Raw genomic sequence first — 226981 nt, 5'->3', positions numbered from 1 at the left:
CAATAGGTCTTCACGAATTCTGAAGAGTCGCGCCGGGCCAGCCCCCTTCCTGCACGAGTGCGCGGGCGACGTCCCCCAGGACGACCCGGGCTGCCAACCCCGCCGGGGAAAGTTCGTCTTCAGGCAAACTGACGAGCAGATTCTTGCGATGCAGGTCCGCGCCGGTCAGCCAGATCCGCCCCAGGGTGGGATCGGCCGCCAGGGCGGCGCCGGGCTGTATGGTGGCGACGTGCCCTACCCTGACCATGGCCATCAAGGTCGCCAGGCCATCGACCTCGGCCACGATGTCGGGCTCCATGCCCAGGCGGGCGTAGGCGGTGTCCACCAGGTTGCGCAACCCGTGCGCGGCGCTGGGCAGTACCAGGGGCACGCCGGCCAGCTCGCGCAGGCCGGCCGTTTCGGTGCCCGGCCAGTTGGGCGTGGTGGGCTGGCCGATCAGCACCAGTTGCTCGTCCAACAGGGGCAGCACCGTCCAGCGCTGGGCCGCATCGGTGTTGAAGACGATGGCCAGGTCGACCTGCCTGGCGTTCAGCATCGCGGCCAGGTGACCGGACAGGCTCTCTGTCATGCGCAGCCGCACGTCGGGGTAGCGCTGCTGCATGGCGTGGATGAAACGCGGCGCCAGCACCGTGGCCGTGGTAGAGGCCAGTCCCACGCTGACCTGCCCCGCCAGCCGCGCTTCGCGCGCCGCCATGGCGGCGGCATCCGCGTGGCGTATCGCCAGTTGGGCCTGCCGCAGGAAGGCGCGGCCGGCGTCGGTGGGAACGACACCGGTGGAAGTCCGTTGCAGCAGGCGCGTGGCCAGCTCGCTTTCCAGCCGGCTGATCTGCTGGCTGAGCGCCGACGTCACCACGCCCAGCTCCGCCGCCGCCCGCCCCATGCTGCCCAGTTCGACGATGCGCGCGAAGGCGCGCAGTTGCCGCAGTTCCATTGAAGTCAGAGATGAATCCCGCAAGCACGCATTGTGGCACGCCGCCGGAACGGCTTCACGGCCGGCGCGGGCCCTGGGAATTACCCGTAGAGGAGCGCCGCCGGCCCAAATCGGGGGCCGCGGACCCGTAGAATTGCCCGGTTTTCATTTCCAGACCGGCCCGCCACAAGCGGGATGGGCGTTCCGGCGTAGCCGGCGCCAAGCCTGGACGGCGCCCGGTCCAAAACTTTTCGACGAGGACAGCCCACATGCTGAGGAAGATCACGTTGTTCGCGGGTAGCGTGCTATTGGCCGCCACGGCCCAGACCCAGGCACAGACGAAATGGGACCTGCCCAGCGCCTACCCCCCCAGCAACTTCCACGTGGAAAACCTGAACCAGTTCGCCAAGGACGTCGGCACGCTGTCCGGCGGCAAGCTGGCGATCACGGTCCACAACAACGCCTCCTTGTACAAGGCGCCGGAAATCAAGCGCGCGGTCCAGGGCAACCAGGCCCAGATCGGCGAGATCCTGCTGACCAACTTCGCCAACGAAGCGCCGGTCTATGCCCTGGACGGGCTGCCCTTTCTGGCCACCGGCTACGACGCGTCGTTCAAGCTGTACCAGGCGCAAAAGCCTTTCCTGGAAAAGAAGCTGGCATCGCAGGGGATGATGCTGCTCTACGCGGTGGCCTGGCCGCCCCAGGGTATCTTCGCCAACAAGGACATCAAGACGGTCGCCGACATGAAGGGCCTGAAATGGCGCGCCTACAGCCCGGTCACGGCACGCATCGCCGAACTGGTCGGCGCGCAGCCGGTCACCGTGCAGCAGGCCGAACTGGCCCAGGCGATGGCCACGGGCGTGATCGACTCCTATATGTCGTCCGCGTCGACCGGCTACGACACCAAGACCTACGAATACATCAAGAAGTTCTATGACACCCAGGCCTGGTTGCCGAAGAACGCCATCATCGTCAACAAGCGCGCCTTCGACGCGTTGGACCCCGCCACCCAGGCGGCATTGAAGAAGGCAGCGGCCCAGGCCGAGGAACGCGGCTGGAAGCTGTCGCAGGAGAAGAACACCTGGTACCAGCAGGAGCTCACGAAGAACGGCATGACCATCGTCGCCCCCAGCCCCGAGTTGAAGCAAGGGCTGGAGAAAATCGGCGATCGGATGATCGCCGAATGGGTCAAGAGCGCCGGGGCCGACGGCCAGGCGATGATCGACGCCTACAAGAAGTAGTGGCCGCCATGCGACGTTTCCTGGATGGCCTTTACGGCCTGGGGGCCGTGCTGGGCGCGCTGTGCACGGTGGGCGTGCTGCTCGCCGTGCTGGCCGGCATCGTGGCGCGCGAAATGGGGTGGAATATCCCCGGCACGGATGCCTATGCCGGCTATTTCATGGCGGCGGCCGGCTTCCTGGCCCTGGCCAGCACCTTCAAGCACGGCGAACATATCCGTGTCACGCTGCTGCTGAATTCGCTGGCGCCCGCGCCCAGCCGGCGGCTGGATATCTTCGCGCTGGCGGCCGGCGCCGTTCTGGCGGCGGCCTTCGCCTGGTATAGCGTCAAGCTGGCCCATGACTCGTGGGACTTCAACGACGTCTCGACCTCCAACGACGCCACGCCGCTGTGGATACCGCAGATCAGCATGGCGGTCGGCGCCGTCCTTTTCTTTATTGCGCTGGTGGACGAACTGCTTCGTCGCCTCCGCGGCCACGCCGCGCCTTCCTCGCAGCAAGTCCATGAATGATCTCGCGGTAATCACCCTGCTGGTTGTATCCATTTTCCTGCTGCTGGGTTGCGGTGTCTGGGTCGGCCTGACCCTGACCGGCACGGCCTGGATCGCCATGGAAATCTTCTCCAGCCGGCCGGCGGGCGACGCCATGGCGGTCACGGTATGGGGCGCGGCATCCAGCTGGACGCTCACCGCCCTGCCCCTGTTCCTGTGGATGGGAGAAATCCTGTTCCGCACGCGCCTGTCCGAGGACCTGTTCAAGGGCCTGGCGCCCTGGCTGGAGCGGCTGCCGGGACGGCTGCTGCACACCAATGTCATCGGCTGCGCCATCTTCGCGGCGGTGTCCGGCTCGTCGGCCGCCACCTGCGCCACGGTGGGCAAGATGACCATCCCGGAACTGAAGCGGCGCGGCTACCCGGAAAAACAGGTATTGGGCACGCTGTCGGGTGCCGGCACGCTGGGCCTGCTGATTCCGCCGTCGATCATCATGATCGTCTACGGCGTGGCGGCCGACGTCTCCATCGCGCACCTGTTCATCGCCGGCATCATCCCGGGCATCCTGCTGGCGGGATTGTTCATGGGATATATCGCCTGGTGGGCGCTGCGCAATCCCGACGCGGTACCGGCGCCCGACCGCGTCATGCGGCTGTCGGAAAAGCTGCACGAGTCGCGCCACCTGATCCCGGTCGTCCTGCTCATCGCCGCCGTGCTCGGCTCCATCTACACCGGCGTGGCGACCGCCACGGAAGCCGCCGCGGTGGGCGTGGTCGGCGCGCTGATCCTGTCCGCGCTGCAAGGATCGCTGAAGCTTTCCACCTTCATCGATTCCCTGATGGGCGCGACGCGGCTTTACTGCATGATCGCCCTGATCCTGGCGGGCGCGCAGTTCCTGACCCTGGCCATGGGCTACATCGGTCTGCCGCGCCAGCTGGCCGAATGGATAGGCGGCCTGGGGCTGACGCAGTTCTGGCTGATCATGGCGCTGATGGTGTTCTTTATCGTCCTGGGTTGCTTCCTGGACGGCATCTCCATCGTCGTCCTGACCATGGGGGTGCTATTGCCCACCGTGCAGGCCGCGCATATCGACCTGATCTGGTTCGGCATCTTCATCGTCTTCGTCGTCGAGATGGCCCAGATCACACCGCCCGTAGGCTTTAACCTGTTCGTGCTGTCCGGCATGACGGGGCGCGAGTTGCCCTATATCGCGCGGGCCTCCGTGCCGATGTTCCTGCTGATGATCGTGGCGGTCCTGATCCTGTACTTCGCGCCGGGCATCGCCACCTGGCTGCCGCAGCACATGCGGATGTAATCCCGCGGCGCGGCTGAGGCGTCCACGGCACCCGCCTCAGCCAGCCTGGTTATTGTTGGGCGGCTGCATATACCCGGTCAGCGCGACCGCGACCTGGCGCTGGTGCGGGCGCGTGCGGTGCTCCCACAGATAGATTCCCTGCCAGGTTCCCAGCTCCAGGTCGGCATGGCTGAATGGAATGGTCAGGCTGGCGCCGGTCAACGCCGCGCGGACATGGGCCGGCATATCGTCGGGCCCTTCCGTGTCATGCAGGAAAAGCGGATCGCCGTCCGGCACCAGGCGCGAGAAATAGCGCTCCAGATCGGCCCGCACCTGCGGGTCGGCGTTTTCGGTGATCAACAGCGAGCAGCTGGTATGCCGGGTGAACAGGTGCGCCATGCCGTATTCCAGCCCGCTGCGCGATACCAGCGCACGCACGGCGCCCGTCAGCTCGAAGAACCCCCGCCCCGTGGTGGCGACTTCCATTTCGTCCCGCAGCATGGCGTTCAGGGGCATGGGACGGGCCTGCGATCTTGGCATGGTTACTCCCGGGAAATATTGTCGGACACCGGTGTCGGGTATAAAAGTTTAGCGCCAGCCTGTCGATTTCCCTTTTGCCCGTTCGTCGTAAGAAAGGCCCGCTCCACGCCGCGGTCCGGCCGCCGCGCCCAGCTGAAAGGAACCTTACTATGTCCAAGCCCACGTCCCACCCCATCCCGCCCGGCATGCACACGCTGACGCCGCACCTGGTCTGCGCCAATGCCCTGCGCGCCATCGAGTTCTACGAAAAAGCCTTCGGCGCCAAGCTTGAAAACAAGTTGATGTCGCCCGATGGAAAGATGTTGATGCACGCCATGCTGCGCATCGGCGACTCGGCGCTGATGCTGGCCGAGGAGTGTCCGGAATGGGGGTCGCTGGGCCCCCAGGACGGCCAGCCGAAGTCCATGGTGATCCACCTGTACGTCACCGACGTCGACGCCACGGTGGAACGCGCGGTGGCGGCCGGCGCCAAAGTCGTCATGCCGGTAACCGACATGTTCTGGGGCGACCGCTACGGCCAGATCGACGATCCGTCCGGCCATCGCTGGTCGGTCGCCACGCATAAAGTCGACGTGGCGCCGGAAGAGATGCAGGAGGCAATGGCGAAAATGCCCCCGGGGCGCTGACCGCGCCGGACGGCGCGGCAGTTGATGCGGGGGCGGGCTTCGATGGCACCCGGACAGGACATCGACCGCCGCGCTTTTTTCCGATGCCGCGGCAGAACGCTTGCGCGCGCGCTCAGCGCGCCAGGGCCAGGAAGCCCGGCACGGCCAGCAGGCCGGCCAGGCGCGCGAAAGCCACCATGCCGCCGTCGATCCGCTCGGTCGGCATCAGCAGGTTAAGCGTGCCCAGGCAGACATCGCGGGCCACAACGGGCACGTTGATCACCGATTTCAGGCCCAGGGCCAGGATCGCGGCGTGGTCGTCGAACGATTCCCGTATCGCCTCGATGCCTTCGCCGACATAGATGCGCCTATCCAGCAGCACATGCTGTCCCCAGCGCGTGCCGGCCTTCTGTTTCGACCCACCCGGGGGGTAGGCCACCGGGTCGGAGCTGTACAACCTGACCACCGCGATGCGTTGCGCATCGAAGCGATTGACCGTGCACAGGGTCTGCCGCAGTACGGGTTTGGCATAAGCGTCGATGGCCGCGAACAGGGCCACCGGGTCGGTGCCCGCGCAGGCCGCGGCGATGGCCTCTATGCCATGCAGGACGGCCTGTTGCAGCGGAACGCCGTTGACGGTGAAATCGGTATCGGCCATGAGACTGGTACCGGACCTTACTCGTCGGCCTTGATGCCCAGCTCGCGCACCAGCTTGCCGTACTTGTCGGCATCGCGCTCCAGGGTCTTCTGGAACTCGGCGGGCGTGGTCTGCAGGACCTGCACGCCGATATCGCCCATCTGCTTCTGGACTTCCGGCAACGCCAGGATGCGATTGATTTCCGTGTTCAGCTTCTGCACGATGGCCGGATCCATGCCGGCCGGGCCGAAGGCGCCGTACCAGACGGCCAGTTCATAGCCGGGCACGGTTTCCGCCACGGTGGGCACATCGGGCAACAGCGACGAACGCTTGTCTTCGGTCACGGCCAGCAGGCGCAGCTTGCCGCTCTTGACGTGCGGCAGGGTCTGCGTGCCGGCGCTGAACAGCAGCTGCGTGCGGCCCGCCACCGTATCGAGCACAGCGGGCGCGCCGCCGCGATACGGGACGTGCACCATCTGCACGCCGGTCGCCTTCTGGAACAGCGCGGCGCTCAGGTGGTTGGTCGAACCGGCGCCGGCCGATGCATACGCGATCATGCCCGGGTGGGCCTTGGCATAGGCAATGAACTCCGCGACGTTCTTCGCTGGCACCTCGGGATTGATCACCATCGTGTTGGTAACCAGCGCCAGTTCGGCGATGGGACTGAAGTCCTTCACACCGTCGAAAGGCATCGTCGCGTACAGCGCCTGGTTCATGGTGTGCGTGCTCATCGAACCGATCAGCAGCGTGTAGCCATCGGGTTTGGCGCGCGCCACATACGCCGAACCGATGTTGCCCGACGCCCCCGAGCGGTTCTCCACCACCACGGACTGGCCGAAGGATTGGCTCATGTGCTGGGCCAACAGGCGGGCCAGGATGTCGGTGGAACCGCCGGCGGCCCACGGCACGATCAGGGTGATCGGCTTTTCCGGATAGGCGGCCAGGGCCAGGCCCGGCAGGATCGCCAGCGCCACGGCGGCGGCGCGCAGGAAACGTTGTATCGATTTCATCTGAAAAATCCCCACGGATAAGTCGCGCGCGATGCGGCTGTCGCGCGCTGGGTGAACACATGGCCACGGCCCGCATGCCGCGACCATGCAAAAACAATCGGTGTGCTAGCGGCCCACGGCGTACCCTTGCATGCCGCGCGGATTGGCGCCCGCGCGCAGCAGGCGGCCGCCACCGGCCTCCGGCTCGCGCGTGCAGGCGCTGATACGTCCTTCCGACCAATCGGCGCCCGCCTTGACCTCATGCCCGGCCGCGCGCAGCGCCTCCAGGGTGGCGATCGGAAAGCGCGATTCGGCGGTGATGCGATTCAGCGTGGTGGTGCGCGGCCAGAATGAACCGGGGAAGTGATCGATATGCCAGGACGGCGCCTCGATGGCTTCCTGCAGGTTCATGCCGTGCAGCGCGTGGCGCAGGAAGAAGGCCACGGCCCACTGGTCCTGCTGGTCGCCGCCCGGGGTACCGAAGGCCATGTATGGCTCGCCGTCGCGCAGCGCCATGCCGGGCGACAGCGTGGTGCAGGGGCGCATGCCGGGCCGCAGGCTGCCCGGCAATCCTTCTTCCAGCCAGGTCATCTGCAGCCGCGTCGTGATGGAAAAGCCCAGTTCCGGCACGGCGGGACTGGAGGACAGCCAGCCGCCCGAGGGCGTCGCCGCCACCATATTCCCGTCACGATCGATGACGTCGATGTGGCAGGTATCGCCCACGAACACCTCGCGCTCCAGCCATTCTTCGACCGGCGGCAATTGCGCGAACGTCGGTTCTCCCACGCCGAAGCGGGTATCCGACTGCGCCAGCGTGCGCGCGGCCGCGCCCAGATCGGGCAGCCGGAACTCGCGGCCGCCGGGACGTCCCGGACGCAGCTCCGCGGAGGACCGCGCGCCGATCAACGCCGCGCGCTCGCGCGCATAGTCGTCGGACAGCAGCGCATCCAGCGGTACATCGACCGCATCGGGGTCGCCGTACCAGGCCAGCTTGTCGGCGAAGGCCAGTTTGGCGGCCTCCGCTACCTTGTGCACGAATTCGGGCGAGTCGGGGGCGGTGCTCTCGATGCCCAGGTGTTTCAGTATCGCCAGTTGCTGCAGGAAGACCGGGCCCTGCGACCACGGGCCGCACTTGGCCACCGTATAGCGGCCCAGCTGCGTCGTCACCGGCGCTTCATAGCGGGCTTTCCAGGCCGCCATGTCGTCCAGCCGCAGCAGCCCCGTGTTGCGCTCGCCCGTCGTGTCGCGGATTGCTTCCGTGCGATAGAAGCGGTCGATGGCCTGTGCCACGAAACCGCGGTACCAGATATCGATGGCGGCATCGATGCGCGCGCGGCGGTCGCCCTTGGCGCTCGCCTCGTTCAGAATGCGGGTATAGGTGTCGGCGATGGCCGGCGTGCGGAACAGGTGCTCCGGATGCGGCACCTTGCCGCCCGGCATCCACACCGCCGCGGACGATGACCACTCGTCACGGAACAGCGCCTGCACCGCGTAGATCGCCTGCACGATGCGCGGCACCAGGGGGAACCCATTGCGCGCGTATTCGATCGCCGGACGCAGCACGTCCGCCAGTTCCCAGGTCCCGTGATCGCGCAGCAGCGTCAGCCAGGCGCCGAACGCGCCCGGCACCGTTGCCGGCAGCAGGCCGATCCCGGGCACCAGATCCAGTCCAAGCTGCCTGAAGTACGCGGGCGTGGCCAGCGCGGGCGCGCTGCCCTGCCCGCACAGCGCCTGGATGCGGCGGTCTTTCTCGTTCCAGAACAGCATCGGCACTTCGCCGCCGGGTCCGTTCAGATGCGGTTCCACGACCTGCAGCACAAAGCCCCCGGCCGCCGCCGCGTCGAAGGCATTGCCGCCGCGCTCGAGCACGCTCATCGCAACCTGCGACGCCAGCCAGTGCGTGGACGAAACGACGCCGAACGAACCGCGGATTTCGGGGCGGGTAGTAAACGCGGAGGTGGCCATGGTGATCGCCTTGTTCCTGAAACACTTGGAAGTATATTGACCCGACGATAACAGAAGCGATGTTTTTTATAATAGGTCCATAACCAAATGGCTATGGCGTGGACGCCCCAGCCGTTCCCCCGTCCGAAGGAATCCATACCCATGCAAGCCACGCCCTCGCGCCTGTTATCCCGCCTGAAGCTGCGCCACCTGACCCTGCTGACCAGGATTTCACCGGGCGATTCGCTTACCCGCGTCGCCGAATCGCTGGGCGTAAGCCAACCCGCCGCGACCAAATCCCTGGCGGAAATCGAGGACTTGTTCGGTGGGCCCCTTTTCCTGCGCACCGCGCGGGGTCTGCGCCCGACTCCGCTGGGCGAACTCGCGGTCGTGCGCGCCCGCCATATGTTGCAGGACATCGATCATTGGGCCTTGGAAATGGACGCCCTGCGCGGCGGTCATTCGGCGCATTTGCACGTAGGCGCCATCCCGTTTATCTCGGCGCGGGTGCTGGTACCCACCATCGAACAGCTCTACGCAGACTACCGGATCACGGTAAGGCTGGAACGCGCCACGACCGACCAGTTGCTGCAATCCCTGCGGGCGCACGAATTGGACTGCGTGATCGGCCGCGCCTCGGTCATGATAGGCATGGACGAACTGCACCACGAAGTGCTCTATCCGCAACGTCCTGCCTTGATCGCCAATCCCCGCCTGGCCCGCCGCCTGGCCCGGCGCCGGCCGGACTGGCGCGAAATGGCGGAGCTGAACTGGATCCTGCCCGCCCCCGCCACGCCCATCGGCAACATGGTCAGCGAGCTGTTCACGCGGGCCGGCGTGCGGCCCCCATCGCCGCGTATCCAGACCTACTCCATGGACGTCATTTCGGCGCTCATGCGCAACGACGATAGCCTGGTTTCCATCGTCCCCGAGGACATCGCGGACGATCTGGCACGTGGCGGCCACGTCACGCGGGTGGCGTGGCCCTTCGACTGGTCGCTGCCGCCGATCAGCCTGATACGCCGCCGTCGCGACGTTGCGCTGGAAGCGGAAGAACGCTTCGTCGACATCCTGCGCTCGGTCTGCCGCCAAACGATTGCCGCGCCGTCGCCCTGGGATGAACGGCCCGGCCCACCGCTGCCGGATGCGGCCGGCGCCGCAACGGCAGGGACTTCCGCCATGCCCTCGACGCCGGCAGCGCGGGCCGGCGCCAGGCCGCCGCGGCGCGGGCCTGCGCGCGCCCACACTTTGGAGGACTCGTAAGGAATGGCAATCCGCCCGGCCGCTGCCTTGGCCGCCAGTGGGCCGGGACGCTCGAGAAAGGCCGTCGATGCACAGTCGACGGGGCGAAGCTGACAGTACGATTCATCACCAAATAACGGGGACGGCGCAAACTCCCCTCACTTCCGATCAGTATCCTTGGCAACGCTTCGCCCCCCCGGAGCGGGCCCGCGGGGCCTTCCGCACGGGGCATTCCAAGTCGCGTTCCTCAAGGAGATCAGAAATGAAACTGCGCATCACCGTGCTGGCGGCCTCGCTGCTGTTCAGCGCCGCGGCCATGGCCCAGACCTCGGCCGTCACCGCCACCGGCGCCGCCGCGCCCGCCCAGGCCAACGCGCGGGTCGAACAGCACATCAAGACGCTGCACACCCAGCTGAAAATCACGCCCGCCGAAGAACAGCAGTGGGCGGTCGTCGCGCAGACCATGCGCGACAACGCCATGCAGATCGATCAGTTGATCTCGTCGCGCGAGAAGAGCGGCACGATGACCGCCCTGGACGACCTGGATTCCTATGCCCGGATCACCCAGGCCAACTCCGACGGCGTGAAGAAGCTGGCCGCCGTATTCGCGCCGCTGTACAACGCCATGCCGGATGACCAGAAGCGCAACGCGGACAAGGTTTTCGCCGAATCCCACGAGCGGCACGCCGCACACAAGCAGCACAAGGCCGCCCCCGCGCCCAGCCAGGGCTGAACGCCGAAGGATCCCCACATGAAACGAGCCATCCTGGCCACCCTGGCCGGACTCGCCGCCGCGGGCGCCGTCACGGCGGCCCATGCCCAGCTCAGCATCAACCTGGGCATCGGGACACCGGTCTATACCGCCCCGCCTCCCGTTGTCATCGCCCCGCGGCCGGTGTATGTCGCGCCGCCGCCGGTGGTCTATCGAGGCCACGACGACTGGGGCCGCTACCGCCGCCCCGTGGTGGTCGAACATCATGACTGGCACCATGGCCATCATGACGACCACGGCCATCACGATGACCATCATCACTAGGAAAGCCTGATGCCGGAACGCGCCTCGCCCCAGCCCGGCGAACGGGCGGGTGGCGAGGCGTTCACTCCAGCGTGATGTGCATCTGGTCCCCCAGCTGCCGTATGGTCGAGACGTAGTGTTTCAACATCTCGTCGAACTGTTGGGGCGTACTGGACTGCGGCTCTGCACCCAGGTCATTCAAGCGCTTGCGCACCTCCGGCAAGGCCAGGATGCGGGCGATCTCCTTGCTGAGTTTCTCGCGCACCTGCAACGGCGTCTTTCCCGGCACGAGAGCGCCGAACCAATCGTCGGCATCGAACTCGCTCATCCCCGGCTGATTGACCACGGCCACGCCAGGCAAGAATTTGTCCGCCGCGGCCGAGGTCGCGCCCAACACCAGCAAGCGTCCATCCCGCGCCAGCGGCAGGGCATTGGGTCCCGGGGCGAACGCATATTGCACACGGTTCTGCATGACATCCGTGACCGCCTCCGGCGTGCCGCGATACGGCACGTGCACAGCGGTAAACCCGTAGACCGCGGCGAACTGCGCGGCGTGCAGGTGGCCGGTACTGCCCATGCCAGCCGACCCGTAGCTGACGCCCTCGGGCCGTGCCTTGGCGTAGGCCGCGAGCTCCTCCAGCGACTTCACGCCCAGGCTGGTGGAGACCACCAGGAAACTGGGCGATCGCGCCATCAGGCCCACACCGGCCAGATCTTTCAAGGGATCGTAGGGCAGCTTGCGATCCAGCGCGGAACGCACGCCGAAGGCGCTGGGCGCCACAAGCACGGTTTGTCCGTCCGGCTTGCTGCCGACCACGTAGGAGGCGCCGATGACGCCGCCCGCGCCCGCGCGGTTTTCGACGATCACGGGAACACCCCATGACTGCGTGATGTGCTGCGCGACGACCCGCGCGAGGACGTCCGTGGTACCGCCGGCGGTGGCGGGCACGACAAAGCGGATGGGACCGTTCGGATAGGGCTCCGCGGCACGGACGGCGCCGGACGCCAGGCAAAAGATGCTGGCAGCCAGCGCTGCGCGCATGAAACGCGATCGAGATAGGGACATGATGGCAACAGGCGCGCGACCTCGACGGCGCGACGCCACTCCGGTGACGATTGAATACAGCGCCGCCCGGCTCCATGAAGGATCCGTCGCGGCGTTCCCCGCATCGGTCCCGTGCATTGCTATCCGCCGGCACCTGTGCATTTTTGCCGTCTCCACCCTCTACGCGGTGGGACCTTCGATGTCTTCAGGCGCGAGCGTCTTCCTCGTGCCGGGCTTCCCACCAGTGCCTGAGCCAGCCTTCGTTGCCGCCGCACGCGAGCAGCTCGCGCAGCGCCTCCGGCACGGGGGGCAATGCGCGCTCGACGCCACGTGTGTGATTGAAGAAACGACCGGTCAGAAAATCCACTTCCAGGTCATCGCCTGTCTGGCAGTACGCCGTGACGCCTTCGCAGTGGTTCAGCACGCGCAGGCCGGTACTGATTGCCGCGCGGTAGGCCTGCACGGACATCGACTCGCAAACCAGGCCCAGTCCCAGCGCCTGCATCGCCACGTAGCCATTGCCCTTGGGTCCCATGCCGAAGTTGCGGCCGGTGACGATAATGTCGCCCGGCCGGCTGCGCTGCGCGAAACCGGGATCGGTTTCCTCGAACAAATGCGGCGTCAATACGGCAGGGTCCATTTCGCGCGCGGTAATGAAGCGCGCCGGAATCACGCCGCCTGGATGTGGCACATCGTCGCCCAGTTTGTAGCAGCGGCCGCGCAATATCCATTGATAGTCATTCATATGCAGCCTCGCTAAGGCGGTACAAGGCGGGATCGGTCTCCAGGCCGCGCGGATCGGCGATGGCGCCGGCCACCGCCGACGCCGCCACCGTGGCCGGGTTGCCCAGGAACAGGCGCGCATCGACCGGCCCGAAACGCCCGGCGTTGTTGTTCGTCGCGGTAGATATGGAGACTTCCCCCGATGCGAGCGGACCCACCACGGCGTCGTTGCAAGGCCCGCATCCCGCCGGCAGCAGCATGGCCCCGGCGTCGAGCAAGACCTGCATCACGCCCTCTTCGGCCAGCCGTCGCGTTGATCGCTCCGTACCGGGCACGATGAACAGGCGCACGTGCCCGGCAACGCGCCGGTCCTTCAGGATGCTGGCCGCGCGCAGCATATCTTCATAGGTGCCCGATCCACAGGAGCCGATGAACGCGTGATCGATACGGGTGCCCGCGACTTCGTCGATATCGACGGCGTTGCCGACATTGCCGGGCAGGGAAACCTGCGGGGCGATCCGGTCCAGGACGATCAGGTGCCGCGATTCGAACTCCGCATCCGCATCGCTGTAGACGGGTTCGAACTCGTGCTGCGCATGCCGCCTGCAGTACGCCAGGATCGCGTCGGACGGCGGCACGAACACGCCCGCGGCACGCATTTCGGTGGGCGTGCTGCACAAGGCGACGCGCGCGCCGAAGCCGAAGGCATCCAGGTCGCCGCCGAACTCCACCACGCGGTAATCCAGATCCACATCCATTGCCTTGCGCTTGACCTGGCGTGCCAGGTAGAAGCCGATATCGCGGGCCATCACCCCGGCCGCGAGCTCCCCGCGCAACTCCAGCAGCACGGTACGCGGCACCTCCACCCAGGTCGTGCCCGTCGCGAGCACGCGCGAGATCTCGTTGCCCACGCGCATCCCGAAGGCACCCACGGCGCCGGCATTGGTGGCATGGGTATCGTTGTCGAAATAGAACATGCCCGGCAGCACCTTGCCCTCTTCCATCGGGAAGATATGGCCATGGCCGCCGCGGCCGGCGTCGTAGAACTGGTCCACACCCCATTGCGCCGCCGCCTTGCGGTTGAAAGCGCCCCGCTCGGCGGCCCGGGCGCTGCCGTAGACCACATCGTGATCGCTGACCATCATGACTTTGCGCGGATGCATCACGCGGCCTATGCCGATACGGTCCAGCTCCACCTTGGCTTCTTTGACCAGCCCATCGTGGATCATCACCATATCGGGTTGCGGGTACACCAGGTCGCCGGCACGCACACCGGGTTTTCCCGAGGTTCGAGCCAGCACTTTTTCGATCGCGGTATAGCCCATATCCGTGGTCCTGCGGGTGGAAGCGATGGCACAGTGTCATCCCGCGCGGTTGATAAGTAAAATAACAGTCAACTATCCACTCATTGCAGAATTTTATGAATCTGAATCTGCGCCAGCTGGAGGCCTTCGTCCTGCTCGCGCGCCTGGGAGGGTTTTCCCGGGCCGCCGATCAGCTGCATTTGACGCAGGCGGGGCTTAGCATCCTGATCCGCCGCCTGGAGGAAAGACTCGACACGCGTCTGGTCGAACGCACCACCCGCAGTGTCGCCCTGACTCCCGCCGGCAACCAGGTGCTGCCCATCGCCGAACGCATGCTGGCCGATGCGCAATCCATTCTGGCCAGCGGCCGTGGCGCGGCCGCCGACCAGGCGGGCCGCATTTCGCTGGGCCTGGCGCCCCAGCTTGCCGGCACCGTCCTGCCGGAAGTGTTGAAGGCATTCCGCGACGATTATCCGCGCGTGTCCGTGGTCTTTCGCGAATGCGTGAACGAAGAAATCATCGGCCGTATCTATGCGCGAGAGATCGACTTCGGCCTGGGATTCGGCATACAGAAGAACAGCGAACTGGACAGCCAGCCGCTGGCGGAGGACACGCTTGCGGTCGCGCTGCCGCCAGGCCACCCTTTGGCCCGCAAGCGCGTCGTGCGCTGGAAAGACATCCTGCAGGAGCCCATCATCACGCTTACCGTGGGCAGCACCGTGCGCACCCTGACCGAGAATGTGTTCATGTCCGCGGGACACGCATTGCGCCCCGCCTATGAAGCCACCAATACGATCACGGCCCTGGCCCTGGCCCGCGAAGCACTCGGCGTGGCCGTCGTGCCGACCAGCATCGGGCCGGCGGCAAGCGCGCAGGACATGGTGCTCAAGCCGTTGCGCGACCCCGTCGTGCGCCGTTCGCTGAATCTGGTCACGCGACGCGGATCGGTGCTGTCCGATCCGGGACGGCGATTCATCGACCTCTTCGCTGCCGCCATCGCCAAGATCGATACCTATCCGGGCAATGCGCGCAAGGCACCCGCCTTGGACGGACACGCATCAAGCGGCTCGCGACGGTCCCGAGCCTGATCCCTGTCGGCGTACCGCGCATCGGATCAAGGCTTCATCAGCGAGGCCAGTTCCCGTATCTGCTCCGTGCAAGCGTCGTAAGCACGGGTTTCTATGCCGCGATACAAGGCGACGATGCGTTCGCCCACTGGCGTCAGGGTGCTGCCGCCGCCGCTGGCGCCGCCCGGACCGGACTCCGTGGCCGGTTCGGCCAGCGCACGGTTCAACTCGTCCACCAGCAGCCAGGCCCGGCGATAGGACATGCCCAGGCTGCGTGCCGCCGCGGAAATCGAACCTTGCTCGGCGATGGCCTCCAGCAGCGCCACCTTGCCGGGCCCGATGGCCACCAGGTCTCCTTTGCGTATGCGCAGGCGAAAGCGGGCGTCGGGCTGTTCCGCGAGGGTGCCTGGTTTCGGGTTTTTGGTGGAAGAAATCGCCATGGCCGCAAGAATACTTCAACGGCGCGAGCCGCAAGCACGCAAGGTGAAGAAACGCAAGGCGAAGAAGCCTTTATCGCCGGAAGCGCATGACGGCCATGTAGCAGCGCGCCAGGCGCCGGTACTGCCGCATGCCGGCGGCACCGCGCCATAGCGCGCGCCATAGCCGGGTCTCGTGGAAACTCCGTGCCACTTCGCGGCGCAGCGCGCCGCCCCGCAGCTTCTTGCGCAGAAGCTGGTCGAAATACGCGCATTCCACGTTCGCATGGCGCAACAGCGCGCGGCGCAGCGCGGGATTGCCCCGCGAAGAGGCGGAGCTTTCCACCAGCGCTCTCAGGATGTGGATATAACTGTGCGCGCGGCGCGCGATCGACGCCTGCGAGGGCGAATTGACAATAGAGGCGGGATTGTTGCGGTAGCCATAAGCCGGTGGTTCCGCGAAACCCATGCGCCGCGCGGCCAGGGCGACATCCAGTGTCCACAAGATGTCTTCGTGCAGCAAAGCGGCGGCGAACCGCAGGCGATGCTGCTGGATAAGCCTGCGCCGTATGAATTGCAGCCAGACATAATGCGGCCATTCGTCCTGCTCGGTACAGCGGACGATCCACGCAGCGCCGGACATCACTTCGCCCCATGGCTGGCGCTTGAGCAAGGGCCGTCCGACCGGCACCCGAGGATCGTCGTCGAAGCGATATCCGTTGCCGATGAGCACGTCGAGGTTCTGGGCGCAGGCATGGCGATGCCATCCGGCCAAGGCCCCAGGCGCGAGCCAGTCGTCGGCATCCGCAAATGCGACCCAATCGCCGCGCGCCGCATGCAATCCCGCATTACGCGCGACCGCCGGGCCCTGGTTGGACTGGTCGATAATCGTGATGCGGCTGTCGTCGCGCGCGGCCGCGCGCAGCACGGCGAGGCTGTCGTCCGTGGAACCGTCGTTGACGGCGATCAGCTCCAGCGTAAGGTCGCGCTGATTCAGCAACGAGTCCAATGCCTCGGCGAGGAACGGTGCGCAATTGTGCACCGGCATGACGATACTGACTTGGATGGCTTCCACCAGGGCGCAAGTATTACGGCATAAGTACCGATCGGCCCTGGATTCTAGCATCGGCCCTATTGCAGAGCTGCCGGCACTTCGTTCACGCCAACAGCGACACCGACTTGATCTGCGCCCAGAGCTGCTTGCCCGGCCCGACCTGCAAGCGGTCGTGCGAATAGCGCGTGATGCGCGCGAGCAGCGGCGTGCCGTCGGCGTCCAGCCGCACCATGACGTGGGCGGGATTGTCCGCCGGCGCGCTATTGCGCACCCGCACCGGCAGTACATTGAGCATGCTGCTGTCGTCCTGCCGGCTCAGCGCAAGGCTGACATCGCGCGCCTTGACGACCAGCCGCATCGGGCGGCCTTGCGGCACGGCGCCGTGGACGACGCGCAAGGTCGATGAACTTGCCGGCAGCGCGACGGATAGCAGGCGATAGGCATCGTCGTAGCCCGCGGCAACTCCCTGGACCACAACCGAGGCATCGTCGGCCCGCGCCGGCGGCAGGCCGAGGTCGGCCAGCGTTTCGGCGATGGGCCCGCTGGAGACGGCCTGGCCGTCTTCCATCAACACCACGTGGTCCGCCAGTCGCGCGACTTCCTGCGCCGCATGGCTGACGTAGATCATGGGGATATCCAGTTCGTCATGCAGGCGCTCCAGGTAAGGCAGGATTTCCTGCTTGCGGCGTTCGTCCAGGGCGGCCAGGGGCTCGTCCATCAACAGCAGGCTGGGGCTGGTCAACAATGCGCGCGCGATGCCGACGCGCTGCCGTTCGCCGCCGGAAAGGCCGTCCGGCATGCGCGCCAGCAGATGGTCGATGCCCAGCAAGGCCGCCGCGTCGGCCGGATGCACACGGCGCGCGCCCGGCGCCACGCGCTTGTAGCCGTAGTGCAGATTGGCGCGCACGTCCAGATGGGCGAACAGATTCGCCTCCTGGAACACATAGCCCACCGCCCTGCGGTGCGCCGGCAGCGCCAGTCCGCGCGCGCTGTCCTGCCAGACTTCGCCATTCACGCGCAAATAGCCGGGATCGGGCATCGCCAGGCCTGCCAGGCAGCGCAGCAGGCTGGTCTTGCCGGATCCGGAAGGCCCGAACAGCGCCGTCACGCCGCGGCCGGGCAGGCGCAGATCGACATCCAGGCCGAAGCTTCCCTGCCGCAGGCGGAAACGCGCCTGTATCGCGTCGTCGCGCGCGGCTTGCGGCCCCGGGATCATGGTGGCGCTCATACGCGGCTCCAGGGATCGCGGCGCCGCCCGTACAGCAGCAACAGGACGATGAAGGACAGCACGACCATCCCCGCTGCCAGGACATGCGCGCGGGTATATTCCAGCGCCTCCACGTGGTCGTAGATCTGCACGGAGACCACTCGCGTGCGGCCCGGAATATTGCCCCCTATCATCAGCACCACGCCGAACTCGCCCACCGTGTGCGCGAAACCCAGTACCGCGCCGGTCAGATAGCCCGGTCGCGCCAGCGGCAGCGCGACGGTCCTGAAGCGGTCCCACGGCCCGGCGCGCAAGGTGGCCGCGGCTTCCAGCGGCAATCGGCCAATGGCGACGAAGGCGTTGTGCAGGGGTTGCACCACAAAGGGCAGCGAATACACCAGCGACCCCACCACCAGCCCCGCGAAGCTGAAGGGCAAGGTGCCGATACCCATGGCCTGCGTCAACCGGCCCACATAGCCGTTGGGGCCCATCGCCAGCAGCAGATAGAAGCCGATGACGGTGGGCGGCAGCACCAGCGGCAGCGCCACCACCGCGCTGACCGGACCGCGCCAGCGTGACGACGTCCGTGCCAGCCACCACGCGATAGGCGTGCCGATGACCAGCAGCAGCAGCGTCGTCAGCCCCGCCAGCTTCAGCGTCAGCCAGATCGCGGCCGCGTCCTCGGCGTTCAGCATGGTTGCTCCGTATCAGCGCTTGTAGCCGTAGGAAAGAATGATCGCGCCGGCCTCCGGACTCTTCAGAAAGTCGACGAAGGCGCGCGCGGCGGGATTGCCGCGCCCCTTGGCGAGGATAACCGCATCCTGGCGGATCGGAGCGTGCAGCGATTCGGGCACGACCCAGGCGGAACCGCCGGTCAGCTTGCCGTCCTTGTACACCTGGGACAAGGCGACGAACCCCAGCTCGGCATTGCCGGAAGCGATGAACTGCTGGGCCTGGCTGATGTTCTGGCCCTCGACGATCCGGGCGCGCAGGGCGTCCATCAGGCCCAGCTTTTCGAGGGTCTGCACCGCCGCCAGGCCATAGGGAGCGGCCTTGGGATTGGCGATCGACAGATGGGCGAAACCGCCTTGCCGCAGTATTTGCCCCTCGTTGTCGACATAACCCTGCTTGGCGGACCACAGGGCCAGCGCGCCGGTCGCGTAGGTAAACCGGCTGCCAGGCACCGTGGCCCCTTCCCGTTCCAGCCTTGCCGGCGTGCTGTCGTCGGCCGCCAGGAAGACCTCGAAGGGTGCGCCGTTTTTGATTTGCGCGTAGAACTGCCCGGTCGCGCCGTAGGCGGCTGCCACCGTGTCGCCGGTCCTGGCGTGGAAAGCCTGGGCGATCGCCTTCATGGGCGCGGTGAAATTGGCCGCCACGGCCACCTGGACCTCGGCGGCCGGCGCGGCGCCGGCGAACAATGACGCGGACAGGCCCATGGCCAGGACGATGGATTGCAGCTTCATGAAGACTCCCGTTCCCAAGCGCCGGAGCCGAACGGCCGGACCCGTTATGCTTGGCGATATACGACGGGCGATATAGTACGCATAAGCCCGTGGCCGCGCCAGCCCATTCCGGGCCCGGTGCGGCCGCGCTGGCCGATAGCCGGCCGACTTTCGCCGTCCTCTTTTAGAATCGATACACGGCGCGCTGCGCGCCTTCACGGGTACACGTCAATGCCGATGCTTCGCATGCCTGAATCGCTGGCTCGCCGCCTCCAATCGGTGGCGCGCGCCTGGCTGCGGCGCGCGGCCGTGCTGGGCGCCCTGGCATTGACGGCCTGCGCCAGTTCCTACCAGCCCATGGGGCCGGCACGGGCGGTTCCCGCGATAGAGGGTAATACGCTGGTCTCGATAGACGGCGCGCGCCTGCCGCTACGCACCTGGCAACCGCAACTGCCGCCGTGGGCCGCCATCGTCGCCCTGCACGGGATGAACGACTATTCCAATGCGTTCGACAATGCGGGACGCTATTGGGCCGGGCTGGGCATCGTGACGTATGCCTACGACCAGCGCGGATTCGGCGCGGGTCCGCGTCCCGGCATCTGGGCCGACACCGCGACCATGATCGCCGACCTGAACGCCGCCGTGGACGCCGTGGCGGCCGCGCATCCGGGCCTGCCCGTGTACGTCCTGGGTGAAAGCATGGGTGGCGCGGTCGTCGCCTCCGCGCTGGCCAGCGCCCCGCCCGCGCCGGAGGCGCCCTTGTCGCGCCGCGTGGCGGGCGCGGTCCTCTCCGCGCCCGCCATGTGGGGAAGACAGGTCATGAACCCCTTCTACCGCTTCACGCTCTGGCTCGGCTACAACACCGTGCCCGGCATGGAGGTCGAACCGCCCCGCGGCCTGAAGATCATGCCGTCGGACAATATCGAGATGCTGCGCGCGCTGGGCGCGGATCCGCTGGTCATCAAGCGCACGCGCGTCGATGCGCTGAAGGGGCTGGTTGACCTGATGAGCAACGCCGAAGCCGCCCTGCCCGCCATTCCGGACAACGTCCCCCTGCTGGTGCTGTTCGGCCGGCATGAGCAGGTCCTGCCGGACAAGGTGGTCGCGGAAACCTTGAAGCGCATCGAAGACGCGCCCGGCGATGCGCGCCCACGGGTAGCGGTCTACAAGGACGGCTACCACATGCTGCTAAGGGATTTGCAGGCCGAGACCGTCTGGCGCGACATCGCCGCATGGATGCGGGCGCCCATGGTGGCCGCGCTGCCCAGCGGCGCGGAGCAGCGCCGGCATGCCGCGCAGGCACCGCCAACGCGTCCCGGGGCCCCGCAAGCGTATGCGGGCGGCAACGCCCCGCCGTAATTTGCAAGCCCTGGTCTGCACGCCGTCATTCGCAGGCGGTGCGGTGGACGAGCTTCCGCCACGCGCAGGGTCTTTCAGGCGGGCAGGCCGACGGTCCGCCCGCTAGACGCCCGGTCTTTCAAGGCGCGCAATACCCCGGGTATCAGCCCAGGCAGATCTTCCGCGATCAACCCGGGGCCATGCGCGGCCGCGGCCGCCCCGTGCATCCACGCCGCCGCGCAGGCGGCGTCGAAAGCCTCCATGCCTTGCGCCAGCAACCCCGCGATCATCCCCGTCAACACGTCGCCGCTACCGCCGGTGGCCAGATCGGGCGGAGCGTTGCCGTTGATCGCGGCACGGCCGTCCGGTGCCGCGATGACGGTATCCGCGCCTTTCAGCAGCACCACCGCGCCGCTGCGCTGGGCGGCGCGCCGTGCGCGGCCCAGTTTATCGCCGGCGCGGTCGAACAGGCGGCCGAACTCGCCCTCGTGCGGAGTCAGCACGCAAGGCCCGCGTATGGCGTGAAACAGCGTGGCCGATTTGTCGGCGAAGACGGTCAGCGCATCGGCGTCCAGCACCACCGCTCGGCGGGTGGCCAGCGCGGCCTGCGCATGCGCGCGCGTGGCGTCGGATATGCCCGCCCCCGGCCCGATGGCGATGGCGTTCTTGCGCGCATCCGACAGCAGGTTGGCAAACGACGTGTCGTCCGTGATCGGCTGGACCATCACGCTGGTCAGCGCGGCCGCATAGACGGGCCATGCCGCGCGTGGCGCGGCCAGCGTCACCAGCCCGGCGCCCACGCGCGCGGCCGCCAGCGCGGATAGGCGCGCCGCCCCGGTCATGACTTCACCGCCCACGACGACGGCATGGCCGCGCGCATACTTATGACCGTCCAGGCGAGGCCAGGGAAAGCGCGGCAACCACAATGCCGGCACGTTCTCGTACGTATGCGTCGCCATGGTCTCGAGCACCGATCCCGGAATGCCGATATCGGCCACCACCAGGTCGCCGCACAGGGCGCGCCCCGGCAGCAACAGGTGGCCCGGCTTCTTGCGGAAGAAAGTGACGGTGCAGGCCGCGGGTACTGCGGTGCCCCGCACTTCGCCCGTCCCCCCATCGACGCCGCTGGGTGTATCGATGGCGCAAACCGGCAGCCCGCGATCGGCGGCCGCGCGCAGCGTGGCCGCCGCCGCCCCCTCCACCGGACGCGCGAGGCCGGCGCCGAATATCGCATCGATGACCAGGCCCGCGCCCTCCAGCACCGAAGGGGCCATGGGCAGCACGTCGCCCTGCCACAACCCCGCATGATGCGCGGCGTCTCCGCGCAGGGCATCCACGCGGCCCAGCAAGGCCAGCGTGACGGGCCAGCCGGCGGCCGCCAGATGGCGGGCCACGACGAAACCGTCTCCGCCGTTGTTCCCCGGACCGCAGAGGACCGCTACCGGACGCAAGGTCCAGCGATCCCGCACGGCGCGCGCGACCGCCGCGCCCGCGTTTTCCATCAAGACGATGCCCGGATGCCCCGCCGAGACCGCGGCCTGGTCGGCCATCGCCATTTCCTTGGGCGTCAGCAACACATGTTCGTCTTTCACCATGGGCCTCCGTCGATACATCGTGAATGCGGCCACGCGCCGCGGCATTCATCGAATGTAGCGCAGTTGCCCGGCGGAAGATGCCTTCAACCGGCCAATAGCAGATGCAGCCCAAGCGCGCCGATGCCCAGGAAGAAACACCGGCGGAACACGACCGGGCTGACGCGGTGACGCAGCCATTGGCCGGCCATCATGCCCGCCATGGCGGGCACGAGCGCGAGCAGCGAAGCCCAGGCCTCTCGGCCACCCAGCTGGCCGCCATGGATCAAATCGCCGGCCAACGCGATGGTCGAAGCGGTGAAGGCCAGTCCCATCGCCTGCACCAGTTCGTTGCGGTCCAGGCCCAGCGCCTGCAGGTAAGGCACAGCCGGAATCACGAACACCCCGGTCACCGATGTGATTGCGCCGGTGGTGGCCCCTACCACCGGCCCCGCCCAGCCTTGCGCGCGCGCCGGCACGCTCAGCCGCACGGCGCTCAAGCCGACCGCCGCGTAGATCAACAGGGCCGCGCCCAGTGCGTGGCCGGCCCAGGAGGGTTCCCCTCCCCCCAGCCAGAAGGTCGCGAGCGAGGTACCGATGACCACACCGGCCAGCATGGTCCATAAGCGGCGCAGCAGGTACAGGAAACGTCCTCCGGCCGCCAGCTGCCAGACGTTGGTAACCATGGAAGGAATGATGAGCAGTGCCGCAGCCTGTGGCGGCGCCATAGCCACACTGAGCAGCGCGATCGATACGGTGGGCAGTCCCAACCCGATCACGCCCTTGACCAGGCCTGCCAGGCCGAAGCTGGCCATGACCAGCAGAACGAGGGCGACGCCGCCATCGCGGTAGAAATCGAACAAGCTATCCATGGCCGGCATCATGCTACGGCTGCACCCCCGGGAAAAGCGGGATTACACTGAGGCAGCCTTCGGAAAAAACGAAACCTCCATGCACTTCGACCTTACCGACCTGCGGCTGTTCCTGCACACGACCGACAGCGGCAGCATCACGGCGGGCGCGGCGCGCAGCCATCTCGCGCTGGCGTCGGCCAGCGCCCGGCTGCGCGGCCTGGAGGCATCGCTGGGTACCGCATTGCTGACGCGGGGCAGGCGCGGCGTGCAGCTTACGGCTGCCGGACACGCCCTGGCCTACCATGCGCGCAGCCTGCTGCGGCACGTGGACCGGATGCAGGAGGACCTGGGCGACTACGCCAGCGGATTCAAAGGCCGCATACGGCTGCTGTGCAACACGGCGGCCGCCACGGAACACCTGCCCGAGCCGCTAGGCACGTTTCTGCGCGCGCATCCCAACATCGACATCGACCTGCAGGAGCAACCCAGCCATCGCATCCTGCCGGAACTGCGCGAGGGCACGGCGGATGTAGGGATAGTTTCGGATGCCGTCGACCTGAGCGGCCTGTACATCACCCCCTTCCGGCGCGACCGGCTGGTCCTGCTGGCCTCGCGCGGCCACGCGTTGGCGCGCCGCGCGCGCGTGCGCTATAGCGAAACGCTGGATTACGACCATGTCGGTCTTCCCGTCTTTACGGCGCTGGGCGTCTACCTCGACGACCAGGCGGCGCGTATCGGCCGGTCGCTGCGCGCGCGCGTCCGGGTGCAGGGATTCGATGCCGTGGCGCGACTGGTCATCCAGGGGACGGGCCTGGGCATCATGCCGGAGTCGGCCGCCCGCCGCTGGAGCGGGCGCGGCGGCGCGCGGCTGCTTATACTCGACGAAACCTGGGCCGACCGGCAGTTGATGCTGTGCGCGCGGACGCTGGAGGCCTTGCCCAACTACGCGCGCGCGCTGATCCAGGCGTTGCAGCCGCAGGCCGGAGACCCGACATGACATCGTCCGCCCCACCCCGCGTTGCCATCACCTACTGCACGCAATGCCAATGGCTGCTGCGCGCGGCGTGGATGGCGCAGGAACTGCTTTCCACGTTCGGCACCGACCTGGGCGAAGTGGCGCTGCTGCCCGGCACCGGCGGTATCTTCCAGGTCCATTGCGGCGGCGCCCTGCTATGGGATCGCAAGGCGCGCGGCGGGTTCCCGGACGCCAAGACGCTGAAGCAGCTGGTACGCGACCACATCGACCCCGGCCGCGACCTGGGTCACGTGGATCGCGTGCATCCGGCGTAACCTCGTCGCACGCCTACTTCATGTAGAGCTTGCGCAGCGCCCGCACGTCCTTCACTTTGTCGATGTTCCACAAGGCATCGAGCAGTTCGCCGGCGCGGCCCTTGCCCAGGACGGGCGCCAGCAAGTCCATGGCTTTCTCGTTTTCCTCGGCCGGTGACAGCGGGTTCTCGAAGCTTCCCTTGGCGGCCATCGTCTGTCCGTAAAGCACGCGGCCATCCTTCAGATGCACCTGCATCACGCAACGCCAACGGCGCTGCACGTCCGTCAGCGAGGGATCGCCCACCGCCTGCACGCGGGCGCGCATTTTCAGCACCCTCGGGTCCTTCATCCGATCGAAATCATGCGCGGACTTGAAGGTCAGCTTGCGATCGAGCAGCATCACCGCCAGTAAATGCTGCACCGATATATCCGGCATCGGGCGGTTGTTGACGATTTCCAGTTCCTTGTCCGGTATGTTGGCCACGACCTTTTCGACGTCGTCGGCGCCGAATCCGTGCTCCGCCATCAGGTCGTTCAGGACGTGCATCGGGCCCTGGATGGGACCGCCGATCGGCCAGCGCTTGATCGACGCGCGCAGCATTTCGTAGTTCCTGCCCAGGTCGCGCGATAGGTCCTCGCGGTCGAAATCCTCCGGGGCGAAGGTATGGAAGAAATCGCGTTCGCCCGAGAAGATATCCTCCACGCCGGTCCAGCCCGCCGCCGCCATGAGCGCCGCCTGCAGGCCGTTATGCGCTGGCATGCCGCCCATGGCATAGGCCTTTTCGATGTGTTCGGGGTCGCGGAACATGGTGTACAAACCCGCGGTCTGCTGCCCGGCGTACGACAGCATGTAGCGCACCTGCAGCGGGCTCAGTTCCAGCAAGGCCCCCGCGGCGGCGGCCGCGCCGAACAACTGGCCGGTGGCGCCGGCGTGGTGGCCGGAACGCAGATAAGGCATGGGCTTGAGAGTCAGCAGCATGCGGGCGCAGACGTCGTAACCGACCACCACGGCGCGCAGCAGTTTCTCGCCGCTCATGCGGCCGCGCTCGGCGATCGCCAGGGCCGAAGGGACCACACTGGTGCCCGGGTGCGTCAGCGATGGCGGATGCGTGTCGTCGGTCTCGTCGGCGTGGCCGAACATGCCATTGGCCAGCGCTGCGTTCTGTGCGGTGGTGACGATGCGCGTGCCGATTACGCCGGCTTCCTCGCGGCCGCCCAAGGGCTTGACGTAGTCGATTGCCTTTTTGCCCGGCAGCAGCCGCGATCCGGAGATCATGGCGGCAAAAGTATCGACAAGATGCAGCCTGGCTCGGTCGGCCACCTTCGCGGGTATCTTGCGCGACGCCGCGGCCGATACGTACCGGCTCAGCTTCTGCATGACCGGGGAAACATCATTGTTCTTCATCGATCGGAATCCTGTAGGGGAACGCTTGAAAGGCCGGCATGGCGCCGGCCCGTATGGATAAGCGGCGATCGGCCGCGCATCGCGCGGCGCGGTTACGGCTGTCGATCGCGGTCATGCCTAATCGGCGTGGATATTCATCTTGCGGATCAGCTCCGACCAGGTGGCGGTTTCGGTCTTGATGGTCCGCGCGAACTCCTGGGGCGTATCGATGCTTAGCTCCAACCCTTGCTTGGCCATGGCATCGCGAACCTCGGGCAGCTGGATAACCTTCTGCGCGGCGGCCGACAACCTGGCCACGATCGCATCCGGCGTCCGGGCGGGCACCAGCAAGCCATACCAGGACGTCACGTTAAAGCCCGGCAGGCCGGACTGGTCCAGGGTGGGCAGCTCCGGCGCCACGTCCGAGCGTTTCAATCCCGTCACCGCCAGCGCGCGCAACTTGCCCTCCCTGACGTGCGGCATGACCGCCGACACGCTGCCGAACATCAGTTGGGCCTGTCCGCCCAGCAAGCCGATGGTCGCCGGGCCGCCTCCCTTGTAGGGAATGTGGGTGATGTCCGTACCGGTGCGTGCCTTGAACAGCTCGCCGGCCAGATGCAGAGGGCTGCCAGGGCCGCTGGACGAATAATTCAGCTGGCCGGGCCTGGCCTTGGCCAGCGCGATCAGGTCCTGCACGGAATGCACCGGTAGCGACGGATTGACGACCAGCACATACTGCGCGGAGGCCAGCATGGTGACCGGCTTGAAATCGCGCTGCACATCGAAGGGCAGGTTCTTGAACAACGACGGATTCATGGTCAATGCCGTGTTGAATCCCATCAGCACGGTATAGCCGTCCGGTTCGGCCTTGGCCACGATATCCGTCGCGATATGCCCGAGGCGCCCGCGCGGTTGTCGACCACGATGGGCTGGCCCAGCAAGTCGCCCAGCTTGGGCGCCATGATGCGCGCCAGGGTGTCGGTGCCGCCGCCGGGCGGAAACGGCAGCACCAGGCGGATCGGCCTGGCCGGCCATTTGGCATTGTCGGCGGCATGCGCCGGCCCCGCGGCCAGCGGCCCACCCAGCAGCAGGGCGATGGCCGCGCGCGCCAGCCCGGTTCGCGAACGGCGCGCGAACGCGCCTTTCGCCTGGATTGCGAAATTCATGATGTGTCTCCTTCACCTGCCAGGGTGCTATGCAGCCGTCTCCGCGGCCAGTTCGCGCGTGATTTCGCGCGCATCCTTCACCTGCTCCAACTGCCGGACCAGCGCGATGGCGCGTTCCGCCTTGTCGGCCGGCCAGCCGCCGAACGTCGCGCATTCGCGGAATTTTTCCGCGACCTCCTCTTCCGACATGGGATTGGCCTTGTTGCCCTTGCCTGCGTCGACACGTCCGCCGTAGCGCGTACCGTCGTTCAGCTCGATCTCCACATGCGAGGTCACGATGGTGTGGTTGTCGCGCCCGGCTTCTTCCGGCGTGAAAGTGGTGTACTCGACCTTGCCGATGGTGGCCTGCACATCCGGCCGCATCACGTAGTCGTCATGGAACTGGTTCAAGCCGCACTTGCGCTCCAGCAGCAACACGGCCAGGCAGAATTCCAGGCTGAACTTGGCCTGCAGCTCAGTCGTCGGACGATGGTGCAGCAGCGTATGGTGAATATTCTGGCTGGTCTTCACGCGAATGCGGGCGACGTCCCCGGGACGGATATCGTGCTGCCTGACCAGTTCCAGCATTTTGGTCATGGCCGGATGTCCCAGGCTGCCGGTGGGGAAGGCCTTGAGCCAGATGCCGCGATCGACGAAGGACCATGGCCGGCCCAGCTTGTCCATCAGGCGGGAAGCCTCGTACCCGCCACCCAGTGCCTGGAAGAAACCGCGCCTGGCTTCCAGGATGATCGGCGATGCCGTAAAGCCGCGCTGCTGCAGATCCGCGGCGAAAATGCCCACCTCCGCCGACCGTCCCGCGTGAAACGGCTTGACGGACTGGCCGAAGTTTTCCTGCAGGCCGCCGGCCTGGCTCGCCGCGATGCCCAGGGTGGTCGCGATGCCGTCGGCATCCATTCCGTACAGGCGACCGACGCCCGCCGCCGCACCCAGCATGCCGCAGGTGGCGGTCGCGTGAAAACCGTTCAGGATGTGGTCGACGTGCGTCGCGTCGAACAGTCGGCAGGCCACCTCCACGCCGACCTGATAGGCGAGCAGTACGTCGCGGCCCGACGCGCCGCGCGCTTCGCCGGCGGCAAGCACCGCGGCCAGCACCGGGGCCGTCGGATGCACCCCCTGGAAGCGCCCGGTTTCCGCCTGCAGCGTGTCGTCGTAGTCGTCGGCGTGCATGGCCGTGCCGTTGGCCAGGGCGGCGAAACGCGGCGATAGCTTCAGCGCGGTACCGAACACGGTGGCATCGCCGCGGCAACCGAGGTCCGCCAGGTACGCGGCCAGTACGCGTCCGGGCTGCGAAACCGCGCCGGGCAATACCACGCCCAGCGCGTCGAGGATGGCTTTCTTGCCCAATTGCTGGACTTCCTGGGGAATGTCCTTTTCCTGCGTGCCCACCACGAACTCCGCGACATGGCGGGTCAAGGGTGGCGCACCGGCGGCGCCGGTCGTCGTCATGCTTTTTGCTCCTTCCTTATCCGCCGGCCTCGGGATGATGGCCGGCGCTTTTTTTGATTTTGAATATGCGCGAAGAATGCAGAGGACCGACAATCGTGTAAAGTGCAAATATTGTTAGGATTCTTGCGATTTACGCATCAACGCGGCCCGCCGGTACGAATGCCCCGGCACGGACATATCTGACGCGCCGCAACACACCCGGGCTTACTTGCGATGAATTTCGACCTGGCAGACCTGCGTGCCTTTGTCGCCGCGAGCGACCATGGCAGTTTCCGCGCCGCAGCGGAAATCCTCTGCATTTCGCAGTCGGCGCTCAGCCGCCGTATCGAGAAACTGGAAAACGCACTGGGCCTGCGCCTGTTCGAACGCACCACCCGGCGCCTCGAATTGACCACCGCGGGCCGCGGCTTCGTCCACAAGGCCCGGCATGTCCTGAACGAACTGGAAAGCGCCCTGCTGGGCACGCGCGACCTGGCCGACCGCATGTCCGGCGAAGTCACGATCGCCTGCGTCCCATCGGCGGTGGCATTTTTCCTGCCGCGCGTGATCAAGGCCTATCACGACGAGTATCCGCGCATTCGTCTGCGCATCCGCGACGAAACCTCCGCTGAAATCCTGACCACCGTGGCGCGCAGCGAAGCCGATTTCGGCCTGACCTACATCGGCACGCAGGAGCCGGACGTGGAATTCGAACCGCTGATCGAAGACCCCTTCGTCCTGGCCTGCTCCCGGGAACATCCGCTGGCGCGCAAGCGCAAGGTGCGCTGGGCCGAGCTGGCCGATCACGACTACATTGCGGTCGCCCAGGGCAGCGGCAACCGCATGCTGATCGACCAGGCGCTGGCCAATACCGCCGCGCTGCCCCGATGGTTCTGCGAAGTCCAGCACGTGCCCGCGCTGGTCAGCCTGGTGGAAGCCGGGGTGGGAGTGGGAGTCGTGCCCAAGCTGGGCATGCCGCAGCTGGGACACGCGACGCTGGTCAGCGTGCCGCTGGTGGATCCGCCGATTTCACGCACGCTCGGATTGATACGGCGCCGCGGGCGCGCCCTGTCGGCGGCCGCGCAGCGCCTCTACGACGTCATCCTGCAGTCTCATCTTTAGACTGCCGGCAGCCTCATGCGGCCGGGAAAGTGCCCGGCATCAGGATGCCACGGTCGATATCCTGGATATCCCGATGGCCGCACAAGGCCATCGTGACGTCCAGCTCGTTGGCCAGGATCTGCAGCGCCTTGGTCACCCCTTCGCGCCCGCCCGCCCCCAGGCCGTACAGGAAGGACCGTCCGATCAGGGTGCCGCGCGCGCCCAGTGCCACGGCGCGCAGGATGTCCTGGCCGGAACGTATGCCGCTGTCCATCCACACCTCGGTCCTGCCGCCCACCGCATCCACGATGGAAGGCAGCATGCTGATCGACGACATGGCGCCGTCCAGCTGGCGCCCGCCATGGTTGCTGACGATCAATGCGTCGGCGCCGGTGTCGACGGCCAGCCTCGCATCATCCGGGTCCAGGATGCCCTTGATGATGAGCTTGCCGCCCCACTTCCGCTTGATCCATTCGACATCGCCCCAGTTCAGTCGCGGATCGAACTGCTCTGCCGTCCAGGACGACAGCGACGACATATCGCCCACGCCCTTGGCATGGCCGACGATATTGCGGAAGGTACGCCGCGGGGTGCGCAGCATGTGGTAGCACCAGGCCGGCTTGCCGGCCATGTTCAGGATATTGCGCAGCGTCAGGCGCGGCGGCGCCGTCAGGCCGTTGCGCAGATCCTTGTGCCGCTGGCCGAGGATCTGCAGATCCAGCGTCAACATCAGGGCGGAGCAATTCGCGGCCTTCGCGCGGTCGATCAGCCGCTCGATGAAATCGCGGTCGCGCATCATGTAAAGCTGGAACCAGAACGGCTTCGTGGTGTTCTCCGCCACGTCCTCGATCGAGCAAATGCTCATGGTGGACAACGTGAACGGTACGCCGAAAGCTTCGGCCGCCTGCGCCGCCAGGATCTCGCCGTCCGCGTGCTGCATGCCGGTCAAGCCGGTAGGCGCCAGCGCCACCGGCATGGCGGTGGGAATGCCCGCCATCGTCGTGGCGATGGTGCGGTTATCCATATTGCGTGCCACCCGCTGGCGAAAACGGATTTTCTGCAGGTCGGTCTCGTTGGCGCGGTAGGTCGATTCAGTCCATGAGCCGGAATCCGCGTAGTCGTAGAACATGCGCGGTACCCGTTTCTGGGCGATTTTGCGCAGGTCTTCAATAGTGGTGACGAAGGCTCGTGACGGCAAAGGCATGGTCGATGTAGGCGGTGTCTGTAAGCAACGGTTCAACAAATCGGCGAGGCGAGAGCTTAACCCAGCGCCCGGACGGACGCGATTTGCGGCGCGACATGCCGGCGCATCAGGGCGGTGACGGCCCGCAATAGTGCCCTACCCCGCGGCGGACGCGCCCGCATTCGTCCAGATGATGGACATCCGGGAGGACATCAGGGCAAACCCCCTGTTTACCCGTCTTGCGCTTTGCCGCGGTATGCCTAAGAATACCTGTTACTTTTCGTAGTCTGTTCAGGCTCGCCGCGGATCCTCCACTTGCCATGACGCGACCGCTCGCGGGCGGCCGGTTGGCTCGCGCGCGCCCCGTCCACCGACGCCCCGCCGGGGTGCCCGCATCATGCTGCTGCTGTCGTCTGATCCGCTTACGCCCGGGGGCCCGCCGTGTCGGTAGTGCAATTGGCGTTGCGGCGCCCCTACACGTTCATCGTGATGGCGCTGCTGATCATCCTGGCCACGCCTTTCGCACTGATGCGCATGGCCACGGACGTCTTCCCGGAAATCAACATCCCGGTCATCAGCATCATCTGGAACTACAACGGCTTGTCCGCCCAGGAAATGGGCCAGCGCATCGCCGCGCAGAATGAACGCAGCCTGACCACCACGGTAAGCGATATCGAGCACATCGAATCGACCTCGCTGGCCGGCATTACGGTCATCAAGATCTTTTTCCAGCCCACGGCGAACATCCAGACCGCCATCGCCCAGGTGGTGGCCGCCGAGCAGACCCAGGTGCGCCAGTTGCCGCCCGGCATCACGCCGCCTCTGGTGATCAAGTATTCGGCGTCGAGCATCCCGGTGATACAGCTGGGCCTGTCCAGCCCCACGATGCCGGAACAGGCGTTGTTCGACACCGCGCTGAACACCCTGCGGCCGCGCCTGATCACGATACCCGGCGTGGCCGTGCCCTTTCCCTACGGCGGGAAGAACCGCGTGATTTCGGTCGACCTGGACCTGCAGGCGCTGCAGGCGCGCGGCTTGTCGCCGTCCGATGTGGTCAACGCCATCAATGCCCAGAACCTGATCCTGCCATCGGGCACGGCCAAGTTCGGTGAAACCGAATACAACGTGCGGATGAACAGCTCGCCGGAGACCATCGCCGGGCTGAACAACCTGCCGGTGCGCGCGGTACCGGGCGGCGCCACCACCTATGTCCGGGACGTCGCCTATGTGCGCGACGGCTACAACCCGCAGACCAATATCGTGCGCCAGGACGGCGTGCGCGGCGTTCTGCTGTCGGTGCTGAAGAACGGCGGCGCCTCCACGCTGGACATCGTGTCCGATCTGCGCGCGCTGCTGCCCAGCGTCGTGGCGACGATGCCGCCGGAAATCAAGCTGACGCCGTTGTTCGACCAGTCGGTATTCGTCAAGGCGGCCGTCAAGGGCGTCATCATCGAGGCCTTGATCGCCGCCCTGCTGACGGCCGCCATGGTGCTGCTGTTCCTGGGCAACTGGCGCAGCACGCTGATCATCGCCTTGACGATTCCGCTATCCATCCTGACCTCCATCCTGGTGCTCAAGGCGCTGGGCGAAACCCTGAACCTGATGACGCTGGGCGGCCTCGCGCTGTCGGTGGGCATCCTGGTCGACCAGGCCATCGTCACCATCGAGAACATCGAGCGGCATATGCACCTGGGCAAGCCGCTGGACACCGCCATCCTGGACGGCGCCAACGAAATCGGCGTCGCGGCCTTCGTCTCGACGATCTGCATCTGTATCGTCTTCGTGCCGATGTTCTTCCTCTCCGGCGTGGCGCGCTTCTTGTTCGTGCCGCTGGCCGAGGCCGTGGTGTTCGCCATGCTGGCCTCCTACATCCTTTCGCGAACCCTGGTGCCGACGCTGGTCATGCTGCTGATGCGCAACCAGGGCCACGAAGACCCGGCCGCCCGACCCAGCGCCTTGCAGCGCGTATACCGCGCCTTCGACCAGCGCTTCGAGCGCATGCGGCGCGCCTATACGCTGGTGCTGTCGGCGCAACTGGCGCGGCGCAAGGTATTCGCCTTGGTCTTCCTGGGTTTCTGCCTGCTGTCGTGCCTGCTTTACCCTTTCCTGGGACGCGACTTCTTCCCCACCGTCGACGCCGGCCAGATCCGCCTGCACGTCCGCATGCCCACGGGTACCCGCATCGAAGAAACCGCGCGCCTGGCCGACGAGGTCGAAAACCATATCCGCGAACTGATACCGCCCAAGGACCTGGAAACCATCCTGGACAATCTGGGCGTCCCCAACAGCGGCATCAACCTGTCCTATAGCAATGCCGGTACATTCGGCTCGCTGGACGGCGAAATCCTGATGTCCCTGCGCGATGGCCATGCCCCCACCGAAGACTACATCGCCCTGCTGCGCGCCGAACTGCCCAAGCGCTTTCCCGGCCTGGAGTTCTTCTTCCAGCCCGCCGACATCGTCACGCAGATCCTGAACTTCGGCTTGCCCGCGGCCATCAACGTCAAGTTCACCGGCGCGGACGTCCAGGCCAATGCCGGCCTGGCCAACGAACTGGTCCGCTCGATACGCGGCATTCCCGGCGCCGTCGATGCCCACGTCCACCAGCGGCTGGACCTGCCCACGCTGAACATGGTGATGGACCGCACGCGCCTGCAACAGGTCGGCCTGAGCGCGGCCAACGTCGGGCAAAGCGTGCTGATCGCCCTGTCGGGCAGTTCGCAGACTTCGCCCGCCTTCTGGCTGAACCCGCGCAACGGCATCGTCTACAACGTGGCAGTGCAGGCGCCGCAATACCAGATCGACGGCATGGATCAGTTACTCGCCCTGCCGGTGGGCGCGCCCGGCGCCGCCGGCGGCGGCAACACGCAATTGCTGGGCAATCTGGTGGACATCCGTCCCGCGCGCCAACCGGCCGTGGTGTCGCGCTACAACATCCAACCCGCCATCGACATCTACGTCGGCGTGCAGGGCAAGGATCTGGCCAGCGTCGCCTCGCAGGTCTCCAGGCAGGTCGACGAGATCCGCCACAAGCTGCCGCGCGGCAGCCAGGTGCAGATCCAGGGACAGGTGCGCACCATGCAGGATTCCTTCGTCGGCCTGGGCGTCGGCCTGGCGATGGCCATCGTCCTGGTCTACCTGCTGATCGTGGTGAACTTTCAATCCTGGATCGACGCCTTCATCATCATTTCGGCCCTGCCCGCCGCGCTGGCCGGCATCGCGTGGATGCTGTTCATCACCGGGACGACGCTGAGCGTGCCGGCGCTGACCGGCGCCATCATGACCATGGGCGTGGCCACGGCCAACAGCATCCTGCTGGTGTCGTTCGCGCGGCAGCGCCGCGAGGAAGGCGTGCCCGTGCTGTCGGCCGCGCTGGAGGCCGGCGCCACGCGGCTGCGCCCGGTGATGATGACCGCGCTGGCCATGATCATCGGCATGATTCCCATGGCCCTGGGCCTGGGCGAAGGCGCCGAACAGAACGCGCCGCTGGGCCGCGCCGTTATCGGCGGACTGCTGTTCGCCACCGTATCCACGCTTTTCTTCGTCCCGGTGGTCTTTGCCGGCGTACATCATCGACTGGGACGCCGCAAGGCCGGGCCCGCCGGCGCCGGCCCCACGCCGCCGCTGGCGCCCGACACCGCGCGGCGGGAGATCTGAGCATGTCGGAGCAGCGACACAATCAATTGGGCATACACCCGCTGGCGCCGGACCAGGCGGGATCGGGCGAGCTGCTCAAACGGGATCAAGTGGTGCGCCGCACGCGTCTGCTGGTGCTGATCGTCCTGATCCTGTTGGCCCTGGGCGCGGCGCGCACGGTGGTCAGCCGGATCCGCAATGCCAGCGAGCTGGAAACCGGTACGCGCGAACGCGCGATGCAGTATGTCCAGACCACCCTGCCCAGCACACCGGAGAACGGCCAATCGCTGGCCTTGCCCGGCACGCTGCAGGGCTATGTGCAGGCGCCGCTGTCCGCGCGGGCCAGCGGCTACCTCAAGCGCTGGACCCGGGACATCGGCAGCCGCGTGGAGAAAGGCGACCTGCTCGCGGAAATCGAAACGCCGGAGATCGACCAGCAGCTGTCGCAGGCCATCGCGGCGCGCGAGCAGGCCAAGGCGGCCCTGACCCTGGCCAACAGCACGCTGGCGCGGTGGGAAGCCCTGCGCCGCAAGGACGTGGTATCGCAACAGGACCTGGAAGAAAAACGCGGCAGCGCGGCCCAGGCGTCCGCCAATCTCGCGGCGGCCCAGGCCAACGAGCAGCGCCTGCGTCAGCTGGAAGGCTTCAAGCGCATCGTCGCGCCCTTTTCCGGCATCATCACCCGCCGCAATGTCGATGTCGGCGACCTGATCGACGCCGGCAGCGGGCGGCCGCTGTTCCTGATGTCCCAGACCGACCCGCTGCGGGTGTACATCAACGTGCCCCAGCGCTATGCCCAGCAGGTCAAACCGGGCGAGCACGTCACGGTCACGCAGGCCGAACTGGGCGGACAGAAATTCACGGGAACGATAGCCCGCACCGCCGCCTCCATCGACCTGGCCACGCGTACCATGCAGGTGGAAATCAGCCTGCGCAATCCCGATAGCGTCCTGTTGCCCGGCGCCTACGTGTCGGTGGCCCTGGACCTGCCTGCCGGCGACACGCTGGCCGTACCCACCAATACGCTGCTGTTTCGCCGCGAAGGCACGATGGTGGCCGTGGTGGGCCCCGATGGACGCATCGACCTGCGCCGCGTGACACTGGGCCGCAATTTCGGCCAGAACATCGAAGTTGCCGACGGCGTGCGAGCCACCGACCGTATCGTGCTCAACCCCGCCGACTCGCTGGCAACCGGCGACGTGGTCCACATCGCGCAGGCCAGGACGGCCCCGCCCACGCCGGTCCCGACCCCATCGATTGGCCCGGCCCGCAGCGACGCTGGCGATGCAGGCGACTCCGCGGGTGCAAGCGGCACCGGCCGCGCCGCCGGAAGCGCGCAATGAGCAGGCATCGCGCGAAGGCCCTGCCGCTCGCGGCTTGCATCCTGCTTTCCGCCTGCGCGGTAGGCCCGGACTACCAGAAACCCCAGGTGGAACTTCCCGTCACGTGGAAGCTGGACGCGCCCTGGCGCCAGGCCGCCCCCGCCGACGCCCTGGACAAGGGCGAATGGTGGCTGCGCTACGACGATCCCACGCTGAACCGCCTGCAGGCGCAGGTGCTTGCCGCCAATCCCACGCTGGCCATCGCCGCCGCGCGATTGACCCAGGCGCGCTCGAACGCCGATGCCAGCCGGTCCGGATTGTTTCCGCAATTGAGCGCCGGCGCGCGGGTGGCGCGCTTCAAGATCTCGGGCAACCGCCCCTTGACCAACTACGCGTCGCCGCAGTATTCGACCGTCCAGAACGACTACGCCTTTTCCTTCAATGCCAGCTACGAGGTCGACCTGTTCGGCCGGGTATCGCGCTCGGTCGAAGCCACGGCCGCCACCGCGCAGCAAGCCGAGGCCGACCTGGCCAATGCCCGCCTGGTGCTGACCGCCGAGCTGGCCGCCAACTACGTCAACCTGCGCGCGCTGGACACCGAGATCGACGTCGTCAACCGGTCCGTGGCCTTGCAGCGCCGCGCCCTGGAGTTGATCACGGCGCGCTACGACGGCGGCGCGGCCTCCGGCCTGGAAGTCGCCCAGCAGCAGGCGCTGCTGGACAACACGCTGACGCAGGTCGACGTGCTGGCCAAACAACGTTCGCAGTTCGAGCATGCCATCGCCTCGCTGACCGGCACGCCCGCCCCCAACTTCGAATTGCCGCCGCAGCCGCTGACCGCCTCCATGATGCCGCCGGCCATCCCCTTGGGCCTGCCCTCGGACCTGCTGGAGCGCCGCCCCGACATCGCCGCCGCCGAACGGGCCATGGCAGCGGCAAACGCGCAGATCGGCGTGGCGACGGCCGCCTTCTACCCCAGCGTCATGCTCAATCCCAGCGTGGGGGCGGACAGCCGCGAGATCGGTGCCCTGCTGGACGCGCCCAGCCTGCTGTGGTCCATCGGCGTGTCGGCCGTGCAAACGGTTTTCGATGCCGGGCGCACCCGCGCCAACGTCAACTTCGCGCGCGCCGGCTACGACGCCACGGTCGCCAACTACCGCCGCGTCGTGCTGGGCGCCATGCAGGAAGTCGAGGATGGCATCACCGGCCTGGCGGCGCTGGGCCGCGCCAGTGCCCAATCGCTGAAGGCGGTGGCCGATGCCCGCAAGGTCCTGGACATGGCCGCCGACCGCTACAGCGGCGGCGCCACGACCTACCTGGACGTGATCACCGCGCAGCAGGCGGTCCTGAACACGGAACGGCAGGCCGCGCAGCTGAAGGGCCAGCAGTTGCTGGTGTCCGTCTTCCTGGTCAAGGCGCTGGGCGGAGATTGGACCCGCCAATGAAGAAAAAAGGCGCCGGTCCCTGCGGGACGGCGCCTTTCGGCCTGGGCGCGGGGTGGCGCCAGCCTACTTGTCCGTGTACTTCTTCTCCAGCTCGTCATACAGCGGCTTTTGCACCAGCCGCTGGCGCTCGAGGAATGGCGCGACCAGCGCGGGATCTTCCTTCAGCAGGCCATCGCGCTTGAGCATGCCCAGGGCGCGCTGCATGCCGGCCACGGCGCTCTGCAAGGCCGCGTTGGCGTACAGGATGATCCCGTAGCCCATCTGGCCGAGTTCTTCGGCCGTCAGCGCGGGCGTCTTGCCGCCGATCACGATGTTGATCAGTTGCGGCTTGTTCAGCAGCTTGGGCAAGGCGCGTACTTCGTCCAGGCTTTCCGTCGCTTCGACGAACAGGATGTCCGCGCCGGCATCGGCGAAGGCCTGCGCGCGTTCCACCGCCGCTTCGAACCCCAGCACCGCGCGCGAGTCCGTGCGCGCGATGATCAGGAAATCCGGATCCCTGCGCGCGTCGGCCGCGGCGCGGATCTTTGAAAGCATCTCGGGCAGCGGCGCGACTTCCTTCCCGGAAAAGTGGCCGCAGCGCTTGGGAAACAACTGGTCTTCCAGCTGGATGGCGTCCGCGCCGGCGTGTTCCAGCGCGCGCACGGTGTGCCAGACGTTCACGGCGTTGCCGAAACCGGTGTCGCCGTCGACGATGATGGGAAGGTCCACCGCTTCACGCAGGCGCGATGTGGCATCGGCCACGTCGCGCAGGCCGATGATGCCCAGATCGGGCACACCGTAGTGCATATTGGTCAGCCCGGCCCCGGTCAGGTAGACCGCCTCGAAGCCCTGGTCGGCCACGACCCGGGCGCTCATGGCATTGAAGGCGCCGGGAACGAGCAGGCCGTTGCGCTGCTCCACCCGGCGGCGCAGGCGCTGTTTCGTTGTTTCGCTCATGATGATGTCTCGTATACGCGTTGATTGCAGGGCCGTGGCGGCCCGCCACGCGCGTCGGCGCGGGCTGGCGCCCGCGCGGCGCGGCCGTTGCAGTCTAGTCAGCTGGCGGCCCCAGGTCAATCGCAAGCCGCGTCCACACATCGATGAAGCGTATTCATCAATAACAATCGCCGCGGCCGCGGCGGGCCGATTATCCCAGACGCTTGACCCACGCGGCGCCCGTCTCGCGGGTGCCCAGCGTACCGCCCACGTCCTGGGTGCACTCGCGTGCCGCCACGGCCTCGGCCAGCGCGCCTTCGATCGCGGTGGCGGCGTCCGTGAAGGCCTGCTTGCCCTTGCGCTGGCCGTACCAGTTCAGCAGCATGGCGGCCGATAGCACCTGCGAGGCCGGGTTGGCGATGTTCTGTCCCGCGATATCGGGCGCGGAACCGTGCGCGGCCTGTCCCATGGCATGATCGCGGCCGGCGTTCAGCGAACCGCCCAAACCCAGGCTGCCCGACATTTCCGCCGTCAGGTCCGACAGGATGTCGCCGAACATATTCGTCGTCACCACCACGTCGTAGCGGTCCGGCGCGCGCACCACGTGGGCCATCATCGCGTCCACGATCACATCGTCCACCCGCACTTCGGGGAATTCCTTGCCCACCTTATGGCATTCCTCGATGAACATGCCGTCGCCGATCTTCAGGACGTTGGCCTTGTGCACGATGGTGACGTGTTTCTTGCGCGTCATCGCCAGTTCGAAGGCGGAACGCGCGATGCGCTCGCAGCACAACCGCGTGATCCGCCGCAACGACACGACCACGTCCGGCGTGATCAGCATTTCGCTGCCGCCCGATTCGATGTTGCGGTCGGCGTAGAAGCCTTCGGTATTTTCACGCACCACCACCAGGTCGAATTCGCCCAGCCGAACGGGAACGCCCTTGTAGGTGCGTGCCGGCCGGATGTTGGCATACAGATCCAGCTTCTTGCGGAAGTACATCGACGGATTGATTTCGCCCTTGGCTTCGTCCTTGAAGTCGTAGGTGGACATCGGGCCCAGCATCAGGCCGTCGGCCGCCCGCACCTTCTCGAGCAGCGCCGGCGTGACGGTGGCGCCGTGGCGCTTCAGGCTTTCGTGGCCGGCGATGTCGAAATCCAGCTGCAGGCCCAGCTTGAAGCGGCGGTCGACGGCTTTCAGCACGTCCACAGCCACCGCCATGGTTTCAGGACCGATCCCGTCGCCGGGCAGGACTACGATTTTCATGTGTTTTCCTCGATTGGAGACGGGCGCGATGCCGCGAAAGCGATGCTCAATCCAGCTTCATGCCCGATTGCTTGACCACGCCCTTCCACAGCGCCAGTTCGCTATGCAGCACGCCGGCGAAGTCGGCCGGCGTGCCCTTGAACGATTGCGCGCCTTCATCGGTCAGGCGTTGACGTACCAGGGTGGCCGCCGCGGCTTCGTTCACGGCGGTGTTCAGCTTGTTCACCACGTCCGCCGGCGTGCCGGCGGGGGCGAGCACGCCCCACCAGGTGCTGACGTCGAAGTCCGCGATGCCGGCCTCCGCCATGGTGGGCGTATCCGGGAACAGGGGCGACCGCGTCTTGCTGGTGACGGCCAGCAGCTTCACGCGATGGTCCTTCACCTGCGGCAGGATGGTCGGCACGGTGGCGAAGAACACCTGCACGCGTCCGGCCAGCAGATCCAGCGTGGCGGGCCCGCTGCCCTTGTACGGCACGTGGGTCATCTGCACCCCGGCCCGTTGCTTGAACAGTTCGCCGGACATATGGTTGATGCTGCCGTTGCCGGCGGAGCAGAAGTTGATAGTGTTGGGCTTCTTCAGCGCCAGATCGCGCAGCTGCGCGATGCTGTCCACGGGAACATCCTTGTTGGCCACCACCAGCAGCGGGCCGCGGCCGATCAAGGCGATGGGTTGGAAGGATGTCTCCACGTCATAGAGCGTCGTGCCTTCCGCCGCGGCATTGGTCACGAAGGTGGACGTGGCGAATAGCAGCGTGTAACCGTCCGGCGCAGCATGCGCCACCACGTTGGCGCCGATCGAGCCGCCGCCCCCGCCGCGGTTTTCCACCACGATGGCCTGCCCCAGTTTTTCACCCAGCGTACGCGCCATGTCGCGCGCGATGCTGTCGGTACCGCCCCCGGGCGCGAACGGCACGATCAGCCGGATCGGCTTGTCCGGAAAACCTTGTGCGCCGGCCAACGCCGGCAACAGCGCCGCGGCGGCGAGGAGCCATCGGCGCAGGGAAAGAAACCGGGGTTTGAACACGTTCGGTGTCTCCATGGAAGGATGCGGAGCGATCGGGCCGCCCCTTATTGAGTGTTATGCATATCTTTGCATACAAAAAATTCCGATGCAAGATGAAACCGGGGCCGGACTCCCGCTGGGCTTACCATAGGACTGATCACCCACGGCCTGCGCAAGACCCTAACCGCTACGCGACGGCGCACCGCGCCCAGGCGCCGCCGCCTTCTCCAGGAGAATGCAGTGACCTCCCTGACCCAACGACTGGAACGACCCGACCTGCTTCGCGATGCCTGCTACATCGACGGCAAATGGCATGGCGCCGGCAAGGGGCCCACCATTCCCGTGAACAACCCGTCCACCGGCGAGATCATCGTCTCGGTTCCCCGGCTCGGCCGCGCCGAGACCGAGCACGCCATCGAACGCGCCGCCGCCGCCCTGCCCGCCTGGTCGGCCCGGCCCGCCAAGGAACGGGCCGTCGTCCTGCAGCGCTGGGCCCAGCTGATGATGCACCACCAGAAAGACCTCGCCGCCATCATGACCGCGGAACAGGGCAAGCCCGTCACGGAAGCCGCCGGAGAGATCGGCTACGCCGCCTCCTTCCTGGAATGGTTCGCGGAGGAAGCCAAGCGCATGGACGGCGAAGTGCTGCAAAGCCCCAAGGCCGGCCAGCGCATGATGGTGCTGAAGCAGCCGGTGGGCGTCACGGCCGCCATCACGCCGTGGAATTTTCCGGCCGCCATGATCACGCGCAAGCTGGGCCCGGCGCTGGCCGCGGGCTGCACGATGATCGTCAAACCCGCCCAGCAGACGCCCCTGACGGCCCTGGCCCTGGCCGTCCTGGCCGAAGAGGCTGGCGTGCCCGCCGGCGTCATGCACGTCATCACAGGCAGCTCCAGCGATATCGGCGCCGCCTTGTGCGAAAGCGAGACCGTGCGCAAGCTCAGCTTCACCGGTTCGACGGAAGTCGGCCGCAAACTGATGGCCCAGTGCGCGCCCACGATCAAGAAACTATCGCTCGAGCTGGGCGGCAACGCACCGTTCATCGTGTTCGACGATGCGGACCCGGAAAAGGCGGTCGACGGCATCCTCGCATCCAAATTCCGCAACGCCGGCCAGACCTGCGTCTGCGCCAACCGCATCTACGTGCAATCGGGCATCTACGACAAAATCGCCCAACGCCTATCCGAAAAAGTGGCCGCGATGAAAGTCGGCGATGGCTTCGAACAGGGTGTCACGCAAGGGCCGCTGATCGACGAAAACGCCGTCAAGAAAGTTCGCGAACATATCGAGGATGCGACCCGCGCCGGCGCGAAAGTGGTGGTCGGCGGAAAGACCCATGCACTGGGCGGCACCTTCTTCCAGCCGACCGTCGTGCGGGATGTCACGCAGTCCATGCTGTTCGCCCGCGAGGAAACATTCGGCCCGGTGGCACCGCTGTTCAAGTTCGACACGGAAGAGGAGGCCCTGAAGCTGGCCAACGACACCATCTTCGGCCTGGCGGCCTACTTCTATACCCGCGACAACGCCCGCGTGTGGCGGGTGTCGGAAGGCCTGGAGTACGGCATCGTCGGTATCAACACCGGCCTGATCTCCAACGAGGTGGGGCCCTTCGGCGGCGTCAAGCAATCCGGCCTGGGCCGCGAGGGCTCGCGCCACGGGCTGGATGAATATGTGGAACTGAAGTATCTGTGCGTGGATATCGCGGGTTGACCCGCGGGCCCCGCGCCAGCGGAAGATAAGCACGCGGGCTGGCGCCGACGCCTTCGGGCGTCCGCCGCCGCGCTGCCGGCGTGAACATATGCGTGCCGGGGGTTACGAAAGCGGCCAGATCAACTTCGGCCGTACATCCATGAGAAGAATCACCCTAGAACCCACGGCATATCCCTCTTTCGCCTCCTACGCCACTGGCGGCAGCGTGGAGCCTGCCTCGGGGCGCTTGCCTGCGCACGCCAGCGGCGAAACCGGCCGGCTCGTCAATTTCGCCAACGTCATCGACATCGTGGTGGTCGGGCACCCCACCGAACAGGAGCTCGGCCAACTAGAGCACCATATCCGGGGCCTCTATTGCCTACAGACCTGCGGCAGTCTGCTGCGAGATCTGTGCCGGCTGACGGAACAGCATGGCAGCTACCCCGTCATCGTCTTTCGCGAACGATCCCGTGACCAGCCTGTCACGTTGGAACGCGGCCGAACCGCTCGCCCGGGCGAGCGCATCGATCCGCACGCCGAGCCAGGCGCGAGTCCATCCGGCAGGCCCGACGAAAACCCCGAAATAATCGGCCTGATCGCGTCCCTCGCCGATGAGCTGCTGCGCGTCCAGCAGGCACAAAAGACCAACGCCGAGCTGCTCGACATACTGTTGTCGCGGGGGCACCTCGGCCTTGCCACGGATGAAGAGACGCCCCGCATGTCGAGTACCTGCGGCCCGTCACGCAGCTCCTCCCCCTTGCCGCTCCAGACAAGCCCTTCTGTCCACCCTGGGGAGGACGGGTCAATCTATGGACCGATCGATAGGTCAATGCCCGACATGGCGAACCGCGACATAGAGATGCCAGACCTGGAAACGCTTGGCACGGCGCTGTCCGCATTACGCGCGCGCCAGGATCGGCAAAAGCAGGCCACGGCGCACCATTCCTGGCAAACAGCGCTCATGCCATGGCTGGGCACGGACGCCATTACGGTTGCGGACGAATGGCTTACCATCGAGCGGGCCGCCCGCAACGAGCGGGATCGCGAAGGTATCGGGGCATTCAAGGATTTCCTTGTGCTCCTGGCCGTCACAGACGCGCAACGGCATGGCGCGCAACGTATCGAGGTCGCCAATTGGCTGCGTCGGGCCGCGTTGCCTGCAAGCGCGCAGTTGCGGGCCGACGCATTCGAAGCTTGCTTCGAAGCTGCGGGTAGTTGCCAGGACGGCGCCTTGTCCACCTGGAACAAGCTTTCCATGCTGGCGATAGAGGCCGATGTGCGCGAAGGGCGCTACCAGGGCCGGCTTGCCGACTTGCATGGTGTCGCGCTGTCCATCTTCAGGATGAACGAACTCGAAAAAATCGCTGGCGCGAAGGTCGAACAACTGTACGCGCAAGAGCAGCGGCGTGCCGAAGCGGAGCGGCAGCTTCCCGAGGAGGACCAACTGGGCGCCGACGACATCGTCGACCCGCTGGAAACCTATCTGGGGTATCAGGTCGGACTGCGGGAAGCCCTGAACCTTCCCATCCCCGTCACCCGTATGATCTTTTCCGATATGGCGCTGATCACCGCGGAAGACATCGACCAGGCATTGGAAGCCATAGGGCAGGCCGAGAAGGAACGCTTCCCGGCCTGGCTCCTGCTGGACTTCGGCCCGTTCCTGAATGAAGTCCGGCAGCAGCTGGGCCCGGACGCATCGGCGAAAATCACCGACGCCGCCATCACGCTGTATGAGGCAACTGCCAAATACCGCGTTCCCGACAGACTGCATGCCTTGGGCCTGCCGGACAACGACATCGAACGGCTGAAAATGAGTGCCCGATTATCGCGGGAGATCCAGTACGCGGCGTGGCTGCCGCATGCCAACAAGGCGCTTGCCGACGCGGGCCTGCCTGCCTTGCCCCAACTGGACGACGATGAAAAACGCCGCACCGCGTTGATGCCCGCCGACGCACTGATGGTGTAAGCCTGGAGGCGATCCCGCGCGCATCGAACGGCATGCCGGCTTCGTCCTTCTAGAGGACAGGTCCGATATTGGCAGACCGCGCATCGTGCCCCGCAGGCGGGAAGAACCTTCATCCGCGACGGGGTACATAAGCCGCTTCAATAACCTGGAGCACACGTCCATGCAAATCACTTCGTCATTCAACCCAAACGACCTGTCCCTCCCCCCGGAAGGAAACGCCGTATCGGCGATTTCATCTTCAGGCGCTGACCGGGCCGGCGACACGGGCAACCTGACCAACTTCGCCAACCTCGCCGAGCTCATGGTGTTCGGCAATCCGTCCGAACACGCGATAGGCCAAGTGGAGTCCCATTTCAGGGCGCTTCATGCACAACCGAAATCCGGCGAAGCCTTACGGCAATTGCGCCAGCAGAGCGAGCAGCAAGGCATCTATCCCATCCTGGTCTTCGAGGACACGCCCAGCGACAAGCCCATCACCCTGCTTCGGGACCGCACCGCCCGCCCTGGCGAACCTGTCGACTTGAAAGCCGCGCCGAACGCCCAGCCGTCGGGCCGACCCGGCAAGGAGAACGAAATCATGGGACTGATCGGGCGTGTCGCCGATGATTTGTCGTGGTTACAGCGCGAACACGAACCTTTCGTTCCCGCCCTGTCTGCGCCATTGCAGCCCTCAATGTCCGCGACCATGGCGCATCTCGAAGCATTGCGAAAACTGCCATCCGCTACTGAACGGCGGCTCGAAGCCACTGCCATGAACCTTGCTCGAATGGCCGGTATGTCGCGCGCGGAAATCGAAGCACATGCGAATCAAGCCGCAGAAGCGCCAGCGCAGCGTCCGTAGCAAAAGCGCAACTTAGATCGTGGGCGCCAGGCCGCCCGTCATCGGGACCACCGCGCCTATGACATAACTGGCGCGGTCGCTCGCCAGGAATACCGCGACATCGGCAACCTCCTCCGGCTCGGCATAGCGCCCCAGCGGAATGCTGGCTTCGCCCTGCCTGCGGGCTTCCTCGATGCTGACCCCCTGCGACTTCGCTTCCACGGCCAGGCCTTCCTGGACGCGTTCGGTCACCGTGGCGCCAGGGTTGATGGCGTTGATGCGGATGCCGAACCGCGCGTAGTAATGCGCCGATCCGACCGTGGCCAGCATCAGCGCGGCATTGGCCGACCCGCCGGCCAGGTGCGTTACCGTCGGCGTCTTGCCGCCGTAGCCGATGATATTGACGATGGCGCCCGGGGCGTTGCGCACGCGCAGGCGTTTCAGCACTTCGTCCTGCGTGTGAATATAGGTAAAGAACTTGGCATCCATGGCGGCGCGCCACTTATCGGCGGTCAGCGTCTCGGGGTCGTGCCGGCGCGCGGCGCCGGCACTATTGACCAGGATGTCGATGGGCCCCAGCGCATCCTCGATCGCCGTGACCGCGCCCGCCGCCTGGTCGGGGTCGATAAGGTCGGCCGCCACCGCTACAGCCTTGCTGCGGCCCTGTCCGTCCAATTGCGCCATGGCGTCATTCAGCCCAGCGCGTCCCCGCGCGACGATGCCCACGTTTACCCCTTCGGCCATCAAGGCCTTGGCCACGGCCAGCCCGATGCCTTTGCTACCGCCCGTGATCATGGCGGTCTTGCCTTTCAATCCGAGATCCATCGTTCCATTCTCCAGAAATAGCCTACCAGCCAGGGGTGTCCGGTACGCCGGATAGCGATATTCCGCGTGCCGGCTGCGCTGCGCGATGGATCGCGGGGACGCGGCCGTCGCCGGGTAGTTTCGTCGATTCGCGAGGCGAGGTCCATATCGGCCGCGCGCCGAAACCGTCTTGCGCGCGGCCGTTACTTACAGCCCCCTGTCTACGACTTACGGTCCCTATTTCAGGACGATCAATTCGATACAGCAAGGCAGCGATGCGTTGCGGCAACTGCGCCACGCCGCACAGCGATCCGGTCGCTATCCCATCATGGTCTTCAATTGAAATGCGGACGGGCGGACGGCCACGCCTGAATCGCGCGTCTAGGATTGACGGTCCGCCAGGCGCTTAAGGTACGCAGGCAAGCGATCCGGGATCGAACGGACCGGCTCGACCGGCGGTTCCACGATACCGGCCCGGACCAGCCGGGAGAACTGCTGCGGCGGCAAGTCCCGCAGGATATGAGGCAGGATACGCGGGTCCGTGAGCATCTCCCGGTATGCGCTGTAGCCTCCCAGGTTCCTGCTCAACAAGCTGTCCGTCAGATAACCTGCCCCCCGAAAATCATCTCTCGTCGTGGGCCCGAGCAACTCGGGCAGCATATCGCGGATATTCGGCAGGATGGCCGGATGGACGAGGATGTCGTGGTAGGCCTTGATGACATCGACGCCGTCCGCCACGGAAACATGCAGCAGGGCGCTGTCGGTCAAGTATTCGCCCTGCCCAGGCGAGCCGACCGACTTGTTCGGCGTCGTCAGTATCGCCAGCCACTGCTCCATGCCCGGCACTTTCGCCATATCGGCCAGCAATGCGCCGTACGCCTGGATAAGGGGCACGTCCCTGGTAAACAGCGCCGACCACATCGGAAATTCCTTCTGGGGATCGTCGCCCAACAGTATCCGCGGCAAGTCGTTCTGAATAAGCGGCAGGATCGCTGGATCGAAAAGCATGCGGTGAACCGCGGCGAGTGCAGCGGCGTTGCCCGTGGCCAGCATGCGCAGCGCCTGGACGCGGCCGTTCGCCCCGCCGAACAGTTTCGGTAGCGTTTCGGCCATCGCTTCGCCGCACACCGGTTCGTCCAGCAGATCCACGATCAGCCGATGCAAGGCATCGGTGCCGCGTGGGCTGTTGGCATGCACGGGCATCCACATGAAGGACCTGCCCTCGGCGCCGGAAAGTGCCCGGAAAATCCCGTCGCGCAGGGAAACCGCGTCGTGGTCACCCGACCAGCCGGCGATCATTATTTCGCGAACGGTATCGATGGGACCGGCCTCGTTTGCCGTTAGCCAATGTTCCAACTGGGTGAGCCTGCTGTATCTGCATGGGGTATCGCTTAGCAAGGCCCATGGGTCCGGATACCAGGCGCGCGCCAGTTCCCGACCGGGCTCGCCTATCGTGATGGCATCGCTGAGAAAACCGGCACGCTCGCTCACGGGGAAATCGGTACGCAGATACGGCATATTGGCGTCCAGATACTGGATCGCTTGATCCGCATCGAGCCGTCTTAGCAAAGCCAGGATGGACCTGGATGTTCCCAGCCAACTCGCACGGACACCCATCAGGTCCGCCGCGACCCCGTTGCGCAGGATTTGCCGTATGACCCCGGCGGGCAAAGCCGGCGCGTCCGGCCCCTGAGCGTCGGGCAAGGCATTCAAGTCGGCGTTATCGATCATGTCCAGGTGGCGCTGCGCAGACCACGGCGCCGCGCCGTCCATCTCCTGCTGCAATCGCCACGCCAAGTGGTCCCCATAGGAATACACCCCGATACGCGTACCGTCCGCGTCCACGCGTTCGCCCAGCTGGGTAGGCGCGTCCGCCAGCAGGCTATCGGCGTTCATGGCTTTCAGGAGCTCCACCGCGATCAATGCGTGATCGGCCCGCACTTCGTAGCGAGCGCCATCGTCGACCAGCCGCACGAAGGACCTCAAGGCCAGTGCGCCTGCCTCCAGGCCGAGATCCTGGCGTATGTCGTCCAGGACTTCCTCGAACCGTCTTGCCATCGCAGCCGTATATTCGCCCGATGCGGCCTCCGGACTATCGATAGTCCGGCTGCGGAACTCTGCCAGGCATTCGCCCGCCATCAGCCGCGCGAGCTTGTCCGGGGCGATTGCCGCGAGCACCTTGCTCCGGCAGGCGTTCAGGAAGTCGACCGAAAACCTGGGCACCATCAGATCGGGTATCTGATCCAGTCCGACCGCGTCGGCGACGTAGTTCCATGCCCCGGAGACGTAATGCACTTCATTGCCGGGATAAGTTTCGCTCGCGCCGAACTGTTCCGACACGGCCTGCTGCAGGACGGCGCGAACCACATCCTCTTTCATCTTCCAGAGCTTGCTGCGCATGCCTTCGCCCGACAGGGACAACTCGCGATCCGCGGCCATCAGGTTGGCGACCGCGCCGGAGGCGCACAGCGTGACGCCATCCGCCAGGTCGCGGATCGCGTTCCTGCGTTTGTCGTCAGGCCAACGCTCGTCGCGCAACATGTCGCACACATTGTCCAGCGATCGCTTGCCCGCGCTGTCGAACAGTGCGGCATGGGTATTGAAGTGGTTTTCGTGGAAACGGTGGTCGTACAGGATGCGCAGGTTCTTCTCGACGACATCCGCGTCATCCATGCCAAGATCGCGCGCGAGCTGGGTAAGAAAACGCAGGTCGTCGGCCACTTCCTGGCGATACTGTTCAAAATCGGGGCTGCCGCAGAAGTCCGCGTGCGACCCATGGTGGTCGGCCGAGTAGCTTATCCTGGGTCGGTTTTCATCGCCTTGCACCGGAACGCGCGGTTGCGAGGCGGGCGCGTAGGGCTTGAAGAATTCGGGCTGAAAGATGGTGGGTGGCGACATCGGCGCCGCGACTGGGGAAATGTACATGGGGATTCCTCGGCAAATACCGCGATAAGTCGCGGGGCCCTTCAGGGGTTCCATACAGGGATACACATTCCAGGGAATCAGCACCTTCCGAAGGCGTTCCGATCCGACGCCGACAGGCCTGGGGCAAGGCTCCAACCTCCCGCCGGCGCGTCCACCGGCAGAACTTTCGCCATAGGGCTGCTACTCAACGCCCGCCATCGCAGCCCCCCGTCGCGCTCGCCGCCCGGATCCCGTGCCATCGTCACCCCCTGGAAGCCGCCATGCACACACCCTCCAGCAATGCTCAACCGTTCGACGCGCTCGCCCAGCTTTTGGCGGCCAGCCTGCAGGCGTATCCCGCCCCCGCGCCGCCCGTACCGTACCCGGTTTCGTTCGCCGACCTGGTATACGCCACCGTCACCGGCGATCCCAGCCCGATGCAGCTGCAATCGGCCGAAACCCATTTTCGCGACCTGAACCGCATGGAAGACGGTGCAGCCGCCTTGCGCCAGTTGCGTAGCGTGACCGATCGGCACGGACGCTATCCGACCCTGGCTTTCGCGCCGGATTCCGTGGCCGTTCCCTTGCTCACCGTCGCGCGGCCTCCCGGCGTCCTGCTGTCGGACGCCGACGAAGCGCTGCGGGCGGCAGTCACGGACGTTTCCCAAATGCAGCTGCGCCTGGTTTCGCATCAATACCTTTCCCTGCTCGCGGGCACGATGGCGAACGCGCATCGCCATCTGATCCCCGGCGTCCGGACCGGCGGCGACCTGGGGAGCATCGCCGCGCTCCAGGGCACGCAGGACGCCATGTCGCAGGCCGCGGCCACGCTGGAGCCTCCTTTGCAAGTACTGTCGGCGGCCATGGACGTCCCCCATGCCGGGCCGTCGAACCTCGGCGGCGGCCCGATACGGTCCGCGCGGCAGCGGACCCACCCGGCGCGATTCGAACCCTATGGCAATGACCACATACCGATCCCTTCCTACCTCGAGGCGCAACGCACGGCGAACCGTCCCCTGGGCGGACTCATCCAATACTGGATCGGGCGGGCCGATGCCGAACTCGCTGCCCGCTGGAACAACATCGACGAACAGGCCCGGGGCACCGATGCGACCTCCCGTACGCTCGCGTTCAAGAAATTCCTGCTTGGCTTGATGTACACGCCTATCCACCGGCTGGACGCCACGCGCAACGAGGTCACGCAATGGCTGGTCCAGGCCGCGGCCCCCGACCGCGCGGCCTTTCGCGCCGAAGCCTTCCGCATTTGCGGCGAAGGCACGACCATGTGCAGGGACAATGCCTTGCTGACGTGGAACCGCCTGAAGATGCTCATGTGCAAGGCCGATGCCCTGGATGGCCGCTACGCGGGCAAACTGGACGAACTCTGCCGCCTTGCGCTGGACAGCCTGCGCTGGGAAACCCTGGAGGCCATCGGCCAGGGCAAGATCATGGCCATGCACAAGGAAAACCAGCAGCGGCGGGATGCGGGTTTCCCGCTGATCAACATCGATCCGGTCGAGATCATGCTCCACTACCATGTCGAGTTGGCGGAGGAACTGCATCTGCCGCTCGCCGTCAAGGAAATGGTCTTCCCTACGCTCAGTGCCTTGACCGCGCAAGACATCCAGAATGCCAGGGACGCCATCAAGCGCGTCGAGACCGAGGCCTATGGCAAGTACCTGATGCTTGAATTCACGCCTTTCCTGGCGGAAGTGCAGCGGCAGATCGGGCCCGATAACTGCCGGAAAGCCGAGGCCACCCTATACGCCAGCCTGGACGGATTCGACGAACGGGTGCGCCAGCGCCTGCAAGACTTGAAGCTTCCGATCGGCGACGATCCGCTGGCCGAAGACGCGCGCCGGGACATGGGTATCCGGGTAAATGCGGAAATCCGCTACAGCGCATGGCTGCCGTACGCGAACGCCGTGCTGGCCGCCGCGGGCATGGCCACCTTGCCCGCGCTGGACATCCCCCCGCGACCCGGGCCGTCAGCTCCCCAGATCCCCCCAGCAGCAGCGGAAGAAGAAGCAGAAGCAGAGGCCGGCATGCCTTATCTCAGGCGGCTTCTATCGCAAAACGACCCCTAGTCCAAGGGGCGACGCGGAGCCGCCCGGCGCCGCGCCGTTGCGGGCCGGGCTTCTTTGGCTTCCTTCATGGTGGCCTCGATCAGCGCCTCCACCATCCAGAAGACGATGGCTTCCACCTCTCTGTTCTTCGCCCCCCAGATGTCCTTTAGGATGATGTGCGGCTCGATCCCATAGATGATGGACAAGGCTTTCTGCAAGCGGTCTATTGCCTTGGCGGGCACCTGGGCGCTGAACGGCTCCACCGCGTGCGCCAGGATGCGGATGCGGTGTCCGCGCCGATAAGGCTCTTCTTCCAGGATGCCGGCGCGCTCCAGCGCCTGGTGCTCCAGCGCCAATTGGGCCGCCGCGCGCATGTGCGGCTCGAACTCCTTGAAGCGGATGAAGGTCGATTCGAAAAGCTCGGTAATGCGGGCGCGGCCATCGGCCTGCGACGACGACCAGGACCGCACCGGTCCCAGTGCCGTGTCGACCATCGCCGTGATCAGGCGGCTGCGGGTGGGAAAGTACCGGTAGGCGGTGGCGCGCGATACCTGCGCGCGCTTGGCCACTTCCGCCACGGTCGGGGTATGCCCCTCTTCGATGAGGCTGCTGGCCGCTTCCATCAGCAGCTTCCATGTGCGCGCGCGCGGGCCGCGAGTCGGTGCCTCGGGCACGGCGGTCATTGCGTTAGGGGAATATCCCATGCTCGTGTGTCCAGATTTTTATTGACAGCCGAAAAACCGTCTTCTAGCATGATTCTGAAAACGAGACACGTATCTTAAATCGGATCTTGTGTCTCAATCAGCGGCAACGCTGTCAATTCCAAAAAAAATAGATTCCTCGTCGAGGAGACAAACCGTGTCGATCGCCAACGTTCGCGCAGCCGGCGCCTGTCCGGCTGACGACATGCCCGCGCGCGCTTTTCAGGCCCGCCCCATCGTCGCCGGACATCCGGCGCCATGAGTACCGAATTCGTCAATCGCATCGCGGTGGAGATCGATGGCCAGGGCGATGCGGTGGTGTGCATCCATGGGCTGGGCGGATCATCGAACAACTGGACGCCCGTCATGGATGCCTTCAGCCGCTTCCGCACCCTGCGCATCGACCTTCCGGGCAGCGCGCGCTCGCACGCCGTATCGGGACCCATCGGCATCGACAGCCTGGCCCAGGCCGTGCGCGATGTCTGCGCCCGCCTGGGCGTGGAGCGGGCCCATCTGGTCGGCCATTCGCTCGGCACCATTGTCTGTTTCAAGCTTGCCACCGCATCGCCGGAACTGGTTCGCAGCCTGGCCTTGTTCGGCCCCCTGCTCTGTCCGCCCGACGGCGCGCGCCCCAACATCCGGGCGCGCGGCCAGCGCGCCCGGGACGAAGGGGTGGCCGGCATGCAGGCCATCGCCGATGCCATCGTGGCGGGCGCCACCTCGGCCGACACACGGCAGCACCAGCCCGCGGCCGTTGCGCTGGTGCGCGAAAGCGTGATGCGCCAGGACCCCGACGGCTATGCGCGCAGCTGCGACGCCCTGGCCGACGCGCAGGCCGCGCCGGTCGAGAACATCGCGTGCCCCACGCTGCTGGTCACCGGAGACGAAGATGGCGTCGCGCCGCCCCAGTCGGTGCGCGCGATCGGCGAACGAATACGCGACAGCCGCGTCGCGATTTATCCGCGCTGCGGGCATTGGACGACGTTCGAACGTCCCGATGCCTGCCTGCGCGAACTGAAGGATTTCTATTCGACGCACGCGCGCTGAAGCGTGCCGCCTTTCGCACACCCAATCGCCAGGAGACCGCCATGGCAGAGGTGCTGTTTACCAACGTTCGCGTATTCGACGGAACCGGCGCGCTGCCCTACACGGGCGAGGTACTGGTCCAGGGCAACCGCATCGCGCGCGTGTCGCGATCCACGCGCTCGCTCACCATGGGCGGGGTCACCGTGGTCGACGGCGCGGGAGCATTCCTGATGCCCGGGATGACCGAGGCGCACACGCACTTCTCCTGGAACGACCAACCCTCGCTGGACGCCATCCAGCGTATGCCGGTGGAAGAACACGTCATCTGGTGCATCAACGTGGCACGCCGCTATCTGGACATGGGGTGGACGTCCTGTGTCGGCGCCGCGACGGCCAAGCCGCGGCTGGACGTGGTCACGCGCAACGCCATCCGCGACGGACAGGTCCCGGGGCCACGCTACCTGGCGGCCAGCCAGGAAATCACCACCACGGGCGGCCTTGGCGATTCGACGCCGCCACACATGCCCTATCCGGAGCTGAGTTTCGGTGCCATCGTCAACGGCCCGGAAGAAATGCGCAAAATGGTGCGGCAGTTCGTGAAGTACGGCGTCGACCAATTGAAGATCAACCTGTCGGGCGAGTACATCGCGGGACTGCCCGCCGAAATGACGCAGTTCTCCGAAGAGGAAGTGGCCATGTGCGTCGCCGAGGCCACGCGCTTCGGCAAGCGCGTGGCGGCGCACGCGCGATCCTGCGAATCGATCAAGCAGTGCATACGCCATGGCATCGACATCATCTACCACGCCAGCTTCACCGACGAAGAGGCGCTGGACATGCTGGAAGCGAAGAAGGACCGCGTATTCGTCGCGCCTGGCCTGGCCTGGCTGGTAAATACCTCGTATCACGCCAGCGAGTGGGGCCTGACCCCAGAGATCACGGCGAAGATGGGTTACCACCGCGAGCTGGAGGTGGCGGTGGAATCGATGAAGAAGATGCACCGTCGCGGCATACGCATCCTGCCCGGCGGCGATTACGGGTTCGCCTGGACGCCCCACGGGACCAACGCCACCGATCTCGAATACTTCGTCAAGTACGTCGGCATGTCGCCGCAGGAAGCCTTGCTGTCCGCCACCACCCTGGGCGGACAGATCATGATGCAGGGCGGCGAGCTGGGCCAGATCCGCGATGGCTACCTCGCGGACCTGCTGCTGATCGACGGCGATCCGCTGGCCGATATCCGTATCCTGCAGGACCGCAAGCGCATCCTGGCAGTGATGAAGGACGGCGAGTTCCATCGCGCCCCGCAGATCGTCAGTGCCCGCAGCACGCGCTGGGCGGCCTGAGGCACGACGTGAAACGCTACACGTCCTGGATCCTCGCAGGCGCCCTGCTCGCCATGCTGCTCGGCCTGGCGGCCGCGGCCATCGCCGATAACGCCCGGCTGTTCGGCCTGTCGCTGCTGAACGGCCTGACCCTGGCCGCGCTGTATTTCCTGGTGGCCAGCGGCTTCACGCTGGTATTCGGACTGATGCGCAACGTCAACCTGGCGCATGGCTCCCTCTTCCTGCTGGGCGGCTATATCGGCTACACCGTCGGCGATGCGACCGGATCGTGGTTCCTGGCACTGGCGGCCGGCTTCCTGGCCACCGCGCTGGCCGGCCTGCTTCTGCAACTGCTGGTCTTCCAGCATATGGAGGGACAGGACCTGCGGCAAACGCTGGTCACGCTGGGGCTGTCCATCGTGCTGGCCGATATCTACCTGTGGATCTGGGGCGGCGAAGCCTATCAGTTCGATCCTCCGCGCTGGCTGCTGGGCGTGGTAAGCGTGCCGGGCGTGGGCAAGTACTCCGGCTTCCGCCTGGTCGTGCTGCTGTCGGCCATCGCGATCGGCATTGCCCTGTGGCTGTTCCTGAACCGGACACGCGTCGGCATGATGATACGCGCGGGCGTGGACAACAAGCGCATGCTGTCGGCCAGCGGCGTCAATGTGCAAAAGGTCTTCGCCATCACCTTCGCCGTCGGGGCGGGCCTGGCCGGCTTTGCCGGCGTCATGGGCGGCACCGCGCTGTCGATCGCGCCGGGCGAGGACGTGCGCTATCTGTTGGCCTCATTGATCGTGGTGATCGTCGGCGGCATGGGCAGCATCGCCGGCGCTGCCGTGGGGGCGTTGCTGATCGGCCTGGCCGAGACCTTCGGCCTGGCCTATGCGCCGACGTATGGCGTGGTGTTCACCTTTCTTATCATGGTCGCCGTGCTCGCCTTCCGCCCTCAGGGGCTGATGGGCAAGCGCGCCTGACCGCCCGAACGGGAGCAGGAAGCGCGATGAGTGCGGCGAAATGGCGGCGGGTGATGTCCCACGGGGCGGCGGCGTATTCCCCCATCGGTACGGCGTCCTTGCCGGCGGCCGAGGGCGCGCGCGCTGCCGATGGCGTGGCGCCTGCGCCCGCCAGGCAGCCCGGTGCCGAAGGCGCGATACGCGCGCTGGCGGGCGGATCGCCCCGCGCCGCGGTCCTGCACGCCTGCGTGGCGCTGGCGCTGTTGCTGTACCCCGTCGTGGCCACGCCTTTCTTCACGTTCCAGGTAGGGGCGCAATCCCTGGTGCTGGGCCTGATCGCGCTCTCGCTGGCCCTGCTGGCCGGATATGGCGGCATGGTCACCCTGTCGCAGATGACCGTCGCCGGCATCGCCGGCTATGCGGTGGCGCTGCTGGGCACCAATGCCGACGCCGCGCACAGCCTGGGATGGCCATGGTGGCTGGCCGTCATGGCGGCGCTGGCCATCGGCACCTTATCGGCGACCCTGATCGGCATGCTGGCGGTACGCACCGAGGGCATCTATACCATCATGATCACGCTGGCCATCGGCGTGGCCTTCTTCTACCTGGTGCAGCAGAACTACACCGTCTTCAACGGCTTCCAGGGCTTGGCGCGCATCCTGCCGCCCGCGCCGCGGGAGGCGGACCTGCGCGCGCCGATACCCTTCTATTACATCAGCCTGACGTGCGCCGCGCTGGGTTATGCCTTGGTCGCCTATGTAGCGCGGGCGCCCTTCGGCATGGCCCTGCAAGGCATCCGCGACAATCCGCGCCGCATGCGCGCCCTGGGCTTCGACGTGACGGCACACCGCGTCGCCGCGCACGCGCTCGCCGGCCTGATCGCCAGCGTCGGCGGCGTGCTGCTGGTCTGGTACAACTCGCAGATTTCCCCCGGCTCGGTCAATACCACCTCCATGATCAATATCCTGATCATCGCCGTGCTGGGCGGCATGCGGCATCCCGCGGGCGCCTTCCTGGGCGCGCTGCTGTTCGTATTGCTGCAGAACTTCGCCATCGATCTGGTGGACCGCGAGCGGTTCAACCTGGTGATCGGCGGCGTGTTCCTCCTGGTTTTGATGGTTTCGCCGGACGGCCTGCTGGGCCTCTGGCGGCGCTTGCGCGGGCAGGCTCGCCCCGCCGTGCAGGCTCATGCGAAGGACGCCAGCACGGGGCCCGCCCCCGCTGGGATAACCACGAAAACCAGGAGACATCCATGACATACGCCCATACCGCATCACTCCCGTACACGCGGCGGCGCGCCGCGCTGGCCGCCGGCACGCTGGCGCTGGCCCTCGGCGCCTTGCTGGCGGCCCATCCCGCCAAGGCGCAGGAGGTCATCAAGATCGGAGCCCTGGCCACGCTGGAAGGGCCTTTCGCCGTTCCCGGCCAGGACGGCATGCGCGGCGTGGACCTGGCCGTGGCGCAGCACCAGGGCATGGTCGCCGGCAAGAAAATCGAGATCATCAAGGCTTCATCCAACGGCAATCCGGACACCGCCGTCAACGCGGCGCGCAAACTGGTGGAACAGGACGGCGTGCAGATCCTGATCGGACCGCTGTCGGGCTCCGAAGGCATCGCGGTGAAGAACTACGCCAAGACGCATCCCGAAGTGACCTTCGTCAACGGATCGTCGGCGGCGCAGGGCACGACACTGCAGGAACCGGCGCCGAACTTCTTCCGCTTTTCGACCGATGGCGCGCAGTGGCAGGCGGGCCTGGGCTCCTATGCCTACAAGGACAAGGGCTACAAGCGGATCGTCTCCGTGGCGGAAGACTATTCCTTTCCCTACTCGCTGCTGCAGGGCTTCATGATCGAGTTCTGCAAGGCGGGCGGCAAGGTGGTGGACAAGCATTGGGTGCCGCTGGGCACCAAGGATTATTCCTCGGTGATCGCGCGCCTGCCGGACAATATCGATGCCATCTACGTGGCGCTGGGCGGTTCCGACGCGGTGAATTTCTTTTCCCAGTACGAGCAGGCCGGCGGCGACAAGCCGCTGATCGCCGGGTCCATCACCATCGACCAATCCGTGCTCGGCTACAAGGGCAAGCGCCGCGATGCCCTGATCGGTACGCCCTCGGCCGGCCCCATCGCCGACAACTACGACGATCCCGCCTGGAAGAAGTTCGTGGCCGATTACCGCGCCGCCTACAAGGACGGCTTGCCCAGCCCCAGCCTGTTCGCGCACGCGTATTACGTCAACACCAAGGCGGTGCTGGACGCGCTGGAACAGGAAAAGGCCGACCTGTCGAACAACCAGGCCAAGCTGCGCCAGACCTTGTCGACCATGACCGTGTCCACGCCCACCGGCAACGTCAAGCTTGACGAGAACCGCAACGCGATCGCCAATATCTTCCTGACCGAAGTCGCGAAGAACAGCGATGGCACGCTGTACAACAAATTCGTCAAGGTCATCCCCGACGTAAACCAGCGCCTAGGGCTGTCCAAGGCCGAATTCGACAAGATGGGACTGGGCTCGCGCACCAATCCCGAATGCAAATGAACGGCATGCACGCGGCCACCGATTCCTTAGCAGGCGCCCGTCAGCGGGACGACGACGCCGGCGGGCCGCAAGCCGGTTCTCCGACGCGGCGCGCCGGCCATTCCCATGCGCTGGAACTGCATGGCATCACCCGCGCATTCGGCGCGCTCAAGGCCATCGACGGCGTGTCGTTCAATGTCGAGGCCAGCCAGCGCTACGCCGTACTGGGATCGAACGGCGCTGGCAAGACCACCCTGTTCAATATGATCACGGGCGATTTTCCGGTGACCGCGGGCCGCGTGCTGCTCTTCGGCGAAGACGTGACGGCGCTGCCGCCCTGGGAACGTGTCCGGCGCGGACTACGCCGCACCTACCAGTCCTCGCTGCTGTTCCGCGATCTCAGCGTGCGGGACAACCTGTATCTGGCGGTACGCGGTGTCTCGCGCGGACGATTCAGCCTGCGGCGCACGGCGCGGGTATCCGCATCGGACCAGGCCGCCGAGGAGCTGCTGGCCCATGCGGGGCTCACGCACTGGGCCGACACGCCGGTCGCGCTGTTGTCGCATGGCCAGCAGCGGCAGCTCGAGATCGGCATGGCCTTGGCCGGCGCCCCGCGCCTGATCCTGTTCGACGAGCCGGCCGCGGGGTTATCTCCCGCGGAACGGCGCGAACTGGTGGCGCTGCTCAAGGCCCTGCCGGCGCACATCGGTTACGTCATCATCGAGCACGACCTGGAGATCGCGCTGTCGGTCGCCACGCGTGTCACCGTGATGCACAACGGCCGTGTGCTGCGGCACGGTACGCCGCGCGAAATCGAAAGCGATCCGGACGTGCAAGCCATCTACATGGGAGAACGGCAGCATGGTCACTGACGCACGCAACACGGCGGGGGGATCGCCGGCCTCGCCCGGTGGCGGCGTACCCGTACTGGAGGTCGCCGGCCTGAATGTCCACTACGGCAGCGCGCACGCGCTGCACGATGTCTCCCTGACCTTGCCGCGTGGTGTGCTGGCCGTGGTCGGCCGCAACGGCATGGGCAAGACCACGCTATGCAATGCCATAACGGGACTGGTCCCCGCGCGCGGCGCCATCCGGCTGCACGGCCGGGACATCCTGGGCAAGCCGCCTCACGCGATCGCGGAAATGGGTATCGGCTACGTTCCGCAAGGGCGACATGTTTGGCCATCCCTGACCGTGGACGAGCATTTCCGCCTGGCATCCCGCAGCGCGCGCCGCGGCGAATGGACGACGGATCGCGTGTATGCCACCTTTCCCAGGCTGGCGGAACGGCGCCACAACGGCGGCGCGCAGTTATCCGGCGGCGAGCAACAGATGCTGGCCATTGGCCGGGCGCTACTCTTCAATCCGACGCTGCTGGTGATGGACGAGCCCACCGAAGGCCTGGCGCCGGTCATCGTCGAACAGGTCGCCGCCATGCTCAAGCAACTGGCCGGCGAAGGCCAGATCGCGGTCCTGCTGATCGAACAGAACCTCGGGGTGGCCATCGACGTGGCCGATACCGTCGCCGTCATGGTCAATGGCCACGTGGCGCGGGTGATGCCCGCCGGACAGCTGGCCGCCGACCGCGACCTGCAACAGCGACTGCTGGGCGTCGCCTCCGCGTCCGAAGCCGGTCCGGACGATACCGCGCCGCCGGCGGCTCCCCCGGCAGGCGGCATGGTGGAAGTCCTGACGATACGGCGCGAACATGCGGACGATGCCGCGGCCCTCCCCGTCTCGATGGGCGGCTTCAGCCGTTGGCGGGATAGCGCGCCGCCGGTGGTGCACGACGATGCGGATCGAGCCGCCGGGACCGATGCCGGATCGCCGTTGCCACCCATCCCCTCGGCGCTTGCGCCAGTGGGCGATGCCGTGAACCGTGCCGCCTACGTGGTCGGCACGTTCGATACCAAGGCGCGCGAGCTGTTCCTGCTGCGCGATTGCCTGCAGCGCCTGGGGCTGAGAACCGTCACCGTCGACGTCTCGACTTCCGGCCAGCCTTCGCCCGCCAGCGTGCATCCGCGCGAAGTGGCCCGGTACCACCCCGACGGCGAGCGCGCGGTATTCACCGGAGACCGCGGATCCGCGGTCTCCGCGATGGCGAAAGCGCTCGCGCGCTTCCTGCCTTCCCGGCGCGACCTGGGCGGTGTCATCGGCGCGGGCGGATCGGGCGGCACCGCGCTGGCCAGCGCGGGCATGCGCGCTTTGCCCATAGGCGTGCCGAAGGTACTGGTGTCCACGGTCGCCTCCGGCGATGTGCGCGGCTACGTGGGCCCCAGCGACATCTGCATGATGTATTCCGTCACCGATGTCGCCGGCCTGCATCCCATCAGCCGCCAGGTGCTTTCCAACGCGGCGCACGCCCTGGCCGGGATGATCCTGCACCGCGCGCCGCCGCCGCAACCCGGCCGCGCCGCCGTGGGCCTGACGATGTTCGGCGTCACCACGCCCTGCGTGCAGGCGGTCGCCGCCGAGCTGGGCACCGACTACGACTGCATGGTGTTCCACGCCACCGGCATCGGCGGCAACTCCATGGAGAAGCTGGTCGAGTCGCGCCTGCTGCAAGGCGTGATCGACGTTTCCACCACGGAAATCGCCGACGAGATCGTGGGCGGTGTGTTCTCGGCCGGGCCGGGACGCCTGGATGCCGTGATCGAAACCGGGATTCCCTACGTCGGTTCGTGCGGCGCGCTGGACATGGTGAACTTCATGGCGATGGACACCGTGCCGGAACGCTTTCGCGGGCGCAACCTGTATCGGCACAACGACAACATCACGCTGATGCGCACCACACCGGAGGAAAACCGCCGCATCGGCGCCTTCCTGGCCGACAAGCTGAACCGCATGACGGGCCCGGTGCGTTTCCTGCTGCCCGAAGGCGGCGTCTCGGCCGTGGACATGCCGGGCCAGCCCTTCTGGGACCCGGAGGCCGACCGCGCGCTATACGCGGCCATCGAACAGGGATTCCGCCCGACGCCGGGGCGCCAGCTGCGCCGCCTGCCCTATCACATCAACGACCCGCGTTTCGCGCAGGCGCTGGTCCAGGCCTTCCGCGAGATCCAGCCGGACACCCGGTCCGTTTCCTCCTCCCCAAGCCAGGAGACCCATCATGCCGCGCATCGCGCGTGAAACCATCCTCGAACGCCTGCGCGGCATGATTGCCCGCGGCGAGCCCATTATTGGCGCGGGCGCCGGCACGGGCCTGTCGGCGCGCTGCGAAGAAGCCGGCGGCGTCGACCTGATCGTGATCTATAACTCGGGGCGCTACCGCATGGCGGGACGCGGATCGCTGGCCGGGCTGATGGCCTACGGCAACGCCAACGAGGTCGTACTGGAAATGGCGCACGAGGTCCTGCCCGTGGTCCGCCATACGCCGGTGCTGGCCGGCGTCAACGGCACCGACCCTTTCATGATCGCCGACGTCCTGCTGCCAAGGCTGCAGGCCCTGGGATTCTCCGGCGTGCAGAACTTCCCGACGGTGGGCCTGATCGACGGCGTCTTCCGCGCCAACCTGGAAGAAACCGGGATGAGCTATGCCATGGAAGTCGATCTGATCGCGCGGGCCCGCGCAATGGATATGCTGACCACGCCCTATGTATTCAGTGCCGCCAACGCCGCCGATATGGCACGTGCCGGCGCCGACGTGGTGGTGTGCCACCTGGGATTGACGACAGGCGGCGATATCGGCGCGCGCACGGCGCCCACCCTTGCCGAATGCGTTCCACGCATCCAGGCCTGGGCCGAGGCGGCGCGCGCGGTGCGCGGCGACGTGATCGTGCTGTGCCATGGCGGGCCGATTTCAACGCCCGCCGACGCGGCCTACATCCTGTCGCAATGCCCGCAGTGCCACGGTTTCTTCGGTGCGTCCAGCATGGAGAGGCTGCCTGTCGAAACCGCGCTGACCGACACCGCGCGGCGCTTCAAGCAAATCACCCGATAAAAGAGGCTCATCATGTCAGGCTCACAATTCGGCACATTCCTGCTGATCGTGCTCGCGATCGCCATCGTTGCCGCCATCGTCGTCGGGCTGCTGCACTGGCTGTACCTGCGGGCATCCAAGGAGCGCGCCTTCGTCCGCACCGGGCTGGGCGGCCAGCGCGTGGTGCTGGACGGCGGCGCGTTGGTGCTGCCCATCGTCCACGACGTCATTCCCGTCAATATGAACACGCTGCGACTGGAAGTCTCGCGCGGGCGGGACAAGGCACTGATCACCAAGGACCGCATGCGGGTGGACGTCATCGCGGAATTCTATGTGCGTGTGCAGGCCAGCGCGCAGGCCGTTTCCGATGCGGCGCAGACGCTGGGCCAGCGCACCATGGCGCCGGAACAGCTGAAGGAACTGCTGGAGGGCAAGTTCGTCGATGCGCTGCGCACCGTCGCCGCCGAGCTGACGATGGAGGAATTGCACGAGCGGCGCGGCGACTACGTGCGCCGCGTGCGCGAGGCGGTCGCCGATAACCTGACCAAGAACGGCCTGGAGCTGGAGGCTGCCTCGCTGACCCAGCTGGACCAGACCCCCATGGAGTTCTTCAACCCCAGCAATGCGTTCGACGCCGAGGGTCTGACACGCCTGACCGAACAGATCGAACGGCGCAAAAAACAGCGCAACGACATCGAACAGGACACCCTGATCGCCATCCGCAACAAGAACCTGGAGGCCGAAAAGCTTTCGCTGGACATCGACCGCGAATCCGAAGGCGCCCGCCTGGCGCAGGAACGCGAGCTGGAGATCGCCCGCGCCGAACAGCGCGCCACCCTGACACGCGAACGCGCCGAACGCGACAAGGAAGGCCAACGCGCGCAGATCGCCGCCCAGCAGGCCGTGGAAGAGGCCCGGCTGCGCGCGGAACAGATCGTCGAATCCAATCGCATCAACAAGGACCGTGAGCTGCAGGCGGCCGAGATCGAGCGCCGCAAGGCCATCGAACTGGCCGAGCAGCAGCGCTCCATCGCCGTGGCCATGCAGTCCAAGTCGCAGTCGGAGGCACAGGCCGCGGCGGACGCGGCGCGCGCGCTGGCGGTGGCCGCGGAAGAGAAAATATTCACCGCGCGCGAGCTGGAAATGGCCGAAAGGCGCAAGCGCATCGAGCTGGTTGCCGCGGCGCAGACGGCCGAACGCGAAGCCTTGGGCCTGCGCGTGGCCGCCGAGGCGGAACGCGCAGCCAGCGAGGATCGCGGCTACGCCATGCGTGCCGAAGCGGAAGCACAGGCCGATGCGGAACGCATCCGCCTCGCTGCCGCGCGCATCCGGCATGAAGTGGAGGCCGAAGGCCTGCGCATGATGAATGAATCCTCCAACATCCTGACGCCGGAAGCGCGCGCATCGGCGCTGCGCATGCGGCTGCTGGACAAGGTAGAGGGGATCATCCGGGAATCGGTCAAACCGATGGAGAAGATCGACAGCATACGCATCATGCATGTCGACGGGCTGGCATCCGGCACGGGTGGCCACGATCAGGGGGGGAGTTTCTCCGACGCGGTGGTCAACTCGGCGTTGCGCTTTCGCGCGCAGGCGCCCATCGTCGACCAGCTGCTGAAGGAAATCGGTTTGGACAGCACCGATATCGGCCGCATGGCCGCCGCGGGCACCCTGGCCGCACCGGCAGGAGAAAAGAAATCATGACGACGGTTTTCGTCTCCGGTGTCATCGATGCGCCGGCCGCGGATGTGTGGGCGGTGGTCCGCGACTTCAACGGCATGCCGCAGTGGCACCCGCTGATCACGGACTCCCTGATAGAGAACGGCCTGACCCCGGACCGCATCGGCTGCGTGCGGTACTTCCATACACGCGACGGCGGTCTGATCCGCGAGCAGCTGCTTGCCCTGTCCGACTATGACTACACATTCACGTACGCGATCCTCGAAAGCCCGATGGGGGTCTCCGACTATGTCGCGACCTTGAAGCTGACACCCGTCACGGACGGCGATCGCTGTTTCGGCGAATGGAGCGCCGAGTTCACCGCGCCGCCGGACCGCGAAGACGAACTGAAGCGATTCGTCGGAGAGGAAGTCTTCCTGGCCGGCTTTCATGCGCTACGCGCCCGCATGGCGCAAAGGCGCTGATACGGCATACGCATCCGCGCGCGGCGGGCGGGCGCATCCCGGGAGACCGCGCCGGATGTCTGGCGCCGCGGCGGCAGGCGAACGGATCACCTCGCCGCCACATCCGCCCCGCCCTCCTTGCCGGGTGGCATGACAAACAGGATGTAATGACGTTCGGGCATCCGGATGCCCCATGACGTCTTGGCGACCGACACGGCCAGGGGGGCCGCGCCGCTGAAAGCGGCCGCCGTGTCCCGGCAATGCCTGTCGTTGTCGCGGCAAACGAACAGGGCACCTTCGCGCCGGACGTCCGTTTCCTTGACCCAGGGCGTGGTGGAGGCATCGAAGATGTCCCAGTAATGGATACGCCCGCGGGCATAGAACGCCACCGCCCGGGCTTCCTTGTCGTCGCCGGCAACGATGCGCAAGGGCTGTCCCGTGCGGCGGTCCCATACCTCATGCGCGGCGCGCGCCAGCTCCAGACGCGGCTCCATCGCCAGCTTGTCGTGATGCACGGTCTTCAGATAGCCGCCCGCCGCCGACAGCGCCAGCACCACGGCCCAGTACACCGCCATCACGGCCGGAATGCGCCGCGTATCCATCCGGATACCCGCATTGCCGAGCACCGCCAGCCAGAAGACGGTGATCGCGAACCACTGGGTATTGCCCCACAAGGAGGAAAGATGCGTCCGGGTCGCCGTGGCCAGCGCGCATATCGCCAGGAACGTCCCCATGGACAACCACCACAGGTCGCGATTCAGCGAGCGGCGCACATAGCCGTGCAGCATCAGCTTGGCCGCACGGTCGCGCGAATGCCGCGCCAGCACAAGCACGAAGAGCATGCCGGGCAGCAGATAAGCCACCTGCACCAGGCCATACAGCACCATATCGCCGGCCACGGCCGGCAGGGGCCGGGCGATTTCGCCCATGCGCTCGCGCGCATAGCCGAACGTGGGCATGCCGTTTTCGACCAGCCAGCGCAGATGCGGCCACAGCACCACGGTGCCAGCCATCACGGCCAGCAGCACTTGCGGATGCATCAGCCGGGCGCGCCACGCCGGCCGCGCCAGCCCCGCCAGCGCCAGCCCGGCGAGCAGCGTGACGGAAAAGTACTTGCCCAACATGGCGATCCCGGCGGCGGCGCCCATGGCCAGCGCTGCCTTGCGCGTGCCGGTCTGCACATAGCGCACGAAGAAATAGGCCGTCCACGGCCATAGCGACAGCAGCACGGTGTTCGCATTGAACTTGATCGCCAGCGTGGTGTAGACGGGCGATACCGCCATCGCCAGCCCTGCCACCGCGGCCTCGCGCGCGGGTAGGAATCGGCGCGCCAGGGCCACGACGCCGCAGACACCCAGCACCGCATTAACCACCGACAGCGCGAAGTACGCCGCGTCGGTATGCGGGAACACGCTGAACCAGCCGGCCGCGATCCATGCGAACAGCGGCGGATGCTTGTAGTAGCCGGCCTGCCAGGCAATGCCCCAGCTGTAGTTCTCGAGCATATCCCCGGCCCAATCGAGATTGGACCGATAGAGACTGGATGCGATGGTCCAGACGACGGCGTGGATGACGAGCAGCACGGCCAGGCGCACTGTGCCGGTATCGGAATCCGCGCGCACGCGGTTTCCGGAAGAGTAGGAAGGAAGGAGGATTTCTGCCATGGGCCCGATGAATAACGACAGGAATGGGCATAACCATTCCGGCGCTATTAGGACTATCTCGGACCATCTCGTTCCACCTGGTGCCGCGCGCGCGCGGGCCGCGCCGTGGAAACACGGCAAGCCGGCCAGCAAATTCGCGCAAACCGCCCCACGTCTCGTGGAACTTCCATCAAAGCGATGTCAGTAATGCGGTGGCACTTCATCCCGCAGGCTGCGGAACGTCCCCTTGGCCTCGTCCGTGTCCGCCAGCTGCTGGCGTAGCTGGCCGATGCGCTGCGCCAGCTTTTCGATCTGCGCCTGCTGCCTGTGCACCGCCTGGTTCAGCTGTTCGAGCAAATCCTCGGCGAAGCCCGCCTTGATCTCCAGTTCCTTGACGCGGCGCGCCAGATCCTCGCGCGTATCTTCCGTGGCCATCAGTACCCCAGTGCCGCCCCAGCCGGGCGGCGTTCGTCGTTGGCGCCGTACAGATAGCCCGGGCGCACCGCGCCCGACACCGACGCATCGTTGCCGGAGCTGGCCGCGCCCTGGCCGCGCGACGCGTCGGGCAGGCCCACCAGCACCAGTTCGGCCGCGCCCCAGGGCGTCTGTTCGACCATTTTGTAGCCCATGCCACGCAGAATGTTCAGCGTGTCGGGCGACAACCCGTATTTCTCGTAATAGACCTCGTCAGGCAGCCATTGGTGATGAACGCGCGCCGCGTCGACGGCTTCCTGCGGCGCCATGCCGTGGTCGATGACGTTTATCGCCGTTTCCAGCGTGATCGTGATGATGCGCGATCCGCCCGGCGACCCCAGCACCATGTAGGTCTTGCCGCCCCGCGTCACCAGCGTCGGGGCCATGGACGACAGGGGCCGCTTGCCCGGCTCGATCGCATTGGTGGCGCCCTGTACCAGCCCGAACAGATTCTGCGCGCCGATCTTGGTGGTGAAGTCGTCCATCTCGTCGTTCAGGAAGAAGCCGGTACCGGGAGCGATCACGCCGGCGCCGAAGCGGCCGTTCACCGTATATGTCGTGGAGACGGCATTGCCGTCCTTGTCGACAATGGAGTAATGCGTGGTCTCCGTTTTTTCGTGCGGTGCCATGCCGGGCTGGACTTGCGCCGACGGCGTCGCGCGGTCGCCCGCGATTTTCTCGCGTACCGCGGCGGCGTACGACTTGCTCAGCAGGCGTCCCAGCGGATTGTCCACGAAAGCGGGGTCGCCGAGGTAGGTATTGCGATCCATGTAGGCGTGCCGCATGGCCTCGACCATCACATGAACGGATTGCGCCGATCCATACCCCATGGCGCGCAGATCGTAGCCGGACAGGATGTTGAGGATTTCGCACAAGGTCGCGCCGCCCGAACTGGGCGGCGGCGCCGACACGAACACATAACCCCGGTAGTTGCAGGTGATGGGCGCGGTTTCGGTGATCCTGTAGGCCGCGAAATCGGCCGCCCGGATCACGCCGCCCCCTTGGGTCGACGCCTTCTCCACGGCGGCCGGAATCCGCCCTTTATAGAAGGCATCCGGCCCGTGGTCGGCGATCGCCTGCAGCGTGCGGGCCAGGTCCGCCTGCACCAGCCGGTCGCCCGGCTGCAAGGGCGTGCCATCGGGCCGCAGGAAGACCTTGGCAGCTTCCGGGTCGCGGCGGAACATCGCGATGCTGGTGTCGAGGATGTCGGTGTCCGCGCGCGTCAGGACGAAGCCGTCGCGCGCCAGGGCGATGGCCGGCGCCATGACGGCCTGGCGGGACAGGCGGCCGTACTTGCGCAGCGCCGTATCCATGCCCAGGACGGTGCCGGGCGTGGCAACCGCACGGTAGCCGTACAGGCTGGCCCCCTCGATCAGGTCGCCCTTCGCGTTCAGGTACATATCGCGCGATGCCCCGGCCGGCGCGGTTTCGCGGAAGTTGATGAAGGTATCGCGTCCGTCGGCCAGATGGATCGTCATGAAGCCGCCGCCACCGATATTGCCGCAACAGGGATTGACCACCGCCTGGGCATAGCCCACCGCGACGGCCGCGTCGATGGCGTTGCCGCCATTTTTCAAAATATCGACGCCCACCTGCGAGGCGAGGTATTGCGATGTCACGACCATCCCATTGCGCGCCTCGACCGCAGGGCGCGATGCGGCCATGCCGGCCGGCAGCAAACCGGTCCATAGCGCGGCGGTCGCCACGCAGGCCGCGATGTGTCGAAAGCGCTGAATTGCCATCATTCCATCCCTTTGCAATCGATGTCTGACTCCCCGGCGGCCATTGTAAGATGCGTCCGATGTTTCGAAGTCCTTCCTACCCTGGTGCCATGACACATCGCCGCGTGTTGTGTTTGCTGATCTTCTCGCTGGGATATGTATGCCTGGCGGCCATCAGCATGCGCGAACGCGACGCAGCGACGCTTTCCACCCTGTTCTGGCCGCCGGCCGGCGTACTCATGGCGGCCCTCATGCTGAATCCGGCGCGGCGTTGGGCCGGATGGATGGCACTGGCCGCGCTGCTGCACATCGCCACCGGCATGCTGATCGGCCAGCGCACGCTGCCCGTCGCGCTGGTCTTCGCGCTGACCGACCTGGTGTTCTGCGCCACGGTCGCGGCACTCTGGCGGTGGCGCACGCGCGGGGTTGCCTCGCTGAACACCCTGCCCGCCACGCTCTGGTTCATCGTGCTGCTTTCCGCCGGCAGCGTGGCCGGCGGCGTACTGGCCGTCCTGGGCCTGCGCGCGGCCGATCCATCGGCTTCCGCCGAGCACTGGTATGTATGGAGCCTCGCCGGTTTCGTCGGTTGCCTGATCACCACGCCGATGATCGTGGCGTGGGCGCACTTCCGCCCGCGCGCGCTGGCCGAACAGAATGTGCTGCACCTATGGATAGGACTGGTCGCGGCCTTCGCCCTGCTGGCCGGCACGACCATCGTTTTCGATAATCCACCGGGCGGCACGCGCATCGTCTGGCACGACGGATTCGGCATGAGCTATGGCCCGCTGCTTTTCGTGGCCATCGTCGCGCTGGCCTGGGGCGCCCTCGGCAGCACGCTGATCGTGGCCGGACTGGCGCTGGTCGCCGGCTCCTATACGCTGAGCGGCATGGGCCCTTACGCCAATATCGCGCATTTCGACGGCGAGCCGCTATTGGCCGTGCAGGGTTTCCTGGGCTGCGCCGCGCTGCTGAGCCTGGTGACCTCGGCGCTGTCCTCCGATCGCGAACAGGCCCTGAAACGCACCGCTGCCCTGACCCGGCAGTTGGAAGCGGCCCTGCGCGTCAGCGGCCAGGTCGCGTGGGAGTACCGCCGCGCGGAACAGCGCCTGCACTGGCTGGGGCAACTTCCCCAGGGCATCCCTGTCTCCGATGCATCCATCGCCCTGACCGACTGGCTGGCGAACGTGCACGAGGATGACCGCGACAAGGCCCGCGCCTGGCTGCATACCGGCGCGGATTCGTATGCGCAGCGCCGGCTGCGCGTCCGGATACAAGGCCCGGATGGCGGCTTCCATGTCATCGAGATGACGGGATCGGCGATCAGCCAGGTCCCGGACAGGATGACGGGACTGGCCGGCGCGGCCGCCGACGACGCCCATTATTAAGCTGTCCGCGGGGGACAGGCCGGTCCAGGCGGCGTCGGCGATCCCGGCCACCAGCCATCCGGCCTCGTGGCCGCCATGCGGCGCCATCAGAGTTCGCGGACTTCCTGGTCGATGTCCTCGACGGTCTGGGCGAAATGCTCCAGGAACTGCAGCATCTCGTGCAAAAGGTTCAGGTTGGGGGCCCCGCGCAACGCTTCCTCTAGCGCGTTGCCTTCGTCCACCACGGGCCAGTGCCCCAGCATGCTGAGCGCACCCAGCGCCCGATGCAGCCAATCCGCGTAGCGCTCGCAACACTGCGGGCAGAGATCGGACAAGGCATGGACCAGGTCGGCCCGCAAGGCCGCCAGCGACGCCTGCAGGAAGTCGCGCAGCGCCGCTTCGTCCCGTCCGAAATGTTGGCGCAGCACGGGCAGCGCCAGCCCCGCATGGGCGGCCGGCCGCGGTGCCTGCCCGGATCCGTTGCCCAGCGCCGCGGTCACCGCATCGGGCGGCAGGCAATCCAGCAGCACGGCACGCAGGCGGTCCAGCGTCACCGGCTTGCGCACGCGCGCGTCGACATTTGGACCGTCGTCCGGATGTCCGTCGGTCCTGGCGGTCACCATGGCAATGGGCAGGCGCGTCATGACGGCGGCGTGGCGCTCGTGCTCCCGCCAGGCCGTAACCAGTTCGGCGCCGCCCATTCCGGGCATCTGGCAGTCCGTCAGCAGCATGGCGTAGCGGCCCGCTTTCAGCGCTTCCAGGGCGGCCGCCCCGTCGCCCCGCACATCGCAGGCATAACCCAGCGTGGCGAGCTGCCTGCGAATCAGATCGCGATTGATCGCGTGATCGTCCACCACCAGCAAGCGCGGCGCGTCGGCCGCGATGTCGGCGCATGCCATCGATTCGTCCGCGGGCCGTGGCGGCAGGAGCGGACCGCGATAGTCGGCCCGCGGGCTGGGACAGGACCCGTCCAGGCAAGGCGCGGACGGCGCCGGCAGCGCCAATTGCCGCACCTTGGGCGTCGCCGGCAACCGCTCCGAGCGCGCGACCGGCAACCGGCACAGGAACGTTGCGCGTGTCCCCTTGCCCGGATCGCTGTCCAGCACGAGCTTGCCTCCCATCAGCGCGGCCAGCCGGCTGGACACCGACAGGCCCAGGCCGCTGCCGCCATAGTGGCGCGAGATCGACGTATCGGCCTGACGGAACGGCGCCATGACCTGCGCGAGCTTTTCCCTGGGGATGCCAATGCCGGTATCCGCCACGACGAAGCGCAAGGACTGGTGTCCGGCATCGGCGGCATCCACGGTCAGTGTCAGGCACACCTCGCCCTGTGCCGTGAACTTGGCCGCATTGCTGATCAGGTTGGTCAGGATCTGCCGGATGCGCAGCGGATCGCCCAGCACGGCCGCACTGACGGCGTCGTCGACTTCACAGCGGGTCTGCACGCCACGGCGGCGCGCCGGTTCGCCCATGACCATGACCACGCTCTGCACCATGGCGCGCAGGTCCACCGGCACCGACTCCAGGCTCATGCGGTTCGCCTCCATTTTGGAGAAGTCCATCACCTGGTCCAGGATCTGCAAGAGCGAGTTGGCCGCCGAATTGACGGCCAGCAGCATTTGCCGCTGCTCCTGGCCCATGGCCGAGCGCATGAGAAGATCCAGCATGCCGATGATGCCGCTCAGCGGCGTGCGGATTTCATGGCTCATCGTCGCCAGGAAGGTGGACTTCGCCAGCGTGGCGCTATCGGCCAGGTCGCGCGCGGCCTGCAACTGGGCCTCGACGGCGCGCCGGCGCATCACTTCCCGGCGCAATTGCCAATATCCCAGCGACACGCCGATGGCCGTGGCGACGAGCAGCACCAGGCCCGGGAAGATCTCCCGCCAGAACATCCCCGGCCCGATGACGAAATCCTGGCCCATTCAAGTCCCGGCGGGCGCCAACGCCAGCGGACGGACGTCGGCTTGCGGCCCGACACGCATCTCGTGCGTATGGAACCGCGTCAAGGTATCGCGGTGGGCCACGCTGATGATGGCCGCGTGAGGCAGGCGTTGCAGCAGCGTTTCGTACAGATGCCTTTCGGTATCGGTATCCAGCGACGACGTGGATTCGTCCATGAAGAGGAACCGCGGCTTGAGCAGCAGCGCGCGCGCGAAGGACAGGCGCTGCTTCTCGCCCGGCGACAAGCGGCGCGCCCATGCATCGGTGACGTACAGCTGATCCGCATAGGCCTCCAGCCGGCACAGCCGCAGTGCCTCGACGCACTCCGCGTCGCTATGCGAATCGGTCGTGTCGGGATAGCAGACGGCTTGCTTCAAGGTGCCGTCCGGGACATAGGTCGACTGCGGCAGGAACAAGGCGGTACGGCCTTCGCCGCCCTCCCCCGTATCGCGGCCGGAGGGCGTGACCAGGTTGCCGGATGCGTGCGGCCACAATCCGGCCAGGGTACGCAGCAAGGTACTCTTGCCGGCGCCCGACGGCCCGCGCACCAGCCAGCGTTCGCCGGGGGCCACGCGGAACGTCGACGGAACCCCCAAGGCATGCCCGTCGGGACGGAAGATATGCAGCCCATGCGCCGAGACCTCATCGCCCTGTTCGCGCGACAGGCGGTCCGGGTCGCCCTGACCCATGCGTTTGCTGAATTCGCGCAGACGGTTGATGGTGGCGCGCCAGTCCGCCAGCGTGGCATAACTATTGATAAACCAGGAACAGGCGCCGCTGACCTGGCCGAATGCGTTATTCAGCTGCATCAGTACCCCTATCGTGAAGGCACCGGCGAAGTATCGCGGCGCGGCGGCGACAAGGGGAAAGATAATGGCGATCTGGCCATAGATGGAACTGGCGAAGACCAGGCGCTTGGTATACCGCATGATCTCGCGCCAGTTGTTGCGCACCGCGCCGAACGCGGCTCGCGCGCGCCGGCCCTCTTCCGGACCGCCATCGTAGAAGGCGATCTGCTCGGCGTTCTCGCGCACCCGCACCAGCAGCACGCGGAAATCGGCTTCCACTTTCTGCTGGCGATAGCCCACGTCGACGAGGCGCCGGGCGATCTTGTGGACCACGAAAGAGCCCAGGATGCTGTAGCCGATCGCCGCCCAGACCAGATAGCCGGGGATCCGCACGGGGTGCCCGAAGACGGCGAACGCGAGCGCGCCGGACAACATCCAGAGCAGCGAGACGAATACCGAAAACGTGGCAATGGTGGATATCAGGTCGATCGAAAGCGCCAAGGTATTGGTCGCCATGCTGCGCAAGTCTTCCGCGATACGCTGGTCGGGGTTGTCGACGATATGATCGCGCTCCATCCGGTAATACGACCGGCTCAGCAGCCATTCGCGCAGGTAGACGTCCGTCAGCCACTGCCGCCAGCGGAATTCGAGCATCTGCCGGAAATAGATCTGCACGGTGCTCAACGCGATGAAAATGAAGGCAAGCAGGGTGAAAACCAGGATCAAATGCGTGAATGCGGGTAGATCGCGCTTGTCCAACGCATCATAGAACGTGGCGTACCAGGTATTGACGCGCAGGTTGACGTAGACAATCCCCAGGTTCAACGCCACCACCAACGCCAGCAGGCCGCGGGCACGGTGGCGGTCCTCGGAAATCCAGTAAGGCTTGATCAGCCTCCAGGCCGAAATTTTGCGCGCCCCGTCCGAGGGGAACATGGCCGCCAGGGAGGCCGGCGATATTTTGCCGCCGCTATCGAGGCTATCCGCCGACCGGGTGGCACCCGGAGACCCCGCATTGCCGTGCGTTGAACTGCCATCCTGCTTTTCGCTATTTGAAACCATGATATGGACTCATGACGGTATGACTGCCCAAGGTGATCCGTCCCGAAGCGCGACGCGGTTTCGGAATGAAGCACACCCCCGGAGCGCCGCGCCGCCTGGGGACGACGCTGGCGGACCGGCAGAACCCGACCCGCGGCGTTCCCGCCCGGGTTACGGCCGATCCATGCGTCGCGGCGGCGTTGCGCTATAGATAACAGACATGCCGCCGGCGAGAAGGTTTCAATTGCTTCGGCCCGGCGATGGGCAGCCGCTAGGGCGAGTCCAGCGGAACTTCCGGCTTCCCGGCCGACCGGGTGCCCGGCACCGGATGGGTATCCACGGCGTGATAGGTATGGACGACCGAAAACTTGACCCGGTCGCTTTGATTGCGGCCGGCCGCGTGCAGGGTGCGACAGTGAAAAAACAAAACGTCGCCCGGCGCCAGTTCGGGCGATACGGCCGTGGCGATCAGCGCGGCATTATCCGGCAGATCTTCGCGCAGGAATTGCGCCGCGTCGAAGCGATCCGCCGCCAGCGTCATGGTATGCGAGCCCGGCACCAGCCAGAGGCCGCCGTTGTGAGCGGTTTCTTCTCCCAGCGCCAGCCAGGTCGAAACCAGATCCTCCCGGTCGAAAGACCAGTAGCGGATGTCGCGGTGCCAGCCCGTCAGGCTGCCGAAGCGCGGATGCTTGGTCATCACGCAATTGTGATGGGCGCGTGACAACACCGCGCCCTGGCCGAAATAGCGATGAAGGGATGCCGCCACGGCGGCGTCGGTGGCCCACGCGGCGAACAGCGGATCGCGCGCATAGGCATCCAGCAGGCGCCGGACCGTCCCGCCGCCTTCGGCCTGCCGCGAGGCGGGCGCGCCGGGATAGGCCAGGTCCGCCTCGTATTCGACCGGCGCGACCGCCTGGTCCAACTGGGCCCGGGCCAGGGCGAGCAAGCCGTCGCGCTGGGCGTCCGGCACGAAATCACGGGCAACAACGAAACCTTGCTCCCGCAAGGTGTCGAGCTGCGCTGTTGTCAGCGGCGAAGACATCGAGTTTTCCGAAAGCGATCCGGCGCATCTGGTATCGATGCGCGGCGTGCTGATGCACGCGGGGAATTTTACGCCAACGTCCGCGCCCGCCGCGCGGGCCCCACCCGCGCCGCGCGATCGCCCTACGGGATACCCGGCACGCCCAGCGTGGCAAGCCCCACCAGGGCGCCGCCCAGCAGCAGCCACAAGGGATGCAGGCGCGTGCGCCATCCCAGCACGGCCACCACCGCGGCGATGGCGCCCAACAGCCAGCTGTCCACCGACGCTTCGGTGATCAAGGCGGCGCTGGCCGCCAGCAGCCCTACCGTGACCGGGAAAATGCCCGCCTGGGCCACCGCGCGCCACGGCTTGTCCTTGAAGCGCTCCCACAGGCGCATGACAAGGATGACCACGATAGACGACGGCACGAACTTCGCGAAGCTGCTGACCAGCATGCCCGGCAGCCCCGCGATGTGCCAGCCCACCATGGGAACGATCATCAGGTTCGGCCCGGGCGCGGCCTGGGCCAGCGCGAACAGCGCCGTGAAGTTTTCCGCGGTCATCCAATGATGCACATCGACGACCTGGCGCTGCATTTCCGGCAGGATGGTATTGCCACCGCCAAAGGCCAACAGCGACAGCTGCGTGAACAGGACGCCCAGCTGGATCAGAGTGTCGATCATCGACGCATCCTCCAGTAAGCGAGGATGCTGATCGGCGTCAGCACCACCATCGTCGGCAGCAAGGGCAGCCGCAACACGGCGATGGCCACGAAGCACAGCACCGCGACCACCATGCCCCGGTGGTTCTTCAGCAAGGGCGCGCCGATCTTCAACGTCAGCGAAATCAGCAGCCCGGCCGCCGCCGCGGCCAGGCCGGCAAACAGGTGGCGCACGTGCGGATCGTCCTGATAGCGCTCGTAGACCACGCCCAGCAGGATGACCACGACCGTCGGCATGAGCACGAAGCCCAGCATGGCGGCGATCGCGCCAGCCACGCCACGAAAGCGCATCCCCAGCGCAACGGACAGGTTGATGATGTTGCCGCCCGGCAGGAACTGGCACAGTCCGAGCAAGGTGGTGAATTCCTCGCTGGAGATCCAGCGGTGCTTTTCCACCGTCATCCGGCGCGCCAGCGGCAAGGCGCCGCCGAAGGCCGTCATTCCCAGCCAGAAGAACCCAAGGAAAAGCTGCGAGAGCGTGGGCGGATCCGCCAGGGGTTCTAGCGCGTGTACTGTGGAATCCGGGGCGGCGTTCATGGCGGCATGTCCATGCGAGGGAAAGAAGCATCCGGCAGGGCCGGACGAGTGGATGTCTTGTATATTATATAAGACCTCGGCCGCAATCGGTCGGCGCCCTGCGCCAAAAAAGAGAAAGCCACGCTCGCGCGTGGCTTTCCCGGCCGGCTATCGATGGCGCTATGTGCGCCGCCCGAAAAGCCCGGCCACGCTGTAGCGGATGCGAGCCCATATGGCCTTCAGGCCGATCTTGAGCATATTGATTTCGCCTGATGAGGCCGCGCCGGGCGAGACCCCGCGCCTGGACTGGACCATACGCGATTGCGCCAGCGCCAGAATGGCCTGGGCCTGGCCAAGGACGGCCTGCGCCTGCAAGAGGACGGTTTGCGCGTCGATGGCCTGGCCGGACGCCGGTCCGCCCTCGGGTTGGAAACGGGGTGCCGCTGCGCCCCCGCCCATGGCGCCTGCCGCTCCAGGCGCCGAGGCATGCAGCGCTGCCCCCTCCGGCCCACCGTACGCCGCCCCATGCGTCGTGCCCGGAAGCCCATCCTGCGCCAGGGAAGCGAAGCCCTCCGCCCCCACAGCCTCGGCGTCCGGCGCCAGGGATCTGGCCAGGTTTTCTTCAAACTGTCTCAGAATCTGAGACGCAACCTCGGCAATCATGCCGCTGCCGCGCCCGTATTGCGCGACCGAGCCGGCCAAGGCAAGTCGGGTCGTGACGGTCACCCTTGTGCCGCCATCGGCCGCGGGCGTCAACGCGAAGCTGAATTCGGATTGCGCCGAACCGCGTCCTTTGGGGTCGCTGCCGGAACCCTCGAGCCAGGCAACATGGTTTTCGTCATCCCTTCGCACCATCGTTGCCTGTCCGTCGAACGTCAACCGGATGGGTCCCAACCGAACCGACACCGATCCTTTGTAGCGGTCGTTGCCCAGGACTTCGGTCAAGCGCGCGCCCGGCAGGCAGGGAAGGATGCGCGGCACGTCCAGCATCAACGTCCAGGCTTCCTCCAACGGCAGCGGCACGTGAAAAGTATTGGTGAACTCCATGGCAGTTCCTGAAAAGATTGAAGACCGTGACTAGGACACGTCCGCGTCGGCACTGCGCCCAGCACCCGCATCCAGGCGTTCCAGCAGGCGCACCGGCGTGAGGGGAAATTCGGACAGGCGCACACCGTGGTCAGCCAGCGCATGCTCGATCGCACCGATAACCGCGGCGGCGACCGGAATCGTGGCGCACTCACCCACGCCCTTGACGCCCAACGGATTGAGCGGCGTCATGGATGGCTGGAATATCACCTCTATATCCGGCACTTCGGGTGCGGTCGGCAGCAGGTATTCCGCGAACGTAGTCGTCAAGGGTTGACCCTCGCTGTCGTACCCCATCCACTCGAACAGCGCATTGCCGATGCCATGCACCACGCCGCCATGCACCTGGCCCTCGGCCAACATGGGATTGATGATGCGCCCGCTGTCCTGCACGGCGACATAGCGAACGATGTTGACCGCGCCGGTCATGGTATCGACCTCGACTTCGCAGGCATGCGAAGCGCCGGCGTACGCTTGGGCATCGCAATGGAAATGGACGGTCTCGTCCAGGCCTGGGTCGCCCGGCACCGGCAGCGCGTACCCGGGCACACCTTTCAACAGCATGGCCAGTCGCGCCAGCGCGACCGACGATCCCGCGCCGGCCTGGGAGACGACCTCGCCATTGGCCAGGGTCAAGGTGTCGGGCAGCACGTTCAACAGCACCGCCGCCGCGTCCAGGATCTTGCGCCGCAGACGGGCCGCGGCCTGATCCACCGCGGTGCCGGCCATAATCGCCTGGCGGCTGGCGAAGCCGCCCATGCCGTAGCCGATGAAGGCGGTATCGCCGGCGACCACCTGCACGGCCTCCGGCGCGACGCCGAGGTGGCCCGCGCAAATCTGCGCCAAGGTCGTCTTGATGCCCTGCCCCATGGCCAGCGCGCCGGTGTACACCGTAATCTGGCCGGAAGGCTGCACGCGAACGCGCGCCGATTCGAAAGGTCCGCGCCCGGTCGGCTTGACGCTATTGGCAACGGCGATCCCCCGGCACAATCCCTTGTCTCGCGATGCCTGCTTGCGCGACTCGAACCCGTCATAGTCGATGGCCTGCAACGCCCGCGCCTGCAAAGCGGGGAAATCGCCGCTGTCGATGGTCAGCGGTACGCCGGCCCGGGACTTCAGCGGCTTGGTGTAGGGAATTTTCCCGGCCGGGATCAGGTTGCGGCGCCGACACTCCGCGCGGTCGATGCCGAGCTCGACGCTGACCCGGTCCAGCAGGCGCTCCATGACGAATGCGGCCTGGGGATACCCTGCCCCGCGAACCGTGGCAACCGGGACCTTGTTGGTATAGGCAACCGCAACGTCCAGATGGTAGGCCGGCACGATATAAGGGCCGGTCATCGAGGAAGCCGCGTTGTACGGCACGTTGGTCCCCTGCGGCGTGTAGGCGCCGTGGTCGTGCACCATGCGCCCGCGCAGTCCCAGCAGGCATCCTCGTCGGTCCACGGCGACCGCCATCGACCAATACTGGTCGCGCTCCTGGATGGCGCTCACGAAGTTCTCGCGCCGGTCCTCCACCCATTTGACGGCGCGGCGCAGCTTGCGCGCCACGGCGGGCACGGCGATCTCCTCCGGATAGATCATGAACTTGGCGCCAAAGCCGCCGCCGACATCCGGCGTGACCACGCGCAGAAGGTCCTCTGGCTGGCCCAGCATCAAGGCGATCGTATAGTGCAGTTCGTGCGCCATCTGGGTCGACGACCAGACCGTCAGTTCGCCCGACGCCGGGTCCGGACGTGCCAGCACGCCCCGGCCTTCCATGGGATGGGCACAACCGCGATGGACATGGAATTCTTCTTGCACAACGCGGTGCGCGCCGGCGAACGCGGCGTCGCAATCGCCGTACGACAGGGTGTATTCCTGCAGGGCGTTAGACACCAGTTCGGTGCGCACGCGCGGCGCCTGGGGGGCCAACGCATCGCGGCAATCCGATACCGCGGGCAGGACCTCGTAGTCCACCGACACGGCCGCGGCGGCATCCTCTGCCTCATGGCGCGAAGATGCGACGACGATCGCCACCGTTTCGCCCACGAACGCGACCTCATCGAGCGCCAGCACGAAGGGCGTCGTATCCGCCGGCAGATTGGCCAGCGGGAAACCCAGCGGCATACGCCATTCCGTCAATTCCCCAAAGAGGTCTCGCGCGGCGTAGACCGCCACGACGCCCGGCATCGCGCGCGCCGCCGCCGCGTCAATGGCAACAATACGCGCGTGCGCATGGGGGCTGCGCACGAAACACGCATGCAGCGGCGCTTCGACCTGGATGTCATCCACGAAGCACGCCTTGCCGGTCAATAGCGCCTCGTCCTCGATGCGGAGCACGGCTTGGCCGATGCCCGGATTCGTCATGGCCGGGGTACGCGATTCCGGGTACGGCGCGCTTTCGCGCGTCTTTCGTTCAAGCGACACTTCCATCGATCCGTCCTTCGCGCAGCCGCTGTGCCGCGCGCAGCGCCGCGGCCACGATATTCTGGTAACCCGTGCAGCGGCACAAATGGCCGGACAGGACGTCGCGAACCAGGGCTTCGTCCGGGTCCGGCCGGTCGCGCAGCAGTTCCACGAGCGACATCAGTATTCCCGGCGTGCAATAGCCGCATTGCAACGCATGCAGTTCATGGAAGGCCGCCTGCAAGGGATGCGGCGTGCCGTCGCTGGCAGCCAGGCCCTCGATGGTTTCGATGCCGCAGCCTTCCGCCTGCACCGCAAGCATCAGGCAGGACCGCGCCGACTGGCCATCGACCAGAACGGTACAGGCACCGCAAACGCCGTGCTCGCAGCCGATATGCGTGCCGGTCAATTTCAACTCTCCACGCAGGAAGTCCGCCAGGTGCACACGCGGCTCCGCCGTGCCGCAACGGGCCTCGCCATTGACCACCAGCCGTATCGGCCGGGTCTCGCGGGACGTGTCGTCCGGGTTCATGATGATGCGGTCTCCTCATAGGCGCGCGCCCGCTGGACGGCCTGGTCAAGGGCGCGGCGCGCCAGCACGGCGGCCAGCCTGCGCCGGTACCAGGCCGGGACATAGCTGTCTCCCGTAGCGTCGACCTGTCCGCACAACGCGGCGGCCGCGGCGAGCGCGTCGCCGTCGGGCGCACGGCCCAGCAGCGCCGCCTCGGCGTCGCGCATGCGCAGCGGCGCGATGCCCACGCCGCCCAGGGTCAGCGAGGCGCGCGCGATGCGGCCCTGATCGTCCAGCGACACCAGCGCCGCGCACGAAACGATGGCGAAATCGCCATGGCGCCGCGCGAACTCGACGAAGGCATGCCCATGGCGCCGCGGCCACAGGGGCACGCGCACCGCGGTCACCATTTCGTCGGGCTCGACGGCGGGAGTCATATACGCGGCGGGAAAGTCCGCGATGGACAACTCCCGCGTACCGCGCCGGCTGCGCACCACGATCGTGGCATCCATGGCCATCGCCACCGTCGGGATTTCCGCGGAAGGATCGAGCTGACAAAGGCTGCCGCCCACGGTGCCCCGGTTGCGGGTCTGCCGGTGTCCCACGTGCAGCACGGCTTCGCGCCACAGGGGCAGGCGCGCCGCCACCAGGGGCGAAAACTCGACATCGCGCTGGCGCGTCATCGCGCCGATCTCGATCGCATCGCCGCTGTCGCTTTCGCGCAGATAGGCCAGCTCGGGAATGCGGTTGATGTCCACCAGGCAGTCCGGGAACGCGAAACGCATATTGAGCATGGCGACCAGCGATTGGCCGCCTGCCAGAATGCGCGCGTTTTCCGTCGCGCCCAGCATGTCCAGCGCCTCGTCCACCGTACGCGGCGCCAGGTAACGCAGGACCGGGGCTTTCATCCGCGTCTATCAGATCTTGGACAGATCCAGCGCCGACTTGGCGAACAACTCTTCCGGCGCGACCTTGCGCTTGGAAAGCCCTTGTTCGTAGTGGTAGCGGGCAAAAGTCTCGATCGTATGGCGGTTGGCCTCCATGCCGTAAGGCCAATAGTCCTCGCCCATGATCGAGCGCGCCTCGTTGTAGTGGTGCACCATCCAAGGCAGCGTCACGGCCAGGTGGCAGATTTCGTTCAGCTCCTTCACCGCCAGCGCCTTGGCCTTCAGGAAGGCCTTGTAGACACTGACCGGCAGCCACGGGTTCTCCTCCACCAGCGATTTCCGGATGCCCACCATGTGCATGATCGGGAAAATTCCCGTGCGGCGGTAGTAGTCCTTTTCCGCTTCGATGTAATCGCCGAACAGGCGGCCCACATTGGGTGCGCCGCGCAGGAAGCACGACGGCGCGCGAGCGCCGATGTAGCCATCGATCTCGCCCGCCTCCAGCATGCCGGACAGCGTCTTGTCATCGGGGATCTGCTGCAGGTCGATTTCCTTGCCCAGGTCGATGGGCGCGCGCTCGCCGCGGCCCGGCTCTTCGATGCCGCCGCGACGCCATTTGATGTCGCTCGGCTTGACGCCGTATTCGTCTTCCAGGATGCCGCGGATCCACACATTGGCGGTGATCTGGTATTCCGGCACCCCGATCACCTTGCCACGCAGATCCTGCGGCGTCTTGATGCCACGGTCGGTACGGACGTAGATGCCCGATTGCCGGAAGACGCGCGAGATGAACGCCGGCACCGCGACGTACTCGTTGTCGCCGCGCGCCGTGGTCATCATGTGGCTGCTCATGGAGATCTCGGTAACGTCGAACTCCTGGTAGCGGAACGCGCGGTGGAAGGCTTCTTCCGGCTCGATCGGTACTGCGGCGACCTCGCACCCCTCGATCGGCGCACGGCCATCGAACAATGCCTGTGTCCGATCGTACGCGCCGCAGGCCAGACTGATTCTCAACTTGTTGCTCATCGAATGCTCCTTGTTTTCTCGCCATGCAATGTAACTACCGGGGCGACCGCGCCACGGTTCTCGCCGGCCGATGCCGGTGCCGCTGCACACGCCCCGCCGACACGATTACGCGACCTCCGGACTAGGGACTGTTAACAGGCCCTAATCCGCGGACAGGCCGATCTTGTGTGCCAGCGCGGTGAACTTGTCGATATCGCTGGACACCATCTTCTGGAATACCGCCGGTCCGTCGGACGCGGTGTCGTAGCCCAGGTCAGCCAGTTTCTGCTGCACGTCCGGGCGCTGCATGATCTTCGCGACGCCGGCGTAAAGTTTTTGCTTGATATCGTCGGGCGTGCCGGCCGGCGCCAGCAGGCCATGCCACTGCGTCAGCTCGTAGCCGGGATAGCCCTGCTCGGCGACCGTGGGCACGTCGGGCATCAGCTTGGAGCGCTCCTTGGACGTTACCGCCAGTGCGCGCAGCTTGCCGGCCTTGATGAAGGGCAGCGCGCTGGACGCGGTAATCACCGCCAGGCCGATCTGCCCGCCCACCACATCATTGAGCGCCGGCCCGCAGCCCTTGTAAGGCACGTGCACCATATTGATCTTGGCCTGCAGCTTGAACAGTTCGCCCGCCAGGTGCTGGGGCGTGCCGTTGCCGCAGGACCCGAAAGACACGTCATTGCTTTTCGCCGCGGCCACCGTGACATCGTGCAGGTTCTTGTAAGGCGACCCGGGCGGTACGACGAGCACCGACGGCACATAAGCGATGTTGATAATGGCGTCGAAATCCTTTTTGGGATCGAACGGCAAGGTCTTGAAGACGCCGGGATTGACTGCGAACGAACTGTTGACCATCAACAGCGAATAGCCGTCGGGGGCCCGCTCCTTCACCACCCGCGCCCCGACGTTGCCACTGGCGCCCGGACGGTTCTCGACAATCGCCGCTTTCCCCAGCGTATCGGCCATGTAGTTGCCGACCAGCCGGGCCAGCATATCCGTGCCGCCTCCCGGCGGGAACGTAACGATGATGTCGAAGTTCTTGCTTGGAAACGACGCGGCGTCCTCCGCGGAAGCGGAGGTCCCGCCCGCCAGGCATAGTGCGGCGACGGCGGTTCCCAGAATCAGTTTGTGCAGCTTCATGGCTTGCTTACCCCTTGAGTGCCGGCGCTTCGTGGCGCCTGTTTGACGACCAATTAATCAGCCTACTGAGCTTTTTGCTCATAATACTGAATATCAAGCCGATGGCATCTAGGGGAAATACTTACCGACCCTCGCACCGCGTCGCAGGCCCGTGGCGCCAGCGAAACTTCGCTCAGGGGAATGAAAGGAAAGCGGCCCATGAAAAAAGCCCCGAAGGTTGGACATCGATCCAACCTTCGGGGCTTTTCCCTACGCTGTCGTGCACTATCAGACCGGGGTGCCGCATGCCTTCGCGCCGGTGAGCCGCCCGGCCACGCACCACGCATCTGTCATCCAGTACCCGGCTACCGCGCGGTCACCCGTCACGAGGGCAACGACGCCTGGCAGGCGTCCGTACTGGCTCAGGGCAGATCGGCTTCGCTATCCACGTAAACCAGCCCTGCTTCGCGCAGCTTGTCGCGCATGCCATAGATGTCCAGGCCGAGCTCGCCCGCGGCCAGGCGCTTGCGGTTCATGGCCTCTTTCTGCAAGCGCGCCTCGCAAGCGTGAGCGACTTCGGCGGCACGGCGGCGCGGCACGACGACAATACCGTCGTCATCCGCCACCACCACATCGCCCGCCGAGACCATGGCGCCCGCGCACACCACCGGCAGGTTTACCGAGCCAGGCGTGGCCTTGATGGTGCCTTTGGCGGAAATCGCCTTGGACCACACGGGGAATTGCATATCCTTGAGCGCTTGCACGTCGCGGCAGCCGGCATCGATCACCAAACCGGCGATGCCCCGCGCCCGCATTGACGTCGCCAGCAATTCGCCGAACATGCCGTCCGTGTTGGGGGCACTGCACGCCACGACCATGACGTCGCCGGGCTGGCAAAGCTCGATGGCGGCATGCAGCATCCAGTTGTCGCCCGGATGGGCCAGCACGGTGACCGCGCTGCCGCCGATGGCGGCACCCGCGTAGATCGGCCGCATATACGGCTGCAGCAGGCCGCTGCGGCCCTGCGCTTCATGAACCGTAGCTGTCCCGGCCGCCGCCAGCTGCGCGATCACCGCGCCATCGGCGCGCTGGATATTCCGTACGGCGTAGCTCATCTCATCGCTCCAAAGCACGACGCGCCCCGCGCATCGCAAAAAAAACAGTGCCCCACCCGGCCCCCCGAGAACCCAGCTCCGCCAGCCCCCCAGCGTCGCCCCCTCGAAGGGGAAGCGCGCAGCGCTTCAGAGATGGGACCAGCCACCACACCGCCACGAAGAAAACCGGTGCGGCCAACCCGTGCCCCCGAGAATCCGGCTCCGCCGGTCTTCCAGCGTCGCCCCCTCGAAGGGGAAGCGAGCAGCGCTCCGGGGGTGGGACCAGCCATCACACCGCCACGCAAAAAACAGGTGCCCCCCCCGACCCGGGACGCCGAGGATCCGGCTCCGCCGGTCCTCCAGCGTCGCCCCCTTGAGGGGGAAGCGCGCAGCGCTTCGGGGGTGGGCTTATCTACACGCGCAGCGCTTCGGGGGTGGGCTTATCTACACGCGCAGCGCTCCGGGGGTGGACCTTCCCCCACGCAAAAAACAGGTGCCCCCGATCCAGGACACCGCGGATCCGGCTCCGCCGGTCCGCTGGTGTCGCCCCCTTGAGGGGGAAGCGCGCAGCGCTTCGGGGGTGGGGCCCCTCAATCAGCCTTGATGTTCGCGGCCTTGATCACGCGCGACCACTTCACGGTCTCGTCCTGCACGAACTTGCCGAAATCCGCGGCGGTACCGGGCGTGGTGACGGCGCCCAGTTCCGACAGGCGCGCCTGCACGGCGGTGTCGGCCAGGGCCTTTTGCAGGGCGTCGTTCAGCTTGGCGACCACATCGGCCGGCGTGCCCTTGGGTGCGCACAGGCCCCACCAGACCGAGGCCGCGGCATTGGGCAGGCCCAGCGACGCGATCGTGGGCACGCCCGGCAACAGCGCCGAGGGCTTGCTGTCCAGCACGGCCAGCGGGGTCATCTTGCCCCCTTTGATGTGGGGGATCGCCTCGACCGGGTTGATCGACATGAAGCTGATGCGTCCGCCCAGCATATCGGTGATGGCAGGCGCGCCGCCCTTGTAGGGAACATGCAGCGCATTGAACTTGCCTTCGTCCTTCAACAGTTCGCTGGCCAGATGGCCCGAGCTGCCGTTGCCGGCCGACGCGTAGGTCAGTTTGTCCGGACTGGCCTTGCCTGCCGCGATCAGATCCTGCAGGGTCTTGAAGGGCGACGACGAGGGCACCACGACGACCAGCGGCGCGTAGCCGATCGCACCCACGGGAATCAGGTCCTTGGCGGGATCGAAGTTCAGATTGGTGAACAGGGCGGCATTGCTGGCCAGGGAGTTCGAGGCAGTCAACAGCGTATAGCCATCGCCCGGCGCGCGCGCCACGATGTCCATGCCGATGTTGGTTGCCCCGCCGGGGCGGTTGTCGATGATAATGCTTTGCTTGAGCGTTTCGCCCATCTTCTGGGCAACCAGGCGGGTGACGATATCGACGGCGCCGCCCGGTGCATAGGGCACGACAATCTTGATGGGCTTGGACGGGAAGTCAGCCGCATGACTCATCGCGGGCATCGCGGTGCCGGCCACGGCCGTAGCCAGGGCCAGACGGCGGAAGAATTTGGACAGCATGCTGTCAGCTCGCATCGGAGTCTCCTAGAGTTCTGAAAAAATACAGTATGTTGCGGCCGTCATAATGGTTTACCCTTAGTTATAGTGTCCAATACTTTTTCCGTTGCACATTCATATGTTTTTCAAATAACCATGGATTTCCGTCAACTCCGCTACTTTGTCGCGGTGGCAGAGGAACTTAGCTTCAGCGCGGCGGCCCGCCGCCTGCACGTCAGCCAGCCGCCCTTGAGCATGCAGGTGAAATCCCTGGAAGACGAACTGGGCGCGACGCTGTTGCACCGGACCAAACGGCGCGTGGAGCTGACCGAGGCCGGCACCTTGTTCCTGGACCAGGCCAGGCGCGCCTTGCAACACCTGGAGCGGGCCGGCGACGTCGTCCGCCAGGCAATGCAGGGCGAGGCGGGCGAAATCCGCATCGCGTTCACCGCCTCCGTGCCGATGTTCGACGCCTTTCCCCGGATCGTGCAGGCTTTCCGCAGCAGCCATCCCTCCGCCAAGGCGGATCTGCTGCACATGTCCACCGGCCAGCAATTGCAGGCACTGGCGGACCGCAGTATCGACGTGGGCTTCCTGCGTCCGTCCATCCTGTTCTGCCCGCCGCCGGACGTCCGCGTGTTGACGCTATGGGGCGACCGGCTGATGGCCGCGCTGCCGGCGGGCCACCGGCTGGCACGCCAGGACACGCCGGTGTCGATGGCGGCCTTGTCCGGCGAGTCCTTCATCCTGTTCCCGCGCGGCCTGGGCTGCGGCCTGTTCGAGCACGTCAGCGTCCTGGCCAGCCGTGCCGGGTTCGCCTTGCAGATTGGCCAGGAGGCCCGGGAAGGAGCCACCATCGTCGGCCTGGTGGCTGCCGGAATGGGTATTTCCATCCTGCCGGAAACCTACGCCAAAACCGGCATCCCGGGCGTGGTCTACCGCCCGCTGGACACGCCGGATGCCGGCAGCCAGATCCTGCTGGCGCACCGCAAGGAAAACGACACGCCCCTGCTCGCGCGCTTTTTCGAGGTAGCCGCCGCCAGCCGCTGAATCGCCCCGCGACGACCCTTATTTGGGCGTGGCGAATATGGTGATCGTGAATTCCGTCAGGCTATAGCCCATATCGTCGGCAATCTGCCGCAGCCGCCGTTCGATTTCCGGGTCGACGAATTCCTCGACGATCCCGGTGGAGGTACTGACCAGATGACCATGATGCCGTTCGCCGTCGTTCAGCTCGAAAACGGCCTTGTTGCCGCCCAGCTGGCTGCGTTTGAGCAACCCCGCCTGCTCGAACTGGGTCAGCACGCGATAGACCGTCGCCAGGCCCATTTCAACGCCTTCGTTCATCAGGTGGCGATAGACGTCTTCCGCGCTGAGATGGCGCTGTTCGCTGTTGCGAAAGAGATCCAGTATTTTCAGGCGCGGGAATGTGACTTTCAGCCCGATACCCTTAAGATCGACGGAATCCGTCATGTCTGTCTTCCTCCTGCCATAAATGGCGCACGTGGCCCGGCGACAATGGCATCATGCGCATGGCGCCCGGCCGCACGGGTCGGGCGCGCTATCGCGGGAACCCCCAAACAATGAGCAATTCCAATCTGCACTATCGGACCTTCCTGTTCCTGTTGGTGGCCGTCTCGATCGCCTTCGGCTGGATACTGTGGCCATTCTACGGCGCCGTCTTCTGGGGCACCATCCTGGCGATCATATTTTCGCCGCTGCACCGCCGTCTGCTGGCGCGCATGGGCAAGCGGCGCAACCTGGCCGCGCTGATCACCCTGCTGCTCTGCGTGCTGATCGCCATCCTGCCCATGATCCTGATCACCGGCTCCCTGGTGCAGGAAGGCACGGCGCTCTACCAGCAGATCAAATCCGGCAACCTGAACTTCGGCGTGTACTTCGAACGCGTCGTCAATGCCCTGCCCCCGTCCGTGCACGCCTTGCTGGACCGCTTCGACCTGTCCGACATCCGCAGCCTGCAGCAGAAGCTCAGCACCGCGACCGTGCAGGCCAGCCAGTTCCTGGCCACGCAGGCATTCAGCATCGGCCAGGATACCTTCCAGTTCGTCATCAGCTTCGGCGTGATGCTGTACCTGCTGTTCTTCCTGCTGCGCGACGGCGCGGGCCTGTCGCGCAGCATCAGCCGGGCGATCCCGCTCAGCGAGGCCTACAAGCAGCACCTGACGCGCAAGTTCACGACGGTGATACGCGCCACCATCAAGGGCAACGTGGCGGTGGCCGCCACCCAGGGCCTGCTGGGCGGCCTGGCATTCTGGGTGCTGGGCATACAGGGATCCCTGCTGTGGGGCGTGCTGATGGCCTTCCTGTCGCTGCTCCCCGCCGTGGGAGCGGCGCTGATCTGGGTGCCGGTGGCGGTGTATTTCCTGGTCACCGGCGCGCTATGGCAGGGGCTGGGGCTGATTGCCTTCTGCGTGCTCGTGATCGGCACGGTCGACAACATCATGCGGCCCATCCTGGTCGGCAAGGATACCAAGCTGCCCGACTGGCTGGTCCTGATTTCGACGCTGGGCGGCATGGCGCTGTTCGGCCTGAACGGCTTTGTGATCGGCCCGCTGATCGCCGCGCTGTTTACCGCGGTATGGGACCTGTTCACGCTGGAGGGCGATACGCCGGCGGAAGACTGAAGCGGCCGGTGCCGCAGGCCGCGCGCATGAACCGGCCGATGCCGCATCCCGCGCGGGCGCACCCGGGGGCAATACCCGGGTGCCGGGACGCTGCCCTACCAGGGAAAATCGATCAGCTCGCCGTACTGGCGCCGCAGCGCCTCCTTGACCTGCGGCGAACGCTGGTACACGGAGATCAATTTCAGCAGCCGCTGGTCCTGCGCATGCTCGGGCAGCGCCACCCAGCGTATCGCGTAGCGCCGCACATTGCTGGGGTCGCCGTTGTCGAACGCCAGCCCATCCTTTTCGCCCAATCCGCCATGCCTGGCGAAGGTCGTGTAGGTGGCCGAAGCCGTCACGTCGTCGAAGGCACGCGCCGCCTGCGCCCCTTCGATGGCCACGAATTTCAGGTCCAGCGGGTTGCTTTCCACGTCCAGCAGCGTCGCGCGTTCGGCGGCCCCAGCCTTCAGCCGGATCAATCCCATGGACTGCAACAGCAACAGGGCGCGGCCCGTATTGACCGGATCGGACGGGATCCCTATCGAGGCGCCCGGCGGCATGGGCTCGCCGCGCTTCACCTTCTTGGAAAACAGCCCCATGGTGGTCGAATAACCGTACGCGATGGGCTGCAGATTGGCGCCGCGGCTGCGGTTGAAAAGATCCAGGAAGGGTTCGTGCTGGAAGTAATTGGCATCGATGGAGCCGTCGGCGACGGCCACATTGGGCATCACCCAATCGGCGAATTCCACCAGCTTCGCGTTGACGCCTTCATCGCGGGCCTGGGCGATGGCGATTTCCGTCGCTTCGTTGGCCACGCTGGCGATGACGCCGATGCGCAGCGGCGCGGGCTGCGCCCACACCCGTACGGCGGGCGCGGCGCACAGGGCAGCCGACGCCCCCAGGGCACGCAACAGCCGGCGGCGCGGCGGGCAGTATGAATCGGGCATCGAGGCAGGTTCCTTCCGGATGAAGAAAGCCCTAGCCGGCGCTGTCGTCGCCGGGGCCTTCGCCGAACGGGAAGAATTCGCCCGACCGCGGATCGCGGATGAACAACAGGCCCGTCGCCACGCCGAAATAGGCACCGTGCAATTGCAGTTCGCCGCGCTCGACGCGCTGGCGGATATAGGGGAAGGTCATGAGGTTCTTCAGGCTATGCTCGACGACGCGCAGTTCAAGCCGGCGCAGGTCCGTCTGGCGTTCTCCGGTCAGATCCACCTTGCTGGCGGTGGCTTCGATCTGCGACATCCACTTGCCGATGAAGTCGCCCTTGGCCAGGGGCTCGGCATCGTCGTAGTACGAACGGATGCCGCCGCAGGAAGCATGGCCCATGACGACGATGTGCTTGACGTTCAATCCGTTGACGGCGAATTCGATGGCCGAACTGGTACCGTGGTAATGCGAATCGGGCTCGTAGGGGGGCACCAGGTTCGCCACGTTGCGCAGCACGAACATTTCCCCGGGACCGGCATCGAAAATCAATTCGGGGGCGACGCGCGAGTCACAGCAGCCGATGACCATGATTTCGGGGTTCTGCCCTTCCGCCAGTTGGCGGTACCGGTTGCGCTCCGCGGGGAAACGCCCGGCGAGAAAATCCTGGTAGCCGCTGGTCAGCCGCTCGGGAAAGTCGAAAGTATCTTCCATGGTGATCACGCCTGCATCAAAATCGAAGCCTATTCTACTAGCGCCGGAACCGCGCCGGCCATCTTGCGCGGCGATGCCTCGCGCGGCGCGAGAACCGCTTCCCGATTTGCCGTGCCGCGCCGCTTGCGGGCGCCCCGCCGGACCTACAATGCGCGCATGCCCGCCCACACTCCCCCGCCCTCGTCGGGCGACCTGTTCGGCAGCCCGGATGAGGAAGCTCCCTGGGACGAACCCATCGCCCCCGGCGCGGTGCTGCTGCGCCGCTACGCTTGCGCCCGCGCGCCGGCTTTGCTGGCCGCGGTCAAGGCAATCGCCGCCGCGGCGCCGTTCCGCCACCTGATCACCCCCGGCGGACAGCGGATGTCCGTGGCGATGACCAATTGCGGCGCGCAGGGATGGATATCCGATCGGCGGGGCTACCGTTATGGACCGCGGGATCCGCTCAGCGACCAGCCCTGGCCCGCCATGCCGGATATCCTGGCGGAGCTGGCGCGCGAGGCGGCCGCGCGCGCGGGATACGCGGATTTCGCGCCCGAGGCCTGCCTGATCAACCTTTACCGTCCCGGCGCCCGGCTGACCCTGCACCAGGACCGCGACGAACTGGATCTGCGCGCGCCCATCGTATCGGTGTCGCTGGGCTTGCCGGCCACGTTCCTGTTCGGCGGCCTGCAGCGCGCGGACCCCACACGCCGCTTTCCCTTGGTGCATGGAGACGTCGCCGTCTGGGGCGGCCCCTCGCGCCTGGCGTTCCACGGCATCGCGCCGCTGCGCGACGGCCTGCACCCGGCTACCGGCGACAGCCGCGTGAACCTGACCTTCCGCAAGACGCGCTAGGCCCGTCAACACCGGAAGCTGGCAACCCTGGCGGCGGATCAGCCGCGCGGATGGTGCTGCGCATGCAGCGTCTTCAAGCGTTCGCGCGCGACATGCGTATAGATCTGCGTGGTGGATATATCCGCGTGGCCCAGCAGCATCTGGACCACGCGCAGGTCCGCGCCATGGTTGACGAGATGCGTGGCAAAAGCGTGACGCAGGACGTGCGGTGAAATCGGCGCGTGTATCTCGGCTTCGCGTGCATAACGGCCCACCATCAGCCAGAAGGTCTGCCGGTGCATGGCCTCGCCCCGCACGGTGACGAACAACGCATCGCACATACGCCCCGCGAGCAGCAGCGGCCGCGCATGCTTCACATAGCGATCCACCCAATGCGCTGCTTCCGCCCCCAGGGGCACCAGCCGGTCCTTGCCGCCCTTGCCACCCACCACCCGGACCACGCCTTCGTTCAGGTTGACGTCCAGCGCGGCCAGCCCGACCAGCTCCGACACCCGCAGCCCGGTGGCGTACAGGGTCTCCAGCATGGCCTTGTCGCGCAGTCCCAGCTCGGTTTCCACCCGCGGCGCGCGCAGCAGCGCCTCGACCTGGGACTCCGACAGGATCTTGGGCGTGCGCAGGGGCTGCCGGGCGGATCGCACGGACAGGCAGGGGTCCAAGGCAATCCGCCGTTCGCGCAAGGCCCATTGGAAATAGCGCCGCAGCGCCGACAGGCGCCGGTTGGCCGTGGTCGGCCGCGTATCGGCATGGACGGAAGCGAACCAGCTTTCGATATCGCCGGTGCGTGCCTCGGAAATGCGCCGGCCGTCGTGTTCATGCAGCCAGACGTCGAAGGCCGCCAGGTCGTTGCGATAGGCACCCAGCGTGTTGCGGGACAACCCGTCTTCCAGCCACAGGGCGTCGAGGAATTCCGCCACGGTGGGATCGATATCGCGCCGGCTCTGCAGCGACGGCGCGTCGGTAGCGGCGGGACGCGGCGTCCTGGCCATCGCGGCTCAACCGCCGGACACGCGGACCGACGCGGGGGACACGGCGTCCGCCGCGCCTTGCCTCGCGCGCCAGGCCTCATAGCCGCCGGCCAGGGCGCAGACATTGCGGTAGCCGGCCTTCAGCAACCGGTCGGCCAGGACAGCCGCCGAGATTTCCTCCGGACAAGCGCAATACACGACGATATGCGCGTCCAGGGGCCAGTGATAGGGTTCCTCGCCGATAGGTCCCCGCGGGTCGATCGCGATGGCGCCGGGCAAGGGATCGTCACTGCTGGCGCGCACGTCGAGCAGCACGGGCACGCAGCCGCGTGCCTGCATGTCGTCGAGTTCATCCAGCGTGACCCGGCGCACGTGGGCGAAACGCCGGATGGTGCGCTTGCGGCGCATCCAGCGATAGGCGAGATAGCCGGCCAGGATCACGGCGATGGCCAGCAGGCCATATCCGCCGTAGGCGCCGAGGACGCCCAGCACCTGGCCCACCATGTCGTTGAAGATAATGCCTATGAGCAGGGCCGAACCGGCCCAGATCAGCGCCCCCATCCCATCGTAGGCCGCGAAGACGCCGAAAGGCAGGCCGGCGAATCCGGACATGACGGTGGAAAGCGCGCTGGCACCCGGCAGGAACTTGGCGACGAGCAGTACGCGCGGACCGGTGCGCCAATAAAGCGATTGCGTCTGCCGTATGCAGGAATCGCGCGAAATCGATACGCGGCAGACGGTACTCAGCAAGCCGCTGCCGAAGCGCTTGCCGCCTGCATACCAGCCGGAATCGGCGATCAGGCAGGCCAGCACGGCGGCCAGCAGTGTCAGCGGCCATGACAAATCGCCATGCGCGATCAGCGCGCCGGCCACGATCAGCAGCGGATAGGCCGGGATAGGCAGGCCGGCCTGCTCCAGCAGTACGTTCAGGAATACCAACAGCGGCCCGTACTCCAGCAGCAGGGTCTCGATATCTTTCAAATCCGTTCTCGCGGCGATTTACACACGGGCTGCCCCGGGGGGCGACAAAAACGCGGCCAGACGCCGCCATACGGGATAATGAGGGCGCGCCGACTATTTTTCAATTCGGCAAAGGCTACGTACGCATGCCCCGTCCTTCCTTCATTACCCGCATTCTCGCCATTGGCGTCCTGTTGCACGTATACATCGGGCTGCGCCTCATTCCCGACGCTCCCGTCGCCGATGGCATCCGCTGGCTTGCCGCGCTGTATCTGGCGGCGTCCTGCATCTTGATCCCGCTGGGCGCGCGCGCCCGGCAAATGGCCCTGAGCTGGTCGCGCCAGGCGGCATGGATAGGCCTGATGGCGATGGGGTTTTTCTCTTCGCTGCTGGTAATTACCCTGCTGCGGGATGTGCTTCTGGCTGTCGCCTGGGCCGCGGAAGCGCTGCGCGGCCTGCCCCATGGCCTGGCATCGCTGCGGGCGGACTCGGCGCTGGCCGTGCCCGCGCTGGCGCTGCTGATCACGCTGGTGGGCCTGTTCAATGCGCGGCGCCTGGCGCGCGTGGTCACGGTGGACGTGCCCATCGCCGGCCTGCCGCGGGGGCTGGAGGGCTTCACCATCGCGCAGATCAGCGACGTGCACGTCGGCCCGACCATCCGGCGGCCCTATGTCGAAGCCATCGTCGGGGCCGTCAACGCCATGGGCGCGGATATCGTGGCCATCACCGGCGATGTGGTGGACGGCACGGTGGAACAACTGTCCCCGCATACCGCGCCGCTGGGTGGCCTGACGGGCCGCTACGGCACCTATCTGGTCACGGGCAACCACGAATACTATTCCGGAGCCCGCGAATGGGTGACGGAATTCCAGCGCCTGGGCCTGACCGTGCTGTCCAACCGCCATGTGGTCATCTCTCACAACGGCGCCCGGCTGGTCCTGGCCGGTGTCACCGACTACACGGCCGAACAGTTCGATCCCGCGCAGCGCAGCGATCCGCGCGGCGCCCTGCTGGGCGCGCCGGCCGACGCGACCGTCCGCATCCTGCTGGCCCACCAGCCGCGCACGGCCATCGCGGCCGAACCCATGGGCTACACGCTGCAGATCTCCGGACATACGCACGGCGGCCAATTCCTGCCGTGGAACTTCTTCGTGCGCCTGCAGCAGCCCTTCACCGCCGGCCTCAAAAAAATGGGCCGGCTATGGGTCTATACCAGCCGCGGCACCGGCTACTGGGGACCGCCCAAGCGCGTCGGCGCGCCGTCGGAGATCACCCGCATCCGCCTTGTGCAGGCCGGCGAAGGCTGAGATCACTCCACCGGCGTGGACGGCAGGTGCAGGCGGCCCGTGTGATAGTCGTAGGCGTAGACTTCGCCGTAACGGCCCCATTCGACCGCGACCCTGAGCACGCGCTCGGCCTCGTCGGCCTTGAGGAATTCCTCCAGCATGTCCAGGAACTGCTTGTCGGGCAATTCGCCGGTGGGCTCCTGCTGCAGCGAATGGCAGATGTTGGCCGCCAGCGGAATATGCGCCAGCAATTGCCGCCCGAAGATTTCCTGGCGCTCCTGCTGTTCGGCGCCGGCGTAGCGCCTTCCCACGGACGTCAGCGCGATATCGCCCTGCTCGACGACGGCCAGGCCCAGCAGGCCCAGGGCCTCGTAGGCCGGGAACAATTCCTCGTCGGGCAGGCCGGCTTCCTCCGCCAGGCGCGGCAGATCCGCCCTGCCGTTCAGCGGGGGTTCCGCCAGCAGCTCCAATACCGCTTCCATGGTGCCGACGTTGGCATCGGGCAGGCGATAGGCCTGGTGGACCGGCGCGGCCGGCGCGCCGGCGGCCGAGGCCGGCAGCGGCTTGGCCGTCATCAGCGCATAGACCTGGTCCACCAGTGCCCGCACTTCCGGTGAATCCGCGTTGCGGGGGCGCGGCAGGGTGACGTGGATTTCATCGCGCACGCGGCCGGGATCGCTGGCGAAGATAAGGATGCGATCGGCCATCACGGCGGCTTCCTCGATGTTGTGCGACACCACCAGGATGCCCCGCGTGCCCATGCGGCGCTCTTCCCACAGCTCCAGCATGTCGTCGCGCAGCGATTCGCCGGTCAGCACATCCAGCGCGGAGAAGGCCTCGTCCATGAGCAGCACGTCCGGATTCGTCGCCAGGGCCCGGGCAATGCCGACCCGCTGGCGCATGCCGCCGGACAACTCGCGCGGCAAGGCGCCGCCAAAACCGGCCAGGCCGATCAGCTCCAGCGCGGCCTCGGCACGCTGTTCCCGTTCAGCCGGCGCCACGCCCTGCGCTTCCAGGCCCAGCGCGACGTTCTGCCGCACCGTCAACCACGGGAACAGCGCGAAGGACTGGAACACCATCGCAATGCCCGCGGCCGGACCGTACAGCGGCTGTCCGCGATAGCGGACGCTGCCGTGATCGGCGGGGATCAGGCCGGCCATGATACGCAGCAGCGTGGATTTACCGGATCCGGACTTGCCCAGCAGGGCGACGATCTCGCCATCCCGCAAATGGAAATCGACGCCTTCCAAAACCGACCGCGCCGCGCCGTCGGCGGTACGGAACATTTTGCTGACCCCGGTCAGCTCCAGCAGATTGTTTTGGGCCATCATCGCTATCTGCTCCACTTTTCCGCCAACACATACAGCCGGCGCCACAGCAACCGGTTCAAACCCATCACGAAAACGCACATGACGCCGATGCCCAGCGCGATGCGCGGAAAATCGCCGCGCGAAGTCATGTCCGCGATATAGCCGCCCAGGCCCGTTGCCGTCAGCGTGGTCTTGCCCCAGGTAACGACCTCGGCAACGATGCTGGCGTTCCAGGAGCCGCCGCTGGCGGTGATCGCGCCCGTCACGAAGCTGGGGAAAACCGCCGGCAGGTAGAAGCGCCGCCACTTCAGCCAGCCTTTCAGGCCCAGGTTGTCGGCGGCGTAGCGCAATTCGCTCGGGATGGTGGTCGCGCCGGCGACCACGTTGAACAAGATATACCACTGCGTGCCGAAGATGATCAGCGGACTCAGCCAGATTTCCGGATTCAGCCCGAAGGCGACGATCACGATGACCGCCAGCGGGAAAAGCAGGTTGGACGGGAAAGCGGCCAGCAGTTGCGCCACCGCCTGGACCCGTTGCGACCACGCCGGGCGCAGGCCGATCATGATGCCCACCGGCACCCATACGAGCGACGCCAGGACGATCAGCACCAGCACGCGCACGAGGGTGATCAGGCCGAAGCCGAACACGCGCAGGACTTCCGCCCAGCCGACCTCGGCATGCACGAAGATCACCAGCCGCCACACGGCGATCAAGGCCAGTGCGGTAAGCACGGCATCCACGGCGCGCTCGACATAAGTGCTGCGCGTGCGCACACGCGCGCGCACGGACGTTCCGTCATATTCGCGGCGGAACCAGCCGAGCACGCGTTGGGCCTGTCCGGCCATCGCTTCGCTGCACGCCCGCGTCAGCCGGCCGCGCCGCAGCCAGTCCAGCACCCACGACTGCTGCGCGGTATTGCTTTGCGTATCCTCGAAACGGAACTTGTCGGCCCATGCCAGCAACGGGCGAAAGAAAAGCTGGTCGTACAACAGGATACCGATCGCCATTGCAATGATGGCGTAGACGATCGCATGCACGTTCTGCGCGTCGATGGCGACCGCGATGTACGAGCCGATGCCGGGCAGCTTGATATCCTGGTTGGATACGGTGATGGCTTCGGAGGCCACCACGAAGAACCATCCGCCGGACATCGACAGCATCATGTTCCATAGCAGGGCCGGCGTGGCATAGGGCAGCTCCAGCCGCCAGAAGCGCTGCCAGGCGCTCAGGCGAAACACGCGCGCCGCCTCGTTCAGCTCCGACGGCACCGTGCGTATCGATTGATACAGGCTCAGCGCCATGTTCCACGCCTGCGACGTGAAGATGGCGAAAATGGCTGCGCACTCCACGCCGAGCAGGCTGCCCGGGAACAGGGCGATAAACCCGGTGACCGTGATCGACAAAAAGCCCAGGATGGGAATGGACTGCAGGATGTCCACCATCGGAACCAGGATTTTTTCCGCCGTGCGCGACTTGGACGCGATCGCGGCGAAGACGAAGCTGAACAACAACGACGCGGCCAGCGCCATGAACATGCGCAGGGTGGTGCGCAAAAGGTAGTACGGCAGGTAGGCCGGGTCCAGTGATATCGGCAGGGGCGTACCCACCGCGTAGGGCTTGGCCATCTGCGACGCGCCGAAGGCCAACGCCGCCAGCACGCCCAGGACGAGGGGCAGCAGAGCCCAATCCCAACGGTTGGGACCGCGGCCATCGGCGGATCGGGCCGCCGGCTTGGAGACGAAAATCGGGTACATCCCTGCTCCCGCAGGCAAAGACAGGACGGCGGTTGATGCGCGGCATGCGCGCCCGCGAAGGCGAGCGCAAAGTATCACGACAAGAGACCACCGTCCACCTTCGAAACTTGACGCCATTCTGAACGCGTCCCTGGCGTCCGCGGCCCCCCGGCGTTTTATGGTCCGTTTATTTTTCGTTTACGATCGGCGGCTCCTTCGTCGAAGAGCGATGCCGCATACATGGCCACGCCTGACAATAACGACAGCCTGCTCGCCCGGCCGGCCTTCGCCCATTTCCTGGCGGCCCGCTTCGCCGCCTCGCTGGCCTTTCAGATGGTTTCCGTCGCCGTCGGCTGGCAAATCTATGCATTGACCGGCAGCGCGCTGGACCTGGGCCTGATCGGCCTGGCGCAATTCGCGCCGATGCTGGTCCTGACGCTGGTGGTGGGGCACGTTGCCGACCGCTACGACCGGCGCAGGATCGTCGCGATATGCATGGCCGTCGAAGCGCTTGCGGCCATCGTGCTTGCGGCGGTGTCCCTGAGCGGCGAGGCGAATCACCAGATCGTGTACGCGGCCATCGTCGCGATCAGCTCGGCGCGCGCATTCGAATCGCCCACCCTGCCCGCGCTGATCCCCTCGGTCGTGCCGCGCTTCCTGATTCCGCGGGCCACGGCGCTGTCGGCCTCTTCCAACCAGGTCGCGCAGATCGCCGGCCCGGCGCTGGGCGGTGTGGGATATGCGCTGGGAGCGGGATGGGTATACGCCGCCGCCGCGGCCTGCTACGGGGCGGGCCTGGTCTCCATGCTATGCATGAAGACGGAAGGCCCGCCGGTACGCAAGGAACCCACCACGTGGCAAAGCCTGTTCGCGGGCTTTACCTTCATCGCCAGCCGCCGCATCCTGTTCGGCACCCTATCGCTGGACCTGTTCGCCGTCCTGCTGGGCGGGGCCACCGCCCTGCTGCCGATTTTCGCCAAGGACATCCTGCAGGCCGGGCCTTGGGCCCTGGGCGCGCTGCGCGCGGCGCCGGCCGCGGGAGCCGCGGCAACGGCGCTGTTCCTGGGCCGCAAGAACCTGGGCGGCAATATCGGCATGACCCTCTTCGGCGCCCTCTTTCTGTTCGGCCTGGCCACCATCGTCTTCGGCTATTCCCGCTCCATCCCGGTTTCCGTGGCGGCGCTGGTCCTGCTGGGTGCGGCGGATTCCATCAGCGTGGTGGTGCGTTCCTCGCTGGTCCAATTGAATACCCCCAACGACATGCTGGGGCGGGTCAGCGCCATCAATATGCTGTTTATCGGCACCTCCAACCAATTGGGCGAATTCCGCGCCGGCGTCATGGCCGAGGCCACGGGTGCGGTGGCCGCGGTGGTGCTGGGCGGCTTCGGCACCATCGCGGTCGCGGGTTTGTGGATGTGGTGGTACCCGGAGCTGCGCAACCTGCGGTCGCTGGACGACGTGCCGCATCGCTGACAATGCCTGCCGTTGTAGAATCGGGGACGGACGATTCCCCGCCCTCTCCCGAGAACTACCCGCCATGACCGATCGCATATTCGTTTTCCTCGGCGCCCTGAATATGTTCCTGGCTGTCGGCGCGGGCGCTTTCGGCGCGCATGGCCTGCGCCGCGTACTGTCCCCGGAAATGCTGGCCGTCTGGCACACCGCCGTCACCTACCAGATCGCCCACGCCCTCGGCCTGCTGGCCCTTGCCGCCCTCAGCGCCCGCTATGGACATGGATCGGCGCTCTGGACCGCGGCCGGCTGGCTGATGTTCGCCGGTATCGTGTTGTTCAGCGGCAGCCTGTATGTGCTGTCCGGCACCGGCGTCCGCTGGCTGGGCGCGGTGACGCCGCTGGGCGGCGTGGCATTCCTGGCCGCCTGGGCCCTGGTCGCCTGGCAGGCCTGGCGCACGATGGCGAACACCTGAGCCCCGTCATGCCGATGCCTTCCACGGCCCGCCCGACGGCGAGCGCCGGGATCCTATACATCCTGTGCGGCATGCTGTGCCTGACGATCAGCGACGCCATCGCCAAGTGGCTGGGGGCCACGTACCCGCCCACGCAGATCCTCTTCCTGCGCTGCGCGATCGCCCTGCCCTTCATCGGCGCGATCGTGCTGGCGCTCGGAGGCAGGCACGCCCTGCGGACGCGCCACCCCGGCATCCATTTGCTGCGCGGCGCGATCAATGTGATATCCGCCAGTGCGTTCTATGCCAGCCTGCGCTATCTGCCCTTCGCCGAAGCCACGGCCATCTCGTTCGCGGCGCCGTTATGCGTCACGCTGCTATCGGTCGTGGTGCTGAAGGAACGGGTCGACGCCCTGCGCTGGGGTGCCATCGTCCTGGGCTTTTTGGGCGTGCTGCTGATCGTGCGGCCCGGAACCGCCAGCTTCCAGCCGGCGGCCTTGCTGCCTTTGGTAACGGCGGTGCTGTACGCCGCCATGATGATCAGCGCGCGCGCCATCGGGCATGGCGAAAGCTTTTTGACCATGGCCTTCCATATCGTTGCGGCGCAGCTGGTTTGCGCCGCGACGACCCTGCCGTGGTTCTGGCACACCCCCGATCCCACGCATTGGCCATTTTTCGCCGGCGTCGCGCTCTTCAGTACGCTGGGCTTGTCCCTGATCACCCAGGCTTTCCGCATCGCGCCGGCGTCGGTAGTCGCCCCGTTCGACTACACCGGGCTGATCTGGGCGACCCTTCTGGGCTGGGTGTTCTGGCAAGAGACGCCCGACGCCATGACCTGCATCGGCGCGGCGGTCATCGTCGCCGCGGGCCTGAGCATCATCCTGCGCGAGACGATGCGGCCGGGGCGCTCGCGCCAATAACGGCATACAGGCGCCACGCCAGGCCCAGGCCCAGCACCAGCAGCGTACCGATCAAGCCCGCCACGCCGTTCCAGCCAGCGACCTCCCAGCATTTGCCGCCAACCGAGCCCAGCACGCTGGAACCCAGGTAATAGGCGAGCAGATACAGGGACGCCGCCTGGGCCTTGTACCCGCGCGCCAGCTGGCCGACCCAGCCGCTGGCGACGGCATGCGCGGCGAAAAAACCGAATGTGGCCAGGATCACGCCCGCAATGACCATCGCCAGCGGGGACAACAGCGTCAGCAGGGTTCCCAACAGCATGGTGCCCACGCCCAGGCACAGCATCAGGCCGCGTCCGTGGCGGTCGGCCAGGCGGCCGAACAGCGCCGAGGCGAATATCCCCACCACGTAAACGGTGAAGATGGCGCTGATCGTCGCCTGGCTGAGCGAATATGGCGGTGCCAGCAGGCGGAAGCCGGCGTAGTTGTAAACCGTGACGAACCCGCCCATCAGCAGGAACGCCAGCGCGAACAGCGACAACAGGTTGACATCGACCAGATGGGTCACGATGCCCGCGCGCGCGGCCTGCCAGCCTCCGCCGCGTTGCGGCCTGAAGTGGCGCGAGGCCGGCAGGCTCATGACGAACAGGATGGCCGAGCCGATCCCCAGCACGCCAACCACCATCATCGCGACACGCCAGTCGAAATAGTCCGCCAACAGGCCGGTCATGACGCGCCCGGCCATGCCGCCGAAAGCGCTGCCGCCGATATACAGCCCCATGGCGAATCCCAGATCCGAGGGTGCGACTTCCTCTGCCAGATAGGCCATGGCGACCGCGGGCACGCCACCCAGCACAAGCCCTTGCAAGGCCCGCACCGCAAGCAGCGCATGCCATGTCGGCGTCAGCGCCGCCGCCAGCGTAAGAATGCCCGACGCGAACAGCGAGGCGGCCATGATGCCCTTGCGCGGCAACCTGGCGGACCAGAAGCCCACGATGAAGATCGCCAATGCCAGCAGGCCGGTGGTCAGCGAAAGCGACAGGCTGCTCTGCGTGGGCGTGACGCCGAAATGCCCGGTGAACAGCGGCAGTAGCGGCTGCACGCAGTACATCAGCGAGAATGTGGAAAAGCCGGCGGCAAACAGTGCCCAGTTGGTGTTGCGATAGCCTGGCGTGCCGCGTGTATGGCGCGGCGGCGGCGCGTCGCGCCCGGTCGATGGCGAAGTCATGATGCGTAAGGACAAAGCGTGGCGACCGGCCCGAAGACATCCCCAGGCAAAAAAAACGGCGCAGCGCCAGGGCGTTACAGTAGGACGAATTCGTCGCACTTGTCCAATCGCGCGGGATGCCGCGACGCCAGCCGCCCCCATGCCCACGGGGCGTCAGGGCGAAACCAGGCCAGCATCGAGGCGACGCCGCGCGATGCGGCAGGGATCAATCGCCCGCGCCGGAAAAATGCCGGTGCAGTACGTCACGGATGCGCGGATGGCCGGCCGCCTGGTCGGCCACCGCCGCCAGGCGCGGGCAGTGTTCGTCGAACCATGCCCGCCGTGGGCGCCAGTGCGTCATGACGGTCACATACAGGTCCAGGGCACTGAGCTGCTCTCCCAGCACGTGCGGTTCGCCGACCTGCTCTTCGATCGTGCGCCAGAGCAATTCGCGGCGCGCATCGGTTGTCTCGCGCAACTTGCGCGCCGCGTCCCCTTCCAGCGTCCAACGCACCGGGTCGTCGCCGTAGGTATACGTGGGATAGATGGCCGCGGCCAACCGCACCAGCAGTTCGAAGAAACGCGCGCGTGGCAGGCCTCCCCCCGCCGGCGCCAGATTCGCATGGGGCGCGGCGTCGTTCAGGTGCAGGATCATCGCGGCGCTTTCCGTCATGACGGCACCGCCGGGCAGGATAAGCGTCGGAACCTGGCCGAGCGGGTTCAGCCGCAGCAGGCGGTCGCGTCCCGGTCCGGGCTTCAGGTAAGGGATATCGGTGATGCGGCTGTCCAGCCCGGCCAGCCGCAGCGCAGCCTCGACGATGGCCGAGCCGCAACCGCGCGAGCCGATCAGTTCATAGTGGGTCATGGCGGCGCTCCCCTGCGAGTCCCCCCCGCGGTCCCAAAAACTGTACACCGCCACCGCGCCGCCGGGCGCATCAGGACGTAACGGGATCGCCGAAAACCGGTGCCGGCTCCCCATCGATGACCGTGCGCAGCACTGCCAGGAAGCGGCGCGCCATCAGCGGCAAGGGCTGCAAGTCCGAATACGTGGCCCAGATGCCCACCCGGGCGGCCGGCGCGATCGGCCGGACGGCGACGGAGCGGCGCAACTCGGGGCCGACGCACCAGGCGTCCACCATGGCGGGGCCCAGGCCCTGCTGCACGAAGGCCGCCGCCGTCACGGGGGAATGCACTTCCATGGCGGCCGCATGAGACGGGGTGCCGCCGAAGAACTCCGCCAACACCCGGCCCAGCGGCGCCTCGGCGGGGTAGCCCACCCAATCCACCGAGGAGAAGTCCTCCGGCCGTATCACGGACCGGGCAGCCAGCGCATGGCCCGGCGGAAGGATGCAGACCACCTCGCTGTGGCCCAATTCGATCGCCGCCAGATTGGGATGATCCGGCGGACGCATGGAAACGGCGATGTCCGCCTGGCCGCTCAGGAAATACCCGGCCAGTTCATCGTAGGTGGCGCTGCGGTAATCGACACGCACGTGCGCCTTGCCGGCACGCAACTCGCGCAGCGTGGTGGGAATCATGCGCTGGCCGAAGCTGGCGCTGGACACGACCCGCAGCATGCCGGCACCGGCCTCGCCCAGGCTGGTCGCCAGCGCGTTGACCCGCTGGATGCCGCCGTAGACCTGCTCCACTTCGGCATAAAGGCGACGGGCCTCGGCCGTGGGCACCAGCCGGCTGCGGGAACGCTCGAACAGGGGATAGCGCAGCCGGCTTTCCATCAGCGCCAGCACGCGGCTGATGGCCGGCTGTGACACGTGGAGCATGCGGCCCGCGCCGCTGATCGAGCCGGACAGCATGATGGCGCGGAACACCTCGATCTGCCGCAGGTTCAGCGGCGGCCGCGCGCCCGCATCGCCGCCGCGGGGCGCGCCTGCTTCCAGCGTCGGATCGTCTTCGTGCATGCCTGGTCCGGTTTCGCGGCACGCTCATGCGGCGATATCGCCGGGCGCGCCGTGGGGGTTGGATAACGCGCGATTATAGGTTTTCGATATTTTTTGATATGCGACCGGCGCTGGCCCGGTGTTACGGTGTCGCGTTTCACCACCTCGTATCCAAACCAAACAAGGGGAATTGACCATGTCCATGTTCACGCAGTTTCGCCGCTGGGCCCTGGCGGCGGCCCTGGCCGCCGTTGCCGGCAGCGCAGCCGCCGCGGGCGCAAACTGGCCGGACCACCCGGTCACCTTCATCGTCCCGTCCGCCGCCGGCGGGTCCCCCGACGTGCTCTCGCGCCTGATCACCACCCAGCTGGCCAAGCAGACGAATGCATCGATCGTCGTGGAAAACCGTCCGGGCGCAGCCGGCAACATCGGCATCAACCTGATCAAGCGCGCGGCGCCGGACGGCTACACGATCGGCTACGGCAATATCAATACGCTGGCCGTGAATCTGTCGCTGTTCAAGAAACTGCCGTATGACGTGGACAAGGACCTGGAACCGGTCATCCACATGTTCGACCTCTACAACATCCTGATCGTGCCCGAGAATTCGCCGGCCCACAGCGTGCAGGACCTGATCGCCCTGGCGCGCAAGAACCCCGGCAAGCTGTCCTACGGCGCGCCCGGCGTCGGCACTACCGGCCACATGGGCGGCGAACTGTTCAAGAGCATGGCCAAGATCGACGTCATGTTCATCCCCTACAACGGCGGCCCCGCGGCCATCCAGGATCTGCTGGGCGGACGCATCGACTATCTGTTCGCCAATTCCTCCGAGGCCGGCCCACTGGTCAAGAGCGGCAAGGTGCGCGCGCTGGGCGTCAGCAGCCTCAAGCGGCTGGACATGTTCCCGGACGTGCCCACCCTGGACGAATCCGGCCTGAAGGGCTACGAAACCGTGGCCTGGGGCGGCGTGGTGGCCCCGCACGGCACCCCCAAGGACATCATCGCCAAGATCAACGCCGATATCGCGCAGGCGCTGAAGGCCCCTGAAGTACGCGAAGGCCTGGCCACCCTGGGCGCCCTGCCCGCCGGCGGCAGCCCGGAGGACTTCAAGAAACTGATGAACAGCGAGACCGCCAAGTGGCGCGAGATCATCGACACCGCGAAGATCGAGAAACTGGATTAGAGAGAGCCCACCCCCGAAAGCGCTGCGCGCTTTCCCCCTCAAGGGGGCGACGCTGGAGGACCGGCGGAGCCGGATCCTCGGCGTCCCCGATCGGCAGCACCTGTTCTTTGCGTGGGGGGTAGGTCCACCCCCGAAGCGCTGCGCGCTTCCCCCTCAAGGGGGCGACGCTGGAGGACCGGGGGGAAGCCCCACCCCCGAAGCGCTGCGCGCTTCCCCCTCAAGGGGGCGACGCTGGAGAACCGGGGGGAAGCCCCACCCCCGAAGCGCTGCGCGCTTCCCCCTCAAGGGGGCGACGCTGGAGGACCGGCGGAGCCGGATCCTCGGCGTCCCGGGTTGGGGGGCACCGGTTTTTTTCTACTCCCGGGAGTGCTGCGCGGCTGTCTTTCGATGGCCTGTGTGGGGCTGTCGTGGTGCAATCTGTGATGCCCGTTCCCTTGGGAGGCGGGTCGTTTGAAGCGTAATGGAGAACTGAAATGGATGCCGACCTGATTCTGCGCGGAGCTACCGTGATCGACGGCAGCGGCGCGCAACGCTATGTGGCCGACGTCGCCATCGCCGGCGAGCGCATCGCCGGCATCGGCAGCTTCGAATCCTCCAGCGCGCAGACGCTGGACGCGCATGGCCTGGTGGTCGCTCCCGGTTTTATCGACTCGCATACCCACGACGATGGTTACCTGCTGGCGCATCCGGATATGACGCCCAAGGTCTCGCAGGGCATTACCACGGTGGTGACGGGCAATTGCGGTGTCAGCCTGGCGCCGCTGGTTTCCGAACAGATTCCCCAGCCGCTGGACCTGCTCGGCCCGCCGTCGCTGTTCCGCTTCAAGACATTCGCCGGCTGGCTGGAGGCGCTGCGCGCGGCGCCCGCAGCGGTCAACGTCATCCCGCTGGTCGGCCACACTACCCTGCGCGTCGCCGCCATGGCGGATACCGGCCGTCCCGCCACCGATGAAGAGATCGCGGCCATGCGCGCGATGATGGAAGAAGCCATGACAGCCGGCGCGTTCGGCATGTCCACCGGCACTTTTTATCCTCCCGCCGCGCACGCCCCGACGGAGGAGATCATCGGCGTGGGCGCGCCCATCCGCGCGCATGGCGGGCTGTACGCCACCCATCTGCGCGACGAGGCCGACCACATCGTGCCCGCCATGGAGGAAGCCCTGGCGATCGGCCGCGCGCTGGATTGCCTGGTGGTGTTCTCGCACCACAAGCTGGCGGGGGAAAAGAACCACGGGCGTTCGGCCGAAACGCTGGCGCTGATGCAGCGCGCAGGTGCCATGCAGCCCGTCTGCCTGGACTGCCACCCCTATCCGGCGACATCCACCATGCTGCGCCTGGACCGCGTGCGCATCTCCCGCCGCACGTTGATCACCTGGTCCAAGGGCTATCCCGAAGCCAAGGGCCGCGACTTCGCGGATGTCATGCGAGAACTGGGACTGAGCGACGAGGAGACCCTGAAAAAACTGTCGCCCGCCGGCGCCATCTACTTCCTGCTGGACGAAAAGGACGTCAAGCGCATCATGACCCATCCGCTGGCGATGGTGGGTTCGGACGGCCTGCCCTTCGATCCGCATCCGCACCCCCGCCAATGGGGTACCTTCACCAATGTGCTGCGAACGCTGGTGCGGGAACAGTCGCTGTTGTCGCTGGAACAGGCGGTGCACAAGATGACCGGCCAGGCCGCCGGCAACTACGGGCTGGCCGAGCGCGGGCTGTTGCGGGCGGGCTATTATGCGGATCTGGTGCTGTTCGACCCCGACCGCGTGTCCGACCGCGCGACCTTCGAACAGCCCGTTCAGGTCAGCGAGGGCATCCTGGGCGTATGGGTCAACGGACGCCGGGTCTGGAACGATGGCGCCGCGGGCCCCGAGCGGCCCGGACTCGTGCTGGCCCCCACCCGAAAACCGGAGTCATTGCATTGAACGACGCGCATCCCGGCTGCTATCTCGGCATCCTGGGCGGCATGGGCCCGATGGCCGGAGCCGCCTTCGCCTTGCGGCTATCCGCCCTCACCCCCGCCGAACGCGACCAGGACCATATCCCGGCCGTGCTGCTGAACGATCCCCGGGTGCCCGACCGCACCGCCGCGACTCGAGGCGGCGAAGACCCGCTGCCGTATTTGTTGCGCGGCATTCGTTTCCTGAACGACAGCGGCGCGCGGCTGATTGCCATTCCCTGCAATACCGCCCACCTTTGGTACGACGATATGGTCGAGGCGTCGCGCGCGCCCGTCCTGCACATCATCGAATCCGTGGTGGAAGACCTGCATCGGCGCGGCATACGAGAAGGCCGCATCGGCCTGATGGGCACGGAAGCCACCCTGCGCCTGGGCCTGTACCAACGTCATCTGGAGCGCCACGGTTACGAATGCGTGGTGCCGACCGAGGAAGAACAGGTCGCCTACTGCACCAAGTCGATTCTGGCGGTCAAGGCCAACCGGCTGTCCGAAGCCTACGAACCCGCCGCCGCCTGCGTGCGCCTGCTCGAATCGCGTGGCGCCGTGGCGGTCGCCCTGGGCTGTACCGAATTGCCGCTGGCGATCCCGCACGATCGGCGCCCGGAATTCGATGTACCGATGACGGACTCCATCGACGCGCTGGCCCTGGCCGTCATCCAGCGCTACCAGGCGGACCAGGCGGCAGGGCTTACCCGCGCGGCCTAGTACATACGACGGCGGAGGGAATAAGGCCCGCGGCGCGGCCGGGCCGGCTTTTCGTAGAGCACACGAAAATCCCGATCGGCCCGTCGCCCCGGCTCCTCGCCATCACCCGCCCAGATAAGCCTTGCGCACATCCGCGTTGGCCAGCAGGTTGGCTCCCGTGTCCTGCAGCACCACCTTGCCGTTTTCCAGCACATAGCCGCGATCGGCCACCTGCAGCGCCTTGTTGGCATTCTGTTCCACCAGGAACACGGTGACCCCCTGGTCGCGGATGGTGCGGATGATCTCGAAGATCTGCGCGATGATCAGGGGCGCCAGTCCCAGCGTGGGTTCGTCCAGCAAGAGCAGGCGCGGGCGCGACATCAGCGCGCGGCCTATGGCCAGCATCTGCTGTTCGCCGCCCGACATCGTTCCCGCCCGCTGCTCGGCCCGCTCCTTCAAGCGCGGGAACAAGCCATAGACGTAGTCCAGCCCCTGGTTGATTTCCGCCCGGCTGGAGAAAAAGCCGCCCATCATCAGGTTTTCCACCACCGTCAGGTCCTTGAAGACGCGCCGGCCTTCCGGGGAAATCGCGATCCCGCTACGCATGATGCGCGACGTTTCCTTGTGGGTGATGTCCTGGCCTTCGAAAGTGATGCTGCCCGATTGCGCGCGCGGATTGCCGCACACCGTCATCAGCAGCGTGGTCTTGCCGGCGCCGTTGGCGCCGATCAGCGTCACGATCTCGCCCTGCTCCACGTCGACGGACACGCCGTTCAGCGCCTGGATGGCGCCGTAGTACGTGTGCACGTTCTTCAACTTCAGCATCATTCTTCTCCCAGATACGCCTTGATGACGCGCTCATCGCTGCGCACTGCCTGCGGCGTACCGGTCATGATGGGTTTGCCATGCTCCATGACGAGGATGCGGTCCGAGATGCCCATGATCAGGCTCATGTCGTGTTCGATCAGCAGCACCGCGACGCCGAACTCGCGGCGCAGGCGGTCTATCAACCGCTGCAGGTCCTGCTTTTCCTGGGGATTCAGGCCGGCGGCCGGTTCGTCCAGCATCAGCAGCCGCGGCTTGGTGATCATGCAGCGGGCGATCTCCAGGCGGCGCTGATGGCCGTAGGCCAGGTTGCCGGCCTCGCGGTTGGCGTACTGCCGCAGCCCCATGAAATCCAGCCACTGCGCGGCGCGGGACAAGGCATCGGCCTCGGCCTGGCGATAGGACTTCAGTTTCAGCAGGCCCGGCAACAGGCGCGTTTCCACCTGGGTATGCTGCGCCACCAGCAGGTTTTCCAGCACCGTCAGCTGCTTGAACAGGCGCACGTTCTGGAAGGTGCGCACCAAGCCATGGCGCGCCACCATATGGCTGGACAGTCCGGTAATGCGCTGGCCGTCCATGGTGATATCGCCCTCGGTCGGCTTGTAGAAGCCGCCGACGCAGTTGAAGACGGTGGTCTTGCCCGCCCCGTTTGGCCCGATGATGGCGAATACCTCGTCGCTCTTGACCTCGAAATCCACGTGGTCCACGGCAAGCAGGCCACCGAAGCGCATGCACAGTCCCGATACTTTCAATAGCACGTCGCTCATTTACCCAGCTCCACGTGAGGACGTTTCATCGGCAACAAGCCCTGCGGACGCCACATCATCATCAGCACCATGACCAGGCCGAACATCAGCATGCGGTATTCGGCGAACTCGCGCGCCAGTTCCGGCAGGACGGTCAACAGAATGGCCGCCAGGATGACGCCCACCTGCGAGCCCATGCCGCCCAGCACCACGATGGCCAGGATCAGCGCGGATTCGATGAAGGTGAAGGATTCGGGATTGACCAGTCCCTGGCGCGCGGCGAAGAAGGCACCGCCGAAGCCGGCAAACATGGCGCCCAGGGTAAAGGCCGACAGCTTGATGCGCGTCGGATTCAGGCCCAGGGAACGGCAGGCGATTTCATCCTCGCGCAGGGCCTCCCAGGCCCTGCCCACCGGCATCCGCTTCAGGCGGGTGGCGACGAACAGCGTGATCAGCGCCAGCATCAGCGCCATCAGGTACAGGTACACGATGACGTGCTGGTTCTGGAAAGTCAGGCCCAGCAGTTCATGGAAGGTTTTCTGCCCTTCCACGCTGGCGGTGCGCGCCATCTCGAAACCGAACACCGTGGGCTTGGGAATGCCGGAAATCCCGTCCGGACCGCCCGTCAGCCAGTTCAGGTTGATCAGCAGCAGGCGGATGATTTCGCCGAAACCCAGCGTCACGATGGCCAGGTAGTCGCCGCGCAGGCGCAACACGGGAAAGCCGAGCACAAAGCCGAACAGCGCCGCCACGGCCCCGGAAAACGGCAGGGATTCCCAGAAGCTCCAGCCGCCCCAGTGATACAGCAAGGCATAGGTATAGGCGCCGACCGCATAGAAGCCGACGAAGCCCAGGTCCAGCAGGCCGGCGAAACCGACGACGATATTCAGGCCCAGGCCCAGCATGACGTAGATCAGCACCAGCGTGGCGATGTCCACGGACCCGCGGTCGCTAAAGAACGGCCAGACGATGGCGGCGACCACGATCGCCACCATCAGCCACTTGTGGCCTTGCACCGGCGCGGCGGGCAAGGTAGGCAGGTTGCGTTTCAGGCGCTTGAACGGCAGTGCCAGCCAGGGCCGCAGCAGTTGGCCCACGAACACGACCGCCATGGCGATCAGGACATTGCTCCAGTGCGGATCCATCAACGTGCGCGCCCCCTGGCGCACCAGCTGCAGGCCGAACACCGGCGTGACGATGAACGCGGTCAGGATGGCCGCGATGAATGCGTTCTTGATTTGATTCGCCATCAGACTTTTTCCACCTCGGGTTTGCCCAACAGACCGGTGGGGCGGAACAGCAGGATCAGGACCAAAAGCAGGAAAGCGATGATGTCCTTGTACTGCGACGAGATGTAGGCGGCGGCAAACGTTTCCACCAGCCCCAGCAAGGCACCGCCCAGCATGGCGCCGGGGATACTGCCGATGCCGCCCAGCACCGCGGCCGTGAAGGCCTTGATGCCGACGATGAATCCGATGAAGGGATTGAGCTTGCCGATGGTCAGCGCGATCAGCACGCCGCCGACCGCGGCCAGCGCCGCGCCCAGCACGAAGGTGAAGGAAATGACGCGATTGGTGTCGATGCCCAGCAGGTTGGCCATGTGCATGTCCTGCGAGCAGGCGCGCGATGCCCGGCCCATGCGCGAATACTTGATGAACAGCGAAAGGACGACCATCAGGACGACCGTCACGACGATGATCATGATGCGCGAATACGGCACGGTCACGTCGAACTTGCTACCCATCGTGAAATTCACGGCGCCGAAGATGATATTCGGCACCGCCATGTCCCGTGCCCCCTGCCCCAGCGCCACCCAGTTCTGCAGGAAAATCGACATGCCGATGGCGGAGATCAACGCCACCAGGCGCGGGCTGCCGCGCAACGGGCGGTACGCCACGCGCTCCACGGTGAAGCCATACACGCCCGTGACCGCCATCGCGGCGATCAGCATCGCCGCCACTATCAAAGGCACCGGGGCGCCGCTTTGCGTGCCGATGGCTGTCAGCGTCACCAGGCCGACATAGGCGCCGATCATGTAGATCTCGCCATGCGCGAAGTTGATCATGCCGATAATGCCGTACACCATCGTATAGCCGATGGCAATCAAGGCATATATGGCGCCCAGCGACAGTCCATTGAAGAACTGTTGCGTCAATTGGGGGAGAAGGTCAGACATGTCTTATGTATGCTCCAAATAGCACCGGCCCCGGTAATACGACCCGGAGCCGGAAACCTGGGCGTGGGAATGAGGCCCCTGGCACGGGGCTATCACCATTACAGCTGCGTTTTCTTGCCGTTCTTATCCCATTTGAATACCGCGAATTCGAAGTTCTTCAGATCGCCCTTCGCATCGTATTCAACCTTGCCGATAGCGGTGTTGAACGTGTGTTTATGCATGTAGTCCGCGACCTTGGTGGGGTCTTCGCCGACCGCGGTAATGCTGTCCGCGAGGATCTGCACCGCCGCGTAGGCCGGCATCTGGAATGCGCCGTCAGGATCGCGCTTCTTGTCGTGGAAGGCCTTCACGATGCCTTCGTTGCCGGGAAGCTTGGTGAAGTCCGACGGCAGCGTCACCAGCAGGCCTTCGATGGCGGGACCGGCAATGGCCACCAGATCCTGGTTGGCGGTGCCCTCGGGGCCCATGAACTGCACGTTCAGACCTTGTTCGCGCGACTGGCGCAGCAACAGGCCCAATTCGGGGTGATAGCCGCCGAAATAGACGAAGTCCACGCCCGCGGACTTCAGCTTCGTGATGACGGCGGAATAATCGCTGTCGCCGACGTTGATGCCTTCGAACATGACGACGTTCACGCCATCTTTCTGCAGCGTATCGCGCACCTGCGTCGCGACGCCGGAACCGTACGTCTGCTTGTCATGCAGCACGGCGACTTTCTTGGGCTTGACGTTCTTGGCGATGTAGTTGGCGGCGAAGGGCCCCTGCTGGTCGTCGCGGCCGATCGTGCGGAAGAAGTAATGCGGCTTGATGGTATCCGTCACCAGCGGCGAGGTGGCACCCGGGGTGATGCCGACGATATGTTCTTGCTCGTAGACATTCACCGCCGGCACCGTCACGCCGGAACACGCGTGCGCCACGGCGAACTTGGCGCCGGAATTGACGACGCGGTTGGCGGCCGGCACGGCCTGCTTCGGTTCGCAGCCATCGTCGATAAGAATGGGTTCGAGTTTCTTGCCCTTGACGCCACCCTTGGCGTTGATGGTCTCGATGGCGGTCAACGCGCCGGCCTGGATCTGGTCGCCGTACTGCGTGTTGGGCCCCGTCATGGGCTGGGGAATGCCGATCTTGATCGTATCGGCGGCGTGCACTGCGCCGGCGAGCGTCAGCGCCCCCAGCGTAAGCGCGATCGGGGTAAGGCGTTGCAGCATAGTCATGCGAGAGATCTCCGCTAGGTTGAGCGACTCTGCACGTGCCGGCCGTTCGGAAGGATGATCCTTGTGGCCTTATCGTGCATCACCGGCTTCTTGGGCAAACCACGATGTGGCGCGTATTCTGAAAGCTGCCATTCAGGCTGTCACTGGGTGTATTCCCCAATATCGCCGTATCTGTATGGATTGGGTGACAGATAGCGATACAGCCCTCCTGCCGCCCATGACAGCTGCAACATGGTTTCGATGGCGCCAGGCCCCGCAACGGGTCAAATGGCCGCGCGGAAGCGGCTCAGGCCGCCACGCCGAATAGCGAACCCACGCCCGCGGTGACTGCGATCGCCACGACACCCAGCAATGTCACGCGCACCACTGCCCTGACCTTGGGCGCGCCGCCCGCCCAGGCGGCAACCGCGCCCAGCAGGCCAAGACAGGCGACCGACCCGACCCCGGTCACCGGCAATATCAAGGCGGGATCGGCCACCAGTACGGCCAACGCCAGCGGCAGCGCCGCCCCGGCGGCGAAGCTCGATGCCGATGCCAAGGCGGCCTGTACCGGCCGCGCCCGCGTGATTTTGGATATTCCCAGTTCATCGCGGGCATGGGCGTCCAGCGCGTCGTGGGCGGTCAGTGCCTGGGCGACCTGCATCGCCAGCCCGGCCGGCAACCCCCGATTGACATAAATGTCGGCCAACTCCTGCAGCTCCACCGCGGAATTGCGCAACAGCGAGCTCTGTTCCATCCTCAAATCGGCGCGTTCGACGTCGGACTGTGACTGGACAGAAACGTATTCACCCGCCGCCATCGAAAGCGCTCCCGCCACGAGACCGGCGAGTCCCGCGGTCAGGATGGCGCCATGGCTGCCTTGCGCTGCCGCCACGCCGGCAATCAGGCTGGCCGTCGACACGATGCCGTCGTTGGCGCCGAGCACGGCGGCGCGCAGCCACCCGCTGCGATGGATACGATGGAAATGCGAAGCCGGCATTGGTACCTCGGGGATATCGATAGATAGCACAAGCCTGCCAGCCAGGCAGGCGAATCAATCGCCGAGATACTACCCGATCGGTTCAGTCCGGCTTGTACAGTTTCAGGATGCTGGAAAAGTCCAGCTTGCCGTGCCCCGCCGAACCGTGCATCGCATACAGATTGCGGGCCAGCGCGCCCAGCGGAATGGCCGAGCGGGTCGCCTGGGCGGCCTCTCCGGCCAGGCCCAGATCCTTCAGCATCAAGTCGCTGCCGAAACCGCCCGCATAGCCCTTGGACGCCGGCGCGTGGTCCATGACGCCGGGCCAGGGGTTGTACAGCTCCGTCGCCCAGTTGCGGCCGGAGCTCTTGGCGATGATGTCGGAAAGCACCTTGGCATCCAGGCCATTGGCGACGCCCAGGGCCAGGGCCTCGGCCGTGCCCGCCATCAGGATGCCCAGCAGCATGTTGTTGCAGATCTTGGCGACCTGTCCCGCGCCGGCCGGCCCCGCATGGAAGATGTTCTTGCCCATCTGTTCCAGCACCGGGCGCGCGCGCGCCAGCGCCTGCGCGTCGCCACCCACGATGAAGGTCAGCGTACCGGCCGCGGCGCCTGCCGTGCCGCCCGATACCGGGGCATCGACCATGGCGATGCCCCGGGCCTGGGCGGCGGCGGCCACCTTGCGTGCGGTATCCGGCGCGATGGTGCTGCATTCGATGACCAGCGCCCGCGGGTCGATGTGGGCCAGCAGATCGTGCCCCAGGTACAGGCCTTCGACGTGCTGGCTGGCGGGCAGCATCGTAATGACGATATCCGCTCCGTCCACCGCATCCCGCGCCGACGTCGCGGCGCGCGCGCCGGCCCGCGCCAGCGTCGCCACGCTGGCCGGCACCAGGTCGTGAACCACCAGGTCGCGGCCGGCCTTGACCAGGTTCATGGCCATCGGCGCGCCCATGTTGCCCAATCCGATGAATGCAATCTTGCTCACGGCTGTCTCCTTTGTTTTGTGATCGGGCGCCCTGTCGCCGCCCGCCCGGCCCGTTCGCGGATTCGCGCGAGGCGCTTTCGCCTTGACGGGCCCTACCCAACCCCCACGTCCGCCCCCAGATCCGCCAGCGGATGCGGCTGGCCCTCCGGCCAGGGCTCTTCGAAGAACTTCAGTACCCAGCGTTTGTCCGCCGCCTCGATGGTGGCGGGATTCCAGCGCGGCTTGCGGTCCTTGTCGATCAGCAGGGCGCGGATGCCTTCGGCGAAATCCCCATGCGCGGCCGCATGCAGCGCCGCCACGTATTCGGTACGGAATACGTCCTCCAGCGATCGCTGGCGCATGCGTTGCAGCAAAGTAAAGGCCAGCCGCGCCGTGCCCGGCGATCCGGCCAGCATCGTGCGCGCCGCCTTGGCCAGCCATGGATCGTCATGCTGCGCCAGCGCCGCGACGTTCTCGTAGATCTCGTCCAGATCGGTACCGGCGCACAGATGGTTGATCTGGAAGGAATGCTGCTTCAGCGGGCCGGGCGCCAGCGCTTCGGCCGGCTCCAGCGCCAGCAAAGCCTGGCGCAACAGCCCATCGTTGATGGAACGCGGCGCGAATGACCGGCCTTCTTCCTCCACCCCGATCGCGCCGGTGCTGCCGGCCCAGGGCAGGGTCAACAGCTGCGCGAGAAAGCCCGGCCAATCCGCCTGGCGCACATGGAAATCCGCCAGACCGGCAAAGAACGCGTCCGACGGGTTCAGCTGCGCGCCCGTCAAAGCCAGGAACATACCGGTGTTGCCGGGCATGCGATTAAGCAGCCAACTCCCGCCCACATCCGGGAAAAGGCCTATGCTGATCTCCGGCATGGCCAGTTTGGCCGTCTCGCTGACCACCCGGTGACTGGCTCCCATCATCAGGCCGATGCCGCCGCCCATGACGAATCCGTTGCCCCAGCAGACGATAGGCTTGGGATAGGCGTGGATGCGGTAATCCAGCCGGTATTCGACTTCGAAGAATTCCCGCGCATAGCGGTTGGCCCACGGATCGTCGCGGGGGGCCTCCCGCATGCTGCGATACAACCCCTGCAGATCGCCGCCCGCGCAGAATGCCTTTTCGCCGGCTCCCTGCAGCACGACCACCGCCACGCCGGGATCGGCCGCCCATGCGACCAGGCGCCGGTCCAGCAGGTGCGCCATTTCCAGCGACAGGCCGTTCAATGTCTGCGGCGCATTCAGCGTGGCAACCCCTATGCGCATCCCGTTTTCGGTCGGACGTTCCTCGAAAAGCACCGGCTCATTCATCGCAAATCCGCTCCCTTCTCCAACAGCTGGCGGGCCACGATCACACGCATGATCTCGTTGGTGCCCTCCAGTATCTGATGCACGCGAGTATCGCGCACCAGCCGCTCCAATGGATAGTCCTTCAGGTAACCGTAGCCGCCATGAATCTGTTGCGCATCCAGGCAGACCTGGAATCCCATGTCGGTGGCGAAACGCTTGGCCATCGCGCAGTATGCGCTGGCGTCGGGCGAACCGCTGTCGAGCTTGCACGCGGCAAGCCGCACCATCTGGCGTGCGGCCACGAGGTGGGTCGCCATGTCCGCAAGCTTGAACTGCAATGCCTGGAAGTCGGCCAGCGGCGCGCCGAACTGCCGCCGCTCCCGCATATAGCGGCGCGCGGCATCCAGCGCGCCCTGGGCCGCGCCCACGGAGCAGGTCGCGATATTGATGCGTCCGCCGTCCAGTCCGCGCATGGCGATCTTGAAGCCCTGCCCCGGTTCGCCCAGCATATTGGCGGCCGGAACCCGGACGTTCTCGAACGTGATCCCGCGCGTGGACTGGCTATTCCAGCCCATCTTGTCCTCCTTGCGGCCGTAGGCGATGCCGGGGCTGTCCGCCGGCACGGCGAAGGCGCTGACGCCGCCGGCGCCCCCGCCGCCCGTGCGCGCCATGACGATCAGCAGGTCCGTATCCCCGCCGCCGGAGATAAACGCCTTCGAGCCGTTCAGGACATACTCCGCGCCGTCTTCGTCCGCCCGGGTGCGCAGCGACGCGGCATCCGAGCCCGAGCCCGGCTCGGTCAGGCAATACGAGGCCAGCCGGCTGCCGGCGCACAGCAATGGTCCCCAGTGCTCGCGCAGCGCCGGCTGGCCCCAAGTGCCGACCATCCAGGCTGCCATGTTGTGGATCGTCAGGAAAGCCGTCGTCGAAGGATCGACCGCCGCCATTTCCTCGAACACCAGCGTGGCGTCCAGGCGCGGCAGTCCCAAGCCGCCGATGTCCTGAGGCGCATACAGACCGCAGAAGCCCAATTCACCCGCCCGGTGGAAAGCCGGCTTGGGGAAAATGCCTTCCGCATCCCAGCGGGCCGCGTGGGGAGCCAGCTCGCCCGCGGCGAATTCGCGTGCCGCCTGCGCGAAGGCCTGCTGCTCGTCGCTCAGTTCCATGTCCATGATCCGTCTCCTCAAGGGACCGGTAGGCGCCCTGGGGCGGCGGCCGTCCGGCTGATCGTTAGTGACAGGTTACGTTAACGTAAACGGAAAGAAGGTGACAAGAGGCCTGCCACGTCGAGCGGTCTGCTAGCGCGCCGCCTTGGGCGTGCGCGGCGGCCGCGCGGCGAAGGACTTGCGCGCCCGGTGCGCCGCGCGGCGGCGGCGCGAATCCATGGGATCGAAAACCAGGGCGCGGTAGATCTCCACACGGTCCCCGTCGACCAGCGGCCGGCTGGCTGGAACGATACGGCCGAACACGCCTACACCGGTCGCCCAGGGATCGATATCCGGAAACGCCTGGGCAAAACCGCAGGCGGCCACGGCATCTCCCACCGTCGCGCCGGCGGGCAGTTGGAGCCGGCGGCTCCACGCCTGACGCGGATGGGCGTAATACACCCACACGGTCAACATCGTCCCTTCACTCTCCATACACGGCCTGGGCGCGCTTGGTGAAGGAATCGATGAAGCTGGTGGCGATGCGGTTGAAGACGGGCCCGACCAATGCTTCCAGGGCCCGGTTCGAGAACTCGTATTCCATCGTGAAGAGCACCTTGCAGGCATCCGCCGCCAGCGACTGGAAATGCCAATGCCCCACCAGCATGGAAAACGGGCCGTCCACCAGCGCCAGATCGATGCGCTCCGGAAATACGTGCGTGTTCCGCGTCGTGAAACGCTGTTTGATGCCCGCGAAACTGATGGTGATGGACGCCTGCATGCCGTGCTCGTCGCGCGAAAGGACTTCCGCCCCGCCGCACCACGGCATGAATTCCGGGTAGTGTTCCACACCGGCAACCAGGTCGAACATCTGGGCATCGCTGTAAGGGACAAGAACGGAACGCTGTACTTTGTGCATCGACGGTCGCAAATCGCTAGAATGGCAAGATTTTACCGGCTATGCGCGGATGGCGCCGCGACGGCCCGGCCGCCCTGCCCGGAAAGACCCCATCCGCAGCGTTTCGCGCGGGAGCTAAATGAGCATTATCGAAAACCGCAAGGCGTCCCACGAATATTTCATCGAAGACCGCTTCGAGGCGGGCCTGGTCCTGCAGGGCTGGGAAGTAAAGGCAATACGCGAGGGACGCGTCCAGCTGAGCGAAAGCTACGTCATCGTGCGCGACGGCGAGCTTTTCATCATCGGCATGCATGTCAGCCCGCTGCCCACGGCTTCCACCCATATCCATCCCGACGCATCGCGCACGCGCAAACTGTTGCTGCACAGCGAGGAAATCAGCAAGCTGATCGGCAAGGTCGAACAGCGCGGCTATACGCTGGTGCCCTTGAATCTGCACTACAAGGCAGGACGCGTGAAACTCGATTTCGCGCTGGGACGCGGCAAGAAGCTGCACGACAAGCGCGATACGGCGCGCGACAAGGACTGGGCGCGCGAAAAGGAACGCCTGATGAAGCACGATACGCGCGCCTCTCGCCGCGCGGATTCCTGACCCCGGCCTACCTGACCACCTCGACGCGATCGCGACCGCCCAGCTTGGCCCCATAAAGGGCGCGATCCGCGCGCTGAACCAACGCGTCCAGGGGCTCCTCGCCGTCCCATTCCACCAGTCCGCCGCTGAAGCTATAGAAGATTTCTCCCCCGTCATGGGCACAAGGCGTGGCGCGGACGGCCTCCAGCAGGCGATTCGTGGCAAAGGCCGCCGCGTCGATGCGCGTATCCGGGAAAAGCGCCGCGAACTCCTCCCCGCCCAGCCGCCCGATGATGTCTTCCCGCCGCATCGCCGTAGCGGCAAGCTGGCCGAAATGCCTGAGCACCGCATCGCCCAGCGCGTGCCCGTAGGTGTCGTTGATATCCTTGAAGCGATCGATATCCAGCATCAGCAGGGAGAGCCGCTGGTCCGACCTGACGGCGCGCGCCAGCGTCTTCTCGGCCAGCATCCACCACGCCTTGCGCGCCAGCATGCCGGTCAGGGAATCCGTGTTGGCTTCGCTTTCCCGCTCCTGCAGCATGCGGTCGTGCACCATCATCACCATGCCCAGGCTCAGGCTGGGCACGACCAGTACCCCGATGGACAGGAACACAAGATGCAGCGGCGTATCGATGGCCAGCGTAGGCATGACCTCCCAGCGAACGCCATAGACCAGGCCGCGCACCGCGTGGCCTATCGCTTCGAACCATGCCACGGCCAGGGCGAACAGGTACGGATAGGCGGGCCGGTTGCGCGGACGGTCGCGCTGGATCGCCAAAGCCGTCGCCGCCATCAATACGGCATGCAGGATGGAAACGATCAGGATGCGTGTGTTGGTATCGCGCCATACGTACCAGAACACCACGATGCCGAGTGTCGTAGCGCCCACCGCCGCGGCCAGCAGGCGATACGGTACCGGCCTGCCGAAGAACGACAGCACCGCCGCGTAGAAATATGCGATGCCGCTGCCCATCAGTAGATTGGCCGCGACGATACCCAGCAGCGGTGGCAGCACCGGCTGGGCGGCGAAACCGATGAGCGAGACGAAGACCAGCGAGGCACCGCGTATTGCTTCGCGGATACCCCGGATGCCACTGCGTGCCAACGACCCGAGCACCGCCAGCATCAGGCAGTTCGCAAGGGCCGTGAGTATGAGCAAGCCGACGGAGGGGGACATCGACGGACGTGTCGAGCAAGGACCGGCGTGTGTTGCTGCCGGCCGTCGGTTTTACTTCTGCCCCGTCGATTTCACAATGGACATCGCCGAGGCGATCAGGCCCCCCACATCGGCCAGATTGGCCGGCAGGATCAGCGTGTTGCCCTTCTGCGCCACGTTGCCGAAAGCCTCGACGTAGCGTTCGGCCACGCGCAGATTGACGGCCTCCATGCCACCGGGCTGGCGGATGGCTTCCGCGACCTGGGTGACGGCGCGTGCCGTCGCTTCCGCGATCGCCAGCACCGCGGCGGCCTCGCCCTGCGCCTGGTTGATCTGCGCCTGTTTTTCGCCTTCGGAACGGGCGATCGAGGCTTCCCGTTCGCCGGTGGCGATATTGATCTGTTCCTGGCGGCGGCCTTCGGACGCGGCGATCAGGGCGCGCTTCTCGCGTTCGGCGGTGATCTGCGCCTGCATGGCGCGCAGGATTTCGCTGGGCGGCGTCAGGTCCTTGATCTCGTAGCGCAGGACCTTCACGCCCCAGTTCAGCGCGGCCTCGTCCAGCGAGGCGACGATGGTCGTGTTGATGTAATCGCGCTCTTCGAACGTACGATCCAGCTCCAGCTTGCCGATCACCGAACGCAACGTGGTCTGCGACAGTTGCGTGATGGCGGCGATATAGTTGGAAGACCCATACGACGCGCGCATCGGGTCGGTTACCTGGAAGTACAGCACGCCATCCACCTGCAGCTGTGTGTTGTCCCGCGTGATGCACACCTGGCTGGGCACGTCCAGGGGGATTTCCTTGAGCGAATGCTTGTAGGCCACGCGTTCGACGAAGGGGATCACGAAGCCCGCGCCGGGCGACAGCACGCGGTCGAATTTGCCCAGGCGTTCGACGACCCACGCGTGCTGCTGCGGCACGATCGCGATCGATTTGACGACGATCAGGATGGCCAGCAGGACAACGACGATCAGGACGATGGTGGAGGGATCTAGCATGGCATCAGCCTTGGACGGAAGAAGAGGAAACAGGGTGCCGCGGCTTGACGATCAACTGGCTGCCACGGACTTCGGTGATGACCTGCTCGCCGGCGATGGGATCGCTGCCGGGCGCCAGGGCCACGTCCCAGCTCGCACCGCGATACGAGACCCGCGCCGTCCGGGCCCCGGCCCAGTCGGACACCGTGACGACCTGGCCGATATCCAGATTGACGTTGGCATTGCGATGCGAATCGACGCCGCGCCGCGACAGCACGCCGGTGGCGCGCAGCAACAACAGGCCAGCGATCACCACCACGCCGCAGACGACCAGTTGGCCTTCCAGCGAAAGATCGCCTATCGCCGCCACGCCACCCGCGGCCAGGCCGGTGGCGACCAGCAGCAAGTAGAACGTTCCCGTGGCGACCTCACCGATGAGTGCCAGCACCGCCAGCCCGAACCATATCCACATCGCTTGCGCCTATTCTTGCCGTCAGGCACCGATTGTACGAGTTTGTAGAAATTGAGGACGCGAACGCGGCGAACGGCCGGCTGTCCGGATGAAAACCTCGCATCCACGCTTCTTCAACGGGTACGCCCGCGCGCTACATTATGATCGTGCACCGCCCAGCCAATTTCGGGGCGACGACATCATCATGACTGCTATCGACCTGCCCGTTCTCATCATCCACACCGGCGATCCCGAGGACGCCGTCAAGACCGCGCACGACAGTTACGCCGGTTTCGTGCGCCGGGCCGCCGGCCTGGCGCCGCACGACGTCCACGTCGTTCCGGTATTCCTGGGCGAACAGCCGGCCGAACCGGCCCGCTACCGCGCCGCCTTCATCACCGGCTCGCCCGCGATGGTGACCGACCGTGCCCCCTGGAGCGAACAGACCGCCCAATGGCTGCGCGACGCCGCCGCGCAAGGCCTGCCCATGTTCGGCATATGCTACGGCCATCAGTTGCTGGCTCACGCCCTGGGCGGCGAAGTGGGCTACAACCCCGCCGGCCGCGAAGTCGGCACCCAGATGATCCAGCATCTGGCGCAGGACCCGTTGCTGGCGGATCTGCCGCGCCCCTTTTCCGCGCAGACCATGCACATGCAATCGGTCATCCAGCCTCCGCCCGGCGCGATCGTGCTGGCCAGTTCCGACATGGATGCTCATCAGATGCTGCGCCTGGGGCCCACCATCGTCTCCACCCAGTTCCATCCGGAGTTCCCGCCGGAATTCGTACTGGACAACCTGGAGCGGAATACGGTGAAGTATGCGGCGGAAAACCTGGACGTCGCGGCGCTGAAACGGGATATCCGCCCCACTCCGGAGGCTGCCACCCTGCTGCGCCGCTTCCTGGAACTGCACGTCGCCGTGGCTGCCTGATCGCGCCCCGACACGGTACGCACCGCTGTCCCGGTCGAACCGTCCGTATTCGCTCAGCTTTCAGTTTTGGCGCCATGCAGCAGGCCCATGCCCTGGGCCTGCGCCATGGCTTCCAGGACTTCCGGGGCCTTTTCCCTTTCAGAGAGGGCAAAGCCGGCTCCGCCGGCGGCCCCGACCGGGCCATACTGGTTCGTGCATACCGATTCGTGCATACCGATTCGTGTCCTGTGGGCGCAAGGCCATGGATAGCAGATACGGAAATCGCAAAAACCGGAGTGCGAACGGCGCCCGCACCCGTCATCCTGTCGCCGTGACGGTGAAAAAGGACACAGCGATGCAGGGTACGATGACGGCGTCTTCTCCCACGGCGCGCCCCATGACCCATCCCGCCCCGCCCGCGCATCCCCATGCGGCCCTGGTCGAGCAGGCCTGCCGCGCCATGGAGTCGGGCGTCGCGACGGACCTGGCCACCCTGGCCGAACAGGCGGGCATGAGCCGCTTCCACTTTCATCGGGTATTCAAGGCCGTCACGGGCATTACGCCCAAGGCCTATGCGCAGGCTGTGCGGGCATCGCGGGCGCGGCAGGAACTGGACCAGGGGCGGTCGGTAACCGACGCCATCTACGAAGCCGGATTCAATTCGAGCGGCCGCTTCTATGAAAGCGTGCCCGGCATTCTGGGCATGACACCGACGGAATTCCGACAGCGCGGGGCGGGTGTGCGTATCCGTTTCGCCGTCGCCCAATGCTCCCTGGGTGCGCTCCTTGTCGCCGCCACCGACAAGGGGATATGCCAGATCGCCCTGGACGACGATCCCCAAGCCCTGGTGAAGAACCTGCAGGACCGGTTCGCGCTGGCCAGCCTGGAGGGCGGCGATGAAGAATTCGAACGCTGGGTGGCGCAAGTGGTCGGCTTCATCGAAAACCCCGGCATGGGGCTTTCCTTGCCCCTGGATGTGCGCGGCACGGCCTTCCAGCAACGGGTGTGGGAGGCCTTGCGCAATATCCCGATGGGCAGCACGGCATCCTATGCCGAGATCGCGCGGCGTATCGGTGCCCCGACCGCCGTGCGCGCCGTGGCGCGCGCCTGCGCGACCAACGAAATCGCCCTGGCCATCCCCTGCCACCGCGTCGTCCGCACCGACGGCCTGCCGGGCGGATATCGATGGGGAATCGGGCGCAAGGCCGAGCTGCTCAAGCGCGAAGACCAGGCCAACAAGGCCTGATCCGCGCGCGCTTCCGGTAGCGGCTGGTTGTTGCGCCGTGGAATTCGATTAAGAAACCACCGCCACAATAGTGGCGGCGGTGGCAGTACCGATAGACCAGGCCATGATTGCTCCGTTGTTGACGAGCCGCCGCGCTGCGGCGTGACATCCAGGAGAAACATGGCCGGCGCGGCCATCAGGCCGCGCCGCGGGGACCGATCAGCCGGCCAGGCGCTGCCAGGTATCGACCACCGTATCCGGGTTCAGGGACATCGACAGGATGCCTTCATCCTTCAGCCACTGGGCGAAATCCGGATGGTCGCTGGGGCCCTGCCCGCAAATGCCGACGTATTTGCCCTTCGCCAGGCAAGCCTGGATGGCACGGCGCAGCATGAACTTGACGGCCTCGTCGCGTTCGTCGAAGTCGGCTGCCAGCAATTCCATGCCCGAATCGCGGTCCAGGCCCAGCGTCAGCTGCGTCATGTCGTTCGAACCGATGGAGAAGCCGTCGAAGTAATCCAGGAACTGTTCGGCCAGGATCGCGTTGGACGGGACTTCGCACATCATGATCAGCTTCAGGCCGTCTTGGCCCCGCTTCAAGCCGTTTTTCCCGAGCAGCTCCACCACCCGCTCCGCCTGTTTCAAGGTCCGCACGAAGGGGACCATGATTTCGACGTTGGTCAGGCCCATTTCGCCGCGCACGCGCTTCAGGGCCTCGCATTCCATGCGGAAGCAGTCGTCGAACTCTTCCGCGATATAGCGCGAGGCGCCGCGGAAGCCCAGCATGGGGTTTTCCTCTTCGGGTTCGTAGCGCGAACCGCCGACCAGCTTGCGGTATTCGTTGGACTTGAAGTCCGACAGGCGCACGATGACCGGCTTGGGCCAGAACGCCGCGGCGATCGTGGCGATGCCTTCGGCCAGCTTTTCCACGAAGAAGGCGCGTGGGCTGGCATAGCCGCGCGCCGCCGACTCCACGGCCTTTTTCAGCTCGGGATCGACATTCGGATAGTCCAGCACCGCCTTGGGATGGATGCCGATATTGTTGTTGATGATGAATTCCAGGCGGGCCAGGCCCACGCCTTCATTGGGAATCTGCGCGAAATCGAAAGCCAGCTGCGGATTGCCGACGTTCATCATGATCTTCACATCGATGGCCGGCATTTCGCCGCGGCGCACTTCCTCGACCTCGGTTTCGATCAAACCGTCGTAGATACGGCCCTCGTCGCCTTCCGCGCAGGACACCGTCACGGGCTGCCCTTCCTTCAGGTCGTCGGTGGCCGTGGCGCAGCCCACCACCGCGGGGATGCCCAGCTCGCGCGCGATGATGGCCGCGTGGCAGGTCCGCCCGCCGCGGTTGGTCACGATGGCCGCGGCACGCTTCATTACGGGTTCCCAGTTGGGATCCGTCATATCCGTGACCAGCACGTCGCCCGGCTGCACCTTGTCCATTTCCGACACGTCGGCGACGATGCGCACCGGGCCGGCACCGATCTTCTGGCCGATCGCGCGGCCCGTCACCACCACCCGGCCGGTGGCCTTCAGGCGATAGCGCTGCTGCACCTCGTTGCCGGTCAGCTGCGACTTCACGGTTTCCGGGCGGGCCTGCAGGATGTACAGCTTGCCGTCCACGCCGTCGCGGCCCCACTCGATATCCATCGGACGGCCATAGTGCTTTTCGATGATCACGGCATAGCGTGCGAGCTCGGTGACCTCGTCGTCGGTCAGCGAATACCGGTTGCGCTCCGACACCGGCACATCGACCGTGCGCACGGCACGCCCTTGAGGACGCTCGGGGTCGAATTCCATCTTGATCAGCTTGGAGCCGATGCGCCGGCCGACGATGGGATACAGGCCTTTTTCAAGCGTCGGCTTGAAGACGTAGAACTCGTCGGGATTGACGGCGCCCTGCACCACGGTTTCGCCCAGGCCGTAGGACGAGGTGATGAACACGACATCCTTGAAGCCGGATTCGGTATCGATGGTGAACATCACGCCCGCGGCGCCCTTGTCCGAGCGCACCATGCGCTGCACGCCGGCGGACAATGCCACATCGGCGTGCGCGTAGCCCTTGTGCACGCGATAGGAAATGGCGCGATCGTTGTACAACGACGCGAAGACGTGGCGGATCTTGTCCAGCACGTCTTCGATGCCGACCACGTTAAGAAAGGTCTCCTGCTGGCCGGCGAACGAGGCGTCGGGCAGGTCTTCCGCGGTGGCCGAGGAACGGACCGCGAAGGTACCCTTCCCGTCCGCGTCCAGGGCGGCGAAAGCGGTACGGATTTGCTGTTCGAACTCGGCGGAAAACGGGGCGTCGATCAGCCATTGGCGGATCTCCGCGCCGGCGGTCGCCAGTTCGCGTACATCTTCGGGATTGAGGGAGGCGAGACGATCGGCGATGCGCTTGTCCAGGCCCGACGATTTCAGGAAATCGCGGAAAGCCTCGGCCGTGGTCGCGAAGCCGCCGGGCACACGCACACCTGCGCCCGCCAGCTGGCTGATCATTTCTCCGAGTGATGCGTTCTTGCCTCCTACCGAGTCCACATCCGCCATGCGGAGCTGCTCGAACGAAACGACATACGACATTGAAGTCACCTTTTACAATGGAAAGAAAGCGAGTTTGGTCAGGGCGCGAAACGCGCGCTGGCCAAACTGGCCTTGGGACCGCATTGGGGTGACTTTTCGGGGCCTGATTGTACCCGTTGGGATCTGCCTTACCTCCAGCCTCGTTGGAATTTTTTACATATGACCACCACACCGCTCGAACGGACCGTCTACATCGTCTCGGACAGCACCGGTATCACGGCCGAGACCTTCAGCCATTCGGTATTGGCGCAGTTCGAGAACGTGAACTTCCGGCAGATCCGCCTCCCCTTCGTGGACACCCTGCAAAAGGCCGAGGAAGCGGCCCTGCGCATCGACCGCAACGCCGCGGAAACGGGCATGCAGCCCATCGTGTTCAGCACGCTGGTCCATCCCGAAATCATGGCGCGGGTGCGCCAGGCCAACGGTATCTTCCTGGATCTGTTTGGAACGTTTGTAAGCCATATCGAGCAGGAATTGGGCCTGAAATCCAGCCATTCCATCGGCCGCTCGCACATGGCCGCCAATAGCGAAAAATACCGCAACCGCATCGACGCCATCAATTTCAGCCTGTCCCACGACGACGGGCAGTTCGTTACAAACCTCGGGCAGGCGGATGTCATCCTGGTCGGCGTCTCGCGCTGCGGCAAGACGCCGACCAGCCTGTACCTGGCCATGCAGTACGCCATCAAGGCCGCCAACTTCCCGCTGGTTCCGGACGATTTCGAGCGCGGCGTCCTGCCCGCGACGCTGGCCCCCCACCGGGCAAAGCTCTTCGGCCTGTCGATCCAGCCGGAGCGCCTGGCGGAGGTGCGCCACGAACGCCGCCCGAACAGCCCCTATGCCTCGATCGAGCAATGCCGCTACGAGGTGGCGGAGGCCGAACGCCTGATGCGCCGCGAAGGCATCGAATGGCTGTCCACGACGACCAAGTCCATCGAGGAGATCTCGACGACCGTCCTGCAGGAAGTCGGCCTGGAGCGTGGCGCCTACTGAGGACGCGCCGGCGCGGCCGGCGTCCTGGCGCTGTCACGCATCGCGCGGGATAGCGCCAGGCGCTGCAAAACCGGGGGATTATTCTCCCGCCGGTCCACCGGGGAAGCGGCGCCGCTGCTCGAACAGGCAGATGGCGGCCGCCACGGCGACGTTCAGCGATTCGACCGCCTGCACGTCGTGGGGGATGCGGACCCGCAGGTCGGCCGCCTGCAGCAGCGCGGGGTCGATGCCCTGCCCCTCGTGCCCGAAGATCCAGGCACAGCACGGCGGCAGGTTGGCGTCGTAGAGGGAGATCGATTCCTGCAAGGCGGTGGCGACTAGCGGCACGCCCAAACGCGGCAAGACCTCGTCCAGGGCGACCCGTTCGTGCAGGGCGACGGCGAAATGCGCGCCCTGCGCGCTGCGCAGCACCTTGGGCGACCAGGCCGCCGCACAGCCTTCGGACAGCAGGATGCGCCGGATGCCGGCGGCCGCGCAGGTGCGTATCAACGTGCCGACGTTGCCGGGATCCTGCACACGGTCCAGCAGCACGCAGGAATCCTCGATCCGGGACGGCAACTCGGGCTGCGGCGGCTGGACGAGGAAGGCGACCCCCTGGTCGCTTTCCACACTGGCCAGAGCATGGAGCAGCCGGCCTTCCAGGCTGACACAGATCTCGTCAGGCAGGGCCTGGGCAAGGTCCGCGAGCTCCGGCTGGTCCAGGCGGGCTGCATCGAAGACCGCGCGCAGCGGCTTGCCATGGTGCCGTAGCCAGGCCTGGCACAGATGCACGCCGTCCAGCAAGACCTGCGAATCGCGCCGCCCGCCCGACCCCGCGATGCGATGCAAGGACTTGACCAGCGGATTCTCGCGCGAGGCGATGTGTTTCATGGCGCGATCAGAAGATCCCTGACCGGCGAAAAGCTGCGACGGTGTTCCGGACAAGGGCCGTGCGCGCGCAAGCGTTCCAGGTGCATCGCGGTGCCGTACCCTTTGTGCTGGTCGAAACCATAATCAGGATAGACGCCATGCAGGCGCACCAGGTCGGCGTCGCGCGCCGTCTTCGCCAGGATGGAGGCCGCCGATATCGCCGGCACCAGGGCATCGCCCTGCACTACCGTCTTGACGCCGCAGGGCAGGCGCGGCGATTGATTGCCATCGACCAGGGCCAAGCCCGGCTTGATGCCCAGCCCCAGCACCGCGCGGCGCATCGCCAGCAGCGAGGCGCGCAGGATATTCAGCGAGTCGATTTCCTTGACACTGGCGCTGGCCACGCAATAGGCCAGCGCGTATTCCTTGATTTCGAGGGCGAGTTCTTCGCGGCGCGGCGCCGACAGCACTTTGGAATCGGCCAGCCCGTCGATCGGACGTGCCGGGTTCAGAATGACGGCAGCGGCATAGACGGCGCCGGCAAGCGGCCCGCGGCCGGCTTCGTCGACGCCCGTGATAATGACCTCTCGCAGGCCTTCGTCGCCGAACATGTCACTTTGCGCCATGCGCCACCTCGATTATGGCCTGCGCGGCCAGCGCGGGCGTATCGCGCAGCAGGTCCGCGTGCAAGGCCGTAAAGCGCGCCTGGATACGCGCCGCGCCAGCCTCGTCGGTAAGCGCGCGCCAGGTCGCGGCCGCCAGTTTGTCCGGGGTGGCATCGTCCTGCAGAAGCTCCGGGACGACGAAGTCGCGCAGCAATACGTTCGGCAAGCCTACCCAGGGCAAATAGGGACGCTGCTGCCCGGATTTCCAAGCCATGATACGGCGCATCCACGGCGACAGCACATAGGAGATAACCATGGGCCGCTTGTACAAAGCCGCTTCGAGCGTGGCCGTACCGCTGGCCACCAGCACCGCGTCCGCGGCCTCCATGACGGCCCAGGCGACGGGAGATCCCGACGGCGCGGCATGGGCTGGGGAGCCCGCCGCCGTGGCACCGGCCTGGCCACCCGTCGCGGCGGCAATGTCGCCGCCGTCACCGGCCGCCACATCCTGCGTCGTCACGATGCGCAGATTCTTTACCGGATACTGACGCAGGAAATCTTCGAACTCCGCGCGGCGCACGGCGTTGACCATGGGGACGATGCATTGCAGCGCGGGGTCGCGCGCCTGCAACTGTTGCACTGCCTGCAGGAAACGGGGCGCCAGCACGCGTATTTCGGATGACCGGCTGCCTGGCAGCACGGCCAGTACCCGCGCGCCACGGTCGATGCCCAGCCGCGCTCGCGCGGCATCCCTGTCCGGCGTCATGGGAATGGTGCCGGCCAGCGGATGACCCACATAGGTGACCGGGATGCCCTCTTTGCGATAGATATCGACTTCGAAGGGAAACAGCACCAGCATGTGGGAAACGGCCTGCCGGATCTTGTGAATGCGGTCGTAGCGCCAGGCCCAGATGGACGGCCCCACGAAATGCACGGTGGGGACGCCCGCCTGCCGCAGTTGCAGTTCCAGTTTCAGATTGAAGTCCGGCGCATCGATGCCCACGAAAACCGACGGCCGTTCGGCCAGCATGCGGCGTTTGACGTCGGCGTAGATGGACAGCAGGCTGGGAATGCGCTTGAGCGCGTCGACGTAGCCGAAGACCGTCAGCGCATGCATGGGATGCCAGCTTTCGAAACCCTGCGCCTGCATGCGCGGGCCGCCTATGCCGGCGCACGAGACCGACGCATCGCGCGCGCGCAGGCCTTCGATGATGCGGCCGGCAAGCAAATCCCCGGAGGGCTCGCCGGCCACCATGCCGATACGCATGTTCACGGCCGGATGATGCCGCGGCGCGATTGATCCAGGAAGTCCAGCATGACCTGCAGGACTTCGCGCGTTTCGGGCTCCGTTTGCTGACGCTCGCGCAGTTCGGCGCGCGCCTCGTCCAGCGACAGGCCGCGACGGTAGATGGCTTTGTAGGAATCGCGCAGCGCCGATATGACGGCCGGCGAAAACCCGCGGCGCTTCAGCCCTTCGATATTGATGCCGACCGGGCGGCAGGGATTGCCGGCCGCCAGCACATAGGGCGGCGTATCCTGCATCAGCGAACTGTTTCCACCGGTCATGCTGTGCGCGCCGACCGTGCTGAACTGGTGCACGCCCGTCAGTCCGCCCAGGATCGCCCAGTCGCCGACCCGCACATGCCCGCCCAGTTGCACGGCATTCGCGAGGATGGTGTTGTTGCCGATATGGCAGTCATGCGCGATATGCACATACGCCATGATCCAGTTGTCATCGCCCAGGGTGGTCACCCCGCCGTCCTGCACGGTACCGGTATTGAAGGTCGTGAATTCGCGGACGGTGTTGCGATCGCCGATCTCCAGACGGGTCGGTTCTCCGTGGTACTTCTTGTCCTGCGGCATGCCACCTATGGAGCAGAACCGGTAGAACCGGTTGTCGCGTCCAATGGTGGTGACACCGTCGATCACGCAATGGGCTCCGATCTCAGTCCCCGCGCCGATGCGCACCTGCGGCCCGACAACGCTGTACGGACCGATAACCACGGAGCTGTCGATTTCCGCGGCCGGGTCGACCACGGCGGTGGGATGAATGTGACCGGTCATTTATGCTTCCAGGCTGCGGATGGCACACATGAGTTTGGCTTCGGCGACCAACTGCCCGTCCACGAGCGCGCGTCCCGCATATTTGCAGATACTGCGGCTCAGGCGCTCGGCGTCGACCTCGATGCGCAACTGGTCGCCGGGCACAACGGGCCGCCGGAAGCGTGCCCCATCGATACCGACGAAGTAATACACCGTGGATGAACCTGACGCCTCGTCGCTCTTGAGCGCGGACGCGTCCGAGAACGAGAACAACGCGGCCGCCTGGGCCATGGCTTCGAGGATCAGTACACCCGGCATCACGGGGTGATGCGGAAAATGTCCGGTGAAGAACGGTTCGTTGATCGAGACGTTCTTCAGGGCGACGATGGATTTGCCGGGCTGGATGTCGATCACGCGGTCGATCAACAGCATCGGATATCGATGCGGCAAGCGATCCAGGATCCCCTTAATGTCGAGTTCCATGAGTATGTTCCTGCATTGCAATTCTTTTACGGCGCGGCCTGCCAGCCGTGCACGCGATGTTATCCCTGTTCGAGTGTCCGCACACGGCGTCGCAACTGACCCAGTTGCTGAATGACGGCGGCGTTGCGCTGCCAGTCGCCGTGCTCCGCATACGGATACACCCCTGTGTAACGCCCAGGCTTGGAAATATTCGACGTAATGGCGGTACCGCCGGAAATGTGAACGTCGTCCGCCAGCGTCAGATGGCCCGACAGCATCGAAGCCCCGCCTATGGTGCAACGTTCGCCTATCGTGGTGGATCCGGCAATCCCGACGCAGGCGGCAACCGCCGTATGGGCACCGATCCGCACGTTGTGCGCCACCATGATCTGGTTGTCCAGCTTGACACCGTCGCCGATGACGGTGTCTTCCAGCGCGCCGCGGTCGATGGTCGTGTTGGCCCCGATCTCCACGTCGTCGCCGACATTCACCCCGCCAAACTGCGGGATCTTACCCCAGGCACCCTTGCCCCGCACCGGATCCGGCGCGAAACCGAAGCCATCCGCCCCGAGTACCGCTCCGGAATGGATGATCGCGCGTGCCCCAACGGTTACGCCTGCATACAACGTCACCCTGGCGTGCAAGAGCGCCCCGGCGCCGATGGACGACCCCGCACCGATGACGCAACCGGGGCCCAGCACGCTATCCCGTCCCACGCGCGCGCCGGCTTCGACCACGCAATGCGGGCCGATGCGCACACCAGCCTCGATCACCGCATCGTCAGCGACGACGGCCGACGGGTGTACACCGGCCGGCAGCGACGGCTGCCGCGCCCGGTCGAACCACTGGGCGATACGGGCATACAGCAGGTAAGGATTGGCGGTTACCACCCGGGCAAAGCCAGGCGGAGGGGATTGGGCCGACAAGGCCTGCTCCACATCCGGCGTGACGATCACGGCGCCAGCCCGCGTCGCGGGTAGCTGGCTCTGGTAGCGGGGATTGGAGAGAAAACTGATTTCGCCCGGCCCGGAAGAGGCCAGCGTTCCCAGTCCTTGGATCCTGGGAAGCACCCCGCCGGGCGGGGCGCTGAGCTGCCATGTCAGGCCTTGGGTGTCGGTATCCGCCAATAGCTCGTCGAGTAACGGCGCGCGAACGGGATCTAGCAGAACCGGCATAGGCGGCGCTTACTTCCCAAGGGCCTGGATCACTTTATCCGTGATGTCCACGCGCGGGCTGACCGTTACCGCGTCCTGCACGATCAGATCGTAGTTTTCTTTTTCGGCGATGTTCTTGATGGCCGCATTGGCCTTCTGGACGATAGCCGAGAACTCTTCGTTACGGCGGCGGTTGAAGTCTTCCTGGAACTCGCGGCGGCGACGTTGCAGGTCCGCATCCATGTTGCTGAGATCGCGCTGGCGCTTCGCGCGGTCGGACTCGGACAGCACAGGCGCGTCCTTGTCGAACTTTTCAGCCTGGGTGCGCAGATTGGTCGCCATGCGCTGCAAATCGGCGTCGCGCGATTTGAATTCCGACTCGATCTTCGCCTGGGCGGCACGGGCCGGGCCCGATTCACGCAAGATACGTTCGGTATTGACGAAGCCGATTTTCGTCCCTTGCGCAGCTGCGGGCGCCGCGTACGACGCGCCCAGCAGCAGCGCGCCCGCCAGCGCCAGCACAGCCGTCAGAGAGGCGGAGCTTTTGCGCGATGAACGGGACAATTTGCGTACGAAAATAGACATCATGAAAATTTCACCTTCCGATAAGGTCAAGCAAACCGCTATTGTGCCACTAAACTTGCGCGGTTATGGGCGGCCGGAAACATCCGGCCACCTTTGATTAGCGTTTAGAAACCAGTACCAATCTGGAACTGGAAGGTCTGGGTGTCGTCACCCGGCTTCGCGTTGAGCGGATGGCCGTAGGACAATTGCAGCGGTCCCAGCGGCGACTGCCATGACAGGCCGACACCCGCCGAATAGCGCCATCCGCAGGGATCCTCTACCTCGTTGTTCTTGCCGCCCGTGCAGGTCATGCCGGTACCCGGCTGCACGCGCCCCGCGTCCGTGAAGAGGAACCAGCGCAAGGTTTTGTCCTTGGTGGCGCCGGGGAAAGGCAGGTACAGCTGCGCGTTGGCCACCATGCGCCGCGCGCCGCCGAGGTAATCGCCGGTCAGCGAGTCGCGCGGGCCCAGGGACGCGCCCTCGTATCCGCGCACGGAACCGATGCCGCCCGCGTACACGTCCTTGATGACCGGGAAGTCCTTGCCGCCATAGGCGGTGCCCCAGTCCACCATGCCATTGAGCGCGAGCGTATAGCTGCGGCCCAGCGGCAGGTAGTACTGCTGCTGCGCGGACAGCATGGTGTACTTCAGGTCCATCGTCGACACGTTGGCCTGCAGCTTGGTGAAGTATCCCCGGGTCGGCGCCAGCGCGCTGTCGCGGGTGTCCTTGTTCCAGCCGGTGGTCAGCAGCACGGCATTGGTCGATTCGCCGTACTGGTCGACATATTCCTGGTAGGCCAGCGGCGAGTCGCTGTTCAGGTGAACCCTGTTCCGCTCGAAGGACGCGCCCAGGATGATACGGTCGTACTCCGAAATGGGCACGCCGAAGTTCATCCCCAGGCCCATGGTATCCACCCGGTACTCGCCATCGTTATCGATGAACGGACGGGTCTGGCGGTAGTACAGGGAGGTGGTCCGGCTGATGCCGTCCTTCGTCCAGTACGGGTCGGTATGGGAAAGCACCGCGGCGCGGTTGGTCTTGCTGGTGTTGAACTGCAGCGTCAGGTTGGTACCGCTGCCGAAAACGTTGTCTTCGCTGATACCGGCGCTAAGGATGGCGCGGTCGGTGGAGCCATAGCCCACACCCAGGTTGACCATGCCGGTGGGTTTTTCCTTGACGTCCACGTTGACGTCCACCTGGTCGGGCGACCCCGGGACCGGCTCGGTCTTGACGTTGACGTCGTTGAAATAGCCCAGGCGGTCGATACGGTCGCGCGAGGTCTTGATCTCGCCGGCGTCGTACCACGCGGCTTCTTCCTGGCGCATTTCGCGGCGGACGACTTCGTCGCGGGTGCGCGTATTGCCGCCGATCTGGATACGGCGCACGTAGACGCGGCGGCTGGGATCAACGTAGAACGTCAGATCGGCCTCGTGCTTGGCGCGATCCAGCTGCGGGTTCGGATTGACGTTGGCGAACGCGTAGCCGAGCTGGCCCAGGTAATCCGTAATGGCCTTGGCGCTATCGTTCGTCTTGGCGGCGGAGAAAGTTTCGCCCGGCTTGACCTGCAGCAAGGCCTCGATCTGCTTGTCCAGCCCCAGCAGGTTGCCCGCCAGCTTGACGCTGCGAACCTTGTAGGGCTCGCCTTCGTGCAGCGTATAGGTGATGAAGATGTCCTTGCGGTCCGGCGAGATCGTGACCTGCGGCGGCTCGACCGCCACTTCCAGGTAGCCGCGATCCAGATAGAACGAGCGGATGCGCTCGACGTCGCCTTCCAGCTTTTCGCGCGAATACTTGTCGGTGTCGGTGTACCAGGTCAGCCATCCCGGCGTGGTCATCTGGATCTGGTCCAGCAATTCGCTCTGCGAGAAGGCCTTGTTGCCGACGAAATGGATTTCGCGGATACGGGCCACATCGCCTTCGAAAATATCGAAGCTGATACCCACGCGATTACGGGGTAGCGGTGTCACCGTGGACGTGACCTCCACGCCGTACTTGCCCTTGGACATGTACTGCTGCTTGAGTTCGAGTTCGGCGCGTTCCAGCATGGACCGGTCGAAGATGCGCCCCTCGGCGAAGCCGACGTTGCGCAACGATTCGAGAATCGCCTTGCTGTCGAATTCCCGCATGCCGTTGAAGGTGATCGACGCGATGGTCGCGCGCTCCTGCACCACTACCACGACGACATTGTTGTTGGTATCGATGCGCACGTCGCTGAAGAAGCCGCTGCCGTACAGGCGGCGCACCGATTCGGTGGCGGTGTCTTCCGTGAACGTGTCGCCCACCTTGAACGGCAGGTAGCCGAAGACCGTGCCGGCGTCGATACGCTGTATGCCCTCCACCCGGATGTCCTTGACGACAAAGGGTTCGAAGGCCTGCGCCATTGCCGGCAACAGCAGCAACATGGCGATGAGGCCCGCCCAAACACCCTTGTTGGGCTTAAACATCCAGCGGAAAAACATCCTGGGCGATCCTTGGTGGTCCAAACGGCGGAGTTATTGGTGCAAATGGCGGGGGATTTTAAGGCAGAACACGCCCAAGCGAAAGGCGCAGGCCGTCCCGCGGGCGTCCGTCGATGACCACCTAGGTGAAAAGCCGCGCGAAATCATTGAATAGCGCCAGGCCCATCAGCCCCGCAAGGAGGCCCAGCCCGGCACGCTGGCCGATGTCCAGCCAACGTGAAGGCGGCGGGCTGCCGCGCACGATTTCGATCAGGTAATACAGCAGATGCCCCCCATCCAGCATGGGAATGGGCAACAGGTTCAGTACGCCCAGGCTGATACTGATCAAGGCGAGGTAAGCGATGTAGGCTGCCAGGCCGACGCGCGCCGTCTGCCCCGCGTAGTCCGCGATGGTGACCGGCCCGCTGATATTGCGCCACGAGACGGCGCCCGTGACCATGCGCCCCATCATGCGTAGCGAGAACCACGCCGTATCCGCCGTGCGGGTGGCGCCCTGCCAGAGGCTGTCCACCGGGCCGTAGCGCACGGTCACCATGGGGACGTCGCCGCCCAGCTGGACGCCGATGCGCCCCACCGTTTCGCCGTTTTCGATGCGTTCGGCCCGCGGCGTCACGGTCAGGGTGACGTCCGCGCCATCTCGCCGAACACGCAGCGGCACCGGCTGGCCGGCTCGCTGCTGCACGCTGCCCACCACCGCGCTGACATCCTGTACCGGTTTGCCGTCGACATCCAGGATGACATCGCCGGCACGCAGGCCGGCCTGTTCCCCCGCGCTGCCGGCGATCACACCGCGCACCACGGGCTGCGGTTCGCGCAAGCGCAGGCCCGCCAGCGCCAGGGGATCGCCCTGCGCCGGGTCCAGGGAGCTTTCACCCAGAGTGAGATCGCGCTCCTGGGCCACGCCATGCGCGGTTTTCACGCCGATCTGGATGCGGCCGCCGGTGGAAACATGGTCCATCAACTGCCAGCGCGCGTCGTTCCACGAATTTATCGCCTGCCCGTCGATAGAAACGATCTGGTCGCCCGCCTGGAAACCGGCGCGAGCGGCCGCCGTGCCGGCCGCGGGCTGGGCGACCAGGGCGACCGGCTCCTGTACGCCGGCGAAATTCAGCCCGGCGTACAGGAATACGGCCAGGATCAGGTTGAAGACCGGCCCGGCGGCGACGATCAGGATGCGCTTGCCCACAGGCTGGGGATTGAAGGCCTGCCCGGCCTCGGCTGCTGTCGCGCCCGGCGGCGGGTCGTCCTGCATTTTGACGTAGCCGCCCAGCGGAATTGCCGATACGGCCCATTCCGTTCCATGGCGGTCGACCCGGCGCAGGAGCACGCGGCCGAAGCCGATGGAGAATCGCAGCACCCGTACGCCGCACAGCCGGGCCGCCCAATAGTGGCCGAGCTCGTGGAAAGTAATCAGGATGCCCAGCGCGACGGCAAAGGCGAGCAAGGTGAAAAGCATGTAGCGAGTACCGAATTGGTGAGGCCACCCGGCCACCCGCGCGGGCGCCGGGGCGGAGCGGCCCGGCGACGCGGCGAATCAGCGGCCGGCGGGGACGGAACGCGCCTGGATTTGTTCAGCCTGCGCACGGGCCGCGGCATCTTCCGCGAGGACGTCGTCGAGGTGGTTCAGGGTAACAGATGGCCGACCGGCATGCCACTCCAGGGTCTCGGCGATGACAGCGGAAATACGGGTATAGGGCAGGCGTTCGCGCAGGAAGGCGTCCACGGCGATCTCGTTGGCGGCATTCAGCGCGATGCAGGCGCCCTGCCCCGCCGCCAGAGCGTCGAACGCCAATTGCAGACAGGGAAAGCGCCGCAGGTCGGGCGCTTCGAAATCCAGGCGTCCCAGGCGCGCCAGATCGAGCAAGCCCACCCCGCTGGCCAGCCTGTCGGGAAAGCCCAGCGCGTAGGCAATCGGGGTACGCATGTCCGGCTGGCCCAATTGCGCGATGACGGAGCCGTCCTCGTACTCCACCATGGAATGCACGACGCTCTGGGGATGGACCAGGACCTCGATGCGATCCTGCGGCATGGCGAACAGCCAATGGGCCTCGATGACTTCCAGGCCCTTGTTCAACATGGTGGCGGAATCGACCGAGATCTTGCGTCCCATGCTCCAGTTCGGATGCTTGCAGGCCTGTGCCGGGGTGATGCCGTGCAGCAGTTCGGGATCGTGCTGGCGGAATGGCCCGCCCGACGCGGTCAAGATCAACCGGCGCACACCCGCGGCGGGCCGCGTGGGGGCCGAGGCGCGCTCGCCATGGGGCAGGCATTGGAAAATCGCGTTGTGTTCGCTGTCTATGGGCAGCAGTTCGGCCCCGTGGTCGCGGACCGCGCCCATGAACAACGAGCCCGCGGCGACCAGCGCTTCCTTGTTGGCCAGCAGTACGCGTTTGCCGGCGCGAGCCGCCGCCAGCGCCGAAGGCAGGCCTGCCGCGCCCACGATGGCGGCCATGACCGTATCGCAAGCGGGATCGGCGGCGGTATCGGCCAGGGCCTGGGCGCCCACCCGGACCTGCGGCAACGGCGCATCCGAGCCCCAGGCCTGGAGAAACCGCTCCCTGGCCGCCGCATCGGGCACGACCACGACTCGCGCGCCGCTGGCCCGTGCCTGCTCCGCCAGCTTCTCCATGCGGCTATGGGCGGACAGCGCATGCACCGCGAGGCGGTCCGGATGCCGGGCAATCACGTCCAGGGTGCTTTCGCCGATCGATCCCGTGGAACCCAGCACGGCGATACGCTGAAACGCAGTCAAAACAATACTCCACTGAGAAGCAAGGCTATCGGCGCCACCGGCAGGATGGCGTCGATGCGATCATAGACCCCGCCGTGGCCAGGCAACAGGCTACTGGAGTCCTTGCGGCCGGCCCGCCGCTTGAGCAAGGATTCGAACAGGTCGCCGACGATGGAGACCGCACCCAGCAGCGCCGCGATCGGCAGCGCGCCCCACAGCGTCCAGCGTTCGACCAGGGCATGGCCGAAAGTGCCGTCCCAATGGCTGCTGATACCGATCCACGCGACGGCTGCGAGGATGCCGCAGATGGCCCCCTCGATGGTTTTTCCCGGACTGACGCGCGGGGCCAGCTTGTGCCGCCCCAGCGCGCGCCCGCCGAAGTAGGCGGCGATATCGGCCGCCCATACCAGGGCCAGCAAGGTCAGCAGGAACACGGGCCCACGCGTCATGAAAAGCAGGGCCAGCACCGCCCATGCCGCCATCAGCGCCAGGATGGCGAACAGCGTCAGGGCCATACTGGCCGGCGGTGCATCGCTGCGCCCGCGTACCACCGCGGTCGTCCCGCCGAAGATCCACAACAGCGCCGACAAGGGGACGAACCAATTGAACAGCAAGGCGCGCGACGCCTCGTCGGCGAATTCGTGGCGGCTGCCGCCTGTCCACCAGAACGTCACGCACAAGGCCGCGATACCCAGCACGGCACCCACGGCCACGGCACCGGGCCCGCCTTGCGCGGGCAATGTCAGGCGGGCCCATTCCCAGCCGGCACAGGCCGTCGCCAGCGCAAGCAGGGCCATGAAGGGCCAGGGCGTGGGAGCCGCCATGGTAGCGGCCAGGACGGCAAGAAGGATGACGGCTGTGACGATACGCTGGCGCAGCATGGAGTCTCCTGGTCTGGGGCAGCCCGCCGCGATGGCGGGTATGGCGTATTCTGCCGCCTTTTTATTGGAACGGTACCCGATCAGCGGTTCGTGGTTGCATTGACCTGGGCGCTGGTACGTCCGAAGCGCCTTTCCCGGGTCCGGTACCACTCGAAGGCTTCTTCCAATTCGGCGGCGCCGAAATCCGGCCAGTAGAGATCGGTGAAGTAGAGCTCGGTATATGCGAGCTGCCAGATGAGGTAGTTCGAGATGCGCTGCTCGCCGCCGGTGCGGATGAACAGGTCCGGTTCGGGCGCCCAGGCCATGGAAAGGTAGCGGCTGAGCGTGGCTTCGTCGATCTGCTCCGGCGCCTGCGCCAGGGCGGGGTTTTCCGAGACCATGCGGCGCATGGCCTGCAGGATGTCCCACCGTCCGCCATAGTTGGCGCAGACCGATAGATGCAGCTGGTCGTTGTGCGCCGTGCGGGCCTGGGCCTGTTCGATCAGGTCCCGCAGGCGCGGCTCGAAGGGAGTCAGGTCGCCCACCACATGCAGCCGAACACCCTGCGCATCCAGCTTGCCGACTTCCCGTTCCAGCGCCTGCACGAAAAGCCGCATCAGCAGCGAGACTTCTTCGGCCGGGCGGCGCCAGTTCTCGGAACTGAAGGCGAACAGGGTCAGGTAGCGGACGCCGCGGCGCCCGCAAGCTTCCACGACGCGCCGCACGGCCTGCACGCCTTTGGCGTGCCCGGCGGTGCGCGGCAGGTGCCTGCGCGTCGCCCAGCGGCCGTTGCCGTCCATGATGATGGCGACATGCTGCGGGATGGCAGAGGTCTGTGGCACCGCCTGGGTGGAACTGATAGTCATGAGGATGAAAAGATCGTGCGCGGGTTTCGCGTCAAACGGTCATGATCTCCGCTTCTTTCGTGGTGATCAGCTTGTCGATTTCCGCAACGCAGCGATCGGTCAGTTTTTGGATTTCGTCCTGCGCGCGGCGTTCCTCGTCCTCGGAAATGGATTTGTCCTTGACCAGCTTCTTCAGGGCCTCGTTGCCTTCCCGGCGCAGGTTGCGGACGGCGATCTTGGCGTCCTCGCCTTCGTTCTTGACGACCTTGGTCAGGTCGCGGCGGCGTTCCTCGGTCAGCGCGGGCATGGGCACGCGGATGGTTTCACCCATCGATACGGGGTTCAGACCGAGGTCGGATTCGCGGATGGCCTTCTCGATCGGGCCGGCCATGTTCTTCTCGTAGGGCTGCACGCTGATCGTGCGCGCGTCCACCAGGTTGACGTTGGCCACCTGGCTGATCGGCACGGGAGAGCCGTAGTATTCGACTTGCACGTGATCCAGGATACCGGTATGCGCACGGCCGGTACGAATCTTCGACAGATTGACCTTGAGCGTTTCGATGGACTTGGCCATCCGGGACTCGGCCGATTTTTTAATGTCTGCGACGCTCATTGCGACTCCTTCAATTCAAACGTGTACCAGGGTACCTTCATCTTCACCGGTCACCGCGCGCTTCAGCGCGCCTGACTTGTTGATGGAAAACACCTTGATGGGCAGCTTCTGGTCGCGGCACAGCGCGAACGCAGTCGCGTCCATGACTTCGAGACGTCGCACGATGGCTTCGTCGAAGCTGATGCGGGAATACCGCGTGGCGGTGGGATCCTTGTTGGGATCCGCGCTGTAGATGCCATCCACCTTGGTCGCCTTCAGGACGATTTCCGCCCCGATTTCGGCGCCGCGCAGCGCGGCCGCGGTGTCGGTGGTGAAAAACGGATTGCCGGTACCGGCGGCGAAGATCACCACCTTGCCCTCTTCCAGGTACCGCAAGGCCTTGGGGCGGATATAGGGCTCGACGACCTGCTCGATATTCAGGGCCGATTGCACCCGCGTATCGACGCTGCGGTGCTTCAGCGCATCCTGCAGCGCCAGGGCGTTCATGATGGTGGCCATCATACCCATGTAATCGGCGGTGGCCCGGTCCATGCCCTGGGCACCCGGCGCCACGCCGCGGAAAATATTGCCGCCGCCGATGACGATGGCCAACTCCACGCCCAGGTTGACGATTTCCGCGATTTCCTCGGTCATCCGGGCAATGGTGGCTCGGTTGATGCCGAACGCGTCATCGCCCATCAGCGCTTCGCCGGACAGTTTTAGAAGAACCCGCTTATACGATCTGCTGGCCATGAGCGATATCCCTGGAAACGACCCGACGGAAGTGTAAGACAAGAAACAGGCCGGTCAGTCGCCGGCCTGTAATAAAAAAGCTGCAATGCGTACGGATAAGGAGAAGCTTATCAGGCGCGGCCGGCAGCGGCGGCGGCGACTTCCGCCGCGAAGTCGGTGGTTTTCTTTTCGATACCCTCGCCGACGATGAAAAGCACAAAACCGGCGATACCGGCGCCTTCGGCCTTCAACATCTGCTCAACGGTCTGCTTGTCGTTCTTGACGAAGGGCTGCGACAGCAGCGTGACTTCCTTCAGGAACTTCTGCACCGAACCTTCGACCATCTTGGCCACGATTTCGGCGGGCTTGCCCGATTCGGCGGCTTTCTGCTCGGCGACGGAGCGCTCGGTGGCGATGTCGGAGGCGGGCACGCCGGCGGCGTTCAGCGCCTTGGGCTTGGTGGCCGCGATGTGCATGGCCAGGTCCTTGCCGACGCTGTCGGCGCCGCTGAAGTCGACCAGCACGCCGATCTTGCCGCTATGCACGTAGCTGGCCAGCTTGTTGGCGGTCTCCATGCGCTGGAAGCGGCGGATGGAGATGTTCTCGCCGATCTTGCCGACCAGGGCGGTACGAACGGTTTCCACCGTGCCGCCTTCCAGGGGCAATTCGGACAGCGCGGCCACGTCGGCCGGGTTCTTGGTCGCGACCAGCTCGGCCAGCGTATTGACGTAGGCCACGAAGTCGTTGTTCTTGGCCACGAAGTCGGTTTCGCAATTGACTTCGATGACGGCGCCCTGCTTGGCGTCGGGCGAGATATACAGGCCGATCAGGCCTTCGGCGGTGACGCGCGCGGCGGCCTTGCTGGCCTTGTTGCCCAGCTTGACGCGCAGGATTTCCTCGGCGCGAGCCAGGTCGCCCTGGGCTTCGGTCAGCGCCTTCTTGCATTCCATCATGGGCGCGTCGGTCTTTTCGCGCAGTTCCTTGACCATCGAGGCGGTAATTTCAGCCATGTTCGCTCCATTCTTCCTAAAGCATGCCCCGGCAAGCCGGGGCATGGCGTTTCGATATGGGGGCGCGTCCATGCGGACGCCCGGGTCTTGCCCCACGCGGCGGCGGCAAGCCGGCTTGCCGGCGCCGCGGACCCTTTAAAATCAGGCCTGGCCGTCCTGGACTTCGACGAACTCTTCCTGGCCCTCGCCACCCTCTTCGACCAGACCGTTCAGGTTCTGCTCGCGGCCTTCCAGCACGGCGTCGGCGATGCCCTTGGCATACAGCGCGATGGCCTTGGCGGAGTCGTCATTGCCGGGAATGACGTAATCGATGCCGTCCGGGGAATGGTTGGTATCGACCACGGCCACGACCGGGATACCCAGCTTGCGGGCTTCGGCGATGGCGATCTTGTGGTAGCCGACGTCGATGACGAACATCGCGTCAGGCAGGCCGGTCATGTCCTTGATGCCGCCCATGGACTTGTTCAGCTTTTCCAGCTCGCGCTGGAACAGCAGGCCTTCCTTCTTGATCATGCGCTCGGCGCCGCCTTCGGCGACCACCGCTTCCATATCCTTCAGGCGCTTGATCGAGGTCTTGACCGTCTTGAAGTTGGTCAGCATGCCGCCGAGCCAGCGGGCATCGACGTAGGGCATGCCGCAACGGGCGGCTTCGGCGGCGATGAGCTCGCGCGCGGCGCGCTTGGTGCCGACGAACAGGATGTTGCCGCCGCGGGCGGCCAATTGCTTGACGAACTTGGTGGCTTCGACATACTTGCCAACCGTCTGTTCGAGATTGATGATGTGGATCTTGTTACGCTGACCGAAGATGAACGGAGCCATCTTCGGGTTCCAGTAACGGGTCTGGTGACCGAAGTGGACACCGGCTTCCAGCATTTCGCGCATGAGGGACATAGTAATCTCCAAGGGTTTGGACTTGCGCCAGGCCCGTATCGTCCGGTGCGCCGCGGCCCTGGGACCCCCTGGGACCGTAACCGGCACTACCTTCGACACCCTCGTTGGCGTGGCGCGCGATTTCAAAGCAGTCGATAAAGTAACCGTCGAGTCAACTCACTGAGTTGGCCAAGCTGGTCAACCTGAGTTGGCCAAGTTGCTCAACCGAGTTGGTCGATTACTGAGTTCATTACCCGAACGACTTCCCCCTGCTTTTTCAGGGAAGCCTATAATTCTACTATTTTTCCAAGCCAATCCTCAAGCTGATACATGGGCATAGTCACCGACCCCGCCGACCTCGACAAAATGCGCCTGGCCTGCCAGGACGCCGCGCGCGTACTGGATTACCTGACGCCCTTCGTGAAGCCTGGCGTCACGACAGGCGAACTGGACCGCCTGGCGCTGGACTACCTGACCAATGAATTGCAGGTCAAATCCGCCACTGTCGGGTATGCGCCACCAGGTTACCCCCCGTTCCCGGGCGCCATCTGCACCTCGGTCAACCACCAGGTCTGCCACGGCATCCCGGGCGATAAGGTCCTGAAAAACGGGGACGTGTTGAATATCGACGTCACCATCATCAAGGATGGCTGGTTCGGCGATACCAGCCGGATGTTCTATGTCGGCGAGCCGTCCATCCTGGCACGCCGCCTGTCCGACATCACCTATGAATGCATGTGGCTGGGCATCCGCCAGGTACGTCCCGGCGCCACGCTGGGCGACATCGGCAATGCCATCCAGAAGCATGCCGAAGGCAACGGTTTTTCCGTGGTGCGGGAATTCTGCGGCCACGGCGTGGGGCGGCGCTTCCATGAAGACCCCCAGGTGCTGCACTATGGCAAGCCCGGAACCGGCGTGAAATTGGTGCCGGGCATGATTTTCACGATCGAGCCCATGATCAACGCGGGACGGCGTGAAATCCGCCAGCTCTCGGATGGCTGGACGGTCGTCACCCGCGACCACAGTCTGTCCGCCCAGTGGGAACACACCATCCTGGTGACGGAATCCGGCTACGAGGTCCTGACCGTCTCGCCCGGGATGCCTGCCCCGCCCGAGTTCGTGACGGAAAGCATCGCCGTTCCGGTGGCCTGAGCGCCGCCGACACCGGAAGGACCCCGCCGTATGAGTACGCAAGCCGAACCTTCCTTCGCGCCGTCGGCCGACACTGCCGTCGCCGACCTGGCGGCGCTGCGCGCGCGCATGCGCGCCCGGCGCGAGGCAGCCATCGCGGCCTTCCGGGAGCACGAACGGCCCGATCCGCTGCTGCACGAGCTACGGCGCATCACCGACCAGACGCTGCGCGACCTGATCAAGCAATGTCCTCTGCCGCCCGGCGCGGTATTGGCCGCGGTAGGCGGGTACGGGCGCGGCGAGCTGTATCCGCATTCCGATGTCGATCTGCTCATCCTGCTGCCGCACCGGCCGTCTCCCGACGAGGAATCGGCCATCGAAAGGCTGGTGGCGGCCCTGTGGGACCTTGGGCTGGAGCCCGGCCACAGCGTGCGGACCATCGCCGATTGCGAACGCGAGGCCGACGCGGACATCACGGTCGAAACCGCCCTGCTCGAATCGCGCTGGCTGGCGGGCAATCGCGCCCTGATGAAAACCTTCGATGCGGCCATGCGGGCGCGCCTGGATCCCGCCGTGTTCTTTCGCGCCAAGCGCGCCGAAATGCAGCAGCGCCATGCGCGCTACCAGGACACGCCCTACGCGCTCGAACCGAACTGCAAGGAATCCCCGGGCGGCCTGCGCGACCTGCAGGTCATCATGTGGATGGCGCGGGCGGCCGGCTTCGGCGAAAGCTGGCGGGAGATCGCCAGGGCGGGCTTGCTGACGGAATCCGAAGCTCGCGGCCTGCGGCGCGCGGAACAGGCATTCAAGCGCCTGCGCATCGAACTGCATTTGATGTCCAAGCGGCGCGAAGATCGCGTGCTGTTCGACCTGCAGCCCGCGCTGGCGGAGGTCTACGGCATCAAGGCCACCGCCACGCGGCGCGCCAGCGAATTGATGATGCAGCGCTACTACTGGGCGGCCAGGCTGGTCACGCAGTTGAATTCCATCCTGGTCCAGAATATCGAGGAAAGGCTGTTTCCCCGCCCTGCTTCCGACGCGCGCGATATCGATGACGATTTCCGCAGCCTGCATGACAGGCTGGACATCATCCGCGACGACGCCTTCGAGCGCAATCCGACGCTGCTGCTGCGGGCATTTTTGGTGATGCAGCAGCACCCCCATTTGAAAGGCATGTCGGCACGCACGGTACGCGCGATCTGGCACGCGCGGCATCGTATCGATGCGCAGTTTCGCCGCAATCCGGTCAACCGCCGCCTGTTCCTGCAGATCCTGCAGCAGCCCTCGGGCATCGTGCACGAACTGCGCCGCATGACGATGCTGAACATCCTGCCGCGCTACCTGCCGGTATTCCGCCGCATCGTCGGCCAGATGCAGCATGACTTGTTCCATGTCTATACGGTAGACCAGCATACGCTGACGGTAATCCGCAACCTGCGGCGCTTCACCATGCCGGAACACGCGCAGGAGTATCCCTTCGCCAGCCAGTTGATTTCCGAACTGGATCACCATTGGCTGCTGTATGTCGCGGCGCTTTTCCACGATATCGCCAAGGGCCGCGGGGGCGACCACTCCGAACTGGGCGCTCGGGAAGTACGCAAATTCGCCCACGAGCACGGTTTGTCTCCGGAAGACGCGGAATTGGTCGAATTCCTGGTCCGCCAGCATCTGCTGATGTCCACCGTCGCGCAGAAGCGCGACCTGTCCGACCCGGAAGTCGTGCGCGAATTCGCGGCCTCGGTGAAAGACGAGCGCCACCTTACCGCCTTGTATCTGCTGACGGTGGCCGACATCCGCGGCACCAGTCCCAAAGTCTGGAATGCCTGGAAAGGCAAGCTGCTGGAAGACCTGTATCGCCTGACGCTGGGCGCGCTGGGCGGCGCGCATCATGACGCCAGTACCGTCCTCAATCACCGCAAGGCAGAGGCCGCGCGACTGACGCGCCTGGCCGGCTTGCGCGACGACGCACGGGAAGCGTTCTGGAAGCAGCTGGACGTCGCCTACTTCCTGCGGCACGACGCATCGGATATCGCCTGGCATACGCGCCATCTGTACCACCAGCCCGCGCCGGAACATGCGGTGGTGAAGGCACGGCCCACGGAACAGAGCGAAGGCTTGCAGATCATGGTCTATACGCGCGACGCGCCCGACCTGTTCGCCGCCATCTGCGGTTATTTCGACGCCAAGTCCCTGAGCATCCAGGACGCCCGCATCCACACGACGCGGCACGGCTGGGCGCTGGACAGCTTCATCGTGCTGCTGCCCGACGGCGCCAGCGACCTGCGCGCGCAGGCGGCGCTGGTAGAGCACGAACTCGCGGTACGCCTGAAGGACCCGCGTACCTTCTCGCAGGCCGGTACGACGCGGACGGCGCCTTACGCGCGCTCGCGGCAGTCACGCATGTCGCGCGTATTCCCGGTTCCGCCACAGGCCGAGCTGCAGCCGGACGAGCGCAGCAAATCGTGGCGCCTGTCCGTCACGGCAACGGACAGGCCCGGCCTGCTGCATGCCCTGGCGCGGGTTTTCGTCGAACACGGCGTGAACCTGCAGATGGCCAAGGTCATGACGCTGGGCGATCGCGTGGAGGACGTCTTCATTATCGAAGGCGAAGCCCTGGAAAGGCCGCGGACGCAGATGCAGTTCGAGCGCGCGATCCTGGATGCGCTCGCCGGAGACGGCACGCAGCGCGCGGCCGCCTGACCGGCGCACCGCCGGGGATGCCGGCTTCGCCTGAAGAAGCCGGAAAGGGCCATCGCGGGATGGCCCTCCCGGCCCTGTCCCTGCTGCCGCGCCCGTCCCCTTCCCTCCCGTCGCGGCCCTCGGCCATCGTTCGGCAAACGCTATCAGGATGTTCTCCAAGCGGAAAATTCCGTCATCTCGACGGCGGAATCGGACGTCCGATTAACGCCATGCCGGCATGGCGAAAAGGGTTGCGTCCCCCTACAATCGCCACTTGTCCATTCGGCCAGGCCACTTTTATCCATGTTCCTGCACGAATATCTGCTGGTCTTCGGCCGTAGTTTTTTATTCGCGCTGGCCACGCTACTGCCCTTCCTGAATCCCCCGGCGGTCGCGCCGATCTTCTGGACGCTGACCGAAGGTGCCTCCAGCGCGACGCGGACGGCCCTGGCCAAGCGCGTCGCCATCAATGTGGGCGTGATGCTGACCATCGCGATGGTGGCCGGCAACGTTCTTTTGACTTTTTTCGGTTTGTCGCTGGCCATTGTCCGTGTCGGCGGGGGCCTGCTGGTCATCACCAGCGCGTGGCGGCTGGTGAATTCTCCCGATGCCGGCGCGCGCAACGCCGCGCGCGCGGCGGAATCCTTCACCCCGGAAATGGCCAGGGCGCGGGCCTTCTATCCCCTGACCTTTCCCATCAGCTGCGGCCCGGGCTCCATCGCGGCGGCCATCACGGTGGGAGCATCGCTGCGCGAGCCGGACCGCATCGTCAGCCTGGTCAAATTGGCGGGTTCGCTGCCCGGCATCCTGATCACGTCCCTGACGCTTTACGTGTGCCTGCGCTTCGCCGCCCAGTTCCTGTACCGCCTGGGCGATAACGGCACCGCCGTCTTCATGCGGCTCTCCGCCTTCGTACTATTGTGCCTGGGCGTGCAGATCGTTTGGGACGGCGTGCACGAACTCCTGCTGAGCGTGCTGGTCGAAGCCTACACTCATGTCCCGGCCGTCGGCCGGAATTAGCCGGCCCGTCGCCGCCACGCCTAAGCCGTGCGCGGCGGCCGCGCCCCTTCCGTTTCCCGTCACAGGATAGAAACCGTCATGCCATCGACTTCGCAACGCACGCTGACACTGATCGCCATCCTGGCTTTCGGCGCCGTCGGCATCGCGCTTGTGTCCCAATACGTCTTCGGGCTGCAACCTTGCGCATGGTGCGTACTGCAGCGCCTGATCTATATCGTGATCGGCATCGTATGCCTGGTCCTGGCGTTCGCGGGACCGGCCCTGCGGAGGCTGGGAGCGCTGCTCGCGCTTATCCTGGCGGTGTGCGGGATATGGGCCGCCTATTACCAATACACCGTCGCGTCGAAGCTGCTGTCGTGCGCGCAGACTTTCGCGGACAAATTCATTGCCGGCAGCGGACTGGATGCGGCGGTGCCATCCGTCTTCGGCATCTACGCCACCTGCATGGATGCCACGGTGAAGGTGCTGGGCGTCGAATACGCCCTGTGGAGCCTGGCGCTGTTCGCGATCGTGGCACTGCTGAGCCTGCGCGCGTTGTTCAAGCGCGCCTGACGCTGCGCGGTGGCGCTCCGGCAGCCGCCGGATCCGCCGCAGCCAGTATGGCGGATCCCCGCGCCGGTGCGTCGATTCAGGCGTCGTTGGCGGCGTAGCCCATGTTGAACAACAGGCCTCCGCGCGACTCCTCGTCGGTTTCGCTGCGGCTCTGGCCCAGGCGCTCGAGGTATTCCGGCGTGATATCCCCGGTGATGTAGTCGCCGTCGAAGCAGGATGCCTCGAAGCGGGACATCGCCGGATTCAGGTCGCGCACCGACTGCTGCATATCCGCCAGATCCTGGTACACCAGCGCGTCGGCGCCTATGGTGCGCGCGATTTCCTCGTCGCTGCGACCGGTAGCGATCAGCTCGCGCTGCGTCGGCATGTCGATACCGTAGACATTGGGGAAACGCACCGGCGGCGCGGCGGAAGCAAAAAACACCTTATTGGCACCGGCGGCGCGTGCCATATCGACGATTTCCCGGCTGGTCGTGCCACGCACGATGGAATCGTCGACCAGCAGCACATTCTTGCCCTGGAATTCGCGGCCGATGGCGTTGAGCTTTTGCCGCACCGACTTCTTGCGCACGGCCTGTCCGGGCATGATGAAAGTGCGTCCGACGTAGCGGTTCTTGATCAGGCCTTCCCGGTAATCCAGGTTCAGGCGCGCGGCCAACTGCATGGCGGCGGGACGAGAGGAGTCCGGAATGGGCATGACCACGTCGATATCGCCCAGGCGCAGGCTGCGCGCCACCTTGTCGGCGAGGTATTCGCCCATGCGCAGACGGGCGTCATAGACGGAAACGCCGTCCATCAGCGAATCGGGGCGGGCGAAGTAAACGTATTCGAAAATGCAGGGAACGAGCTGGGCGTTTTCGGCGCACTGGCGGCTATAGAACTTGCCGTCCAGGTCGATGAATACGGCTTCGCCGGGAGCAACGTCGCGCACGAAGTTGAATCCGCTGCCCTCCAGGGCTACGGATTCCGAGGCAACCATCCATTCGACGCCCTGCTCGGTTTCCTGCCGGCCGATACACAAGGGGCGTATGCCGTAGGGATCGCGGAAAGCCAGCAGGCCATAGCCGGCGATCTGCGCCACCACGGCGTAGGCGCCGCGCACACGGCGGTGCACCGCCGCGACGGCGCGGAACATCGCATCGTCGTCCAGGGAAATACCGCTGGCCGCGGACTGCAATTCGTGCGCGAGCACGTTCAGCAGGACCTCGGAATCGGAATTGGTGTTGATGTGGCGGCGGTCGATGCGGAACAGGGATTCGCGCAATTCGCGCCAGTTCGTCAGGTTGCCGTTGTGCGACATCATGATGCCGAACGGCGCGTTGACGTAGAAAGGCTGGGCTTCCTCTTCGCTGGCGCTGGAGCCGGCGGTGGGATAGCGCACCTGCGCGACCCCGCTGGTGCCCGGCAGCGCGCGCATGTTGCGGGTGCGGAAAACATCGCGCACCAGGCCATGCGCCTTGTAGAGGTTGAATTGGCTACCTTGTTCGGTGGCAATGCCGGCTGCGTCCTGCCCCCGATGCTGCAGTAGCAGCAGACTGTCATAGAGCAGCTGGTTGACCGGCCCGCGCCCTACGACCCCTACGATTCCACACATGGCAATTTCCTGTTGATCCTACTGCGTTCTATCCGAAATATGGCGGCAAAGCGGCCACGTTCAATACGGCAGCATCGACGCCAGCGAAGGCGGAAGCCACACTTTTGTATGTTTGACGGCTTCTGTGGCCGTATGGGAAAACATCGCATCGCGCCACCAGGCCTCCTGGGGCAGCGGCGTATAACCGGCCACCGTCACCAGTACGAGCACGATGAGCGCGCCCCGTACCAGCCCGAACAAGCCGCCCAGGCCGTGGTCCGCCGGCGACAGGCCGGTCGTACGGATGAGCGCCGACAAGGTCATATTGACCAGCCCCACGCCCAGCAGCACGACGAGGAACACGGCGGCATAGGCCGCGCCCATGCGCAGCACCGTCGTTTCGATCCACGGAGCGAGCCAGCCATACACCATGGGCCCCCACCAGATTGCCGCCACGAAAGCCAGGATGTACGCCAGCAGCGACAGGACTTCCTTGAGCAAACCGCGCACCAGCCCCAACAGGCCCGAGATGGCGATGATCGCCAGCACGACGAAATCGAACCCGGTCACTGCGCGGCGATGAAACCGTTGTCATAGCCCAGGGTGCGCAGCCTCGCCTGGGCCGCCTGGGCCGCCTCGCGCGAGGGGAACGGCCCCACGCGCAGCCGGTATTGCTGTTTGCCGCCGACGCTGGCTTCCTGGACGAAGGCATTGGTGACGCCGGCTGCGTGCAGCTTGTCGCGGCGCGCCTGCGCGTCGGCCTGGGTGGTATATGCCGCGATCTGCAGCACGAAATTGCCCTTGGCGTCCGCGCCGGATCGGGCCTCCGGGGCCGGCTTCGGCGCGCTGGGCGCGGTACCGCGGCCTTCCAGCAGCGCCAGCGCCTTGCTGCCGTCGTCGGTACGCGGGGTCGGCTCCGGCTTGGCGGCGGGTTTGGCTTCGGGCCGGCTTTCCGGCCGGCTTTCGGGTTTGGGCTCTGTGCGCGTGTCGGGACGCGGCGCGGCACGTCCCGCATCGGCGTGGGCGGGGTCGGCGCCGCGAGGGGCATCCGAGCGGGCTTGGGCCGGGGGCGGCGATGCGCCTGCCTGTTGTTGCCCGGTGCCATTCTGCTGCTGTCCCGCCGGGGATGGCTGGCCCGCGGCCTGGCCCTGCGGCGTAGCCGGCGTGGGCGCGGCGACGCCCGCCGTGGCAGGCGTCGCGCCGCTGGCGGCGCCAGCATCGGCGGCAGGCGCCTGGGGGTCTGAAACCGGGGGCTGGTATGGCGAATTGCGGTCGGGAATCCGGATGGGGATGTCGTCGCTGACGCGCGACGGTTCGGAATCCAGCACCATCGGCAGGATGATGACCGCCGCCAACACGAGGGCGACGGCGCCGGCAAGGCGGCGACGCGCCCGGGAACGGAGCTCGGCCGCCTGGGCCTCGCTGGATACGGACGGGCGCGGCCGGCCCGTCTGCGCGTCGGCTGCGGAATCTTTCCGATTAAACAAGCCCATGAAGCACGAATTCCTTGCAGCCGGCGCGCCGATGCGCGGTGGAAAACTCAGGATTTACGCCCCAGCGACTGGAGCACGGCGGCGACCGTGAAGAACGATCCGAACACCACGATTCTATCACCCTCGCCCGCCTGGGCGCGCGCCGCGGCATAGGCCTGGGCCGGATCGGCATAGGCGGCGATCAGTGGCACATCGTCCCCGGAGCCGGGAGCCGGCAGCGCCGCGCGCACCTGCTCGGCCAGGCCTTCGCCGCTGCCGCCGCGCGGCCCGGGCAGGCCGGCACAATACCAGCGGTCGATACGGCCGGCCAGCTTGGCCACCACACCCGCCACATCCTTGTCATTCAGCATCCCGAACACCGCGTAGGTATAGGGATGGAAGCCCATGTTGTCCAGGTTCTGCGCCAGGACGGCCGCCGCGTGCGGATTGTGCCCGACGTCGAGGATGACGGTCGGCTGGCCTGGCAGTATCTGGAAGCGGCCGGGCAGCGTGGCCTGCAGCAAGCCCTGCCGCACCGCCTGCTGCGGCACCGGCAGACGGTCGCGCAGGGCTTCCAGCACGGCCAAAGCGGCGGCGGCATTCAGCAGCTGATTGGCGCCGCGCAAGGCGGGGTATGCCAGCGCGCTGCGGCGCTGCGCGCGACCGCCATAGGCCCATTGCTGGCGATCGCCCGAATAGTTGTAATCGCGCCCGAACAGCCACAGGTCGGCGCCGATGGCCGCGGCATGATCGAGCAGGCTTTGCGGCGGCACGGGGTCGGCGCAGATGGCGGGCCGGCCGGGGCGATAAATGTGCGCTTTTTCGTAGCCGATCTTTTCGCGGGTGTCGCCCAGCCAGTCCATGTGGTCCAGGTCCACGCTGGTCACGACGGCGCAATCGGCATCGACGATATTGACGGCATCCAGGCGGCCGCCCAGGCCGACTTCGAGCACCACGGCATCCAGCCTGGACTGCGCGAACACCCGCAGGGCCGCGAGTGTGGTGAATTCGAAATACGTCAGAGAGGTATCGCCCCGCGCGGCTTCCACCGCCTGGAACTGCGCCACCAGGTCGGCGTCCGAGGCGAGTTCGCCATTTACCCGCACGCGTTCGTTGAAATCGATCAGATGGGGAGAGGTATACAACCCCGTCCTGAAACCCGCCGCCAGCAGCATGGCCTCAAGCATGGCGCAGGTGGACCCTTTGCCGTTGGTGCCGCCGACGACGATCTTGACGCAGTCCAGTTCGATCCGCAGGCGTTGCGCCACCTGGCGGACCCGGTCCAGGCCGAGATCGATGGTTTTCGGGTGCAGCGATTCCAGGTATGCCAGCCACTGGGAGAGTGTGGCGTCGGCGGCCGGACGGACGGAAAGGGACATGGCGGGAAATCGAACTGAGGCAAACCGGATTTTAACAGGGGCGGGTTCCGGATAAGGCTGTCGCGCCAGGCTAAAGTTTCCCGTAGAGCTGCCGTTACGAGGTTGTCTACCCAAAAACCTGCGTCATCGACGCACAGCAGAAAGTGGAGTCCTTATGGCTGTCAGCCCTATCGCCCCCGCGGCCCTCCCGGTCCAGCCCGCCGAGGCTCACCCTGCGACGCTGCCCGATGCCGCCGTGATGGTGACCCCCTCCGGAAATAGCCAGAAAAGCGCCGACACGGGAGGAACGACAGCCGATGGCGGCTCCTCCGGCCAGACACCGGGCCAGCAATTGCCGCTGGACCGGGCGCTGCAAAAGATCAACGAGCAAATGCAGGCCTGGTCCACCCAGGTGCAATTCGACATTGATCCCGATACGCATCGAGTGGTGATTTCCATCAAGGACTCGAAAACTGGGGACACCATCAAGACCATCCCCAGCGAGACGGTTCTGAACATAGCCAAGATGATTACCAAACTCCAGGGCGGCGGCGTGGAAACCAGCGCGTGAGGGCTCGCCCGCCATTCGAACGTCACGGAAAAGCACCGAACAAGCCCGCCTTATGCCGTTTACCCGACGTTTCGGGCCGGCAAGGTGTTTGACAGAATAAGCGCATCAAGGAAACAGCACGATGGCAACTTCCGCCCTTCCGCCAATTACGTCCCTCGGTTCCGGTTCGAATCTGGACCTGCAAGGTATTCTGGACAGCCTGCAAGACAGCGAAAAACAAGCGCTGGTCCCCATCCAGAACCAGCAGACGCTGGTCACCACCCAGCTATCCGCCTACGGCACATTGCAGCAGGCTATCGAGACGTTGCAGACGGCGGCAAACGCCCTGGCCGACCCCAAGACCTATAACGCCACGACGGCGACGATCGTCGGCGACAGCAAGGCATTTACCGTCAAGACGACGCCGGGCGCCACGCCCGCTCAGTACAAGATCAGCGTCGACCAGTTGGCCACCGCGGAGCAACTGAAGTCCGGCGCCATCGCCGACCGCACCAAGAACATCGGTACCGGCGGCAGCATTACGGTGACCCTGGCCGACGGCACCAGCCATACCATCGACGTCAGCAGCAACACGACGCTGAACGGCATCGCCAAGGCGATCAACGCGGACGACGCGGCCGGCGTGACGGCGGCCATCCTGACCGATGGCTCCGGCAAAAGTTATCTGCAGCTGACGTCGGCCGACACGGGCACGCAGGCTGCCGTCACCAAGATCACATCGACCAATAGCGCCATCCAGAGCGCCATCGGCTACGACGCTTCGGCGACGCCCACCGGCGGCATGACGCAACAGGTGGCGGCGACCGACGCGAAAGTCAATGTCAATGGCGTGGAAATCGTCAGCGGGTCCAATACGCTCGATAAGAATATCGACAATGTCACCATTACGTTGAGCGATCTGACGACGGCGCCGGTGACGGTCAACGTCGCGACGGACTCCTCCGGGGTGGTCAGCGCCGTGCAGAACTTCGTCACCTCGTACAACGCGCTGCAAACGATGGTGACGTCGCTGACGAAATACGATCCGACCTCGAACCAGGGCTCGGCACTTACCGGCGACAGCACGACCCGTTCCATTGCGTCCAGCCTGTCGAGCGCACTGCGCGTACTCGCATCGAGCACCGACACGCTGAAGACGATCCAGGACCTGGGCATCACGACGAACCCGGATGACGGCACGCTCGACCTGAACCTGAATACGATCGATAGCAAGAACCTGCATTCGCTGAACGACTCGCTGTCGAGCAACCCCAAGGACGTCGGCGACATTCTGACCGCGCTGGGCACCAGCATGGGGACTGCCATCAATGGCATCCTGGGTTCCAACGGGCTGCTGGCCTCGCGCACGGCCGGACTGACCGAAACGCAGAAGACCCTGCAAGATCAGTACGACAGCGTGAGCGACCGCATCGACGCCGATATCGCCAATATCCGCGCGCAATTCGTGCAGCTGGATGCCTTCGTCGCGCAGATGAACAGCACCAGCTCGTACCTGACGCAACAATTCGCCGCCCTATCGGGCCAGAGCAAGTAATGGCTTACGCATCGCGCCGCCCCGACAACGCTTATTCCGTGCGTTCCTATGCCGATGTCGGCCTGGAAACGCAGGTGATGAGCGCCAGCGCGGAAAAACTGATCACATTGCTGTACACCGCCGCGCGCGCGGCGCTGGGCCAGGCTCGCATCCATATGGAGCAAGGCAATGGACCGGCGCGCGCGGTTGCCATCAACAAGGCGATCCGCCTGGTGGACGAAGGCTTGAAGCAGGCGCTCGACCTCGAAGCCGGCGGCGAAGTCGCCGCCAACCTGAACAACCTTTATGACTACGTGATGCGCACGCTGGTCAACGCCAACCTGAAGGTGGATGCCACGCTGCTGGAAACCGCCGACGCGCTGCTGGCCCAGCTTCAGGAAGCCTGGCAGACATCGGTGGACCGCCCCGGCGAAGCCGCCCGCACCTGATTGCCCGGGACCTCCCAATAATACTCGTCGCGCCACAAGGCCATCTATGTCGTCCCAGTCCTCGCAAATCATTCTCGAGCTCTATCGCGAGATCGTCGCTGTCACAGCGGCGATGCTGAACTCCGCACGCGCCCAGGACTGGAGCGGCGTTCTCCAGTTCGGCCAGACCTATTGCGAGATCGTCGAACGCCTGCGCACCATCGGCGTCACCGAACCGCTCGACGATGCGGAACGGCGCGAGAAACACGACATGCTGGTGCAGATCCTGGAAAACGACGCCAACACGCGCGACCTCGCGATTCCCGAGCTGGCGCGCATGAGCGACCTGCTGGGCCGCATGAAGCGCCAACAAGCCGCGCTCAATGCTTATGGGTTTAAGGCGCCGGTGGCATGAGCGCTTCCGCACGGCCGCCCGAAGGGAGCGCGTCCTCCCTCGGGGAGGATGTCGCGAAGCGACAGGAGGGCCCCCGTGTCCGCGCTTCCGCACGGCCGCCCGAAGGGAGCGCTGGGGAGCCGCGTAACGACAGGAGAGCGCGGCAATGAGCGTAGGGCCTACCGCGCTCAGTTCGCTGCTGGTCCAGCGGCTGGATGCCGTGCTGGGGACGCAGCTCGCTCAGCAAGGCAACACCGCGACATTGCGCGATGCGGTCATTCCGCCCGGCAGTATCGACGGGCTGCGTCCGGATCCGCAGGGCCGCGGCGCCGACCAACTGGGCAACCTGACCGGACGCGAACGCGCGGCATTGCGCGAGGCCGCGGAGCAGGCCGATCTCGCGGCCGCGCTGCGCAGCCGCTTCGTCAGCACCGATACCACGCCTTCCGCCCCCACCACGCTGGGACAGACGGCGCGGGTCATCCTGACCCTGCTGGCCCAATACCCGGAAAGCGCGCCGGCTCTCGCCGGCAAGGCACCGCTGTGGTCCGCCGAGACGCAACCGGATGCCGGGCATGACGGCGGGCCCGCGGGCACACGTCCCGGCCAGGCGGGCGCGGCGCAGGGCGAACCGCGGGCGGTACAGGGCCCCGCGGCGGACGATGGCGGGCAACAGGATGCCGGCGCCGGCAACCCGAATACGAACGCACCCGCAGGCGCGACACGGAACGGCGCGGCGGGCGGCGCGAATGGGGCCACCGCCGCCCTCGCCGCCGAGGCCGGCGCCGACGACATGGCCGGTAACGCCCCGTCGCGGGCCGGCGGCCAGTCCGGCGCGCAGGGCGCGGAAAGTGCCCGGGCCGCCACGCTGAACACGAACGGCCCGCAGCCAGGGCCCCTGGCGCAAGCCCTGCGGCAAGCCATCGAAAGCAGCGGACTGTTCTATGAATCGCACCTGGGCGACGTGGCCTATGGGCAACGCGGCATCGCGCAGCTGCGCGGGGAACCGCAGGCCGCGCTCGATGCCAGCCAGGCACAACCCATCCAGACGCCGGTACCCAGGCAATCCATCCTGGCGGAGAATCCGCGCCTGAACCTGCCCACCCACGCGGCGCCCATGATGGCCCAGGCCGATGGCTCGCCAGCGGGTAGTTCGGCATCCACCTGGTCGGCTTCGACGCCGGGTCATGCCCCCGCCGCGCCGCCCGGCATCCATCCGGACGCCACGCTGCTGGTACGCCAGCAGCTCGAAGTGCTGGCCAACCAGACGCTGGCGTGGGAGGGCACGGCCTGGCCGGGCACGGAAATGTGGTGGGAGATCCGGCGCGAACCCCGCGACGAAACCGCGCACCCCGCCGGCGAGGCGACCGCGGCCTGGGCGACCCGGCTGGTGCTGACCATGCCGCGGCTGGGCACCGTCGAAGCCAACATTTCGCTGTCCGGGCAACGCCTGGCATTGCAGATCGTGGCCCCCGAAAGCGAAGGCGAAATCGCTGCCGGCGGCGCCGATCTGCGCCAGCACCTGGAAAACGCCGGCTTGCAACTGGCCCAGCTGACCGTGAGCGCGCACGCGCCGGCGCCGGAGCCGCTGCCATGAATTTGCCGCGCTCCGCCGACCACGATACGGCGCGCCCCGCCGCGGTCGCCCTCTCCTACCAGGACGGCGAAACCGCGCCGCGCGTCGTTGCCAAAGGCTACGGAACGCTCGCGGACACCATCATCCGCACCGCACGCGAAAACGGCATGTACGTGCATCAGTCGCCGGAGCTGGTCGGACTGTTGATGCAGGTGGACCTGGACGCGCACATACCGCCACAGCTGTACCTGGCGGTCGCCGAACTCCTGGCATGGCTGTACCGACTTGAAGCAAGGCCCGAAAAAGCGCTGCCGGGCATGCCCACCAACAAAATCGATTGATCTCTACGCTGGAATCGCCATGCCGTTGAAAGAGCCCGAACCGGACTTTCTGCTGACGCGGCCGGAGGAAATACGCTCCGCCATATTCGAACTTACCCACCAGGACTGCACGACCCTGGTCCGCGACGCCGCCGATCGCGAGACCGCCATACTGGTGCTGGGCATCGACAAGCAAACCGATCATTTCTTCTGGCGTCCGCGCGATTTCGCCGGCTCGGATTTCGCCACCAACGATAGCCGCGGCCTGCGTGTCGGCACCGTGCTGCAGTTCCACGGCAACGGCTACGGCGGTGTCCAGATCCACTTCCGGGTCCCGCGCCCCGAACTGGTGCGCTTCGACGATGGCAGCGCGGCCTTCGTGTCGCCCTTGCCGGAACGTGTCTCGCGCATCCAGCGGCGCAAGCTGTTCCGCGCGTCCATCATAGGCACCACGGTACGCTGCGCCGGGCAATGGCGTCCGGACCCCAAGTCCAAGCCCATCCTGTTCGCGATCCGCGACATTTCCGTGGAAGGTATCGGGCTGCGCGTGGAGCGCCTGGCGACCGAGCTGCCGGCCGCGGGCGCCATCATGGAAGAGGTTTACCTGGACTTCGGCGACTTCGGCAACATCACGACGGACCTGCAGGTCCGCACGGTGATTCCGCTGTCCGGCCAGCCGTTGCCGGCGACCGACGAAAATCCGGCGGACGCGGCCGCGCCGGCCCTGCGCCCCAGCCTGAGCATCCAGGATCCGCTGACGCACATCGGCGCGGAATTCGCCGCGCTGAACGGACGCCAGGAAGCCTGGCTGCAGCAGGTGGTGTGGCGCCTGGAAAAAGCGCGCGCGGCAAACTGATCCGGGGAGCCTGGAAAAGGCGCGCGCGGCAAACTGATCCAGGGCGCCTTGCGCGATGCCGCCCCGGCCTGGACCGGGCGGCGCCCGTGCCCTTTCCGCCCTAGGCCGTGTCCGGCCGGTCGACCCAGGGCACTTCCCGGACTTCGGCTTCCTCGGGGGCGCTGGGGAAATAGTGCACGGCGATCTCTTCCGGGGGCATGGGTTTGCCCAGCAGCCATCCCTGCACGCGGTGGCATTGCAGCGCGTTCAGGATGGCGTACTGCCCTTCCGTCTCCACGCCTTCGGCGACGATCTCGCGATTCAGGCGGCGAGATAGTTCGACGATGGTACCGACGATGGCCTGGGCGCTGGAATCGCTTTCCAGGTTGCGCACGAAGGAGCGATCGATCTTGATGGTGTCGAACGGCAGCTGGCGCAGATAGCCCAGGCTGGAATAGCCGGTTCCGAAGTCGTCGATGGCGATCCGCACGCCCGCGCGACGCAATTCGGCCAGGCGCGAGATCTCGCCGCCCTCGGCCGCCACCAGCACGCCTTCGGTAATCTCCAGTTCCAACCGTTCGGCGGCCAGCCCGGTGCGATCCAGGACGGCCCGCACATCGCGCACCAGCTGGATTTTCTCCAGTTGCACCGGTGAAAGATTGACCGACAGATACCAGGGTTCCGGCCAGGTGGCCGCCTCGGCGCAGGCGGTTTCGAGCACCCACGCGCCCAGCGGAACGATCAGTTCCGTCTGTTCCGCCAGCGGAATGAACTGCATGGGCGCGACCAATCCCCGATGCGGGTGGTTCCAGCGCAGGAGCGCCTCGAACCCGACCAGCGTGCGGGTACCGGCGCTGTAGATAGGCTGATAGTGGACATAAAGTTGTCCGGTTTCCTGCATCGCCTGGCGCAGGTCCTCTTCCAGGGCCTCGGAATCGGCAACCTGCGAAAGGCCGAGCACGCTCTGGCCGCTGCGCGTAATGCGCACGGCGCGCAAGATGGCTTCCGAACGCACCAGGTGAAGTGCGAGGAAAAGCAGCAGGCCCGAAGGCACCACCACGATCAACGTAAGCAGTATCCAATGAAACCCGGCGATGTGGGCGATACCGGTATCCCATAGATACCAGACCGGCAACAGGCACATCGCCGCGATCAGCGCCATGGCTCCGCCCCCTCCGAGGGCGCCGCGCGCGCGCCGGGAGATGAACCATGTTGTCAGCAGCACGACGCCGATGATCTCGAACTGGATTACGGCTACGACAAGCAATGTAAGAGTGTCAAGCATCGCACACCGTCGACGGCGATAACGGAATTAGTCCGAAGCGTGCCGCACGGGCAGGATTCTTGCACAAAACCGGCAAGTCTCACACCGACAGGGACGAGATTTCCTTGTAAGCCGCCACAAGGCGATTGCGCACCTGCACCGCCGTCTGGAATCCGACGTTGGCTTTTTGCATATCCACGATGACGTCGTTCAAGGAAACATTGGGGGCGCCGAGCTCGAACGCCTTGGCCTGGGTCACGGCGGCAGTCTGCGCGCCGGATACCCGCTTCAGGGATCGCTGAAGCTCCGCCGCGAAACCGTCGCCAACCTGCCCCGCGCCGCCCACGCCGTCCGGCGTGCCGTCCTGCGCGACGCGAACGACCTGTCGCATCTGCTCCAGCATGTTTTCGATACCAGCCAGTCCGGCTATTGCCATGGCAAATCTATCCTTTATTGTCGGTGGCGAGAGACTACCGTCCCGCGGCCATCCCCATATGGCACAAATGAAGTCAAAAAACCCGATATTTCGGCTTCTTGAAGAACGGCTCTTGTATCGCGCAAGACATAAATGGCAAATGACGCCAAAAACCCAGGTTTTTCTGCCCTTGGGATGTCGTCCCCCCCGGCCATAATCCACGCTCCGATACCCGAAGCACGTTGCATGTGTAACTTGCCCTCCCCCCACGTACATCCCCGGAACTCGCGCCGTTTGGCGAGCGGGGGCAGCCGATGAACCAGCAGGCCACCCTGACTTCGTCCCTGATGTCCCGGTTTCCCGTGCTGGAGAAGCTGCGGACCGTCCCGAAACCGCTATTGCTGGGAGCGGCGGCTGCGGTCGTCGCGCTCATCGTGGCGGCGGTGATGTGGGGACGCGACCCCAACTATAAGGTACTGTTCTCCAATCTGGACGACCGGGACGGCGGCGCCATCGTCACCGCCCTGAACCAGATGAACGTGCCCTATCGCTTCAACGAGACCGGTACCGCGATCCTGGTGCCCGCCGAAAAAGTCTACGACGCGCGCCTGCAACTGGCCGGACAGGGCTTGCCGCGCGGCGGTTCGGTCGGCTTCGAGCTGCTGGACAATACCCGCTTCGGCGCCAGCCAGTTCACCGAACAGATCAACTACCAGCGTGGCCTGGAAGGCGAACTAGCCCGCTCGATCGAATCCATGAACGCCGTGCAGCACGCCCGGGTGCACCTGGCGCTGCCGCGCCAGACCCTGTTCGTGCGCGACCGCCGTCCTCCGACGGCATCGATCGTCCTGACCTTGTACCCCGGCCGCAGTATCGGCGATTCCCAGGTATCGGCCATTTCGTGGCTGGTGGCCTCCAGCGTGCCGGAATTGACGGTCGGCAATGTGTCGATCGTCGACCAGAACGGCCGCCTGCTGTCCTCGCCCAGCGGCGAAGGCCGCGGCATGGACGCCGACCAGACGCGCTACGTGCGCGAAACCGAGCAGCGCACCGTCGAACGCATCCTGGCCATCCTGAATCCCCTGGTCGGCCCGGGTAACGTCCACGCCCAGGCCAGCGTCGATATGGACTTCTCCCGGCGCGAAGAAACGTCGGAAGTCTATCGGCCGAACCAGGAACCGGGCCAGGCCGCCGTGCGCAGCCAGCAGACCAACGATTCCCAGCAGAACGGCGTCAACCCCGCCCAGGGCGTGCCCGGCGCGTTGACCAACGAACCGCCGGCCGCCGCCCAGGCGCCCATCGCCAATCCCCCCGCGGCGCAACCGGGCCAGCGTCCCGGCCAGCCGGGCGCCCAGCAGCCGGGCCAGGCCCAGGGCCAGGCCGGCCAGGCGCAGACCGCCACCGCCGCCCAGCAGGGCCCGTCGACCACGCGCCGCGAGAACACGACCAACTACGAAGTCGATCGCACCATCAGCCATATCAAACAGCCGGTCGGCGCGGTCAAGCGCCTGTCGGTGGCGGTGGTCATCAACTACCTGCCCGACAAGGAGGGCGAGCCCAAGGCGATGCCGGCCGACCAGCTCAACAAGCTGACCACGCTGGTCAAGGAAGCGATGGGCTATTCCGAGGCGCGCGGCGACTCGCTGAACGTGGTCAACAGCCAGTTCAACGATGCCGAACCGACGACGCCGTGGTGGAAGGATCCCTCCAACATCGCGCTGGCCAAGACGGCGCTGGGCTGGATCGTCCTCGCGATACTGGCGGTGTGGGTATGGCGCTCCCTCGTGCGCCCCATCTACGAACGCTATATGAACCCGCCGATCGACCCGGAAGTGGCCGAGATCGAACGGCAGGAAGCGGTGCGCGAGGCCCAGGAGCATGCCAGGGCCAAGGAAATGGATCGTTTCGAGGACAACATGAAACGCGCCCGCGATATGGCGAACAAGGACCCGCGCGCGGTGGCCATGGTGCTGCGTACCTGGATGAGCAAAGATGCCAAGTGATAAACCCATCGATGGCATTACCCGGGCAGCGGTGCTGCTGATGTCCCTGGGCGAAGACGCCGCGGCCGAGGTCTTCCGCTTCCTGAGCGCCCGTGAGGTGCAGCAGGTGGGCGCCGCCATGGCCCAGCTCAAGCAGGTGACGCGTGAGGATGTGGCCGAAGTACTGGAGGAATTCCGCCAGGAAGCCGATCAGTTCATCGCCGTCACGCTGGGGTCGGACGACTACATCCGCTCCGTGCTGACCAAGGCCCTGGGCAGCGACCGCGCCGCGGGGCTGATCGAGGACATCCTGGAAGCCGGCGACAGCGGCAGCGGCATCGATGCGCTGAACTGGCTGGATCCGCACATCGTGGCCGAGCTGATCGGCGACGAACACCCGCAGATCATCGCCACCATCCTGGTCCACCTGGAGCGCGACCGCGCCGCCGCCGTGCTCACACGCCTGACCGAACGCCTGCGCAACGACGTGATGCTGCGCATCGCCACTTTCGGCGGTGTGCAGCCGGCCGCGCTGTCGGAGCTGACCGAAACGCTGAACGCCGTACTGGCGGGCCAGGGCGCCAAGCGCAGCAAGATGGGCGGAGTACGCACCGCGGCGGAGATCCTGAACATGATGAACTCCTCCGACGAGGAGACCGTCGTGGCCAGCCTGCGCGAACGCGATGCGGACCTCGCGCAGAAGATCGTCGACGAAATGTTCGTGTTCGAGAACCTGCTCGACGTCGAGGACCGCGGCATCCAGCTGATCCTGAAGGAAGTCGACAACGACACGCTGATGGTGGCGCTCAAGGGAGCCGTCGAGGACCTGCGCGACAAGTTCCTGCGCAATATGTCCAGCCGCGCGGCGGAAATGCTGCGGGAAGACCTGGAAGCGCAAGGACCGATCCGCATGTCGAAGGTCGAGGCCGAACAGAAGAAGATCCTGCTGGTCGCGCGCCGCCTGGCCGAAAGCGGGCAGATCGTATTGGGCGGCCAGGGAGACGACACGTATGTCTGAACGCCGCGCCGTCCCCGCGTCGTCCGCCGGCGCTTCGTGGCAGCGCTGGCGCCTGGCGTCGTTCGAGGAGCAGGACGCGGTCGTCAACGTGCCGGAAGCGCAACCGGACCCGGGACCGGATCCGCGCGTGGTCCGCGAGCAAGCCCGCCGTGCCGGCCACGAGCAGGGCCTGACGGAAGGCCGTGCCGAAGGCTACGACCTGGGCATCGCCGAAGGCCGCGCGCGCGGCTACGACCAGGGCCTGGAAGAAGGCCGGCAGGCGGGGCTCGCGCAAGGGTTGGCGGACGCCCGTCGGCAAGGCGCCGAGGAGGCCGAGCGCCTGCGCGCGATCCTGTCGGCGACGGCATCTTCCCTTGCGCAGCTGGAAGAAAAAACGGGCCAGGCGCTGCTGACCCTGGCACTGGATATCGCCCGCCAAGTCGTGCGCACGACCGTCGCGACACAGCCGGAGTCCTTGCTTACGGCGGTGCGCGAAGTGCTGCATATGAATCCGACCGCCAGCGCGCCCCTGCGCCTGTGGCTGCATCCGCTGGACCTGGAACTGGTGCGGCTGCATCTGGCGGAAGAACTCCGGACCGGTCACTGGCGCGTCCTGGCTGACGAATCCATCACCCGCGGCGGCTGCCGCGCCGAAACGTCGCTGGGAGAAATCGACGCCACGCTCGAGACCCGCTGGCGCCGCGTGGCGGCGTCGCTGGGACGGGATATGCCCTTGGAGGCCGCCGAATGAGCGACCACCAGGCGGAGATTTCCGGCGCGGCCATGGGAGCGGTCTCCGGCGCGGCCATTCCGGTCGTGGACCGGTGGGTCACGCAACTGCAGATCGGCTCCATCCGCGCCAACTCCACCGACCCCTGGCTGGCAACGGGCCGGGTCACGCGGGCCACGGGCCTGGTGCTCCAGGCCACCGGCCTGCGCCTGCCGGTGGGCGCCGTTTGCCGCATCGAGATCGCGCCCGGCCATGACCACTGGGCCGATGCCGAAGTGGTCGGCTTCGACGGCCATACGCTTTACCTGATGCCGCAATCCGATATCTCGGGCCTGCCGCCCGGCGCCCGCGTGGTGCCCGGCGAACCTCCGCTGCAGCGGCAGATTCCCCTGCCCCGCAAGGCCGTGCTCAATGGCAATGCCAAGCCGGCGCTGGGCCGCCACCTGCCCGTGGGGAATGCCTTGCTCGGCCGGGTGCTGGATGGCGGCGGGCGGCCGCTGGACGACCTCGGCCCGCTGGTCGGCGCCGACCAGGCGCCCTTGTCGGCGATTCCCATCAATCCCTTATCGCGGGCGCCCATCGATACGGTGCTCGATGTCGGCGTGCGCGCCATCAACGGCCTGTTGACCGTCGGCCGTGGCCAGCGCATGGGCCTGTTCGCGGGTTCCGGCGTCGGCAAGAGCGTGCTGCTGGGCATGATGGCGCGCTATACGAAAGCCGACGTTATCGTGGTGGGACTGATCGGCGAACGCGGCCGGGAAGTGAAGGAATTCATCGAGCACAACCTGGGCCCCGAAGGGCTGGCCCGTTCCGTGGTGGTCGCCGCGCCGGCCGACGTATCGCCGCTGCTGCGCCTGCAAGGCGCCGCCTATGCGACGCGCATCGCCGAACACTTCCGCGACCAGGGACTGGATGTGCTGCTGATCATGGACTCGCTGACGCGCTACGCCATGGCGCAGCGGGAAATCGCGCTGGCCATCGGCGAACCGCCGGCCACCAAGGGATATCCGCCATCCGTCTTCGCACGCCTGCCGGCGCTCGTCGAACGCGCCGGCATGGGATCGCCCGGCCCCACCGGCAAGGCCGGATCCATCACCGGCTTCTACACGGTGCTTGCCGAGGGCGACGACCAGCAGGACCCCATCGCCGATTCGGCCCGGGCCATCCTGGACGGCCACATCGTCCTGTCCCGGCATCTGGCCGAAGCCGGCCACTACCCGGCGATCGACATCGAGGCATCGATCTCGCGCGCCATGAATTCGCTCATCACGACGGAACAATTCGCCGTGGTGCGACGCTTCAAGCAGGTCGTCTCGCGCTACCAGCGCAACCGCGACCTGATCGCCGTGGGCGCTTACGCCCCCGGACACGATCTTGCCCTGGACGACGCCATCGCGCGCTATCCAAGGCTCGAAGCCTTCCTGCAGCAGAACGTCGGCGAGAAAGTGGACTACGCCACCGCCGTCGCCCAATTGCAATTTACCCTCCAGACAGGTGAATCGCATGCCTAGCCAACTCCCGCTGGATACGCTGATCTCGCTGGCCAAGGATCACACGGACGAAGCCGCCAAGCGGCTCGGCGGCCTGCATGTCGCGCGCAACAACGCCGAACAGCAATTGAGCATGCTGAACGACTATCGCGCCGACTATCTGCAACGCCTGCAGAATGCCATGATGACCGGCATGTCCGCGGCCGACTGCCACAACTACCAGCGCTTCATCGCCACGCTGGACGACGCGATCGACCAGCAACGCGCGGTACTGGAACAGGCCGCGGTGCATCTGGAAGAAGGCAAGGAGCGGTGGCGCGAGGAGCGCCGCAAATTGAATTCCTTCGACGCGCTGGCGCAGCGCCGGCAGCAGGTGCTGGCGCGCGAGGATGCGCGCCGGGAACAACGACTGACTGACGAGTATTCCGCGCGCCTGGTTCGGGGCGGCGGAGGACTGCATTGAACAAAAGGATGCCTACCATGACCTCCCCGCTCGCCATGCTTGCCGTGGCCACGCCTTCGGGCAAGGCCGCCGGTACTTCCGCATCCGACGGTCGCGGACCGCGCGACGGCAACGACGCATCCAATTTTTCCGACGTCATGGCGCGCCAGCGCGCCAGCCAGGATGCCGCTGCCGCGGCCGCCGACGCCAGCCATCCTGCCACGGCGGATGCACAGGCCACCGATCCAAAGAATACGGCCACGCCGTCGACGGATGGTGCAGGCGTGGACGCCGGCCACAAGGACGACGACAAAACCGCTGTCGAAGGTTCCGCTGACGCCGCGCCGTCGTTGGCGCAGCAGGCGCTGGCCATCGCGACGATGTCCATGCAATTGCAGGGCGGACAGCCTGACGCCACCCAGGCGGGTACGGCGGGCCAAGGCCCGGCGCGCGCCGCCGATACCGGCGGCGTCGCGGCCGCCGGCACGGGAAGCACGACATCGCCGGCGCCGTCCGCGCAGTCCCTGCCGGCCATATCCGCCGCCGCGACGGACGAGCCGGTCGCAACGGCGCCCACGGATAGGCCTGCCGCAGCGCAGGCGGGCTCGCCCGCCCTGGCCGGCGCGTCCGACCCGGCCGCCGCCGGCCAGGTACTGGGCAGCGTCACGCCGGCGACGCCGCACGCCGCGACGCCAGGCGCGCATCAGCCCGCGCCGGGCCCCCAGGGCCGGCATGCGAACGGCAGAACGACCGAGGCCGCCGGCAACGCCGGCGCCAGCGCCATGGACACGCGTGGCCGCGAGACGCGCGCGAGCATCCAGGACGATGCGCCCCTCAACCCCGCCGAGGGCAAGTCTGGCGCGGCCGACAAGGAAGGCATCGCCGAAGCCACCGCCACGGCGCCGCGCGGCATCGCCCATGCCCCGCAGGCTGACATGACGCAAGCGCTGGCCAATGCCTGGCAGGCCCCGGCGGCCCCCGCCAGTACCAATGCCGCACCAGGCCCGGCCATCCAGACGCCTGTCGGACAGCCGCAGTGGGGCGCGGAACTGGGCGGCCAACTCGTGCTGATGACCCATCGGGCGGGCAACGATTCCCACACCGCCGAATTGCGCCTGGACCCGCCCGATCTCGGTCCGCTGCGCGTGACGATCAAGCTCAGCGACGGTGTGGCCGAAGCCTCTTTCGTATCGGCGCACGCCGCGGTGCGGCAGGCAGTGGAATCGGCCCTGCCTCAGTTGCAGCAGACGCTGGCGCAGGCCGGCATCTCGCTGGGCCAGGCCAATGTCAGCGACCATGGCGCCCAGGCCGGCTTCGGCGGCATGCACCAGGGTAGCGACCGTCCAGGCCAGGGCGCCGGGCAAAGCACGCAGTCGCAGGCCGATACGGCTGGCGACACAGTGCAAATCGCGATCCCCAGCCCGCGGCGCGCCAACGCCGGCCTGGTCGATACCTTCGCATGAAGCCTGGCCGGGCATCACGCGCCGGGCGCCGCGCGACGCCCACGGGAGGCTTCCCAGCAATAGGCGGAGATACCCAGTTTTCGCCCTGTTTTTCCCTTACGTCCTGGCCTCACAAGTCAGGCAAAATGCACTCGGATAATCGATATCCGTTTTCCCGGTAAATCAACCACCATCAAAGATGGCGACATCCAAAACCCCCACCCTGCCGTCGCGTAGTACCCTGCCGATGCGCAACAGCGGCTCGTCGCGGTTCCTGCGCCCGATCATCGGCCTGCTGGTACTCCTGATCGTCGCCGCCGCCAGTGTCGCCACGACCTGGATGATTACCACCCGTTCACAACGCAGCGCGGCCAACTCCGCCGTGCAGATCAACGTCGGGCAGCCGCAACAGGCGACGCCGGCGGGCGCGACGCCGACCACCTTCGTCGCGCCGCCGCAAACGCCGCAAGCGGTGCCCGCCCCCATCTTCATCCCCATCACGCCCTTTACCGTGACGCTGCAGAGCGCCGACCGCGAACGCCTGGTCCATATCGCCATGACGCTGCGCGTGTCCGACGAACAGTCGCGCCAGCGTATCGAGAAATACATGCCGGAAGTGCGCAGCCGCGTCCTCATGCTGCTGTCGGCGCAGACGCCCGAGAGCGTGCAAAGCCCGCAGGGCAAGGTCGACCTGGCCAACGCGGTGATGAAGGTCGTCAACCGGCCTTTCGCCCCCCTGCCCGATGGACAGTTCGTCACCGACGTCCTGTTCACCGAATTCGTGGTGCAATAAGCATGGCATACGAGGCGTTCCTATCGCAGGACGAAGTAGACGCCCTGCTGGCGGGCGTCACCGGCGAAAGCGACGGCAAGGAAACCAGTCAGGAAAGCCAGGACGGCGTACGCGCCTACGACCTGAGCTCGCCCGAACGCGTCGTGCGCCGGCGCATGCAGACGCTCGAACTGATCAACGAGCGTTTCGCGCGCCACATGCGCAACGTGCTGTTGAACTTCATGCGCCGCAACGCCGACATCACCGTCGGGTCGATCCGCATCCTGAAGTACTCGGATTTCGAGCGCAACCTGCCCGTGCCCAGCAATCTGAACATGGTGCAGATGAAGCCGCTGCGCGGCACGGCCCTGTTCAGCTACGACCCCAACCTGGTCTTCCTGGTCATCGACAGTTTGTTCGGCGGCGATGGCCGCTACCATACCCGCGTCGAGGGCCGTGACTTCACCACCACGGAACAACGCATCATCCGGCGCCTGCTGAACCTGACGCTGGAAAGCTACGGCAAGTCCTGGGAAGCGGTCTATCCGATCGAGTTCGAGTACGTGCGCTCGGAAATGCACACGAAGTTCGCCAGCATCACCGGCTCGAACGAAATCGTCGTGGTAACGCCCTTCCACATCGAGTTCGGTGCCACGGGCGGCGACCTGAACATCTGCCTGCCCTACTCCATGATCGAGCCGGTGCGGGACATCCTGACCCGCCCTCTGCAGGAAACCACGCTCGAAGCGGTGGACCAGCGCTGGGCCCGCCAGTTGTCGCGCCAGATCCGCAGCGCCGATGTGGAACTGATCGCCGAATTCGCGCGCATCCCGTCGTCGATACGCGAATTGATGAAGATGAAGGTCGGCGACGTGCTGCCGGTCGAAGTGCCGGAAACCGTCGTGGCCCACGTGGACGCCGTGCCCGTCATGGAATGCGGATACGGCGTGTTTAACAACCAGTACGCATTGCGCGTACAGAAACTGCTTACCCCTGTGGATCCCGAGAACGAGGCCCCCGACCATGACTGATCAGAACGCCGAGCGGCCCGATCAAAGCAAGCCCGGCGCGGCCAGCGCCAGCGACGACTGGGCCGACGCCCTGGCCGAACAGTCGCGCGCCGCGCCGCCCACCCAGGCCGACGGCCTGAAACCCGCCGACGATTGGGCGGACGCCCTGGCCGAGCAGACCGCCGCTTCGACGCCCGCCGCCGCCGCGCCGGCCCCTTCGGCCGCCAAGCCTGCCGCCGCGTCGGTTTTCAAGCCGCTGTCCGGCTCCAGCGAGAAGTCGACCGCCGACATCGACCTGATCATGGACGTGCCGGTGCAACTGACGGTCGAATTGGGCCGCACCCGGCTGACCATCAAGAACCTGCTGCAACTGGGACAGGGATCGGTGGTCGAGCTCGACGGCCTGGCGGGCGAACCGATGGACATTTTCGTCAACGGCTACCTGATCGCCCAGGGCGAAGTCGTCGTCGTGGACGACAAATACGGCATCCGCCTGACCGACATCATCACGCCGGCCGAGCGCATCAACCGACTCAACGGCCGGCGCTGAAACCGCCATGGCCGACGCCGCTTCCTTCCGTGTCATCCTGGGCCTGGCCGTCGTCGTCGCGGCGATCCTCGCCTGCGGCTGGCTCGCGCGCCGCGCGGGCCTGGCCGGGCGCGCGGCCGGCGGCACGATGCGCATCGTCGATAGCCTGAACCTGGGACCGCGCCAGCGCATCGTGCTGGTGGAAGTGGCGGACACCTGGGTGGTGGTCGGCGTGACCGCGGGCCAGATGAATCCCTTGCACACGCTTCCCGCCGGCGCGACCGTGCCGGCGCCCCAGGCGCCCACCGCGCTGGTGGCCTCTTTCCTGGCGCGCCGCAGCGGCAAGACCGCCGGCACCGCGCCCGGACGCACCGAAACGACGCCACCCGGATTGCCGGAGGACGCGTCCTTCGCCAGCAAACTCGGCCAGGCGCTGCGTCGGGGCTGATACGGCTGGATGTCCCCATGACACGTTTATTACGCGCGCGGTTCGGCGAAGCAGGCGCCATACGCCATGTGCTGACGGTCCTCGCACTGCTCGCCCTGGCCTGCCTGCCCCTGGCGGCGTCGGCGCAGGCCACCCTGCCGGCGCTGACCGCGACACCCGGCCCGAACGGCAGCGAAACGTATTCGCTCAGCGTGCAAACGCTGCTGATGCTGACATCGCTGACCTTCATCCCGGCCGCGCTGCTGATGATGACGGGCTTTACCCGCATCATCATCGTGCTCAGCCTGATGCGCAACGCGCTCGGCACGCAGACCACGCCGCCCAACCTGGTCCTGGTGGGATTGGCCCTGTTCCTGACGGCCTACACGATGTCGCCGGTATTCGACCAGATCTACAAGGACGCGTACCAGCCGCTGTCCAATGGCGCGATTTCGTTCGAGACCGCCATCGACCGGGGCTCGCAGCCGCTGCGTACCTTCATGATGCACCAGACCCGCGAAACGGATCTCTCGTTGTTCGCCAACCTGACCAACCAGCCGCCGCTGGATGATCCGTCGGCGGTACCGATGAAGATCCTGGTGCCGGCCTTCATCACCAGCGAGCTTAAGACGGCGTTCCAGATCGGCTTCACCATCTTCATTCCCTTTCTGATCATCGATATGGTCGTGGCCAGCGTCCTGATGGGCCTGGGCATGATGATGGTGCCGCCGATTTCGGTCTCGCTGCCGTTCAAGCTGATGTTGTTCGTGCTGGCCGACGGCTGGCACATGCTGCTGGGGTCGCTGGCCCGCAGCTTCTACCAGTAACCGGAGGCCATGGCATGGATGCCGAAACCGTAATGACGATGACCTACCAGGCCATGCGCATGATCCTGATCGTGGCCGGGCCCCTGCTGCTGGTCACGCTGCTGGTCGGCCTGTTGATCAGCGTGTTCCAGGCGGCCACGCAGATCAACGAGATGACGCTGTCCTTCATCCCCAAGCTGGTGGCCGTTGCCGCCACGCTGGTCCTGCTGGGCCCCTGGCTGATCGGCATGATGACCGACTACATCCGCCAGATCATGAACCAGATTCCCAACCTGGTATCCTGACCCGCACCCGGTCCGCCCCGCCATGATCAACTTTACGCTGGATCAGTGGTACGGATGGATCAACACATTCCTGTGGCCCTTCGCGCGCCTGCTGGCATTGATCGGGGTCGCGCCGCTGCTCGGCGAAACGTCCGCGCCGCGCACCACCAAGATCGGGCTGGCCGCGGTGCTGGCGGTGGTGATCACACCGTCGCTGCCGCCGATGCCGGCCGTGCCGCCAGGATCGCTGGCGGGACTGTGGATCCTGGCGCAGCAGATTTTCATCGGGATTGCCATGGGCTTCTGCATGCGCATCTGCTTCGCGGCCGTGCAGACGGCCGGCGATTTCATCGGCCTGCAGATGGGCCTGTCGCTGGCAACCATCTTCGACCCCACGACGCAGGCCAATACCGAAGTCCTGGCGCGCCTTTTCAACATCCTGGCGATGTTGATCTTCTTGAGCGTGAACGGGCATCTGATGATGCTCGCCATGCTGATCAAGACCTTCACCATCCTGCCGATCGGTACGCCGTCGCTCAACCCCGAAGGCTGGGCCGTACTGGCGCAGCTGGGCAGCAAGGTCTTTTCGTCGGGCCTGCTGCTGGCCCTGCCCCTGATCGCCGCATTGCTGGTGATCCAGCTGGCCATGGGCATCCTGAACCGCGCCGCGCCGCAGCTCTCCGTGTTCGCGGTCGGTTTCCCCATCACCCTTATCTCCGGCGTGATCCTGCTTGCGGTTGCACTGCCGCAAAGCACGGGATTCCTGGCCGCGCTGTTCCAGGAAGGCGTGAACGTCATGGAGCGGGTAGCGGGATTGCTGGCCGGGACCTAGTATCGCCGGCCACGGCAGGGCACGGCCGGCGGCAGGCGCTGCCGGCGCGAGCATAGCGCGATCCAAACGAGCGGAAGACCCCCGGCCACGAAGACCGGGGCCGGGCAATCCGTGGAGATCCGCGCGAACAGCTGGAATGCGGGGCGCCGATCGGTGGCAATCGTGCGTGGCACGCATCCAAAGAAAAGGGCGGCCTCGAGGCCGCCCTTGCATATCGCGTACCGGTGTATCAGTGGCTGACCAAGGGTTGCGCGAACGCCGGGCCGCCCGCCAGCTGCTGCGCCGACACGTCGATGACCTGGCCTTCGTTGATCTTGAAGACGGCCACCGCTTCGGCCAGGCGTTGCGCCTGTTCCTGCAGAGAACCAGCCGCCGCGGCCGCCTCTTCCACCAGCGCCGCGTTCTGCTGCGTGACTTCGTCCATCTGCGACACCGCGCGGTTGACCTGGTCGATGCCGCTGGATTGCTCCTCCGACGCCGCCGAGATCTCGCCCATGATGTCCGTCACCCGCTTCACCGACGCGACGATTTCCTGCATCGTCGCGCCAGCCCGCTCGACCTGCTGCGAACCCGCGCCCACCTTGGTCACCGAGTCCTCGATCAGCGCCTTGATTTCCTTGGCCGCCTGCGCGCTGCGCTGCGCCAACGAGCGCACTTCGCCCGCCACCACCGCGAAGCCCTTGCCCTGCTCGCCCGCCCGCGCCGCTTCCACCGCCGCGTTCAGCGCCAGGATGTTGGTCTGGAAGGCGATGCCGTCGATCACGCTGACGATCTCGGAGATCTTGCGCGAGCTACCGGAAATCTCCTGCATGGTGTTCACCACTTCGGCCACCGCGGAACCGCCGCGCTCGGCCACGTCCGAGGCACTCGCCGCCAGCTGATTGGCCTGGCGGGCGTTATCGGCGTTCTGCTTCACCGTCGAGGCCAGTTCCTCCATCGACGCCGCGGTTTCTTCCAGGGACGAAGCCTGCTGTTCGGTGCGGCTGGACAGGTCCGTGTTGCCCGCGGAAATCTCGCGCGAACCGACGTTGATTTCGTCCACGCCGCGACGTACCGTGGCCACCGTGCGTGTCAGGCTTTCCTGCATACGCTTGATCGCGGTGAAAAGCATGCCGATTTCGTTGGCGGTACGTACTTCGATGTGCTGGCTCAGATCTCCGCCGGCGATCCGGTCGAAATGCTGGCCAGCCTCGCGCAGCGGGCGCAGCACCATGCGGCTCAGCACCATCCAGCAGGCCACCGTCAGCACGAGCGCGAATAGCACCATGACGACCGTCACCGTGCGCGCCAGCGAGAAGTCCCTGTGGCCGGCGGCGACCATGTCGTCCGTCGACTTGTCCAGGTGGGTCAGCATGACCTGCACGGACTTGTCCAGCGTCTGGTTGACCGAGGAGGATGCCTTGGAGGAAGACAGATACGCATCGATCTGCTTCGAGCGAAGCGCATTGATCTGGTCGTCGATCAGGCCGGCGTAGGTCTTGTAATTGGCCATGATGGCCGACGCCATCTCCACCGTGTCCGGCAGCTTCGGCGATTGGGCGAACAGGGCCATGCGCTTGTCGGCATCCGCCTTGAAGCCGGCGGCCCGGTTGACCTGGTTCATGGCATCGTCCGCGCGGTTGCCCTGCATCATTTCGTGGGCATTGTTCAGGACCTGGCGCGCGCGCAGCACCTGGGCATAAGAGGCATACAGATTGACGACCTGGTCGCTGTAGATGGTATTGACCTGGTCGAGCTTGCTATTGCTGGAGTTCAAGCCCAGCCACGAGACGGCGTTCGAAGCCAGCATTGCCGCCAGATATAGACCCAGCAGCACGATGATCGACGTGCGGACTTTCAAATTGGTAAACATATCGTTATCTATCCAGCAAACCGTCGTTTCTTCGTTGGAAACACATATTGAGTTGGTGCACTATTTATTCATGCTGAACAGCGAGGTGCCCTTGACCGCGCTGAACGCCGACATCGATGCCTGCAGCGACAGTTGGCGCATGCTCATCTTCGAAATCACATCGTAGTAGTTGATCTGGGTCAGATCGGTCAGCGTCTGGTTGTCGGTCAAGCTGCGTTGGGTGCCCGTCGTATCCAGCGCATCCAGTTCATTCTGGCGGGCCCCCACGGAGGCCTGGACCGTCGACACGTTGTCCAGGTTGATCGACAGGGACTTATTGGCGGTCGCCAGCAGGTTCACCAGCTTGGATTGTGCCGCCTGGTCGTTCTGCGCCGGATCCTTCAGCGCGGTGATAAGCGACCCCAGCGTGGCGAACATGTCCACGTTGGAGGTCTGGGCCGTATTGATCGTGAAGCTGTCGCCGTCCGCGGGATCGCCGTTGACCACCATGGTCACGCCGCCTCCCGTATCGATCGCATCACCCGGGTTGAAGGCGGCCGGGGCGCTGGTCGTGGTCGTGCCGGTCGACGCGTCGGTCGTCGTGACCGTATAGGTGACGGCGCCGGTCGTCGGGTCCTTGGCGAAATCGATCTGGAAGTTATTTCCCGAGCCGCCGCCGGGGGCGATACTCGGCGCGGCGAACGTCGCCGTACCGGCGTTCGCCGCGCCCGCGGACGCGATATACGTCGTCGTGCCGGGCGATACGCGGTTGAAGATGTCCGAGCCGACGTCGGACACGTTCATCTGACGGCTTTGCTCTACCTGTACCAGCCGCTGGCCGCTATTGCCGTTATAGGTGATCGCGCCGGTGACCGGGTCCTTCACATAGGCGGCGGCATTGCCGGCGGTGCCCGAGAACAGGTACTGGCCGTTGCCATCCGTGGTATTGGCCAGGGCGAACAAGGCATCGCGCGATTGCTCCAGCACCGTGGCCAGCGTGTTGCGGTCCTGATCGGCCAGCGTGCCGTTGCCCGCCTGCACCACGCGCGTCAGCACGTCGGTCAGCGTCGACACCACGGTGGACAAGGTGTTGGACTCGTTGCCCAGCGAACGATTGGCGGCGTCGCGATTGCTGCCGTACGTCTGCGTGATGTTCAAGTTCTGGTAGGCCGTGATCGCCTGCCCTGCTGCCAGCGGGTTGTCGGAAGGTGTCACCACGCTGCGGCCCGAACTGAGCTGCTGCTGCAGGTAATTGACGTCCGACTCGTTCTTCAGAATGCCGTTCAGGCCACTCTGGTAGATCGTGGAGGTGCTCAGGCGGATCATGCTGTGTTACTCCGGATGACGCTTAATCTTGAAACGGATGAACATGCTTACTTCAGGCCCAGCAAGGCATCGAACACCGTACTGGCGACATCGATGATCTTGGCGGCCGCCTGGTACTGCTCCTGGTACTGCGAAAGATTCACGTACTCTTCGTTCAGGTTCACGCCGGAAACCGAAGCGTTATTCGCCGTGCGCTGGGACACCACCGCGCTCTGCGCCTTGTCGTTGGCCTTGGCATCGGCCGTCTGCTGGCCGACGTTGTTGACGATCTGCGAGAACAGATCGGTCACGCTGAGCGAATTGCCCGACAGGTTGCGCGTGGTCTGCAGTTGCGCCAGCGCCAGGGCGTTGTCGCCGTTGGCGGAGCCTGGATTGGTCGTGCTGGACGCCGCGATCCTCGACGGGTCGGTAATCGCCATGCCCAGGTCGCGCGCGGCGTTGCGGGTCGGCTGCAGCGTCCAGGTGTCGCCGGCCGCCGGCGTGCCGGCGATGTTCACCGTCAGTCCGTCGAAAGCCAGCGACGTGGGCGGCGTGCCCGTCGGCGTGGCGGTCACGGCGGTGTTGTCCGACAGCCGCGTCACCGTGTAGTTCGTGCCGTCGAAGGTGATCTTGTAATCGCTGGCCGTCAGCTGGCTGGCGTCGGTGTAGTCCGCCGTCAGCGAGCCCGAGCCGGTGTTCTTGGCGCCCGTCAGGGCCGTGGGCGACGCCAGCGAAAAGAAATCGCCGCCCGCGTTGCCCTGCAGGTCTATCCCCTGCTGGTGCAGCGTGTTGAACGTCACGGCCAGCCCCGCGGCCATCTGGCCCAGCTGGTTCTGGAACACATCCAGGGCCTTCGTGCGGAACTGCAGCAGGCCGCCCAGCGTGCCGTTGGTCAGCTTGGCGTCGCTCAGCTCGACCGGCGTGGTCGCGCCGTTCGGTCCGGACGGCAGGTTGTACGCGACAACGGTGCGCGAGGGATCGGCCGCCGAGGGCACGGCCTGCAGCGAGTAGACCGTGTTGCCCGACAACAGCGCCTGCCCCGATTCCAGCGAAATATTGACCGTGTCGCCCTGGGTCGTGTAACGGATGCCCACCGTCTGCGACAGTTGCGATAGCAACTGGTCGCGTTGGTCCAGCAGGTCGTTGGGAGCATTGCCGTTGCCCTGGCCACGGGCGATGACGATCTCCTGGTTCAACTTGTTGATCTGGTTCAGGTAGCCGTTGACGGAATTGACCGCCTGGCTGATCTGCTGGTTCACGCCGTCACGCTGGGTCTGCAGGTCCTGGTAGGCGGAATTGATTTGCGACACCAGGGCCTGGCCTTTGCCGATCAGATCCTGGCGCGTCGCCGCGTCGGCCGGATTGCTGGCCACGGCATTCACGCTGGCGAAGAAATCCGCCAGGGCGGGCGAAATGCCCACCGTTTCGTTGCCCATCATGTTGTCGATCTGACTCACCTGGTCCAGGTAGGTCGAATACGACGAACTGGAGCTCTGCGACCCCACCAACTGCTTGTAGAGAAAGCTGTCGTATTGGCGCTGGACCGTATCGACCTGCACGCCGCGCCCATAAAAGCCCGCCGCCGTCGCCGTCGCGCCGGCCGTCGACGTCAGGACGCGCTGGCGGTTATAGCCGTCGGTCGTGGAGTTGTCGATGTTATGGCCGGTGGTGGTTAACCCCGCTTGCGCCGCGTTCAGACCGCTCAGGCCCAGGCTGTACAAACTCATGGTGGGGATGCCTCTCGATTAACCGTGTTCAAACGTCTGGATATTGGCTTAACGGCAAAGGTCGACGAAACTTAATGAAATCCAAGGTGATATCCGGGCGCATCGCCGCCCGGCCCTAGGGATCCCCCGCGCCTTCGAAGTCCGTCCCCGATAGCTCCGCCTGGCCGCCGAAGGAAGTGCCGTCCGGCGCCCTGCCGCGGGCCGCCGCACCCTGCAGCTGACCCATGACGCCGATCAGCTTGTCGGCATAGCGCGGATCGGTGGCATAGCCGGCCGCCTGGATGCGGCGCGCCGCATCGATCTCGTCGCGGGCGTCGGCCACCGCGTCGTATCGGGGATTGCTGCCGACCAGGCGGGCGTAATCGGCGAAGGACTCCTGATAGGAGTTATAGGCCCGGAAAGCCTGCACGACCTTGCGGGGCGAGCCGTTCTCGTATTCGGTGGTCAGCACATTGACCGTCTTGCCCTTCCAGCTATCGCCGGCCTTGATGCCGAACAGGTTGTAGCTGGTGCGGCCGTCGGGATAGCGGATCTCGCGCTGCCCCCAGCCGGACTCCAGGGCGGCCTGCCCCAGGATCAGCCGGGCCGGCACGCCGCTCTGGCGTTCCGCGGCCTTGGCGGCGGGGGCCATCTGCGCCACGAAGTCCACCACGTGGTCGGGCGCGCCTTCGGAGGCGGCAAGGGCGCGGTCCGAGGCCCCGCCCCGGCGCAACACCCGCAGCAGCGCCGCGACTTCGGGGTTCGACGAACCGGACGAGACCGTGCGCGCGGCCAGGTCCAGCGGCTTCATCGCCTGCCCGCCATCCTGCGCGCCATCCTGGGTGCCATCCCCGCCGGCCGGCTGGTTCGCCTGCATCTGCTTCAACAGGGATTGCGCCAGCCCGATGCCGGGATTCGCCAGTTGCAGGGCCAACTGCTCGTCCGCCATCGACTGCACCATCTGCGACTCGTTCGAATCGAACAGGCCGCTTTTCATAGTGGCCTGCCGCATCTGCTTGAGCAGCATCTGGATATATACGGCCTCGAACTGGCGCGCGACCTCGGCCTGTTTCTCCGCCGAGGCCGGCTGGCTCGTCACGTCGTGATGCAGGCTGGACAGCGAGCCGAAATCGAAAATCGAAGGCTGGCCGGCGCCCGTGGTAAGGGATGAGCCCAGAGCCATGGCTTAGATGATCTCCAGCTCGGCGCGCAGCGCGCCGGCGGTCTGCATGGCCTGGAGGATGGCCAGCAGATCCTGCGGCGTCGCGCCCAGCGCATTCAGCGCGCGGACCACATCGGCCAGGTTGGCGCTGGTGCGCACGTGCTGCAGCGAACCGTTTTCCTGGCGGACGTCGATCTGGGTATTCGGCACCACCACCGTCTGGCCGCCACCGAACGGCGTGTTCGGCTGCGACACGGCGTTGGTCTGGTTCACCACCACCGACAGGTTCCCGTGGGCGACGGCGGATTCCTCGAGCATGACGGTGCGGTTCATGACCACGGAACCGGTACGGGCATTGACGATGACCTTGGCGGAGGCCGGCGCCCGCGTGACCTGCAGGTTCTCCAATTGCGAAATGAAGGCTGCCTGGGCGGCGGGATCGGTCGGCGCCTGTACCCGCACCGTCCTGCCGTCGATGACCTGGGAGACCGCGCCGCCGAAATGCCGGTTCAAGGCCGTGACGACGTTCTGCGCCGTGCCGAAATCCAGTTCGTTCAATTCCAGGAACAGGTTGCCGTTGCGCGCGAAGGTCGTCGGCACGCCGCGCTCGACCACGGCGCCATTGCTGATCCGGCCGCCGTTCAGCTGGTTGATCTGTACGCTGGAGCCTCCCGCGGAAGCGCCCGCGCCGCCGACCAGGATGTTGCCCTGGGCCAGCGCGTAGACCTGTCCGTCCGCGCCTTTCATCGGGGTCAGCAGCAGGGTGCCCCCGCGCAGGCTCTTGGCATTGCCCATGGACGACACGACAACATCGAGGGTCTGCCCCGGCCGCGAAAAGGCCGGCAGGTTCATGGTAACCATGACCGCCGCGACGTTCTTCAACTGCATATTGCTGTTGTTGGGCATGGTCACGCCCAACTGCGACAGCATGTTGGTGACGCTTTGCTGCGTGAACGGCGCCTGGCGTACCTGGTCGCCGGTGCCGTCCAGGCCCACGACCAGGCCATAGCCGATCAGCTGGTTGCCACGCACGCCCTGGATGGAGGCCAGATCCTTCAGGCGCTCCGCATGCGCGGCGCCGGCCGTTGCCACCAGCACGACCGCCAGCAGCACGCCCGCCAGGCGGCGGATCGGGATCAAATAGGCTGTGAGATACGTCATATTGGCATGGCTCCCCACGCGCCGCACAACCGGGATGCCCCGATCGGCAAGCGCGCAGCACTTCGGGGCTGGCTCCCCATCACGGCACCCGCGTCGCAAGAAACAGGTATGGCCAGACCGGGGACGCCGCGGATCCGGCTCCGCCGGTCCGCCAGCGTCGCCCCCTTGAGGGGGAAGCGCGCAGCGCTTCGGGGGTGGGCTTCAGTCATATCAGAACGGATTGGCGATCAGGAAAAAGCGCTGCAGCCAGCCCATCGTCTGGACCTCGTCCATCACGCCCTTGCTGCGGTATTCGATGCGCGCATCGGCGACCTGGGTGGAGGACACGGTATTCGCGCCCGTCACGGAACGCGGGTCCACCACGCCGGAAAAGCGGATGTATTCGCTGCCCCGGTTGATGGCGATCTGTTTTTCCCCCGCGACCTGCAGGTTGCCGTTGGGCAGCACGCCGACCACGGTGGTCGTCAGGACACCCGTGAACGTGTTGTTGGCGGTACTGTCGCCAGCGCCCTTGTTGACGTTGGAACCCGACGTATTGGTGTCCAGCTTGGCATTGAACCAGCTGCTCATGAACCCGGGCGACGCCGCGATGGAATTGTCGGTGCTGGACGTGCGGGTGGTATTGGTGGCCACGTTCTTGGCGGCGGCGGTCCTTTCCTCCAGCATGACGGTTACCACGTCCCCCACGTTGCGCGGACGGCGATCCTCGAACAGCGGATAGTTCCCATAGACCGTCGGCTGGTAGATGGACCCATCCGGTGCCGGCGTCGGGACCGGCGGCGGGGGCGGCACGGCGGTGGTCGGGCCCAGCACGACCGGTTCGGGCGGCACCAGCGCACAGCCGGCCACGCCGGTCAGCAGAACCAGCAGGCAAGCCCCCACGCCGCACCAGCGAATCGGGCTGCCCCCAACCGAGGGGGCCCTTTTTGCCCCGGGACGGCCCGGCGACAAAAAGCCACGAAGAAAACGCGCCGCGCGCATGGCTAGTCTCATCAAAGCTGGGTCAGGCGGGCGAGCATCTGGTCGGATGTTTCGACCGCCTTGCTGTTCATTTCGTAGGCGCGCTGGGTGGTGATCATATTCACCAGCTCCTCGGCAACATTGACGTTCGAGGTCTCGACGTACTGCTGCAGGATGCTGCCCAGGCCGTCGACCGTCGGCTGGCCGATATTCGGCGCGCCGGATGCATCCGTTTCCAGGTAAAGGTTATCGCCGATTGCCTGCAAACCGTTGGGATTGATGAAATTGGCCAACTGCAATTGGCCGATCTGCACATTGGTGCCAGGTGCGGCCGGCTGGGTGACGGACACGGTGCCGTCCTTGCCGATGGTCAGGGACAAGGCATTGTTGGGCACGTTGATGGGCGGCTGGATGACCAGGCCGCCGGCGGTGGTCAGCTGTCCGTTCTGGTCCACTTGCAATGCGCCGTCGCGAGTGTAGGCGTCGGTGCCGTCCGGCAATTGCACGTTAAGGAAACCCTGGCCCTGGATGGCGATATCCATCGGGTCGCTGGTGTTGGTCAGGTTGCCTTCCGTATGCAGGCGCTCGGTGGCCGCCACGCGGGTACCGGTACCCAGTTGCAGGCCGGAGGGCAGCTGGTTGGCGTCGCCGACCTGGGCGCCGGGCTGGCGCAGGGTCTGGTACATCAGATCCTGGAACACGGCGCGGCCACGCTTGAAGCCGTTGGTATTGACGTTGGCCAGGTTGTTGGAAATGACGTCCAGCGAAGTCTGCTGCCCTTCCAGGCCGGTCTTGGCGATCCAGAGCGAACGTAGCATGGTGTTTAAGGCTCCTGGGTGCGCGGCGCGGCCGCGTCACGATGTATGCGTACTGGGAAATCAACCCACCGAAAGCAAGGAGTTGGCCTTGTCTTCGTTGGTCTGTGCGTCGCGGATGACCTGCATCTGCATTTCAAAACGGCGCGAATTTTCGATCATGCCGACCATGGACGACGCGGCGTTGGCATTGCTGCCCTCCAGCACGCCGGGCATGACGCGCAGCGTCGGGTCGGCCGGCATCGGCGGCGCCGGCTGGCCGTTGGCGGCGACCCGGCGAAAGACGCCGTCGTCGCCATGCACCAAAGAGGCCAGCGGCGGACTGACCAGCTTGATCGTCCCCAGGTTCAGAATGGTGTTGGGCGGATCGCCCGCGCCGATGGCGGTGATCGTGCCGTCCGTGGCGATGGTCAGCGTCGCGTTGGGCGGCACATCGATGGGACCGTTCTGGTTCGACAGCACAGGCATGCCCTGCGCGGTTTGCAGCAGGCCGTTGACGCCCACCTGCAGGTCGCCCGCGCGGGTATAGGCTTCGCCCTGCGGCGTCTGCACCGCGATCCAGCCGTCTCCCGTAACGGCCACATCCAGATCGCGTCCGGTCGCATCCATCACGCCGGGCGTGAAATCGTTGCGCGGCGTGGCGGCGACCGTCGAAACCCGGGTCGGCAGGCTGGTCCCGTCGTTGACGGGCACGGAGCGGTACATCGACATCTGCGCCCGGAAACCGGGCGTATTGACGTTCGCCATGTTGTTGGTCAGAACGGCCTGCTGTTCGTTGATCCGGACAGCGCCGTTCATCGCGGTGTAAATGACTCGGTCCATGCGCTCTTATCCTGCCTGGGCTTCGATGACGGTCGCGTTTACTGGATGGCCAGCAGGGATTGCAGCACCTGGTCCTGCGTCTTGATCGTGTTCGTGTTCGCCTGGTAGGTGCGCTGCGCCACGATCATGTTGACCAGTTCGGTACTGAGGTTGACGTTGGATTCCTCCACCGCCTGCCCCTGCAGGGTCGCCAGGCCGTTGGTGCCCGGCTGCCCCAGCACGGCCTGGCCGGACTCGGAGGTTTCGCTCCAGTTGTTGTCGCCGATGGGTTGCAGGCCATTGACGTTGTTGAAGTTGGCCAGCGCCACGGTACCGACGCTCTGCGTCTTGCCGTTGCTGTAGTTGGCGACGATGCTGCCGTCCTTGCCGAACGTGATGTTGGTGAACTCGCCGGTGGTGTTGCCGTTCGGCGTGAAATCGGCCTTGAAGTCGCCGCCGAACTGCGAGGTACCGGTGTAGTCCATGGTGATGGCCATGGCCGCGGCGGGCGATCCGGCGCCGCCGGGCGTGGCGAACGACAGGTTGACCGTGGGCGGCGTATTCGTCAGGCGGCCGGAGCTGTCGAACGTCAGCTGCGTCGCGCCGCCCCACACCGGTGGCGTGGCCGCGGTCGCGGTCGTCGGGGCCATGGCCTGGCCATCCAAGGTGTAGTAAACGTCATACACGCTGGTGGTTGCCGGCGGACCGCCCGTACCCGCGCGCTTGGCGAAATACGTCGTCAGCTGGTGCGAATTGCCCAGCGAGTCGTACACCGTCATCGGCTGCGAATCCGTGTACGTCGCCGTATTGGTAGGGTCGAACGGCGTCGCCGTCGGGTCGATCACGGCGGCATTGGCGTTCAGGTTGGCGGTGAAGCCGGACGAAGTGGTCGCGGCCGGCGCGATATTGGCGGTCGGCAGCGTCAGCGGTATGGGCGCGGTGCCGACGCCGCCGGGGCCGTAGCCGGTCAGCTGCTGGCCGGCGGCGTTGACGATGTTGTTGTTCTTGTCGATGCCGAACTGGCCATTGCGGCTATAGCTGATCGAGCCGCTGGCGTCGACCAGGCGGAAGAAGCCGTTGGCGCCGTCGATGGCCAGGTCGTACTGCCCGCCGGTGGAAGTGATGTTGCCCACGGTGAAGCGCTGGTCGATGGAAGCCACTTTCACGCCCAGGCCGACGCGCGACGTCGCGTAAATGTCGGCGAACGTGGCGGTGGCAGCCTTGAAGCCGACGGTGTTCGCGTTGGCGATGTTGTTGCCGATCACGTCCAGATTCTGCGACGCGGCATCCAGGCCGCTAAGTCCTTGTCCGAAACCCATTCGATCTCTCGCTTGTTCAGAAAGTTGATGGAAGCCGGAAGACCGGCCCTGGGCGGCCGCCAGGCCGCCCCTTGTCTATCAGGTGCCCAAAACCTTGCGTACATCCAGCATGCTGACCTGGCCGGCCAGGCCCAGATCCAGCCGCACGCCCTGCGTCGTATACGAAACCCCGCCCACCTGGCCGTAAGTCAGCGCATCGGCCGTCACGGCATTGCCGCTGTCGTCGGTCGCCGCTACCGTGAACGTGTACTTGCCATCCGGCAGGCTGTTGCCGCTGTCATCCTTGCCATCCCACGTCGGGGTGACGATGCCGGCCTGCTGCGCGCCGAGGTCCATGGTGCGGACCACGCGCCCCGTGCTGTCGCTGATCTTCAGCGTGACATTGTGGGCATCGGCCTGCACGTCCACGCCGATCGGCGTCGTGATGCGCGTGCCGCTGCCGGCGTCCGTATCCATCTTCAGGGAGTTGCCGGGGAACAGGACCTGCTTGCCGATCATCGACACCGCGTCCATCGACTGCCCCAGGTCGACCTGGCTGCTGACGGTCTGCAGGACGGACTTCAGGTCCTGGATCCCCTGCACCGTGGAAATCTGCGCCAGTTGCGACGTCAACTGGTAGTTGTCCATCGGATTGAGCGGATCCTGATTGTTCATCTGGGCGACCAGCAGCGTCAGGAACTGGTCCTGCAGCGACTGGGCGCTGGACGCGCTGGCGGACGAATTCGTCGCGGCACCTGTGCCGGTGTTGTTGTTGACTGTGCTGGTGGTGGTCATGCGTAGCTCCGGTATCTAACCATGGACGGCGCGCGGGCTACTGCCCGATCGTCAGCGTCTTCTGCATCAGGGCCTTGGCCGTATTCAGCACCTCGACATTGGCCTGGTACGAACGGGATGCCGAGATCATGTTCACCGTCTCGGCCACCGGGTCGACATTGGGCATGGTCACATAGCCCTGGTTGTCGGCCAGCGGGTTGGTGGGGTCGTACAGGCGCTTCATCGGCGCGTTGTCCTGCACGATGCCGGCCACGCGCACGCCGCCGATTTCGGCGCCGGTCGCCTGGCCTTGCGAAGGATTCACCTGGAATACCACCTGGCGCGCCCGGTAGGGCTGGCCGTCCGGTCCAACCGCGCTATCGGCGTTCGCCAGGTTGCTGGCCGCCACGTTCATGCGCTGCGACTGCGCGGTCAGCGCCGATCCGGCGATATCGAAAATGCTCAACAAACCCATGGTTTATCCCGTGTTCCCGTTATTCGGAAATGGCCAGCAGCATGTCCTTGATCTTGGCGGTCAGGACGGTGGAGGTGCTCTGGTAGTGCAGCGTGTTGTCGGCGAAACGCACCCGTTCCCCGTCCATATCGACGGTGTTGCCGTCCAGGCTGGCCTGGTAGGGATTGCGGTAGAGCAGGTCCACGGTGGGTTGCGTCGGACCCTGGGCCGGGATATGGCGCGGCGAGGTCAGCGCCAGGTTCACCGGCGGCAGGTTCATGCCCGCGCCCATCGCGCCCTCCAGGGCGGAACGGAAATCGAAATCGCGCGCCTTGTAGTTCGGCGTGTCGGCGTTGGCGATGTTGGCCGACAGGACTTCCTGGCGCTGCGCGCGCAGATCCAGCGATTGCTGGAAAAAGCCTAGATCCTGGCTGAGGCGGTCTATCATCCGGGTCGCATCCCTAATCGTGCGGTTACCATGCTGCCATCCGTCCCGGCGGCTGCCGGGGCCGCGCCGCCAGCCGCCCAAGGCGAAAAGCGCGCGCCCCTTCCGGAACGGCGCTGCATCGGGAGGCCTTTCGGCACGGAAGGAATCATAGGTGGACGAGGCGGCCCACAATCATCCAAATAACCGACTATTCGTCCGCCAATTCGGGTATTGCTTCCGGCGCCGCGCTTCTACAATTCCATTCGTCCTATCTTCCGGTCCGCCTTGGGATCTACCCATGCTCCGACGTCTCCTGCTTTCCGCCCTGGCCATTGCCGCCCAGGTCACCCTGTCCGGCGCGGCATATGCCCAGGCGCAGGCCGTCGAGCGCGCGCAGGACCCGTCCGCCGTACAGCGCGCCGCCCAGGATTACCTGCTGCAGCAGTTGTCGTCGCTACCGGCCCAGCCGAACATCCAGATCGACGAGGTCCATACGGATCGCCTGCCCGCCTGCGACGCGCTCACCGCCTACACCACGGGGCCCATGCGGCCGCGTGCCCGCATGAGCGTGGGCGTGCGTTGCACGGCGCCCAGGCCGTGGAACATCTACGTGCAAGCCACGGTCAGCCTGCCGGGGCAGTACTACGTCGCGGCGCGGCCGATCAACGCCGGCGAAACGCTGCGGCCGGAAGACCTGGCGCCGCGCGACGGCGACCTGATCAACCTGCCGCCGGGTGCCGTCACGGACCCGCAAAGCGTCCTGGGCATGACGGTCGGCTATCGCGTCGGAATGGGACAACCCATCCGGATGACGAATCTGCGCAGTGCCGGCTCGGTACAGCGCGGGCAAATGGTGCGCATCACGGCCCGCGGCGCCGGCTTCGTGGTCAGCAGCGAAGGCCAGGTGATGCAGAACGCCTCCCCGGGCTCGACGGTCGAAGTCAAGACCGCCTCGGGCCAGGTCGTCAGCGGGATACTGCAACCGCAGGGCAACGTCGAAGTGCCGCTGTAAGCTGCCGTTGCCTGACGATACTGACAAGATGCTGACAAATTGCGCGCAATTGGCCGCGAAAATCGCCAACGGGCCCATGCCGGCAGCCCGCGGGGACCTAAAGTTCCCGATAAAGCTGCCGTTACAAGAGCATAGGCAGGCGTTTCGGCCTGCATACCCAGGAGCCCGCTGCGCGGGATTTTGACCGTGAAGATCAATTCCTCCACCACCCGGCCATCGCCGACCACCGCCGACACCGGCAGCACGCGCGCCGCGGTCAGCCAGGCCTACGGCGGCGTGGCTGGCGGCACGTCCAGCAGCGCCCAGGTGGATCTGAGCCCGATGTCGCGCAAGCTGGTAGACCTGCAAAGCGGCGCGGGCGATATCGACACCGCCAAGGTCCAGGCCATCCGGGACGCCATCGCCGCCGGGCAGCTCAAGATCGACCCGACCAAGATCGCCGACGGCCTGATCGCGAGCGCCAAGGAACTACTGAAGTAACCACCCCCGAAACACCTCCTACCTGACCGCCATGAACGCCACGGAAAAACTGCATGAATGTCTGCTGGAAGAAGATGCGTTGGTTGTCGAATTCACCGAACTGCTGGGCTCCGAGACCATCGCGCTGACGGAGCGCCAGTCCTTCAATGCCCTGAATGCCATCACCGAATCGAAGAACGGTATCGCCGCGCGCCTGCATGAGCTGAGCGCGCGCCGCGATGCGCTGCTCGCGGAACTGGGTTTCGGGTCCGGACACGCGGGCACCACCGAAGCGGCCGAACATCATCCGGATATCGCGGCAACCTGGCGGCAACTGCTGGACCGGTGCGCCGCGGCCGCCGGGATCAACGACCGCAATGGCGCGCTGATCGACATGCACCTGCGCTATACCGAGGAAGCGCTGGATGCGCTGCAATCCCTGACCAAGCGGTCCGGCCTGTACGAGGCCAACGGGCGGTCGCGGCAAGGCAATACCGGAAAAACCATCATCGCCACCTGACTGGGCGCGCGCCGGGCCGGGGCATCGCGCATGGGATGCCCGCGCCTCTGCTTGCCGGCCGCCCGCTCGCGCGGGCACCGGGCTTTACCTAGCCGGCCCCGCCCTCGCCGGCCATTTCCACCATCGCGAGGAACCGCAACAACGCGGGCGGCACCAGGCGCGCCGGCAGTTTGCGTTCGGGCCCCATCAGGCTTTGCAGCAGCCTGCGCATGACCGAAGCCGATGGTGCGTGCGCCAATTGCCAGCATGCCGCGCCAAGCTGCCCCGCCATCAGGACCTGCCGCAACGTGGAATCATCCCCCGTCGTACTGCCGGACAAGGGCTGCCACGCGTGCGCCATATAGCGGAACGTGCTCTTGGCATGATCGTGCAGCACCAGCCAGCGCGCGACCGTGGCCGCGTCCGCCTGTGCCACGCCGATATTCGTCAGCCCATAGATCTGCTGGACGACGCGGCCGGAAGGATCGATCAGCTTGGCGCAGACCACGCGCACCGGCGCCGCCTCCGCGCCGCGCCCGGCCAGCGTTGCCTCCGTACCGGCGGCCCATAGCCGCAGCGGCACGGCCGTCTCGCCGGCGATCTGGATCAGGCCGACCATATCGCCCGCTTCCCCCACCGGCACGTATCCCAGCGTCTTGCCGATGGCCTGCAGGGTCGTCGGCGTCTCGTCCTGGACCACCCGCAGCGCGCCGGTGGAGCGCGACATCCAGTCCATGCCCTGGGCGGACAGCGACTGCCATAGCGCCGCGGTGCCCGCCGCGATCAAATGCACGACCGGCAGCGGCCTGAGCGCGCCGTGCAGCCAAGCCGCCCGCGCCACCAGGGCATCGGCCACGTTGGCATGGGGCAGGCCGCGGGTCTCGATATTCGACACCGTGCCGTGTTCCAGCGCCAATTGCTGCACCGGCGCCGCCAGCGCCGCGCCGCGGTCGCTCATCAGCAACGACGACATCAGCGTACCGCCCGGCATGCCGGGGCCGCTCATCGCCACCTGCCCATGCAGCACCAGCAAATGGCGCGAGCAGGTCGCCGGGAACTCCGCGCGCACCATATCCAGCGGCATGCGCGCCAGCGATTGGGTGGCCAGCGGCCGATCGCCGCCGAAGCCACGCCATAGTTCGCGCGCCTGTACGCAGGCCGGATCCGTATTGATCCACGCCAGCGCGGCGTCCATATCGCGCTCGGTCTCCGCGCTCGGGCCCTGGGGGCGCAGCATCGCGGAAGCCAGCAGTTGACGGCGCCGTACCGGGTCCATGCCCAGCAGCCCGCCCGCCTCGTCGCGCGAAGCCGACCACAGGGCCGCCAGATCCGCCTCGCTGGGCGTGTAGAGCGCCGGCCGCCTCAGGCATGCAAAGGCGCCGTCCACCAGTTCGGCCGCGGTGGGCACGTCCATGTGTTCCGGCACGCGCTGGCCGCGCGAGACGTAATGGATGGGCAAGCGATGCCGGATGGCGGTGTCCAGCGCCGCGGCGTAGCGCGATGCCTCGTCTATCTTGGTGATGATGCAGCCGCGCACGTCTTCGTCGGCGCCGTTGCGGTAGGCATGCGCGACTTCGTCCAGCGTGTCCCCCTGGCTGGCGGCGTTCAGGACGACCAGCCGTTGGACCGGACGCCCCGCGCCGCATAGCATGGCGGCCTGCTCGGCGACATGCCGGTCGCGCTGGCTGATACCGGTGGTGTCGATCAGGACGATCTTGCGCTCGCCCAGTTCGGCCAGCGTTTCGCGCAGCTGCGCGACGTCCCGCACCGATCGCGTGGGCACCCCCATCAGGCGGCCGTAGATCTGCAACTGTTCATGCGCGCCGATCCGGAAATTATCCGTGGTCAGCATGGCGACCTGCTCGCGGCCCACCCGGGCAACACAGCGTGCCGCCAGCTTGGCCAGCGTGGTGGTCTTGCCGACGCCGGTGGGACCGACCAGCGCGAAAACGCCGCCGTTGCCCAGCAGGTCGTCTTCGTTGCCCACCACGGGCAAGTGGTCGATCAACTCGTTGCGCGCCCAGTTCATGGCCGCCGCGATCGACATGCGCGGCGGCAGGCGCGACAGCATCGCGCGGATCAGGTTGGCGCTGAAGCCCGCTTCCATCAATGTACGGAACAGCGCGGTGGCGACGGGCTCGCGGCTCAGGCCCTTGCCCCACATCAGCCCGTCGATGCGCGTCTCCAGCGAGCCGCGCAAGGCGTTCAGGGCCTCGGCCATCTGGCTGGCATCGGCCACGCCAGCGCCGGCGGGCTGATACTGGCCGTTTTCCTCGTCCACCAGCGCGAAGGTGCTATCGCCCGTCACACGGATCGGCGTAGCGTCCACCGCGGACGCCCGTCCTTCGGCGAGAGCCGGCTCCACCGCGCGAGCGGTCTCGGTACGCGGCTCGTAGGCCCGCGGCTCGACGAGACGCGGCGCGGCCGCCGGCGTCTCGGCCAGGCGCGGTGCGTAGGGCCGCGCGTCGTCCGGGCGTACCGCCGGTGCGTCGGCGATGGCGTGGCTGGCGGGCGCGACCTCCGGTTCGTTGAAGACAATGCGGCCTTCGTCGTCGATGGCCGAAGGGTCGGTCGCCATGACCTCTACGCCGCCATCGAGGCTGCGGCTGGAAATGATCAGGGCGTCCGGCCCCAGGGCCATGCGAACCTCGCGCATGACCTCGCGGTGGGTCGCCGCGAAAAAGCGGGTGATTTTCAAGCGTTACTCCCGATCAGCGCCGTGACGCGCACGATGCGTTCATCCGGAATTTCAGTATTGGCAAGCACGCCCAGTTGCGGAACGTGATGGCGCAGGAAGCGCGACAGCGCCGGCCGCAGGACCGGCGACACGACCAGGACAGGCGCATTGCCCAGGGCCTCCTGGCGGCCCACCGCCGCGCGCGTTTCGCGCAGCAGCGTATCGGCCAGGCCGGGCTCCAGGACGCCGCTGGTACTGATGGCCTGCGACAGGACCCGTTCGAGCTTGACGTCCAGCGCGATGACGCGCACCTCGCCCTCGCCCGGGAACCACTGCTGCGTGATGGCGCGTCCGAGGGCGCGGCGCACCAGCGCGATCAGTTCGCCGACATCGGGTTGCCCGCCCGCGGTGGCGTTCAACGCCGACAGGCGCGGCGCGTGCTCCGACATGGTGTCGACGATCGAACGCATATCGCGGATCGGCACTTCCTCGGCCAGCAGGCCTTGCAGCACCTTCTGCAGGACGGTAAGCGGTACGGTCTTGGGTACCAGGTCTTCGACGAGCTTGGGTGCTTCGCGTCCGATGCGATCCAGCAGTTGCTGGACTTCCTGGCGACCCAGCAACTGGGATCCGTGGCGGTGCATCAGATGGTTCAGGTGCGTGGCCACCACCGTGCTGGCGTCCACCACCGTATAGCCCGCCACCTGCGCCTGGTCGCGCAGCGACGCATCGATCCAGATGGCCGGCAGGCCGAAGGCCGGATCGGTAGTCGGCGTGCCTTTCAGCTTAATGGTGACTCCGCCCGGATCGATAGCCAGCCATTGGCCCGGCATGGCGACGCCGCGGCCGACTTCCACGCCGGACAGCAGGATGACGTAGTCGTTGGGTTTCAATTCCAGGTTGTCGCGGATGTGCACCACGGGCGGCAGAAAGCCCACGTCCTGCGCGAATTTCTTGCGCAGGCTGCGCACGCGATGCAGCAGCTCGCCGTTCTGGGAATGATCGACCAGCGGTATCAGGCGGTAGCCCACTTCCAGGCCCAGCTGGTCGACCATGGACACGTCTTCCCAGCTGGCTTCGGCCGCCGCGAGCTTGGCCTGTTCCTGCGCCGGCGAAGGCGCACGGTTCTGCTCGGCGGATACGCGCGCCTGCTTCTTGTACAGCATCCAGCCGGCCGTTCCGAAGATGGTCGCCAGTGCCAGGAAGGCAATGTGCGGCATGTTCGGAATCAGGCCCATGATGCCGATGATGCCGGCGGTCAGGAACAGCACGCTGGGATTGGAGAACAGCTGGCTGATCATCTGCTGGCCGATGTCCTGGTCGTTCGACACGCGCGACACGACCACGCCGGCGGCGGTGGAAATGACCAGGGCCGGGATCTGCGCCACCAGACCGTCACCGATGGTCAGCAGCGTGTACACGCGCGCCGAGTCGCCCACCGAGAGGCCATGCTGCGCCACACCGACGATCAGGCCGCCGATAACGTTGATCGCCATGATCAGCAGCCCGGCGACGGCATCGCCGCGCACGAACTTGCTGGCGCCGTCCATGGAGCCGAAGAAATCGGCTTCCTGCGCCACTTCGCTGCGGCGGCGCCGCGCTTCATCCTCGCGGATCAGGCCGGCATTCAGGTCGGCATCGATGGCCATCTGCTTGCCCGGCATCGCGTCCAGGGTGAATCGCGCGCCCACTTCGGCGATCCGGCCCGCGCCCTTGGTGATCACGATGAAGTTGATGATCGTCAGGATCACGAACAGGATGATGCCGATCGCGAAGTTGCCACCGACCAGGAAATGGCCGAAAGCCTCGATCACCTTGCCCGCGGCGTCCGGTCCGGTGTGGCCGTTCAGCAGGACCACGCGCGTCGACGCCACGTTCAGCGACAGGCGCAACAGCGTCGCGAACAGCAGCACGGACGGAAAAGCCGCGAAGTCCAGCGGCTTGCGCGTGAACATGGCGACCAGCAGGATCATGATCGCCAGCGAAATATTGAACGTGAACAGCAGGTCCAGGACGAATGCCGGCAACGGCAGGATCATCATTCCCAGGACCAGGACGATCAACAGCGGGCCCGCGAGCAACCGCGCCTGCGCCCCGCCGTTGTTCTTGAACATGGCGATCAACGCGGCCATTCCTTAAGCTCCTTCGGCGGCCATCGCGGCCGCGGCCCCTGCCTGCGGGTCCATCCCAGCAGGCACCGGCAGATTCGTGGGGGGTACCGGCGGCGTCCAGCCCGGACGCCAGGATCGCAGCTGGAATACCCAGGCGAGCACTTCGGCCACCGCGGTATACAGCGCGGCGGGTATTTCCTGGCCCAGATCCACATGACGGTACAGCGCGCGCGCCAGCGGCGGCGCCTCCAGCATCGGCACGCGGTGCTCCTGCGCCAGTTCGCGGATACGCGCGGCGATCTCGCCCATCCCCTTGGCGACCACCTTGGGGGCGGCCATATCGCCATCGCTATAGCGCAGCGCCACGGCGTAACGCGTGGGGTTGGTCACCACCACGTCGGCCTGGGGAACCGCGGCCATCATCCGCTGGCGCGCCGCCTGGCGCTGCATCTGGCGGATACGCGCCTTGATCATCGGATCGCCTTCGCTTTCCTTGAATTCCTGCTTCACGTCCTGCTTGCTCATGCGCAGCTTCTTCGCATGGCTGAAGATCTGCCAGGGAACGTCCATCAGGGCGATCAGCAGCAAAGCGCCCACCGCGAACGCGCAGCACATCCCGATGATGTTCAGCGTGCTCGCCAGCGCCGCGGCCGGCGCGGCATGCATCAGGCCGATCATCTCGTCGTGATAGCTCCAGATCGCCGCGACCGCCACGCTCCCGACCACCAGCGCCTTGCTGACCGCCTTGGTCAGCTCGACCACGGTCTGCCAGGAAAACATGCGGCCGAAGCCGGCAAGCGGATCCAGCTTGCTGAAATTGAATTCCAGGGGCTTGCCGGACCACACCAGGCCGCCCAGCGCCAGACCCGAAAATATCCCCGCCACGGCCAGCAGGCCAAGGATGGGCAATACGGTCAGCAAGGCCCGCCAGCCGCTTTCGGCGGCGCTGCTCAGCGCGACATTCATGTCCCGCGACAGGTTCGGGTCGAAGCCCAGCGCGTGGCGCATGATGCCATCCAGCGACTCGTAGATGTACGCGCCGCCGCCCCACAGAACACCCACGCCGGTGGCCAGCACCAGAAAGGTGCTCAGCTCCCGGGAACGGGGAACCTGCCCCTCCTCGCGCGCCTTTTCCAGGCGCCGGGGCGAGGCGGCTTCGGTTTTTTCGAGATCGCTTTCTTCGGCCATGCTGAACGCTTATCCGGACGTCGGCCGGGCCTGCGGGCGCTCTCTCGAGAGCCTCCTTGCGGATAGAACAGGCCGGCGATGAAATTTTAGGAAAAGCGCGGAAAAGCGAATCCGCGATCAACCCCGGTAAAGCGGTGCTTTTCGATCCAAGGAAATTGGGGCCGGCCGCAAACCCAGTGCGGATATCACCCGACCAAGGTGCCACACCCCCAACCCGCCCCATGAAACAGCCGTGGCCAGACCCGGGACGCCGAGGATCCGGCTCCGCCGATCCTCCAGCGTCGCCCCCTTGAGGGGGAAGCGCGTAGCGCCTCGGGGGTGGGCCCTTCCTCACGCAAAAAACAGGCGCGGCCGACCCGGGACGCCGAGGATCCGGCTCCGCCGGTCCTCCAGCGTCGCCCCCTTGAGGGGGAAGCGCGCAGCGCTTCGGGGGTGGGCCCTTCCTCCGGAAGCGCGAAGCGCTTCGGGGGTGGGGCCTTCCCTCACGCAAAAAACAGGTGCGGCCGATCCGGGACGCCGAGGATCCGGCTCCGCCGGTCCTCTGGCGTCGCCCCCTTGAGGGGGAAGCGCGCAGCGCTTCGGGGGTGGGCCTTCCTCGGCCCTTCCTTTCTAGAACCCCAGGCTGGCCAGGAGGTCGTCGACCTGGTCCTGGCTGGTGACGACATCGGCCTTGCCGGTGGGGTTCACCTGCGGGCCGTTCAGCAGCGTATTGGCTTCTTCGCGGCGCTCGGTGGGCACGCTGTCGATCAGGACCTGCAGCAGTTCCTTCTCGATCGCACCGACGACGTCCATCATCTTCATGATGACCTGGCCGGTAAGATCCTGGAAATCCTGCGCCATCATGATCTCCAGCAGCTTCGACTGGGTAGCCTGGGTCTGCTTGGGCACGTGTTGCAGGAAGGCGCGGGTGTCCTTGACCAATTCCCGGGCATCCGCCAGTTCCAGGGGCTGGTCGAACCACTCGCTCCAGCGGGCGTCCAGCGCCTGCGCGCCCTTGGCCATGTCTTCCTGGATGGGCTGGGTCTGGTCGATCGCGTTCAGCACCCGGTGCGCCGCCTGTTCGGTCATCTGCGCAACGTAGCGCAGGCGGTCCCGGGCGTCCGGTATTGCCTGCGCGGCGTCCTTGATGGCCTGGTCCAGGCCCAGTTCGCGCATGCTGTCGCGCAGCATCCGCGTCAGGGACGCGATACGGTGTATGAGTTCGCTTGGATCGCCATTGGGACCCTGGGTGGGGCTCTGTGTCGTCTCCATGACTTTCCTCAGCCGCCGAGTTTTTCGAAGATCTTGGTCAGTTTCTCTTCCAGCGTAGCCGCGGTGAAAGGCTTGACCACGTAGCCGTTGGCCCCCGCCTGCGCCGCCGCGACGATGTTTTCCTTCTTCGCCTCGGCCGTGACCATCAGGACCGGCAGCTTGGACAGGTTCGCATCGGCGCGGATCTGTTGCAGCATGGACAGGCCGTCCAGGTTGGGCATATTCCAGTCCGACACCACGAACTGAAACCCACCGGTACGCAGTTTGTCCAGCGCCATCTGGCCATCCTCGGCCTCGTCGACGTTCTCGAAACCCAATTCCTTCAGCAGGTTGCGGACGATGCGACGCATGGTCGGAAAATCGTCAACCACCAAAATCTTCAAATTCTTGTCAACCATCTCATTGACTCCAAAAAATCGATTGCGCGCCGGGACGCTTATCGCCCGGCATCATACGCGGTGTCCGCGGTCCCCGGCATTGGCCAGGATGCGTTCGCTCATTGTTTCCAGGGCGACGACTTCGTCGGCCGCCCCCAGCGCGATGGCCTCGCGCGGCATGCCGAAAACCACGCAGCTGGCTTCGTCCTGCGCCAGCGTCCGGGCCCCTGCCCGCTTCATCTCCAGCAGGCCCGCGGCGCCGTCCTTGCCCATGCCCGTCAGGATGACACCAACCGCGTTGCGCCCGGCCGCCACGGCCACCGAATGAAACAGCACGTCGACGGAGGGGCGGTGCCGGTTCACCGGTTCCGACGGATCAAGTTCGACGATGTAGTTGGCGCCGCTGCGGCCCAGCCGCATATGGGACTCGCCGCCTGGCGCCAGGTAAACGTGCCCGGGCAGCACGCGTTCGCCATGGGTCGCTTCGCGCACCGTGAGGCTGCAGATCGTATCCAGGCGCTGCGCGAAGGAACGCGTGAACCCGGCCGGCATATGCTGGGTGATCAGGATGGCGGGACTGTCCGGCGGCAGCGGCTGCAGCACATGCCGGATCGCCTCGGTGCCGCCGGTGGAAGCGCCGATGATCACGAGCTTTTCCGAGCTGGACAGCGGCGAGCGCAATACCTGCCTGGGAGCTTCGGGCACCGCCTGAAGTGCCTTGGGACGCGCGCGCGCCGCCGCGCGCAGCTTGTCGGCGATGATCTCCGTGTATTCCAGCAATCCGTCACGGATACCCAGCTTGGGTTTGGTGACGAAGTCCACCGCGCCCAGCTCCAGCGCGCGCAGCGTGATCTCCGACCCGCGCTCGGTCAGCGAGGACACCATCAGCACCGGCATGGGACGCAGGCGCATCAGCTTTTCGAGAAAGTCCAGGCCGTCCATGCGCGGCATTTCCACGTCCAGCGTCAGCACGTCCGGATTGTGCTTCTTGATCAGTTCGCGCGCGACCAGCGGATCGGGCGCGGTCGCGACCACTTCCATGTCCGGCTGGCTGTTGATGATTTCCGTCATCAGCCCACGCACCAGCGCCGAATCGTCGACGCACAAAACGGTTATTTTTTTCTGCATGTCGTTTCGCCGATGGGGGGGCCGTTACGCCTTCCCCAAGCATTCGTACACCGTCTGTCCGCGCAAGCGGAAATCGCGACTGATATAGCTGAAGTTTTCGGAATGGCCCGCGAACAGCAGGCCGCCTGGCTTCAACAGCGGCGCGAAGCGCTCCAGTATGCGCGCCTGCGTCGGCTTGTCGAAATAGATCATCACGTTGCGACAGAAGATCGCATCGAACTTTTCCTGGATGGGCCAATCCGGCGCCAACAGGTTAAGGGTGTCGAAACGGACCATGCCCGCGACTTCCGGACGCACCCGCACTTGCCCCGCCGCCGCGCCCTTGCCTTTCAGGAAAAAGCGCTTGAGCCGCGCCTCTTCGATTTTGGCCACGCGCTCGAAGGGATAGGTCGCGGCGCGAGCCCGCTGCAGGACGTTCGTGTCGATGTCGGTGGCCAGCACGGTGGCCGAACTGGCGCGCGCGCCCAGCGCTTCTATCAGTGTGATGGCGATCGAATACGGCTCTTCGCCGGTCGACGCGGCGCAGCACCAGATCGATACCGGCTGCGGCCGCTCGGCCGCGAATCCGGCCAGAATGGGAAAATGGTGCGCCTCGCGGAAGAACGCGGTCAGGTTGGTCGTCAACGCGTTGACGAACTCTTCCCATTCCGGATCCGCGGGAGACGATTCCAGCCTGTCCAGGTAGCTGGCGAAGTCCGCGCCGCCCAGGCTGCGCAGGCGCCGCGCCAGGCGGCTATAGACCATTTCCCGCTTGTGCGTCCCCAGCGAGATGCCGGCGCGCTCATGGATCATGCGGCGCACGCGCGAAAAATCCGCCTCGCGGAATTCGAACTGCCGCTCGACCTGGCCGGATGCCGTTGCTGTCGCTGTCGCCACGTAATTCCCTTAGCCCTATGCCGCCTGGGCCTCGATACGGGACACCGCAGCGGGCGCCACGATTTCGCGTGCCGGCATGTCGATGACCTGGCCCTGGTTGATCTTGAAGACAGCCACCGCTTCGGCCAGGTGTCCCGCCTGTTCCTGCAGAGAACCAGCCGCCGCGGCCGCCTCTTCCACCAGCGCCGCGTTCTGCTGCGTGACTTCGTCCATCTGCGACACCGCGCGGTTGACCTGGTCGATGCCGCTGGATTGCTCCTCCGACGCCGCCGAGATCTCGCCCATGATGTCCGTCACCCGCTTCACCGACGCGACGATTTCCTGCATCGTCGCCCCGGCCCGCTCGACCTGCTGCGAACCCGCGCCCACCTTGGCCACCGAGTCCTCGATCAGCGACTTGATTTCCTTGGCCGCCTGCGCGCTACGCTGCGCCAGGGAACGCACTTCGCCCGCCACCACCGCGAAGCCCTTGCCCTGCTCGCCCGCCCGCGCCGCTTCCACCGCCGCGTTCAGCGCCAGGATATTGGTCTGGAAGGCGATGCCGTCGATCACGCTGACGATCTCGGAGATCTTGCGCGAGCTGCCGGAAATCTCCCGCATCGTGCTTACAACCTCGCCCACCGCCACGCCGCCGCGCTCGGCCACGTCCGAGGCGCTGGCCGCCAGCTGGTTGGCCTGGCGCGCGTTTTCGGCATTCTGCTTCACCGTCGAGGCCAGTTCCTCCATCGATGCCGCGGTTTCCTCCAGCGACGCCGCCTGCTGTTCGGTGCGGCTGGACAGGTCCGTATTGCCCGCGGAGATCTCGCGCGAACCCACGTTGATTTCGTCCACGCCGCGGCGCACCGCGGACACCGTACGCACCAGGCTTTCCTGCATGCGCTTCAAGGCGCCATACAAAGCGCCAATTTCATTCTTCGATCCGGCATCCACCGTCTCGGTCAGGTCGCCCCCGGCGATACGATCGAAATGCCGCACCGCGTCGGCCAGCGGCCGCACCACACGCCTGCGCAGGAACACATACGTGGCCACCACCAGCAGCAGGGCGATCGCGCCGCCGGCACCCACCGCGGCCAGCACCAGTTCATAGCGCCGTTCGGATTCGTCGAAGGCATCATCGGTAGTGCGCATGCGCCACGCCATGTACTGGCCAAGCGCCAGGCTCAGGCGGTCCTCCATGACATCCGACACCATCTGCGCGTGCATCTGGTAAGCCGGAAGATCGGCCTTTGCCAGGTCGTCGAACATGACCTTCAGCCCCTGCCCCATCAAGGCGGAGAAAGCCTCGTCGATCTCTTTGAATTCCTGTTCCAGTCCCGGCGGCTTGGGCAGCGCCTGGTATTTCTTGAAGTCGGCCTGCGCCTTGTCATAGGAAATGCGCGCGAAATCCAGCATCGACTTGGCTGCCCCGCTCAGCCCCGCTTCCGGGATGGTGGGTTGGCCGATCTGCTTGATGACTTCGCCCAGATGCACGGAAGCGGCGCGGCCCAGTCCGATCATGGCGCTCTTGTAGTCGACCGCCATCTCCTGCAACGCATTGCTGACGGCCTGGCTGCGCCGCATCTCCCGCATGGTCGTATCGCCCACCCGCAAGGAAAGCACGCCCAGCACGGCGCCGAGGACCAGCATCAGGGAGAAGAAGACCAGCACCCAAAGCAGGCTCGCGCGTATCGTCATATTGGAAAAGAACTTGCGCATCCGCATCCCCTCTATCGGACAGGTTGGTCTCCGCCCAACTTCCCCCCGCGCGGAAGCCGCTCAGACGGCGGCTTTCTCAACCAGCGCCATCTCGTCGCTGGTCATCAGCTTCTCGATATCCACCAGGATCAGCATGCGGTCGTCGACCGTGCCCAGGCCCGTCAGGTACTCCGTGGAGAGCGTGGCGCCGAATTCAGGGGCCGGACGCACCTGGCTGGCGCCCAGCATCAGCACATCGGACACGCCGTCGACCACGATGCCGACGACGCGGCGATCGAGGTTCAGGATGATGACGACGGTCTGCTCGTTGTATTCCACCTTGCCCAGGTTGAACTTGATGCGCAGGTCCACGATAGGCACGATGATGCCCCGCAGATTCGTGACGCCCTTGATAAAGGACGGCACATTGGCGATGCGCGTGACCGTGGCGGCATCGTAGCCGCGGATTTCCTGAACCTTCAGGATATCGATGCCGTATTCTTCCTCGCCCAGCGTGAAGACCAGGAATTCGCGGCCGACGTCTTCGACGCGGGCGCCTTGCGATTGGGGTTTGGCTGCCATGTATTACTCCCTCAGTTCAGGACCGCTTCGGCCGGTACCCATTTCTCGCGGTTCGCGCGCGCCATGGCGAACACATCGATGATCAGCGCGACGCTGCCGTCGCCCAGGATGGTGGCCGCCGAAACGCCGGGCACCTTGCGATAGTTCGATTCCAGATTCTTTACGACCACCTGGTGCTGGCCCACCAGATGATCCACCAGCAGCGCGAACCGCCGGTCCTCGGCCTGCATGATCACCGCAATGGCCTGCGTCGGGTCTTTCTGCGCGTCCGCGACCGAAAAAACCCGATGCATTTCGACCAACGGCAGGTATTCGCCACGCACGTGCATGACCCGCTCATTGCCGGCCACCGAATAGATCTGCTCGTTGGTCGGCTGCAACGATTCCGTCACGTGATTCAGCGGCAGGATGAAGGTTTCCGTCCCCACGCGCACCGACATGCCATCGAGGATGGCCAGCGTCAGCGGCAACACGATGCGGGTCGTCGTGCCGTTGCCCGGTACCGAGGACAGCTGCACATGGCCGCCCATGTCCTGGATATTGCGGCGCACGACGTCCATGCCGACGCCCCGGCCCGAGATATCGGTGATCTGCTCCGCCGTCGAAAAACCCGGCGCGAAAATAAGCTGCCACACTTCGTCATCGCTGGCGTTCTCGCTGACCGCGATGCCCTGCTGGATGGCTTTCTTCAGAATGCGGTCGCGATTCAGCCCGCCGCCGTCGTCGCTGACCTCGATCACGATATTGCCGCCGCTGTGCTGCGCCGACAGCACGAGCTGGCCGACCGGGTCCTTGCCCGCCGCGATGCGCTTCTCGGGCGTCTCGATGCCGTGGTCCAGGCTGTTGCGCACCAGATGGGTCAAGGGATCGATGATCCGCTCGATCAGGCTCTTGTCCAGTTCGGTCGCGCGGCCATAGGTCTGCAGTTCGATCTGCTTGCCCATCTTGCCCGCGAGGTCGCGCACCAGGCGCGGGAAGCGGCTGAACACATAGTCCATGGGCATCATGCGCACCGACATGACGGCTTCCTGCAGGTCGCGCGCATTGCGCTCGAGCTGCTCCATGCCGTTGAGCAGGCGGTCGTGCAATACCGGATCCAGCGTGGATGCGGTCTGCGCCAGCATGGCCTGGGTAATCACCAGTTCGCCGACCAGGTTGATGATCTGGTCGACCTTTTCCACGCCGACGCGGATGGAAGTGGATTCCTTGTCTCCCGCCGGGGCGGCGCCGCCGGCTCGCTGCGCGCGGGGCGCGCCGCTCTCCGGGGCAGCGGCCTTGGCGGCAGCGGGCGCCGCCGGAGCGGGAGCCGGGGCCGCCGCCGGGGCGGCCGGCTGCGCCGCCGAAGCCTGCTGTGCCTGCGCCGCGAAATCCGCGGCAGCCTGGGCGAAGTCATCCACCGCGCCGTCCTGCACGGGAACGGCTTCGCGGGCGATGGAAATCTGGTCGGCATCGACGATGAAGCAGCAAACCGCCTCGATATCGTCGGCCGAGCAGGTGCTTTCCAGCCATACGGTCAGCCCGCCACCCAGCTGGTCGCTGGCCAGCACGCGGCCCAGGTTGTTCATTTCCTCCAGCAGCGACTGGGCGTCTTTTGCGGAGACCCGGTTGATGCGGACGCGCAACGGCAGATGGTCCCCTCCCGCCGGGGCGGGGACGGGGGCGGCAGCCGGAGCCGCGGCTGCGGGCGGTGCCTGGACAGGCACGGGCGCCGGGGCGGGCTGCGCCGCCGCGACAGGCGCGGGAGCGGCGGCTTGTCCGCCGTTGTGCTCCAGCGCCAGCTGGCGCAGCACCTCGCAAATGCGCTCGTAGGCGGCGGCATCGGGCTCCTCGGAGGCGCGGTAGGCGTCCAATTGGCTTTTCAGCACGTCCTTGGTTTCCAGAAAGATGTCGATCATGTCCGTGCGCAATGCCATTTCACCGCGGCGAATGGCATCGAGCAGGTTTTCCAGGAGATGGGTGGTTTCGGCCAGCGCAGTGAAACAGCCGAAGGTGGCGGCGCCCCCCTTGATCGAGTGCGCTGCCCGGAAGATTGCGTTCAGTTGCTCGATGTCCGGCTGGCCGGCATCCAGTTCGAGCAGCAGTTGCTCCATCTGGGCCAGCAGCTCGTCCGCCTCATCGAAGAAAGTCTCGTAAAACTGACTCAGGTCAAGACCGCTCATGACGTCCTTCCATGCTCAATGCGAAGGCTCGCCGGGCTGACCCAGGAGCTCCGACGCCATTTCTATCAACAGGTCCGGGTCGACCGGCTTCTGCAGCCAGCCGCATACCCCCAGATCGCGCGCCGCGGTCTTGCTTTCGACGTCGTCCTCGGTGGTCAACACCAGCACGGGCACGTCCTGATAGCGATCGACCTGGCGCAACCCGCGTATCAGGTCCAGGCCGCCCATAACGGGCATATTCCAATCGCTCACCACCAGGTCCACCGGCGCTGCCTGTTCCATCGCCAGCGCCAGCGCATCCTTGCCGTTGCCCGCGGCCAGGACTTTCCAGCCGGCCCCGGTCAGGGTGGCCTGGACTATCATGCGCATCGTCGCGGAATCGTCCGCGACCAGTATCGTCGCCGTCATGGTCGAACTGCTCCTATTGTGCGGGACGAACCGGCACGACCAGGGCCGCCCCGGCGGATGTCGCCGTGACCGCCTGACCGTCCGCCCCGGGCGCCACCGCCGCGCCTTGTCCCGTCGTGGTGGTGTAACTGACCCCCGTCGCGGTGGGAGCCTGCCCCGTCCCCGGGACATCCTGGATCACGCCGCTGCCCCGGGGCGTTTGGGTCGGCCGGGGCGTCTGGGTCGACAAGGCGCGCGTCAGGTTATTGCCCAACTGCTTCGCGTCCGTGGCGGAGACATCCGCCGCCGCCGCGTTCTCGCGCTCCAGGCGTTCCTGCGTCGCCTTGTTCAACACCACCAGACTGATACGTCTATTAACGGCAGCATAAGGATCATCTTTAACCAGACTGACGCTGGAAGACAGGCCCATGACCCGCGCGACCTTGGTTTCGTTCATGCCGCCGGCCACGAGCTCCTGGCGCGAGGCATTGGCGCGGTCCGCCGACAGCTCCCAGTTGCTGTAGGCGCGCTCGCCGCGCGCATATTGGGTGGCGTCGGTATGGCCGGAGATACTGATCTTGTTCGGAATCTCGTTCAGGACCGGTCCGAGCTCGCGCAGGATGTCGCGCATATAGGGCTGGACCTCGGCCGAACCGGTCGCGAACATGGGCCGGTTCTTGTTGTCGATGATCTGGATGCGCAGCCCTTCGGTCGTCATGTCGATCAACAGCTGCGGCCGGAAATTCTTCAGGACCGGGCTGCTCTCGATGAGATTGTTCAGGCGTTTTTGCAGGTCTTCCAGGCGCCGCTGGTCGCGGCGCTGGGCCTCGTCGCCCTGTACCTGCGCCTCCACGCGATTGCCGTTGGCGCGGCGCACATCGCCGTCGCTGCGCACCGGGTCGGCGCCGCCGCCAGGGATCGCGCTGGTATTGGCCGAATTATTCGGACCGCGGGTCAGGGCGACCGCCAGCGGCATGCGGAAGTATTCGGCGATGCCCTTCAATTCCTCGCGTGGCACGACGCTGATCAGCCACATGACCAGGAAGAACGCCATCATCGCGGTGATGAAGTCGGCGTAGGCGATCTTCCAGCTGCCGCCGTGGTGCCCCCCGTGCGCGCCTTTCTTGCGCCGGATCACCACGCGGTGGTTGTTCACAGGTGCCATGCGGACGCCTCTACATCAAGCCTTGGAGGTGGACGTCTTGGCCTGGCGGACGTGCTCTTCCAATTCGGCGAACGACGGACGCACACCCGAGAACAGCACCTTGCGCCCGAACTCCACCGCGAGCTGCGGGGGGTAGCCGTTCATGCTGGCCAGCAGCGTGGTCTTGATGCACTCCAGGATCTTCACCGCCTCGCTGGTCTGGCGGTCCACGCGCGAGGCCAGCGGCGACACGAAGCCGTAGGCCAGGAGAATGCCCAGGAAGGTTCCTACCATTGCCTTGGAGATCAGGTCGCCCAGCACCGCGGGGGGCTGATCCACCGCCGCCAGCGCCTTGATCACGCCCAGCACCGCGGCGACGATACCGAAGGCGGGCATGCCGTCGGCCACGTTCTGCAGGGCCTGGACCGGCACCTGCCGCTCATGGCGGAACGTCTCGATTTCCTCGTCCATCAGGGTTTCGATTTCGAAGGAGCTCATGTTGCCGCTGATCATGATGCGCAGGTAGTCCGTGATGAACTCCATCAGCTTCTGGTCCTTCATGATGCGCGGGCATTCGGTAAAGATGGGGCTGGAGGACGGATCCTCGATGTGGGACTCGATCGCCATCAAGCCCTCGCGCCGCGCCTTGTTCAGGATCACGTACATAAGAGACATCAACTCCATGTACACGTCCTTGCCGTACTGCGCGCCGCGCAGGGCATTGGGGACCGCGCTCTTGACCAGCTTCAGCGACTTGCGGCTGCTGCCCGCCAGAAAGGCGCCCGCCGCCGCGCCGGCGATGAGCGTGAATTCGAAAGGCTGGTACAGCGCGCCCAAATGGCCGCCCAAGGCAACGAAGCTGCCGATGACGGACGCGATCACCACAAGATAACCAATAACAATCAGCACATCAGGCCCCTGCCAAGCGTAGATGTATTACACGAGCGTCCATGATCCCCCGAGACCGTCGCCGCGAAAGCGCGGTTTACGGGTAATTTTCAGGGGCATTTGGGGTTATTGGAGCGGCGCCGATCCGGGAACGCCGGGCCGCCGCCCGGCGCTTTGCCCCGCACGCGCATGGACCGGGCATGCCCGGTCCGGTGGTCCTTCATATCCCGATGGCATCGACCGCGGCAGCAGGAGGCTGAACGGCGCGACGGCTGGCGCGTTCCTTGGCCGCCGCTCGGGTCTTTCCGGCGCGGGGGGGCGGGCGGCAGATCGCGCAGACGAAATCGGCGCGCGGATCGTGCGCGTGGGCGATGAAATGGCCGCCGCACTGGCGGCATTCCGACAGCTGCAGCATCTTGCCGTCGAAGAACCGCACAAGCATCCAGGCCCGGGTGAAGCTCAGCACGGGCTCGCCCTGCTCCACATCGGTCACGCCGGCATGTTCGAGGTACAGGCGATAGGCATCGATGATGGCCCGCACGCCCTTGCTGCCGGTATGTTCGTTCAGGAACTTGTAAACGTTGTAGAACAACGACGAATGGATGTTCGGCAGCCAGGTCATGAACCAGTCCACCGAAAACGGCAGCATGCCCTTCGGGGGCGAACAGCCGCGGATCTCGCGGTATAGCCGTGCGAGCCGGTCGTGGCTCAGGCTGGTTTCCGACTCCAGGACCTGGAGACGGGCGCCGAGACTGATCATGGCACTGGCCAGCAGAATCTCGTCGGCTTCTTGGGAAACGCTTCTAATAGCCATGACCGTCGCAGGATAAGAAGGATCAGGCCAACTGTTCGACCGGCTGCTTGGCCAGCAGAATCGTGGCGTGTGCCTGCTGCAACGCGCCGCCCAGGACGTCGTGCGTCAGGGCGGACAGCAGGCTGTAATCGTCGAAGCGGAAGCGGCACAGCAAAGAGCTCGAGCTCGCCAGCTTGACCAGTTGTGCCGGGGAAAGTCGCATCAGGATGTCGGCCACTTGCTCGCTGAAGCCCAAGCGAAACATGGACGCTGCATAGTCGTCGCGTAGCATGCGCTGCGCGAGGAGCAGGTAGGACAGGTTCACTTCGCGAATGTCGGCGAGCAACGTGTTCTCAGGCTGTTTCATCGGATATCCCTTGTCACTATTACAGTTCTGTCCTGGGCCAGCCGGCCCGCGCGCCGGATCTGGTTACTATACGTATGCAATAAATCTCAAAATATTTCTTTTGTTCCCACAAGTCATACAATTTACCATGTGCAATGTCATTTTGTATGTCAGGCATGACAAATCTTTGTCATTCGTGAAATATCGCACCGATGGGACATATATAGCAACAAAGACTTTTGAGAGTGTAAGGCAATTCCGTAAACAAGCATTAGAAAGCTTGTGTCTTTGTGCCAATGAACTGGGCCGAAAACCGCACAATGCAGGCTGAAACGTGGGTACACCTTGGATGCTTTCCGCCGCTTCGTAACAATTGAACATGTCGCGTACAGGCAACAAAGCAAATGTGGTGACGAGACGCTCCAACCTTCTAGCCGACCGCAATGTCCCCTTCCGAAGATCGCCTGGCTGAATATGCGCCCCTGGTGCGCAAGCTGGCCCTGCAGCTGCTGGCACGCCTGCCGGCCAGCGTGGAACTGGACGACCTGATACAGGCCGGAATGATCGGCCTGCTGGATGCGGCGCGTCGCTACCAGGAGGTGGCCGACGCCCAGTTCGAGACCTACGCTACCGCGCGGATCCGGGGCGCCATGCTGGATGAGCTCCGCAACCAGGATTGGCTGCCCCGCAGCGTGCGCAGCAAGGCCAAGCGCATAGACCAGGCCGTGGCGCAACTGACACAACAGTTGATGCGCCCGCCCAGTGAAGCGGAAATCGCCGCGCACCTCGATCTGCCCCTGGCGGAATACCACCAGCTGCTCTATGACGCCCAAGGCGCCCAGATCGTCCATTACGAGGACTTCGGCAGCGAGAACGGCGCCGACGCCCGGGACGGCGACTGGGCCGCGGGCGCCGCCGAAAGCGGCACCTGCGCCAATCCCCTCGATAGTCTGCTTGCCAGCGACTTCCGCCAGGCCTTGGCGCAGGCCATCGACGCCCTGCCCGACCGCGAAAAGCTGCTGTTATCGCTGTGTTACGAGCAGGGATTGAACCTGAAGGAAGTCGGCGCCGTCATGGGCGTCACCGAGGCGCGCATCTGCCAACTGCGCTCGCAAGCCATGTCGCGCCTACGCGCCAAGCTGAAGGATGGCGCCTGGCAGCAGTTGCCGGACGACGTCCGTATCGCCTACGTCGCCTGAAACAGCCGCCCCCCTGGGCTGCACCGGGCCTGCATATTCATTGCAATACATGTCAGCCCATCCGCGGGGCTGTCTTGCAGGCGCCGACGCGACAGTCGGAAATTTTTCGCTGTCCATCACCCTAAAGGTTTACTGAAGCTTGCCGTTACCCAGTCAGCGGCGCGGCATGCGGCCATCACCTCCGGTGGACGATTCCGTGCCCGCAGGGCGGCCTGGCTGCCCGGTTTGAAGAAGCCTTTCTCTCTTGGGAGCTATTCATGGCTGCAGTAATCAACACCAACTACCTCTCGCTGGTTGCTCAAAACAACCTGAACAACTCGCAGTCGGCCCTGGGCTCTGCGATCGAGCGCCTGTCCTCCGGCCTGCGTATCAACAGCGCCAAGGACGACGCCGCCGGTCAAGCGATTGCAAACCGCTTCACCGCCAACGTGAACGGCCTGACCCAGGCTGCTCGTAACGCCAACGACGGCATCTCCATCGCGCAAACGACGGAAGGCGCCCTGAACGAAATCAACAACAACCTGCAGCGCATCCGCGAACTGACGGTTCAGGCCCAAAACGGCACGAACTCGTCGTCGGACCTGTCCTCGATCCAGGCTGAAATCAAGCAGCGCCTGGACGAAATCACCCGCGTTTCGCAGCAGACCCAGTTCAACGGCGTGAACGTCCTGGCTTCCAACCAAAGCCTGAGCATTCAGGTTGGCGCCAACGACAGCCAGACCATCGACATCAACCTGAAGCAGATCAACGCTTCGACGCTGGGCCTGGGCACGTTCGACGTCACCAAGACGGTCGACACGACCAACATCACCACGACGGCGACCACGCAACTGGCTCCGGCCACCGTCAGCGTGACCGACCTGAGCTTCACCGACACGAACACCGGCAGCACCTGGGCCGTCTATGTCGACGACACCGACGCCAACAAGCTGTACGTGTCGAAGGACGGCGGCAGCACGCTGTACAGCGCCACGTACAACTCGGCTACGAACTCGCTGCAGTTCGACTCCAGCAGCTCGGTCGCTGCCTCGGCCACCGCGGCTGCCGGCAATGACGTGCACGTGGGCGGCGGCGTGATCATGCACGCCGACGACATCACCGGCCGCACCGACGCCAACGCCGCTGCCGAACCGGAACTGGTGCTCGACTCCGCAGGCAACTACTACGTCACGCTGGACGGCGGCAGCACCTACACGTCCGCCACCGTCGACGCGTCGGCCGGCACCGTGTCCTACGACTCCAGCACCAGCCTGGCCAGCGCCCCCACCGGCGTTTCCAGCTCGCTGACCGAAGTGGACGTTCCGGGAACGGCCGTCAACGTCAACCTGTCGGGCCTGTCGTCCAGCCTGGTCGGCTCCTCGCCCACCCTGCACGCCCTGAAGGATGGTTCGGGCTACGTGGTCCAAGGCAGCGACACCGATGGCAACACGGTGTACTACAAGGCCAACGTCAACGCGTCGACCGGCGCCGTCTCCCTGGGCGACAAGCTCTCGCAAGACCCGCTGGCCTCGCTGGACCAAGCCCTGCAAGACGTCGACAGCCTGCGTAGCGACCTGGGCGCCGTGCAGAACCGCCTGGAATCGACGATCGCCAACCTGAACAACACCGTCAACAACCTGTCCGACGCCCGTTCGCGTATTCAAGACGCCGACTACGCGACCGAAGTGTCGAACATGACGCGTGCTCAGATCCTGCAGCAAGCTGGTACCGCGGTTCTGGCGCAAGCCAACCAAGTGCCGCAAACCGTGCTGTCCCTGCTGCGTTAATCGCCGCGGGCCGGGTTCCCCTCGCGGGGATCCCCGGCGCAGTACGCAAAAGCCCCGATCTTCGGATCGAGGCTTTTTTTATCGCGCGCGACACGGCACGCCCGGCCGGACAAACCGCGTGGAGTACAAAAAAGCCCCGGATCGACCGGGGCTTTTTGCGGGAGATGCAGCGGCGGGGCTAGGCTGCCACGCGGCGGGGCAGCGCGGCGGCTTCGGCGATAACGTCGATCACACGCAGCACGTCCCGGTCGTCCAATGCCGGATAGAACGGCAGGCAGATCACCCGGTCGGAAACCGCCCGGGCATTGGGCAGATTGGCGACATTGGCCGACGGCATATGCCGATACATCGGGAAATCCGAAATCAGCGGATAGAAGTACCGGCGTCCGAAAATACCCTCGTCGCGCAAGCGCTGGTAAAGCTCGTCGCGCGCCATCGGAAAATCGTCCTGCACCAGGATGGGAAAGTAGGCGAAGTTCGCCACGCCCGGCACCGGGTCGGCGCACCGTATGCCGCGCAGGCTCGACAAGCCTTCGCGGTAGGTCGCGTCGATCCGCTCGCGCGCGCGCAGGGCATCGGGCAGGTGCTTCAGGCTCATCAGCCCGAACGCCGCCTGTACCTCGTTCATCTTGCCGTTGATGCCGGCGGCCACCACCGTGGTTTCGCCGGCGAAGCCGAAGTTCTTGAGGTAGTCGATACGCTGTTTGGTCTTGGCATCGGGACATACGATCGCCCCGCCCTCCAGCGTGCTGAATACCTTGGTCGCATGGAAACTCAGCACGCTCAGATCGCCGTGGCGCAGCACGCTGCCGCCCGCGTCGCGCACGCCGAAGGCATGGGCCGCGTCATAGATGACCCGCAGGTTGTACTGGTCGGCGATTTCCTCGATCCGACGCACATTGCAGGGGCGGCCATAGCAATGCACCGGCAGGATGGCGGTCGTGGCCGGCGTGATCGCGGCTTCGATGCGGTCAGGGTCCAGGTTGAAGGTATCGGGATCGATGTCCACGAACACCGGCTTCAGGCCGTTCCACAGCAGCGAATGCCCCGTGGCGACGAACGAGTAAGGCGTCGTGATGACCTCCCCCGTTACCCGCAGGGCCTGCAGCGCCGTGATCAGTGCCAGCGTGCCGTTGGAGAAAAGCGCGATGTGTTCGACACCCAGGTAGTCCTGCAGCGTCGACTCCAGCTCCTGGTGGAAGGGTCCGCCATTGGTCAGGTGCTTGCTCGCCCAGATCTTTTCCAGGTAGGGCAGGAACTCATCCAGGGGCGGCAAATTGGGCTGGGTGACGTAGACGGGTTTCATCTCGGCTCCACGGTAAAGCTGGCGGGCGCCTCGCCATTGCACCAACGGCGCCACATCTGCCTGACAGCGTCCTGCACGTAGCCGGCCACCGTGCGGTAGTCCCGCCCGGCATGACTGGCGATATGGTCGCGCATGGTCGAGCGCCACCTGGCCAGTTCGTCCAGGCGCTGCGTCCAATCCACCGCCTTGGCCACGAAGTCCTCGGGCGTATCGGTCACCCATTCGGCCGGCAGCCCGCATTGGCCGATCGTTCCGGCCGTCTGCGCCGATATCCAGGTCTTGCCGCGCATGGTGACGATCGGCAGGCCCATCCAGAGCGCGTGGTTCGAGGTCGTGCCCCCCGTGTACGGGAAGCTGTCCAGTATCAGGTCCACCTCGTGGTGGAAGCGAAGGTAGTCCACCATGTTGGCCCGCGGCCGGAAGATCAGGCGTTCGCGGTCCACGCCCAATCCCTCCAGTTTCTCCGTAAGCTGGATCTTCGCGTCGTCGCTCGGTACGCCGCCCAGCAGCATGCGGGCGTTGGGCACGGCATTCAGCACGCGGGCCCAGAGCGACAGCGTGACATCGCCCACTTTGCTGGGCCGATTGAAACTGCCGAAAGTAAAGTGGTCGTTGGTCAGGGCGGGAAGCGCGTTGACCGCCGGTGCGTCGGCATAGGGCTTGAACACGCCGGAAGCGGGCAGGAAAGCCAGCTTCTCGGTAAACATGTCATCCATTTTGCCGGGCTGCGTCATGTGCTGGTCCGACAGGAAATAATCGATGGAGGTCATACCGCTGGTGGCGGGGTAACCCATCCATGTGATCTGGACCGGCGCCGGCTTATAGGCGAATGCCGGCAAGCGGTTGTCGGCGGTGTGTCCGGACAGGTCGAACAACACATCGATGGCGTCCTCACGGATCATCGCCGCCAATTCGCGGTCGGTCACGCCGACGGCGGAGCGCCAGGACCGCGCATAGCCACGCAAACGCTGCGTGACGCCGTCCTCGTGCGGCGAATTGCTGTATACCCAGATCTCCATGCCGCTGGCATCCCATGCTTCCCAGATTGGCTCGATGAAGCTGGACACCGCGTGGTTGCGAAGATCCGCCGATACGAAACCCACGCGCAGCGTTCGTTGCGGGTCGCGGTCATTGGCATGCGGCGGGATACGCGTGGTGACGCGCTTTTCCGCGATCTCGCCGAACCTGCGGTGTTCGGCGATCAGGTCCGCCGGGGAAATCTGGTCCGAATGCGCCAGCACGAACAGCAGGTTGCTGTGGTTGGGCATGTGATTCGGCGCCAGTTCCAGAGCCTTGCGATGGCTGGCCAATGCCTCGGCGTGCTTGCCATGCTCGAAGTAGATGTTCCCGAGATTGGTGTGGCTTGCAAAGGCGTCGGGCCTGGCGGCGACACCGCGCAGGGCATGCGACTCCGCTTCCGGGAACATGCCGCGATCCTTGAACAGGTTCGTCAGGTTGACATGGGAAGCATAGTTGTCGGGCTGCAGCGACAAGGCGACGCCGTAGCATTTCTCGGCCAGATGCGACAGGCGCTGCGTTTGCGCGGCCAGTCCCATCGCCGCATGCGCGCTCGGATCCAGCGGGTCCAGGGCGACGGCGTGGAGGAGAGCGTCGTAGGCTTCCTTGGCCTTGCCGACGTAGCGCAGCGTGTCGCCATACTTCAACCACAGCGGCTGGTCGTCCGGGAACCGTTCGATGCACTTGCGGCCGAGCTCTTCCGCTTCGCTCCAGCGGCCGGCCACGAACAGGCGGTTGAATTCGATTGCATCCTTGTGGGCGACCGCCGCGCTCCTGTCTTTTTCCTTGGAAACGCGCCGGCCGGGCGGCATGCCGGCCTTCTCCATATGGGCCACGACCACCAGGGCGTCGAGGTAATCCTGCCAGTAGTTGCCCCTGCCCCGCGCGGCGCGAACGGAAGTCGCCAGATGGTGGCGCCAGGCAGCGGGCGCGCCGTACAAAAGCCCATAGCGCTTGAGCCGATCGAACAAGGTGGACACCAGGGTGACCGATTGCAGCTCCACCGCCGCGTCGTCCATGTCGTCCAGGTTGCCTACCGACGGCACAGCACCGTCCCGAACGGCCTGGGTCAGCAGGCTTGCCAGCTTGGCCAGCTCGCGGCCCTTCACCATGTGGCCCAGCAGGAACGCGTCGGCGTTCTGCAGCGGAAACTCGATGTATTCGCCCCACAGATTGAACGTCCACAGGCTTTCCGTGGCCGGGAAGCCGGGCTGGGCGACCTGCTGCGCCAATGAGGCCACCAGGCGCAACCCTTCGGCCACCGGCACGTCGTCGCACGGGCCGGCACCGTCGATATAGCGCAGAACGCCCTTTTGGAACAGATATTCGACAGCCCGCCATACGGCCTGCTCGTGGCGCGTATCGTCGGTGTTCAATCCGAGCGGCCGGCGCGTCCACGCGACCAGTTCCTCGAAACCGAGCGTCGCGGGCCAGGCGTGGCCCAGGGTTTCCATGACCAGCGTCAACAGGGGATCGGTAATGACGATCTCCACGCGGGTGCCGCTGCAGGCGCGGAAAGCCTTGGCATCCTTCGGATGCTGCCCGTTGCGCGGCAAGCGCGCGAAGCTGGCGGCCAGGCGGCACTGGCGCAAGCGTTCGACCTCCGGCCCGGGCTGCGCCAACGCGGCCATGCCGTCGTGCGCCACCAGCGAAAAGCGCGTGCTCCGGCCGACGGCGAAGTCCAGATACTGCTGGCGCACGGCCTTGGGCTTGCCCAGCGCAACCAGACTGTGAGTCAGCGCCACATGGTTGCCGTAGGTCTGGGGGGTTTCGACATGCGGTTGCGTGTCGCCCACGTAGCCCAGCCCCGCTTCCTGCACCAATGCGGCGAACTCGGCGAAATAGCAGGCCGAGACCCCGCCCAGCAGATAATCGCGAACCAGCTCGTCGTCCGTGCCGGCGCGCACCCGCTGCACCAGGCCGCGCAGCATGCCCCCATACGGGTTCTCCGCGGCCAGCCCTTCTTCCATCAGGCTGAGCACGCCGCGCGCCTTGCCGATCAGTTCCGCATCGCTCTGCGAGCCCTGGATATGCATCTGCATGGCCTCGCGCAGTATTTCGGCCGACTTCCAGCCTGGATACGTGCGATAGCCGATCATGGCCACGCCCGTCGGCGACAGGCTGGCCCGGCACAGCGCGAGCAGCATTTGCAGGGATTGCGCGGGCACGCGCGTGTGAATGTCCTGCGCGATGATGTAGTCGAATTCGCCCAGTCCCGCGCCTACGGTTTCCCAGGCCATCGCGCGCAGGTCCACGTTGGCGGCGCCCAGCATGGCCGCTTGCGCGCGGCCGGCCTGTATGCGCCCCTCGTCCATGTCGATTCCCACCACGCGCGCGTCCGGATGCGTCAACGCGAACGGCAGCAGGCTCTCGCCGGAGCCGCATCCCAGGTGCAGGACGCGGGCTTGCGCCAGATCGGTGGGCTGCACGCCGTATAGCCGCGCTGCCGCGTGCAATTGCAGCGGTGTCGTCGCGTACGAGACGGGGGGGCGATAGCCAGCGGCGGCGCCGTCCGACGCGTCGGCGTCCTGTTCCGAAGAGGGAGAATCGTCCAGCATGGAATAGCAAGGCGTGATTGGAGATGCCAGCAGCGTACCAGCGGGAAAAGCAGTTCAAAGCCGCAAACTAAGGCCCAAAGTGCGACCATCTGGACGGATTCGGCGCGCCCGGTGACCGGCTGGCCCGACGGGGTTCCGGACGCCCCCGCGACACTGGTAGACTTGCCCGCAGAAGGCCCATGCCGGAAGACCCAGCCATGCCCCGCGATACCCTGCAGGAATCCGCCCGTTACCTTGAACGCCTGGGCTATGCGGCCCCGCCCCCGCCGACCCTGGCCACCCTGGCGGAACTGCAGGCGCGCCACACGCGGGTCTTCCCTTTCGAGACGCTCTCCTGCCTGCTGCGCCAGCCTGTTCCGATCGACCTGCCCGCGCTGGAGGAAAAAATCCTGCATGACGGCCGTGGCGGCTACTGCTACGAACTGAACCTGCTGTATCAGGCCCTGCTGCGCCATCTGGGATACACGGTGCGGGCGATCAGCGGCCGGGTCGTCATGGGAGGCCCCGAGGACGCCTGGACCGCCCGTTCGCACCTGCTGGCGCTGGTCACCGTGGACGGCGACGATTACATCTCCGACGTCGGTTTCGGCCGCCTGGTCCCGACGGTACCGCTGCGGCTGGAAGACCGCCAACCGCAGCCCACGCCCCTGGAAACCTTCCAGATCGGCGTACAGGATGACGGATATATGCTGCGCGCGCAGGTCAACGGCGTATGGCGGGCCCTGTACCGTTTCGATACGCAGCGGCAGGAGGCGGTCGATTTCGAGATGGGTAACTGGTACGTCAGCACCCATCCGGACTCGCCGCTGCTCGGCCAGCTGGTGGTCGCCCGCTGTGGGGACGGCCACAGAAAAACGCTGAACAACGGCAGCTACGGCGTGCATCGGCCGGGCGCCATCAGCGAACGGCGCCAGCTTACCGATGCCGACGCCGTACTGGCCCTGTTACGCGACGAGTTCGACCTGGCGCTGCCGGCCCATCCGGAGCTGCGAACCGCCATCGCCCGGCGGCTGGCCCCCTCCGCCACGCGCTAATCCGCGGCCGCGCGCTCCGCTGCGGCAATCGCCCAGAAACACGGGGTTTTGCCGCACTGTTTCAGGATTCAGCCAGGCGTCGCTTTCGCTAGGATACGAAACTGAGGCCAGGCCGCGAAGATTGGCCGGCGGTCGCCGCCCGTTTGCGCGCGCGACGTCAACCATTCCGAGCATACGACGCCAGCAACACCATGCAAACCAACGCGATTGAGTATTTCGAAGGGGGAGCGCTCGCCCACGCGCCGCGCAAGACGGCCATCCTGGACGGGGACAGCCGATACACCTTCGACGAGGTCGCGTCCCACGCCAAGCGCCTGGCCATGGCCATTCTCGCGCGCCAGCCCGCGCTGAACCGGCCCATCGCCGTTTACCTGCCGAAGAACGCGCAAACGGTCTTCGCGGATCTCGCCATCGTCTACTGCGGGAATTGCTACGCCAACCTGGACGTACGCTCACCCCGCGAACGGGTGGCCGCGATACTCGGAAACCTGGACTACGAACTGGTCCTGACTTCCGCGGCCGGCGCGGAGGCACTCGCGGACATGGGCGTGCCGGCGGACCGTGTCCTGCGTATCGAGGACGCGCTGGCGTCGCAGGGGGACTGGGACGAAACCGCGCTGGCCGCGCGCCGCGAGCAGGTCATCGATACCGACCCGCTTTGCATCATCCACACCTCCGGCTCCACCGGCATCCCCAAGGGCGTCGCGCTGAACCACCGCTCGACCATCGATTTCATGGACTGGGCCTTCGCCACCCTGAAACTGGATGGCAGCGAAGTCATAGGCAGCCTGTCGCCCTTCTACTTCGATATCTACAGCCTCGAACTCTTCCTTTGCCTGGCCAAGGGCGCCACCCTGGACATCATTCCCGAATCGCTGTCCACTTTTCCCGCCCGGCTGCTGGAACATCTGCGGGAGAACGAAGTCAGTTTCATCTTCTGGGTGCCGACCATCATGGTGGCGATCGCCAACCAGGACCTGCTATCGCGCCTGCCGCTGCCCGCCATGCGCAAGGTTTTGTTCGCGGGCGAAGTCTTCCCCACCCGCCACCTGAATACCTGGCGCCGGCAGTTGCCCCAGGCGATGTTCGTGAACCTGTACGGGCCCATCGAAATCACCGTCGACTGCACCTACTTCATCGTCGACCGCGATATGGCGGACGACGAAAAGCTGCCCATCGGCATTCCCTGCCGCAACTCCGACGTGCTGATCATCACGGACGACAACCGCCCGGCGGGTCCGCTGGAGCACGGAGAACTGTGCGTGCGCGGCAGCTCGCTGGCGCTGGGCTACTGGAACAATCCCGAGAAGACCGCTCAGGCCTTTACCCAGAACCCGTTGCAGACGCATTATCCCGAACGCATCTACCGCACCGGCGATATCGTCTATCGCAACGAGCGCGGCGAAATCATGTTCGTCGGTCGCAAGGACTACCAGATCAAGCACATGGGTTACCGCATCGAATTGGGCGAGATCGAGCATGCCGCCCTGCAGGTCCCCGGAATCAAGAATGCCTGCGTGGTCTACGACGCGCCGCGCAAGGAAATCGTGCTGTACGTGGAGTCGCCCGAGGAAATCGCGGCCGCCGACCTGCGCCGGGACCTGAGCGGCAAGCTTCCCAAGTACATGCTGCCCACCGTCTTTGAGCGCGTGCCGCAGATGCCTCGCAACCCCAACGGAAAAATCGACCGCCTGGCGCTGCAGCAACGCCGCGCGGCCGCCTGAACGAGACCCCCAGCCATGTCCGCCCTGCCTGAACTCCTGGCCAGCATCCGCCCCGAAGCGGATTTCATCAACTCCACCGACTTCATGCTGGACGGCCTGCTGGACTCCTTCGACATGATCACGCTGGTCGCGTCGCTGGACAAAGCCTACGGCATCTCGATCGACGGGCTGGACATCGTGCCCGAGCATTTCCAGAACATCGCGACGATAGAAATGCTGCTGGCCAGATACGGAGTAAAGCCGTGAAACTGCGCTTCCATGGCAAGCGGATCGCCGGCCTGTTGACCGTCGTGCCCGCGCACGAACAGTCCTTCATCGAGGACATGAAGGGCTTCAACTTTCCGGAAGCCCGCTCGCGCAAGCTCATGGAAGTCATGGGATACGACAAGCACCGGCTGGCGTTGCCGGGCACATGCGTGTCCGATCTGGCAGTGGCCGGATTCGAGCATCTGTTCGCCAATGGGCTGCTGGACCGCGACGGCTTCGACGCGATGATCGTGGTCACGCAGACGCCCGATTACCTGATGCCGCCCACCAGCGCCGTCATCCACGGCAGGCTGGGCCTGCCCCAGGACATGCTGTGCCTGGACATCAACCAGGGCTGCGCGGGATTCATCGTCGGCCTCATCCAGGCGATGTCCCTGCTGGAGCAGGAAAGCGTGCGCCGCGTGGTGGTGGTCAACGCGGACATCATCAGCCAGAAGACATCGCCGAAGGATCGCAATAGCTATCCGCTGGTAGGCGACGCCGCATCCCTGGCCATCGTCGAAAGGGATGCCGATGCCGCGGCCATCACCGGGGAAATCAAGGTGGACGGCGCGCGGCGCGAGGCGCTGATGATCCCGGCCGGCGGCATGCGGCTGCCGCATTCGTCCGCCACCGCCGTCCTGGAAGACGTCGGCGACAACAACCTGCGGGCACAGGACCACCTGCGCATGGACGGCACGGCGGTTTTCAACTTCGTGCAGACCGAGATCCCGCCACTGATCGATGGCCTGCTGCGCGACGGCGGGGTCGACCGTGCCGAGGTCGAATGGTATCTGTTTCATCAACCCAACCGCTTCATGCTGCAGAAGCTGGCCGACCGCCTGGGCGTGCCCCATGACAAGGTGCCGATGAATGTCGTCGAAAAATACGGCAACAGCAGCGGCGTCACCATTCCCATGGCGATCACCGAAAACCTGGGCGATGTACTGTCCGGCGCGCCGCGTCTTGTCTGCCTGGCCGGCTTCGGTGTCGGCCTGACCTGGGCCGGCCTGCTGATGCGGCTGGGCAAATTGCGGTTCTGCCGCATGATCGATTTTGAATAAAGAGGTATTCGAATGGACAAGTTCTACGCCGATCTGGCGGAGTTGCTGGAAGTGGACGCCGTCGATCCCGCCAAGGCGCTCGACACCTACGACAATTGGGACTCCCTGACCATCCTGTCGCTGATCACCATGCTGGATGCCGACTTCGGCGTGACCTTCCACGCATCGGATATCCGCCAGTTCAACTCGGCGGCCGACCTGCTCGCCGGCGTGCAGGCCAGGGCCGCGAAGTAGTTCGATGACCCATCCGTTCGTCCTGACCGGCCGGCGCATCCTGGTGACCGGCGCGGCCTCCGGCATCGGACTGGCCACGGCGCACCTGCTGGCGCGTCTCGGCGCGACCGTGGCGGCACTGGACCGCGACGAAGCCGGCCTGGCGGCCGCCTTGGGCGCGTTGCCCGGCAGCGGCCATACGACGCACACGCATGACCTGCGCGACGTGGAAGCCATCCCCGCGCTGATGCAGGCCATCGCCGCGCCGGACCGGCCGCTGGCGGGCATGGTGCACGCGGCGGGCGTGGCGTCCATCTGGCCTACCCGGCTGCTGTCGCCCGATCGCTACCGCGATGTCTTCGCGGTCAACACCGAGGCCGCGCTGGCCCTGCTGCGAGGATTCCAGCATCGGGCGGTATGCGCGGCCGGCGGCGGCTCGGTGGTATTCATCTCGTCCGTGGTGGGCATGGTGGGATCCAGCGGCGCAGCGGCCTATGCGATGTCCAAGGCAGCGCTGACCGGTCTGGCCAAATCCACGGCCCTGGAATACGCGCCCCGCAATATCCGCGTCAACTGCGTCGCGCCCGGCTTCGTCAAAACCGACATGTACGATCGCGTGGCCGCCCGCTGGGACGAAACGCAACGCCTGCAAGTGGAGGCCATGCACCCGCTGGGCCTGGGCCAGCCCGCCGACGTCGCCAATGCGGCCGCCTTCCTGCTGGGCGACGCGGCCCGTTGGATCACCGGCACCGTGCTGGTCTGCGACGGCGGCTATACGGCATCCTGAAGCCACCGACCCATGGACGATACCCCTTACACCCTGATCACCGGCGCCTCGTCGGGCATCGGCCGCGAAACCGCCATCCGCCTGTCGAAGTCGAGCCGGCTGGTGCTGCACGGCCGCGATGCGGACCGCCTGGAAGAAACGCGTCGCCTCTGCGAAAACGCCGACGCCCATCTTTGCTGGCCGATGGACCTGCGGCAGGTCGATCGGATCGAAGCGGCATTGACCGGCCTCATGCAAGACCATGGCATACGCGTCCGCGGTTTCGTCCATTGCGCCGGGCTGCTGAAGGTCGCGCCGCTACGCCTGCTCGACCCCCAGGCCGCGCTGGAGTCCATCAACGTCAACCTGCTGTCGGCGGTCGAGATATCCCGATTGCTGGTCCGCCGCAAGCTCAATGAAAAAGCGCTGGGCGGCATCGTCTTCGTATCGAGTACGGCCAGCCAGTTCGGCGCGCGCGGCTTTAGCATTTATTGCGCCAGCAAGGGCGCCCTGGATGCCTGCATGCGCGCGCTTGCCGTCGAACTGGCCCCGGACGTCCGCGTCAATGCGGTGCTGCCGGGAGCGGTGCGGACCGCCATGACAGAACATATGTTCGCGGACCCGGAACTCATGCGCAGAATGGCGGCCGACTATCCGCTGGGACTGGGCGAGCAAGCCGACATCGCCGCGGCCATCGAGTTCCTGCTTTCGGATAATGCGCGCTGGATCACCGGACAGCAACTGGTGGTCGACGGCGGCCGTACCGTAAACATATCCGGCTAGCGATCCGACACCATGCAGCAAAACGGTAATCTCGTCATCATCAGCGCCGGCAGCCTCGGACGCGAGGTGCTCGTCTGGGCCGGCCAATGCATCCAGGCCGGCACGCCGTGGCGGATAAAGGGATTCCTGGACAGCCGTGCCGATGCGCTGCGCGGCCTTGCCTATGATGTGCCCATCCTTGCGTCCCCCGACGACTACGAGCCCGCCTCCGACGACCTGTTCCTGTGCGCCATCGGCGATCCCGTGGCGAAGCGGCGCTACGCCATGCAGATGCAGGCCAAGGGGGCCCGCTTCACCCGCCTGATCCACCCCACCGCCCTGCTCGGGCGCAACATCGAGATCGGCGAGGGCGCCATCATCTGTCCGTTTACGCAGCTGTCCTGCGACCTTGCCCTGGGCCGACACGTCATGCTGGGCACGAACAGTTCGGCAGCGCACGATACCCGCGTCGGCGACTACACCCAGATTTCCGGCGCCTGCCAGATAAACGGCCACGCCAACGTCGGTGAAGGCGTATTCCTGGGCAGCAGCGTCACGCTGCTGCCGAAGTCGCGCGTCGAGGATTGGGCCTATGTCGGCGCCGGCAGCGTCGTACTACGCCGGGTCAAGGCGCGCACCAAGGTCTTCGGCAATCCCGCGATGCCCATCGGTACCGTCGACACCTGATTCCATCACACGCCGGCCGCGCCGGTTTTCCGACAACCCTTACCAGAGTCCATCCATGGCCACGCCGTCCCAATTCGATAACGATACCCTGGAGCTGACGAGGGAACATATCAATGCATTCCTGACCAAAACGGCGGCCAGCCTGGCGGGGGAAAGCGGCCGGCTGCTCGAGGTCGGCCCGCAGGAACGTTCTTTCGTGCGCGAGAAGTTTTCCAACTACGACATCGACACATTCGATGTGGTGGGCACGCATAACCCCACGATCGTGGGCGACATCACCAAAACCAACGTCACCATCGCGGACAGCACCTACGATGTCGTCGTTTGCATGGAAGTGATCGAACACACGCTGAACCCGTTCGAAGCCGTCAAGGAGCTGCGGCGCGTGCTGCGGCACGAAGGCCACCTGCTGATCTCGGCCCCCTTGAACTGGCGGATCCACGGTCCCTTGCCGGATTGCTGGCGCATTACGGAGCACGGGTGGAAAGCGCTGCTGCGCGACTTCGACATCCTGGAGATCGACATCCTGGAAAGCCCGGGGCGCGAACTGTTTCCCTTGAAGTACAACGTCCTGGCCAAGTGCAACAAGTTCAAGAACACGCAGGACAACGAACTGGTATTTCGCTGGATCTGAGCCCGGAGCCCGATCATGAGCACATACGGCATCGACGAGAAGTGGATCGAGCGCATCGCATCGGACACCTTCGACCTGGAGGTCTTCAATCAGACCGGCGTATTCGTGCTGCGTGGCGCGATCGCGCCACCGACCGTCGCCACGTGGCAGCGCGAATGGGCGGCATTCTACGAGGCCAGCCTGAAGAACGGGCGCGACGTCAACCGCGCGAATCCCGTAGCGCTGAATGAAGCCCTGCCGGAAACACTGGCGGGCATGTACCGGGACCCCGCGCTGATCGATGTCGCGCGGCAGGTTTTCGGCGCGGATATCGCCCTCTACAACCACCGCTTCGTCATCAAGGACCAGTTCAGCCGCACCCCGGTATTCCTGCACCAGGACAGTTGCTACCACCTGGGCCGGCATAACAAGTGCAGCCTGTTCGTGCCGCTTAGCGAGGTCAACGGGGATAACGGCGGATTGAGCTTCTATTTGGGCTCCCACAAGCTCGGTTTCCTGGGGGACGCGGGCGAGATCGACCCTGAAGCGTTCGAAATCAAATGGCCCAAGGTAACGCCGGAAATGCGGCCGGGCGACTTTGCCATCATGCATAGCTCGGTGTGGCATGAGTCGGGGCCGAACGTGTCCGGGATAGATCGGATCATGGCCGATACGATCGTCCAGCCCGCCGACGATCCCACGGGCAAGGAACTCCTGGCCGGAAGCTGGCGCACGGATTTCTTCTACTCGCCGATCAACTGCATCCGCTATTTCAAGAATTCGCGCGTAAAGAAGAACATGAAATTCCAGGAAGAAATCGCCGAGTTGCGCGCCAGCCTGGACGCGGCGAACGGGCAAGCCTGATCGGGCTCCCAAAAAAAAGGCTGCCGGTTCCGGCAGCCTTTTTCCCGACACGCGGCGAAACTACTTCTTCTTTACCGGAGGCAAGTCCGTGCAGACGCCTTCGGCGACTTCCGCCGCCATCCCCACCGACTCGCCCAGCGTCGGATGCGGGTGGATGGTCTTGGCGATATCGACCACATCGGCCCCCATCTCTACCGCCAGCGCCAGTTCGCTGATCAGGTCGCCGGCATGCGTGCCGACGATGCCGCCACCCAGGATGCGGTGGTTGTCGGCGTCGAAGATCAGCTTGGTGAAGCCTTCGTCGCGGCCATTGGCGATGGCGCGGCCGGAGGCGGCCCAGGGGAATACGCCCTTCTCGATCTTGATGCCCTGCTTCTTGGCCTCGTCTTCCGTCAGTCCCACCCAGGCGACTTCCGGGTCCGTGTAGGCCACCGAGGGAATCACGCGGGCGTCGAAGAACGATTTCTCGCCGGCCGCCGCTTCCGCCGCCACATGGCCTTCGTGCACGGCCTTGTGCGCCAGCATCGGGTTGCCGACGATGTCGCCGATGGCGAAGATATGCGGCACATTGGTCCGCATCTGCTTGTCGACGGCGATGTAGCCGCGATCGGTCACGGCCACGCCCGCCTTGTCGGCACCGATCTTCTTGCCGTTGGGCGAGCGTCCGACCGCTTGCAGCACCAGGTCATAGCGCTGCGGTTCCTTGGGCGCGCCCTCGCCCTCGAAGGTGACGTAGATCCCGTCCTTGCGGGCTTCGGCGGCCACCGTCTTGGTCTTGAGCATGATGTTGTCGAAGCGCGGCGCATTCATCTTCTGCCACACCTTGACCATATCGCGGTCCGCGCCCTGCATCAGGCCGTCCAGCATTTCGACCACATCCAGGCGCGCGCCCAGCGTGGAGTACACCGTGCCCATTTCCAGGCCGATGATGCCGCCGCCGACGATCAGCATCTTCTTGGGAATGCTGCGCAGCAGGAGCGCGCCGGTGGAATCGACGACACGTTCGTCGTCGGGCATGAAGGGCAGCCGCACCGCCTGGCTGCCGGCCGCGATGATGGCGTTCTTGAAGCGCACCGTCTGCGTCTTGCCGTCGGCGCCCTTGACCGTCATGTGGTTGGGATCGGCGAACTCGCCCACGCCGGTCACCACGGTGACCTTGCGCATCTTGGCCATGCCGCCCAGGCCGCCGGTCAGCTTGCCGACCACGCTGTCCTTGAAGCTGCGCAGCTTGTCCAGGTCGATTTTGGGCTCGCCGAAGGTGATGCCGTGATCGGCCAGCGCCTTGGCCTCTTCCATGACCGCCGCGACGTGCAGCAAGGCCTTGGACGGGATGCAGCCGACGTTCAGGCAAACGCCGCCCAGGGTGGAATAGCGCTCGACCAGGACGGTCTTCATGCCCAGGTCGGCGGCGCGGAACGCCGCGGAATAGCCGCCGGGGCCGGCACCCAGGACCAGCATGTCGCATTCGATGTCGACACCGCCCGAATACGTCGCGGCCGCGGGGGCGTTGACGGGCGCCGCCGGGGACGGCGGCACGGACTTGCCTGCCGTGTCCGCCGACGCCTTTGCGGGCGCGGCGGCGGCGGCCGGCGCGGCGGGCTTGTCCGCGGCCGGGGCGGCCTGTTCGGCGCCGCCTTGCGCCGGCTCCAGGTCCAGGATGGCCGTGCCCATGGATACCTTGTCGCCGACCTTCACCTTCACCGACTTGACGACCCCGCCTTGCGACGAGGGGATTTCCATGGATGCCTTGTCCGACTCCACCGTGATCAGGCTCTGTTCCGCCTTGACGGTATCGCCGGCGGCCACCAGCACTTCGATGACTTCGACTTCCTTGAAGTCGCCGATGTCGGGTATCTTGATTTCCACCGTATTGCTCATATCGATCCCCGATTACAGCGCGATGCGGCGGAAGTCGGCCAGCAAGGCGGTCAGATAGGCATTGAAGCGGGCCGCGGCCGCGCCGTCGATGACGCGATGGTCATAGGACAGCGACAGCGGCAGCTTCAAACGCGGCACGAACTGCTTGCCGTCCCACACCGGCTTGAACTCCGAGCGCGACACGCCCAGGATGGCGACCTCGGGGGCATTGATGATGGGCGTGAAGTGCGTGCCGCCAATGCCGCCCAGCGACGAGATCGAAAAGCAGCCACCCTGCATTTCAGCGGGCGACAGCTTGCCGTCGCGCGCTTTCCTGGCCATATCGGAGCTTTCCTTGGCCAGGTCCAGGATGCCTTTCTTGTCGGCGTCGCGGATCACCGGCACCACCAGCCCGTTGGGCGTATCGGCGGCGAAGCCGATGTGGTAGTACTGCTTCAGCACCAGGTTGTCGCCGTCCAGCGAGGCGTTGAATTCCGGGAATTTCTTCAGCGCGGCGACCACGGCCTTGATCAGGAAGGCCAGCATGGTGACCTTGATGCCGGCCTTTTCGTTTTCCTTGTTCAGCGTCACGCGCAGCGCTTCCAGATCGGTGATGTCCGCTTCGTCGTTGTTGGTGACGTGCGGGATCATGACCCAATTGCGGTGCAGGTTCGCGCCGGAAATCTTCTTGATGCGCGACAGCGGCTTGGCCTCGATCGGACCGAACTTGGCGAAGTCGACCTGCGGCCAGGCCAGTACATTCAGGCCACCCACATTGCCGCCCGCCGCGCCGGCCGCCGCCGGGGCGCCGCCCGCGAGGGCCTGTTTGACGAAGCCACGGACGTCGTCCTGCGTAATGCGGCCCTTGGGACCGCTGCCCGCCACGCGCGTCAGGTCCACGCCCAGTTCGCGCGCGAACTTGCGTACCGACGGCGATGCGTGCGGCAATTGGCCGGGCTTGGCTTCGGCCTGCGGCAGCGCGGCGGCCGGAGCCGGGCGCGCGGCAGCCGCAGGCGCCGGTGCGGCGGCCGCGGCGCTTGCCGGTGCCGGCGCTGCCGCCTGGGGCTGGGCCGGCGCGGCGGCGGGCTGGGCCGGTGCGGCACCGCCTTCCACCACCACCAGCGGCGTACCCTTGGATACCTTGTCGCCGACCTTGACGCGCACTTCCTTCACCACGCCGCCCTGCGACGCCGGGATCTCCATGGAGGCCTTGTCCGACTCCACCGTAATCAGGCTCTGCTCGGTCTTGATGGTGTCGCCGACGGCGACCATGACCTCGATCACCTCGACTTCCTTGAAATCGCCGATGTCCGGGACTTCGATCACCGCCTGGCCGCCACCCTGGGCGGGCGCCGCCGCCGGGGCGGCCGCGGCAGCCTGCGCCGGCTGCGCATCGGCCTTGGCGGCGGGTTTTTCTTCCTGCTTCGCCGGTGCGGCGGCGGGCGCTTCGGACGCCGCCCCCGCTTCCAGTTCCAGGACGACGGTGCCCATGGACACCTTGTCGCCCACCTTCACTTTCACCGACTTGACCACGCCGCCTTCGGACGACGGGATTTCCATCGACGCCTTGTCCGACTCCACCGTAATCAGGCTTTGCTCGGGCTTGATCGTGTCGCCCGGCGCCACCAGGACTTCGATAACCTCAACTTCCTTGAAGTCGCCGATGTCGGGTACCTTGATTTCCACCGTATTGCTCATGTCGTTCGGGCCTCAGGCGTATTGCGGGTTGGCTTTCTCGGGATTGATTCCGTACTTCTTGATGGCTTCGGCCACCTTGGAAGCCGGAATGGCGCCTTCGTCCGCAAGCGCCTTCAGCGCGGCAACCACCACGAAGTGGCGGTCGATCTCGAAGTGCTCGCGCAGCTTGTAGCGGAAATCCGATCGGCCGAAACCGTCCGTGCCCAGCACCCGGAATTCGCGGCCCTTGGGGATGAACGGACGGATCTGGTCGGCGTACAGCTTCATGTAGTCGGTCGACGCGATGATCGGGCCTTCCGTCTTCGCCAATTGCTGCGTGACATACGGCACCTGCGGCTTCTTGTCGGCCGGATGCAGCATGTTGTGGCGATCGACGTCCTGTCCTTCGCGGCGCAGCAGCGTGAAGCTGGTCACGCTCCAGATGTCCGCGGCCACGCCCCAATCCGTGTCCAGCAGGCCGGCGGCGGCTTCCACTTCGCGCAGGATGGTGCCCGAGCCCATCAGCTGCACGCGCTGCTTGCCCTTGCCCACGGTCTTCAGCTTGTACATGCCGCGCACGATCCCTTCCTCGTCGCCCGGCTTCAAGCCCGGGTGCGGGTAGTTCTCGTTCATCACGGTCAGGTAGTAATAGACGTTTTCCTGGTTCTGCACCATGCGGCGCAGGCCGTCCTGGATGATGACCGCAACTTCGTGCGCATACGTCGGATCGTAGGGCAGGCAGTTCGGGATGGTGGCCGCCATCAGGTGGCTGTGTCCGTCCTCGTGCTGCAGGCCTTCGCCGTTCAGCGTGGTACGGCCCGCGGTGCCGCCGATCAGGAAGCCGCGTGCCTGCATATCCCCGGCCAGCCAGGCGAGATCGCCGATGCGCTGGAAACCGAACATCGAGTAGTACACGTAGAACGGCACCATGATGCGGTTGTTGGTGGAGTAGGACGTGGCCGCGGCGATCCAGGAGCTCATCGCCCCCGCTTCGTTGATGCCTTCCTGCAGCAGCTGGCCGTCGGCCGCTTCCTTGTAGTACATCACCTGGTCCTTGTCGACCGGGGTGTACTTCTGCCCTTCAGGCGCGTAGATACCGATCTGGCGGAACAGGCCTTCCATACCGAAGGTGCGCGATTCGTCGGCCAGGATGGGGACGACGCGCGGCGCCAGGTCCTTGTCGCGCAGGATCTGGTTCAGCGAACGCACGAAAGCCTGCGTGGTGGAAATCTCGCGGCCTTCCGCGGTGGGTTCCAGCACGGGCTTGAAGGCCTCCAGCGCCGGCGCCTTCAGCTGCTCGTCGGCCTTGGTGCGGCGCTTGGGCAGGTAGCCGCCCAGCGCCTTGCGGCGTTCGTGCAGGTACTTCATTTCCGGGGAATCCTCGGCCGGCTTGAAGAACGGCAGTTCCTCCAGCTTGTCGTCGGGGATGGGAATGCCGAAGCGATCGCGGAATTCGCGCACCGCCGCCACGTCCAGCTTCTTCTGCTGGTGGGTGGGGTTCTTCGCCTGGCCGACATGGCCCATGCCGTAGCCCTTGATGGTCTTGGCCAGGATGACGGTGGGCTGGCCCTTGTGGTTGGCCGCCGCGTCGAAGGCGGCGTAGACCTTGTGCGGATCGTGGCCGCCGCGATTCAGGCGCCACACGTCCTCGTCGCTCATGCGGGCGACCATCTCCAGCAGCTTGGGATGCTTGCCGAAGAACTTCTCGCGCACGAACTTGCCGTCGTTCGCCTTGTAGGCCTGGTATTCGCCGTCGACGGTTTCCTCCATCACGCGGCGCAGGATGCCTTCCTTGTCATGGGCCAGCAGCGGATCCCAATAGCCGCCCCAGATCAGTTTGATGACGTTCCAGCCGCTGCCGCGGAAATCGCCTTCAAGTTCCTGGATGATCTTGCCATTGCCGCGCACCGGGCCGTCCAGCCGCTGCAGGTTGCAGTTGATGACGAAGATCAGGTTGTCCAGCTTTTCGCGCGCCGCCAGGGCGATCGCGCCCAGGGATTCCGGCTCGTCCATTTCGCCGTCGCCGCAGAATACCCAGACCTTGCGGTTGGCCGTATTGGCCAGGCCGCGCGCGTGCAGGTACTTCAGGAAGCGGGCCTGGTAGATGGCGGTGATGGGCCCCAGGCCCATGGAGACGGTCGGGAACTGCCAGAATTCCGGCATCAGCTTGGGATGCGGATACGAGGACAGGCCCTTGCCGTCCACTTCCTGGCGGAAGTGGTTCAGTTGTTCTTCGGTCAGGCGGCCTTCCAGGAAAGCGCGCGCATAGACACCGGGCGACGAATGGCCCTGGAAGTACACGAGATCGCCACCGTGGTCTTCGGATTCCGCGTGCCAGAAGTGGTTCTGTCCGGTGCCTATCATCGTCGCCAGCGAGGCGAAGGAGGCGATATGCCCGCCCAGGTCGCCGCCGTCCGGGGGCGAATGCCGGTTGGCGCGCACCACCATCGCCATGGCATTCCAGCGCACGTAGGCGCGGATGCGCGATTCCAGCTCGAGGTTGCCCGGATGCGCCGGTTCGAGCCCGGGGGGAATTGTGTTCACATACGCGGTGTTGGGCGAATACGGAATATGCGCGCCGGACCTGCGGGCCTCGTCGATCAGGCGCTCCAGCAGGTAATGCGCGCGTTCCGGACCTTCGCGGTCCAGCACCGCCGCCAGCGCTTCCAGCCACTCCTGGGTTTCCAGGGTGTCTTCGTCATTGGCAGCCGTTTGGGCGCCAGCCAGGGCGTTAGAGGACATCGTGTGTCTCCAGCAGAGAGGGTTGTAGCCGTGCGCCTGTGCCGGCGCGAGGGGCATGAAAAAACGCCCGCAGAAAACCGTACCTGACGCGCGGGTACGCGTCCGGTGGCTGGCCAGGGCAACTTATGCGGCGCATTCTAGGAAACAAGATTACCCCGGCGCAAGAGAAATTTCATGTTGCGGTACGGCATTTCATAATATGAAATCATCGCCAATCGCAACAAACGACTAAAATGCGGCAAGATCCCACGACCATCGCCATGGCCAGCGCACCCAAGTCGAATATACCCACGCCGTTCCACGACCATGCCCGCTTGCGCAGGCGGGGCCTGTATTGGCTGACGCCCGTCCTTGTACTCGTACTCTATATATGTGTCATGGGCGTGTTCTTCTGGCTGCAGCGCATCCACGACGACAGCGTCATGTTCGTCACGATAGACCAGGAGATGCGGCAGCAGCGCCTGCTATGGATCGTCCTGGCGCTGTCCTGCGTGATCATCATCAGCCTGCTGATGCTATGGCGCTACACCCGCTTCCGGTCCCATGCCGAGGCGGCGCTGATCGCCGAGACCGGTTTCCGGCGCGCGATGGAAAACTCCATGTCCACCGGCATGCGCGTGCTGGACATGGAAGGCCGCATCGCCTACGTCAATCCGGCATTCTGCCGCATGATCGGCTGGAACGAAGCGGATCTCCTGGGGCGCAGCCCGCCCTTCCCCTATTGGGTGCCGGGCCGCCACGATCAGCACCAGCACACCCTGGATATCCTGCTGTCCGGCAAGACGCCCAGCAGCGGCCTGGAAGTGGAGGCGCAGCGGCGCGACGGGTCGCGCTTCACCGCGCGCATGTATGTGTCCCCGCTGCTGGACCCGAACGGCAACCAGATCGGCTGGATGACGTCGATGACCGACATCACCGAGCCCAAGCGCATCCGCGAAGCGTTGACGGCGGCGCACGAACGCTTCATGACCGTGCTGGAAGGCCTGGACGATGCGATCTCGGTTACGGCCGATACCCACGATGGCCTGGAACTGCTGTTTGCCAACCGCACCTACCGCCGGGTCTTCGGCGCGCAAACGGGCGGCCATGACGAACTGCTGGCCGGCCGGCGCGGCCGCTTCACCGACGAATCGGTCGAGGTCTTCGCCCCGTCGGTGCAGCGCTGGTTCGAAGTCCACCATCGCATGCTGGCCTGGACCGACGGCCGCCGGGTGCGCCTGCAGGTGGCGCGCGATATCACCGAACGCCGCCAGCACGAGGAAGCCTCCCGCGTGCAACAGGAAAAAATCCAGCTCACCAGCCGCCTTACCACCATGGGCGAAATGGCGTCGTCGCTGGCGCATGAGTTGAACCAGCCGCTGACCGCCATCACGAACTACAGCATGGGCGCCGTGGCGCTGGTCAAGGCGGGCCACACCAATCCCCGCATGCTCCTGCCGGCCCTGGAAAAAGCCGCCGCGCAGGCCGAACGCGCCGGCAAGATCATCAGCCGCATCCGCGAATTCGTGAAACGCAGCGAGCCGCGCCGCCAGCGCGTCGCCATCGCCGGCATTGTCGACAATGCCATCGGCTTCGCCGAGATCGACGCGCGCAAGCGCCGCATCCGCATCGAACGTTTCGTGCCCTCCAACGCGCCGGACGTGCTGGCCGATCCCATCCTGATCGAGCAGGTACTTTTGAATCTTCTGAAAAACGGCCTGGAGGCCATGGAAAACAGCGACTCCGACGAATTGAAAGTCGCCGTCATCCTGCACGAACAGCACATCGAAGTCGCGGTGGTCGACCGCGGCCATGGGCTGGCCGATCCCGAAAGGCTGTTCGAACCGTTTTTCAGTACCAAGGCCCAGGGTCTGGGCATGGGCTTGAATATCTGCCGTACCATTATCGAGTCGCACCACGGCCGCCTCTGGGCGGATCCCAATCCCGCGGGCGGCACGATCTTCCGCTTCACCCTGCCCTGCGCGGCGCCACAAGCACAGACGCAGAACGACCAGTCCGAGGAGCTTCACGCATGAACACCCCAAATCCGTCCAGCACGGTATTTATCGTCGACGATGACGAAGCGGTACGCGATTCGCTGCGCTGGCTGCTGGAAGCCAACGGCTATCGCGTGCGCGCCTACGCCAGCGCGGAAAGCTTTCTGGAAGACTACGATCCCAACCAGGTCGGCGTGCTTATCGCGGATGTCCGCATGCCCGGCATGAGCGGACTCGAACTGCAGGAACAATTGATCGCCCGCAAGGCACCGCTGCCCATCGTGTTCATCACCGGCCACGGCGACGTGCCGATGGCCGTGACGACCATGAAGAAAGGCGCGATCGACTTCCTGGAGAAACCCTTCAATGAGTCGGATCTGCGCGAGATCGTGGCCCGCATGCTCGAACAGGCCACGCAGCGCGTGTCCAAATTCCAGGCCCAGCGCGATCACGAAGCCATGCTGGCCCGCCTGACCGCGCGCGAACAGCAGGTCCTGGAGCGCATCGTGGCCGGCCGCCTGAACAAGCAGATCGCCGACGACCTGGGCATCAGCATCAAGACCGTGGAAGCGCATCGCGCGAACATTATGGAAAAACTGGAAGTCACCACCGTGGCCGACCTGATGAAGGTGGCCCTGGCGAAACCCGAGGCACACGCATGACGGCACGCATTATCGATGGTTCGGCGCTGTCCCAGCGCATCCGCGACGACGTCGCGTATCGCGTGGCCGAACTGGCGAAGCAAGGGGTGCGGCCGGGCCTGGCCGTCGTCCTGGTGGGCGATAACCCGGCGTCGCAGGTGTATGTCAGGAATAAGGTACTGGCCTGCGAGAAAGCCGGCCTGCATTCGGTCAAGGAGCAGTATCCCGCCACCATGAGCGAAGCGGAATTGCTGCAACGCATCGCCGTGCTGAACGGAGACCCCACCATCCACGGCATCCTGGTGCAGCTGCCTTTGCCGCCGCATATGGACGCCCACAAGGTGATCGAGGCCATCGCGCCGGAAAAGGACGTCGACGGCTTCCATATCAGCAACGCCGGCCTGCTCATGACCGGCCAGCCGCTGTTCCGGCCCTGCACGCCCTACGGCGTGATGAAGATGCTGGAATCCGAAGGCGTGGCGCTGCGCGGCGCCGAAGCCGTGATCGTGGGCGCCAGCAATATCGTCGGCAAGCCGATGGCCATGCTGCTGCTCGCGGCCGGCGCCACGGTGACGCTGTGCAATTCCAAGACGCGCGACCTGGCCGCCCACACCTCGCGCGCCGATGTACTGGTCGTGGCCACCGGCAAGCCGGGCATCGTCACCGGCGCCATGATCAAGCCCGGCGCCGTGGTGATCGACGTGGGCATCAACCGCGGCGAGGACGGCAAGCTGCGCGGCGACGTGGATTTCGACAGCGCCGTGCGCGTGGCGGGAGCGATCACGCCCGTGCCGGGCGGCGTCGGTCCCATGACCATTGCCATGCTGCTCGTCAATACGGTGGAAGCCGCCGAACGGCTGCGGTAGAGGCCCCCCCCGAAGCGCTGCGCGCTTCCCCCCCAGGGGGCGACGCTGGCGGACCGGCGGAGCCGGATCCGCGGCGTCCCCGGTCTGGCGACGTCCGCTTTATTCTGAGCTAGAGGCCCCTGTCGAACCGCTGCGCTTCCCCCAGGGGGCGACATTGGCGGACCGGCGGAGCCGGATCTGCGGCGTCCCTGGTCTGGCGACGTCCGCTTTATTCTGAGCTAGAGGGCCCTGTCGAAGCGCTGCGCTTCCCCCCAGGGGGCGACATTGGCGGACCGGCTGAGCCGGATCCGCGGCGTCCTTTGATCGGGCTACACCGTTTCAGCTTCGCGGGGCGGCGCGGCCCTTGCAACCTATGCGGGCCGTCTCCATCTACACTGCATTGTTGTCGTCCCACATCGAGCTGAACATGAGCGTGAATCCGCTACTCGCCCCCGCCGAAGACCTGGTGGACTATGCCGCCGTCAAGCCCTCGCACATCGTGCCGGCCATGGACACCTTGCTGGAGGTGGCGCGCCAGGCGGTGGACCGCGCCGCCGATCCGGCACTGCCCGCCACCTGGGAAGCCGTGATCGAACCCCTGGACTCCACCTCCGAACGGTTGTGGCGCGCCTGGTCCGTCGCCGGCCACCTG

210 protein-coding genes and 1 pseudogene (1 of these 211 cut by a window edge) are annotated in these 226981 nt (G+C 65.8%); 88 read left to right on the top strand and 123 right to left on the bottom strand.

The annotated features are described in order from the left end of the window. Positions 1 to 10: 10 nt before the first annotated feature. Positions 11 to 931: a LysR family transcriptional regulator gene (locus CAL28_RS13515; protein WP_094841863.1), complete on the bottom strand. Its 921-nt coding sequence runs from the start codon at positions 929 to 931 to the stop codon at positions 11 to 13. A 248-nt stretch (positions 932 to 1179) separates the two neighbouring features. Between CAL28_RS13515 and CAL28_RS13510 the strand changes: the two genes are divergently transcribed. The 3 genes from CAL28_RS13510 to CAL28_RS13500 are packed head-to-tail and all read left to right on the top strand — an operon-like array spanning position 1180 to position 3954. Next, positions 1180 to 2151: a TRAP transporter substrate-binding protein gene (locus CAL28_RS13510; protein WP_094841862.1), complete on the top strand. Its 972-nt coding sequence runs from the start codon at positions 1180 to 1182 to the stop codon at positions 2149 to 2151. 8 nt (positions 2152 to 2159) lie between these two features. Next, entirely contained in the window at positions 2160 to 2660 is a 501-nt protein-coding gene (locus CAL28_RS13505) for a TRAP transporter small permease (protein WP_094844597.1), read from the top strand. Beyond that, a complete protein-coding gene (locus tag CAL28_RS13500) occupies positions 2653 to 3954 on the top strand; it encodes a TRAP transporter large permease (protein WP_094841861.1) in 1302 nt (433 codons plus the stop codon). The genes CAL28_RS13505 and CAL28_RS13500 overlap by 8 nt, the downstream gene beginning before the upstream one ends. A gap of 36 nt (positions 3955 to 3990) precedes the next feature. Here the strand turns inward: CAL28_RS13500 and CAL28_RS13495 are convergent, their stop codons facing one another. Further along, complete coding sequence (locus CAL28_RS13495; protein ID WP_254926114.1) at positions 3991 to 4473, bottom strand: secondary thiamine-phosphate synthase enzyme YjbQ; 483 nt, start codon at positions 4471 to 4473, stop codon at positions 3991 to 3993. A 149-nt stretch (positions 4474 to 4622) separates the two neighbouring features. On the opposite strand from CAL28_RS13495, the gene CAL28_RS13490 reads away from it, so the two are divergent. Beyond that, positions 4623 to 5099 carry a VOC family protein gene (locus tag CAL28_RS13490; protein ID WP_094841859.1) on the top strand — a complete coding sequence of 159 codons (477 nt, stop codon included), beginning with the start codon at positions 4623 to 4625 and terminating at the stop codon, positions 5097 to 5099. A 112-nt stretch (positions 5100 to 5211) separates the two neighbouring features. On the opposite strand, the gene CAL28_RS13485 is transcribed toward CAL28_RS13490, so the two are convergent. The 3 genes from CAL28_RS13485 to CAL28_RS13475 all read right to left on the bottom strand — a co-directional run bounded on the left by CAL28_RS13485 (position 5212) and on the right by CAL28_RS13475 (position 8669). Continuing rightward, positions 5212 to 5736 (bottom strand): GAF domain-containing protein, encoded by a 525-nt coding sequence (locus tag CAL28_RS13485; protein ID WP_094841858.1) that lies wholly within the window; start codon positions 5734 to 5736, stop codon positions 5212 to 5214. Between the two features lie 17 nt (positions 5737 to 5753). After that, the gene (locus tag CAL28_RS13480) at positions 5754 to 6725 is read right to left on the bottom strand and encodes a Bug family tripartite tricarboxylate transporter substrate binding protein (protein WP_094841857.1); all 972 of its coding nucleotides are present in this window, start codon (positions 6723 to 6725) and stop codon (positions 5754 to 5756) included. 105 nt (positions 6726 to 6830) lie between these two features. Continuing rightward, positions 6831 to 8669, bottom strand: coding sequence for a gamma-glutamyltransferase family protein (locus CAL28_RS13475; RefSeq protein WP_094841856.1), 1839 nt, complete (start codon positions 8667 to 8669; stop codon positions 6831 to 6833). A gap of 141 nt (positions 8670 to 8810) precedes the next feature. Between CAL28_RS13475 and CAL28_RS13470 the strand changes: the two genes are divergently transcribed. The 3 genes from CAL28_RS13470 to CAL28_RS13460 all read left to right on the top strand — a co-directional run bounded on the left by CAL28_RS13470 (position 8811) and on the right by CAL28_RS13460 (position 10926). Next, positions 8811 to 9911, top strand: a complete 1101-nt coding sequence (locus CAL28_RS13470; RefSeq protein ID WP_094841855.1) for a LysR substrate-binding domain-containing protein — start codon at positions 8811 to 8813, stop codon at positions 9909 to 9911. A gap of 241 nt (positions 9912 to 10152) precedes the next feature. Further along, positions 10153 to 10623, top strand: coding sequence for a Spy/CpxP family protein refolding chaperone (locus CAL28_RS29770; RefSeq protein WP_176463984.1), 471 nt, complete (start codon positions 10153 to 10155; stop codon positions 10621 to 10623). An 18-nt stretch (positions 10624 to 10641) separates the two neighbouring features. After that, positions 10642 to 10926, top strand: a complete 285-nt coding sequence (locus tag CAL28_RS13460) for a hypothetical protein (RefSeq protein ID WP_094841853.1) — start codon at positions 10642 to 10644, stop codon at positions 10924 to 10926. Positions 10927 to 10987: 61 nt separating this feature from the next. On the opposite strand, the gene CAL28_RS13455 is transcribed toward CAL28_RS13460, so the two are convergent. The 3 genes from CAL28_RS13455 to CAL28_RS13445 form a co-directional block, all read right to left on the bottom strand. After that, positions 10988 to 11947 carry a Bug family tripartite tricarboxylate transporter substrate binding protein gene (locus tag CAL28_RS13455; protein WP_176463983.1) on the bottom strand — a complete coding sequence of 320 codons (960 nt, stop codon included), beginning with the start codon at positions 11945 to 11947 and terminating at the stop codon, positions 10988 to 10990. Positions 11948 to 12155: 208 nt separating this feature from the next. Continuing rightward, positions 12156 to 12695 carry a hypothetical protein gene (locus tag CAL28_RS13450; RefSeq protein ID WP_094841851.1) on the bottom strand — a complete coding sequence of 180 codons (540 nt, stop codon included), beginning with the start codon at positions 12693 to 12695 and terminating at the stop codon, positions 12156 to 12158. After that, positions 12688 to 13998, bottom strand: coding sequence for an aconitase family protein (locus CAL28_RS13445; RefSeq protein WP_094841850.1), 1311 nt, complete (start codon positions 13996 to 13998; stop codon positions 12688 to 12690). The genes CAL28_RS13450 and CAL28_RS13445 overlap by 8 nt, the downstream gene beginning before the upstream one ends. Before the next feature lie 95 nt (positions 13999 to 14093). On the opposite strand from CAL28_RS13445, the gene CAL28_RS13440 reads away from it, so the two are divergent. Next, the gene (locus CAL28_RS13440; protein ID WP_094841849.1) at positions 14094 to 15065 is read left to right on the top strand and encodes a LysR family transcriptional regulator; all 972 of its coding nucleotides are present in this window, start codon (positions 14094 to 14096) and stop codon (positions 15063 to 15065) included. Positions 15066 to 15091: 26 nt separating this feature from the next. Here the strand turns inward: CAL28_RS13440 and CAL28_RS13435 are convergent, their stop codons facing one another. From CAL28_RS13435 to modA, 5 genes are all read right to left on the bottom strand, one after another. Then, positions 15092 to 15484, bottom strand: coding sequence for a winged helix-turn-helix domain-containing protein (locus CAL28_RS13435; protein ID WP_094841848.1), 393 nt, complete (start codon positions 15482 to 15484; stop codon positions 15092 to 15094). A gap of 70 nt (positions 15485 to 15554) precedes the next feature. Further along, complete coding sequence (locus CAL28_RS13430) at positions 15555 to 16535, bottom strand: glycosyltransferase (protein WP_217906568.1); 981 nt, start codon at positions 16533 to 16535, stop codon at positions 15555 to 15557. An 82-nt stretch (positions 16536 to 16617) separates the two neighbouring features. Continuing rightward, the gene (gene modC / locus CAL28_RS13425; protein WP_440588434.1) at positions 16618 to 17727 is read right to left on the bottom strand and encodes a molybdenum ABC transporter ATP-binding protein; all 1110 of its coding nucleotides are present in this window, start codon (positions 17725 to 17727) and stop codon (positions 16618 to 16620) included. Between the two features lie 11 nt (positions 17728 to 17738). After that, positions 17739 to 18416, bottom strand: coding sequence for a molybdate ABC transporter permease subunit (gene modB, locus CAL28_RS13420; protein WP_094841846.1), 678 nt, complete (start codon positions 18414 to 18416; stop codon positions 17739 to 17741). Between the two features lie 12 nt (positions 18417 to 18428). After that, positions 18429 to 19184 (bottom strand): molybdate ABC transporter substrate-binding protein, encoded by a 756-nt coding sequence (gene modA, locus CAL28_RS13415; RefSeq protein ID WP_094841845.1) that lies wholly within the window; start codon positions 19182 to 19184, stop codon positions 18429 to 18431. 225 nt (positions 19185 to 19409) lie between these two features. Here modA and CAL28_RS13410 point away from each other — a divergent pair, with 225 nt between their 5' ends. Continuing rightward, a complete protein-coding gene (locus tag CAL28_RS13410) occupies positions 19410 to 20522 on the top strand; it encodes an alpha/beta fold hydrolase (protein WP_094844595.1) in 1113 nt (370 codons plus the stop codon). Positions 20523 to 20596: 74 nt separating this feature from the next. Here the strand turns inward: CAL28_RS13410 and CAL28_RS13405 are convergent, their stop codons facing one another. After that, on the bottom strand, positions 20597 to 22096 hold the full coding sequence (locus CAL28_RS13405; protein ID WP_094841844.1) for an NAD(P)H-hydrate dehydratase: 1500 nt from the start codon (positions 22094 to 22096) through the stop codon (positions 20597 to 20599). Between the two features lie 83 nt (positions 22097 to 22179). After that, a complete protein-coding gene (locus tag CAL28_RS13400) occupies positions 22180 to 22944 on the bottom strand; it encodes a sulfite exporter TauE/SafE family protein (protein ID WP_094844594.1) in 765 nt (254 codons plus the stop codon). A 79-nt stretch (positions 22945 to 23023) separates the two neighbouring features. On the opposite strand from CAL28_RS13400, the gene CAL28_RS13395 reads away from it, so the two are divergent. Next, positions 23024 to 23923, top strand: coding sequence for a LysR substrate-binding domain-containing protein (locus CAL28_RS13395; protein ID WP_094844593.1), 900 nt, complete (start codon positions 23024 to 23026; stop codon positions 23921 to 23923). Beyond that, positions 23920 to 24216: a SelT/SelW/SelH family protein gene (locus CAL28_RS13390; protein WP_094841843.1), complete on the top strand. Its 297-nt coding sequence runs from the start codon at positions 23920 to 23922 to the stop codon at positions 24214 to 24216. Before CAL28_RS13395 ends, CAL28_RS13390 begins: the two co-directional genes overlap by 4 nt. A 13-nt stretch (positions 24217 to 24229) precedes the next feature. Here CAL28_RS13390 and CAL28_RS13385 read toward each other — a convergent pair whose 3' ends face one another. Genes CAL28_RS13385 through CAL28_RS13375 form a run of 5 tightly spaced genes read right to left on the bottom strand, consistent with a single transcriptional unit; the run spans position 24230 to position 28191 of the window. Continuing rightward, a complete protein-coding gene (locus CAL28_RS13385; RefSeq protein ID WP_094841842.1) occupies positions 24230 to 25600 on the bottom strand; it encodes an MmgE/PrpD family protein in 1371 nt (456 codons plus the stop codon). Next, the gene (locus tag CAL28_RS30015; protein ID WP_254926113.1) at positions 25587 to 25715 is read right to left on the bottom strand and encodes a hypothetical protein; all 129 of its coding nucleotides are present in this window, start codon (positions 25713 to 25715) and stop codon (positions 25587 to 25589) included. Before CAL28_RS30015 ends, CAL28_RS13385 begins: the two co-directional genes overlap by 14 nt. Before the next feature lie 2 nt (positions 25716 to 25717). After that, positions 25718 to 26455 (bottom strand): tripartite tricarboxylate transporter substrate binding protein, encoded by a 738-nt coding sequence (locus CAL28_RS29765; protein WP_176463982.1) that lies wholly within the window; start codon positions 26453 to 26455, stop codon positions 25718 to 25720. Continuing rightward, positions 26419 to 26745 carry a hypothetical protein gene (locus CAL28_RS29760; RefSeq protein ID WP_176463981.1) on the bottom strand — a complete coding sequence of 109 codons (327 nt, stop codon included), beginning with the start codon at positions 26743 to 26745 and terminating at the stop codon, positions 26419 to 26421. Before CAL28_RS29760 ends, CAL28_RS29765 begins: the two co-directional genes overlap by 37 nt. 27 nt (positions 26746 to 26772) lie before the next feature. Further along, positions 26773 to 28191 carry an MmgE/PrpD family protein gene (locus tag CAL28_RS13375; RefSeq protein ID WP_094841841.1) on the bottom strand — a complete coding sequence of 473 codons (1419 nt, stop codon included), beginning with the start codon at positions 28189 to 28191 and terminating at the stop codon, positions 26773 to 26775. A 213-nt stretch (positions 28192 to 28404) separates the two neighbouring features. On the opposite strand from CAL28_RS13375, the gene CAL28_RS13370 reads away from it, so the two are divergent. Next, a complete protein-coding gene (locus tag CAL28_RS13370; protein ID WP_094841840.1) occupies positions 28405 to 29292 on the top strand; it encodes a LysR family transcriptional regulator in 888 nt (295 codons plus the stop codon). Positions 29293 to 29305: 13 nt separating this feature from the next. Here the strand turns inward: CAL28_RS13370 and CAL28_RS13365 are convergent, their stop codons facing one another. Next, complete coding sequence (locus CAL28_RS13365) at positions 29306 to 30475, bottom strand: alpha-hydroxy acid oxidase (protein ID WP_094841839.1); 1170 nt, start codon at positions 30473 to 30475, stop codon at positions 29306 to 29308. A gap of 420 nt (positions 30476 to 30895) precedes the next feature. Here CAL28_RS13365 and CAL28_RS13360 point away from each other — a divergent pair, with 420 nt between their 5' ends. From CAL28_RS13360 to CAL28_RS13350, 3 genes are read left to right on the top strand one after another with little or no spacing between them, the layout of a single operon-like run. Continuing rightward, positions 30896 to 34111 carry an efflux RND transporter permease subunit gene (locus CAL28_RS13360; protein ID WP_094841838.1) on the top strand — a complete coding sequence of 1072 codons (3216 nt, stop codon included), beginning with the start codon at positions 30896 to 30898 and terminating at the stop codon, positions 34109 to 34111. A gap of 2 nt (positions 34112 to 34113) precedes the next feature. Beyond that, positions 34114 to 35433: an efflux RND transporter periplasmic adaptor subunit gene (locus CAL28_RS13355; RefSeq protein WP_094841837.1), complete on the top strand. Its 1320-nt coding sequence runs from the start codon at positions 34114 to 34116 to the stop codon at positions 35431 to 35433. Further along, positions 35430 to 36857, top strand: a complete 1428-nt coding sequence (locus CAL28_RS13350) for an efflux transporter outer membrane subunit (protein WP_094841836.1) — start codon at positions 35430 to 35432, stop codon at positions 36855 to 36857. Before CAL28_RS13355 ends, CAL28_RS13350 begins: the two co-directional genes overlap by 4 nt. Before the next feature lie 63 nt (positions 36858 to 36920). Here the strand turns inward: CAL28_RS13350 and CAL28_RS13345 are convergent, their stop codons facing one another. The 3 genes from CAL28_RS13345 to CAL28_RS13335 form a co-directional block, all read right to left on the bottom strand. Beyond that, positions 36921 to 37793, bottom strand: coding sequence for an isocitrate lyase/PEP mutase family protein (locus CAL28_RS13345; protein ID WP_094841835.1), 873 nt, complete (start codon positions 37791 to 37793; stop codon positions 36921 to 36923). A 190-nt stretch (positions 37794 to 37983) separates the two neighbouring features. Further along, on the bottom strand, positions 37984 to 39039 hold the full coding sequence (locus tag CAL28_RS13340) for an isocitrate/isopropylmalate dehydrogenase family protein (RefSeq protein ID WP_094841834.1): 1056 nt from the start codon (positions 39037 to 39039) through the stop codon (positions 37984 to 37986). A 46-nt stretch (positions 39040 to 39085) separates the two neighbouring features. Continuing rightward, on the bottom strand, positions 39086 to 40063 hold the full coding sequence (locus CAL28_RS13335) for a tripartite tricarboxylate transporter substrate binding protein (RefSeq protein WP_440588383.1): 978 nt from the start codon (positions 40061 to 40063) through the stop codon (positions 39086 to 39088). 219 nt (positions 40064 to 40282) lie between these two features. Between CAL28_RS13335 and CAL28_RS13330 the strand changes: the two genes are divergently transcribed. The 3 genes from CAL28_RS13330 (at position 40283) to CAL28_RS13320 (ending at position 44538) form a co-directional block, all read left to right on the top strand. After that, a complete protein-coding gene (locus CAL28_RS13330; RefSeq protein WP_094841832.1) occupies positions 40283 to 41752 on the top strand; it encodes an NAD-dependent succinate-semialdehyde dehydrogenase in 1470 nt (489 codons plus the stop codon). 139 nt (positions 41753 to 41891) lie between these two features. Further along, the gene (locus CAL28_RS13325) at positions 41892 to 43697 is read left to right on the top strand and encodes an NEL-type E3 ubiquitin ligase domain-containing protein (protein ID WP_176463980.1); all 1806 of its coding nucleotides are present in this window, start codon (positions 41892 to 41894) and stop codon (positions 43695 to 43697) included. Between the two features lie 160 nt (positions 43698 to 43857). Continuing rightward, complete coding sequence (locus tag CAL28_RS13320) at positions 43858 to 44538, top strand: hypothetical protein (protein WP_094841830.1); 681 nt, start codon at positions 43858 to 43860, stop codon at positions 44536 to 44538. A gap of 12 nt (positions 44539 to 44550) precedes the next feature. Here the strand turns inward: CAL28_RS13320 and CAL28_RS13315 are convergent, their stop codons facing one another. Together CAL28_RS13315 and CAL28_RS13310 are read right to left on the bottom strand one after the other, a co-directional pair. After that, positions 44551 to 45342 carry an SDR family oxidoreductase gene (locus CAL28_RS13315; protein WP_094841829.1) on the bottom strand — a complete coding sequence of 264 codons (792 nt, stop codon included), beginning with the start codon at positions 45340 to 45342 and terminating at the stop codon, positions 44551 to 44553. A 360-nt stretch (positions 45343 to 45702) separates the two neighbouring features. Further along, the gene (locus CAL28_RS13310; protein WP_094841828.1) at positions 45703 to 48246 is read right to left on the bottom strand and encodes a hypothetical protein; all 2544 of its coding nucleotides are present in this window, start codon (positions 48244 to 48246) and stop codon (positions 45703 to 45705) included. 260 nt (positions 48247 to 48506) lie between these two features. Here CAL28_RS13310 and CAL28_RS13305 point away from each other — a divergent pair, with 260 nt between their 5' ends. After that, entirely contained in the window at positions 48507 to 50312 is a 1806-nt protein-coding gene (locus tag CAL28_RS13305) for an NEL-type E3 ubiquitin ligase domain-containing protein (protein WP_094841827.1), read from the top strand. Here the strand turns inward: CAL28_RS13305 and CAL28_RS13300 are convergent. Continuing rightward, a complete protein-coding gene (locus tag CAL28_RS13300; protein ID WP_094841826.1) occupies positions 50309 to 50995 on the bottom strand; it encodes a TetR/AcrR family transcriptional regulator in 687 nt (228 codons plus the stop codon). The genes CAL28_RS13305 and CAL28_RS13300 overlap by 4 nt on opposite strands. A 255-nt stretch (positions 50996 to 51250) precedes the next feature. Here CAL28_RS13300 and CAL28_RS13295 point away from each other — a divergent pair, with 255 nt between their 5' ends. The 11 genes and pseudogenes from CAL28_RS13295 to CAL28_RS13250 all read left to right on the top strand — a co-directional run bounded on the left by CAL28_RS13295 (position 51251) and on the right by CAL28_RS13250 (position 62874). After that, positions 51251 to 52039, top strand: a complete 789-nt coding sequence (locus CAL28_RS13295; RefSeq protein ID WP_094841825.1) for an alpha/beta fold hydrolase — start codon at positions 51251 to 51253, stop codon at positions 52037 to 52039. Between the two features lie 41 nt (positions 52040 to 52080). Beyond that, on the top strand, positions 52081 to 53361 hold the full coding sequence (locus tag CAL28_RS13290; protein WP_094841824.1) for a metal-dependent hydrolase family protein: 1281 nt from the start codon (positions 52081 to 52083) through the stop codon (positions 53359 to 53361). Between the two features lie 8 nt (positions 53362 to 53369). Then, complete coding sequence (locus CAL28_RS13285) at positions 53370 to 54314, top strand: branched-chain amino acid ABC transporter permease (protein ID WP_217906566.1); 945 nt, start codon at positions 53370 to 53372, stop codon at positions 54312 to 54314. 26 nt (positions 54315 to 54340) lie between these two features. Next, positions 54341 to 55549, top strand: a complete 1209-nt coding sequence (locus CAL28_RS13280; RefSeq protein ID WP_094841823.1) for a branched-chain amino acid ABC transporter permease — start codon at positions 54341 to 54343, stop codon at positions 55547 to 55549. After that, entirely contained in the window at positions 55546 to 56832 is a 1287-nt protein-coding gene (locus CAL28_RS13275; RefSeq protein ID WP_094841822.1) for an ABC transporter substrate-binding protein, read from the top strand. The genes CAL28_RS13280 and CAL28_RS13275 overlap by 4 nt, the downstream gene beginning before the upstream one ends. Next, positions 56829 to 57683 carry an ABC transporter ATP-binding protein gene (locus tag CAL28_RS13270; protein WP_217906565.1) on the top strand — a complete coding sequence of 285 codons (855 nt, stop codon included), beginning with the start codon at positions 56829 to 56831 and terminating at the stop codon, positions 57681 to 57683. The genes CAL28_RS13275 and CAL28_RS13270 overlap by 4 nt, the downstream gene beginning before the upstream one ends. Next, positions 57673 to 58194, top strand: a pseudogene (locus CAL28_RS30205) (ABC transporter ATP-binding protein); the annotation flags it as partial. The gene CAL28_RS13270 and the pseudogene CAL28_RS30205, both read left to right, overlap by 11 nt. A 489-nt stretch (positions 58195 to 58683) precedes the next feature. After that, positions 58684 to 59940 (top strand): Tm-1-like ATP-binding domain-containing protein, encoded by a 1257-nt coding sequence (locus tag CAL28_RS30200; protein ID WP_440588433.1) that lies wholly within the window; start codon positions 58684 to 58686, stop codon positions 59938 to 59940. Further along, complete coding sequence (locus tag CAL28_RS13260) at positions 59921 to 60751, top strand: phosphoenolpyruvate hydrolase family protein (protein WP_094841820.1); 831 nt, start codon at positions 59921 to 59923, stop codon at positions 60749 to 60751. Before CAL28_RS30200 ends, CAL28_RS13260 begins: the two co-directional genes overlap by 20 nt. A gap of 12 nt (positions 60752 to 60763) precedes the next feature. Continuing rightward, the gene (locus CAL28_RS13255) at positions 60764 to 62434 is read left to right on the top strand and encodes a flotillin family protein (protein ID WP_094841819.1); all 1671 of its coding nucleotides are present in this window, start codon (positions 60764 to 60766) and stop codon (positions 62432 to 62434) included. Next, positions 62431 to 62874 (top strand): SRPBCC family protein, encoded by a 444-nt coding sequence (locus CAL28_RS13250; RefSeq protein ID WP_094841818.1) that lies wholly within the window; start codon positions 62431 to 62433, stop codon positions 62872 to 62874. Before CAL28_RS13255 ends, CAL28_RS13250 begins: the two co-directional genes overlap by 4 nt. A gap of 86 nt (positions 62875 to 62960) precedes the next feature. Here CAL28_RS13250 and CAL28_RS13245 read toward each other — a convergent pair whose 3' ends face one another. The 3 genes from CAL28_RS13245 to ggt all read right to left on the bottom strand — a co-directional run bounded on the left by CAL28_RS13245 (position 62961) and on the right by ggt (position 66634). Further along, a complete protein-coding gene (locus tag CAL28_RS13245) occupies positions 62961 to 64475 on the bottom strand; it encodes a glycosyltransferase family 39 protein (RefSeq protein WP_176463979.1) in 1515 nt (504 codons plus the stop codon). A gap of 222 nt (positions 64476 to 64697) precedes the next feature. After that, positions 64698 to 64931 (bottom strand): SlyX family protein, encoded by a 234-nt coding sequence (locus tag CAL28_RS13240; RefSeq protein ID WP_094841816.1) that lies wholly within the window; start codon positions 64929 to 64931, stop codon positions 64698 to 64700. Then, positions 64931 to 66634, bottom strand: a complete 1704-nt coding sequence (gene ggt, locus CAL28_RS13235; RefSeq protein ID WP_217906613.1) for a gamma-glutamyltransferase — start codon at positions 66632 to 66634, stop codon at positions 64931 to 64933. Before ggt ends, CAL28_RS13240 begins: the two co-directional genes overlap by 1 nt. Positions 66635 to 66801: 167 nt before the next feature. On the opposite strand from ggt, the gene CAL28_RS13230 reads away from it, so the two are divergent. Further along, positions 66802 to 68076, top strand: coding sequence for an MASE1 domain-containing protein (locus CAL28_RS13230; protein ID WP_176463978.1), 1275 nt, complete (start codon positions 66802 to 66804; stop codon positions 68074 to 68076). 86 nt (positions 68077 to 68162) lie between these two features. Here the strand turns inward: CAL28_RS13230 and CAL28_RS13225 are convergent, their stop codons facing one another. The 13 genes from CAL28_RS13225 to CAL28_RS13165 form a co-directional block, all read right to left on the bottom strand. Further along, a complete protein-coding gene (locus CAL28_RS13225; RefSeq protein WP_094841814.1) occupies positions 68163 to 69977 on the bottom strand; it encodes an ATP-binding protein in 1815 nt (604 codons plus the stop codon). Further along, on the bottom strand, positions 69978 to 71720 hold the full coding sequence (locus tag CAL28_RS13220) for an ABC transporter ATP-binding protein/permease (RefSeq protein WP_094844588.1): 1743 nt from the start codon (positions 71718 to 71720) through the stop codon (positions 69978 to 69980). A gap of 376 nt (positions 71721 to 72096) precedes the next feature. Then, positions 72097 to 72867 carry a phytanoyl-CoA dioxygenase family protein gene (locus CAL28_RS13215; RefSeq protein WP_094841813.1) on the bottom strand — a complete coding sequence of 257 codons (771 nt, stop codon included), beginning with the start codon at positions 72865 to 72867 and terminating at the stop codon, positions 72097 to 72099. A gap of 122 nt (positions 72868 to 72989) precedes the next feature. After that, a complete protein-coding gene (locus CAL28_RS13210; RefSeq protein ID WP_094841812.1) occupies positions 72990 to 73529 on the bottom strand; it encodes a chromate transporter in 540 nt (179 codons plus the stop codon). Continuing rightward, positions 73526 to 74104, bottom strand: coding sequence for a chromate transporter (locus CAL28_RS13205; RefSeq protein WP_094841811.1), 579 nt, complete (start codon positions 74102 to 74104; stop codon positions 73526 to 73528). Before CAL28_RS13205 ends, CAL28_RS13210 begins: the two co-directional genes overlap by 4 nt. 159 nt (positions 74105 to 74263) lie before the next feature. Further along, entirely contained in the window at positions 74264 to 75073 is an 810-nt protein-coding gene (locus CAL28_RS13200) for an SRPBCC family protein (RefSeq protein ID WP_440588432.1), read from the bottom strand. Between the two features lie 87 nt (positions 75074 to 75160). Further along, positions 75161 to 77581, bottom strand: a complete 2421-nt coding sequence (locus CAL28_RS13195) for a xanthine dehydrogenase family protein molybdopterin-binding subunit (RefSeq protein ID WP_094841810.1) — start codon at positions 77579 to 77581, stop codon at positions 75161 to 75163. Further along, positions 77565 to 78086, bottom strand: coding sequence for a (2Fe-2S)-binding protein (locus tag CAL28_RS13190; RefSeq protein WP_094841809.1), 522 nt, complete (start codon positions 78084 to 78086; stop codon positions 77565 to 77567). The genes CAL28_RS13195 and CAL28_RS13190 overlap by 17 nt, the downstream gene beginning before the upstream one ends. Then, positions 78083 to 78973 (bottom strand): FAD binding domain-containing protein, encoded by an 891-nt coding sequence (locus CAL28_RS13185; RefSeq protein ID WP_094841808.1) that lies wholly within the window; start codon positions 78971 to 78973, stop codon positions 78083 to 78085. The genes CAL28_RS13190 and CAL28_RS13185 overlap by 4 nt, the downstream gene beginning before the upstream one ends. 9 nt (positions 78974 to 78982) lie before the next feature. Beyond that, complete coding sequence (locus CAL28_RS13180) at positions 78983 to 79978, bottom strand: ABC transporter substrate-binding protein (protein WP_094841807.1); 996 nt, start codon at positions 79976 to 79978, stop codon at positions 78983 to 78985. Between the two features lie 141 nt (positions 79979 to 80119). Then, positions 80120 to 81100, bottom strand: a complete 981-nt coding sequence (locus tag CAL28_RS13175; RefSeq protein ID WP_094841806.1) for a tripartite tricarboxylate transporter substrate binding protein — start codon at positions 81098 to 81100, stop codon at positions 80120 to 80122. Between the two features lie 401 nt (positions 81101 to 81501). Then, a complete protein-coding gene (locus CAL28_RS13170) occupies positions 81502 to 82194 on the bottom strand; it encodes a 4-carboxy-4-hydroxy-2-oxoadipate aldolase/oxaloacetate decarboxylase (protein ID WP_094841805.1) in 693 nt (230 codons plus the stop codon). Positions 82195 to 82763: 569 nt separating this feature from the next. Continuing rightward, the gene (locus CAL28_RS13165; RefSeq protein WP_254926112.1) at positions 82764 to 83756 is read right to left on the bottom strand and encodes a Bug family tripartite tricarboxylate transporter substrate binding protein; all 993 of its coding nucleotides are present in this window, start codon (positions 83754 to 83756) and stop codon (positions 82764 to 82766) included. Between the two features lie 117 nt (positions 83757 to 83873). Between CAL28_RS13165 and CAL28_RS13160 the strand changes: the two genes are divergently transcribed. Next, entirely contained in the window at positions 83874 to 84767 is an 894-nt protein-coding gene (locus CAL28_RS13160; RefSeq protein ID WP_094841803.1) for a LysR substrate-binding domain-containing protein, read from the top strand. Positions 84768 to 84785: 18 nt separating this feature from the next. On the opposite strand, the gene CAL28_RS13155 is transcribed toward CAL28_RS13160, so the two are convergent. Beyond that, a complete protein-coding gene (locus CAL28_RS13155) occupies positions 84786 to 85190 on the bottom strand; it encodes a transcriptional repressor (RefSeq protein WP_066635603.1) in 405 nt (134 codons plus the stop codon). A 110-nt stretch (positions 85191 to 85300) separates the two neighbouring features. On the opposite strand from CAL28_RS13155, the gene CAL28_RS13150 reads away from it, so the two are divergent. Beyond that, positions 85301 to 86362 (top strand): AI-2E family transporter, encoded by a 1062-nt coding sequence (locus CAL28_RS13150; RefSeq protein WP_094841802.1) that lies wholly within the window; start codon positions 85301 to 85303, stop codon positions 86360 to 86362. A 95-nt stretch (positions 86363 to 86457) separates the two neighbouring features. Here CAL28_RS13150 and CAL28_RS13145 read toward each other — a convergent pair whose 3' ends face one another. After that, entirely contained in the window at positions 86458 to 87288 is an 831-nt protein-coding gene (locus CAL28_RS13145; RefSeq protein WP_094841801.1) for a MetQ/NlpA family ABC transporter substrate-binding protein, read from the bottom strand. A 31-nt stretch (positions 87289 to 87319) separates the two neighbouring features. Next, on the bottom strand, positions 87320 to 87982 hold the full coding sequence (locus CAL28_RS13140) for a carbonic anhydrase (RefSeq protein ID WP_094841800.1): 663 nt from the start codon (positions 87980 to 87982) through the stop codon (positions 87320 to 87322). A 156-nt stretch (positions 87983 to 88138) separates the two neighbouring features. Here CAL28_RS13140 and alkB point away from each other — a divergent pair, with 156 nt between their 5' ends. After that, positions 88139 to 88816 carry a DNA oxidative demethylase AlkB gene (gene alkB / locus CAL28_RS13135; protein WP_094844586.1) on the top strand — a complete coding sequence of 226 codons (678 nt, stop codon included), beginning with the start codon at positions 88139 to 88141 and terminating at the stop codon, positions 88814 to 88816. A 38-nt stretch (positions 88817 to 88854) separates the two neighbouring features. Here the strand turns inward: alkB and xerD are convergent, their stop codons facing one another. Next, positions 88855 to 89802, bottom strand: a complete 948-nt coding sequence (gene xerD / locus CAL28_RS13130) for a site-specific tyrosine recombinase XerD (RefSeq protein WP_094841799.1) — start codon at positions 89800 to 89802, stop codon at positions 88855 to 88857. 6 nt (positions 89803 to 89808) lie between these two features. Next, positions 89809 to 90762: a rhodanese-like domain-containing protein gene (locus CAL28_RS13125; RefSeq protein WP_094841798.1), complete on the bottom strand. Its 954-nt coding sequence runs from the start codon at positions 90760 to 90762 to the stop codon at positions 89809 to 89811. Between the two features lie 125 nt (positions 90763 to 90887). Here CAL28_RS13125 and CAL28_RS13120 point away from each other — a divergent pair, with 125 nt between their 5' ends. Further along, positions 90888 to 92048: a metallophosphoesterase gene (locus CAL28_RS13120; protein WP_094841797.1), complete on the top strand. Its 1161-nt coding sequence runs from the start codon at positions 90888 to 90890 to the stop codon at positions 92046 to 92048. Between the two features lie 2 nt (positions 92049 to 92050). On the opposite strand, the gene CAL28_RS13115 is transcribed toward CAL28_RS13120, so the two are convergent. Continuing rightward, positions 92051 to 93355 carry an ABC transporter ATP-binding protein gene (locus CAL28_RS13115; RefSeq protein WP_094844585.1) on the bottom strand — a complete coding sequence of 435 codons (1305 nt, stop codon included), beginning with the start codon at positions 93353 to 93355 and terminating at the stop codon, positions 92051 to 92053. A gap of 5 nt (positions 93356 to 93360) precedes the next feature. Continuing rightward, the gene (locus CAL28_RS13110; RefSeq protein ID WP_094841796.1) at positions 93361 to 95094 is read right to left on the bottom strand and encodes an ABC transporter permease; all 1734 of its coding nucleotides are present in this window, start codon (positions 95092 to 95094) and stop codon (positions 93361 to 93363) included. A 219-nt stretch (positions 95095 to 95313) separates the two neighbouring features. Here CAL28_RS13110 and CAL28_RS13105 point away from each other — a divergent pair, with 219 nt between their 5' ends. The 3 genes from CAL28_RS13105 (at position 95314) to CAL28_RS13095 (ending at position 97899) form a co-directional block, all read left to right on the top strand. Continuing rightward, positions 95314 to 96546, top strand: coding sequence for an MFS transporter (locus tag CAL28_RS13105; protein ID WP_094841795.1), 1233 nt, complete (start codon positions 95314 to 95316; stop codon positions 96544 to 96546). Between the two features lie 64 nt (positions 96547 to 96610). Next, a complete protein-coding gene (locus tag CAL28_RS13100) occupies positions 96611 to 97000 on the top strand; it encodes a DUF423 domain-containing protein (protein ID WP_094841794.1) in 390 nt (129 codons plus the stop codon). Between the two features lie 14 nt (positions 97001 to 97014). Next, positions 97015 to 97899 carry a DMT family transporter gene (locus CAL28_RS13095; protein ID WP_094844584.1) on the top strand — a complete coding sequence of 295 codons (885 nt, stop codon included), beginning with the start codon at positions 97015 to 97017 and terminating at the stop codon, positions 97897 to 97899. Here CAL28_RS13095 and CAL28_RS13090 read toward each other — a convergent pair. The 3 genes from CAL28_RS13090 to CAL28_RS13080 all read right to left on the bottom strand — a co-directional run bounded on the left by CAL28_RS13090 (position 97856) and on the right by CAL28_RS13080 (position 101004). Then, on the bottom strand, positions 97856 to 99106 hold the full coding sequence (locus CAL28_RS13090) for an MFS transporter (protein ID WP_094841793.1): 1251 nt from the start codon (positions 99104 to 99106) through the stop codon (positions 97856 to 97858). The genes CAL28_RS13095 and CAL28_RS13090 overlap by 44 nt on opposite strands. Before the next feature lie 205 nt (positions 99107 to 99311). Continuing rightward, entirely contained in the window at positions 99312 to 99950 is a 639-nt protein-coding gene (locus CAL28_RS13085) for a glutathione S-transferase family protein (protein ID WP_094841792.1), read from the bottom strand. Positions 99951 to 100020: 70 nt separating this feature from the next. Continuing rightward, positions 100021 to 101004: a LysR family transcriptional regulator gene (locus CAL28_RS13080; RefSeq protein ID WP_094841791.1), complete on the bottom strand. Its 984-nt coding sequence runs from the start codon at positions 101002 to 101004 to the stop codon at positions 100021 to 100023. Between the two features lie 181 nt (positions 101005 to 101185). On the opposite strand from CAL28_RS13080, the gene CAL28_RS13075 reads away from it, so the two are divergent. The 3 genes from CAL28_RS13075 to CAL28_RS13065 all read left to right on the top strand — a co-directional run bounded on the left by CAL28_RS13075 (position 101186) and on the right by CAL28_RS13065 (position 104828). Continuing rightward, complete coding sequence (locus tag CAL28_RS13075; protein WP_094844583.1) at positions 101186 to 102166, top strand: Bug family tripartite tricarboxylate transporter substrate binding protein; 981 nt, start codon at positions 101186 to 101188, stop codon at positions 102164 to 102166. Positions 102167 to 102639: 473 nt separating this feature from the next. Continuing rightward, positions 102640 to 104088 carry an N-acyl-D-amino-acid deacylase family protein gene (locus tag CAL28_RS13070; protein WP_094841790.1) on the top strand — a complete coding sequence of 483 codons (1449 nt, stop codon included), beginning with the start codon at positions 102640 to 102642 and terminating at the stop codon, positions 104086 to 104088. After that, positions 104085 to 104828 (top strand): aspartate/glutamate racemase family protein, encoded by a 744-nt coding sequence (locus CAL28_RS13065; RefSeq protein WP_254926111.1) that lies wholly within the window; start codon positions 104085 to 104087, stop codon positions 104826 to 104828. The genes CAL28_RS13070 and CAL28_RS13065 overlap by 4 nt, the downstream gene beginning before the upstream one ends. Before the next feature lie 102 nt (positions 104829 to 104930). Here the strand turns inward: CAL28_RS13065 and CAL28_RS13060 are convergent, their stop codons facing one another. From CAL28_RS13060 to CAL28_RS13010, 11 genes are all read right to left on the bottom strand, one after another. Next, a complete protein-coding gene (locus CAL28_RS13060) occupies positions 104931 to 105632 on the bottom strand; it encodes an ABC transporter ATP-binding protein (protein WP_094841788.1) in 702 nt (233 codons plus the stop codon). After that, a complete protein-coding gene (livG, locus tag CAL28_RS13055) occupies positions 105632 to 106399 on the bottom strand; it encodes a high-affinity branched-chain amino acid ABC transporter ATP-binding protein LivG (RefSeq protein WP_094841787.1) in 768 nt (255 codons plus the stop codon). The genes CAL28_RS13060 and livG overlap by 1 nt, the downstream gene beginning before the upstream one ends. Continuing rightward, on the bottom strand, positions 106396 to 107628 hold the full coding sequence (locus CAL28_RS13050) for a high-affinity branched-chain amino acid ABC transporter permease LivM (protein ID WP_094841786.1): 1233 nt from the start codon (positions 107626 to 107628) through the stop codon (positions 106396 to 106398). Before CAL28_RS13050 ends, livG begins: the two co-directional genes overlap by 4 nt. Further along, on the bottom strand, positions 107628 to 108554 hold the full coding sequence (gene livH, locus CAL28_RS13045) for a high-affinity branched-chain amino acid ABC transporter permease LivH (RefSeq protein WP_094841785.1): 927 nt from the start codon (positions 108552 to 108554) through the stop codon (positions 107628 to 107630). The genes CAL28_RS13050 and livH overlap by 1 nt, the downstream gene beginning before the upstream one ends. A gap of 98 nt (positions 108555 to 108652) precedes the next feature. Beyond that, entirely contained in the window at positions 108653 to 109768 is a 1116-nt protein-coding gene (locus CAL28_RS13040; protein WP_094841784.1) for a branched-chain amino acid ABC transporter substrate-binding protein, read from the bottom strand. A gap of 286 nt (positions 109769 to 110054) precedes the next feature. Continuing rightward, the gene (locus CAL28_RS13035) at positions 110055 to 110747 is read right to left on the bottom strand and encodes a VIT1/CCC1 transporter family protein (RefSeq protein ID WP_094841783.1); all 693 of its coding nucleotides are present in this window, start codon (positions 110745 to 110747) and stop codon (positions 110055 to 110057) included. Positions 110748 to 110829: 82 nt separating this feature from the next. Then, a complete protein-coding gene (gene mmsB, locus CAL28_RS13030; RefSeq protein ID WP_141218269.1) occupies positions 110830 to 111867 on the bottom strand; it encodes a 3-hydroxyisobutyrate dehydrogenase in 1038 nt (345 codons plus the stop codon). After that, entirely contained in the window at positions 111807 to 113000 is a 1194-nt protein-coding gene (locus CAL28_RS13025; RefSeq protein WP_094841781.1) for an enoyl-CoA hydratase/isomerase family protein, read from the bottom strand. Before CAL28_RS13025 ends, mmsB begins: the two co-directional genes overlap by 61 nt. After that, entirely contained in the window at positions 112997 to 114151 is a 1155-nt protein-coding gene (locus CAL28_RS13020) for an acyl-CoA dehydrogenase family protein (protein WP_094841780.1), read from the bottom strand. Before CAL28_RS13020 ends, CAL28_RS13025 begins: the two co-directional genes overlap by 4 nt. Positions 114152 to 114277: 126 nt before the next feature. Next, on the bottom strand, positions 114278 to 114601 hold the full coding sequence (locus CAL28_RS13015; protein ID WP_254926110.1) for an RnfH family protein: 324 nt from the start codon (positions 114599 to 114601) through the stop codon (positions 114278 to 114280). A 7-nt stretch (positions 114602 to 114608) separates the two neighbouring features. After that, complete coding sequence (locus CAL28_RS13010; RefSeq protein WP_094841778.1) at positions 114609 to 115043, bottom strand: type II toxin-antitoxin system RatA family toxin; 435 nt, start codon at positions 115041 to 115043, stop codon at positions 114609 to 114611. 118 nt (positions 115044 to 115161) lie between these two features. Between CAL28_RS13010 and smpB the strand changes: the two genes are divergently transcribed. Next, positions 115162 to 115632, top strand: a complete 471-nt coding sequence (gene smpB, locus CAL28_RS13005) for an SsrA-binding protein SmpB (RefSeq protein WP_094841777.1) — start codon at positions 115162 to 115164, stop codon at positions 115630 to 115632. A 7-nt stretch (positions 115633 to 115639) separates the two neighbouring features. Here smpB and CAL28_RS13000 read toward each other — a convergent pair whose 3' ends face one another. The 3 genes from CAL28_RS13000 to CAL28_RS12990 are packed head-to-tail and all read right to left on the bottom strand — an operon-like array spanning position 115640 to position 118217. Continuing rightward, positions 115640 to 116788, bottom strand: coding sequence for a GGDEF domain-containing protein (locus CAL28_RS13000; RefSeq protein WP_094841776.1), 1149 nt, complete (start codon positions 116786 to 116788; stop codon positions 115640 to 115642). A 51-nt stretch (positions 116789 to 116839) separates the two neighbouring features. Next, the gene (locus CAL28_RS12995; protein ID WP_094841775.1) at positions 116840 to 117766 is read right to left on the bottom strand and encodes an SPFH domain-containing protein; all 927 of its coding nucleotides are present in this window, start codon (positions 117764 to 117766) and stop codon (positions 116840 to 116842) included. 4 nt (positions 117767 to 117770) lie between these two features. Continuing rightward, a complete protein-coding gene (locus tag CAL28_RS12990) occupies positions 117771 to 118217 on the bottom strand; it encodes an NfeD family protein (protein ID WP_094841774.1) in 447 nt (148 codons plus the stop codon). Positions 118218 to 118401: 184 nt separating this feature from the next. Here CAL28_RS12990 and CAL28_RS12985 point away from each other — a divergent pair, with 184 nt between their 5' ends. Beyond that, positions 118402 to 119127 carry a glutamine amidotransferase gene (locus CAL28_RS12985; RefSeq protein WP_094844582.1) on the top strand — a complete coding sequence of 242 codons (726 nt, stop codon included), beginning with the start codon at positions 118402 to 118404 and terminating at the stop codon, positions 119125 to 119127. A 53-nt stretch (positions 119128 to 119180) separates the two neighbouring features. On the opposite strand, the gene CAL28_RS29755 is transcribed toward CAL28_RS12985, so the two are convergent. Further along, positions 119181 to 119339: a hypothetical protein gene (locus CAL28_RS29755; protein WP_176463977.1), complete on the bottom strand. Its 159-nt coding sequence runs from the start codon at positions 119337 to 119339 to the stop codon at positions 119181 to 119183. A 164-nt stretch (positions 119340 to 119503) separates the two neighbouring features. On the opposite strand from CAL28_RS29755, the gene CAL28_RS12980 reads away from it, so the two are divergent. Next, a complete protein-coding gene (locus CAL28_RS12980; protein WP_094844581.1) occupies positions 119504 to 120352 on the top strand; it encodes a bifunctional transcriptional activator/DNA repair enzyme AdaA in 849 nt (282 codons plus the stop codon). Positions 120353 to 120550: 198 nt separating this feature from the next. On the opposite strand, the gene ppsA is transcribed toward CAL28_RS12980, so the two are convergent. Next, positions 120551 to 122914: a phosphoenolpyruvate synthase gene (gene ppsA / locus CAL28_RS12975; protein ID WP_094841773.1), complete on the bottom strand. Its 2364-nt coding sequence runs from the start codon at positions 122912 to 122914 to the stop codon at positions 120551 to 120553. 159 nt (positions 122915 to 123073) lie between these two features. Between ppsA and ppsR the strand changes: the two genes are divergently transcribed. Continuing rightward, on the top strand, positions 123074 to 123907 hold the full coding sequence (gene ppsR, locus CAL28_RS12970; protein ID WP_094841772.1) for a posphoenolpyruvate synthetase regulatory kinase/phosphorylase PpsR: 834 nt from the start codon (positions 123074 to 123076) through the stop codon (positions 123905 to 123907). Positions 123908 to 123985: 78 nt separating this feature from the next. Here ppsR and CAL28_RS12965 read toward each other — a convergent pair whose 3' ends face one another. The 16 genes from CAL28_RS12965 to rpsB all read right to left on the bottom strand — a co-directional run bounded on the left by CAL28_RS12965 (position 123986) and on the right by rpsB (position 139704). Beyond that, on the bottom strand, positions 123986 to 124777 hold the full coding sequence (locus CAL28_RS12965) for a TrmH family RNA methyltransferase (RefSeq protein WP_094841771.1): 792 nt from the start codon (positions 124775 to 124777) through the stop codon (positions 123986 to 123988). Beyond that, positions 124774 to 125382, bottom strand: coding sequence for a ribonuclease HII (rnhB, locus tag CAL28_RS12960; RefSeq protein WP_094841770.1), 609 nt, complete (start codon positions 125380 to 125382; stop codon positions 124774 to 124776). The genes CAL28_RS12965 and rnhB overlap by 4 nt, the downstream gene beginning before the upstream one ends. After that, positions 125369 to 126634, bottom strand: coding sequence for a lipid-A-disaccharide synthase (lpxB, locus tag CAL28_RS12955; RefSeq protein ID WP_094841769.1), 1266 nt, complete (start codon positions 126632 to 126634; stop codon positions 125369 to 125371). Before lpxB ends, rnhB begins: the two co-directional genes overlap by 14 nt. Continuing rightward, complete coding sequence (gene lpxA / locus CAL28_RS12950; protein ID WP_094841768.1) at positions 126631 to 127425, bottom strand: acyl-ACP--UDP-N-acetylglucosamine O-acyltransferase; 795 nt, start codon at positions 127423 to 127425, stop codon at positions 126631 to 126633. The genes lpxB and lpxA overlap by 4 nt, the downstream gene beginning before the upstream one ends. Then, a complete protein-coding gene (gene fabZ, locus CAL28_RS12945; RefSeq protein WP_094841767.1) occupies positions 127426 to 127887 on the bottom strand; it encodes a 3-hydroxyacyl-ACP dehydratase FabZ in 462 nt (153 codons plus the stop codon). Between the two features lie 59 nt (positions 127888 to 127946). After that, positions 127947 to 129041, bottom strand: coding sequence for a UDP-3-O-(3-hydroxymyristoyl)glucosamine N-acyltransferase (gene lpxD, locus CAL28_RS12940; protein ID WP_094841766.1), 1095 nt, complete (start codon positions 129039 to 129041; stop codon positions 127947 to 127949). A gap of 9 nt (positions 129042 to 129050) precedes the next feature. Beyond that, complete coding sequence (locus CAL28_RS12935) at positions 129051 to 129608, bottom strand: OmpH family outer membrane protein (RefSeq protein ID WP_094841765.1); 558 nt, start codon at positions 129606 to 129608, stop codon at positions 129051 to 129053. A gap of 101 nt (positions 129609 to 129709) precedes the next feature. Beyond that, positions 129710 to 132043 (bottom strand): outer membrane protein assembly factor BamA, encoded by a 2334-nt coding sequence (gene bamA / locus CAL28_RS12930; RefSeq protein ID WP_094841764.1) that lies wholly within the window; start codon positions 132041 to 132043, stop codon positions 129710 to 129712. Between the two features lie 121 nt (positions 132044 to 132164). Next, positions 132165 to 133499, bottom strand: a complete 1335-nt coding sequence (gene rseP / locus CAL28_RS12925; protein WP_094841763.1) for an RIP metalloprotease RseP — start codon at positions 133497 to 133499, stop codon at positions 132165 to 132167. A 78-nt stretch (positions 133500 to 133577) separates the two neighbouring features. Then, entirely contained in the window at positions 133578 to 134795 is a 1218-nt protein-coding gene (locus CAL28_RS12920) for a 1-deoxy-D-xylulose-5-phosphate reductoisomerase (RefSeq protein WP_094841762.1), read from the bottom strand. Then, positions 134792 to 135655: a phosphatidate cytidylyltransferase gene (locus tag CAL28_RS12915; protein WP_094841761.1), complete on the bottom strand. Its 864-nt coding sequence runs from the start codon at positions 135653 to 135655 to the stop codon at positions 134792 to 134794. The genes CAL28_RS12920 and CAL28_RS12915 overlap by 4 nt, the downstream gene beginning before the upstream one ends. 80 nt (positions 135656 to 135735) lie before the next feature. Further along, on the bottom strand, positions 135736 to 136500 hold the full coding sequence (gene uppS, locus CAL28_RS12910; RefSeq protein ID WP_094841760.1) for a polyprenyl diphosphate synthase: 765 nt from the start codon (positions 136498 to 136500) through the stop codon (positions 135736 to 135738). A 31-nt stretch (positions 136501 to 136531) separates the two neighbouring features. Continuing rightward, complete coding sequence (frr, locus tag CAL28_RS12905) at positions 136532 to 137092, bottom strand: ribosome recycling factor (RefSeq protein WP_094841759.1); 561 nt, start codon at positions 137090 to 137092, stop codon at positions 136532 to 136534. Positions 137093 to 137107: 15 nt separating this feature from the next. Then, on the bottom strand, positions 137108 to 137824 hold the full coding sequence (pyrH, locus tag CAL28_RS12900) for a UMP kinase (protein WP_066349092.1): 717 nt from the start codon (positions 137822 to 137824) through the stop codon (positions 137108 to 137110). Between the two features lie 110 nt (positions 137825 to 137934). After that, on the bottom strand, positions 137935 to 138813 hold the full coding sequence (gene tsf, locus CAL28_RS12895; protein ID WP_094841758.1) for a translation elongation factor Ts: 879 nt from the start codon (positions 138811 to 138813) through the stop codon (positions 137935 to 137937). Positions 138814 to 138954: 141 nt separating this feature from the next. Next, positions 138955 to 139704: a 30S ribosomal protein S2 gene (rpsB, locus tag CAL28_RS12890; RefSeq protein ID WP_094841757.1), complete on the bottom strand. Its 750-nt coding sequence runs from the start codon at positions 139702 to 139704 to the stop codon at positions 138955 to 138957. Between the two features lie 309 nt (positions 139705 to 140013). Between rpsB and map the strand changes: the two genes are divergently transcribed. The 4 genes from map to CAL28_RS12870 all read left to right on the top strand — a co-directional run bounded on the left by map (position 140014) and on the right by CAL28_RS12870 (position 145065). Next, on the top strand, positions 140014 to 140835 hold the full coding sequence (map, locus tag CAL28_RS12885; RefSeq protein WP_094841756.1) for a type I methionyl aminopeptidase: 822 nt from the start codon (positions 140014 to 140016) through the stop codon (positions 140833 to 140835). Between the two features lie 30 nt (positions 140836 to 140865). Continuing rightward, on the top strand, positions 140866 to 143514 hold the full coding sequence (locus CAL28_RS12880; protein ID WP_094841755.1) for a [protein-PII] uridylyltransferase: 2649 nt from the start codon (positions 140866 to 140868) through the stop codon (positions 143512 to 143514). Between the two features lie 282 nt (positions 143515 to 143796). Further along, entirely contained in the window at positions 143797 to 144513 is a 717-nt protein-coding gene (locus CAL28_RS12875) for a MarC family protein (RefSeq protein ID WP_094841754.1), read from the top strand. A 78-nt stretch (positions 144514 to 144591) separates the two neighbouring features. After that, complete coding sequence (locus tag CAL28_RS12870) at positions 144592 to 145065, top strand: disulfide bond formation protein B (RefSeq protein ID WP_094841753.1); 474 nt, start codon at positions 144592 to 144594, stop codon at positions 145063 to 145065. 76 nt (positions 145066 to 145141) lie between these two features. Here the strand turns inward: CAL28_RS12870 and purF are convergent, their stop codons facing one another. Genes purF through folC form a run of 4 tightly spaced genes read right to left on the bottom strand, consistent with a single transcriptional unit; the run spans position 145142 to position 149489 of the window. Further along, entirely contained in the window at positions 145142 to 146659 is a 1518-nt protein-coding gene (purF, locus tag CAL28_RS12865) for an amidophosphoribosyltransferase (protein WP_094841752.1), read from the bottom strand. A gap of 60 nt (positions 146660 to 146719) precedes the next feature. Next, positions 146720 to 147208 (bottom strand): CvpA family protein, encoded by a 489-nt coding sequence (locus CAL28_RS12860; RefSeq protein ID WP_094841751.1) that lies wholly within the window; start codon positions 147206 to 147208, stop codon positions 146720 to 146722. Further along, positions 147205 to 148131, bottom strand: a complete 927-nt coding sequence (locus CAL28_RS12855) for an SPOR domain-containing protein (protein WP_094841750.1) — start codon at positions 148129 to 148131, stop codon at positions 147205 to 147207. The genes CAL28_RS12860 and CAL28_RS12855 overlap by 4 nt, the downstream gene beginning before the upstream one ends. A gap of 47 nt (positions 148132 to 148178) precedes the next feature. Beyond that, a complete protein-coding gene (folC, locus tag CAL28_RS12850) occupies positions 148179 to 149489 on the bottom strand; it encodes a bifunctional tetrahydrofolate synthase/dihydrofolate synthase (RefSeq protein ID WP_094841749.1) in 1311 nt (436 codons plus the stop codon). A 154-nt stretch (positions 149490 to 149643) separates the two neighbouring features. Between folC and CAL28_RS12845 the strand changes: the two genes are divergently transcribed. The 7 genes from CAL28_RS12845 (at position 149644) to CAL28_RS12815 (ending at position 155126) form a co-directional block, all read left to right on the top strand. Then, positions 149644 to 150039 carry a flagellar protein FlaG gene (locus CAL28_RS12845; RefSeq protein ID WP_094841748.1) on the top strand — a complete coding sequence of 132 codons (396 nt, stop codon included), beginning with the start codon at positions 149644 to 149646 and terminating at the stop codon, positions 150037 to 150039. Between the two features lie 121 nt (positions 150040 to 150160). Then, positions 150161 to 151573: a flagellar filament capping protein FliD gene (gene fliD, locus CAL28_RS12840; RefSeq protein WP_094841747.1), complete on the top strand. Its 1413-nt coding sequence runs from the start codon at positions 150161 to 150163 to the stop codon at positions 151571 to 151573. Beyond that, entirely contained in the window at positions 151573 to 152001 is a 429-nt protein-coding gene (gene fliS / locus CAL28_RS12835) for a flagellar export chaperone FliS (RefSeq protein ID WP_094841746.1), read from the top strand. Before fliD ends, fliS begins: the two co-directional genes overlap by 1 nt. Positions 152002 to 152047: 46 nt before the next feature. Beyond that, the gene (locus CAL28_RS12830; protein WP_094841745.1) at positions 152048 to 152395 is read left to right on the top strand and encodes a flagellar protein FliT; all 348 of its coding nucleotides are present in this window, start codon (positions 152048 to 152050) and stop codon (positions 152393 to 152395) included. 145 nt (positions 152396 to 152540) lie between these two features. After that, positions 152541 to 153971 (top strand): flagellar hook-length control protein FliK, encoded by a 1431-nt coding sequence (locus CAL28_RS12825; RefSeq protein WP_094841744.1) that lies wholly within the window; start codon positions 152541 to 152543, stop codon positions 153969 to 153971. Then, on the top strand, positions 153968 to 154291 hold the full coding sequence (locus CAL28_RS12820; protein WP_094841743.1) for an EscU/YscU/HrcU family type III secretion system export apparatus switch protein: 324 nt from the start codon (positions 153968 to 153970) through the stop codon (positions 154289 to 154291). Before CAL28_RS12825 ends, CAL28_RS12820 begins: the two co-directional genes overlap by 4 nt. Positions 154292 to 154310: 19 nt before the next feature. Then, positions 154311 to 155126: a flagellar brake protein gene (locus CAL28_RS12815; protein WP_094841742.1), complete on the top strand. Its 816-nt coding sequence runs from the start codon at positions 154311 to 154313 to the stop codon at positions 155124 to 155126. Positions 155127 to 155226: 100 nt separating this feature from the next. On the opposite strand, the gene CAL28_RS12810 is transcribed toward CAL28_RS12815, so the two are convergent. Both CAL28_RS12810 and fliE read right to left on the bottom strand, forming a co-directional pair. Then, entirely contained in the window at positions 155227 to 156390 is a 1164-nt protein-coding gene (locus CAL28_RS12810; protein WP_094841741.1) for a putative bifunctional diguanylate cyclase/phosphodiesterase, read from the bottom strand. 79 nt (positions 156391 to 156469) lie between these two features. Then, positions 156470 to 156805, bottom strand: coding sequence for a flagellar hook-basal body complex protein FliE (gene fliE, locus CAL28_RS12805; protein ID WP_094841740.1), 336 nt, complete (start codon positions 156803 to 156805; stop codon positions 156470 to 156472). A gap of 293 nt (positions 156806 to 157098) precedes the next feature. On the opposite strand from fliE, the gene fliF reads away from it, so the two are divergent. The 13 genes from fliF (at position 157099) to fliR (ending at position 168527) form a co-directional block, all read left to right on the top strand. Further along, entirely contained in the window at positions 157099 to 158787 is a 1689-nt protein-coding gene (fliF, locus tag CAL28_RS12800; RefSeq protein WP_094841739.1) for a flagellar basal-body MS-ring/collar protein FliF, read from the top strand. Next, positions 158777 to 159784: a flagellar motor switch protein FliG gene (gene fliG, locus CAL28_RS12795; RefSeq protein WP_094841738.1), complete on the top strand. Its 1008-nt coding sequence runs from the start codon at positions 158777 to 158779 to the stop codon at positions 159782 to 159784. Before fliF ends, fliG begins: the two co-directional genes overlap by 11 nt. Then, a complete protein-coding gene (gene fliH / locus CAL28_RS12790) occupies positions 159777 to 160514 on the top strand; it encodes a flagellar assembly protein FliH (RefSeq protein WP_094841737.1) in 738 nt (245 codons plus the stop codon). The genes fliG and fliH overlap by 8 nt, the downstream gene beginning before the upstream one ends. Further along, on the top strand, positions 160511 to 162004 hold the full coding sequence (fliI, locus tag CAL28_RS12785; protein ID WP_440588382.1) for a flagellar protein export ATPase FliI: 1494 nt from the start codon (positions 160511 to 160513) through the stop codon (positions 162002 to 162004). The genes fliH and fliI overlap by 4 nt, the downstream gene beginning before the upstream one ends. Continuing rightward, on the top strand, positions 161997 to 162446 hold the full coding sequence (fliJ, locus tag CAL28_RS12780) for a flagellar export protein FliJ (protein WP_094841736.1): 450 nt from the start codon (positions 161997 to 161999) through the stop codon (positions 162444 to 162446). Before fliI ends, fliJ begins: the two co-directional genes overlap by 8 nt. Positions 162447 to 162463: 17 nt before the next feature. Continuing rightward, positions 162464 to 163888, top strand: coding sequence for a flagellar hook-length control protein FliK (locus CAL28_RS12775; protein WP_254926108.1), 1425 nt, complete (start codon positions 162464 to 162466; stop codon positions 163886 to 163888). Positions 163889 to 164066: 178 nt separating this feature from the next. Continuing rightward, positions 164067 to 164660 (top strand): flagellar basal body-associated FliL family protein, encoded by a 594-nt coding sequence (locus tag CAL28_RS12770; RefSeq protein ID WP_094841734.1) that lies wholly within the window; start codon positions 164067 to 164069, stop codon positions 164658 to 164660. A 2-nt stretch (positions 164661 to 164662) separates the two neighbouring features. Continuing rightward, on the top strand, positions 164663 to 165670 hold the full coding sequence (gene fliM / locus CAL28_RS12765) for a flagellar motor switch protein FliM (protein WP_094841733.1): 1008 nt from the start codon (positions 164663 to 164665) through the stop codon (positions 165668 to 165670). Beyond that, a complete protein-coding gene (fliN, locus tag CAL28_RS12760; RefSeq protein ID WP_094841732.1) occupies positions 165663 to 166199 on the top strand; it encodes a flagellar motor switch protein FliN in 537 nt (178 codons plus the stop codon). The genes fliM and fliN overlap by 8 nt, the downstream gene beginning before the upstream one ends. Positions 166200 to 166206: 7 nt before the next feature. Next, positions 166207 to 166626 (top strand): flagellar biosynthetic protein FliO, encoded by a 420-nt coding sequence (gene fliO, locus CAL28_RS12755; RefSeq protein ID WP_094841731.1) that lies wholly within the window; start codon positions 166207 to 166209, stop codon positions 166624 to 166626. 17 nt (positions 166627 to 166643) lie between these two features. Then, positions 166644 to 167432 carry a flagellar type III secretion system pore protein FliP gene (gene fliP, locus CAL28_RS12750; RefSeq protein WP_094841730.1) on the top strand — a complete coding sequence of 263 codons (789 nt, stop codon included), beginning with the start codon at positions 166644 to 166646 and terminating at the stop codon, positions 167430 to 167432. A 14-nt stretch (positions 167433 to 167446) separates the two neighbouring features. Further along, positions 167447 to 167716 carry a flagellar biosynthesis protein FliQ gene (gene fliQ / locus CAL28_RS12745; protein ID WP_094841729.1) on the top strand — a complete coding sequence of 90 codons (270 nt, stop codon included), beginning with the start codon at positions 167447 to 167449 and terminating at the stop codon, positions 167714 to 167716. A 22-nt stretch (positions 167717 to 167738) separates the two neighbouring features. After that, on the top strand, positions 167739 to 168527 hold the full coding sequence (fliR, locus tag CAL28_RS12740) for a flagellar biosynthetic protein FliR (RefSeq protein WP_094841728.1): 789 nt from the start codon (positions 167739 to 167741) through the stop codon (positions 168525 to 168527). 229 nt (positions 168528 to 168756) lie between these two features. Here the strand turns inward: fliR and CAL28_RS12735 are convergent, their stop codons facing one another. The 12 genes from CAL28_RS12735 to flgB all read right to left on the bottom strand — a co-directional run bounded on the left by CAL28_RS12735 (position 168757) and on the right by flgB (position 181242). Continuing rightward, positions 168757 to 170379, bottom strand: a complete 1623-nt coding sequence (locus CAL28_RS12735; RefSeq protein WP_094841727.1) for a methyl-accepting chemotaxis protein — start codon at positions 170377 to 170379, stop codon at positions 168757 to 168759. 60 nt (positions 170380 to 170439) lie between these two features. Further along, positions 170440 to 171684, bottom strand: coding sequence for a flagellar hook-associated protein FlgL (flgL, locus tag CAL28_RS12730; RefSeq protein WP_369597669.1), 1245 nt, complete (start codon positions 171682 to 171684; stop codon positions 170440 to 170442). Between the two features lie 47 nt (positions 171685 to 171731). Further along, positions 171732 to 173390 carry a flagellar hook-associated protein FlgK gene (gene flgK, locus CAL28_RS12725; RefSeq protein ID WP_094841726.1) on the bottom strand — a complete coding sequence of 553 codons (1659 nt, stop codon included), beginning with the start codon at positions 173388 to 173390 and terminating at the stop codon, positions 171732 to 171734. A 115-nt stretch (positions 173391 to 173505) separates the two neighbouring features. After that, entirely contained in the window at positions 173506 to 174552 is a 1047-nt protein-coding gene (gene flgJ / locus CAL28_RS12720; RefSeq protein ID WP_094841725.1) for a flagellar assembly peptidoglycan hydrolase FlgJ, read from the bottom strand. A gap of 3 nt (positions 174553 to 174555) precedes the next feature. After that, positions 174556 to 175692 (bottom strand): flagellar basal body P-ring protein FlgI, encoded by a 1137-nt coding sequence (locus tag CAL28_RS12715; RefSeq protein ID WP_094841724.1) that lies wholly within the window; start codon positions 175690 to 175692, stop codon positions 174556 to 174558. A 210-nt stretch (positions 175693 to 175902) separates the two neighbouring features. Beyond that, positions 175903 to 176574 (bottom strand): flagellar basal body L-ring protein FlgH, encoded by a 672-nt coding sequence (locus CAL28_RS12710; protein ID WP_254926107.1) that lies wholly within the window; start codon positions 176572 to 176574, stop codon positions 175903 to 175905. A gap of 110 nt (positions 176575 to 176684) precedes the next feature. Then, the gene (flgG, locus tag CAL28_RS12705; RefSeq protein WP_094841722.1) at positions 176685 to 177470 is read right to left on the bottom strand and encodes a flagellar basal-body rod protein FlgG; all 786 of its coding nucleotides are present in this window, start codon (positions 177468 to 177470) and stop codon (positions 176685 to 176687) included. A gap of 60 nt (positions 177471 to 177530) precedes the next feature. Further along, positions 177531 to 178289, bottom strand: a complete 759-nt coding sequence (locus tag CAL28_RS12700) for a flagellar basal body rod protein FlgF (protein WP_094841721.1) — start codon at positions 178287 to 178289, stop codon at positions 177531 to 177533. A gap of 38 nt (positions 178290 to 178327) precedes the next feature. Continuing rightward, positions 178328 to 179587 carry a flagellar hook protein FlgE gene (gene flgE / locus CAL28_RS12695; RefSeq protein WP_094841720.1) on the bottom strand — a complete coding sequence of 420 codons (1260 nt, stop codon included), beginning with the start codon at positions 179585 to 179587 and terminating at the stop codon, positions 178328 to 178330. Between the two features lie 78 nt (positions 179588 to 179665). Beyond that, complete coding sequence (locus CAL28_RS12690) at positions 179666 to 180361, bottom strand: FlgD immunoglobulin-like domain containing protein (protein WP_094841719.1); 696 nt, start codon at positions 180359 to 180361, stop codon at positions 179666 to 179668. A 37-nt stretch (positions 180362 to 180398) separates the two neighbouring features. Continuing rightward, a complete protein-coding gene (flgC, locus tag CAL28_RS12685; protein WP_094841718.1) occupies positions 180399 to 180815 on the bottom strand; it encodes a flagellar basal body rod protein FlgC in 417 nt (138 codons plus the stop codon). Positions 180816 to 180834: 19 nt separating this feature from the next. Continuing rightward, on the bottom strand, positions 180835 to 181242 hold the full coding sequence (gene flgB / locus CAL28_RS12680; protein ID WP_094841717.1) for a flagellar basal body rod protein FlgB: 408 nt from the start codon (positions 181240 to 181242) through the stop codon (positions 180835 to 180837). 277 nt (positions 181243 to 181519) lie between these two features. Here flgB and flgA point away from each other — a divergent pair, with 277 nt between their 5' ends. The 3 genes from flgA (at position 181520) to CAL28_RS12665 (ending at position 183212) form a co-directional block, all read left to right on the top strand. After that, complete coding sequence (gene flgA / locus CAL28_RS12675) at positions 181520 to 182233, top strand: flagellar basal body P-ring formation chaperone FlgA (protein ID WP_094841716.1); 714 nt, start codon at positions 181520 to 181522, stop codon at positions 182231 to 182233. Between the two features lie 186 nt (positions 182234 to 182419). Further along, a complete protein-coding gene (gene flgM / locus CAL28_RS12670) occupies positions 182420 to 182713 on the top strand; it encodes a flagellar biosynthesis anti-sigma factor FlgM (RefSeq protein ID WP_094844578.1) in 294 nt (97 codons plus the stop codon). Between the two features lie 31 nt (positions 182714 to 182744). After that, complete coding sequence (locus CAL28_RS12665; protein ID WP_094841715.1) at positions 182745 to 183212, top strand: flagella synthesis protein FlgN; 468 nt, start codon at positions 182745 to 182747, stop codon at positions 183210 to 183212. A gap of 88 nt (positions 183213 to 183300) precedes the next feature. Here CAL28_RS12665 and flhF read toward each other — a convergent pair whose 3' ends face one another. The 15 genes from flhF to flhD form a co-directional block, all read right to left on the bottom strand. Continuing rightward, positions 183301 to 185889: a flagellar biosynthesis protein FlhF gene (flhF, locus tag CAL28_RS12660; RefSeq protein ID WP_094841714.1), complete on the bottom strand. Its 2589-nt coding sequence runs from the start codon at positions 185887 to 185889 to the stop codon at positions 183301 to 183303. After that, the gene (gene flhA, locus CAL28_RS12655) at positions 185886 to 188000 is read right to left on the bottom strand and encodes a flagellar biosynthesis protein FlhA (protein ID WP_094841713.1); all 2115 of its coding nucleotides are present in this window, start codon (positions 187998 to 188000) and stop codon (positions 185886 to 185888) included. The genes flhF and flhA overlap by 4 nt, the downstream gene beginning before the upstream one ends. 3 nt (positions 188001 to 188003) lie before the next feature. Beyond that, positions 188004 to 189167 (bottom strand): flagellar biosynthesis protein FlhB, encoded by a 1164-nt coding sequence (flhB, locus tag CAL28_RS12650; RefSeq protein WP_094841712.1) that lies wholly within the window; start codon positions 189165 to 189167, stop codon positions 188004 to 188006. Positions 189168 to 189776: 609 nt separating this feature from the next. After that, positions 189777 to 190418 carry a protein phosphatase CheZ gene (gene cheZ, locus CAL28_RS12645; protein ID WP_094841711.1) on the bottom strand — a complete coding sequence of 214 codons (642 nt, stop codon included), beginning with the start codon at positions 190416 to 190418 and terminating at the stop codon, positions 189777 to 189779. An 8-nt stretch (positions 190419 to 190426) separates the two neighbouring features. Next, positions 190427 to 190816 (bottom strand): chemotaxis response regulator CheY, encoded by a 390-nt coding sequence (cheY, locus tag CAL28_RS12640; protein ID WP_086064618.1) that lies wholly within the window; start codon positions 190814 to 190816, stop codon positions 190427 to 190429. A gap of 51 nt (positions 190817 to 190867) precedes the next feature. Beyond that, the gene (locus CAL28_RS12635; protein WP_094841710.1) at positions 190868 to 191923 is read right to left on the bottom strand and encodes a protein-glutamate methylesterase/protein-glutamine glutaminase; all 1056 of its coding nucleotides are present in this window, start codon (positions 191921 to 191923) and stop codon (positions 190868 to 190870) included. A gap of 24 nt (positions 191924 to 191947) precedes the next feature. Continuing rightward, positions 191948 to 192799 (bottom strand): CheR family methyltransferase, encoded by an 852-nt coding sequence (locus CAL28_RS12630; protein ID WP_094841709.1) that lies wholly within the window; start codon positions 192797 to 192799, stop codon positions 191948 to 191950. Positions 192800 to 192814: 15 nt separating this feature from the next. After that, entirely contained in the window at positions 192815 to 194494 is a 1680-nt protein-coding gene (locus CAL28_RS12625; RefSeq protein ID WP_094841708.1) for a methyl-accepting chemotaxis protein, read from the bottom strand. Positions 194495 to 194554: 60 nt separating this feature from the next. Continuing rightward, positions 194555 to 195055, bottom strand: coding sequence for a chemotaxis protein CheW (gene cheW, locus CAL28_RS12620; RefSeq protein WP_094841707.1), 501 nt, complete (start codon positions 195053 to 195055; stop codon positions 194555 to 194557). 11 nt (positions 195056 to 195066) lie between these two features. Continuing rightward, positions 195067 to 197214 (bottom strand): chemotaxis protein CheA, encoded by a 2148-nt coding sequence (cheA, locus tag CAL28_RS12615; RefSeq protein WP_094841706.1) that lies wholly within the window; start codon positions 197212 to 197214, stop codon positions 195067 to 195069. Positions 197215 to 197229: 15 nt separating this feature from the next. Beyond that, entirely contained in the window at positions 197230 to 197622 is a 393-nt protein-coding gene (locus CAL28_RS12610) for a response regulator (protein WP_094841705.1), read from the bottom strand. Positions 197623 to 197635: 13 nt separating this feature from the next. Continuing rightward, a complete protein-coding gene (gene motB / locus CAL28_RS12605; RefSeq protein WP_254926106.1) occupies positions 197636 to 198766 on the bottom strand; it encodes a flagellar motor protein MotB in 1131 nt (376 codons plus the stop codon). A gap of 15 nt (positions 198767 to 198781) precedes the next feature. After that, positions 198782 to 199654 carry a flagellar motor stator protein MotA gene (gene motA, locus CAL28_RS12600; protein WP_094841704.1) on the bottom strand — a complete coding sequence of 291 codons (873 nt, stop codon included), beginning with the start codon at positions 199652 to 199654 and terminating at the stop codon, positions 198782 to 198784. Between the two features lie 199 nt (positions 199655 to 199853). Beyond that, positions 199854 to 200447 (bottom strand): flagellar transcriptional regulator FlhC, encoded by a 594-nt coding sequence (gene flhC, locus CAL28_RS12595; RefSeq protein WP_094841703.1) that lies wholly within the window; start codon positions 200445 to 200447, stop codon positions 199854 to 199856. A gap of 22 nt (positions 200448 to 200469) precedes the next feature. Next, positions 200470 to 200793, bottom strand: a complete 324-nt coding sequence (gene flhD, locus CAL28_RS12590) for a flagellar transcriptional regulator FlhD (RefSeq protein WP_066348928.1) — start codon at positions 200791 to 200793, stop codon at positions 200470 to 200472. A gap of 422 nt (positions 200794 to 201215) precedes the next feature. On the opposite strand from flhD, the gene CAL28_RS12585 reads away from it, so the two are divergent. Continuing rightward, positions 201216 to 201971: an RNA polymerase sigma factor FliA gene (locus CAL28_RS12585; RefSeq protein WP_094841702.1), complete on the top strand. Its 756-nt coding sequence runs from the start codon at positions 201216 to 201218 to the stop codon at positions 201969 to 201971. Positions 201972 to 202228: 257 nt separating this feature from the next. Beyond that, the gene (locus CAL28_RS12580; RefSeq protein ID WP_094841701.1) at positions 202229 to 203737 is read left to right on the top strand and encodes a FliC/FljB family flagellin; all 1509 of its coding nucleotides are present in this window, start codon (positions 202229 to 202231) and stop codon (positions 203735 to 203737) included. Positions 203738 to 203915: 178 nt separating this feature from the next. Here CAL28_RS12580 and CAL28_RS12575 read toward each other — a convergent pair whose 3' ends face one another. Both CAL28_RS12575 and CAL28_RS12570 read right to left on the bottom strand, forming a co-directional pair. Then, complete coding sequence (locus tag CAL28_RS12575; protein WP_094841700.1) at positions 203916 to 205043, bottom strand: DegT/DnrJ/EryC1/StrS family aminotransferase; 1128 nt, start codon at positions 205041 to 205043, stop codon at positions 203916 to 203918. Further along, complete coding sequence (locus CAL28_RS12570) at positions 205040 to 208618, bottom strand: bifunctional class I SAM-dependent methyltransferase/glycosyltransferase (RefSeq protein WP_094841699.1); 3579 nt, start codon at positions 208616 to 208618, stop codon at positions 205040 to 205042. Before CAL28_RS12570 ends, CAL28_RS12575 begins: the two co-directional genes overlap by 4 nt. Before the next feature lie 179 nt (positions 208619 to 208797). On the opposite strand from CAL28_RS12570, the gene CAL28_RS12565 reads away from it, so the two are divergent. The 10 genes from CAL28_RS12565 (at position 208798) to CAL28_RS12520 (ending at position 216591) form a co-directional block, all read left to right on the top strand. Beyond that, entirely contained in the window at positions 208798 to 209652 is an 855-nt protein-coding gene (locus CAL28_RS12565; RefSeq protein WP_217906564.1) for an arylamine N-acetyltransferase family protein, read from the top strand. Positions 209653 to 209843: 191 nt separating this feature from the next. Next, the gene (locus CAL28_RS12560) at positions 209844 to 211376 is read left to right on the top strand and encodes an amino acid adenylation domain-containing protein (protein WP_094841697.1); all 1533 of its coding nucleotides are present in this window, start codon (positions 209844 to 209846) and stop codon (positions 211374 to 211376) included. A gap of 15 nt (positions 211377 to 211391) precedes the next feature. Further along, on the top strand, positions 211392 to 211622 hold the full coding sequence (locus CAL28_RS12555) for an acyl carrier protein (RefSeq protein ID WP_094841696.1): 231 nt from the start codon (positions 211392 to 211394) through the stop codon (positions 211620 to 211622). Further along, the gene (locus CAL28_RS12550) at positions 211619 to 212686 is read left to right on the top strand and encodes a 3-oxoacyl-ACP synthase III family protein (protein WP_094841695.1); all 1068 of its coding nucleotides are present in this window, start codon (positions 211619 to 211621) and stop codon (positions 212684 to 212686) included. The genes CAL28_RS12555 and CAL28_RS12550 overlap by 4 nt, the downstream gene beginning before the upstream one ends. Before the next feature lie 12 nt (positions 212687 to 212698). Then, positions 212699 to 212920, top strand: a complete 222-nt coding sequence (locus tag CAL28_RS12545) for an acyl carrier protein (protein ID WP_094841694.1) — start codon at positions 212699 to 212701, stop codon at positions 212918 to 212920. A 4-nt stretch (positions 212921 to 212924) separates the two neighbouring features. After that, a complete protein-coding gene (locus CAL28_RS12540) occupies positions 212925 to 213686 on the top strand; it encodes an SDR family NAD(P)-dependent oxidoreductase (protein WP_094841693.1) in 762 nt (253 codons plus the stop codon). 12 nt (positions 213687 to 213698) lie between these two features. Next, positions 213699 to 214448 (top strand): SDR family NAD(P)-dependent oxidoreductase, encoded by a 750-nt coding sequence (locus tag CAL28_RS12535; protein ID WP_094841692.1) that lies wholly within the window; start codon positions 213699 to 213701, stop codon positions 214446 to 214448. Positions 214449 to 214460: 12 nt separating this feature from the next. Continuing rightward, complete coding sequence (locus tag CAL28_RS12530; protein WP_094841691.1) at positions 214461 to 215114, top strand: acetyltransferase; 654 nt, start codon at positions 214461 to 214463, stop codon at positions 215112 to 215114. A gap of 55 nt (positions 215115 to 215169) precedes the next feature. Next, the gene (locus CAL28_RS12525; RefSeq protein WP_094841690.1) at positions 215170 to 215748 is read left to right on the top strand and encodes a class I SAM-dependent methyltransferase; all 579 of its coding nucleotides are present in this window, start codon (positions 215170 to 215172) and stop codon (positions 215746 to 215748) included. Positions 215749 to 215763: 15 nt separating this feature from the next. Further along, the gene (locus CAL28_RS12520; protein ID WP_094841689.1) at positions 215764 to 216591 is read left to right on the top strand and encodes a phytanoyl-CoA dioxygenase family protein; all 828 of its coding nucleotides are present in this window, start codon (positions 215764 to 215766) and stop codon (positions 216589 to 216591) included. Positions 216592 to 216651: 60 nt separating this feature from the next. Here the strand turns inward: CAL28_RS12520 and lpdA are convergent, their stop codons facing one another. From lpdA to aceE, 3 genes are read right to left on the bottom strand one after another with little or no spacing between them, the layout of a single operon-like run. Beyond that, positions 216652 to 218469, bottom strand: a complete 1818-nt coding sequence (lpdA, locus tag CAL28_RS12515; RefSeq protein WP_094841688.1) for a dihydrolipoyl dehydrogenase — start codon at positions 218467 to 218469, stop codon at positions 216652 to 216654. Positions 218470 to 218481: 12 nt separating this feature from the next. Continuing rightward, the gene (gene aceF, locus CAL28_RS12510) at positions 218482 to 220146 is read right to left on the bottom strand and encodes a dihydrolipoyllysine-residue acetyltransferase (protein ID WP_094841687.1); all 1665 of its coding nucleotides are present in this window, start codon (positions 220144 to 220146) and stop codon (positions 218482 to 218484) included. Between the two features lie 12 nt (positions 220147 to 220158). Then, positions 220159 to 222867 (bottom strand): pyruvate dehydrogenase (acetyl-transferring), homodimeric type, encoded by a 2709-nt coding sequence (aceE, locus tag CAL28_RS12505; RefSeq protein WP_094841686.1) that lies wholly within the window; start codon positions 222865 to 222867, stop codon positions 220159 to 220161. 260 nt (positions 222868 to 223127) lie between these two features. Here aceE and CAL28_RS12500 point away from each other — a divergent pair, with 260 nt between their 5' ends. From CAL28_RS12500 to CAL28_RS12485, 4 genes are all read left to right on the top strand, one after another. Beyond that, complete coding sequence (locus CAL28_RS12500; RefSeq protein WP_094844577.1) at positions 223128 to 224882, top strand: PAS domain-containing sensor histidine kinase; 1755 nt, start codon at positions 223128 to 223130, stop codon at positions 224880 to 224882. Beyond that, positions 224879 to 225505, top strand: a complete 627-nt coding sequence (locus CAL28_RS12495) for a response regulator transcription factor (protein WP_066635243.1) — start codon at positions 224879 to 224881, stop codon at positions 225503 to 225505. The genes CAL28_RS12500 and CAL28_RS12495 overlap by 4 nt, the downstream gene beginning before the upstream one ends. Then, positions 225502 to 226350: a bifunctional methylenetetrahydrofolate dehydrogenase/methenyltetrahydrofolate cyclohydrolase FolD gene (folD, locus tag CAL28_RS12490; protein ID WP_094841685.1), complete on the top strand. Its 849-nt coding sequence runs from the start codon at positions 225502 to 225504 to the stop codon at positions 226348 to 226350. Before CAL28_RS12495 ends, folD begins: the two co-directional genes overlap by 4 nt. 406 nt (positions 226351 to 226756) lie before the next feature. After that, on the top strand, positions 226757 to 226981 hold the start of the coding sequence (locus tag CAL28_RS12485; RefSeq protein ID WP_094844576.1) for a M3 family metallopeptidase. The gene runs 1839 nt beyond the window's last position; the window shows 225 of its 2064 coding nt (coding positions 1-225); its start codon is at positions 226757 to 226759; the stop codon falls past the right edge of the window.

It is taken from the genome of Bordetella genomosp. 11 (assembly GCF_002261215.1).
Lineage (GTDB): Bacteria > Pseudomonadota > Gammaproteobacteria > Burkholderiales > Burkholderiaceae_B > Bordetella_C.
Note: the sequence above shows the minus strand (reverse complement) of the source record. Positions and strands in the feature narration are given on the sequence as shown.

What these genes read in the sequence shown, in the direction of transcription:
- CAL28_RS13515 (WP_094841863.1), bottom strand. Translation starts at nt 931, where the DNA reads ATGGAACTGCGGCAACTGCGCGCCTTCGCGCGCATCGTCGAACTGGGC.
- CAL28_RS13510 (WP_094841862.1), top strand. Translation starts at nt 1,180, where the DNA reads ATGCTGAGGAAGATCACGTTGTTCGCGGGTAGCGTGCTATTGGCCGCC.
- CAL28_RS13505 (WP_094844597.1), top strand. Translation starts at nt 2,160, where the DNA reads ATGCGACGTTTCCTGGATGGCCTTTACGGCCTGGGGGCCGTGCTGGGC.
- CAL28_RS13500 (WP_094841861.1), top strand. Translation starts at nt 2,653, where the DNA reads ATGAATGATCTCGCGGTAATCACCCTGCTGGTTGTATCCATTTTCCTG.
- CAL28_RS13495 (WP_254926114.1), bottom strand. Translation starts at nt 4,473, where the DNA reads ATGCCAAGATCGCAGGCCCGTCCCATGCCCCTGAACGCCATGCTGCGG.
- CAL28_RS13490 (WP_094841859.1), top strand. Translation starts at nt 4,623, where the DNA reads ATGTCCAAGCCCACGTCCCACCCCATCCCGCCCGGCATGCACACGCTG.
- CAL28_RS13485 (WP_094841858.1), bottom strand. Translation starts at nt 5,736, where the DNA reads ATGGCCGATACCGATTTCACCGTCAACGGCGTTCCGCTGCAACAGGCC.
- CAL28_RS13480 (WP_094841857.1), bottom strand. Translation starts at nt 6,725, where the DNA reads ATGAAATCGATACAACGTTTCCTGCGCGCCGCCGCCGTGGCGCTGGCG.
- CAL28_RS13475 (WP_094841856.1), bottom strand. Translation starts at nt 8,669, where the DNA reads ATGGCCACCTCCGCGTTTACTACCCGCCCCGAAATCCGCGGTTCGTTC.
- CAL28_RS13470 (WP_094841855.1), top strand. Translation starts at nt 8,811, where the DNA reads ATGCAAGCCACGCCCTCGCGCCTGTTATCCCGCCTGAAGCTGCGCCAC.
- CAL28_RS29770 (WP_176463984.1), top strand. Translation starts at nt 10,153, where the DNA reads ATGAAACTGCGCATCACCGTGCTGGCGGCCTCGCTGCTGTTCAGCGCC.
- CAL28_RS13460 (WP_094841853.1), top strand. Translation starts at nt 10,642, where the DNA reads ATGAAACGAGCCATCCTGGCCACCCTGGCCGGACTCGCCGCCGCGGGC.
- CAL28_RS13455 (WP_176463983.1), bottom strand. Translation starts at nt 11,947, where the DNA reads ATGCGCGCAGCGCTGGCTGCCAGCATCTTTTGCCTGGCGTCCGGCGCC.
- CAL28_RS13450 (WP_094841851.1), bottom strand. Translation starts at nt 12,695, where the DNA reads ATGAATGACTATCAATGGATATTGCGCGGCCGCTGCTACAAACTGGGC.
- CAL28_RS13445 (WP_094841850.1), bottom strand. Translation starts at nt 13,998, where the DNA reads ATGGGCTATACCGCGATCGAAAAAGTGCTGGCTCGAACCTCGGGAAAA.
- CAL28_RS13440 (WP_094841849.1), top strand. Translation starts at nt 14,094, where the DNA reads ATGAATCTGAATCTGCGCCAGCTGGAGGCCTTCGTCCTGCTCGCGCGC.
- CAL28_RS13435 (WP_094841848.1), bottom strand. Translation starts at nt 15,484, where the DNA reads ATGGCGATTTCTTCCACCAAAAACCCGAAACCAGGCACCCTCGCGGAA.
- modB (WP_094841846.1), bottom strand. Translation starts at nt 18,416, where the DNA reads ATGCTGAACGCCGAGGACGCGGCCGCGATCTGGCTGACGCTGAAGCTG.
- modA (WP_094841845.1), bottom strand. Translation starts at nt 19,184, where the DNA reads ATGAAGCTGCAATCCATCGTCCTGGCCATGGGCCTGTCCGCGTCATTG.
- CAL28_RS13410 (WP_094844595.1), top strand. Translation starts at nt 19,410, where the DNA reads ATGCCTGAATCGCTGGCTCGCCGCCTCCAATCGGTGGCGCGCGCCTGG.
- CAL28_RS13405 (WP_094841844.1), bottom strand. Translation starts at nt 22,096, where the DNA reads ATGGTGAAAGACGAACATGTGTTGCTGACGCCCAAGGAAATGGCGATG.
- CAL28_RS13400 (WP_094844594.1), bottom strand. Translation starts at nt 22,944, where the DNA reads ATGGATAGCTTGTTCGATTTCTACCGCGATGGCGGCGTCGCCCTCGTT.
- CAL28_RS13395 (WP_094844593.1), top strand. Translation starts at nt 23,024, where the DNA reads ATGCACTTCGACCTTACCGACCTGCGGCTGTTCCTGCACACGACCGAC.
- CAL28_RS13390 (WP_094841843.1), top strand. Translation starts at nt 23,920, where the DNA reads ATGACATCGTCCGCCCCACCCCGCGTTGCCATCACCTACTGCACGCAA.
- CAL28_RS13385 (WP_094841842.1), bottom strand. Translation starts at nt 25,600, where the DNA reads ATGAAGAACAATGATGTTTCCCCGGTCATGCAGAAGCTGAGCCGGTAC.
- CAL28_RS30015 (WP_254926113.1), bottom strand. Translation starts at nt 25,715, where the DNA reads ATGACCGCGATCGACAGCCGTAACCGCGCCGCGCGATGCGCGGCCGAT.
- CAL28_RS29760 (WP_176463981.1), bottom strand. Translation starts at nt 26,745, where the DNA reads ATGAATTTCGCAATCCAGGCGAAAGGCGCGTTCGCGCGCCGTTCGCGA.
- CAL28_RS13375 (WP_094841841.1), bottom strand. Translation starts at nt 28,191, where the DNA reads ATGACGACGACCGGCGCCGCCGGTGCGCCACCCTTGACCCGCCATGTC.
- CAL28_RS13370 (WP_094841840.1), top strand. Translation starts at nt 28,405, where the DNA reads ATGAATTTCGACCTGGCAGACCTGCGTGCCTTTGTCGCCGCGAGCGAC.
- CAL28_RS13365 (WP_094841839.1), bottom strand. Translation starts at nt 30,475, where the DNA reads ATGCCTTTGCCGTCACGAGCCTTCGTCACCACTATTGAAGACCTGCGC.
- CAL28_RS13355 (WP_094841837.1), top strand. Translation starts at nt 34,114, where the DNA reads ATGTCGGAGCAGCGACACAATCAATTGGGCATACACCCGCTGGCGCCG.
- CAL28_RS13350 (WP_094841836.1), top strand. Translation starts at nt 35,430, where the DNA reads ATGAGCAGGCATCGCGCGAAGGCCCTGCCGCTCGCGGCTTGCATCCTG.
- CAL28_RS13345 (WP_094841835.1), bottom strand. Translation starts at nt 37,793, where the DNA reads ATGAGCGAAACAACGAAACAGCGCCTGCGCCGCCGGGTGGAGCAGCGC.
- CAL28_RS13340 (WP_094841834.1), bottom strand. Translation starts at nt 39,039, where the DNA reads ATGAAAATCGTAGTCCTGCCCGGCGACGGGATCGGTCCTGAAACCATG.
- CAL28_RS13325 (WP_176463980.1), top strand. Translation starts at nt 41,892, where the DNA reads ATGAGAAGAATCACCCTAGAACCCACGGCATATCCCTCTTTCGCCTCC.
- CAL28_RS13320 (WP_094841830.1), top strand. Translation starts at nt 43,858, where the DNA reads ATGCAAATCACTTCGTCATTCAACCCAAACGACCTGTCCCTCCCCCCG.
- CAL28_RS13315 (WP_094841829.1), bottom strand. Translation starts at nt 45,342, where the DNA reads ATGGATCTCGGATTGAAAGGCAAGACCGCCATGATCACGGGCGGTAGC.
- CAL28_RS13310 (WP_094841828.1), bottom strand. Translation starts at nt 48,246, where the DNA reads ATGTACATTTCCCCAGTCGCGGCGCCGATGTCGCCACCCACCATCTTT.
- CAL28_RS13305 (WP_094841827.1), top strand. Translation starts at nt 48,507, where the DNA reads ATGCACACACCCTCCAGCAATGCTCAACCGTTCGACGCGCTCGCCCAG.
- CAL28_RS13300 (WP_094841826.1), bottom strand. Translation starts at nt 50,995, where the DNA reads ATGGGATATTCCCCTAACGCAATGACCGCCGTGCCCGAGGCACCGACT.
- CAL28_RS13295 (WP_094841825.1), top strand. Translation starts at nt 51,251, where the DNA reads ATGAGTACCGAATTCGTCAATCGCATCGCGGTGGAGATCGATGGCCAG.
- CAL28_RS13290 (WP_094841824.1), top strand. Translation starts at nt 52,081, where the DNA reads ATGGCAGAGGTGCTGTTTACCAACGTTCGCGTATTCGACGGAACCGGC.
- CAL28_RS13280 (WP_094841823.1), top strand. Translation starts at nt 54,341, where the DNA reads ATGAGTGCGGCGAAATGGCGGCGGGTGATGTCCCACGGGGCGGCGGCG.
- CAL28_RS13275 (WP_094841822.1), top strand. Translation starts at nt 55,546, where the DNA reads ATGACATACGCCCATACCGCATCACTCCCGTACACGCGGCGGCGCGCC.
- CAL28_RS13270 (WP_217906565.1), top strand. Translation starts at nt 56,829, where the DNA reads ATGAACGGCATGCACGCGGCCACCGATTCCTTAGCAGGCGCCCGTCAG.
- CAL28_RS13260 (WP_094841820.1), top strand. Translation starts at nt 59,921, where the DNA reads ATGCCGCGCATCGCGCGTGAAACCATCCTCGAACGCCTGCGCGGCATG.
- CAL28_RS13255 (WP_094841819.1), top strand. Translation starts at nt 60,764, where the DNA reads ATGTCAGGCTCACAATTCGGCACATTCCTGCTGATCGTGCTCGCGATC.
- CAL28_RS13250 (WP_094841818.1), top strand. Translation starts at nt 62,431, where the DNA reads ATGACGACGGTTTTCGTCTCCGGTGTCATCGATGCGCCGGCCGCGGAT.
- CAL28_RS13240 (WP_094841816.1), bottom strand. Translation starts at nt 64,931, where the DNA reads ATGGCCACGGAAGATACGCGCGAGGATCTGGCGCGCCGCGTCAAGGAA.
- ggt (WP_217906613.1), bottom strand. Translation starts at nt 66,634, where the DNA reads ATGGCCGCATCGCGCCCTGCGGTCGAGGCGCGCAATGGGATGGTCGTG.
- CAL28_RS13230 (WP_176463978.1), top strand. Translation starts at nt 66,802, where the DNA reads ATGACACATCGCCGCGTGTTGTGTTTGCTGATCTTCTCGCTGGGATAT.
- CAL28_RS13225 (WP_094841814.1), bottom strand. Translation starts at nt 69,977, where the DNA reads ATGGGCCAGGATTTCGTCATCGGGCCGGGGATGTTCTGGCGGGAGATC.
- CAL28_RS13220 (WP_094844588.1), bottom strand. Translation starts at nt 71,720, where the DNA reads ATGTTCCCCTCGGACGGGGCGCGCAAAATTTCGGCCTGGAGGCTGATC.
- CAL28_RS13215 (WP_094841813.1), bottom strand. Translation starts at nt 72,867, where the DNA reads ATGTCTTCGCCGCTGACAACAGCGCAGCTCGACACCTTGCGGGAGCAA.
- CAL28_RS13210 (WP_094841812.1), bottom strand. Translation starts at nt 73,529, where the DNA reads ATGATCGACACTCTGATCCAGCTGGGCGTCCTGTTCACGCAGCTGTCG.
- CAL28_RS13205 (WP_094841811.1), bottom strand. Translation starts at nt 74,104, where the DNA reads ATGAACGCCGCCCCGGATTCCACAGTACACGCGCTAGAACCCCTGGCG.
- CAL28_RS13200 (WP_440588432.1), bottom strand. Translation starts at nt 75,073, where the DNA reads ATGCTGGACGTGCCGCGCATCCTTCCCTGCCTGCCGGGCGCGCGCTTG.
- CAL28_RS13195 (WP_094841810.1), bottom strand. Translation starts at nt 77,581, where the DNA reads ATGGAAGTGTCGCTTGAACGAAAGACGCGCGAAAGCGCGCCGTACCCG.
- CAL28_RS13190 (WP_094841809.1), bottom strand. Translation starts at nt 78,086, where the DNA reads ATGAACCCGGACGACACGTCCCGCGAGACCCGGCCGATACGGCTGGTG.
- CAL28_RS13185 (WP_094841808.1), bottom strand. Translation starts at nt 78,973, where the DNA reads ATGAAAGCCCCGGTCCTGCGTTACCTGGCGCCGCGTACGGTGGACGAG.
- CAL28_RS13180 (WP_094841807.1), bottom strand. Translation starts at nt 79,978, where the DNA reads ATGAGCAACAAGTTGAGAATCAGTCTGGCCTGCGGCGCGTACGATCGG.
- CAL28_RS13175 (WP_094841806.1), bottom strand. Translation starts at nt 81,100, where the DNA reads ATGAAGCTGCACAAACTGATTCTGGGAACCGCCGTCGCCGCACTATGC.
- CAL28_RS13170 (WP_094841805.1), bottom strand. Translation starts at nt 82,194, where the DNA reads ATGAGCTACGCCGTACGGAATATCCAGCGCGCCGATGGCGCGGTGATC.
- CAL28_RS13165 (WP_254926112.1), bottom strand. Translation starts at nt 83,756, where the DNA reads ATGCGAGCTGACAGCATGCTGTCCAAATTCTTCCGCCGTCTGGCCCTG.
- CAL28_RS13160 (WP_094841803.1), top strand. Translation starts at nt 83,874, where the DNA reads ATGGATTTCCGTCAACTCCGCTACTTTGTCGCGGTGGCAGAGGAACTT.
- CAL28_RS13155 (WP_066635603.1), bottom strand. Translation starts at nt 85,190, where the DNA reads ATGACGGATTCCGTCGATCTTAAGGGTATCGGGCTGAAAGTCACATTC.
- CAL28_RS13150 (WP_094841802.1), top strand. Translation starts at nt 85,301, where the DNA reads ATGAGCAATTCCAATCTGCACTATCGGACCTTCCTGTTCCTGTTGGTG.
- CAL28_RS13145 (WP_094841801.1), bottom strand. Translation starts at nt 87,288, where the DNA reads ATGCCCGATTCATACTGCCCGCCGCGCCGCCGGCTGTTGCGTGCCCTG.
- CAL28_RS13140 (WP_094841800.1), bottom strand. Translation starts at nt 87,982, where the DNA reads ATGGAAGATACTTTCGACTTTCCCGAGCGGCTGACCAGCGGCTACCAG.
- alkB (WP_094844586.1), top strand. Translation starts at nt 88,139, where the DNA reads ATGCCCGCCCACACTCCCCCGCCCTCGTCGGGCGACCTGTTCGGCAGC.
- xerD (WP_094841799.1), bottom strand. Translation starts at nt 89,802, where the DNA reads ATGGCCAGGACGCCGCGTCCCGCCGCTACCGACGCGCCGTCGCTGCAG.
- CAL28_RS13120 (WP_094841797.1), top strand. Translation starts at nt 90,888, where the DNA reads ATGCCCCGTCCTTCCTTCATTACCCGCATTCTCGCCATTGGCGTCCTG.
- CAL28_RS13115 (WP_094844585.1), bottom strand. Translation starts at nt 93,355, where the DNA reads ATGGCCCAAAACAATCTGCTGGAGCTGACCGGGGTCAGCAAAATGTTC.
- CAL28_RS13110 (WP_094841796.1), bottom strand. Translation starts at nt 95,094, where the DNA reads ATGTACCCGATTTTCGTCTCCAAGCCGGCGGCCCGATCCGCCGATGGC.
- CAL28_RS13105 (WP_094841795.1), top strand. Translation starts at nt 95,314, where the DNA reads ATGGCCACGCCTGACAATAACGACAGCCTGCTCGCCCGGCCGGCCTTC.
- CAL28_RS13100 (WP_094841794.1), top strand. Translation starts at nt 96,611, where the DNA reads ATGACCGATCGCATATTCGTTTTCCTCGGCGCCCTGAATATGTTCCTG.
- CAL28_RS13095 (WP_094844584.1), top strand. Translation starts at nt 97,015, where the DNA reads ATGCCTTCCACGGCCCGCCCGACGGCGAGCGCCGGGATCCTATACATC.
- CAL28_RS13090 (WP_094841793.1), bottom strand. Translation starts at nt 99,106, where the DNA reads ATGACTTCGCCATCGACCGGGCGCGACGCGCCGCCGCCGCGCCATACA.
- CAL28_RS13085 (WP_094841792.1), bottom strand. Translation starts at nt 99,950, where the DNA reads ATGACCCACTATGAACTGATCGGCTCGCGCGGTTGCGGCTCGGCCATC.
- CAL28_RS13080 (WP_094841791.1), bottom strand. Translation starts at nt 101,004, where the DNA reads ATGCACGAAGACGATCCGACGCTGGAAGCAGGCGCGCCCCGCGGCGGC.
- CAL28_RS13075 (WP_094844583.1), top strand. Translation starts at nt 101,186, where the DNA reads ATGTTCACGCAGTTTCGCCGCTGGGCCCTGGCGGCGGCCCTGGCCGCC.
- CAL28_RS13070 (WP_094841790.1), top strand. Translation starts at nt 102,640, where the DNA reads ATGGATGCCGACCTGATTCTGCGCGGAGCTACCGTGATCGACGGCAGC.
- CAL28_RS13060 (WP_094841788.1), bottom strand. Translation starts at nt 105,632, where the DNA reads ATGCTGAAGTTGAAGAACGTGCACACGTACTACGGCGCCATCCAGGCG.
- livG (WP_094841787.1), bottom strand. Translation starts at nt 106,399, where the DNA reads ATGAGCGACGTGCTATTGAAAGTATCGGGACTGTGCATGCGCTTCGGT.
- CAL28_RS13050 (WP_094841786.1), bottom strand. Translation starts at nt 107,628, where the DNA reads ATGGCGAATCAAATCAAGAACGCATTCATCGCGGCCATCCTGACCGCG.
- livH (WP_094841785.1), bottom strand. Translation starts at nt 108,554, where the DNA reads ATGTCTGACCTTCTCCCCCAATTGACGCAACAGTTCTTCAATGGACTG.
- CAL28_RS13040 (WP_094841784.1), bottom strand. Translation starts at nt 109,768, where the DNA reads ATGACTATGCTGCAACGCCTTACCCCGATCGCGCTTACGCTGGGGGCG.
- CAL28_RS13035 (WP_094841783.1), bottom strand. Translation starts at nt 110,747, where the DNA reads ATGCCGGCTTCGCATTTCCATCGTATCCATCGCAGCGGGTGGCTGCGC.
- CAL28_RS13025 (WP_094841781.1), bottom strand. Translation starts at nt 113,000, where the DNA reads ATGAATGAGCCGGTGCTTTTCGAGGAACGTCCGACCGAAAACGGGATG.
- CAL28_RS13020 (WP_094841780.1), bottom strand. Translation starts at nt 114,151, where the DNA reads ATGGACATGGAACTGAGCGACGAGCAGCAGGCCTTCGCGCAGGCGGCA.
- CAL28_RS13015 (WP_254926110.1), bottom strand. Translation starts at nt 114,601, where the DNA reads ATGTTGACCGTGTGGGTGTATTACGCCCATCCGCGTCAGGCGTGGAGC.
- CAL28_RS13010 (WP_094841778.1), bottom strand. Translation starts at nt 115,043, where the DNA reads ATGCACAAAGTACAGCGTTCCGTTCTTGTCCCTTACAGCGATGCCCAG.
- smpB (WP_094841777.1), top strand. Translation starts at nt 115,162, where the DNA reads ATGAGCATTATCGAAAACCGCAAGGCGTCCCACGAATATTTCATCGAA.
- CAL28_RS13000 (WP_094841776.1), bottom strand. Translation starts at nt 116,788, where the DNA reads ATGTCCCCCTCCGTCGGCTTGCTCATACTCACGGCCCTTGCGAACTGC.
- CAL28_RS12995 (WP_094841775.1), bottom strand. Translation starts at nt 117,766, where the DNA reads ATGCTAGATCCCTCCACCATCGTCCTGATCGTCGTTGTCCTGCTGGCC.
- CAL28_RS12990 (WP_094841774.1), bottom strand. Translation starts at nt 118,217, where the DNA reads ATGTGGATATGGTTCGGGCTGGCGGTGCTGGCACTCATCGGTGAGGTC.
- CAL28_RS12985 (WP_094844582.1), top strand. Translation starts at nt 118,402, where the DNA reads ATGACTGCTATCGACCTGCCCGTTCTCATCATCCACACCGGCGATCCC.
- CAL28_RS29755 (WP_176463977.1), bottom strand. Translation starts at nt 119,339, where the DNA reads ATGCACGAATCGGTATGCACGAACCAGTATGGCCCGGTCGGGGCCGCC.
- CAL28_RS12980 (WP_094844581.1), top strand. Translation starts at nt 119,504, where the DNA reads ATGACCCATCCCGCCCCGCCCGCGCATCCCCATGCGGCCCTGGTCGAG.
- ppsA (WP_094841773.1), bottom strand. Translation starts at nt 122,914, where the DNA reads ATGTCGTATGTCGTTTCGTTCGAGCAGCTCCGCATGGCGGATGTGGAC.
- ppsR (WP_094841772.1), top strand. Translation starts at nt 123,074, where the DNA reads ATGACCACCACACCGCTCGAACGGACCGTCTACATCGTCTCGGACAGC.
- CAL28_RS12965 (WP_094841771.1), bottom strand. Translation starts at nt 124,777, where the DNA reads ATGAAACACATCGCCTCGCGCGAGAATCCGCTGGTCAAGTCCTTGCAT.
- rnhB (WP_094841770.1), bottom strand. Translation starts at nt 125,382, where the DNA reads ATGGCGCAAAGTGACATGTTCGGCGACGAAGGCCTGCGAGAGGTCATT.
- lpxA (WP_094841768.1), bottom strand. Translation starts at nt 127,425, where the DNA reads ATGACCGGTCACATTCATCCCACCGCCGTGGTCGACCCGGCCGCGGAA.
- fabZ (WP_094841767.1), bottom strand. Translation starts at nt 127,887, where the DNA reads ATGGAACTCGACATTAAGGGGATCCTGGATCGCTTGCCGCATCGATAT.
- lpxD (WP_094841766.1), bottom strand. Translation starts at nt 129,041, where the DNA reads ATGCCGGTTCTGCTAGATCCCGTTCGCGCGCCGTTACTCGACGAGCTA.
- CAL28_RS12935 (WP_094841765.1), bottom strand. Translation starts at nt 129,608, where the DNA reads ATGATGTCTATTTTCGTACGCAAATTGTCCCGTTCATCGCGCAAAAGC.
- bamA (WP_094841764.1), bottom strand. Translation starts at nt 132,043, where the DNA reads ATGTTTTTCCGCTGGATGTTTAAGCCCAACAAGGGTGTTTGGGCGGGC.
- rseP (WP_094841763.1), bottom strand. Translation starts at nt 133,499, where the DNA reads ATGCTTTTCACCTTGCTCGCCTTTGCCGTCGCGCTGGGCATCCTGATT.
- CAL28_RS12915 (WP_094841761.1), bottom strand. Translation starts at nt 135,655, where the DNA reads ATGCTGCGCCAGCGTATCGTCACAGCCGTCATCCTTCTTGCCGTCCTG.
- uppS (WP_094841760.1), bottom strand. Translation starts at nt 136,500, where the DNA reads ATGACTATCAGTTCCACCCAGGCGGTGCCACAGACCTCTGCCATCCCG.
- frr (WP_094841759.1), bottom strand. Translation starts at nt 137,092, where the DNA reads ATGAGCGTCGCAGACATTAAAAAATCGGCCGAGTCCCGGATGGCCAAG.
- pyrH (WP_066349092.1), bottom strand. Translation starts at nt 137,824, where the DNA reads ATGGCCAGCAGATCGTATAAGCGGGTTCTTCTAAAACTGTCCGGCGAA.
- tsf (WP_094841758.1), bottom strand. Translation starts at nt 138,813, where the DNA reads ATGGCTGAAATTACCGCCTCGATGGTCAAGGAACTGCGCGAAAAGACC.
- rpsB (WP_094841757.1), bottom strand. Translation starts at nt 139,704, where the DNA reads ATGTCCCTCATGCGCGAAATGCTGGAAGCCGGTGTCCACTTCGGTCAC.
- map (WP_094841756.1), top strand. Translation starts at nt 140,014, where the DNA reads ATGGGCATAGTCACCGACCCCGCCGACCTCGACAAAATGCGCCTGGCC.
- CAL28_RS12880 (WP_094841755.1), top strand. Translation starts at nt 140,866, where the DNA reads ATGAGTACGCAAGCCGAACCTTCCTTCGCGCCGTCGGCCGACACTGCC.
- CAL28_RS12875 (WP_094841754.1), top strand. Translation starts at nt 143,797, where the DNA reads ATGTTCCTGCACGAATATCTGCTGGTCTTCGGCCGTAGTTTTTTATTC.
- CAL28_RS12870 (WP_094841753.1), top strand. Translation starts at nt 144,592, where the DNA reads ATGCCATCGACTTCGCAACGCACGCTGACACTGATCGCCATCCTGGCT.
- purF (WP_094841752.1), bottom strand. Translation starts at nt 146,659, where the DNA reads ATGTGTGGAATCGTAGGGGTCGTAGGGCGCGGGCCGGTCAACCAGCTG.
- CAL28_RS12855 (WP_094841750.1), bottom strand. Translation starts at nt 148,131, where the DNA reads ATGGGCTTGTTTAATCGGAAAGATTCCGCAGCCGACGCGCAGACGGGC.
- folC (WP_094841749.1), bottom strand. Translation starts at nt 149,489, where the DNA reads ATGTCCCTTTCCGTCCGTCCGGCCGCCGACGCCACACTCTCCCAGTGG.
- CAL28_RS12845 (WP_094841748.1), top strand. Translation starts at nt 149,644, where the DNA reads ATGGCTGTCAGCCCTATCGCCCCCGCGGCCCTCCCGGTCCAGCCCGCC.
- fliD (WP_094841747.1), top strand. Translation starts at nt 150,161, where the DNA reads ATGGCAACTTCCGCCCTTCCGCCAATTACGTCCCTCGGTTCCGGTTCG.
- fliS (WP_094841746.1), top strand. Translation starts at nt 151,573, where the DNA reads ATGGCTTACGCATCGCGCCGCCCCGACAACGCTTATTCCGTGCGTTCC.
- CAL28_RS12830 (WP_094841745.1), top strand. Translation starts at nt 152,048, where the DNA reads ATGTCGTCCCAGTCCTCGCAAATCATTCTCGAGCTCTATCGCGAGATC.
- CAL28_RS12825 (WP_094841744.1), top strand. Translation starts at nt 152,541, where the DNA reads ATGAGCGTAGGGCCTACCGCGCTCAGTTCGCTGCTGGTCCAGCGGCTG.
- CAL28_RS12820 (WP_094841743.1), top strand. Translation starts at nt 153,968, where the DNA reads ATGAATTTGCCGCGCTCCGCCGACCACGATACGGCGCGCCCCGCCGCG.
- CAL28_RS12815 (WP_094841742.1), top strand. Translation starts at nt 154,311, where the DNA reads ATGCCGTTGAAAGAGCCCGAACCGGACTTTCTGCTGACGCGGCCGGAG.
- CAL28_RS12810 (WP_094841741.1), bottom strand. Translation starts at nt 156,390, where the DNA reads ATGCTTGACACTCTTACATTGCTTGTCGTAGCCGTAATCCAGTTCGAG.
- fliE (WP_094841740.1), bottom strand. Translation starts at nt 156,805, where the DNA reads ATGGCAATAGCCGGACTGGCTGGTATCGAAAACATGCTGGAGCAGATG.
- fliF (WP_094841739.1), top strand. Translation starts at nt 157,099, where the DNA reads ATGAACCAGCAGGCCACCCTGACTTCGTCCCTGATGTCCCGGTTTCCC.
- fliG (WP_094841738.1), top strand. Translation starts at nt 158,777, where the DNA reads ATGCCAAGTGATAAACCCATCGATGGCATTACCCGGGCAGCGGTGCTG.
- fliH (WP_094841737.1), top strand. Translation starts at nt 159,777, where the DNA reads ATGTCTGAACGCCGCGCCGTCCCCGCGTCGTCCGCCGGCGCTTCGTGG.
- fliI (WP_440588382.1), top strand. Translation starts at nt 160,511, where the DNA reads ATGAGCGACCACCAGGCGGAGATTTCCGGCGCGGCCATGGGAGCGGTC.
- fliJ (WP_094841736.1), top strand. Translation starts at nt 161,997, where the DNA reads ATGCCTAGCCAACTCCCGCTGGATACGCTGATCTCGCTGGCCAAGGAT.
- CAL28_RS12775 (WP_254926108.1), top strand. Translation starts at nt 162,464, where the DNA reads ATGACCTCCCCGCTCGCCATGCTTGCCGTGGCCACGCCTTCGGGCAAG.
- CAL28_RS12770 (WP_094841734.1), top strand. Translation starts at nt 164,067, where the DNA reads ATGGCGACATCCAAAACCCCCACCCTGCCGTCGCGTAGTACCCTGCCG.
- fliM (WP_094841733.1), top strand. Translation starts at nt 164,663, where the DNA reads ATGGCATACGAGGCGTTCCTATCGCAGGACGAAGTAGACGCCCTGCTG.
- fliN (WP_094841732.1), top strand. Translation starts at nt 165,663, where the DNA reads ATGACTGATCAGAACGCCGAGCGGCCCGATCAAAGCAAGCCCGGCGCG.
- fliO (WP_094841731.1), top strand. Translation starts at nt 166,207, where the DNA reads ATGGCCGACGCCGCTTCCTTCCGTGTCATCCTGGGCCTGGCCGTCGTC.
- fliP (WP_094841730.1), top strand. Translation starts at nt 166,644, where the DNA reads ATGACACGTTTATTACGCGCGCGGTTCGGCGAAGCAGGCGCCATACGC.
- fliQ (WP_094841729.1), top strand. Translation starts at nt 167,447, where the DNA reads ATGGATGCCGAAACCGTAATGACGATGACCTACCAGGCCATGCGCATG.
- fliR (WP_094841728.1), top strand. Translation starts at nt 167,739, where the DNA reads ATGATCAACTTTACGCTGGATCAGTGGTACGGATGGATCAACACATTC.
- CAL28_RS12735 (WP_094841727.1), bottom strand. Translation starts at nt 170,379, where the DNA reads ATGTTTACCAATTTGAAAGTCCGCACGTCGATCATCGTGCTGCTGGGT.
- flgL (WP_369597669.1), bottom strand. Translation starts at nt 171,684, where the DNA reads ATGATCCGCCTGAGCACCTCCACGATCTACCAGAGTGGCCTGAACGGC.
- flgK (WP_094841726.1), bottom strand. Translation starts at nt 173,390, where the DNA reads ATGAGTTTGTACAGCCTGGGCCTGAGCGGTCTGAACGCGGCGCAAGCG.
- flgJ (WP_094841725.1), bottom strand. Translation starts at nt 174,552, where the DNA reads ATGGCTCTGGGCTCATCCCTTACCACGGGCGCCGGCCAGCCTTCGATT.
- CAL28_RS12715 (WP_094841724.1), bottom strand. Translation starts at nt 175,692, where the DNA reads ATGACGTATCTCACAGCCTATTTGATCCCGATCCGCCGCCTGGCGGGC.
- flgG (WP_094841722.1), bottom strand. Translation starts at nt 177,470, where the DNA reads ATGCTACGTTCGCTCTGGATCGCCAAGACCGGCCTGGAAGGGCAGCAG.
- CAL28_RS12700 (WP_094841721.1), bottom strand. Translation starts at nt 178,289, where the DNA reads ATGGACCGAGTCATTTACACCGCGATGAACGGCGCTGTCCGGATCAAC.
- flgE (WP_094841720.1), bottom strand. Translation starts at nt 179,587, where the DNA reads ATGGGTTTCGGACAAGGACTTAGCGGCCTGGATGCCGCGTCGCAGAAT.
- CAL28_RS12690 (WP_094841719.1), bottom strand. Translation starts at nt 180,361, where the DNA reads ATGACCACCACCAGCACAGTCAACAACAACACCGGCACAGGTGCCGCG.
- flgC (WP_094841718.1), bottom strand. Translation starts at nt 180,815, where the DNA reads ATGGGTTTGTTGAGCATTTTCGATATCGCCGGATCGGCGCTGACCGCG.
- flgB (WP_094841717.1), bottom strand. Translation starts at nt 181,242, where the DNA reads ATGATAGACCGCCTCAGCCAGGATCTAGGCTTTTTCCAGCAATCGCTG.
- flgA (WP_094841716.1), top strand. Translation starts at nt 181,520, where the DNA reads ATGCTCCGACGTCTCCTGCTTTCCGCCCTGGCCATTGCCGCCCAGGTC.
- CAL28_RS12665 (WP_094841715.1), top strand. Translation starts at nt 182,745, where the DNA reads ATGAACGCCACGGAAAAACTGCATGAATGTCTGCTGGAAGAAGATGCG.
- flhA (WP_094841713.1), bottom strand. Translation starts at nt 188,000, where the DNA reads ATGGCCGCGTTGATCGCCATGTTCAAGAACAACGGCGGGGCGCAGGCG.
- flhB (WP_094841712.1), bottom strand. Translation starts at nt 189,167, where the DNA reads ATGGCCGAAGAAAGCGATCTCGAAAAAACCGAAGCCGCCTCGCCCCGG.
- cheZ (WP_094841711.1), bottom strand. Translation starts at nt 190,418, where the DNA reads ATGGAGACGACACAGAGCCCCACCCAGGGTCCCAATGGCGATCCAAGC.
- cheY (WP_086064618.1), bottom strand. Translation starts at nt 190,816, where the DNA reads ATGGTTGACAAGAATTTGAAGATTTTGGTGGTTGACGATTTTCCGACC.
- CAL28_RS12635 (WP_094841710.1), bottom strand. Translation starts at nt 191,923, where the DNA reads ATGCAGAAAAAAATAACCGTTTTGTGCGTCGACGATTCGGCGCTGGTG.
- CAL28_RS12625 (WP_094841708.1), bottom strand. Translation starts at nt 194,494, where the DNA reads ATGCGCAAGTTCTTTTCCAATATGACGATACGCGCGAGCCTGCTTTGG.
- cheW (WP_094841707.1), bottom strand. Translation starts at nt 195,055, where the DNA reads ATGGCAGCCAAACCCCAATCGCAAGGCGCCCGCGTCGAAGACGTCGGC.
- cheA (WP_094841706.1), bottom strand. Translation starts at nt 197,214, where the DNA reads ATGAGCGGTCTTGACCTGAGTCAGTTTTACGAGACTTTCTTCGATGAG.
- CAL28_RS12610 (WP_094841705.1), bottom strand. Translation starts at nt 197,622, where the DNA reads ATGACGGCGACGATACTGGTCGCGGACGATTCCGCGACGATGCGCATG.
- motB (WP_254926106.1), bottom strand. Translation starts at nt 198,766, where the DNA reads ATGGCACCTGTGAACAACCACCGCGTGGTGATCCGGCGCAAGAAAGGC.
- flhC (WP_094841703.1), bottom strand. Translation starts at nt 200,447, where the DNA reads ATGGCTATTAGAAGCGTTTCCCAAGAAGCCGACGAGATTCTGCTGGCC.
- flhD (WP_066348928.1), bottom strand. Translation starts at nt 200,793, where the DNA reads ATGAAACAGCCTGAGAACACGTTGCTCGCCGACATTCGCGAAGTGAAC.
- CAL28_RS12585 (WP_094841702.1), top strand. Translation starts at nt 201,216, where the DNA reads ATGTCCCCTTCCGAAGATCGCCTGGCTGAATATGCGCCCCTGGTGCGC.
- CAL28_RS12580 (WP_094841701.1), top strand. Translation starts at nt 202,229, where the DNA reads ATGGCTGCAGTAATCAACACCAACTACCTCTCGCTGGTTGCTCAAAAC.
- CAL28_RS12575 (WP_094841700.1), bottom strand. Translation starts at nt 205,043, where the DNA reads ATGAAACCCGTCTACGTCACCCAGCCCAATTTGCCGCCCCTGGATGAG.
- CAL28_RS12570 (WP_094841699.1), bottom strand. Translation starts at nt 208,618, where the DNA reads ATGCTGGACGATTCTCCCTCTTCGGAACAGGACGCCGACGCGTCGGAC.
- CAL28_RS12565 (WP_217906564.1), top strand. Translation starts at nt 208,798, where the DNA reads ATGCCGGAAGACCCAGCCATGCCCCGCGATACCCTGCAGGAATCCGCC.
- CAL28_RS12560 (WP_094841697.1), top strand. Translation starts at nt 209,844, where the DNA reads ATGCAAACCAACGCGATTGAGTATTTCGAAGGGGGAGCGCTCGCCCAC.
- CAL28_RS12555 (WP_094841696.1), top strand. Translation starts at nt 211,392, where the DNA reads ATGTCCGCCCTGCCTGAACTCCTGGCCAGCATCCGCCCCGAAGCGGAT.
- CAL28_RS12545 (WP_094841694.1), top strand. Translation starts at nt 212,699, where the DNA reads ATGGACAAGTTCTACGCCGATCTGGCGGAGTTGCTGGAAGTGGACGCC.
- CAL28_RS12540 (WP_094841693.1), top strand. Translation starts at nt 212,925, where the DNA reads ATGACCCATCCGTTCGTCCTGACCGGCCGGCGCATCCTGGTGACCGGC.
- CAL28_RS12535 (WP_094841692.1), top strand. Translation starts at nt 213,699, where the DNA reads ATGGACGATACCCCTTACACCCTGATCACCGGCGCCTCGTCGGGCATC.
- CAL28_RS12530 (WP_094841691.1), top strand. Translation starts at nt 214,461, where the DNA reads ATGCAGCAAAACGGTAATCTCGTCATCATCAGCGCCGGCAGCCTCGGA.
- CAL28_RS12525 (WP_094841690.1), top strand. Translation starts at nt 215,170, where the DNA reads ATGGCCACGCCGTCCCAATTCGATAACGATACCCTGGAGCTGACGAGG.
- CAL28_RS12520 (WP_094841689.1), top strand. Translation starts at nt 215,764, where the DNA reads ATGAGCACATACGGCATCGACGAGAAGTGGATCGAGCGCATCGCATCG.
- lpdA (WP_094841688.1), bottom strand. Translation starts at nt 218,469, where the DNA reads ATGAGCAATACGGTGGAAATCAAGATACCCGACATCGGCGACTTCAAG.
- aceF (WP_094841687.1), bottom strand. Translation starts at nt 220,146, where the DNA reads ATGAGCAATACGGTGGAAATCAAGGTACCCGACATCGGCGACTTCAAG.
- aceE (WP_094841686.1), bottom strand. Translation starts at nt 222,867, where the DNA reads ATGTCCTCTAACGCCCTGGCTGGCGCCCAAACGGCTGCCAATGACGAA.
- CAL28_RS12500 (WP_094844577.1), top strand. Translation starts at nt 223,128, where the DNA reads ATGGCCAGCGCACCCAAGTCGAATATACCCACGCCGTTCCACGACCAT.
- CAL28_RS12495 (WP_066635243.1), top strand. Translation starts at nt 224,879, where the DNA reads ATGAACACCCCAAATCCGTCCAGCACGGTATTTATCGTCGACGATGAC.
- folD (WP_094841685.1), top strand. Translation starts at nt 225,502, where the DNA reads ATGACGGCACGCATTATCGATGGTTCGGCGCTGTCCCAGCGCATCCGC.